Raw genomic sequence first — 230686 nt, forward strand, 5'->3', positions numbered from 1 at the left:
AAACGTCCATCAAGCTGTAATTCGATTCCTATCAGTGCAGCTTGCCTTTCCCCCGAAATTTTGGTCGTTTAGTCACCTACGGCATTGGCAGGTGTTCGCTGCACCCACTAACGCCTGACCCCTCGACAGTCACCGCCTGTCTCAGGACTGCGTCCATTGTAGGCCGCCCTGTCCCAGCGCTTCACGTCCGTGGGCGGCCAACATTTCGGGGTTTCCTACCCCACTCGTTTCCTGGAGGAAACCCCAAATGCTGACAGTTCAATACACCTGGTCGTCCCCATTCTCGGAGGCGACCCAGTTTTCGTTGCCCCCGCTCACCTGCGAACTGCCCCACCGTCGCCGCCTGCGCCACTGCATCATCGGCCTGCCTGAAGACGCGCAGATGGCGATTGACCGGCTCCACCTGCTGCGCTATGCCGAGCGCTTCGAGTGGACGCACGCCCTGGATTTCCCACCCCACGGCATCGTCCTCGACGGTCGCCCCGGTGAAGTGCTGCGCTATCTCTACCGTGAAATCCGGAGCAATCCTGGCGCAAACGAGTAAGAACAGATAAGGAGGGTTGCACAGTTTGCGGATTGGCAACGCCAGCGGGTCACGACTTTCATCAGCTACCTTCACAAGCATCGACAGCGGATTGTAAATTATGGCTATTATCAAGCCGAAGGTATCTCCACTGGTTCCGGTACTATTGAACCGACCGTTAAACAAATTGGGCGGCGAATCAAGATATCGGGGGCGCAGTGGGGCAAAGCTAACGTCCCACAGGTGCTGAAGCAGTGTTGTGCCTACCTCAATGAGTAATTCTCAAGATGAGGCTTACAAAACTGGGATGCACTCTCTTCATTTTCCCCTCCATATCGAGAAGGCTTTACTGTTGATCCGTTGACAATTTAATTTATCTAGTGGATTTGATCCAGTGAATTAGTTAAGGAAAATATGCTTGAAGCAGCGTTTTGGGATGGGGTTAAGCAATTTAACCATCGTCAATTTTATGAGTGTCATGACACCTTAGAGGCTATCTGGATAGAGGCAATGGAGCCAGAGCGGACGTTTTATCAGGGCGTGCTGCAAATTGCTGTGGCGCTCTATCACCTCAGCAATGGCAACGGGCGTGGGGCGACGATGCTGCTGGGTGAGGGGCTGCGGCGACTGGGGCGCTATACACCAGACTACGACGGGGTCGATGTGGAGCAGTTGGTTCACCAAAGCACGGCGATCTTGGAGGACTTGCAGCAGCGCGGGCCAGAGCAGGCGGCGGAGCTATGGCGATCGCTCTCCACGTCTCCAGGCAGCGAGTCCCCTTGCCTGCCTACAATTCACCCCGTGAGATAGCGCAGCAGCCAAGCCAAGTCGATTCGTTGCTCTGCGTTTCTGTGTAGAAGGGCGATCGCCCTTAGAAAGTCTCCAGAAAGTTTTGTGACGGACTTGTTCGAGGGACTTGTTCGAGGGACTTGTTTGAGGAACCTTCTGAGGCGCTCTAGCGTCTTTTTCTCTTAAAAAGCTGGGACTCTGCGGATCTCGAACTGAGGGGCGTGGCGCTAATATTGCTAATATTTTGCAGGGGCACAACAACCGTTCAGAACGCTGTCGGCTCGATTTCACTGGCTTTAGAATTCACCACCGGGCAACCCAATGATGGTTTTCTCTCGTTTTTTGAGCCCTGCCACAGCAGGCGCACGTCGGGCAACGCAAGAAGCAAAACCGAAGGCGAAACAGGCGAAACAGACGAAACAGATGTGGATTACTGGGTTGGCGATCGCCCTGACGCTTCCCACCGCCGCCTTCCACGCTGCCACCGCGCAGGCCCCACCCCCGGCTGGCCAGCCCCTCCGTCTCGAAGCAGACACTACCGAAGCCAACGCTGTCACTGGGGTCATCACGGCGCGAGGGAATGTCCGCATCACCTACCCCGCCCGACAGATCCAGGCGACCGCCGTGCAGGCGCAATACTTCAGCCGCGAACGCCGCATCGTCCTCAGCGGCAATGTCTATGTCTTGCAAGAGGGCAACAGCCTGCGTGGCGAGGTGGTCACCTACCTAGTGGACGAAGGACGCTTCCTCGCCCTCCCCGATCGCGGGCAGCAGGTCGAAGCCATCTACATCGTGCCCGACCCCAACCCCACCACGGGCAGCAACCCCGCCGCCCCGCCCGCCTTCAATCCCAAACCAGAATTTAAGCTTCCCGAAAGTCCAGAATAATTGGATTTGCGTATCACGCATTGGGTCGGACGGATCACCCGTTGAGTGTATCCCACTTTACCTATCCCTCACCCTAAATCCCTCTCCCAAAGCGGGAGAGGGACTTCCAATCCGGCTCCCCTTCTCCCGTTTTGGGAGAAGGGGCTGGGGGATGAGGGCAAACTTGCAGAACTGGGATGCACCCTAACCCATTCGGGTAGATCTAGGCGCTCCTGTCTTCCGAACCGCTGCTTCTTTGATAAGATCATTGGCTGATTCCATCTGCTGCGAGTACGCCGTTGAAGATTGTCTTAGAGAACATTCATAAATCTTATGGGCGGCGGCAAGTGGTCAATCGCGTCAGCCTTTCGGTTGGGCAAGGCGAAGTGGTGGGGCTGCTAGGGCCAAACGGGGCTGGCAAGACGACCACTTTCTACATTGCAACGGGAATCGAACGCCCGGATCAAGGCCGCGTCTGGCTAGATAATCAGGAAATTACTCGTTTGCCAATTCAGGAACGCGCCAGGATGGGCGTTGGCTACTTGGCCCAAGAGCCAAGCATTTTCCGCAACCTCAGCGTGCGTGACAACATCCTGCTTGTATTTCAACAAACTGGTGTGCCCGCTGAAGAGCATGAGGCTCGGCTCCGTGGGCTACTCAAGGAATTTCGCCTGGAAACCGTTGCAGGGACACCCGGAAACCGCGTATCTGGTGGAGAGCGTCGCCGCACCGAAATCGCCCGCGCCCTGGCCGCAGGCATCCACGGACCCCAGTTTCTTTTATTGGATGAACCGTTTGCAGGCGTTGACCCGATCGCCGTTGCCGAAATTCAGGAGATTATTGCCACCCTGCGCGATCGCCAAATTGGTATCCTCATTACCGACCACAACGTCCGCGAAACCCTCGCCATCACCGACCGCGCCTACATCATGCGCGATGGCGAAATCCTTGCCTCCGGCAGCACCGAAGAACTCTATGCCAATCCCCTTGTGCGGCAGTATTACCTGGGCGATAGCTTTCAGCCCTGAGCGGGTTGGAGTATGGCGGGGTGGGGAGGAGACAGCCTGAACCCTCTGATGCGAAGCGGCTCCAAAAGCACCTCCAACCCCCCGACCCTGCAACAGGCTATTCTTCCTCAGCTTCTTTTCCTGCATCTTCTTCTTCTGCACCAAACTCACCCCTTCCTATGACCACTCTCACTCGCCCCTACCAGCCTCGCCAGCCTTGGTGGCAGCGCCTTCTGCCGATTCCGGTGATGGATCGGTACATCATTTCAGAATTGCTGCCAACGTTCCTCTTTGGTGTGGGGGCGTTTACCTCAATTGGGGTATCGGTGGATAGCCTGTTTTATTTGGTGAATCAGGTGGTTGAAAAGGGGCTGCCAGTTGCCAAAGCCATCGAGGTGCTGCTGCTCAAGTTTCCCGAATTCATTGTGTATGGGCTGCCGATGGCGACGCTGCTTTCCACGCTGATGACCTTTGGGCGGCTGTCGAGCGATAGCGAACTGGTGGCGCTGCGAGGCTGTGGCATTAGCACCCAGCGCTTGATGATGCCTGCGCTGATTTTTTGCCTGTTGATCACGGGGCTGATGTTTGCGTTTAATGAGTCGATTGTGCCGGCAGCGAATCTGCGTGCTTCGACAACGCTGCGGGCGGCGCTGAATCAGGAGCAGGTGGAATATCGAGAGAGTAATATTCTCTATCAGGAGTTTCAGCAGGTTCAACAGCCGGATGGCAGTCGCGAAAGCGCCCTGGCGCGGATTTTTTACTCGAAGGAGTTTGACGGCAAGCGGATGCGGGGGCTGACGATTCTCGACTTTTCACGGGAAGGACTCAATCAGATTGTGAGTGCCGAGTCGGCCCAGTGGAATCCGCAGCAAAGCGCTTGGGACTTTGAAAACGGCACAATTTATGTGGTGTCGCCGGATGGCTCGTTTCGGAATATTGTGCGGTTTACAGAGCAGCAGCTTGCCCTGCCGCGATCGCCCCTTGACTTGGCTCAGCGCAGCAAAGACTATGGCGAAATGAACATCGCCGAATCGCGGGAATATTTGAAGATTATCGAGCCAGCGGGCAATATTGGCAAAATTCGCGAACTGAGGGTGCGAATTCAGCAGAAAATCTCGCTGCCGTTTGTCTGCGTCGTCTTCGGGCTGGTGGGGGCAACGCTAGGGTCGCAACTGCGGCGGGCCGGGCGATCGACCGGGTTTGCCCTCAGCATTCTGATTATTTTTGCGTACTATATCCTGTACTTCATTTTTGGGGCGATCGCCCAGGCTGGGGCCCTGCCCCCCGTGCTGGGGGCCTGGATTCCCAACCTGTTTGGACTCGCTGCCGGACTTTTGCTAATGATCCGGGCATCGCGCTAGAGCCGCCCTGTCAACACTGCATCCGGATGCGCCGCGCGGATCTGCATTCCTACATCGGGCCGATCGGTAATGATGCCCTGAATCCGGCGATCGCCCAGCAAATCCGTCATCAGCGGCTCATCGTTCACCGTCCACACCCAAACTGGGCGATCGCCCATCACCACCTGCGACAGCAGGCTATGGCTCAGCAGTTGCCAGTTTGGGGCGATAAAATCGGCTCGCATTTCTCGGACGCGATCGCGCACCGACTTCGCATTCAGCCGAAACGACTTGCAAAATTTAACCGTACCATGACCAAATAAAAACCCCGCCTTAACGTCGGGGTAGTGTTGCTTGATGCGGCGGATGGCAAAGGGGTGAAACGAGGTAACCACCATCGACTCAGCATCGAAGGCTGGCCTCAGGATTTCCATCACCTGCTTTTCGTAGCCGGCCTCTTTTAGCTCTACATCAAGCCGGATCTTCCCTTTGCACAGATCCACGACCTCTGTCAGGGTGGGAATGTCGGGGTCGAGGATGTGCAGTTCAGAGTAGGTCAGCTTGCGAATGGGCTTCTCATTCACTTCGGCATCGTGGTAGATCACCAGCACCCGATCCTTGGTGCGGCGCACGTCAAACTCCACCATGTCTGCTCCAAAGGCGATCGCCCGCTCAAACGCTGACAGCGTATTTTCCTTGGCATTCGCCGATGCGCCCCGGTGGGCAATGATTAGCGGTTGCATACTCGTCCACTCCAGCGCTGAATCGTTCAGTCCATAGTCTACAGTTCCCACGGAACCTTGCTGCGTGTTCTGTATGCCAGTTGATTTTGGGTAACCGGAGAGAGACGGGTAGAGCGGCAATCAATCGAATCCCCCTCCGTTCCTTTCTCTCTTTGCTTCCAAGGTGCTTTCAAATTGATCTTTTCACTTCGCAGATAAAGCGATACAATGTTAGTTTTGGGAAAGCATTTCGGAGAGGAATCTAATGGCACGATATCGAGGTCCCCGCCTCAGAGTGGTGCGCCGTCTGGGAGAACTGCCCGGACTGACGCGCAAAAGCCCCAAGCGGGCATATCCCCCCGGACAGCACGGTCAGGCCCGCAAAAAGCGGACTGAGTATGCCGTCCGTCTAGAAGAGAAGCAAAAGCTCCGGTACAACTACGGTCTGACCGAGCGTCAACTGCTTCGCTATGTTCGTAAAGCTCGTCGCGCCTCTGGTTCCACAGGCGAGTCGCTGCTGCAACTGCTGGAAATGCGGCTGGATAACACCGTATTTCGCATGGGCATGGCTCCTACCATTCCAGCAGCGCGTCAGTTGGTGAATCATGGCCACGTCACCGTTAACGGCAGAGTGGTAGACATTCCCAGCTTCCAGTGCAAGGCCGGTATGGAAATCGGCGTGCGAGACAGCGATCGCTCTCGGAAGCTCGTAGAAGAAAATCTCCAGTTCCCCGGTTTGGCAAACCTGCCCAGCCATCTGGAGTTTGACAAAAACAAGCTGACCGGTAAGGTAAACGGCGTGATCGACCGGGAATGGGTCGCGCTATCGATCAACGAACTGCTGGTGGTGGAATACTACTCCAGACAGGCGTAAGAGTTGCTGCGGAAGGCGATCGAGCGAGTCAGACCGCTTACCGTCAAACCCGCAAATCCTACGCAAAGTCCCCAATACTTCCAGGTTACTTTCCAAAAAAATTCCAGTGTTGGCACTCGTGCGGCTGCGATGCCCTCTCTGAATCCGAATTGTTTTAGCGAAATATCAAGCGACTAGCCCAAAGTTGGCACGTTTGATATAGGACAAACCTCCGATGATCCGTCAGTCATCGGAGGTTTTTGTTTGACTGGGAGTCCACCCGATTAGCTGCGACTGGGCGATCGGCCAACATTTGCATCGTCAACCTAGCTTCGCCTTTGGGTGGGACGCTACAGGCGGTTGCCACGAACAAGGCTTCTGCTTTGCCATCGAGTTTACGTTTGTCCTCTATGCGAGGTACTTCACTCAGGGCAAACTCCACTCAGGGCAAACTCAACATCCCCATCGACAAATTTTTGTCGAGTTCGATATCGCAACCCCTAGATCCGTCGAAGTCCCGCTGTTTCCGAGCGATATTCGCCCAACGTCACGCTCATCGGCTGGACGTGCCAGATGTCGTTGCAGTATTCCCGAATCGTGCGATCGGATGAGAATTTACCCATCCGAGCTACGTTCAGAATCGACATTCGCGTCCATTCGTCTTGGTTTCGATAGGCCTGGCTGACGCGATCCTGACAGTCTACATAGGCGCGGTAGTCTGCCATCAGCATATACTCATCGCCGTGCATCAGTGCGTCTACGATCGCCCGGAAAAGATCCGGCTCCTTAGGTGAGAAGTAGCCGGAGCGAATGGAATCTACGACCTGGCGCAGTTCCTCATCGCCCTGATAGAAATGCTGCGGGTTATAGCCCTTGGCCTTCATCTCCAGCACTTCCGGCGCAGTGAGTCCAAACAGGAAGAAGTTTTCTGCACCCACTTCTTCGCGAATTTCCACGTTTGCGCCGTCCAACGTGCCGATGGTCAGCGCCCCGTTTAGTGCAAACTTCATGTTGCCTGTGCCCGATGCCTCTTTGCCCGCGGTGGAAATCTGCTCCGATAGGTCAGCAGCCGGGTAGGAGATTTCACCCAGGGCCACGCCGTAGTTTGCCAGGAAGATCACCTTGAGGCGATCGCCCACGTCGGGGTCATGGTTCACCATGTCAGCGACGGAGTTGATTAGCTTCACCACCATCTTGGCCATAAAGTATCCCGGAGCCGCCTTGCCGCCAAAAATCACCGTGCGCGGCAGCATATCCATACCGGGATTCGCCTTCATCCGGTGATAGAGCGTGATCACATGCAGCACGTTCAGCAATTGCCGCTTGTATTCGTGAATTCGCTTGATTTGCACATCAAACAGCGAATGGGGGCTGACTTCAATGCCGTTGTTGCGGAGGATGTGATCCGCCAGCCGCTGCTTGTTGAACTGCTTGATGTCGCGCCAGCGCTGCTGAAAATCGGCGTGATGGACAAATTCCTCTAGCCGACGCAGGTCGTCCAGGTTTGTAATCCAACTGTCGCCGATCTTTTCAGTAATTAGGCTTGACAGCGCCGGATTGCTCATCAGCAGCCAGCGTCGGGGCGTAATGCCGTTGGTCTTGTTCTGGAACTTCTCCGGGAACATTTCGTAGAAGTCGTGCATGAGTTCCTGCTTCACCAGTTCGGTGTGCAGCGCCGCTACGCCGTTGACCGTGTGGCTGCCGACGCAGGCCAGATGCGCCATCCGCACCATCTGCTCATGCCCTTCCTGAATCAGCGACATGCGGGCCAGGCGCTCCGGCTCATCGGGATACTTCGATCGCACCTCATCCAGAAACTTGTAGTTAATTTCGTAGATGATTTCCAGATGGCGCGGCAGCAGTTTGCGGAACAGGTTCACCGACCACTTCTCCAGCGCCTCTGCTAGGAGCGTGTGGTTGGTATAGGCAAAGGTACGACGGGTGATATCCCAGGCGTAGTTCCACTCGACCCCATGTTCATCGATCAGCAGGCGCATCAGTTCTGCCACGCCAATTGCTGGGTGGGTATCGTTGAGCTGAATGGCGACCTTATCCGGGAAAGCGTCGAAATTGTCGTGCTTCCGCAGATACAGTCGAATAATATCTTGCAGCGAGCAGGAAACAAAGAAATACTCCTGCTTGAGCCGCAGTTCCTTGCCCTGAGGCGTGTTGTCGTTGGGATAGAGAACCTTGGAAATGTTTTCCGAGAAGGTCTTCTCGGCGACGGCTTGAGTGTAGTCGCCTGCGTCGAACACCTGGAAGTTGAAATCTTCGCCAGCGCGGGCGCTCCATAGTCGCAGCGTGTTCACGGTGTTGTTTCGGTAGCCGGGAACGGGCGTGTCGTAGGGCGTACCGTAGACCGTGTTCCGCGCCATCCAGTGAACGCGATAGTTGCCCTCGTCGTCAGTAAAGGCTTCGGTGTGTCCGCCGAATTTCACCTCGACGATGTAATCGGGGCGGGCAATCTCCCAGGGGTTGCCGAAGCGCAGCCAGTTGTCAGGGCATTCGTGCTGCCAGCCGTTGGCGATGAGTTGGCGGAAGATGCCGAACTCGTAGCGGATGCCGTAGCCCATTGCGGGAATTTCCAGCGTCGCCATCGAGTCTAGAAAACAGGCGGCCAGGCGGCCCAGACCGCCGTTGCCCAGGCCCGGTTCTTCTTCGCGCTCTAGCAAATCGTCCAGATTTAGCCCAGACTCTTTGAGGGCCTGACGCATCTGGTCATACATACCCAGGTTGATCAGGTTGTTGATCAGCAGTCGCCCAATGAGGAACTCGGCGGAGAGGTAGTAGACCATTTTGGCATCGCGCTCAAAATAGGTCTGGGCGGTCTTGATGCGGCGATGGGTGAGGCGATCGCGCACCGTGTAGGCCAGCGCCATGTAGTAGTCGTAGGCCGTTGCAAAGTATTCGTCTTTCCCCTGGATGCAGTACAGGTTATCTGCCAAGGCCCGCTTGAGCGTGCCCACTTCCATTCCAGTGCGATCGTCCTCTACATGCATATGTCCAGTCATTCCTGCGGAGATGTCGTGAAAGAGATGCTCGAACCATGATGCTAATCGGGGGATGAGGGCTGCTCCGGTGAAATCTGCCAGGCCAGCACACTGAATCCACCACTGAAAACGTGCCTTAAGCGGCTAAGAAATTCATCACTTCATCACTTTTCTTGATGTGTGGGTTCCTTTGCGTGAGGAGATTGTGTGTAAGGAGGTTGCGTGTAAAGAGGTTGAAACACGCGAAACAAACCGTTAATTGAACCATTCCTTAAATCTAATACCTAAAATCCAATACTTAAATCTAAACGCACCGCCTACCCTTAGAGACCGCTAGCTGCAACCTACATCGCTCAGTACGGCTGGATTAGTGCGCTGGATTACAGTTCTTCAGGCTTCAGATTAACTTCAGGATCGCAGGGGCGACAAACGCTTGACAGCGAGGCGGATCAGCCATTGCTAGGGGTATTATTCCGCATAAAAGCGTGAATTGAGCGGGCGACGACTTCTGGCGCAGTTTGCAATAAATCTTGGCCTGGCAGCGTTTGCACCTGGGCCCGGGGGGCATCGGTGTAGGCGCGAATTTGGGCGGCGATGAGGGAGCTTTCTGCGTCGCCTTGCAGCAGCAGCAGCGGCGCTTTGAGCCAGGAGAGATGCTGTCCGTGGGTTCCGGTCGAGCCGCTGGTCGGGCCGCTGGTCGAGCCACTGGTCGGGTCAATAGACGCGCCGCCGATGTATTCTGCCTGAATTTCCACTGGGCGACGGTTGAACAAGATTTGGCTGGCTGCGGGCGATCGCCGCCATAGGCGCACCCGTTCTTGCAGCTTCAACACGCTGCGCCAGCCCAATAGCTTCGCAACAGGTGCAACCAGATTCAGCAGCCAGCGGGCCAGAGGGACACGGGAGAGGAGCGATCGCCCGCCCTGCCATCGCTGCGCTGCCCCCACCACCTTCACACCCTCCGGAGCCAGCAGCACCAGTCCATCCACCTTTTCTTCATGCTTCAGCGCAAAACTCGCCGCCACCCACGCCCCCACGCCCACGCCCACCAGAGAGACCCGCCGCAGCCGCAGCGCCTCCAGCCACTCCGCCAGACAGTCCACCTCCAGCGCCACAGAATAATGCAGCCGCGGCCGCTCCGACTCGCCAAAACCCAGCAAATCCGGCATCAAACAGTGATACTGCTCGGCTAGCAGATCCACCACTGCTAGCCACTCGCCACCGTCGCTCCAAGTGTCGTGGAGCAGCACGATTGGCACACCCTGCCCCACCTCACGCCAAAAGATCTGTCCTTGGGACAGGCGAATGCGTCCGTTGCGAATGGGTAGAGTCATCCTAGAGTGTCTGAAGTCGTCGGGATATGGGGAACCGACCCCAGACTACACATTACGCTAGCGTTGTCAGTCCTGCAAAATAATCCTGAAGCTGGCGATCGTGGTCGTGAGACAGATGCCCGTGGGGAATGGCAGTCGGCTCAAACGCCCGCACCTCTTCCACCTCTAGCAGGTCTTGCACCATAAACGCGCCTTCGACCTCAACGGCGATCGCAATGCAGATCGAGTGAAACCGGGGGTCGCGGCTGGGTGATGAATACACACCCACCAGCCGCCGCACAGTCACCAAACGCAGCCCCGTCTCTTCCTCCAGTTCTCGCTGCACTGAACTGTGTATATCCTCGCCCCAGTCCACCATGCCACCAGGCAGGCTCCAGCGCCCATTGTCGCGCCGCTTCACCAGCACAATTTTGCCGTCGGGCAGAATGGGGATAATGCTAGTGCCCGTCAGCGGATGCCGAAACACCACGCCGAGTCCTGTTTTCAGGTATCGCCAGACTTGGTTCATAGCGGGGGAATGGCTGGGGTAATCGCAGGCGGGTCTGGAGCTATGCCCTAAGCGCTGCTAAATCTTCGAGGATTTGCGCTGCGTGGTTGTCCGGCTTGACCTTGAGATAGACTTTGGCAATCTTTCCATCTGGGTCAATCAGGAAGGTATTGCGGCTGATGCCCATATATTCCTTACCCATAAACTTTTTCAGCCCATAGCTCTCGTAGGCCGTGCTGACTGCGCCATCGGCATCCGTCAACAGCGGGAAAGGCAGATTGTACTTGGTCGTAAACTTGGTGTGCGATTTGGCATCGTCGGTGCTAACGCCCAGCACCACCACATCGCTAGCTTCGTAATCTGCATAGGCATCGCGAAACCCGCAGGCTTCGGTCGTACATCCCGGCGTATTGTCTCGCGGGTAGAAATACAGCACGACCCACTTGCCGCGAAAATCCTTGAGGTTTACAGGATTACCGTTGCCGTCGGGGAGGCTAAAGTCGGGGGCGGGGTCACCAGGTTTGAGCGGCATAAGGAGCTAGCGAATCAGGGTTTACGTCGAGAGTTTAGATATTGGCGCTTAAACTTTGGCGCTCAGATATTCAGCGCTCAGAATTATGAAACGCTTAGATATCAGGCGCTTAGAGGATGTTTGAAAAGTCCTACTGTTTGTAGCAAAGCGTGCAAGATCCCCCTAAATCCCCCTTGAAAAGGGGGACTTTAAGGCGGTTTCCCCCCTTTTAAGGGGGTTTAGGGGGGATCTCTGAGTGCTTAACATTACAGGCAATACCTTTTCAAACACCCTCTTAGACACAAGAGTCAAGCGTAGAGCGATCAGTCTTGAAACCAGTGTGGGAATCAGTGTGGAAATCAGAAATTCCCTCATAAATTGTAAACGGTGCTGTAAACAGTGCGTTACGCCTTATCCGTCTTGACCGTGCATCTTCTGAAAATCTGAAAATCTCAGGACTTACGCACTTGCGATAGGCTTTCTGGATTTTGGACAATTTCTCGCGGGCACAGCCCGCGAGAAATTGCCCAACTGCGTCAGTCCTAAATCTAAAGATCTGATGTAGATCCAACCGTCAGCCCATTAGAGCTAATTTATGAAGCAAATCTTAAGAAGCCTGAAACTCCTGGCATGTGTGGCTTTGAGGTCATGTTTGCCCAGGAAAAGCGGTTTCTCGGAAATCCTTGATTAACAAGGCTTTCAGGCTCCTTTACAAATTAGCTCTTAGACATGCCTAGTAAAAGGAACGGATGAGGACTTGATTTCTGGAACAGAAGTCGCGTATGTGTGAAACTCTGGCTTCATCATAGAAAACTATGATGGAAGTCTGCCAAAGCGCATGAAGAAGAGATTAAGGAAGAAGTAGTGAAGAAATCTGTAAAAAACTGGCGGCAGTTCCGTTGTCTAAAGTTATGAGAATTTACGGGTTTATTTCCGTTTCTTTAGAGCTTTTATAAAGCTAGTGTGCGATCGCCCTCCATTCCGCTTCATGTTTGTCTGAACAGTATCCGATGACAGTATCCGATGGACGAATCGCAAGCGCCTAAATCTCAGCTTCCTTTGGTCTCGTCTGCGGCGCAGGCGGGTGATTTGGACTGGGTTCCAGAGGGCAAAGCCGCGCTGCGATCGCGCATTGCCGAGCTAGAAGCCCAACTTCAGCAGCAGCAGGCCGCGCTTCAGCAGGCCCAGGCCGCGCAGCAAATTGGGGAGCAGTTGCAGGGATTGCTGGATGGCGTGGATGCGGCGATCGCCCAGATTCGACACTTTGCCGATGGGCGCTGGTACTACACTTACTGCTCTGCTGGATATGCCCATATCTTTGGCTACTCCGCACAGGAGTTTATCGCGCAGCCTGGTCTATGGCATGAGCAGGTTCATCCAGACGATCGGGCGATCGCCCAAACCATCTTTGCCAATATCCTCGCGGTTCATGCAGACACCCCATCCAGCCAGCGTACCTTTGCGGTGGAATATCGCTTTACCCACAAAACCACTGGCTTGCGGTGGATTTCTACGCGCTTTCGCGTAGAAAAGCCCACTAAGTCTGCTGACGGACAGACAAGCTGGATCGCTAACACCCTCAGCATAGACATCACCGACCGCAAGCAGGCAGAACTAGCCTTGCAAGAGCAAGAGTCCCTGCTGCGGCTGACCTTAAATCTTAACCATGTGGGCACTTGGAAATGGGATTTGGCTACTGGCCGACTGGATTGGAACGAGAACCATTTTCGGTTATTAGGACTGTCTCCCACCGATGTCGAACCTACCTACGAACACTGGCAGCAGGCTGTCCATCCAGATGACTTGTCTTGGGTCGAAGAAAACGTGCAGGCGGCGCTGATCCAGCAAACCGACTATCGAGCCGAATATCGCATCATTTTGCCCGATGGCACCACCCGCTGGGTGCTGGGGCTAGGGCGGGGGCTATATGCTTCCTCTGGCACGCCCACTGGCATGATTGGCATCATTATGGATATCACCAGTCGCAAACAAACCGAAGCCGCGTTGCGGCTGTCTGAGGCGCGGCTGGCGGGCATTCTCGACATTGCGGCAGACGCTATTATTTCGGTTGACCAGTCTCAGCGAATCATTCTGTTTAATCAGAGTGCCGAACGCATTTTCGGCTACAGCAGCGCTGAGGTGATGGGGCAGTCAATTGATGTGCTGCTGCCCCAGGATTTCTTTGAAACAGACCGCGAAGCAATCCATGAGTCAACGCTGTTGCGATCGCCCCATCAGCGATCGCCCCATCAGTCAGAACAGCCGTCTCAACGGGGCAATCGGCTTTTAGGCGAGGTGCGGGCCCGCCGCAAAGACGGTAGCGAGTTTCCGGCTGAAGCCTCGGTGTCCAGGTTGGTACTCGGCGGAGAGGTCGTGTTCACCGCCATCCTGCGAGATATCAGCGATCGCAAGCGAATTGAAGCCGATCGTTTGCAGGCCCAGGCCTCGCTGCATCAGCAGTTTGCCCGCGAACGAGCGCTCAACCGGGTCATGCAGGCGATTCGCAACTCGCTTGACCTGCAAGATGTCTTCGCCACTGCCACCCGCGAGGTCGCTTTCTTGCTGGCGGTGAACGGCGTTTGGGTGTCGCGCTACGACTCGCAGCGGGGAGTATGGGTGGATGTGGCCAGCTATGCCCACAGCGCCAACTTTCGTCCATCGGGTCTAGAGATTCCCGATGACAATAACCCGATTGCGGCTCGGCTCAAGCGCTTGGAAATTGTGCAGATCGAGCGCACAGGCGACCTGTCGGGTGTTGATCCGGCATATCCAGTTGAGGGCGACCCCGTATTGGGCCACTGGCTGCTGATGCCGCTGCGGGTGGAGGGCTTGGTGTGGGGAGCGTTGGGGCTGGAGTGCAATAGCCACTCAAAAACCTGGCGAGAGGACGAGCTGGCGCTAGTACGCCTGGTTGCTGATCAAATGGCGATCGCCATTCAGCAGTCCCATCTCTATCAAACGGCCCAAGCGGAACTAGCCGAGCGGCGGCGAGTCGAAGCCGATCTCCAGCGCCTCAACCAGGATCTCGAACAGCGGGTGCGAGAGCGCACTGCCCAGTTGCAAATTTCGCTGTCTACTGCCCAGATGGGTATCTGGGAGCGCGACATGGCTACCGGAGCGCAAACCTGGTCGCCAGAAAACTACGCCATTCTGGGCTATTGCACTGATGCCGACGGGCGCGTGCTGGATTCCCACGGAAACGAAATCAGTCCCCGCCCGGTTCACCAGTCGTTTTATGACCGGGTGCATCCCGACGACCGAGAGCGGCTAGACAAAATTGAGTACGACTGTTTGCAAACCCACATGCCTTACGACTTAGAGTATCGGGTCGTCTGGCTAGACGGCTCTACGCACTGGCTCTACGAACGGGGCACGTATCTATTTGATGACGCGGGCGTTGCGGTCAAGCTGATCGGCGTGACGATGGACGTAACCCACCTCAAGCAAACCGAAGCGGCGCTGCGCCAGAGCGAAGAAATGTTTCGACAGTTGTTTGAAAACGCCCCGATTGGCATTCTGCTGCTGTCGCCAGAGACGGGGCACATCCTGCGGGCAAACCAGCGCTTTTGTCAGATGTTGGGCTATACCCCGGAGGAAATGACCCGCTTCACCCCCGCAGATATTACCTATCCGGCCGACTGGAATTTGTCTGCACCGCTGCTGGAGCAAGCCATGCGCGAAACCAGTCGCCTCGGCAGTCCGCAAGAAGTTCCCCATTTCCGCATTGAAAAGCGCCTGATTCACAAAGACGGGCAGATCCTCTGGGTGGAGTTGACGGCTTGCTTTGTTCGCAATGATTTGAGCCGACTGGGCTATGGCGTGGCGATGGTGCAGGAAATTGGCGATCGCAAACAGGCCGATGCCCAAATTCGCACCTCCCTCCAGGAAAAAGAGGTGCTGCTCAAAGAAATCCACCATCGCGTCAAGAATAACTTGCAGGTGATTTCCAGCCTGCTGCGAATGCAGGCCCGCCGCCTAGACGATCGCACCACGGCCACGCTGCTGCTGGAATCCCAAAATCGGGTGCAGTCGATGGCGATTATCCACGAACAGCTTTATCAATCAGCCAATTTCTCGAAAATCGACCTGGATAACTACATTCGTCCGCTGGTGGCCAATCTGTTTCAGACCTATGGGGTGAGCCAGCAGCACATTGTTCCGGCGATCGCCACCCACGGACTCAGCTTCAACCTCAACACGGCTATTCCCTGCGGACTGATCATCAACGAGCTAGTCTCCAACGCCCTAAAATATGCCTTTCCAGAGGGCCAGTCCGGTAATATTACTATTTGCGTAGAAATTCAGCCACCCGCCGACGACAGCACGACATCCCATCTGGGAACGCTAACGGTGAGCGACAATGGCGTTGGAATGCCGCCCGATCTGGACTGGCAGCACACCAACTCCCTGGGACTGGTCATCGTCCGCAGCCTAGTTGCTCAGTTGCAGGGCGACCTGGAGCTTCAGCGCGAATCGGGGACAATGTTTATCATTCGCTTCCCAATCGCAAACCCGTCTGCTTAACCGCTTGCCGTCCTATGCCACCCACTCGTCTGCTCATTGTTGAAGATGAACACCTCATCGCGTATGACCTGCGGGAATCGCTAGAGCGGCTTGGCTACGAGATTGTAGCAATTGCCGACACGGGCATCGACGCAGTGCGCCAAGCTGAGCAACTGCGGCCAGATCTAGTGCTAATGGACATTCGGCTGCCTGGAGAGATAGACGGTATCGATGCTTCCGCACAAATTCAAACCCAGCTCCACATTCCCGTGGTGTATCTCACGGCCAATGCTGATCAGGCCACGCTAGAGCGGGTTGCAGCCTCGCACCCCTATGGATATGTCCTCAAACCCTTTAACGATCGCATTCTGGCAACCACGATTGAAATTGCCCTGGCCCGCCATCGCGCCGAAACTGCTGCCGAAGCGGCTCAGCAATTGACCGAAGCCGAAATGCAGCGCCGCGCCGAACATCTGGCAGTGGTTTCTCACGAAATTCGCACGCCGCTGATGGCAATCCGCGCCTGTGCTGACTCGTTGCAACGTTATGGCAATCTGCTCCCTCCGGATAAACAGCAGCAGCATCTTCAGCAGATTCAAACCGCAGCCGAAAGTCTCAGCCTCTTGCTAGAAGATATTCTCCTGCTAGAGCGAATGCATTCTGACCATCTGGAATTCTTCCCTGCGCCCATCGATGTCGCCAGCTTTTGCGAAGAGCAGGTCGAGGTCTGGCGTTATACCTCAGATCATCAGTGCGAATTGGCTTTCTTTTCGGATGGAGCGCCTTGCATCACCCGGCTTGATCACAAGCTGCTGTGGCATGTGGTGAACAATCTGCTGTCGAATGCAGTGAAATATTCTCCAGAAGGGGGCTGCGTATCTCTGACGGTATCTTGCCAACCGGATACGATTGGGCTTCAGGTCAAAGATGAGGGCATTGGCATTCCGCCAGAGTCTCTGTTGCAGTTGTTTGAGCCGTTTCATCGGGCCAGCAACGTCGGCGAAATTCCCGGCACGGGGCTGGGGCTGGCGATCGCCAAACGCTGCATCGACCTCCACGGCGGTCAGATCAGCGTGGAAAGCACCTTGGGGGAAGGGACTGTGTTTACCGTGCAGCTCAACCGCTCGGAGGGCTAATATGAGTTCCGCTAAGTGGTGCCCAGTAGTGCTACTAAAGTGCTACTAAAGTGCTACTAAGTGGCGCTACGCCTGAAACTCCTGGAAGCCCCCCAGACGCTTGACTCGCTATCCAAAATCGCAAATCCAAAATCCAAAATCGCCAATCAATGCAAGGATTGCAAACAGACGGCTCAACTATCGGAAGCAAGACTGCGCCCCCGGCTTGTTCGTAAACACGGGCGGCCCCGGCAGCACTTCCACCGTCCCCGTGTTGCGTGTGGCAACCGTTGGCAAATCGCCCACCTCAAATAGCCCCCCAGCCGGGTTGCTCAGGCGAATTCCGGCTGCGCTGCTGTTGTTGTTCACCACTGCACACACATCAGCGGCATTGCTGGTCGATGTAACGGTCAAATCTGGGTTGCCTGCCGTCAGATTGTCGGCAATCCGGTTGTCCTGAATATCGGCAATCGCGGTCGCACTATTGTTAATCGTGAGTCTGATGCCTGCTTGCTGATTGCCAACAATTTCATTGTCGCTGATGCCGCGAGAGTTGTTAGCCCGATCGGTTACAAATTCCTGAAATGAGCGATTGTTTGCAACGGCCTGGATACCCGGCCCGCCGTTGTTGCGGATGATGTTGTTCCCAATGCCAAACTCCTGAGCCGACAGTCCATTGGCCGTGATATCAATGCCTGCGCCGCCGTTGTTTTCAATTCGGTTGCGGCGGAGGTAGACTTCTTGGGCAGAGGTGGTCAGGCTATCCAGCACGCTGCCAACAACCTGCACCCCTGCGCCGCTGCTGCCTTGAATGAGGACGTTTTCCAGGGTGACCTCCTGAGAGCCTGTGTTATCCGCCTGAATCAGAACCCCCTGGCCACCGCTGTTGAGAATGCGGCCCCGGCGGAGGTCGATTTGCTGGTTGCCTACGTCGTTGGCTTGTACCAAAAGTCCCTGGTCGCGGCTGTCTGTAATCACCACGTTTCGCAGGGTGATGGTTTGTTCGGGTGTGAGGCTGGCGGGGCGATCGCCCTCCACCACCATCTCAATCCCCACCCGCTGACCGCTGGATCGATAGCGGGCAATGGTCACTTGGGTCGTACCGTCAGTAGTGTTGCGAATCAGCATCCCCTGCCCAGAACCGGCCCCGCCCGCAATGTTGCGAAGCTGATGGTCAAAGATAACGACGCTGCCCGTCACGTTGTCCAAGAAAATGCCGCGATCGCCCGCATTCCGAATCGAGTTATCGCGCAGTTCCACGTCTCGAACGCCATTGCCCATGATGGCACTGCCCGCCGCATCCTCTAGGCGGAATCCAGCTAAGACGGTGCGGTTCCCCAATCTCACCAGATCTGGGCCGCCGCCCCGGATAACCGGAAAATTGCCATCGCCCGACAGAGGCAGCCGCACCAAAACACCATCCTGGTAATTCAGGACTGGGGAAAAGGGCAGCCGCACGTCTGTTCTGGGAAAGCCAGGAAAGGGCAAGCCACCGAGTAGCTGCACGGGGCCCTGAGATAGCACCTGCACCCGATCGGGAATGGTGAAGGCAGGAATGTTCACCCTGCGCCCTGCATCAACGTACACCACGTCGTTGCCGTCAGAGCGAGTGGCATTGAGAGCCGCTTGAACCGTCCCAAAGGGTCGCTCAAACGTCCCGTCGCCACCCGGTCTCCGGCCCAAAATCACATGATGAAACCGATACGGCTGCTCTTCTTCTGGGTTCATCAAGGGCATCGTCACCTGCTGGGTCGAGCGCTCGACTTCTTGTTGACGATCAAGGGCAATGCCTCGCGCCCGCAGAATTGGCTCGCCGAGTCTAGCCTGAACCAGCATCGGATTGCCAATTGGGCCGCGAGGGCGAATGCGAGGAAAGGTAAGCGTTGCAGAGAAGAGTAAGTTAGTGCCAAACAGATCGTCATCTTGGAGGGCGAGGACAAAGTTCAGACTAGGATTAACATCGGCATCCAGGCGCAGCCGCCAACCCAAGGTACTGTCGCCGCCTGCGGGGTCATAGAAATAGATGCCGCCATAGCCCCGCAAGTCTCCTCCCTGCCAGTGGGCAAGACGAGCGCCTGCTTCCAGGTCAAACCCGCCAGCGGCCGCTTCGTAGGTTCGCAATCGCTGCTCCTCGATCAGACTTTCCAGGAGCAGAAAGTTGCCCTGAAAGCGGGTGCTGGTGTTCAGAATGCTGCTGATTTCCTGTTCGCGATCGACCTGACGGCGATCGCCAATCGGCAGGTAAGCATTGAAATGAAAATCCCAAATCGCGCCTAAGCTTTCTAACCCCAGCCCCAACTGATGAAACGTATTACGCCGGGTCTGGCGATTATCGTAAGCCAGATAGCCCCCCCAGATCCGGTTGTCATCCGCATCGTAGAATCGGTGACCCAGAAGAAGACTGCCGCCGACGTTGCTCTCTTCACCCAGATAAAGCCTTGGCTCTAGGAAGGTAATCCGCTCCCCCGGAGATTGATGCAGCGGGATAAATCCTTCCAGGTTTACTGCCTCTTCATAACCCGATCCACCCGTGTTGTAGCCTGCGCTGGCCCGCACTGGAATGGCCAGGTCAATTGCAGAATCACTCGTGGGAGTATCGGGCAGGGGGGCTTCCTGGGCTTTGATGGGGCTTGGATTGAGAAAACCACTCAGTAATATCTCTAGCAGGAGTCCACAGGAAACAAGCTTTAGGGGAAAACACTTCATCTTGGTTAGGGGTAAACTCGACAAAACACGAGGCAAATAAGATAAGACCGCAGGAAATGCAACTAGAGGGTATCTGGAAATATCCATAGGACTTACGCACTTGCAATTAAGGGTTCTGGGTTTTGGATGATTTCTCGCGGGCGCAGCCCGCGAGAAATCATCCAACTGCGTAAGTCCTAATCCAGAAAGATGCCAGATACCTTCTAGAAAATAAAGTGACGAGCTTGCAGGGTGTTTGCATTTACGGCTTCTAGCACGCCCAAGGTCGCAAACTGACCCCCAATTTTGACATCCACTTGAGTATCTGCACCCACCTGACGGAGACGGATGTTACTCATGGAGCCATGACCTCGGAAGATGGCTCGCAGGTCGATGCGATCGCGCACAATCTCAAAGTCCGTGATGACATCGCCAAATTCAGACTTCGAGCGATAGATAAAGAGGTCATTGCCTTGTCCACCAGTGAGGCGATCGCGTCCTGCACCGCCGATGATCCGGTCGTTGCCGCGGCCTCCGTTAATCACGTCGTCGCCTTCGTCACCTACTAGCAAATCGTTGCCACCGCCGCCGTTTAGCGTATCCCGACCCGTGCCGCCAAAAATCCGATCTCGACCACGCCCCCCATTGAGGAGGTCATCGCCTGCTCGACCGTGGATCAGGTCGTTGCCGCCGCCGCCGTTAATGATGTCATTCCCATCCCCGCCATCTAGGTCATCGTTTCCAGTGCCGCCGTTGAGGATATCGTCACCTTCATCCCCTCGCAAAACATCAGGATCGCTGCCACCGTTGATGATGTCGTTTCCGCCCCGACCATTGATAATATCTCGGTCGCTAAATCCGTTTAACACATCATCCCCGTCGGTTCCGATGATGGTGTCTGACCCTGAGGAGCCGTTGATGATATTCTGGGACGCAATTTCAATCGTGGTTGTCGCAGGCGGGCTGGTCAGCGTGCCATTGCTGACGACCACCGTGATAGTGCGATTGGTGGTATCTACAGAGCGGGCGGAGTTGTTGTAGGTGATGGTGGCGATCGCCCGCTTATAATCCGCTAGGGATGCCGCACCGCTCAAAATTAGCTGACCCGTCGCAGGGTTGTAGGCAGAGGCGGTAATCCCCGGCGGCAGGGCACCCCGAATGCTAAGGCTCTCCAAGGTACCATTCGGTCGATTGACCAATGTAATCACAGCCTGCTGAAGAATCGTGCTGCCAGCGCTATTAATCGTCAGGTCAATATCAGCAACCGGCGCTGGAAATCCTTGCACAAAGCGGGTCTGATAATCCCGCCCAGAAACACCACTACTATCGTCTGCATCCAAATCAATCGTAAGTGCAGGATTTCCATCCGTCCCTGTGACTGTAATGCTCAGGGTCGAGGTGTCAGTGCCACCGTTGCCATCGCTGACAGTGTAAGTCACAGGCGGCACTGGCCCTGTATATCCCGTCGCTGGAGTAAACGTAAACGTGCCGTTCGCGTTAATAGTCAGCGTGCCAATCCCCGGCAGGTTGGCCGTTTGTCCAGCAGTGAACTTGGTTGTGCCAATAGTGAACTCGGTGATGCTGAGCGTGTCGCCATCGGCATCTGTCGCATTACTCAGTAGATTGCCGCTCAGCGGGTTGTCTCTTGCCACACTGAGGGTCTCATTGCCGTCAATAGGGGCGCTATTGGCAGGAATAACTGTGATGCTGAGCGTAGATACATCCGTCGTCTCGCTACTATCCATGACGGTGTAAATCACAGGCGGCACCGGCCCAACATAGCCCGTAACCGGAATAAACGTGAACGTACCGTCTGTGTTAATGGTCAGTGTGCCAATGCCTGGAATTGTGGCAGTATCGCCTGCACTGTAATAAGTATCACCGTCAATTGTGAACTCGATAACGCTAAGTGCATCACCATCTGCATCTGTTGCGTTGTCTAGCAAATTGCCACTTAGCGGGGTATTTTTGGCGACGCTGAGAGTCTCGTCATCATCGATGGGTGGATCGTTGACTGGAGTAACGGTAATGCTCAGCGTTGAAGTGTCTGTCCCGCCGTTGCCATCGCTAACCACATAGCTCACAGGCGGCACGGGGCCGTTGTAGTTTGGCGCTGGGGTAAAGGTGAATGTGCCATTGGCGTTGATGGTCAGCGTCCCTACGCCAGGAATGTTGGCGGTGTCCCCGGCGGTGTAGGTGGTACTGCCGATGGTGAACTGGGTGATGCTGAGGGTGTCGCCGTCCACATCCGTCGCATTCGACAGCAAATTGCCACTCAGCGGAGTGTCTTCTGCAACGCTGAGGGTTTCGTTTCCATCGACGGGTGGATCGTTGACTGGAGTAACCGTGATGCTCAGCGTTGAAGTGTCTGTCCCGCCGTTGCCATCGCTAACCACATAGCTCACAGGCGGCACGGGGCCGTTGTAGTTTGGCGCTGGGGTAAAGGTGAATGTGCCATTGGCGTTGATGGTCAGCGTCCCTACGCCAGGAATGTTGGCGGTGTCCCCGGCGGTGTAGGTGGTACTGCCGATGGTGAACTGGGTGATGCTGAGGGTGTCGCCGTCCACATCCGTCGCATTCGACAGCAAATTGCCACTCAGCGGAGTGTCTTCTGCAACGCTGAGGTTCTCATTGCCATCGACGGGTGGATCGTTGACTGGAGTAACGGTAATGCTCAGCGTTGAAGTGTCTGTCCCGCCGTTGCCATCGCTAACCACATAGCTCACAGGCGGCACGGGGCCGTTGTAGTTTAGCGCTGGGGTGAAGGTGAACGTGCCATTGGCGTTAATGGTCAGCGTCCCTACGCCGGGAATGTTGGCGGTGTCTCCAGCGGTGTAGGTGGTACTGCCGATGGTGAACTGGGTGATGCTGAGGGTGTCGCCATCCACATCCGTCGCATTCGACAGCAAATTGCCACTCAGCGGAGTGTCTTCTGCAACGCTGAGGTTCTCATTGCCATCGACGGGTGGATCGTTGACTGGAGTAACGGTAATGCTCAGCGTTGAAGTGTCTGTCCCGCCGTTGCCATCGCTAACCACATAGCTCACAGGCGGCACGGGGCCGTTGTAGTTTGGCGCTGGGGTAAAGGTGAATGTGCCATTGGCGTTGATGGTCAGCGTCCCTACGCCGGGAATGTTGGCGGTGTCCCCGGCGGTGTAGGTGGTACTGCCGATGGTGAACTGGGTGATGCTGAGGGTATCGCCGTCCACATCCGTCGCATTCGACAGCAAATTGCCACTCAGCGGAGTGTCTTCTGCAACGCTGAGGTTCTCATTGCCATCGACGGGTGGATCGTTGACTGGAGTAACGGTAATGCTCAGCGTTGAAGTGTCTGTCCCGCCGTTGCCATCGCTAACCACATAGCTCACAGGCGGCACGGGGCCGTTGTAGTTTGGCGCTGGGGTAAAGGTGAATGTGCCATTGGCGTTGATGGTCAGCGTCCCTACGCCAGGAATGTTGGCGGTGTCCCCGGCGGTGTAGGTGGTACTGCCGATGGTGAACTGGGTGATGCTGAGGGTGTCGCCATCCACATCCGTCGCGTTGCTCAGCAGGTTCCCAGTTAACGGGTTGTCTTCTGCGACGCTAAGAGTTTCGTCGCCGTCAATCGGTGGATCGTTGACTGGAGTAACGGTAATGCTCAGCGTTGAAGTGTCTGTCCCGCCGTTACCATCGCCAACCACATAGCTCACAGGCGGCACGGGGCCGTTGTAGTTTGGCGCTGGGGTAAAGGTGAATGTGCCATTGGCGTTGATGGTCAGCGTCCCTACGCCAGGAATGTTGGCGGTGTCCCCGGCGGTGTAGGTGGTACTGCCGATGGTGAACTGGGTGATGCTGAGGGTGTCGCCATCCACATCCGTCGCGTTGCTCAGCAGGTTCCCAGTTAACGGGTTGTCTTCTGCGACGCTAAGGTTCTCATCGTCGTCTACAGGAGGATTGTTAACCGAGGAAACGCTGATGCCGATGGTAGAAGTAACCGTGTTGCTGTTTTGCGCGCCGTCATTGGCAACAAAGGAGAAAACACGAGGCGTTGTGTTGGGGGACGAAGCTGTGTTGTTGTATTGAAGGGATTGCAGCAGGGCGCTTACGGCTGCGTTGGAAAGATCGCCGCCGCCGTTCCGAGTAATTGTGAGGGTAGCGGTTGTCCCAGACACAGCAACGCTGACTGCAAAGGTCGTGGAGCCGATCGTCACGGTTCCACTGTTAGCAGTCCCTAGGATGAAAGGTGTGCCGCCGATGATGAGGGCTTCGCTGTTGCCATTGGGGGCGTTGACGGAGATGGTGAGCGTTTCGATATCTGCACCGCTGTTGTTGGGGTCGAAGCCAGAGGCATTCGGCGCTGTGATGGCAACCGCACTGCCTGTGAAGGTCGCCTGAAAGTTGAAATCATCCGGGCCACCCGTGATATTAAAGGGGTCGAGGTTGAGAGTAGGAGCCAAATTGCTACCACTCTTCACAAAGATGCCGCCGCCTGCCACCAAATCCAGGCCCCCTTGTCCTGAGGCACTAGAACTGTTCAGAACTGCATCAGTCAAGTTCACTAAGTCCGTACCCACATCATTGGGGAAGACGGAGTAGCCAAAGAAGGTTTGCCCTGCGCCAATACCCAGGGCCGAATAGCTCAGAAAGACCCCCTTGATGTTTTGAGAACCGATATTAGAACTGAAACGAGGATTGCCCCCTGACCCCATGTCATTCAGCACGGCAGTGGCCAGGTTGAAGCTTGAAGCTCCCCAGGCAGTTGCAGACACGACCTGTAGGGGCCCGTAGGCAGTTGGATTGCCGCTGGCATCTACGGCTGTAATTGCAGCAATCGTCAGTGGGTCGTTGCCTCCGCGCTCTAGCAGAAGGAAGCCGATGTCGTTGAGGTTGGCGGCGATGGGAGCCGTGAGGCCACCGCTGGCAATGAAGTCGATCCGTTCGATGTTGTTGATGTTGTTGTCGCCCTGATTGGCAAAAATGTTATCAACCCCTCGGTTGATGACAGTGCCCAGGAGCGCCTCCTCCATCGTGTTGATTCGAGACGGTTTCAGGTTGAGGACGTTGCCACTTGCATTAAGGTTCTGTATTTCGTACCAAAAGATCTGACGACCCCCAGCGTTGGAGACATTTGCATTGGGGACGCGCCGGAGCTTGAGCTGATCGACAAGCTGGACAAGGTTGTAGGTGGATGATGCAGCGGTGAAGCCAGAAATGACGAGATTGTTGTTGGTGCCGACTGGAAAGTTGTAGGTGTAGGGTTCGTTGGCAGTGCCGTCGCCATCGGGGTTGCCGAGTTCGTTGGCAGTGTAGGTGCTGGCGTTGTCCGGGAGGTCTACATAGTTGGCGATGATGCCGCTGATGCTCACGGGAGCCAGAAGACCCGGATAGCGATGGGCGGCTGCCGTCGCAAAGGGCAGGGCGATCGGGAAAGCGCTCGTTTGGGTATCGAGATGCCAAGTGCCACCGAGGGCCGCATTGCCCACGGGACCTGAGGATGCTGCGATGTTGGCCCCCGTGAGGCGATGGAGGCTTTCGACAAAGGCGGTGCCAACTTCACCCGCAGCCACGTTGCAACTGTAGAGCAACAGGTCTAGGGGAGCTTGGGAGATTTTCCGGCGCTGACGGATACGGCGCAGGGCTTCCTGGTAAGCCTGGAGGGTATCCTGGCTCAGTTGGGTATTTCCCAAAAAGATGCGGCCAGGTGCGCCGTGGGCCAGGATATGAACCTGCTGGAGATGGGGGAACTGCTGTAGCCACTGAATGAGTGTTTCGACCCCATTTTGAGTACGGTCAATGACTGCAACTTTAATGTGCTTGCTGGTGTTTTGAAGAAGTTGCTGGACGTTTTCGACCGCTGAGTCCACAAGGAGAAGAGAGATTCCTACTGTATCCATATGACCTTGAAAAATCTAGCTACTTTTGTCCTTGCTTAAGCCTCAATTAAGCTTTTGTCTAGGTTTCTTTTTCTGAAGCAATCGCAGTGAGACGGCTCTAGCAAGTCGGCTCAAGTGAAGCTTCAGGAGATGGCAAGCTGCAAGCAGCAGATACCCAGAAGCGCTTGCTTGCGGTCTTTTGTAGGAAGGCTCGAACAGTGCTGGAACACAAGTCGTGCCTAGATGCACCCGCTAATAACGCTATCTATCTACGTGCTGATTGTCTCCACTCGCTGGATTCTGCTAAGGCAGAAGGCACCTCAAAGAGCGGATGTGCAGCTAGAGATGGGTATGTCAAGCTTAGGTAGAAAGCTAACTAAGGGCAATTGCCTGCCCTTCGAATGCCCGCGAGATAAATGCGGCACCGATCAGTAGTTCAGCAGTTCAGCTTTTGTATTATAATATACATCAGTCCCTCAATCTAAAGTACCCTATCCGTCGAGATTTCTTGCATAAGTGGATTCACGTGTAGACAGCTTTGTCACAGCTATTTGGAGGAATAAAAATACGTGTTTTTACGGGTGGCTCAAGATTAGGGATCGAGGGGGCGATGGTGATTCGAGAATTATGTGGGTTATCACGGCAGCGGTTTCTATTAGTTTTATTAATTGAGGTGATAAATTTTCTGCAAGGCGGCAAGGCATTCGTAATTTCGCTGGGAAACTAGCATAAAAACCTAGCGAATGCATGGCAAAATCTTTATGGAGAATCTCGATTGCGGGTTTGAGTTGCTTCTCCCTGAATCCCTTTGAGCGGAACAAATTCACAAAGCCACCTTGTGCCCGTCCAAATCGCGGACAAAGCAGCCGTAGTAGGCGGGGCTGTAGTGTGGGCGGGGGCCAGGTTCTCCGTCTGACGTGCCGCCTGCGGCGATCGCTGCCTCATAGAAAGCATGAACTGCCTCCTTGCTTGCCGCGATGAAGGCGACATGCACCCCGTTGCCTGTGGAAGCAGGCTGCTCATTGAACGGGGTCTGAATCCAAAATTCGGGAAACAGCTTGCCGTAGGCCGCAGCGCCGGGAAATTCCTCAATCTTGCGGCAGCCCAGCGTTGGTAGCACCTGGTCATAGAAAGCGACAGCCTGCTCGAACTGGTTCGTGCCCAGGGAAACGTGAGAGAGGATGCTGGGAGTGTCCATGATAGGGAGCGCTAAGAGCTAATTTGTAAAGGAGCCTGAAAGCCTTGTTAATCAAGGATTTCCGAGAAACCGCTTTTCCTGGGCAAACATGACCTCAAAGCCACACATGCCAAGAGTTTCAGGCTTCTTAAGATTTGCTTCATAAATTAGCTCTAAGGGGACGCTGGGGAGGTGGAGGGATTGTTAGTACAGTCAGAGGGTAACTTAACAGTACAGAGGCATGAATAGTACAGAAGTACGAGTTCCTGGGGCGATCGCCGTTAAAAAGCTTAACTTTTGCCGCCAATTGGTCTGTTTGGCTACGCCCCGTGCTACATTCTGCGAGTTAAAAGAAGAGGGTTGATTTTGCTGCCTTTCATCTTCAAGCAGCAACGCTATCCCTTGACTCCTGACCCCCAAACTCCAGCTATGAGCTATCGCATGGATCGCCGCGCCTATGCGGAAACCTTTGGCCCAACCGTGGGCGATCGCGTCCGTCTGGCCGATACCGAACTGATTATCGAAGTCGAGCAAGACTTTACCACCTACGGCGACGAGGTGAAATTTGGCGGCGGCAAGGTGATCCGCGACGGCATGGGGCAATCGCCCATTTCCCGCGAAGATGGTGCAGTGGATGCGGTAATTACCAATGCGCTGATTTTGGACTGGTGGGGCATTGTCAAAGCCGATGTGGGCATCAAGGACGGGCGCATCGTTGGCATTGGCAAGGCGGGCAATCCTTACATTCAGGACAACGTGACGATTGTGATTGGGCCCTCAACGGAGGCGATCGCCGGAGAAGGCATGATCCTCACAGCAGGCGGCATCGACTCGCACATTCACTTCATCTGTCCGCAGCAGATCGAAGTGGCGATCGCCTCTGGCATTACCACCATGATCGGCGGCGGCACCGGCCCGGCCTCCGGCACCAACGCCACGACTTGCACTCCCGGCGCATGGAATATTCACCGAATGCTAGAAGCAGCAGAAGCCTTTCCGATGAACCTGGGCTTCTTGGGCAAAGGCAACAGCGCCAAGCCAGAAGGACTGCGGGAACAGGTGGAAGCCGGAGCCATTGGGCTAAAGCTGCACGAAGACTGGGGCACAGCCCCAGCGGCGATCGACACCTGCCTTAGCGTGGCTGAAGAATACGATGTGCAGGTTGCCATCCATACCGACACGCTAAACGAAGCGGGCTTTGTGGAAGACACCCTCGCCGCCTTTAAGGGGCGCTGCATCCACACCTACCACACCGAAGGCGCGGGCGGCGGCCACGCGCCAGATATTATCAAAGTCTGCGGCGAACTGAACGTGCTGCCCTCCTCCACCAACCCCACCCGCCCCTACACGGTGAACACGCTGGAGGAACACCTGGATATGCTAATGGTGTGCCACCACCTCGATCGCGGCATCCCCGAAGACGTGGCCTTCGCCGAGTCGCGCATCCGTCGGGAAACCATTGCCGCTGAGGATATTTTGCACGACCTGGGAGCCTTCAGCATTATCTCGTCCGACTCGCAGGCCATGGGCCGCATCGGCGAAGTGATCACTCGCACCTGGCAAACGGGGCACAAAATGAAGGTGCAGCGGGGTCCACTGTTGCAGGATTCCGAGCGCAACGACAACTTCCGCGCCAAGCGCTACGTGGCCAAGTACACGATCAATCCGGCTATCGTTCACGGCATTTCTGATTACGTTGGCTCGGTGGAAGTGGGCAAAATTGCCGACCTCTGTCTGTGGCGACCCGCTTTCTTTGGCGTGAAGCCAGAGCTAGTCATCAAGGGCGGACTGATTGCCTGGGCGCAGATGGGCGATGCCAACGCCAGCATCCCCACGCCGCAGCCTGTTCACATGCGGCCGATGTTTGCCAGCTATGGAGGGGCGATCGCTAACACGTCCTTTACCTTTCTGTCTAAGGCTGGTGTGCAAAACGGCATCCCCGAAATGCTGAAGCTCCAGCGCGAAGTGTTGCCCGTGTCCAACATTCGCCAGGTGACCAAAAAAGATCTGAAGCTGAATGACTACACGCCGCGCATTGAGGTCGATCCCGAAACCTACGAAGTCCGCGCCGATGGGGAACTGCTGACCTGCGAACCTGCCACCGTGCTGCCGATGGCCCAGCGCTATTTCCTGTTTTAAGCAAGTTGAGCCATTCAGCTTCATATTCCCGATTGCCGAATCGGTCATTTGCATAGGTCAGTTGAAGAAGTGGCCTATCCCACCGGGCACTTGAGGAACTGTCATAGGATTTGGCTAGTCCTCAAAAATAAATGACACGATCAAATCATCGAGCAGGTGGGCTCGCGCTGGTTACTGGAATTGCCGAAGCGACGGATCGATCATGATTTACCCATGATTCACCCGTTGGGCTTTGGGCAGAGGATGACGGATTTCGGACGGGTTTGGAAGAAAGCTGGGAAGCAGGGTGGCCCCGAAATCAATCCCGAAATTAATTCAGTGGCGATCGCCCCTCTCGCGGAGCGTATGGGGAGTAGATAGGAACATGACACGTAAAGCAGCCTTTCAAAAGAGCAGATTTCATATCAACTGGCAGATTGTGCCCACGGCCGCGCTGGGCGTGCTGGCTATGTCGCTAGCGGCGATGGCCCAGGTCACCACACCGCTGCAAGGAGAGCAGGTGATTAGCGGCACTTCTGGCGGGTCGCAGGCTAGCAGTTGCGGCTTTGTGAGCGATCGCCCCGTGCAGACCGTGCGCGTTACCGAGGCCTTTACCTCGCTGCGGTTTCGCGTCGAGGGTGGTGGCCGCCCCACGCTGCTGATTTTGGGAGCCGATGGCAGCGTCAAGGGCTGTGCCCGCGCCACCAACTTGTCTAATGGCGTGATCGAAGCGTCGGGGGCCTGGGAGCGTGGCAATTACTCGGTATTCGTCGGCGATCTAGAGCGAGGCAGCCGCCATCCCTTCAGCCTGACAATTGTGCAGAACTAGCGTGCAGAACTAGCTTGCAAAACTGGCTGCAAAACTGGGCAGTCGTCTCAACGTCACCCGGTTGAGGAGGATGATTTGAGGAGGATGATTTAGGACGCTTGGCTCGGATGTCTGGCTGTGGGCGATCGCCCCCACCTAGCAACGGAGAAGTCTGTCCACAGCGGGAACCGCAGGCTACGGTTCTGCGTCAAGCTTAGAAGCCTGGAGGTTTTCCTGAAAATCGACACTTGGAAACTTGTGTGAAAACTAGCGCTTGAGGTTGCGCTGGAGGTTGCGTTTAAGGTGCGCTCGGTGCGTTAGGGTGGGGATGGGGTTGCCGTCCTCACCCGATTTTTTTGGAGGGAGTGCGGCGCGATGTCAAATCTCATCCAAATCTCATCACTGTTATCCCAATACCCCAAGCCCCCTCGTCTCTCAAGCCTAAAATGCAACTCGCCAATCGCCTCCAACCGCTGCGTACCAATGTCTTTGCCGATATGGATCGGGCCAAGGCGCGGGCCCGGGCGCTGGGCCGCGATGTAATAGACCTGTCGCTGGGATCGTCGGATTTGCCCACGCCGCCCCATGTGCTAGAGGCGATCGCCCAATCGCTGCCCGACCCCAGCACCCACGGCTACCTGCTGTTTCACGGCACGCGGGCCTTTCGAGAAGCAGCGGCGCAGTGGTATATGCAGAAATTTGGCGTTGCAGTAGACCCCGAAACGGAGGTGCTGCCGCTGGTCGGTTCTCAGGAAGGCACGGCGCATTTGCCGCTGGCAGTGCTAAATCCGGGCGATTTTGCCCTACTGCTCGATCCGGGCTATCCATCCCATGCGGGCGGCGTGTATTTGGCGGGCGGGCAGATTTATCCCATGCCGCTGCGGGCGGAAAATGGATTCCTGCCTGTGTTTGACGATGTGCCTCCGCCCGTGCTGGCGCAGGCGCGGATGATGGTGCTGAGCTATCCGCATAATCCCACAGCGGCGATCGCCCCGCTCTCGTTTTTCCAGCAGGCGGTCGAGTTTTGCCAGCGGCATGACCTAGTGCTGGTTCACGATTTTCCCTACGCAGATTTGCACTTTAGCGCCACGCCGCCGCCCTCGGTGCTGCAAGCCGATCCGCAAAAGCGCTGCTCTATCGAGTTTTTCACGATGTCCAAGTCCTACAACATGGGCGGCTTTCGCGTGGGCTATGCGATTGGCAACGCGGAGCTGATTCTGGCGCTGCGGCAGGTAAAAGCAGCGGTGGATTTCAACCAATATCGCGGCATCTTGAATGGGGCGATCGCCGCGCTGACGGGCCCCCAAGACACCGTGCAAACTGTGGTAGACACCTTCCGGCAGCGGCGCGATGTGTTCCTCAGCGCCCTCCACCGCATCGGCTGGGCTGTGCCCATTCCCCACACCGCCATGTACGTTTGGGCAAAGCTGCCGGAACCCTGGGGCGATCGCTCTGTCGATTTTTGCACTCAGTTGGTCGAAGCCACGGGCGTTGCCGTTTCCCCTGGCGCAGGCTTTGGCAAATCCGGCGAGGGCTATGTCCGCTTTGCCTTGGTTCACGACCCCGCTATTTTGGAAACCGCCGTAGACCGCATCGCAAGTTTCCTGACGCAATAGGAGAAACTTTTGCAGATTGAATTTCGTCTGCTAGAGAGGTAATCATTTAGCACGAAGTAGGACAAGATGCGGCGGGAAAGCAGGTCAGGCGCTAGCGGCGATCGCCCTAATCATCGCCAAAGTTACTTTTTTTATCTTACCTGGCTTGGCCCACTGGCGCTGCTGCTGGGAGCGCTCTACGTTTTTTTCAATCTGTTTGCACCGGGCTGGGCGGGCTTTTTTGCCTGGTTTCTCAGCCTGGAGTTGGTGCTGATCGTTCATTTGGCGGCGGCGGCGGCGCTGGTGGGGGTGGCGCTGCTGCTGCGCGTTCAAGGGCGATCGCTCGACCGCTGGTTTTGGCGCGGACTGGCTTATTATGCGCTGCTGCCGCTGCTGGGATTTGCGATCGCCCTTTGGCTCCAGGGCGCAGGCCCGGCGTGGCAGTCGGTGGTCAACCTGTTTCAATTTCCAGTTTTATCCGACTGGCTAGGCCGATAATTCCAGACTTTTCATTCCAGACTTTCCACTAATGTTTGCGACCCAAAATCCAGGGCATGAGCGCAAACAAAAGCAGCATTCCATAATAAACTGTTCCGGAAATCGCATCGCGTGACGTGATTACTTCTAGCGGCTGCATTCCTCGCAAAAACACGCCAACTCCAAAGTCGGCAATTAGCATAAACAACAGCGCAATAAACCCAACTCCTAATCTTTGAAATGGCTCTGCGCTGCTGAGATATTGCTGATTTATCCACGGGGCTGCGATCAGAATCGCAACCAGCATAAAGGGCATCTCTAATAGCTCTGCGGTGCGCTCTCCAAGGCGCGGCACGATTAATAAAACCCGGATTGTTCCTAACAAAAACCCGGTGGCAAATAGACAGGCAAAATAGGCGATCGCCGGTTTAAGTAGGTTCATCATTCGTCAACCTCTGCGGCTGATAGTTCCTCCAGCATAAAGCCCAACAAGTCGCAGCCCTGACTGCCTGACACATCTTTTTATGCGGACTGCCCGGGTGTCGGCTGGCAGCACAAGGATTGAATTCTAGAAAACCAAATGCGGTCATAATAGTGGGCTTCAGCTTTTTTAGAGGCAAAACAGGGTTCAGGGTCAACGGTAAATAGGGCAATCAGCTGAAGCAGTGTTCGCCCTTTATTGACGGCACCCTTGAGCCAGCGCAAACCTATGTTGAGATAGCTAATCCCTCGCCTCCAGTGCGGGTCAACCTGGCAGCGTAGCCCATCGAGTTGCACCGCCATGCCCTGGGTCGTGCCATCAAGGATAGCGATCGCCGCGACCAGATAGAGGCGTTCGAGAGCCGGAGCGGAGCGGATGCCGGAAGCTTCTAACTCAAAGACACCAGATTTAGAATCGAGGAAAAGCTCCTCGACTCGAAAGCGGAGAGCATATTGCCACAGGGTATTGAGGGAGGGAGACTCATCAGTGATGACCGCCCAGGGTTCCTCGACGCCTTTGACATGAGCCAGCACCAAATTGCAGCGCCAGCGCCCCTCGCTCCAGATTCCCACCCCTTCATAGAGTCGAGCTTCACCTTTGGGAGGCCACAGATAGCCTACCTTAACAGGATGACGGCGCGGACCCTGCACCACTACGTCACTGGGCAAGCGTAAACAATAGTGCCAGCGACTTTGGCTTAGCCACTCCAGCAGGTCATGGTTAGCAAACCCGCGGTCGGCTAACACCATCACATCGGGGTACGACTGCAACAGCCGATGGGCTAACCGCAGCATGGGGAGGTATCGCTTCGTGCTGACGGTGGCACTGGGATGCTCCAAAACCCGCCACAGCAGCGGCACCGCTCGTCCGCAACAGGTAACCGTCAGGTGAATCCTGCAGTAGCGATTCCACAACACCGTCGTATCGAGCGCCAGGTAAAGCCGCCGACCTTGCCAGCGATGGATGGCGGCTAGCACCAGCGGCACGTACAGACTTTTGACCCGCACCCGGCGATTGCCTAGGAAGCGCTGCCACCGGCGTTCGGTGCTTTGCGCCTGACGGGCCCGACTGGGCACATAGGCTTCCCACTGCGGCAGGCTCAACCGACCGCTGCACACCAGGGCCGTCACCATCCACGCCAGCGCTTTGAGGTGGCGCAGGTCGCGGGCATTACTGGATTGACGCAATAACGACAGCACTTGATCATAGAGGCAGGTGGTGGCTGGCATGATACAGACCCTGAGATGACGCAAATTTCAGCGTCTCATGTCAGCTCACCTTTTCCCTCTGTTGACGAGGTCTCAACTCTTTCAACCACTTGTGTCAGGCAGTCAGGTGGCGCGGTTTAACCCAGTGAATCCTTCAACAGCAGGAAATAGAATTAAGCCACGTGTGGAATACGATGTCCAGCAGGTTGTGCCGTTTTCTGCTCCGGGCCCTGTTCGCTACTTGTTGCGTCCTGTCTTTTTCCTGGTTGATCTGGTCGTGGGTCTGTTAATCACACTTTCTAAAGCTGCTGGCAGCCTGATTCGCCTGATTATTGACCCTGGCAATCGGCTGTTTGTGCCGTCGGATGACGATGAAGATGATGACACCGATCAAAAGCCGCCAGAAGAAAACATTCCGCAGTAAAAGCGTTTGTGGCGGTTGGTTCTAAACAACCAATAAGAACCAATAAGGGGAAAACCGGTGAAGCAGACTATGCCCTTCTGGAAATTGCGCTGGCTTTTGAGTCGCAAGTCTCTGAGCAGCGCGATCGCCCTTGTCTTTTGGGGATGGGTGCTGGGCGATCGCGCTTTCGGTCGCCCCATCGCCGACAACAGCCTCGGCACAGAGTCTTCACGGGTGGAGCCTGTGTCTGGGATGAATTTTCAGATTCACGGCGGGGCACAGCGGGGGCGCAACTTATTTCACAGCTTGCAGCGGCTGGATGTCGAGCGGGGCGGTAGCGTGTTCTTCGTGCCCGATGCAGGGGTGCGGACGATTTTGACTCGTGTGACGGGCGATCGCCGCTCAAATATTCGCGGCACACTGGGGGTTGTGGGAGATGCCAATCTGATTTTAATGAATCCCAACGGCATTCTGTTTGGGCGCAATGCGCGGCTAAACATAGCCGGGTCGTTTGTGGGCACGACGGCAGATGCGATCGCATTTGGTGATCAGGGCTTGTTCAGCGCGCTACCGACAGAAGTGCCTGCCGATTTGACGATCAACCCTTCAGCGCTGCTATATCGCCAGATTGCGCCTGCGCCTATCGAGGTCTATAGTCGCCATCCCAGAAGTTTTGAAGATCCGCCCTTTTTCAGTTTCACAGGCTTGCAAACTGGAGAAGCGCAAAGCCTGTTGCTGGCAGGAGGAGGAGTTATATTAGACGGCGGCATTCTCAGCACGTTAGGGGGAGCAGTTGAGATAGGCGGGCTAAGCCAGCCAGGGCAGGTCGGCTTGCAGTGGCAGCGGGCGGGACAGTCGTTTTCTGCAAGGCCGCGCCTGCGATGGAGTCCTGATGCCAGCCTAGCCGATGTCCGCGTGGTGAATGATGGGCAAATTGTGACTACGGTGCTAAATCCAGCAATAAAGGAGCCGGGAGGAATTGCGATCGCTGCCCGTCGATTAACCGCTCGAAATGCACAGTTTTTAGCAGGCAGCAGCGGAGCCAATGCAGGCGTAATTTCGCTGATTGCCAGTGAGCGGCTTGATCTGCAAAATATTTCTGCCATTGCAACGGAGGCCACAAACGGAAACTCTGGAGACATCACCTTCTCAGCACCAAACATTACCCTGTCAAACACTTACGTTTTCTTCAACACACAAATTGAAGGGAACGCCGGAACGCTGCGAATTCAAGCTAGCGATACCCTAATTCTTCGCAACTCAACGCAACTCCGCAGTGAAGTTGATGGCAGGGGAAACTCTGGCAGCATCATTTTGCGGGCTGGACGCTATCTAGAGATTGACAACAACACTGCCATTGACTTGTTCACTGGCGATGGTCAATTTGGCAACATTGAAGTCTTTAGCGGCGGGGATTTAACGCTGGACAACCAGAGCCGCCTCTCAGCCCAGACTGGGGGAAGCGGAAGCGCAGGCGATGTAGTAGTGCAGGCAACAGGCTCGATTGTGATGCGCGGGATGTCTCAAATCGACAGCTCTTCCTTTGCAAATACTCGCCAGCCTGGTCTTTTTGGCAATGCAGGTAATGTCCGTTTGCAAGCAAGCCATATTCTGCTTGATCAGAAAAGTAAAATTACGACTGTTGTTTCTGTTCCCCAAGGACAGGGGGGAAATGTGATTGTAGAAGGGCGATCGCTCCTCCTCAGAAATGGCAGCAGAATCTCCAGCAGGGCTGACATTGATGAACGCCTTGGCGGTAGCAATGGAGGGAATATTTTTATCAATGCGGATGTGATTGCAGCGGTGGCCTCGGAAAACAGCGACATTGATGCCAGTGCTGTCGATGGGCGGGGTGGATCGGTTGATTTAACCACTCAGGGTCTCTTTGGTATCGTCTTTCGCCCAGCGCCAACTGATCGCAGCGATATCACTGTTAACTCCAGATTCGGGACGGATGGCACAGTCACGATCAACGGGTTAGTGGTTGACCCCAGCCAGGGTCTAGTCGAACTGCCCGCCCAACCTGTAGATGCCTCGCGGCTGATCGCCAGAGGGTGCGGTACAGCAGGCACAGCGATCGCCCTGTCCCAGCGGGAATTTGTCGTCTCTGGGTGGGGCGGGCTACCTGCTGCACCGGGGGACTTGCAAGGAAGTGGGGCGATCGCCGCAAATTGGGCTGATCCAGGATCACCAGGTTATTCCGCTAATCGACCGCTCCGACCCTCCAACCCAGCCCAAACTCTCCCCTCCCCAACGCCCCTCACCGAGGCCCAAGGCTGGATTCGCAACGACAGCGGGCAGGTGCGGCTGGTAGCGGAAGTGCCAATGGCAGCAGGCAGCCAAATCGCCTCAGTAGCCTGCGCGTCCGGTGGGCCCGATTCCCCTGAGTCACACTCCGAATGAGCGTGCTGAAAGCCCCGCGCACCCTGGACTGGAAATCGAAAATCGAAAATTGAAGATCGAAAATTCAAAGAGTGTGCTGAAAGTCCCGCGTACCCTGGAATGGGAATCAAAAATTGAAGATCGAAAATCGAAAACCGAAAATCCCAAGAGCGTGCTGAAGGTTCCATTAACGCTGGACTGGCAATCCAAAATCCAAAATCGCCAATCCAAAATCGCTAACCAAACGGCTACTCATCAATAATGGCGCTCCGATCTAGCAGGAGGAGTTGCCGCAACTGATCGGTGTCGAGTTCGGTGAGCCAGTTTTCGCCCGTGCCGACGACCTGTTCCGAGAGGGCTTTTTTGCTTTCAATTAGGTCGTGGATGCGCTCTTCCAGCGTGCCCGTGCAGACGAACTTGTGAACCTGGACATTGCGGGTTTGCCCGATGCGAAAGGCGCGGTCGGTGGCCTGATTTTCCACGGCGGGGTTCCACCAGCGGTCATAGTGAAAGACGTGGTTGGCGCGAGTCAGGTTTAAACCCACGCCGCCTGCCTTTAGCGACAGGATGAAGATGCGCGGGCCCTGGGGGTCGTTCTGGAAGCGATCGACCATTTCCTCGCGCTGCTTCTTGGAACTGCCGCCGTAGAGGAAGATCACTTCCCGTTTGAACTGCTGTTCTAGATACGCCTGAAGCTGCTTGCCCCACTTGGCAAACTGGGTAAAGATCAGCGTGCGATCGCCCTCCGCCAGCAGTTCCTCCAGCATTTCCGTCAGCCGTTGCAGCTTACCCGACCCAGCCAAAAACGCCGTGGGGGATTCCATCTCTGGGGGAACCCCGCCATCATCTTCGTCCTCTTCTATTTGCAGCAGCACGGGATGGTTGCAGACCTGTTTCAGCCGGGTCAGGAGCGCCAGAATCATGCCGTGGCGCTGGATGCCGTCGGCAGACTCGATCTGTTCCAAAGACCGATCGACAAGGCGCTGATAGATCGCCGCTTGCTCCGCCGTGAGGCCGCAAAAGACGGTCATTTCCTGCTTTTCGGGCAAATCCTGGATGATGTCGCGGTCGGTCTTGAGGCGGCGCAGGATGAAGGGCTGGACGAGCGATCGCAGGATTTTTAGCGAATCTGTGTCGCCATAGCGCTCAATCGGCACGCTGAACCGCCGCTGAAAGAAGTTGCGTGGGCCCAAGTAGCCCGGATTGAGGAAATCCAGAATTGACCATAGCTCCGACAGGCGGTTTTCTACCGGAGTCCCCGTCAGGGCAATCCGAAACTGAGCATCCAACTGACGCACCGCCTGGGATTGTTTGGCTTCCGGGTTTTTAATATTCTGCGCCTCGTCCAGCACCACGCCCTGCCAGGAAACGCGCTTCAGGTCTTTTTCATCGCGGTAGACCAGGGCATAGCTGGTGATCACCAGATGATAACGTTGGGCAGTGCGGGCAAACTCCGCGCCCTGGGGACGCTTGTCGCCATGCTGCACCCACACGCGCAGGCTGGGGCCAAACCGCTTCACTTCTCGCTCCCAGTTGCCTAGCACAGAGGTTGGACAAACAAGCAAGACAGGCTTTTCCAACTGTTCCGTTTCCTGCAAGTGCAGCAGTAGAGCAATGAGCTGAATGGTTTTGCCCAGACCCATGTCGTCCGCGAGGCACGCGCCCAAACCCCACTGCTCTAAAAATGCCAGCCAGGATGTGCCGCGAAGCTGGTAAGGCCGCAACTCGCCCTGAAAGCCTTTCGGCGTAGGAATTAGCGATAGGTTTTGGTTGCCCGTAGTAAGGGTGCTGATCAGATCTTGCAGTGCGCCTGAGGCTTCAAAGCTCACCACGGGCAGCTTTTCGATGGTCTGCGTGTCGCCCGTGCTGATGCGGAGCGCGTCTTCTAGAGACAGCGCCATTTGGTCTTTGCGGCTGGCAAAAAAGTCCTGAGCGGCGCGGATGTCCTGCGGGCGCAGTTCCACCCATTCGCCGTTGATCTCCACCAGCGGCGTGTTCAGCGCCACCAGCCGATCAAATTCTGCCTTGGAAATGCGCTGTCCGCCGATGGTCAGTTCCCATTTGAAATTCAGCAGACTTTTTAGCCCCATGCCCGCGCTGCCTTTGGGGGCTTCGGCACGGACGCTTAGTCCCAGACGGTTTGCCCAGCCCTGCTCCTGCGACAGGCTCGGCGGCAGCACCACGCCAAAGCCGCTATCTTGCAAGCGCCACGCGGTCGAGCGGATGAATTCGTAAACTTGCAGGGGATTCAGTCGGCAAGACTGTGGCTGGGAGGTTTGCAGGCTGGGTTCGAGGACGGGATAGAGGCGGGAAGCCAGGCCCAGCCCGGCCAGCAGCGTTTCCTGGGGATGGGGAATGGTGCGCTCCAGATAGACCAGCCGATCCACCGGGTTGCTCCAGATCGTGCGGGCGCTGAGGAGGAATTCGGGGTCATCGGTGGCTTGCAGGAAGTATTCCAGCGTCCAGTCCGTTTGTCCGGCGGCGGGGGGATGCAGGTAGAAGCAGGTGCGGAAGGCGGCGATTTGCTGGTTTAGCACCGGGGCGATGGGTGCAGTCCACTGGGTCAGCGCAGATTGCAGACGCTCGATGCGGGCAGGCTCGGCGGCGATCGCCCCTTTCTCATCGCCCAGCGCTTGCAGCCATTCTCGCAGGGCAATGTCTTTGGGTAGGGGTGCAGCAGGGAGGGGCTGAGCGGCGATCGCCTCTCGAATTTGCGCCTCCGTCACCCGGTTGAGAAAATCCAGTAGCACCAGCCGCGCCGCCGGAAAGGGGGATTCTGCATCGTCTGCATCGTCTGGGGCGCTATGGGGAAGCTGGTAGGTGCGGCAGGCGGGCGGCATCCGGCGGGAGAACTGCTGGAGGCGCGTCTGATCGACCTCGCTGTCCAGCAGCACTTGCCAGGTGGCGATCGCCGCTCCATCTTGCAGCCGCAGCCCTGGCAAAAACTTGGCCCGCGCCAGCAGATCCAGGCTCCATCGTGCTGCGTGCGACCAAAAGCGCAAATCCCCGCTGATGAAAGAGTCTGCATCGCCCACCGTAGATAGGGGTAGCGAATTCAGCAATTGAAACGCTTCTAGCGGCGACAGCAGCAGCCCCTCGATTTGCCAAGGGTGCAGTTCCAGCGAGGGCGATCGCTCGGTTCTGTCTGTTTCGCCATCGGGCAGTGCAACGGAATACTGCGGCAGGCGAGACGTTTCGCCCTCGCTCTCGTTCACGTAGGTCGGCAAGAAGAGGCGCAGGGTTTGCCAGCGGACTTTGAGAATCGCGGGCGACGGCTCTAGCGTGGCGGTGCGCTTGCGTCCTCGCCCCCTAGCGGAGGGGACGGGTTCTGCCAAGGGCACATCGGCGACTGGCCAAGTAAGCCGATGGGATTGGTCGAGCGATCGCAACAAATCCAACAACTCCGCCCGCGACAGCGCAAAGGGGTGGCGCAGAATACTGCGGGCTGTATCTCCCTCCCCAAGGCGATTCGTTTCGACCCGCCGCCAGGTTTCACCCCAGATCAAAAATTGCCCGCCTGCGGACTGCGCTGATGATTTGCCGGATTCTGAGGTGTTTGGAGAGGAAACCTGGGGCTGAAATAGCCAGCTACCGTGTAAGATTGCCATGCGAGCGGAGAACGATGCAATGAGCAGTGCTGAACTGGGACAAAATGCTGGACAAGACGCGGGAAAGCCTGAAACTGGGAAGATTGAGACAAGGACTGAGACATGGATTGAAATGCAGCCAGAGGCGCAATCTGAGCTTGGTTCACCCCTACCCCTAGCGCTGCCGATTCGGAAAACCTTGCCCAATGGGGCGATCGCCGAACTGGATACCCTGCGCTCAGAAGAAACCGAAGTCGTTCGGGCGCTGCTGAACTATTTTGTAACGTCATCAGGAACCGAAGGATTAACCTATCCCCATGCTCAGCCCCTCTCTCCGTCAGAGTTTGCGGCCTATTGGCTGAGCCGGGATGCATATGTGGTGCGGGCTGTGGGGGATGCACCGCCGCCTGTATCTCAGGATACGTCACCCAAAGAGATGTTAGTCGAAGCGATATCGCAAGAAATGTCGCTCAAAGACCCGTTGCCACAGAATCTATCGTTAGACAAGACCTCAACCGATACTTCACCAAACCGCGCATCGCCTACTAAGCCTGCGCTTGGGGAAGTCTTGGGAGCTTTTTACCTAAAGCCCAACTTTCCCGGTTGGTGCAGTCATATCTGCAATGCTGGCTTCATTGTACAACCTGCCATGCGAGGTCAGGGAATTGGCCGCTGGATGGCAGAAACCATGCTGGCGATCGCCCCCACCAAGGGCTACACCGCCGTCATGTTCAACCTGGTCTTTGCCACCAACGAGCCATCGCTCAACCTGTGGCGATCGCTCGGCTTTTCCACTCTTGGTCGCGTTCCCCAAGCCGCTCGGCTACCCGACGGAGCAAGCGTTGATGCGATTATGCTTTACCGAGCGCTATAAAGTCTGCCACTCTGAAAAGTTGTGCGTCTAGAGTTGCGCGTCTAGAGTTGCGCGTCTAAAGAGTCGCTAATCTACAAGTCTTGCCAATCTCAGCAAGAGAGGGATGTGCTGTAACTATCGGGCGCATCCCAGTTATGCAAGTTTACCCTCATCCCCCAGCCCCTTCTCCCAAAACGGGAGAAGGGAAGCCAGATTGGAAGTCCCTCTCCCCCTTTGGGAGGGGATTTAGGGTGAGGGTTACAAAAGTGGGATATACCCGATGTGCTGTCCCCCGCGTCTGGCCGATCAGACCTCAAGATTCCAGTGTGCAGTTGGGGAATCGCCCTAATTGATTGGCTTCCACAATCGCGTTGCGACACGTCAGGGCGCTCTTGCCCGTCTTTCGAGAAAGCTCACGCAGATTAATCACCGGATGGCTGCTTTCCGCCGCTTGCAGATATAGCTCATAGGCCACTTCCAAAACCTGGTGATTAAGCACTAGGGGCGTGACCGTCGCTTCGACCAGATTAAACACAGGAACCCTCCCAATCCATGAAGCAAAGGTTTAGGCAACAGGGCTGATGTCGATCAGCGTAAGGGGATTGTCACCGAATTTCTGGGCATTTGCTTCTGTAAAAAGGAGGGCTTCTAGGGTCTATCGAAGGGTGGATCGTCGGACTCTAGCGGCTCTGCATCAAACAGCTCTGCATCAAACAGCTCTGCATCAAACGGCTCTGCATCGAACGGCTCTGCATCAAACGGCTCTGCATCAAACGGCTCTGCATCAAATAAATGTGGAGGAAATAACACCGCCAGACTGACGGGCAGATGTCCCACCGCGCTGATAAATTCCTGGGCATCGATGATGTCCTCTTGCAGCCATTCGTGCAGCAGGCAGGCGATCGCCATACAGGCCGCCTCAGTCGGGTCGCTGGGAGCGGGCGTTTCATCGCGCCCATCTTGGCAGAACGGGTTAGACATATGGCACGTTGCTCCTGTGGAATCTGGGGAGAGTCTTTGGGTTTGGGGATACTGATCTGCCCCATACCTATAGGTCTTCACTAAAAATGGATTGAATTACGCATAGAACAGATCACCCGATGCCGCGCCTCATTTCCATGCCCTAAGTGGCGCTACGAAGGAAGCTGCCAGAAGCCCCGCAGATGCTCGACTGGCAATCCAAATCGCAAATCCAAGCTCGAGAATTGATACAGCCCTGACTATCTATCTCGTGGCTATCTATCTAGGAATTACGCAGCGTCATGCAAAATAGTTTCTTGCAGACAGAACACCCGGCTGCTCATCCCCCGGACGGAACTGAATGCCCGTCACCTCTACCAGCAGGTCGTTGTTCGGGCGAAAGGCGGCTCTGTTGTCGTTGACCGAGAGGTAGGTCTGACCCTGAAACTCGAAGAATAGCGCCTGGTTTGCCCTAAGCCGCTGATTTCCGGGCTGGCTGGGGCGCGTGTCGGCGTAGGCAGTACTGACGGCCTGGGCCAGCGTGGTGATGCCTGGTTGGTTGATTACGCCGACGTTAAACAAGGCTCTGGGCAATTCCCGCGTTTTCAGCCGATTGTCAAAATCAAGCTGAATGCGATCGCCCTCGGTGGGGTTAAAGTCGGTTATCCGGTCGGGGGCCCGCAGCAACGAGGTTCGGAGTGCCTGGGTGCGGTTGCGTCCCGAAAATACAAAGCGATCAGCTCCCGCATCGCCCGTCAGCACGTCGGCTCCGGGGCCGCCGATCAGCACGTCCCGCCCCGGGCCGCCTAGCAGCGTATCGTTGCCCGCCTCGCCGCGCAGGGTGTCGTTGCCGCCGCGCCCGTCGATGGTGTCGTTGCCCCGGCCGCCCGTCAGCACGTCGTTGCGATCGCCCCCGATGATGTTTGCGCCGCCGACCGAAAACCCCGGCAGCGGCCGCTTATTAAACGAAAGAATCGTAAGGTTGTCGATTTCGTGGTTGTTGGTCAGCGCCCCCGTCGCCGCCGCAAAGCCAATTTTGAACGTCGCAGGGACGGGGCCATTGCCCGCCTGCACCACGTTGAATCGATCAACCACCACTTCGCCAGGATCATTAAAGTCGCGATCGCCGTTCAGATCGACAAACACTGACAGCAATCCGGCCGGCGACAGTTCAATCTGCACAGCCCGCCGCGCCTGGGTGCGATTCCCCCCCGGATTGTCTAGGCTGATGGGCAGCGTCCGACTGCCCGTGAGGTAGCGATAGTTATTTGCCTCACTGCCGCGCACCCCGACCGAATCTTGCAGCGGCGGTCGCCGTCCCCCCACGCGCCCTTCTGAGGCAATCGAGAAATTGCCCACCGTGTCGAACCCAATGCCCAAGTAACCACCGACCAGACCCGGCTCGGCGTTTCGCGGCGCGTAGCCCAAGGAGCCGCCAAACCCGCCGGCCTGGGTCGGCGTGGCGTTGCCATCCACCAGAAAGAAGCTAATGCCATCGCCGCCACTGCCGCCATAGGCGTAGAGGTCAAAGCTGACGGAAAAGCCTGTGCCCGTGCTGATGGTTTGGGGAAACAGCACGAGAGAACCCTGGTTGGGCTGGGCAGCAGTGAGTTTGAGCAGCGTCATGATGGTGTTTGAAAAGTTTGCAACAAGATGGCTTTTCTGCTTATTAGCTCAGAAAAGCATCCACACAAAACATTGACCCAAGAGGCAATGTAAAGTCTTCTAAAGACTTTTCTCTGGCTAGATTCTCAGGGATTTCCCGGTCTGTCTCGGCAGCTTTTTCGTAAAGATTTAATGAAGCCTCATAAAGTAGAGATGAATTGGAGGCACAGCGCGGAAAGAGCGATCGCCCATCTGCCCTAATTTTGGAGCCAGTTTTGGGGCGATCGCCCTCCCGTCAAGCCGAGTTTCAGATGGTTACAGACGGCTACAAAACGTTTTGCACACTACTATGCCAACCGTGCGCTTCCCTCTTAAATAACTCTAGAAACGGTTCGGCAGCGACTCGCAGGAATATTTCAAAAAGATTCAGCGGGCAAATGACTATCCAGCAATCAACCCAAAGACCACCAGATCAGGGAGCAATGTATGTCAGCGGATCGGCTTCGAGTTCTGTTGTTGATTGAGCAGTGCAATCCGGATCTACCGTCTGTGCCCAGCGTGGGGTATCAATATTTCAGGACAATTTGTGACCGAGTTGATGCGACATTAATCACTCACGACCGCAACCGAGATGCGCTGGAGCGAGTTGCGCCAGATCAGAAGATTTTCTACATTTCCGAAAGCCGCTTGATGCGGCGATATTATCACTTGGTTGATCGTCTGACCGTGATCAACGGCCGAGTGAATTGGCCGCTGCATAACGTGCTGGCTTACTTGCTATACGAGGAATTTAATCATCGAGTTTATCGGCTGTTTCACACCGATGTCCGGCGGGGAAAATATGACCTGGTTCACGCCATTACGCCGATGATGCCGCGCTATCCGGTGAAGCTGGCGCAGGCCTGCGGACAAACGCCGTTTATTCTGGGCCCGGTGAATGGCGGCGTTCCTTTTCCCAGAGGGTTCGGCGCGATCGCCCGCCGGGAATTTTCGTACTTTAACTTTCTGCGGGGGCTGGGTCTGCTGCTGCCAGGATATCGAGCAACCTATCAAAAAGCCGATCGCGTTTTAGCCGGGTCATCCTATACCTTTGGAATGCTGCAAAAGCGGTTTCAATTGGGCGATCGCCTCCGATTGTTTTACGAAAATGGAATTCCGACGGAGTTCTTTGGGCGGGGTGCAAAACGAGAGAAGGGCGATCGCATCAACCTGCTATTTGTCGGTCGTTTGGTGCCCTACAAAGGTGCAGACATTTTGCTAGAAGCGCTGGCAAAGATTAAGCCCCTTGCATTATCGAAAACTCAGCTAACCATCGTCGGGGATGGGGCCGAGCGGGAATATTTAGAAGCGCTAACGCAGCGGCTTGACCTGCAAGACATTGTAGAATTCGCAGGCTGGGTTCCTCATTCAGAAACACATCGGTACTACAGTCAGGCGGACATCTTCTGCTTCCCGTCGATTCGGGAATTTGGCGGAGCGGTGGTGCTGGAGGCGATGGCAGCGGGACTGCCCTGCATCGTTGCCGACAATGGCGGCATCGCCGAATACATGACCCCCAACACGGGCTTTACCCTTCCGCTGCATTCCCGCGAGCATCTGGTGTCTACGCTAGCAGAAAAAATTCAACGGCTAGTGGAAGACGAGGCGCTGCGATTGCGCCTGTCGCAAGGGGCGATCGCCCATGCCCGCCAGTTTGAGTGGGAACACAAGGCAGAACAGATTGTGGCGCTCTATCACGAAGTGCTGGCAGAACGTCGGGTGTTCTCGCCTGCGGAAGCGCTGATCTGAGCAGCATCAACGATCCTAGTGTCTGGGCTGATGTCGATTTTAGATTTTAGATTGGTGATTTTGGATTGCCCGTCACCCTTCCCTCTTCGTCCTTCGTTTTTCGTTATTCCCTCTTCGTTCTTCCCTCTTCCCTCTTCCCCCTTCCTAAACCGACGGACTCAACGCGGTCGGCGGATTCGTCTCTGAACTCGCGGCTCGTGCGGCCATTTCCTTTAGCCGCTTAATCCGTTCTTCAACAGGCGGGTGCGTCATGAACAGCGTCATCAGCCCTTCCCGCGATAGAGGATTCACGACGAATAGCGGCGCAAAGGCAGGATTGCCGTGGATGGGAACCTTCTGTCCTGTCGCTTCCAGGGCCTCCAGAGCGCGAACCAGCGCCAGGGGATCGCCCGTGATCTCGGCGGCTCCGGCATCGGCGGCAAACTCCCGCGTGCGAGAAATCGCCATCTGGATCAGCCCCGCTGCCAGCGGCCCCACCACCAGCAAAAACAAGATTGCCAGGGGATTGTTGCCGCGTCGCCCCGCCCGCGACACTGGAAAATAGAGTGCGCCCAGCGTCAGGATGCGCCCTAGGTAGGTGAGCGATCCGGCCAGGGTTCCCGCCACAGCTTGCGTCAGCGTATCGCGGTTGCGGACGTGGGTGAGTTCATGAGCGATAACGGCATCCAGCTCGTCTGGCGGCAGCAGCTTGATGAGGCCTTTGGTGAGGGCGATCGCCGCGTGATTGGGGTCGCGGCCGGTGGCGAAGGCATTGGGCGACTCTGACGGCACGATATACACCGCAGGCATAGGAAGCCCAGCGCGATCGCACAGTTTTTCAATGCGGTCGTACAGCGCTGGAGCCTCTTCTCGCGGCGTGGGCTTGGCCTGAAACGCCGCCAGTGCTGCCTGGTCGGAATAGTACCAGGAGCCGAAGCTGCTCAGCGCTGCAAATGCCAGCCCGTAATACAGACCCGTTTCATCGCGCACCAGCAAATAGCCCGCCAGCACAATCAAGCCGCTGAGCAAGGCCAGCAGCGCCAGCGTTTTGAACTGATTGATCCCAGCCATAGAACCCTTGTAAGTTCGTGTAAACCTATGTAAATCCGTGTAAATCCGTAGTGCAAACCCAGTCAATCGACAGATTGACTTCGAGTGTTTATAGCATCGCAGATGCCTACCCTGGCAGGGTCTATCTGAGGAAAGAAAATTAACAGTCGGCAGTCGCTGCCATCCCTTTCCAAAGAGGGACAGGACTTACACGCTGGCAATAAGCTTTCTGGATTTTGGACGATTTCTCACGGGCTGCATCCGCGAGAAATCGTCCCCCTGCGTAAGTCGCTAGAGGGATTCTAAAGAGGGAGGTGGGGAACTAGGCGCGGGCAGCCGCCTTGGCCGCCAGAGTTGCCAGACCCACACAGAGCAGCGCGTTTAACGCCAAGTATCCACGGGCGATCGCCCCTGCGCCCAATCCCATCACCTGCGGATCGACCACCGCGCTAATGCCCAAACAGGCCGCCACACCCAGCGTTGCGCCGATGGCCACCCACTTGCCCCAGGCATGGCCCAGCAGCAGCGCCACTAGCCCAAACGGAATCAGCACGCTGGCGAAGAGCGGGTTCAGTGCTGCGCTGCCGGATATTGCGCCGCCCAGTTCAGGAATCGAGCTACCCAAAAGTCGGAAGGGATATTGCGGCAGGTCGTAAATATAGAAACCCCGGAACGGGAAAAAGCCGCTGCTGCCTGCGACTAGGCCCAGCCCCAGCGACAGGCTCAGCACGGGCACATAGCGCCGCAGCAGCCACGCCAGCAGGTATGACCCCAGCACCATGCCCAGCTTGGGCAACAGCGCCACCGCGCCGCCATCAAACCAGAAGCGCAGGTTGAGATAGCCATTGTCGCGCAGCCAGCGCAGGAAGTCTTTCACGTCCAGATTTTCCTGCTGGGCTAACCGTACAGCAGCGTTGGCATCCAGCCGGCCTGCGCCGAAGTGGTTGAGCGGGTCTTCCGTAACCTGGCGAGCGGAGGATTTGAGGATTTGGGCGATCGCCTCCGGTTCCGTAATGCCTACGGATTTCACCAGCGCAGCAACGGCGGCAACGTGGGGCGCGGCCATGCTGGTGCCCTGGAAGGCACGAAACACGGGTTCGCCCGTCTCCGGATCGATAGTTTGCTGCAAAATGCCGCCTGCGTCGTTTTCGCCCTCAAACGCGCCGCCCGGTGCGGCAATGTCCACGCCCGCGCCGAAGTTGGAATAGGGCGCTTTGGCTCCCGTGGCATCCACGGCCGACACGGCAATCACGTTGCCATAGCGGGCGGGAAATCCGGCAGCGTTGGTGTTGGCGTTGCCTGCCGCTGCCACAATCACCACGCCTTTGCCGTGGGCATAGTCGATGGCATCCCGCATCACGCCCGCGTCGCCACCCCCACCCAGGCTGAGGTTAATTACGTCCGCCCCGTGGTCGGCAGCAAAGCGAATCGCCTCAGCAATGTCCGTCACCGTGCCGCCGCCCTCCGCGCCCAGCACCTTCAGCGGCATCAGGCTGGCTTCGTAGGCAATGCCCGCTACGCCGAGATTGTTGTTCGTGGATTGGGCGATTGTCCCAGCGACGTGGGTGCCGTGGCCGTTGTCGTCGATCGCCTCTTCCCGGTCGTTTACAAAGTCGTAGCCGGGGACAAACTTGGTCTGCTGCAAATCGGGCACAGGCGCAATGCCCGTGTCGATGACGGCAATGGTCGTGCCCGCGCCCTTGCTCTCGTTCCAGGCAGATTCCATCTGAAGGGTCTGGAGATTCCACTGTTTGGGATAGTCGGGGTCGTTGGGCACGTCCAGTGTGCGATAGATATAGTTGGGGTCGATGGATTCTGTATAGCGGCGCAGGTCAGAGCGGCGGAGCGATCGCAGGGTTCGCTGATCTCCTGGCAAAATGTAAACCTGCTCAGCCTGAGAAAAGGCGCTGTTGAGTTGGGGTGTGATGCTGAACTGTTGGGCGATCGCCCCTAGCTGCTGCTCCACTTCTGCCGCCGTCAGGTCATCCCGAAAGTCCAGCACAATCGACTCATACTCGCCCCGACTGCCCAGCCCTGGCACATGACCCAGCGCCAAGATCAGCCCCGCCAAAAACAGCCCAATCCACCACAGCCGTCCCATCGCTCCGACTCCCAGGAAGTGTTTCTTCCCAACGATAGCTCAGGCGCTAGCGGAGTTGGAGGGCAGAGTTAAGAAACGCAACTGAGAAGCTTTCGCTTTAATTCGCTCTAAATTACTTCAAGTCTGGGGTTCAGGATTAGCAGCCATTGCAAGCCGGAGGTGCCATCATCAAAGCGCAAGACTCAGCGAAAATGAGAAGTAAGTCCAAAACCCAGACGATTTCTCCACGCTCCCCACTGTCACCAGATCTCGCCCTATGACATCTTCTCCTTTGTTGCCGGATCGTATTGCTCCAGCCCTTGCAGCAAACCTGACGTACATCAAGCTCGATCGCGCCAAGCTTGCAGATTTTTGCCAGAAGCACCGCATTCGTAAACTCTCGCTATTTGGCTCCATCCTGCGCGACGACTTTGATCCAGATCGCAGCGATGTCGATTTCCTAGTGGAATTTTTGCCAGAAGCTCGCATTGGATATTTTGAAATCGTTCGTATCGAAAATGAGCTATCTACCATGATTGGTAGAAAAGCGGATCTCAGAACACCTCAGGAACTCAGCCGTTATTTTCGGCAAGAAGTAATTGATGAAGCTGTTACTCAATATGCGCGAACATGACCAAAATTGACGATACAACTCGCCTGCAACATATGCTGGACTATTCCAGAAAAGCCTGCGAATTTACACAGGGTAAAACTCAAGCTGATTTGGAGTCAAACGAAGTGCTAACACTGGCAATCGTTCGGCTGATTGAAATTGTTGGCGAAGCCGCAGCAAACGTATCTCCAGAGCGTCGGGAAGAGTTTCAAGATATTCCCTGGAGTGAAATTATAGGCATGAGAAATCGCGTCGTTCATGCCTACTTCGATGTCAACTTTAATATTGTTTGGAATACAGTGACCTACAATTTGCCATCGCTTATTGCTCAGCTCGAAGCCTCTCTCGAATAAGCAGGGTATTGAGCCATATAGCGGCTAGTTCTCTACGTGCAATTCTGCGTGAACTTGGCAGCTAGATAGGCCAGGGTTGCTTCAAAGCTGCCCCTATTCCCAGTCTCTAAACAATTCGCTTTTCCAGATATTGCCCAATCATCTGCTGTTCGCCTTCGCGGGTAATGATGGTCTGGCGGGTGCGGTAGAGTTGCCCGATGAGCTTGATTTCCTCCTCGAAGGAGGAGCCTTTGTATTCGGTGCGGAGGCAGAGGGTTTGGGGGTTGGTGAAGTAGTAGAGCGCGGTGACAGGCTTGGTGGTGGCAAAGCCGCGATCGCGGTACAGTAGACTTCCCATTGCGCCGAAGAGGGTAGAGCCTCTGGACTGGGTGCGTCCTGATAGCGCCTCGGCACTATTCCAGACGACCTCCGTGCCGCAGGTGAGGCAGGTGTCATCTTCCAGTTTGTGCAGGCGGGCGAGGTGGCGCAGTTCGTCGCAGCCCTGGGACAAAAAGCGGACTTGAATCTGGCTGACCATTTCCTTGGTTTCGCCGTCGGGCAGGGTGTAGTAGCGCCGCTCAGAGCGCCATTCGCCAGCAGACTGCTGAAAGAATTCGGCAATTTGGGAATCGCCTGCGGTTGTGGTCAAAGAAGGCTGAAACGTCACCGAACTGTCCTCACACTCGCAACTAAGGTTAATAAAGTAAATGGGGAAACCTGCACTTTTGTCAATTCATGCTTGCGTTTCTGTAATTCTTTTTAATATAACCCAGAGGGTGGGATTTTAGGGCCCCCTGGATGGGTAATTATTCTCAGCGATCGCCCAGATATATTGTTCCCATCTAACCCCGAAAAGGGTCAAATCCGGCATGATGTAAGAGGGCTGCTTGTTCTCAGCAATTTAACAACGGGTATGTCATCGTTCAACATTCAGGCACCGTTTGAGCCAAAGGGCGACCAACCAAGGGCGATCGCTCAACTCACCGACTACGTGCAGCAGGGACACCGCTACCAAACCCTGCTGGGTGCAACGGGCACGGGCAAAACCCACAGCATCGCTCGTGTGATTCAGAACGTGGGCAAGCCGACGCTGGTGCTGGCCCACAACAAAACGCTGGCGGCGCAGTTGTGCAATGAGCTGCGGGAGTTTTTCCCTGACAACGCAGTGGAATATTTCATTAGCTATTACGATTATTACCAGCCGGAAGCCTATATTCCGGTGACGGATACTTACATTGCCAAAACCGCGTCGATTAACGAAGAAATCGACATGCTGCGCCATTCTGCAACGCGATCGCTGTTTGAGCGCAAAGACGTGATCGTAGTGGCCTCCATTAGCTGCATTTACGGACTGGGAATTCCGGCAGAGTATTTGAACGCATCGGTTCGCTTTGCCGTGGGCATGGAGACGGATCAGCGGCAGATCTTGCGCGATCTCTCCACCGTGCAATATGAGCGCAATGACCTGGACGTGGGGCGGGGCCGATTCCGGGTCAAAGGCGATGTCCTGGAGATTGGCCCGGCCTATGAAGATCGAATCATTCGGATTGAGTTTTTTGGGGACGAAATCGATGCCATTCGCTATATCGATCCGATTACGGGTGCGACGCTGCAAAGCATGGAATCGGTGAACATTTACCCTGCCAAACACTTTGTCACGCCGGAGGATCGGCTGGAGGCGGCCTGCATTGCCATTCAGGATGAACTCAAGGAGCGGCTGGCGGAATTGGAAAGCGAAAATAAGTTATTGGAAGCCCAGCGGCTAGAGCAGCGCACCCGCTACGACTTGGAAATGCTGCGGGAAGTGGGCTATTGCAACGGCGTGGAAAACTATGCGCGACACTTGGCAGGTCGCCCGGCCGGGTCGCCGCCGGAGTGTTTGCTGGACTATTTCCCCAAGGACTGGCTGCTGGTGATTGACGAATCGCACGTTACGCTGCCGCAGTTGAAGGGCATGTATAACGGCGATCGCGCTCGCAAAACCGTCCTGATCGAACATGGGTTTCGTCTGCCCAGCGCTGCCGACAACCGCCCCCTTAAGGACGAAGAATTCTGGCAAAAAGTGAATCAGTGCATTTTCGTATCAGCCACACCGGGCGACTGGGAGTTGCAGGTGTCGGATGGCGTATTTGAAACAACGGGCGAAGGCAAAGACGCATCGAGTGTTTACCTTCGCGGAACCGGGCGGGTGGTGGAGCAGGTAATTCGCCCGACGGGGGTGCTTGATCCAGAAATTTTTGTGCGGCCGACGGATGGGCAGATCGATGACCTGCTGGGCGAGGTGCGCGATCGCGTGGAAAAAGGCGAGCGCACGCTGGTCACCACGCTGACCAAACGCATGGCCGAAGACCTGACTGAATATTTGCAAGAGCGTGGTATTCGGGTGCGCTATTTGCATTCCGAGATCAATTCCATCGAGCGGATCGAGATCCTGCAAGATTTGCGTCAGGGGGCGTTCGATGTGCTAGTTGGCGTGAACCTGCTGCGGGAGGGATTAGACTTGCCAGAAGTGTCGCTGGTGGCGATTTTGGACGCAGATAAGGAAGGGTTTTTGCGGGCAGAGCGATCGCTCATTCAGACCATTGGCCGGGCAGCGCGGCACGTCCGGGGACAGGCCATTCTCTACGCCGACAACCTCACCGACAGCATGGCCCGAGCCATCGAGGAAACCGAGCGCCGCCGCCAGATCCAGATGGAATACAACGAGAAACACGGCATTACGCCGCAGCCGATCGTTCGTCGCCAAAACAATGCGATTCTGCAATTTCTGGAAGTGTCGCGCCGAGTCAGCGCCCACGAACTGGAGGAAATGATCGACCAATCGGAGGATCTGCCCCTGGAAAATATTCCCGACCTGATCGTGAAGCTGGAAGCCGAAATGAAGGAAGCCGCGAAGAAGCTAGAGTTTGAAGAGGCTGCTAAAATGCGCGACAAGATTAAGCAATTGCGCGATCGCCTCACGGGTCGTCGCTAGTCCTCAAGTGTAATCAGTTTAAGGTTCAATTTTAATGTCCAGATAAACAATGTCTAGATAAACAATGTCCAAATAAACAATATCCAAATAAACAATATCCAAATAAACGACCAAACCTGGTTCAAAGCGGGGGTATCCCACTTTTGTAACCCTCACCCTACAGCCCTCTCTCAAAGCGGGAGAGGGACTTCCAATCCGGCTCTCCTTCTCCTGCTCTGGGAGAAGGGGCTGGGGGATGAGGGCAAACTTGCAGCCCTGGGATGCGCCCGTTCAAAGCCGACTCACAAAAGCCTTATCACAATTGCTTGAGAGTCGTCTCTTCACTTTGTCAGTTGAAAGTGAGATCTAGATTCCAAAGTGGTTCGTAGACCCATTCGCAACCCGATTCGCCACTCTATTCACACCCACCTCACACCCACGTCACGCCCATGATCGGACAGTCGAGGTCGTCACAATCCGGAGGTTCTCGATGCAGCGATTTCCCCAAATATTCCATCGTGGTGCCTGTGTACAACGAAGAGGCGAATATTCCAGAGCTATATCGCCGCGTCAGCCGGGTTATGGAGTCGCTGGATGGAGACGCAGAGCTAATTTTGATTGATGACGGCAGCGGCGATCGCACGCTATCCATGCTGCGCGACCTGCACCAGCAAGACCCCCGCGTGCGCTACCTCAGCTTTGCGCGAAACTTTGGGCATCAGACAGCAGTGACGGCGGGGCTGCACTTTGCACGGGGCAAAGCAGTGGTGACGATGGATGCCGACTTGCAAGATCCGCCGGAGCTAATTTTGCAACTGGTGGAACGGTGGCAGGAAGGCTATCAGGTGGTCTACGCCCAGCGGACTCGCCGCAAACAGGAAGGTCTGCTTAAGCGCGGGCTGGCCTACGGCTTTTATCGCATTTTGCGGAAGCTGGCGGATGTGGACATTCCCACGGACACGGGCGACTTTTGCCTGATGGATCGCGCAGTGGTGAATTTGCTGAATCGGATGCCAGAGCGCAACCGCTACATTCGCGGACTCCGCGCCTGGGTGGGCTTTCGGCAGACAGCGGTGCTGTTTGACCGCGACCCCCGGTTTGCGGGCGAGGTGAAGTATACCTTTCGCAAGTCGCTGGCGCTGGCGATCAACGGGCTGGTGTCGTTTTCGATTATTCCCCTGCGGCTTTCGACCTATATGGGCATGGCGGCGGCGGCGATCGCCCTGCTGATGATGGGGCTGGTGGTCTACTGGCGCTTGTTTGAACCCAACTCACGGCTAACGGGCTTTGCTACGATTGCGATCGCTGTCTTTTTTCTGGGCGCAGTGCAGTTGATTTGCATTGGCATTCTCGGCGAATATATCGGGCGCATCTACGAAGACGTGCGCGGCCGCCCGCTCTACACCCTGGCCGAGGCAGGTGGCTTCGAGGATTTGCCCCATCCCCAATCCTTCTCGCACGGGGTTTCGGAGCCGTAATCCTCTAATCTGCAACGATTGCGCGAGGCAGCCATTGCGTTAATTGTTGAATTGTTGGTTGAATTGTTGCACTGGCTATTTCGCTAATTGTGCTAACTGCGTCAACTTTTGCGCTAGCTATTGCGCCACATCTACGGGCTGATTTTCTGAGGCAGCCGAGCTAGCCAGCAGCGCCTCCAGCAGGTTGCCCCGATTGGTGCGAACCGTGTCCACCGTTGCCTTGATGAAGCCTGCAATCGGCACTGCCACCAGCAGCCCCAGCACACCGCCCACCTTCAGCCCGATATCCAGCGAAATCAGCATCCACACAGGGTTTAGCCCCGTCAACTCGCCCACAATGCGCGGGCCGATCAGGTTTTCGCAAATCTGGATAATCACCGCGCCGACGATCAGCACTTTTACACCCAGCCAAAAGTTTTGCAGCGCCAGCAGGGAACTGACGATCACCAGCGTCGTGCTGCCGCCAAAGGGAATCAGGCTGGCCGCACCGATGCCCAGGCCAAATAGCTCTGCCAGAGGAATTCGCAAAATCAGCATTGCCGCCGTTTGCGACAGACCCATGATGGTGGCTAGCGTCGCCTGTCCCACAATGAAGCGCTCAAAGTTTTGCGGTAGCGACTGCCGAATGCGATCGCCCCAGGGCGACGGCAGCCAGCCCAAAATTCCCGCCCAAAGCTGTTCGCCCCGCAGCACCAGGAAAATCGTGAACACCACCGTCAGGAAGATATTCACAATGCTGCCAATGGCGCTAAAGACCAGACTGATGACCTGCGTGGTGAGCGATCGCAGCACGCCCGTCAGCCGCTCGATCTGCTGATTCAGCGTCGTACTTAGGTCTACCGGAATCTGTTGCTCAATGGCCCAGGCTTCCAGCGATTTCAACTGCTGCTGGCCAGACTTCAGCCATTCTGGCAGGCGGGTGAGCAACTCGTTCGACTGGCGCAAAATCAGCGGCACGATAAACACCAGCAGCACGCTCAGCACAATCAGGAACAGCAGAAACACGACTCCGACGGCAATGCTGCGCCGCACACCGCGCTGCTGCAAAAAGCGGATGGGATAGTCCAGCAAGAAAGAAACGAGCGTTGCGGCAATCAGGGTGCTGATTAGCGGCTGGAGCCACTGGGCAAACAGCAGCAGCAGCCAAGCGTTGAGAAACACGACGGGGAAAATCAGCCCAATCGTAAAAATGCGGGGTAATCGACTCAACGACTCAAGCATGAGGGACGCAGTGGCAAAAACCAGAAGTTAGGGCGCTTCTGATGATCCTATCGCGATGTCGCTCTGTTCGTCCGACTCGACGACGCTTGTGTCGATGTCCACGCTGCCCGGTGTGGGAATGGCGCGATAGAGAAACCGAATCGTGTCGCGCTCATCAAAGCGATCCAGTTCGTGGCGGACATCTTCTTCGCTGGGCGCAGTGACTTGCATCAAAAAAGGCAGCAGCTTGAACGTGGGCGTATAGGTGAAAAAGTAGCCGCCATGCACGTCGATGCGCCCTGTTAGATAGAAGAACGTGTTAATCGCATCGATGGGAATCGCGGTGAATGGGTTGAGCTCCAGGGCAACCGCGTTCACGCCCTTCATCTTGGAGCAGTCCAGGTAGCTGAAATTTTCAAACAGGTCATAGGCAGACGTGGGACGCACCGCCTGACGAGTCAAAATTGCGCCGCGAATCAGCAAAATCTTAAGCTGCTCTCGGCGGCGCTTGCGGCGGGGCGTTTTTTGGATTTCTTTCTCTGGGTTGGGCGGCAAAAACACGTTTCCCAGGCGCAGACCTGACATTTCCACGCTGGGTTCGCTAAACCAGTTGCCCAGGGTGGAGAGATAGCGCAACACAATGTCGCGATCGCTCGACATTAGGTAAATCTGCTCGCAGCGGCGAATGGCAGAGCGGACGTAGTTGTTTCGCCCTTCCCGCAGCAGCTCCAGGGGAATATCGGGCGAGGCCAGAATCAGCTTGCCCAGCTTGAGGCAGTCGCCCAGTCCATCGTCATTGGATTCCTGGTCATCTTTGCCAAAGCGATCCGACAACACCCGCAGCACGTTCACCAGCACCAGCCCGCCCATGCTGTGGCCAATCAGGTTCACCAGCTTGCGGCTGCGCTTGAGGGCCAGTTGAACCCGCTCGTCGCGCTCCGGCAGCCCCATGTCTTGAAGCATGAGCCGCTTCAGCGATTTATCCAGCCGCCAGAAAAATTCCGCGAGATCCGGTGCGCCATAGTGAATCGCCCGGTAGCGATCGCGCTGATAGACCACCGACCGCAACAGCATCAGCAGCGACAGCCACAGGAAAAAGACCCCAGCGGCGATCGCCAGATGCCACTGCGGCCCCACATCCCGTACAAGGTCAATCTTCTCTGCCAGTTCCGTGAGGCCAATCAGCACCACGCTGGGAATAAAGCTGAGCAGCAGCAGGCTCCCCAGAAATTTCATTAAAATTTCCAGATTGCTCATAGAGTCCCGGATCAGCCCCCGGTTAAACACGGGCTGTTCGCTGGGCCAGTGATAGCCGATGTAGAGATGCTCTTCGCCCAGCGTGTCGGTGGGTTCCCCGCCGGGTTTGGGTTTGGCAAAGAGGTAGTTGGCTTCGTCTGAAAGAAACTTGTAGAAGCCACCCGCCGGGTTGGCGTAGCCGTGCGTCCGCAGGGTCAGGGCGCGGATGTTTCGCTGGTGAATGATTTCCGCCAGCTCATCGACATTAAACAGCGGGCGAAACAGCTTGGGGTTGGGGAGCGATCGCTCGACCGCCAGCGACACCGATGCCGTGCTGACCACCAGAAACGTATTCTGGGTACACCACTCGCCGCATTCGCCCTGCTTGCCCTCCTGCCCCAGATAGCGATACACCTCAAAGTTTCGCCCAATGGCTTTGGTAAACTCGCGGCGCTTCCAGTGGTTCAGCGTTTTGATGACGTACTCTTCGTCTACAAGCCGACAAAAGCCGGGATAGCGCTCCTGACACTGGGCCCAGTCAAAGGCTTGGGCATGGGTTTTGAGTTCGTTATGGAGCGCATCGGCGATCGCCCTGGGGTCGGCCTTTCCCTGATACACTGCGGGATCTGCGTCATACATCGGCTCGTAGGCAAGCTGCACGATTCGCGCCTTGGCCCACCAGTCCGAAAAAGGAGCCGCATTTGCCACAATGCCCCCCAGCCAGCGCTGGTCATTGGCACAGGCCTCACGCCCCGCTGACGACTCTGCCCAGCGATAGGGCAGCGCCTCCTCTAGCTGTGTTGCACCCATGAAGGTTCTCCTTCTGCGACCGTTGGTGATCCAGACCGTGGTTGATCCGGAGAGTGATCCAGAACTCGCGGCGGCTTAAAATTCCGCGCCGGGATATTCCCGAAATTTTAGAACCCTGCGTCTGGTCTGGTGCAGGAAGTTAACAAAGCCTTAGATGAGCCCCCGTAGAGGAATCACCAGAGATACACGCCAGAATCACGCCAGATTCGCGCCAGATTCATGCCAGATTTACGCTAAGCCTTGGCGCTGGGCAGCTTGACCTGAGTAGCAAGTCCCAGCTTTTGCAGCAGGGCGATCGTCGCCCAGGTGAGGTCAAGCTCCCACCAGGCCAGTCCGTGGCGGGCGGAATACTGGAAGGCGTGGTGGTTATTGTGCCAGCCTTCGCCGTAGGTCAGCAGGGCCACCCACCAGCAGTTGGTCGAGCGATCGCCCGAATCATAGCTGCGATAGCCAAAGCGGTGGGTGGCGCTGTTCACCAGCCAGGTGCAGTGATATACCACCACCAGCCGCACAAACACGCCCCAAATTACAAACGGCCAGCCCCCCAGCAGGTATAGCAACCCGCCAAACGCCACCTGAATCCAGAAGAAATGCCGCTGAAAAAATTGATAAACCGGATCGCCAGAAATATCGCGGGTGTAGCGGTCGGTTTCGGCCATGGCGGGCACATCGTAAAACATCCAGCCCATGTGGCTCCACCAAAAGCCGCGGCCAGAGTCGTGGTGGTCGCGCTCCTGATCGGAATGGACGTGGTGGTGACGGTGCAGCCCGACCCACTCCAGCGGGCCGCCCTGCATACTCAGCGTGCCAAAAAACACCAGCAGATATTCCAGCCACTTGGGCACCTGAAAGCTGCGGTGGCTAACGAGCCGATGCCAGCCCAGGGTGATGCCCAACCCGCCTGTCACCCAATGCAGAAAGACGAGAAGGGCGATCGCCCCCCAGTTAAACATTCCTGGCAACAGCGCCAGCAGCGCCCCCAAATGCACGCCCACCATAAATAGCAGGACGACGTATCGGGGCTTTTGTCGAGTTAACGGAGCAATAGTCATAAAATCCAACGAAAACTGTATAAAGGGTCAGGGGGTAAGGGGGCAGAGGTTTGGGCTGAGGAGCAGGTCACATGCGCTTGGCTGAGCCGCTAGATAGGCAATTAGCTGGGCAATTAGCTGGGCAATTAGCTGGGCAACTAGATGGGCAACTAGCTGGCAGCCCAAAATCGCCAATCTAAAATCCAAAATTGGCACAGGCGCATCCACTCCGCCCCAAGCTCATCATTTCGGGGAATGGTCGCTGGGTCAAGGAAAGCCCACCACACGCAGGAATGCTGGCGTGAAGATTGGCGCGGACTTCGGATACAAACTGGGGCGCGGACTGGGGCGCGAACTGGGGCGCGAATTAGGGCGCGGACTGGGGCGCGAATTGGAGCGCAGATAGGTACTCCAAATTGGGCGCATCCCAATTCTGCAAGTTTGCCTTCATCCCCCAGCCCTTTCTGCCTTTTTGGGAGAAAAGCAATCGGACTGGAAGTCCCTCTCCCGCTTTGAGAGAAAGATTTAGGGTGAGGGGTACAAAAGTGGGATGCACCCTCCAAATTACCTCGTGCAACGGATGCAGCAGACTGCAACCGCACAGGCAGATCGAAACGAGAAGAATCCAAGAAAGACCTGATTTTAGAGATAAACCGACTCAGCGAGAGAAGGGCAAAGGACGCGATCGCCGCACTCGCGAACCGTCAATCGTGTGGATTTCCTGGTCTTCCAAAATCGTGCGAACCCGATTGGATTGGGCCAGTGCGGGAATGCCTGCCGCGTCAATTTCGACTGGAACTGCGCCAACCGCGTCGGGAGAGGACGCAAGCAAATTGGCGTGAAAGGCTTCCAAAATGGGGCGAATTTCCTCCAGAGAGCGCTGGGCGGCGGTGCGTATGCGGGCGATCGCCGCTTGTCTTTCCTCTGGCGTTTGGCGGCGGGCTGGGGCAGGCGGCATCGGGCTACCTGGCCCTCCTCCACCCTCAGAGCGATCGGTTTCCAGCATCACCACCGCCCGAATTTTCTGCTGAGGCTTCAGATGCTCCAGCCGTGCGCCAAATTCCGGGCTGATTTTGGACAGATGCTTGGGTGAAGCAACGCGAATTTCAGGCTTAACAGGTTTAGTGTCTTTAGTCTCAATTCTAGGCTCGATTTCAGGCGCGTTTTTTCTAGCCAAACTATCTTGAACGCGATCTTGAAAACGCTCTTGAGCGCGATCGCCCTGACGATCTGTGCCATGACTGGCGCTTTCCCGACCCTCTCGATAAGCGGCATGGCAATCCCTTGCAGTCTCTGCCTGTTGCATAGGCGAAGACTCCAGAGAACTTAGAGAACCTATATCGCGACTCAACCAGCCGTCCGTATCTCGCAGCGCGTCTGCCATAGCTTAGCCAACCTCAAGCTCACCTTGGAAACGGAGACAATGATCTGCAACCCAAGTGTGTTCCTTCAGCCTATCCGAAAACTCAAAGCAATGACAGAAACTTCAGAAAACTCTGCCAAGCGCAGTATGACGCAAGACAGAAGGTTCCGCAAGGCAGCGCATCCAGCAAATTAACCTTCCCACTGCGTAAGTCTATGAAACTCCTGTGAAAGTCCTATCAAGACAGGACTTACGCACTTGCGATAAGCTCTTTGGGTTTTGGATAATTTCTCCCAGGCGCAGCCCGCGAGAAATTATCCAACTGCGTAAGTCTATGAAAGTCCTATGAAGAATTGAAGAACTGAAGTTTTGGCTAGAAATTTGCTAAGAATTCAGCGCTTCGAGCGCTTCTAGCGGCTGAATCAGCCCATAGCCCCAGCGATTGTCGGGACGATATTTGTCGCCATCGGGATGTTTGGCGGTCTGGCAGAGGGCTTCTAGGATTGCGGTCGTGGGTACGTCGGGCTTGGCGGCCATCAGCAGGGCGATCGCCCCAGAAACGTGTGGCGTAGCCATCGAAGTACCATCCATCACGGCGTACTCGTGCCCTTCCGATTCGCCCTCCGGCGGAATGCAAGAATACACATTGCAGCCAGGGGCAACGATATCGGGCTTCGTCACCAGTTGATGGTTGGGGTCGGGATAGACCAGACTGGCTCCGCTGCTGAAAAAGGCGACATCGGCTCGGTTGCGAGACATGCGACCCACCGCGCCGACCGCAAAGGCGCTGTAGGCATTCCCTGGAGAACAAGAATTGCCGTGGTTGCTGTTGCCAATCGCCACCACCGAGGCAATCCCATACTGCTGCATCAGTTCCTCAAAAATCAGCCCAAATCGGGGGTCGTAGTAACTGAACCCCAGGGACATATTGATCACCTGCGCTCCGTTTTCCACCGCCCACACGAGGCCGCGCACCAGGGCGATCGTTGTGCCAGAGCCGTTCAGCACGCCGCCCACCACCAAGTCGGCCTCTGGCGCAACCCCAATGGCGAGTCCCTGCGGCGTTTGCCCCCCTGCGATCGTGCCGCAGACGTGCGTGCCGTGCTGGTCGCTGTCGAAGCTGGTCGAGGTCTTAATCGTGCGGCCGAGTGGATCGATCACCACAAACTCTTTCACGCGATCCTGAAGCGCCGGGTGTTCGCCATAAACGCCCGTATCCAGCACGGCCACGCGCACGCCCGCGCCCTTGGTGGTTTCCCACAGTTCGGGAATTTCCAGATATTGCAGACCCCAGGTTGCGCCCTGCTCTAGCTCTTGGCGATCGGGCAACTCGTAGGACACGTCCTGCGGCTGGATCAGCCTAACGCGCTGGTTGGGCAATATGGCAACCACGTTGGGATGGCGGGCCAGCATAGGTAGGGAATTGCGGGTTACCTCGACGGCTGCCACCGGCAAGGCTCCAGAGCCAATCTGGGCGATCGCCGGTTCTTCGTGGCTCTGGAAATGCTTTGCTCCCTGCGTCTGATAGCTCTCAAACAACTGCGCCTGGATTGCCTGCTGATGCTTGGCCCGCTCTTTGAGATAGCTCAGGCGCGTTTTGTTGCTTCGCAATTCCTCCAGCGTCGGCAAGTCTTCTAGCTTGGGAGATTCGTAGATGACGATTGCATCAATCTTTTCGTTGGATTTTCGCTCGGCAAGCAGCGGGTCAAAGGCAGGCGAGATCTTATCTTCGATGCTCATCGGTTATGAACCTCCCCTTCTGGTTCGCTGGTGTCCTAGTTCATCGCCCAGTGTTGTAGCAAAACTGGGCGCAGTCGGCTTTTGCAATGCATGTCCCCAATGCAAGCCCTGTCGTAATCTTCATCAGCGCGATCGCCCATCCCGGTGGTTTTACGGAGTTTTTTGGCGATCGCCCCACGCAGCATCACACGGAGCTTTCTGATACCAATATATGATATCAATTAAATCTGAATTGCGGGTTCTCTCTGCTACTTCAGTTCCGAACCGAATTCCCCAGCCCTGCCATACACCTGTATGGTAGCGATCGCCGCTCGAATCCGACCGGCGGGCCCGTCCCCCCAGTTCTGATGGCGACATTTGGTGCAAAATAGTTCCCCCGCAAAAACAAATCGGCTTCCGGCCGTTTTCTGTCAATTTCGGGAGGCCGGTCGGGTATTAATCGGAACTCAAGTTGAGGAGCCGACCTGGGTCGAGTCGGGTGAGGCGGTGGCTGCTTCCGAGGGGGTAGTTTCCGGCGATTTGCTGCGCCAGAGCCAGCTTGTGATCAGGTGCGACAGTAGCCCCATCGGCCCGGCAAACAGGCATAGCGCCAGGGAATGCACCGTCCACACGCCTGTCCGCTGTCCTTCCCAATAAATCCAGCGCCCCACAAACAAATCCATGACCAGATAATGCACCCAGCCCGTTGCGGCGATCGCCTCATTGCTAAATAGCCGCGCAATGTCCGCAAGCTGAGCGCTGGCAAAATCCTGAGCAGAGGTCGTGGTGAGGTTGCTGGCAAACAGGTATACATACAGCCCCGCCAGCGCCACAAAGGGCAGGTAGGACTGCATCACCCGGCGCGTCATGCCCCAATTGGGCAAGAAAATCATCAGCGCCCAGAAGGGCAGCACGAAGAGGTTAGCAGCGTTAAAAAGGAGTTCGAGCATGATGGGTGACGCGTGGGTGACGGGTTGGGGAGAGCCAAAAAGGGACGAGAACCGGAATGGGGGGACGCGATTTCACACCCCCACGCCGCGAATCGAGCAATCGAGCAACTGCATCGGATGCAGCACAGGAACCGACTTGCCCTGGCGTTCTAGGTGGTGGCTGATTTGCACGAAGCAGCCGATGTTGGCGGAGGCAATGACCGATGCGCCCGTGTTGAGCAGATTGGTGACTTTTTGCCGCCCCAGTTCCTCGGCCACTTCGGGTTGCAGGATGTTGTAAACGCCCGCGCTGCCGCAGCAGAGGGCCGCATCGATGGGTTCCCGAAGCTGCACGCCGGGAATTTGTCGCAAAAGCTGGCGCGGTTGCAGGCTGATTTTTTGCCCGTGCAGCATGTGGCAAGCGTCTTGATAGACCAGCGTCAGCGGGTCGTCTTGCAGGGGATGCAGCGGAGTCGTTAGCCCGACTTCGGCGAGAAATTCCTGTACGTCTTTGACGGTTTGCACAAAGGCTTGAGCGCGATCGCCATAGGCCGCATCCCCTTTCAAAATGTGCCCGTATTCCTTCAGCGTGTGCCCACAGCCAGAAGCGTTGATCAGCACAAAATCCACCTTTGCCTGCTCGAAGGTGTCAATCATCTGCCGGGCCAAGTCTTGTGCCTGCTGCTCTTGCCCCTGATGGTGCGACAGTGCGCCGCAGCAGCCCTGCGCTGGGGGAATCACTACGTCGCAGCCATTGGCCGTCAGCACGCGCACCGTCGCGTCGTTCACCTCTGGGTTAAATAACCGCTGCACACAGCCGAGAATCAGCCCGACGCGATACCGCGCCTTGCCCTGAGCAGGGACAAATTCTGGCAGGCGATCTTGAAACGCTTGGGGCGAGAGGGGCGGTAATAGTGCCTCCATTGCCGCAAGCTGGGGCGCAAGTTGGGGCAAAATGCCGAGCGATCGCACGAGTTTTTGCAAACCCGATTTTTGGTATAGCCCCACGGGCCGCATCAGCAGCCGCATTCGGCTGGGATAGGGAAACAGCGAAAAGATCAGGCGGCGCAGCAGACGCAGGGGGAGCGATCGCTCGAAGTTGCGCTCGATCTGCGGGCGCGTCGCGGCGATCAGCTTGTCATACTGCACCCCAGAGGGGCAGGTGGTGACGCAGGCCAGACATCCCAGACAGCTATCAAAATGCTGTACCGTGCTGGCCGCCAGCGGCGCATCGCCCTCATTAATCGCATCCATCAGATAGATTCGGCCGCGGGGCGAGTCGGTTTCCTTGCCGATCACCCGATAGCTGGGGCAGGTCGAGAGGCAAAACCCGCAGTGGACGCAGGCATCAATCAGCTTGGGGTCGGGCGGCTCCTGCGCGTCGAACCCCGGCAGGTCGGCCGTCGGGTCGAGGTTGCTAAAGGAGGGATTGCTAAGGGAAATGGACGGCTCAGAGGTTTGCATAGGGAAATGGGCAATGATCTGAAAAGTCAACCCCGGTTCGAGTTGCAGAGGGTTGGGCAGCGTCAATCTGGACTCATCCTCCCGGACTCATCCTCATCTCATCCTCAGTATGAGCCAACTTGAGGCAAATCAGCGTGCCGCTTGCCTTCTAAGATACAAGGGATAGGCGAAGGGGAGCCACGAACGAGATAAGCGCAATCCGCAAACCCTGATTAGCTCCTGGTACGAAAATACCTAGACCGTGGAGCCACGAACGAGATAGGCGCGATCCGCAAACACCCCCACTCAATCCCTCTTCCCTCTTCGTTCTTCGTTCTTCGTTCTTCCCTCTTCCCTCTTCCCCAATGCCCCCTCTCGACTACGACCTGATCATCCTCGGCGGCTCTCTGGCAGCGCGAGAAGCGGCGATCGCCGCACGAATGCTACAGGCGCGGGTGGCGCTGGTGGAGCCGGACGGGGCCGAGGCAGCGCTGCGGCAAGACTGGCAGCATCAGGCGTGGATACAGATTGGGCGCTTGATAGAGGGGCGATCGCGCTTGGCGCAGATGGGACTGTCGGCGTTTTCATCCCCGCCCGCGTGGGCAGCAGTGCGGCAATGGGCAGAAGTTATAGCAACCGACCTGGCAGAAGAGACCTCGCTCTCGCAGGTGGCAGCGGCGGGCGTGGATGTGGTGGTGGGGCAGGGCGAATTTTTTCGACGGCCGCATCTGGGCGTGCGGGCAGGAGAGCGGACGCTGCGATCGCGGGCGTATTTGCTGGCTCCAGGGAATCGGGTGCATCCGCTAGAGGCGGGGAACTTCAATGGGAACTTCAGTGGGATCTTCAGTGGGATCTTCAGTGGGATCTTCAACGCCACGGCCGAAATGAAGACCCTTGCCCAGACTCCGGCAGAGTTTTGGCATCCTGACCACTCTCAACTGCCTGGGCGAATTGCCGTTTGGGGAGAGGGCGCACGGGCCGTAGAGCTGGCGCAAGCGCTGCATCGACTGGGCAGCCAGGTGACGCTGCTGCTGGATTTGACCTCGAATGCTGTAAGCCACGGCGGGCTTCCTGGTGGACGGTTGACACCCGCCTCGCGAAGCCGAATTGCCTGTCTCGATGCTGACCTCCGCCGCCTGCTGCTGGCCTCGCTGGAGGCAGATGGCATCGCAATCTACCCGGCGGACACACTGACCGAGGTTCATTCCCACGCCGGAACCGTGAAGCTGGCGTTGCCGGACGGAGCGCAGACAGTGGATTGCCTGCTAAATGCAGGGGAACCTGTGCCCGACTGGGACGGACTGAACCTGGAGGCGGCAAATATTCGCCTAGACGCAGACGGGCTGCGGGTTTACCCGACGCTGCAAACCTTTAATGCGCGAATCTTTGCCTGCACCAGCCCCAGCGCCGCCCGCCAGCAGGCCCAGCTTGCCGTCCGCAATGCCGTGTTTTTACCCAATCGCCATCTGCGCCCGGAACTGCTGCCGATGGTGATTGCAACGCAGCCTGCGATCGCCAGCATCGGGCTGACCGAAGCCGAGGCCCGCGATCTTGCTCTGCAACGCTGGCGCGATTCCCACGGAACCGAGGTGGTCGTGCAAACGCTGCCGTTCAAGCTCAACCCCAAAGCGCCCATGCAGGCGGCCCCCACCGGATTCTGCAAACTCATCGCCCGCCGCAATGGCCGCATCCTTGGCATCCACCTGGCGGGGCTGGATGCGGAAGAAGCGCTGTCTACGGCGGCGATCGCCCTCCAGGAACACTGCCGCGTGCGATCGCTTGCCCAACTCCCCGTCGCCTCCCCCAGCACCGCAGAAATCTTGCGGCAAACGGCGATCGCCTGGCAGCAGCAGCGCCTCGCCCAGCAGCCCCGCCTGCAAGACTGGCTCGAAACCTGGCAAGAAATTCGGCGATCGCGCTCCCGCTGGACACAGCTTTAGCCGCTTTCCCAGCAGACACGCATAAAAATGCACCGTTGAGACACAGGCCCAGCGCCCATCTCAACGGTGACTCCATCAATCCTGGAATTTGCTTTAGTTTGGACTAATGGTGAAGAGGAAGGCAGTCAATGAGAAGCACCGACTGCCGTAAGGTCAATGAAGTACAACCAACATTGACCCCATGATTTTCAACGAACTTCAGCAATTTCGCCAAACGTTGTATGCCAGCTTGGGAAACGCCAGAGATGCCCTGTTTGATCTGATGGATGCCGTGTTAGTGAGTGCGTGCATCGTGTCGTTTGTGAGGCTATCGCAGAGTCCTGTCTTTCGTCGCCAGTGGTCGAGCCCCTATGAAGCGTTGCGCGATAGCCGCCTACCCCGCTCAAAGGTGCTGAAGCTGTTGGTGCAGCAGATACCGACTCAGCAGCAACCGTTGTTGGCAGGTGATGCGAGTCGGTGGAACCGTCCTGCTGCCAGGCGTTTGAAAGACCGCACCTTATCAGGCAGAACAGGACATGCCCCGATAGCCGGACAAAACTACAGTACCTTAGCCTGGATTGCTGAAGACAGGGGCAGTTGGGCATTACCATTGCGGCATGAGCGCATCACCAGCTTTGAAACACCCGCCAGTAAAGCGGCATTCCAACTCAAACAAGTGACTCGGCAGTTAGCGGTGCGTCCGTTGGCGATCTACGACCGAGGGTACGGCAATGCCAGTTTTGTCAACCAAACGGCAGGGATTGAGGCAGACTTGCTGCTGCGGGTTACATCCAATCGATGTGTCTATGGCGCGCCCCCAGCGTATCGAGGGCGAGGCGCACCTGCCAAGCATGGACATAAGATGAAACTCAATGACCCTGACACTTGGAGTGTCCCGGTCGAAACCGTTGAAGTCGATGATCCCAACTGGGGACGAGTGCGGGTCAGTCGTTGGAGTGCATACCATTTCCGCAAATCCCCAAACGGGCAATGGAAGTGTTGCGCGTGGAGGTGCTGGAGACACAGAGCAGCACGCGACGCTTGGCTCCTTTGTGGTTAGTTTGGCTGGGTGAGCAGATGCCTCCGTTAGAAACCCTGTGGTTGCACTACCTCCGTCGCTTTGCCATTGAACACTGGTATCGCTTTGCCAAGCAGAGGCTATATTGGACACATCCCCAGTTCAGTTCTGTATCGGCAACCGAACAGTGGAGCAGCCTGATGCCGTTGCTCAGTTGGCAGTTGTGGTTAGCGCGAAAGGACTGTACTGACCACCCCTTGCCCTGGCAGGCACCGCAAGAAACGTTGACTCCGGGTCGGGTCGCACAAGCGTTTGCAGGCATTTTGGCAGCGATTGGCACCCCTGCTCCTGCGCCTAAACCTCGTGGTAAATCGCCAGGACGAGGCAAGGGGCACAAGCCAACTCCTCGTCCCTGCTATCCGATGGTCAAAAAACGAGCCTCGAAACGCAAGACATCCGAACAATCCCTGAACAGTCCGGTTGCAACAGCAGCTTAACTGCGAGCAGGATTGTATCCAATTCCTTAAGTTCAACTGTTATGAACGGTTGAGCAGATTCTTTATGGCATCCTGTTGAGCATTATTGTGATGCCAGTTAGTCCAAACTAAAGAATTTGAATCAGGGCAGAGAATCCCTAGGCAACGATGGCAAAGTCGATGCCCTCCATCCAGGGCGTACCCGCCAGCGAAGCAAACTTGCCGCCTGCGCCCAGCCCGTTGGCGCTGCCGTTTTGGTTATAGAACAGGGCACCCGTGGACTGGTTATAGACGATGAAGGCGCGGCTTCGGCCCGCAGCGCGATCGCTACTCACCACGGCAAACTCATTGGCCTTGCTAAACCCATTACCCACGCTGCTGGTTAACGCGGTAAACACGCGCTTGCTAAGGACAATCTGATCGCCTTCAAACCAGTTGAAATCAGCGATTGTATCCACGCCGAAAGTGGCTGCCGAAAAGGGACTCGTGCCGCGAAACTCGAAGCGATCGCTCCCTTCGCCGCCGTTCAGCGTGTCGTTGCCGCGCCCCCCAATGAGGCGATCGCTGCCCACATCCCCCAACAGCCGATCGGCCCCGTCGCCTCCTTCCAGGATGTCGTCGCCCTGGTTGCCTTCCAGCAGATCGCGGCCGGCCTGCCCCTTCAGGCTGTCATCACCCCGTCCGCCCCGCAGTTCGTTGTCGCGGAGGTTGCCGCGAATCTCATCATCCCCGTCGCCGCCAAAGACGTTTTCGATCAGGGTTCCGTCGGCGATCTTCAGCGTCGTACCCGCAATCAGGCTATTCGCCCCTGGGGCCAGGTCAATTTCCAGATTCGAGGTCACCGCCGCACAGTTGAGCGTGTCGGTGCCTGCGGTGTCGGTCAGCGTCGTGCGGCTAGCATCCGCGCTGAACTTGCCAAACTCGTTGGTATAGATATACGTGTCGTCCTCGCTGAGCGCGTCGCCGTAGAGCTTCAGCGTCCAGCTATTGAGAATGCCCGTATCCAGCCCAAACTCGTCGGTAATGCTCAGCGTCCAGTCGCCCACACCCGTCTCGCCCCAGTGGTGGGTACTGCTCAGGGTGAATTTGATTTCTGTATCGAAGCTAAAGGGATTGGCCACCAGCACGCTTTCGGTGCCGTCGGGCGAAGTCAGCACAATTCGCAGATCGCCCAGATAGGTATGCTCCAGATCCAGCACCACCTCGATCTGGTCAATCTTCAGCCCCTCCGTAATCGTAATCGAGTCGCTGACCGTATCCAGGTCAAGGATCTCCAGGTCTGGCGTGCTGGTGGCGCTCACGACCTGCTCATTGTCGAAGGTACTCTGGGCCGTCCAGGTTTCCGCCAGGCGCACGGCCGCATGGGCATCCACCAGCCCAAACCCATAGTCATGGCTGACATGCAGCCCGCCGCCGTTCCAGTTCTTTGCGCCGTTAAACGACCAGCCCAAATCGGTCGCGTCGGTCTGGCGAGCCGAGTAGGCCAGAATTTCCTGCACATCCCGATAGCCCAGGGACGAGTTGGCTTGCAGCATCAGCGCCACCACCCCGCTGACGATGGGGGCAGAGGCAGAGGTGCCGCCAAAGTTGCTAGTGTAGTCGCCGGGGTCGTCTCCTGACCGCCCCGATAGGTCAGTGGTAACAATACCGTCGTCAAATTCCCCACCGGGCGCAGACACCAGCAGGTTGGCTCCTGGCGAACTGTAGAAGGTGTATTCCCCAAAGTGGTTGATCGCCCCAACGGCAATCGTGAAGCGAGAGTTTTCTAGGTTGTGATAGTTGGCGTTGTCGCCAAAACCGCGCCCGTTTCCGCCCGCAAACACGACCACCGTTCCCAACCCGCCGCGCCCGTTTTCGGCAGCGTTTTGCAGCGCATTGCCAAAGCCTTCGTAGGCAGGGGTAGAGAAATTGTCATAGAACGGGAAGACGTAGCCCCAGCTATTGTTCACCACGTCAAAGTTGGCGGCTCGGTACAGCGCCGCTGTGGCCTGGGCAATGAAATCTGACTCGTCGAGCGTCCAAAAATCGAGCCGTAGCGCCGAAATACTGGCCTCTGGCGCAACACCCACCCCACCAACCGCGTTGGCAGAAGCGGCGATCAGCCCTGCTACCGAGGTTCCGTGAGAGTCAAATATAGATCCAGGCGCGGGGTCGCCGTCGTTTTCGGCGGCATCCAGTTCCAAATCGCTGTTGTAATTCACGAACAGGTCGTCGTGGATGTATTCCACACCGTCGTCGATGATGCCGACGTTCACACCCGCGCCTGTGTAGTCTTCCCAGACGTTTGCGATATTAATGTCGATTCCGGCCAAGCCGCCAGTTTGTCCGGTGTTAACCAGGTGCCATTGGTCAGAAAAGAGCGGGTCGAGTGGCGGATTGCTGAGGAGACTTGCGGTATTGAATGGAGCAGACGGAACAGACGGAGCAGGCTGAACTTTGCGGAGCTGAAATGGGCGGAGCGGAGTCGTCGATCCAGAGGGGGCAGTGGACTTAGACATGGGTATAGACCAGGTAATAGATGCGGTGAATCAGGTTTGTCCGTATCGTCAAACTAGCCTGGAGCCTTGCCAGAAGAGATTCTGCGAGATTTCTTAGTCGGATTTCTTAGTCGGATTTCTTAGAGAGTGTTTGAAAAGGTATCGCCTGTAATGTTAAGCACTCGGAGATCCCCCCTAGCCCCCCTTAAAAAGGGGGGAAACCGCCTTAAAGTCCCCCTTTTGAAGGGGGATTTAGGGGGGTTTTGCACGCTTTGCTACAAACAGTAGGACTTTTCAAACATCTTCTTCTCAGTCAGATTTCTCAGTCAGATTTCTTGAGCGCAATTTGGGGACTACAGGCTCGATTGAGATGTCAGGTTCGACGCGAGTTTTTATGCAACGGTCAGAAATATTGGCTTAAACGGTTTCAACATTGGCTCGAAAGCTGTTGCGTTGATGGATTGGATCTGTGATTGGTTGAAGCTGTTTTCTGCGATGCAAACTCGCTATAGTTCCAATTTGCTCGGCCGCATCGGTCAGCCTCATTCCCCGTGTGGGGAATTTTTGGCGATCGCAAAGTTTTCGTCCTATTCTACGCGCAGCCAAACGGCGGGCTGGGAAGCCTGGAAGCTCTGGAAGCCCCAAAAGCTCTGGAAGCCCCAAAAGCCGTGGAAGCCCAGATTCAGCCAGTGTTTAGACCTGATCCCTGGTTCTCTGAAAGATTCCCTCTGAAAATTGCTCAATCCGACTTGCCTTCATAGCCGCGTTCCAGCGCCTCCAGACTACGAAGCACGTTGAGCGTGGAGTAGTAGGCTTCTTCGGTGAGTTCAATCTGCTCGTCGGGGTCTGTCACAATGCCATCGACCAGCAGCCGCAGGGAGCCGATCATGGCGTTGAGCCGATTGCGGATTTCGTAGGAGCGGCGGGCTAGCTGGGTGGGTACGGCGCTGGCGCTGGGGGCCATTTCGTCGGCAAACTGGAGAGCGCAGAGGCGGGCGTAGTAGCCGTTTTGCCGCAGCAAGTTCTCGTGAGTGCCCAACTCCACCACGCGGCCCTGGTCGAGGACGGCGATTTGGTCGGCCCGCTGCACGGTGGAGAGGCGATGGGCGATGACCAGGGTCGTGCGATCGCGGCTAAGGGCTTCGATGGCGGCCTGCACAAGCCGTTCGGATACGGTGTCGAGGGCGCTGGTGGCTTCGTCGAGGATGAGGATTTCGGGATTTTGCAGCAGGGCGCGGGCGATCGCCAGCCGCTGGCGCTGTCCCCCAGAGAGCAGCAGGCCGCGATCGCCAATCAGGGTGTCCAGCCCGCTCGGCAACTGCCGGATAAACTCATCGGCATAGGCGAGTTTTGCCGCCTGCCACACCTGTGCTTCGGTTGCGTCGGGACAGCCGTAGGCAATGTTGTCGCGCACCGAAGCGTTGAACAAAATCGTGTCCTGGCTGATGATGCCCATCGCCCGCCGCACAGTTTTCAGGTCAAACTGCCGCAGGTCGATGCCGTCTAGCTCCACTGCGCCCAGCGTCGGGTCATAAAAGCGGGGCAGCAGATCCGCCAGGGTCGATTTGCCCGCGCCAGATGCACCCACTAGCGCCAGCGTCGTGCCCTTGGGCAGTTCCAGCGATATGTGTTCCAGCACGAAGCGATCTGGTTCCGCAGGGCCATTGCGATTTTGTGCCCCACCACTGGTGCGATTTGCGAAGCGATCCCTGCGGGAGTCGCCTGCTGTGTAGCTAAAAGACACATCCCGAAACCGAATGCCCTGCCGCAGACCAGTAAAAGGAATCGTGCCATTCTGCATAAACGGCTTGTCGTGGCGCTCCAAAAAGGCTTGCGACTGCTGGATGCTGGGCAGGGCGTTGGCGAACTGGTTGCGGGCGGTGTTGAGCTGGGCCAGCAGCGGCAGCATCCGAAACAGCAGCAGCAAAAACGTCAGCAGCACTGTGGAAAGCGTCTGCATTTCCGCTGCCAAAAACGTGCGCCCAATCCACACAATCAGAATCAGCGCCACTACGCCGACGACTTCGCTGAGGGGGGCGATCGCCGCTGAGCTAGCCAAGGATTGATACTCGGCCCGTTCGCGATCGCGCACCCGCCGCCGCAGTCGGGCATATTCTTGGTCTTCCGTCGCCGATGCCCGCACCAGCCGCATCCCGGTCAGCACGTCCAGCAGGGCGACGGAGTAATGCTTTGAGGCTTCCGACAGGGCTTCCCCATACTGGCGCGATCGCGCTACGCTCATTTGATTCACCAGCGTTACCCCCGCCAGCAGCCCCGCCGCCACCAGCGTCAGCGGCCACGACAGCGCCAGCAGCAGCCCCAGAAAGACCAGAATCGTGATACCCGTAGTCAGCCCCCGCACCGCCGTCGCCACGGCCGTCGCCGAGCGATTCACCTCTACGTTGAGCTGGTTCATCACGTCGCCCAGACTGCTGCCCGCAAAAAAACTCAGATCCACCGACAGCAGCAGCCGCAGCCCCGCCTCGCGCCAATCCGTCACCAGCACTCGCTTCAGCGCCCCCGCTACCAGTGCATTGCCATAGGCCGCCAGATTTTTCAGCCCGATTAGCAGCACCACTGCCACCGTCATTACCCACAGCCGCTGCCCTTCCGGTAGATTTTCAAACGGACTCAGCAGCCGCTGAATCGCCTCCGGCAGCCCCCGCAGCGGCACAGGCTGTCCCAAAAAATTTAGCAGCACGGGCACAATCAGCGCCGTACTCACGCCATTAAACACGCCCCCCAGCAGCCCTAGCAGCACCGTCAGCCCGATCCAGCCGGGGTATCGGCGGGTGATGTGGAAAAGGAAACGAGAGGGGGGCATGGAAGGATGGGGGGATGGGAATGGGAGCATAGAAGGGAGAGCGAGGTTCTGGGAGCTGCCTATTCTCCCTAATCTTCCTGCTCATAATCTCCTCCCGACCCATACTTCCAGGCATCTAGCCAGCGTGAGATGCGATAGCGCCAGGGGGGCGGCAGCGTCTTGCTCCAGGGGCGGAGCGATATGCCTCCAAAACGCTTGTGCAACTGCCCGATTTGGTCTAGGCCCGCGTATAGCCCCAGGTTGGCATAATGCCAGAGCCAGCTCGCGAGAGTGCCCAGCCCCACCTGCGGAATGATTTGCAGCACAATGCGGGGGTGTGCTACTGAGGTTCGCAGCATGGCTTGGGCCAACGCGGGAAACTGCACCACGTCTTGCAAAAAGGGCCGCAGCACGGGGTCACCCAGCGCGGCCATATCGGCAAACACCGCCGAGAGCAGTTGATTAATCCGGTCAGGCGGTACGGTCTGGTCAACCCCGACGCTCATGGCCCGCTGAAACAGCCAGGTCACAGAGAGATTGGGTTGGTAGGGTTGCAGCAGCGCTAGGGCAGAACGGTGGAGTTGGTCGGTTGCTAGAGCCTGGTGGATGCCGTCTGCCAGCCGGGGCAAGTGGCGCAGCATCGCTCCAAAGCCGCCAAAGCTGAGGGGAGATTGGCCGCCGCTGCTGTCGCCGATGGGCAAAATTCGGCTCCACTTGGGCTGGAGCGGACTTTGGCGATAGCAGGGAAAAAAGCCATAGAGCGATCGCCTAATGTTTAGCGCCTCCAGCGCCACCCCCTGATACTGCGGCAATAGCCGAAAATACTCGTCAAACAACTGCTCCAGGCTGGGGCGGCTGGGGTGTGCGTCCAGATAGGTGAAGAGATACGTTGTTCTGCCGTCGCGGGCGGGAAACGCCTCCCAAAAATATTGACACTGGTTTTCAATCGGCGTGATGGAGGCAAACAGGTCGCCCGTTTCGTTGTGCGGAAAGCCCTGAGCGCAGGTGCCCACCACCATACAAACCGCATCCGGCTTCTGTCCGCCTCTTGCCTGCTGGCTAATGGGCGAAAAGTGCCCCATCGCGTCTAGCAGCAGCCGCGTTTTGAACCCGTTGCCAGCCTGCACTGCCACGCCATCCGGGTGAACCGTCGCCGCTGCGAACCCCGTCTGCTCGAACAACTGCCCGCCTGCTGCCAGAAATTTTGCTTTCAGCGTTTCGAGCAACTGTCGGGGACTCACGCCCACATTCAGCACGTCTCGCACCCAGAGTTCGGTGCCGCCCTGAAAGGCGATGCGGGCAGGATTATATTCACTGGCGATCGCCCCCTCCAGTTCTGCCGGACTCAGCAGATGCAGGTGGACTAGCACCGCCAGTTCTCGCCGCGAAATATTCCACTCTTGGTCGCGCCCCTGCAAAATGCCCCGCTCCAGCAGCGCCACCCGCCAGCCCCGCCGTACCAGCGCACAGCCCATCAGCAGCCCCAGCGTGCCGCCGCAAATTACCACGTCCCACTCGGTTTCGCCCAGCGGCTCTGAGGATTCAGTTATGACAGTGGGACAGGGAATCCTGCCCTCTCGATAGGCTTGCCACAGGGCATCGGCTCGGCGCAGCCCCACTAGTGGGTTATCAGGCAAGGCAGACAGGAGGGTTTCGGCAAGTCCCATCGGTTGCTCACAGGAGTAAAGTTCGCGGGATAAAAAACTGTGTGCCCTTAGCCACCCGTCTTCAGGTTTTCCAACCCTGCGGTAACGCGGGCCGTCTCGATGCGATCGCCCTGCTGAATCTCGTCCACCACGTCCATCCCGCGGGTTACATAGCCAAACACAGCATACTGCCCATCCAGAAAGCCCAGATCCGCCAGGGTGAAATAAAACTGCGACGAAGCCGAGTCAGGAAACTGCGATCGCGCCATTGCCACCGCCCCTCGCGTGTGTTTCAGCACGGGCGCGGTTCCAGGCTCCAGTGTTTTCCCATACACGGGTTCCGCTGCACCAGCGGGCTTGATTTCTAGCGGAATGTAGCGCGGGCTAGAGGTGGCAGGGTCAATAAAGCTGCCCGTACCCAGCATCCCCAGGGGCACACTGGCATCTTTGCTCTGGGGGTCGCCGCCCTGCACCACAAACGGCTCTGGCTCTCGTACCACGCGATGAAACATCAGCCCGTCGTAGACCCCGCGATTCACCAAATCGACGAAATTTCCGGCGGTAATCGGTGCATCCTGGCCGTTCACCTGGATTTCAATGGGCGACCCCTTGACCCGAATTTCGACGGTCGCTTCGCCGTCCAGTCGTGCCAGGTTTGCGTAGGGCGTAGCTGGGCCGGGAGCGGGCGTGAGGACGGGCGATTGGGCGATCGCCGAGTCGCCAGATGCAGTACCAGAACTAGCGTTGTCTGTATTCGCCCCCGAACAGCCTCCAATTAGCATCAGACCAACCAGTCCAACCAGGGCGAACCACCGCCCCATTTTCTGTCTCATTGCGCGTCTCCTAGCTCCTAAACTAGCTCACTCAACTTGCTACAGACCTTCCAGCGGCACACCCAAAAACCGCGCCAGTTCAGCGCCTTCGGTTTCCAGTTCTGCCAGCGCCATCGGTTGTCCCACCCGCGTCAGGGGAATGTCGCCCTTGCCTTTGATCCGCAGGTAGAGCGATCGCTTCGGGTTGAGTCCTTCTTTAATCTGCACGCGAATCGCCTGCACGTCCTCTAACTTATGAGTGACTTCAATTTTGCGGTTCTTGCCCGGAAAGCCCGACCGAAAAATCGTCAGCATCCCCGTATCCCGGTTGAACTCGTTATAGCCGCCGCCCACATCCCACAAAATCACCAGCCACAGATAGGTCGCCAGCAGCAGCGCCAACACGCCGTAAAACCCCATCACCAGCCCCTGCGGAATAAAAACGAGCTGCGTTGGGTCAGAAAACGGCAGCAGATTGACTTTCAAATAGCTGGAAATGCTGGACAGCAAAAAGCCCAGTCCTCCGCCCAAAATTACCGTCGCCCACCAATAGTTGCTCAGGCGGCGAGACCCCACAACCGTCTTCCGCAGCACGCGGCTCTCGGTGGACACACTGGATGCGGTCATACTCTCAATTTCCCAGGTCGTTTTTAATGTGTTCAGATTGAATTGATTTTGATAGGACTTACGCGGTTAGACGATTTTTTGCGGGCGCAGCCCGCAAAAAATCGTCTAAAACCCAGAAAATTTAAGCGCAAGTGCATAAGTCCTATTTGATATCTACTGGATATCTGGCTGAGAAGCAAAGCACCTCAATCTCGATTATGCTGCACATCTGGCCCCTCAGCCGGAGCAGATCTCTCCTCAACAGCATTCGCACTAGCCTTGTCTAAATCCAGCGAATAACTCTCAAAGCTCAGGCCCAGCGCTAGCTCGGTTTACGACCGGCTTAATTTCCTTCCAATCTCTCTCAGGTTTTTACAGCGTTCTTGGAGAGTCTCCACAACCCGGTATCCAGAGAAATCCAGCCATTTCGGGTTCAGCCAAAGATGCAAAATCTGAAATGAGAGGTACGTATCGGATTGTAAAAATTTTCGTATGTACTTATCATATAGACAAATCTAAACTGGCTTGGTGAATTGAAAGCTAGGTATAAGTACCTGCTTGGGTTCTGTTTCCCTAAAACCAAGTTGAGTCACACCACTCCAATCGGGCCGCTGATTCTGGTCAAACAGAGTCACACCGTGAGAGGATTGGACTTTGCGCCATATTAAGAGGTTATGAAATGACCATAGCAATGGGAAGAGCGCAAGCCCAGCGAGGATGGTTTGACGTTCTCGACGACTGGCTAAAGCGCGACCGATTTGTCTTCGTAGGATGGTCAGGCATTCTGCTATTCCCCTGCGCCTACCTGGCGCTGGGAGGCTGGCTGACCGGCACCACCTTCGTCACCTCCTGGTACACCCACGGCATCGCCAGTTCCTACCTAGAGGGCTGCAACTTTTTGACCGCCGCCGTATCCACCCCGCCCAACAGCCTGGGACACAGCCTGTTGTTTTTGTGGGGCCCCGAAGCCCAGTGGAACTTCACCCGCTGGTGTCAACTAGGCGGCTTGTGGACCTTTGTCGCTCTCCACGGCGCATTCGGACTGATCGGCTTCATGCTGCGACAGTTTGAGATTGCCCGTCTAGTGGGCATCCGTCCGTACAACGCCCTGGCATTCTCCGGTCCCATCGCCGTGTTTGTCAGCGTATTTCTGCTGTACCCGCTAGGACAATCGGGCTGGTTCTTCGCCCCCAGCTTCGGCGTTGCCGCCATCTTCCGATTCATCCTATTCGTGCAAGGCTTCCACAACTTCACCCTGAACCCGTTCCACATGATGGGCGTGGCCGGCATCCTGGGGGGTGCGCTGTTGTGCGCCATCCACGGAGCGACCGTGGAGAACACCCTGTACGAAGACGGCGACAAGGCGAACACCTTCCGCGCCTTCAACCCGACACAGGCAGAAGAGACCTACTCGATGGTGACCGCCAACCGCTTCTGGTCTCAGATTTTCGGGATTGCGTTTTCCAACAAGCGCTGGCTGCACTTCTTCATGCTGTTTGTGCCGGTCACGGGTCTGTGGATGGCGAGCATTGGGATTGCGGGCTTGGCGCTGAACCTGCGGGCGTATGACTTTGTGTCGCAGGAGATTCGCGCGGCGGAAGACCCGGAGTTTGAGACGTTCTACACCAAGAACATTCTGCTGAACGAGGGCATCCGCGCCTGGATGGCTCCGCAAGACCAGCCTCACGAAAACTTTGTATTCCCTGAAGAGGTACTGCCCCGTGGTAACGCTCTCTAGTAGCTCAATGGTTGCCGGAAACCGCGACCAGGAATCCTCCGGGTTTGCCTGGTGGGCTGGCAACGCCCGTCTAATTAATCTTTCTGGAAAGCTGTTGGGCGCTCATGTTGCCCACGCTGGTCTGATTGTCTTCTGGGCAGGCGCGATGACGCTGTTTGAAGTGGCTCACTTCGTGCCTGAGAAGCCCATGTATGAGCAAGGGCTAATTCTGCTGCCTCACCTGGCAACGCTGGGTTGGGGCGTGGGCCCTGGCGGTGAAGTGCTGGATACCTTCCCCTACTTTGTGGTGGGTGTGCTGCACCTGATTTCCTCTGCTGTTCTGGGTCTGGGCGGGATTTACCATGCCGTTCGTGGCCCCGAAACGCTGGAAGAATACTCTTCCTTCTTTGGATACGACTGGAAGGATAAGAACCAGATGACCAACATCATCGGGTATCACCTGATCCTGCTGGGTCTGGGTGCCTTCCTGCTGGTGTTTAAGGCTATGTTCTTCGGTGGTGTGTATGACACCTGGGCACCGGGTGGCGGTGACGTTCGCGTTATCACCAACCCGACGCTGAACCCAGTGACGATTTTTGGCTACCTGCTGAAGTCTCCCTTTGGCGGCGAAGGCTGGATCGTCAGCGTCAACAACATGGAAGACGTAATCGGTGGCCACATCTGGGTCGGCTTCATCTGCATCGCAGGTGGTGTCTGGCACATCCTGACCAAGCCGTTCGGCTGGGTGCGCCGCGCCTTTATCTGGTCGGGTGAAGCTTACCTGTCTTATAGCCTGGGCGCTCTGTCGCTGATGGGCTTTGTGGCTTCCACGATGGTTTGGTACAATAACACGGTTTATCCTAGCGAGTTCTTCGGCCCCACCGGCCCCGAAGCGTCGCAGGCTCAAGCTCTCACCTTTCTGATCCGTGACCAGCGCTTGGGTGCAAACGTGGGTTCTGCTCAGGGCCCCACAGGTCTGGGTAAGTACCTGATGCGCTCTCCGACGGGTGAAATCATCTTCGGCGGTGAAACCATGCGCTTCTGGGACTTCCAGGGCCCCTGGCTGGAGCCGCTGCGTGGTCCCAATGGTCTAGATCTGGATAAGATCAAGAATGACATTCAGCCTTGGCAAGCTCGCCGCGCGGCTGAGTACATGACTCACGCGCCGCTGGGTTCCCTGAACTCTGTGGGCGGTGTGGCGACCGAAATTAACTCGGTAAACTTTGTGTCGCCTCGCGCCTGGCTGGCAACGTCTCACTTTGTGCTGGCGTTCTTCTTCCTGGTGGGTCACCTGTGGCATGCGGGTCGCGCCCGTGCTGCGGCGGCTGGCTTTGAGAAGGGTATCGACCGCGAGTCTGAGCCGGTGTTGGCAATGCCGGATATCGACTAGTCTGCCGACTAGTGTTGGCAATTAGTTGCTGACTAGTTGCTGAACTTTGTAAGCGCCCCCTGCGATTGCGGGGGCGTTTTTTACGCTTTTCTTACTTTTTTCCTAGTTTTTTGCTATCCGCCCAATTCCCGCTGGAGTCGGTACATGACTGTATCTTCGTCTACTTGGCTGAGGATGTCCTGAATTACCGTGTTGGGCCCGTCCGGCCCCCAAGTACAGCCGCGTTCCAGGTAGGCCTGGGCAGCCTTGCCTACGCGGTAGGAACCGTATCCGGCGATCGCCCCCTGAGCCACCGCCGCACTGCCGTAGGCCATTAGACCCCCGACGCTGTCGAACATCGCGCCCACCGCCGACGCACTCTTGCCCGCCCCCAAGAGCAAGCCGCTGCCCACTTCACCCAGCAGCAGACTGCCCGAACTCCACAAAATCGCCTGGAGCAGTTTGCCCGCCTCAAAGCTGGTCATGGGTAGGCCGTAGAGCTTTGCCAGATTGCGGATCATCACCAGATCGGTCACAGCCCCGCCCGCGAGATCAAGAATCGCAATGGGGTTCACGCCGATGGCGATCGCCTTCCACTTGGCAAATTTCCAGATCAACTCCTCCGCCTGCTCCTGGTTTAGCTTCAGGGCTTTGCGGGCGATGCCCTGCTCCGTTTCTCGCGCCTGCCGCAGCGCATTTAGCGCCAGCAGCGACTTGCCTTCCTTTTGGATAATGTCCACCAGCAGCGCCCGCAGCTCCTCCACTTGCGGCGGTGGCGACTCCCATTCGTGCGTCACGCTGCCGTCGGGCCACTCCACTCGCACCTGCACGGGCGCAGGCTCCGCCGACACACGCACCACGTCCTCCGGCATGAGAAACGGACGACCGCGATCGCCCCCTTCTGCAAACAGAATTCTCAGCTTCTGGTAAATCGCGTCCCGATCTTGGTCAGGATACAAATCTGCCTTGTTAAACACCAGCAGCATGGGCTTGTGGGCCGCTTGCAGTTCTGCCAATGCTTGATATTCTGTGCGTGTAATATCGCCTGCAATGACAAACAAAATTAGGTCGGCCTGATTAGCCACGTCCCGCGCCATCTCAGCCCGCGTCTGCCCGCCCACTTCATCCAGCCCTGGCGTGTCGATAAGTTCCACCCGCAGGTCGCTCTCCGGCAGCGCCCAATAGACCGAGCGGGGATACTGGGTCACGCCGTTGATCGGCCCGGTCGGCAATAGCTTTTGCCCGATGAGTCCGTTAATCACCGCCGATTTGCCCCGGCTCACCAGACCAAACACTGCAATCCTCAGCAGGCTGCAATTCAGCTTGTCCAGCGCGGCTGAAAGCTGGTTCAAATCGGTTTTGAGGGAGGCCTGAAGCTCCACATCTCCTGCGCCTCGTCGGGGCGATCGCGCCTTTTGGGTATAGCGTCCGATGGCTTGTCGCAGGCTGGCCCGCGCCCGCTGAAAATGTGTATCTTGCATTCCCAGGGGAATCAAGCCAGAGGGCGGCGCAGTAGATGAGTCGCGAGGCGGAAACTGAGTCACAGCAGAAAAGAAATTCTTCAGTTATATTTTGGACGATTCTGCCCATCGCTACGATCGGAGATCGGGAGCCTTGGAGGCGAAATTGCCGTATCCCCCCGACCAATCTGGAAAAATCCAGCCGAACCCACAGCCAAAGCGTCATCAAAGTCACAGCAATGTCCCAATCATCCAGGCTTCGATAACGGCATTCTGCCAGTCCTAACTCCTCGCTCGCCGCCATGCGCTATTGGATTCGCCACACGACAACTTATCGATACGATCGCCCGGTGACGCTTGCCCCGCATTGGGTTCGGCTGCGGCCGCGCAGCGATGTGACGCAGATCTTGCACAACTTTTCGCTGACGGTAGAGCCGGTGCCAGAGCGCGTAGCCGAGAACCTGGATTTGGAGGGAAATAGCGTCCTCAAGCTGACGTTTGGCGATGAACCGCTGGAGCAGTTTCAGCTGACGACGATTTCGGAGGTGGAAACCTTTCGCACCAATCCCTTTGACTTTTTGCTGGAACCCTGGGCCAGCCGCCTGCCCATCGATTATCCCATTTCGCTGTATCGACAACTTCAGCCCTATCTGGCTACCTCGGCGGCTGGACTGCCCGCCCTTGACCCGATTGCCCTCCAGTTGGCCAACGACCTGTGGCTGCAAACGGACGGAAACCCCGTTACCTTTCTTTGGCAGTTGAACCAGCAAATTCATGCCAACTGTCGCCATATCATTCGCGAGACAGGCGAGCCATTTCCGCCGAGCGTCACCTGGGGCAAGGAGGCGGGGTCTTGCCGCGACCTGACGGTGCTATTTACGGAAGTGTGTCGGGCTGTGGGGCTGGCGGCGCGGTTCGTTAGCGGCTATCAGGAAGCCGACGCAGGTAACGATCCCGAACTGCACGCCTGGGCAGAGGTGTACCTCCCTGGCGCAGGCTGGCGTGGCTATGACCCAACACAGAATCTGGCAGTGGGCGATCGCTACATTGCCCTAGTGGCCAGCTCCAGCTACCGGGATGCAGCCCCCCTCAGCGGCACACTCAAAACAGGCATCGGCGCAAGCTCAGAACTCCATACCACGCTAGAAATTGAGGCTCAGGAGTGAGCCAGCGAGGAATTGTCTGGGAAGCGTGTCTGGGAAGCTTGTCTAGGAAACGTGTCTGGGAAACGTGTTTGGGAACGTTACGTGGAGGTTTCATATAATATCAAATCTCCAAAGATCTGCTGCATATAAGAAGATGCCAAAGCTAGCCGCTATGAGTGGAGTCCTTAAAATCGATATCGATATCGCTGAAACAGCAGAAGAACTAAAAGCCGTCTTGGAACAACAGCAACGGGCATCTCAGCGCCGTAAAGTGCAGGTGTTGTGGTGGTTAAAAACAGGACAAGCGAAGCGTGTTGAGCAGTTTACCGTTTTCCTGAATGGCTCCACCGCAAGCGCAGCATTCCGTTAAAAGCCTCCACCGCAGCCGCGATCGCATAAAAACCCAAAACCGCCATACCAAATCGATAACCAATTTTAGGGGGAGGATGGGAAAAACCTGTCCCTAGCTGTCCCAGGTTGGTAATTCGTACCAACAAGAAAGCCCCTAACAGGAAGCGTTAGAGGCTTGATACATAAGGCTTTTAGGCTAAGCCCGTGATGAGGATTGAACTCATGACCTCACCCTTACCAAGGGTGTGCTCTACCACTGAGCTACACGGGCAATCGGGGGATGGGCCGGGCTGGATTCGAACCAGCGTAGGCGTAGCCAGCGGATTTACAGTCCGCCCCCATTAACCACTCGGGCACCGACCCGTCCATCCCACGATTGATAATCGTAGCACGGGTAGAGGGGACTCTTCCACAAATTTCTCACACAAATTTCTCAAAAGATTTCCCAGAAAAGTTTCAGGGCATCTGCGACCTTGCTTCGGGTTGGGCGGTATTGACCCGAAAATTGACCCGAAGCAAGGTGGACTGGTTGCCTAAAACCAACGCCTCAGCCCTAAAGAGACAAGTTGCTCAGGGACTGATTCAGCCGTCCGAGGGCTTGCTCAATTTCCGCAGCGGTGACGATCAGCGGTGGCACAAAGCGCACCACCTTCGGGCCAGCGGGAACGAGCAGCAGCCCTTGGGCGATCGCCGCTTTTACGATATCCGCCGACACGGTAGCAGTTTCTTCCTTCAGCACCAGACCGTTGATCAGGCCCCAGCCGCGCACTTCTGCGACGAGTGCTGGATATTGCTGGGCGATCGCCCGCAGCCCCTCCCGCAGTTGTTCGCCCCGCTCCTGCACGTTTTGCAACAAGTTGTCGCGCTCCAAAGTTTCGCACACTGTTAGCGCCACGCCACAGGCAAAGGGGTTGCCACCAAAGGTGCTGGCGTGATCACCCGGTTGAAAGATGTCGCAAAACGACTTGCAGAGCATCGCGCCAATGGGGATGCCGCCGCCCAGTCCTTTAGCCGAGGTGAAAATGTCGGGTTCGATGCCCAGGTTCTCATAGCCCCACAGTTGCCCGCTGCGGCCCATGCCGACCTGCACTTCGTCCAGAATGAGCAGAATCCCTTTTTCATCGCAGATTTCGCGAATCCGCTGAAAATAAGCGCGATCGCCCGGCCGCACGCCACCTTCGCCCTGGAGCGCCTCCAGCATAATGGCCGCCACTTGGGGTTGGTCGGCATCCAGTTGGGCGATCGCCGCTTCTAGGGCTGCAATATCGTTGTAGGGAACGTAGTGAAACCCCGGCATCAGCGGGTCAAAGTTCTTCTGATACTTCGGCTGACCAGTGGCAGTGATAGTGGCCAGAGTGCGCCCGTGGAAGCTGGCATGAGCCGTCAGCACGATCGGGTTGGCGATGCCGCGCACGGTATGGGCATACTTCCGCGCCAGTTTAATTGCGCCTTCGTTCGCCTCTGCGCCAGAGTTGCAGAAAAATACGCGATCGGCGCAGGAATGCTCGACCAGCCATTTTGCCAAGTCGCCCTGCTCTGGGATGTAGAACAGGTTGGAAACGTGGTGCAGCTTTTGAATCTGGCGATTGACTGCGTTCACCATAGCCGGGTGGGCATGGCCCAGTGTGCAGGTGGCAATGCCCGCCACAAAGTCCAGATAATCGCGTCCTTCGCTGTCCCACACGCGGCAACCTGCGCCTCGCTCCAGCACGATGGGAAAACGAGCATAGCTATTGATGACATAGGCATCGAACTCGGTGGGGGAGTAGGGACTTGCAGCGGCAATCGGCGGCGAGACAAGGGTTTCTAGACTCACAAGCGGCTCCTTGATGATGTGAAGTGGCTGACTCTAAAGAAGTGACTCTAAATGAGGTGACTCCGCAGCGCCCCTGAATACAGGTTGTATAGGGTTAGAGGCTGCATCAAATAATCATCGAACGATGGGACGATTCTCAATTAAATATCGAATCATTAGTTTAAGAGCTAATTTATGAAGCAAATCTTAAGAAGCCTGAAACTCTTGGCATGTGTGGCTTTGAGGTCATGCTTGCCCAGGAAAAGCGGTTTCTCGGAAATCCTTGATTAACAAGGCTTTCAGGCTCCTTTACAAATTAGCTCTAAGCCCCATCTTAGGGTAGTTTTTTGGCTGGGGGCTATGCCTGATCGGGTGAGGCAATCGCTTTCTGGTTATGAAATGCCAATATTTAGCGACCGATGAGGGCAAGACTAACGCCCTGACGAGGGCTGGGGTTGTGAGGGTTGACCGGTTTGGCGCTCGACCCGGTGGTTTTCGCTGGCGTGACCAGGGTTGGCGCTGCACTAGCCGATATTAGCCTGCATAGCACTGTGGATGACTCCTGATTCGGGTGTAATCTACTTCCATAGCGCTTTTTAGACCCTGAGGATGATCGCAAAGCCGTGACTAATCCCTGGGGAATCTCTCAGAACGCGAACCCAAAACTCAGACCATTGCTACTGCCATGCTTGTCCTCACCCAACGGCTCCCTGCTCCGGGCGATTGCGCCGAATTGCCTGCCGAAGTGTTTCCTGAGTTGACGCTGCTGTTGACGGCGGAGGAACGAGTGCGATCGCGCCACTATTTTGAATCCTTGGAGGGCGTGCCCTGCTCGCTGCAATTGCCCAGGGGAACCGTGCTGCGGGATGGGGACGTGCTGCTGGCGGCTTCGGGCGAGCGGGTGCGCGTGGTGGCCCGACCGGAACCCGTCGTCACCGTCACCGCCCACACGCCGCTGGCGCTGCTGCGAGCCGCCTATCATCTAGGCAATCGCCATGTGCCGCTGGAGGTCGCAGAAACCTATCTGCGCTTTTCTCCCGACTCCGTTTTGCAAGATATGGTGGGAAAAATGGGGTTGCATCTGAAACTGGAGGAGCGTCCCTTTCAGCCAGAGACGGGGGCCTATGAAGGGTCGGGGTTCGGTGGTCAGGAACTGGGACATTCGCACCACAATTCGCACCACCATTCAAATCAAGATTTGCGCTACCATTCGCATCGCCATTCGCATCGCTATTCTCCCGCTCATGACCACGACCATGATCCTGGACGCGACCAGTCTGATGAGGACATTTACTACTCTGAGCCTTTAGATCAGCATTCTGAAACGAATTCTCAAGCAGGTTCTTTTCAGCATTCCTATGAACCTGCAAGTAAGCGTTCGCAGGAGTCTTCTCATGGCGTGTGAAGCGGCGTTGGGTGGCGAGCGTCTGCTGCGGCTATTGCAGTTGGCGAGTCCGGCGCTGCCTGTGGGGGCTTACAGCTACTCCGAAGGGCTAGAGACGCTGGTAGCACAGGGGCAATTGTCGGATGTAGCCAGCTTGCAGCACTGGATTGAGCAAGAGTTGGCGGCTGGAGCGATGCGGCTGGAGGCGGCGGTGATGGCGCGGGTCTACGAAGCGGCGATCGCCCCCAGTTTTCCTGCTTTAGGATACTGGAACCAATGGCTGTCGGCGCTACGCGAGGCAGAGGAACTGCGGCTACAAAGCTGGCAAATGGGGCGATCGCTCTATCGGCTGCTGCTCGATCTCGACCCCAGCGTTGCCCCGCTCTTGGAAGCCTGCGGGGAAACCAGCAACGCAGCCGAAAATTTTGCGGTGAATTTTGCCGTGGTGTATGCGATCGCCGCCGCCCACTGGCAGATCGACTCGCGGGCTGCCATCCTTGGCTATTTGCACAGTTGGGCCAGCAATTTGGTCAACGCAGGCGTGAAGCTGATTCCGCTGGGGCAAACGGCGGGGCAACGGCTGCTGCTGAGCCTTGCTCCGGCGATCGCCCGCACAACCGATGCAGCGCTCGTCTTACCCGAAGACGACTTTGGGGCGTGCAGTTGGGGACAGGCGATCGCCTGCATGGCCCACGAAACGCTTTACACACGGCTATTCCGCAGCTAATTCCCAATTTTTCCTTAATTCTTGAATTTCCTGAGCAGGAGACGGCTTTGAACGAGCAGGAATGGTACTTGTTTGATTTGCAGGGTTATCTGGTGGTGGAAAACGTGCTGACGGCGGCGCAACTAGACGCGCTCAATGCCGAACTCGATCGCCAAATTGCGGTTGTCAATGATCCTGACCGCACCTGGTTTCGCTGGGACGGGCTGCTGCCCTGGGGGCCGCCGTTTCAAGCCCTAATCGACCCGCCGCCCCTGATGCCGTATTTGAAAACGCTGCTGGGCGAGGGCTTTCGGCTGGATCACGACTACGCGCACGTCATCCGCCAGGGCAGCGGCCCCATCGGCACGCGGCTCCACGGCGGCGGCACGCCCTACGACCCCTGTCAGTATTACCACGTTCACAATGGGCGGATGTATAACGGGCTGACGGCCGTCGCCTATGAACTGCGGGACGTGCGCCCCGGCGAGGGCGGTTTTGCTTGCATTCCCGGTAGCCACAAAAGTAATGCCCCTTTCCCCGATGAATGGCGCGATCTGGAAAACTTTAGTTTGGACTAACTGGCATCACAATAATGCTCAACAGGATGCCATAAAGAATCTGCTCAACCGTTCATAACAGTTGAACTTAAGGAATTGGATACAATCCTGCTCGCAGTTAAGCTGCTGTTGCAACCGGACTGTTCAGGGATTGTTCGGATGTCTTGCGTTTCGAGGCTCGTTTTTTGACCATCGGATAGCAGGGACGAGGAGTTGGCTTGTGCCCCTTGCCTCGTCCTGGCGATTTACCACGAGGTTTAGGCGCAGGAGCAGGGGTGCCAATCGCTGCCAAAATGCCTGCAAACGCTTGTGCGACCCGACCCGGAGTCAACGTTTCTTGCGGTGCCTGCCAGGGCAAGGGGTGGTCAGTACAGTCCTTTCGCGCTAACCACAACTGCCAACTGAGCAACGGCATCAGGCTGCTCCACTGTTCGGTTGCCGATACAGAACTGAACTGGGGATGTGTCCAATATAGCCTCTGCTTGGCAAAGCGATACCAGTGTTCAATGGCAAAGCGACGGAGGTAGTGCAACCACAGGGTTTCTAACGGAGGCATCTGCTCACCCAGCCAAACTAACCACAAAGGAGCCAAGCGTCGCGTGCTGCTCTGTGTCTCCAGCACCTCCACGCGCAACACTTCCATTGCCCGTTTGGGGATTTGCGGAAATGGTATGCACTCCAACGACTGACCCGCACTCGTCCCCAGTTGGGATCATCGACTTCAACGGTTTCGACCGGGACACTCCAAGTGTCAGGGTCATTGAGTTTCATCTTATGTCCATGCTTGGCAGGTGCGCCTCGCCCTCGATACGCTGGGGGCGCGCCATAGACACATCGATTGGATGTAACCCGCAGCAGCAAGTCTGCCTCAATCCCTGCCGTTTGGTTGACAAAACTGGCATTGCCGTACCCTCGGTCGTAGATCGCCAACGGACGCACCGCTAACTGCCGAGTCACTTGTTTGAGTTGGAATGCCGCTTTACTGGCGGGTGTTTCAAAGCTGGTGATGCGCTCATGCCGCAATGGTAATGCCCAACTGCCCCTGTCTTCAGCAATCCAGGCTAAGGTACTGTAGTTTTGTCCGGCTATCGGGGCATGTCCTGTTCTGCCTGATAAGGTGCGGTCTTTCAAACGCCTGGCAGCAGGACGGTTCCACCGACTCGCATCACCTGCCAACAACGGTTGCTGCTGAGTCGGTATCTGCTGCACCAACAGCTTCAGCACCTTTGATCGGGGTAGGCGGCTATCGCGCAACGCTTCATAGGGGCTCGACCACTGGCGACGAAAGACAGGACTCTGCGATAGCCTCACAAACGACACGATGCACGCACTCACTAACACGGCATCCATCAGATCAAACAGGGCATCTCTGGCGTTTCCCAAGCTGGCATACAACGTTTGGCGAAATTGCTGAAGTTCGTTGAAAATCATGGGGTCAATGTTGGTTGTACTTCATTGACCTTACGGCAGTCGGTGCTTCTCATTGACTGCCTTCCTCTTCACCATTAGTCCAAACTAAAGCAAAGGAAAATTTGAGGAGCAATTCAAAGGGCGATCGCCTTCTAACGCAAAACTGGACATTTGCCCTGCGTTTTGGACACTATCGTCCTGAGGGTTCATCATTAATTTTTGCGAATTTTGGAGCAGATTCGCATCAAACCATGCGTTCAAATTTTCTCTGAAACGCCCTTCCTAAGGCTAGATTTGCTTTGCTTTGTGCGGCGTGGAAAAGGGATTTTTGGGGTGCGCGATCGCGTATAATCAGACGTTACCGCTCAGTTGTGTGTGACTGACCTGCCGGAGTTTGTGCTTGACGAAAAGACGCTCTGGCCAGTTCACTTGTCGAGTGAATCGAGTCAACCAGAGCGCGTTCATCCAGGCTCATATATTCCAGGCTCATTTCTTACAGCTAACCTCGCCATTTGCCTGGTCTTCTTACCCTCGCGCCAGCCATGCGGAGCGACAGCGCTAGTCCCCAAACCCTAATCCCTAACCCCTTTAAAAGAGAGACGTTTCAATGACAGGATCAACCCAAGTGCCATACTTGCTTCGGGCTGCGCGTGGAGAGGTGTTAGACCGCCCGCCCGTGTGGATGATGCGCCAGGCCGGGCGCTACATGAAGATTTATCGGGATTTGCGCGACAAATACCCCTCCTTCCGTGAGCGCTCGGAAACGGTTGACCTGGCGGTAGAAATTTCGCTCCAGCCCTGGCGAGCCTTTCGTCCCGATGGGGTGATTCTGTTTTCCGATATTCTCACGCCGCTGCCAGGAATTGGTATTCCCTTCGACATCATCGAAAGCCGTGGCCCCATCATCGATCCGCCCATTCGCACCCAGGCGCAAGTCGATGCACTTCATGAACTCGACCCCGAACAGCATCTCAGCTTCGTCGGCAAGATTCTGCGGACGCTGCGGCAGGAAGTGGGCAACGAAGCGGCAGTGCTGGGCTTCGTCGGCGCTCCCTGGACGCTGGCGGCCTATTCCATCGAAGGCAAAGGCTCGAAGGATTACACCATTATCAAGAGCATGGCGTTTACGGAGCCTGCGATTCTGCATCAGTTCTTGAGCAAGCTGGCAGATGCGATCGCCACCTACGTCTGCTATCAAATCGAAAACGGCGCACAGGTGGTACAGATGTTTGACTCTTGGGCGGGTCACCTTAGCCCGCAAGACTATGACCAGTTTGCCCTGCCCTACCAGCAGCAGGTTGTGCGCCAGGTGAAGGCCAAATATCCCGACACGCCGATGATTCTCTATATCAACGGCAGCGCCGGATTGCTGGAGCGCATGGCACAATCGGGCGTGGATATCGTCAGCGTAGATTGGACGGTAGACATGGCCGAAGCGCGTCGCCGCTTAGGGCCGGCCGTAGGGGTGCAGGGCAATATTGACCCGTGCGCGCTGTTTGGGTCGCAAGCCTTCATCCGCGATCGCATTCTCGACACCATCCGCAAAGCCGGAAATCAGGGGCATATTCTCAATCTGGGCCACGGCATCCTTCCGGGCACGCCCGAAGAAAACGCCGCTTTCTTCTTTGAAACCGCCAAGCAGGCCGACAAACTGCTGGCGATCGCCTAGCGGCCTTTGTAGAGTGAACGCCTGGGTACATCGTGCCCAGGTTTTTACTTCGTTTCTTCACTCCGCCACCCCCACACATGACTCCGAAGCGAATCCTCCTTACGGGCGCAAGCGGCTGCGTTGGGCACTACATTGCTGACGCGCTGATTCATCAGACGCAGCACGAACTGTTTCTACTGGTGCGAAACCCGCAGAAGTTTCGGCTGAGTGTAGACACGCGGCCGGGAATCCACCTCATCGTAGGCGATATGCGCCAGATCGAGCAGCAAAATAAGCTGCTTAAAACCATCAATGTAGCAATCCTCACCGCTGCCGTATGGGGCGGGGCACAGGACGTGTTTGACGTAAACGTGATTAAAACCGTCCGGCTGATGAACCTGCTTGACCCGGATGTGTGTGAACAGGTCATCTATTTTTCCACTGCCAGCATTTTGGATCGCGAGGGCAAGCCGCTCAAGCAGGCGGGCGAAATCGGCACCGACTATATCCGCGCCAAATACGCCTGCCATCAGCGGCTATCTAAGCTGGCGATCGCCCCCCAAATTACCACCGTTTTCCCCACACTGGTCTTTGGTGGCGATGACACCAAGCCCTACTCGCACCTCTCAGGCGGCATTACCGAGGTCACAAAATGGATCGGGCTGCTGCGCTTCCTCAAGCTCGACGGCAGTTTTCACTTTATCCACGCACAGGATATTGCCCAAGTTGTCGCCCATCTCGTAGAACACCCGCCAGAACTGGGCGATTCTGGGACGGATTGCTTCGCGAATTGGCGCGAACTGGTGCTGGGCAGTGAACCAATCACGGTGAACCGGGCGATCGCCGACATGAGCGCCTACCTGGGTAAGCGCATCTATTTCCGCATTCCGCTGACTCGTCGGCTGATCGATCTCCTCATTGTCCTCTTCCGCATCCAGATGGCCGCCTGGGATCGCTTCTGTCTAGGCTATCGCCACTTCACCTATCAGCACTTCGTCAACCCCAGCACCTATGGGCTGCCCATGCGCTGCGCCACGGTGGCCGAACTGCTGGCCGCCAGCGGTGTGCCTGGTTCCCGCGTGCCTCCAGTGGCGATCGCCCCCGCCCCGCTGGTCAAGGCAGAATCCGGCAGTGCAGAATAAGGGCACTCGTTCTGCGATCTTTAGTTTGGACTAATGGTGAAGAGGAAGGCAGTCAATGAGAAGCACCGACTGCCGTAAGGTCAATGAAGTACAACCAACATTGACCCCATGATTTTCAACGAACTTCAGCAATTTCGCCAAACGTTGTATGCCAGCTTGGGAAACGCCAGAGATGCCCTGTTTGATCTGATGGATGCCGTGTTAGTGAGTGCGTGCATCGTGTCGTTTGTGAGGCTATCGCAGAGTCCTGTCTTTCGTCGCCAGTGGTCGAGCCCCTATGAAGCGTTGCGCGATAGCCGCCTACCCCGATCAAAGGTGCTGAAGCTGTTGGTGCAGCAGATACCGACTCAGCAGCAACCGTTGTTGGCAGGTGATGCGAGTCGGTGGAACCGTCCTGCTGCCAGGCGTTTGAAAGACCGCACCTTATCAGGCAGAACAGGACATGCCCCGATAGCCGGACAAAACTACAGTACCTTAGCCTGGATTGCTGAAGACAGGGGCAGTTGGGCATTACCATTGCGGCATGAGCGCATCACCAGCTTTGAAACACCCGCCAGTAAAGCGGCATTCCAACTCAAACAAGTGACTCGGCAGTTAGCGGTGCGTCCGTTGGCGATCTACGACCGAGGGTACGGCAATGCCAGTTTTGTCAACCAAACGGCAGGGATTGAGGCAGACTTGCTGCTGCGGGTTACATCCAATCGATGTGTCTATGGCGCGCCCCCAGCGTATCGAGGGCGAGGCGCACCTGCCAAGCATGGACATAAGATGAAACTCAATGACCCTGACACTTGGAGTGTCCCGGTCGAAACCGTTGAAGTCGATGATCCCAACTGGGGACGAGTGCGGGTCAGTCGTTGGAGTGCATACCATTTCCGCAAATCCCCTAAACGGGCAATGGAAGTGTTGCGCGTGGAGGTGCTGGAGACACAGAGCAGCACGCGACGCTTGGCTCCTTTGTGGTTAGTTTGGCTGGGTGAGCAGATGCCTCCGTTAGAAACCCTGTGGTTGCACTACCTCCGTCGCTTTGCCATTGAACACTGGTATCGCTTTGCCAAGCAGAGGCTATATTGGACACATCCCCAGTTCAGTTCTGTATCGGCAACCGAACAGTGGAGCAGCCTGATGCCGTTGCTCAGTTGGCAGTTGTGGTTAGCGCGAAAGGACTGTACTGACCACCCCTTGCCCTGGCAGGCACCGCAAGAAACGTTGACTCCGGGTCGGGTCGCACAAGCGTTTGCAGGCATTTTGGCAGCGATTGGCACCCCTGCTCCTGCGCCTAAACCTCGTGGTAAATCGCCAGGACGAGGCAAGGGGCACAAGCCAACTCCTCGTCCCTGCTATCCGATGGTCAAAAAACGAGCCTCGAAACGCAAGACATCCGAACAATCCCTGAACAGTCCGGTTGCAACAGCAGCTTAACTGCGAGCAGGATTGTATCCAATTCCTTAAGTTCAACTGTTATGAACGGTTGAGCAGATTCTTTATGGCATCCTGTTGAGCATTATTGTGATGCCAGTTAGTCCAAACTAAAGTGCGATGTAGCATTCACAATAGTTTCACAGTTTCACAACAGGTTGAACAGCGGCTCAAAAAAGCGCCGAATCTGTGACTATGGGTAGATCTCTTCTAGACCATGCCCTGCGGTAAAACCGACATTCTTACACAGCGCCACCAATGAAATTCCTGGCAGCTCACAGACACTAGACAGGCGCTCTAAAATCGCAAACCCAAAACCCAAAATCTAAAACCCAAAATCTAAAACCCAAAATCCTAAAAGCCCGTCAGGATGACATGGAAGCCCCAGAGCGCAGCGGCGATCGCCACGAGCGTAGACCAGAGGGGGTGCTCGCTGCGGCAAACTGCGCCCTGCGTCGTTTGAATCGTTTCTACATCGATCCAGGGTGTTGCGCCCCGGCGAAACCAGCCTGTAACCGTGACGGGGCGGCCGATCAAGCCGCTGGGGTGACGACCGGCTGCGAGGAGGCTGCCCAGCGGGCCGAAGCGGTGTGTGTGGTGCAGCCGGATTAGCCCCGTTTCGCACTGGAGCAGCAAGTCCTGGCTGGGCAGGGCGCAGATGCCGCGCTGACCCAGCAGCGTTCCCCGCAGGCGCAGCGGTTGTCCGGGTAAGGGAATTGGAGCGGGGGGCTGCATCAGTTCTACCAGAGACAGGTCGGTGGGAGCCGTGCGGGGAATGTCGCGGAAGAAGGAATTGATGCGGACAAACGTGCCAAAGCTAAAGCCCAGCAGCCCGCAGCCCATCAGCAGCGTGCGATTGCCCCACATCCAGGTCAGCCCGCGCCAGTTGAACTGAGTGGCGACTCCGCCGACCAGCCAGAGGAAGAGCGCGATCGCCAGCCCAATGCCCAGCCCCAGGTATGGCGAGGCTTGCAGCAGCAAAGGACGACGTTCCTTCCAGGACAGACGAGGCGGGGCAGCGGGCGGCAGGTCGAGTTCGGGGAACAAGCGCCAGTGCTGGGCATAGCGGCTGAGGTGCTGGAGGCGATCGCCCAAGGGGGGATGGGCATTGCTGACCGAGAGCCAGTGGCGGTAGGGATTTTGGCAATCCCACTGGAGCAGGTCGGGGCTGGGGTGCTGGGCGTAGAGGCTGCCCAGCGTGAGTGACGTTTTGATCCCAACGGGCATGAGCAGTTCCAGGCTCTCTAGCAGTGGGCTAGTCTGGCGCTGCTGGGCCACGGCCTGCGACAGGCCCAGGCTACATTTCAGCAGGGCGCGGCTGAGGGCGTTGGGGTTGCCCGTCAGGTTAGAGGAGGTGCGATCGCTGTAGAACAGTCGCCGCCGCGAAAACCACAGCCCCACGGCCCGACATAGCCAAAAAAGGCCGTAGCCCAACAGGGAACCGTCCATCGCCAGAGCGCGTAGCCCGGCATTGCGCTGGGAATCGCCCCACTGCCCCAGCACCCGATACAGCAGATAGGGCAGCAGCCCCACCAACGTTACCAGCGACATCACGCCTGCGGTCCAGTGCTGCAAATGCCCGATTTCCCCGGCCACCAGCGCCGCAATCTCGTCATCCCGAAGCTGCGCCAACAGCCCACGACTGAGAACCAAATGCGACAGGCGAGGCAGCGATCCATAGGTCAGCAGCAGCGGCGCGTCTGTGGGCAATAGTTCCAGCTTGGGCAAGGGGCGCTGCTGTTGGCCAAAGATTCGCTTTAGCACGCGGGCGGCTTCGGGGCTGGCTTGTTCCAGGGTATCTACTGCCAGCGGCTGCATCTGGTAGGCTCGACGCAGCAACAGCGTCATCAGCCAGGGTAGGGCGATCGCCAGACCCAACAGACCGAGCAGCACTAGCGCCGCCGGATCGCGGTAAATGCTGTAATACCGAAGGTCAACCGGAAACGTGATGCGGGCGATCGTGTGGTTAAATAGCCAAAACGTCGCCAGCAGTAGCCCCCGCAGCAAGGCGAACAGGGCCATCGCCGTTCCCAGGCCCAGCGCCCAAAGACCCGCCCGATCCACCATCGGCAGCGGCGACCACTTTTGGGCGCGGCCGGCCAGCCGCCAGTCAATGGGCGTTGTTTGAACGGGGGCGATCGCCGTGTCGTTGGGCAGGGAGCTTGCCGACGCAGCGGGGGGATGGCTGGGCGATCGCAACGGGCGGCTGGGAGAGCGACTGCCGGGAGCGTGAGTCAACCCCGCCGCGAGGTCATCTTCTGACGCGGGTCGGGCAGCAGCCGGAGGAGCTTCTAGAGACTGTGCCGAAGCAGCGGCAGGTTCAGCGGCTTCTGGATGGCGCTGGGCAATCTCTGCCAGGGCTTTGGCGGCCCAGCGGCGGGTCTGCACATGGGAACTGTTGCTGAGGGTTTGACAGAGGGCGATCGCCTCCTGCACATTGCCCGATTTTTCGTAGGCCATCACCAGCCCCATTCGCGCCTTAAGCTGCACCGAGCGCTCGGCGGGCGTGCGAAACAGGCTCTCCAGATGGGCGATTGCCGTGCCATATTCCTGCCGCTTCAGCGCTGCCAACCCCGCATCCAGCAGCGCCCGCGCCGCCGCGCCCGTGGACCCGGACGATACAGGCAATTTTGACCGCTCGCTCATATCCGCTCCTCGCTGGCGTGGCTCAAAGGATCATCTAGCCCAAAGGCTGAGTCAAGCGCTAAGGCTCGTTAAAATGCTGCGCTAGTCGTGCGTTAGAGAAAGTTACACAGTCCCTAACCCAAGCATAGGGGCTATTCGCAAACCGGCCCAGAGAAAAGTGCAACTTGGAAAAATGCAGCTTGCCTCTAGGCTTCCCAGAAAATACGGAAATTACACGCGATCGCGCGGTTATTAGGCTAAAATCACACCGCTGCGGGTTCCTGAATCACACTGCTGCGGGTTCCTGACCCGACGCAACCGGGGCGATCGCCCGCAGATCCAGTTCTGGATGCTCCCCTTCCACCTGTTGGCAGTTCCACTCGTTTTTGAACAGCAGCACCGGACGACCCCAGCTATCCTTCACCGTCACCGTGTTGAACAGGCGACCTGCCTTTTCCAGCGCTGCCCAGCCACCACCCACCCAGCGGGCCACGCTGTAGGGCAGCGGATCGAGCAGGCTGTCCACGTTGTATTCATTTCGCAAGCGGAACTGCACCACTTCAAACTGGAGTTGCCCCACGGCGGCGAGAATCGGCTCCCGCTTCGACTCGTCCGTGGAATACATAATCTGCACCGCGCCCTCTTCCCGCAGCTCGTTGACACCCTTTTGAAACTGCTTGAACTTGCTGGGGTTGGGGTTTCGCAAATAGGCAAACAGTTCTGGCGAAAAGGAGGGAATGCCCTCGTATTCCAGCTTTTTGCCGTTGTAAATCGTGTCGCCAATGGCAAACATACCCGGATTGTTCAGACCAATCACGTCGCCGGGATAGGCTTCATCGAGGGACTGCCGCCCCTGCCCAAACAGTTTTTGCGGATGAGACAGGCGCACCGTCTTGCCCGTGCGGGCGTGGTTCACCACCATGTCTTTTTCAAACTTGCCGGAGCAGACCCGGATAAACGCGATGCGATCGCGGTGCTTGGGGTCCATGTTGGCTTGCAGCTTGAACACAAACCCAGAAAATTCGGGATAGGTCGGGTCGATGTCGCCCTGGGTGCTGCGGCGAGAACCGGGCTTCAGCGCGTAGTCCAGGAAGGATTCCAAAAATAGCTCCACACCAAAGTTGGTCATGGCGCTGCCAAAAAAGACAGGCGTTAGCTTGCCCGCATGAACCTGCGCCAGGTCAAACTCTGTGCCCGCTGCCTCCAGCAGTTCTAGTTCTTCTTTGAACTGGTAATACAGGTCTTTTTCGAGCAGATCTTCGATGCGCGGATCGCCCAGATCCACCACAGTATCTTTGGCCTCGCGGCTGCCGTGGGCCGTGCGCTCAAACAGGTGAATTTGCTGTTTGCGGCGATCGTAAACCCCTTTGAAGCGATCGCCCATGCCGATGGGCCAGTTCACTGCATAGGTTTGCAGCCCCAACTCCTGCTCAATTTCGTCCATTAGCTCCAGCGGCTCGCGCCCCGGCCGATCCAGCTTATTGAAAAAGGTGAAGATGGGAATGCCTCGCATCCGGCACACTTCAAACAGCTTGCGGGTTTGTGGTTCCAGACCCTTGGCAGCGTCCTCCAGCATTACCGCATTGTCGGCGGCGGCCAGGGTGCGGTAGGTGTCTTCGCTAAAGTCCTGGTGTCCGGGCGTATCCAGCAGGTTGATCGTGTAGCCGCTGTAGTCAAATTGCAGCACCGTGGAGGTGATGGAGATGCCCCGCTGCTGCTCCATTTCCATCCAGTCTGAGGTGGCGTGGCGCTGCGCCCGCTTGGCCTTGACTGCACCTGCTTCGTGAATCGCGCCTCCATACAGCAGCAGCTTTTCGGTGAGCGTGGTTTTACCCGCGTCGGGGTGGGAAATAATTGCAAAGTTGCGCCGTTGGTCAACCGCAATCGCAATTTCAGCTTGGAGGTCGGTGGTCATGCCAGAAAAGACTCAGAGCAAGTAGAGCATATACAGGAAGCAACCTTTATCGTAGCAAGCCAGCCCGAATCGTGGGCGATCGCCGGAAAAGCCGCCCCGTCTGGTGAAGACACTAGTATTCCTGACTCACACTCCTGACGCATAATCCTGAGTCATACTCCCGGCTCGTAATCCTGAGTCATACTCCCGGCTCATATTCTTAACTCAACTCCTCACATTCTTAACTCAACTCCTCATACCCATGACTGACCTCGAACAGCGCAAGCTCTATTCAGTTCTCTGCCACGGGTCGCAGTTGATTTGCTATTCGCTGGTATCAGTTGCAGTGCCCATCGTCTTGCTGCTGATTTCGGATGATCCCATCGTGCAGGGCAATGCCAAAGAAGCCATCAACTTTTACCTGACGGTGCTGATCTGGGGCGTGATTTTCCTGGTGCTGTGCTTCGTGCTGATTGGCATTCCGCTGCTAATTGGATTGGTAATTGTCAGCACAATCATGCCCATTATTGCAATGGTGAACGCTGCCACCAACCTGGAGCGCCCCTATCGCTACCCCTGCATCTGGCACTTTATCCAATAGGGGTTGTAGTAAACTCGTTAACCAATAGGGGCTGACGAGTGTGGAGACCTGCATCTGGTCCTTTATCCAATAGCGGTACAAATAGCGATAGCGAATAGCGGTTGTAGGAGTGCTTGCAGGAGTAGTTGTAGTTTAAGCTCCCGATGCGTCGAAGAAACTAGGGATTTGACGAGCGCTACTCTGCCGGAGCCGTCCACCAGGCCAGGGCGTAGGCTTGGGTGGGCGTGTTGACGCGATCGCGGTACACGACGCGAATCTTGTAGCGCCCCGTTGCGGGAACAGGGTGGAAGATATGCTCCACGCTGTCTACGGCGCTGACGGAAGACCAGATGCGATCGCCCTCCCGCTCATCCTCCGCCCGCATTAGATACACGTCCAGGTTATTCAGCCCCTTGTCTTCAAAGGTCTCGCCAATATCGTACAGCCCGTTGCGGTTGGTGTCCTTCAGTTCCACCACGCGGTTCCAGGCAAGAGTGATGGCGACGTGGCTGCCTGCTACCAGCGGCCGCTCCAGCACATAGTCTCGATAGGCGGGCGCGTCTCGTCCAGTGCCAACGGTGCGATAATCCCAGCCAACAGGCGGCACAGGGGCATCGGGCGAAAACTGACCCGAACCGAACTGGATTAGCGACCGATAGGCGTGCAGATGCCCCGTGCCCATGTCGGCATCCAGGGGTTTGGCTTCGTCTGTATAGGCATCGGAACTGAGCCAGTCGCGGTTTTGCTTGTTGACGGCGGTGCGGGTCATGCCCAGCATCAGGCCGTCGCCCCGGTCTTGAATCTTATCTGCCGCGTTCATCATTACTGCTTTCATGACCTCGTGGCGGCGGGCATCCAGGCTCCAGTTGGGCTGCTGTTCGCGGATTTGGCGATCGCCATATTCCTGCAACAGCGCCACCATCGCCGTAACATGCGGGGCAGCGAAACTGGTTCCGGTTGCAGGGTTGCTGAGGCTGCCGTCGGGGTTGATGGTTTGAATATTGGTGCCAGGAGCCATCAGGCTGACCGAGCGGCGCGGGCCGACATTGGTCTCCGGTTCGCGGGCCCTGCCATAGATGGGCGGCGGCTCGCTCCCCAGGTCAAAAAAGCTGACCTTTCGATACACGCCATTGACGGCGATCGAGTTAGACACGATCATGCCGTTGAAGTTGTCGGTGGGGATGGGGATGCCGCCTTCGCCTTGGTTGCCCGCGATCACGTACAGCACATTATGCTGATTGGCCGACCAGTCGATGCACTGGGTCAACAGGGCGTTGCCATCGAGCCGCGCATTGGGGCGTGGGTCCTGCGCCAGCGACTCGCCGAAGCTGAAATTAATTGCCCGCACGTCATCGCCGTTTTGCAGCGCCACGGTTTGGGAGGCGAGGCATTCCTGCGGCTGGCCGCCCCGCCGCTCGAAGCCCGCAGCGGCTGCGTATAGCTTTGCCTCTGGCGCAACGCCCTGCACCAGCTTGTCGTTGCTCACCATGACGCTGGCGACGCTGGCCGCGTGGGGGTCAACGGTATCGTTGGGACGAGCTACCCCATCCCGAAAGAACACCTGGCGCACCCGCACCGCAAAGTTATTGGCAGCGGTTTTATCGAGGCCAAACAGGGCTGGGCGACCGATTTCTACCTGACCAATAGCGATTTTGCGGCCCATGAGGTTGTAGGGTTCGGACTGCACCCGCCGCGCATCGATGCCGCCTGCTTCCATCGAGGTCATAGAGGCAATGTAGGCGATCGCCGGGGTGCCCAGCAGCGACGTTGCCAGCCCCGCCATGACCCATCGCAGTCGTCTTGCCAGTCGCCGCTTCGCCATGAAATCGCTCTCCCAACAACAGCCTGAAAAGTGGATTTGCCTTACATCCTAAGGTCTGTCGCAGCCAACGGCAACTAAAAGCGGCTACGAAAAGCGGCTGCGAAAAGCAGCAACAAACAAGGGCGATCGGCGCGGGCGCATCCCAGTTACGCAAATTTGCCCTCATCCCCCAAGCCCCTTCTCCCGCTTTGGGAGAAGGGGAGCCAGATTGGAAGTCCCTCTCCCGCTTTGGGAGAGGGATTTAGGGTGAGGGTCACAAAAGTGAGATACACGCGAGCGCACGCCGATCGCCCTTTTCAAAAGATCCTCAAAACGTGTGCGTCAAACGTGTGCGTCAAACGCAATCTACAGAGCTAGAGCGTGCTTTAAGACCCTTTGATCCCCCCTAGCCCCCCTTAGCAAGGGGGGAACCGAGCCGAGCCACTCCGGAGTTCGCCCTTTTCAAGGAGGGGGATCGACTCAGGGCAATCTAATGACCTAGAAAATTTTAAAGCAGTGCCTAGGAATTTGCCGTTTGAGTAGACAGCAGTTCCTTCAGTTTCTCTAGTTCCTGCGCCCAGCGAGGATCGGGCTGTACGGATTCTGGCTCGGTCGTTGCGGCCGCCTTCTTAGCCTTGCTGTTGTTCTTCTTGCGGTTGCTGTTGCTTGCGGCGGGAGCGGCCTCATCGCCTTCCTCACTGCCCTTTTCGCGGGGCTGGGCGCGTTCGATTTTCAGCGGGGTTTCCTTAAACAGAAAACCGTCAAACTTTTCGATGACCTGGTCTGCCTGCTCTTCGCTTTTCACCGTGACAAACCCAAAGCCACGGCACTTCCCCGTTTTGCGGTCGGTGATGATTTTGGTGGTCAAGGTTTCATCAAATTCCGCAAACAGGGCAGCTAATTCCTGCCGCTCTAGCTCTTTGGGCAAATTGCCTACATAAAGACGAATGGACATAGTGTCGAATATTCCTCCAGGTTGAAATTCAGTCTAATAGCTTGGAAGTCTTGCTATGAGAAGCCTGTGATGCGGGCAATGTCCCCAGAGCAGGCTAGTTTCCAGAGCAGGCTGTGGTTTATTAAAGTCTGATGGAAACGCTTTAGGCGAGTATTTAGTAGGCAAGTTCCTTCGGCATATCGACAAACCTGTCGAGGACAAACCTGTCAGGCCGTCAGGATTTGCATTCAGAGGTAGGACGTTATCAGTTCATCGAGTCAGTCTTTTGAAAACTGCTTTGAAAACTGCGGCGTAGGATACCGTCGCCTTCATTAAGGTATCACGGCGACTGGCTCCGAAGATGTCAATTACATAGATTTCATGCTGGGGGTGTAGAGAGAAATGGGCCGATGTCCCTGGTTTTGGGTCGATGAATCAGCGCGTATTTCGCTGCCGAAAGACGATTGCAGGCGGTGAACCGCACCAGAAGCGCTTGTTAGCCAAAATTTTCTTGGAAATTTCCTGTTTTTACCGCAAGCTCAGAGATCGCAGACGATTCAAAGCTGCGGCAAGTTCCAAAGGTCGAACCGCAACCAGATCCCCCTGGCGATAAGTCGTCAGTTCGTCTATGCGGTTGGTGGCAAGCTGGGGTGTAATCTGGTTCAGAAGATCGGGCAGCGTGCGGCGACCGTCGAGGTAGTGCTGCTGTAAATAGGCGATCGCCGCGCCAATGGTTCGCACCTGTCCTACTTCCACTAGTTGCTCTATGGCGGACAAATCTACGGTTTCCGAGCCAAACACTAGCTCATCAATATCCCTTGCCTTCAGTTTGGGGCTGCGTTCTGGGCGATCGCCCTCCCCAGAGCGATGATCCTCCCGACCCCGGCCGCCGTGCCAGGATTTTTCCCAGCGTTTTTCGGGCGAGTCGAGCCGTTTGGGGAGGGGAATGCGAGGAGTTAGAGATCCAAAGTGGTCGCCCCCTTCAGGGGTGCGCGGGTTGGCAAACTGAGCGGCGATCGCCCTGGCCTGTTGGGTCACGTCCTGGGGCTGATAGTCGGTCATGGCGATGACGGTATCCGCCACGTCGAAATAGTCGCCGCTGCCGCCCATGACGAGGATCGTGGACAGGTCGTAATCCCGATAAAGCTGGCGGATTTTGTCGATCAAGGGCGTGATTGGCTCTTTGTCTTTGGCGACGAGGGCTTGCATCCGGCGATCGCGGATCATAAAGTTCGTAGCGGAGGTGTCTTCGTCTACCAGCAGCAGCCGCGCCCCCGCCTCCAGCGCTTCTATAATGCTGGCTGCTTGGGAGGTGCTGCCGCTGGCGTTTTCGGTGCTAAAGCGCGTCGTCGAGCGGCCCTGGGGCAGGTGGTTGATAAAGGGCGAAATGTCTACGCCCGTGATGCTGCGGCCGTCCTCGGCGCGAATCTTCACGGCGGCTGCGTCGGTTACCAGATGTTCGCGTCCGTCGCCGGGAATGGCGGTGTAGATGCCGAGGGCGATCGCCCTGAGCAGGGTGGATTTGCCGTGGTAGCCGCCGCCGACGATGAGCGTGATGCCTTTGGGAATGCCCATGCCAGAGATACTGCCCTGGTTGGGCCGATGGAACTCCACCCGCAGCGACGCAGGCGAGCGAAATCGCACAGCGCTGGAGTCTTGAAGCGGGCGCTCGTCTACGCCGCTCTGTCTGGGCAAGAGCGCTCCATCGGGCACGAAGGCCACCAGCCCTCGCGCTGCCAACTGGTCGCGCAGCCAGTCGGTGTCTTCTGCCACGGTCAAATGCTGCTGGAGTTCAGTCGGGTTCAAAGCCGAGTAAAAGAGCGATCGCCCCACAATTAGCGGCAGGTCGTCGCACAACAGATCCGCCGCCGTGCGCCCCAAGATTTGCCGTCCCCGTGCGGGCAGCCCCACCCAAAATCGCGCTTCGACCACCGCCTCCGACACCCACAGGGCCGATCGCTCTAGGATGTATTGACTGGTCGGGGCGATCGCCATCAGGCCGCTGTTGCCGCTGCCCCGCTTTTCGCGCACCGCCGCCGCTGCCTTGCCAAACTGCCGCGTTAGGTAATCCCGCAGGGCGATTTCCCGGCTGCGCGAGTGGAACGTTTCTGTTGGGAAACCCGCCTCCGCCTGGGGCACGACGACCCGCAGCCGACTAGGAGCCGCAAACGGATCGCCCTGTACAAAGTCAATATGCAGCGTAAAGCCCGGAAACCGATAGCTGCCCTGAATCTCTTTATAAGCCTTGTAGCCCAGCCCATCCAGCCGCACCAGAGTTTGCCGCAGCACCTGATCATCTGCCATAGCGCCTGTTTATCCAGCCAGCCCACGGCCAGCCTATGGAAGGGTCTTGTATCGATTTTAGATTTTAGATTTTAGATTTTGGATTTTTCTTCGTTCTTCCTTCTTCCTTCTCCCTTCTCCCCTACCCCACCACGCCCAACTCCTCGCGCACGGGCGTTTCTACCCGAATTGGCAACAGTTTCACCGCGCAGGCCTTCAGTTCCGGCTGCTTCGAGTCGGGGCAGGCTGTGGGATGGGTGAGGGCGTTGGCTTCGGCATGGTCGGCCCAGAGAGCGCCCCAGTGCATGGGTACGAAGACGGTTCCAGGGGCGATCGCCCGAGTGACTTTAGCGGGAAAGCGGGCCCAACCCCGGCGCGATCGCACTTCTACCACATCTCCCTCGACAATACCCAGCGGCTCCGCATCGCGGGGGTGAATTTCGATAAACGGGTTGGGGTACATTTGCGTAATCTTTTCGGTGCGTCCGGTGCGGGTCTGGGTGTGCCAGTGGCCATACAGCCGTCCCGTCGTCAGCACCAGCGGAAAGTCGGGGTCGGGGGGTTCTGCTAGCCCCCGCGAGTGAGAGGCGCTAAAGCGGGCCCGGCCATCGGGCGTGGGAAATTGCAGGTTGGTGTAGAGGCGCTTGGCAGGCTGGGTCTGCGATTCAGGATTCTCACCGCTGGGCAGTGGCCACTGCAAGGGGCCCTCCTGCTCTAGCCGCGCATGGCTGATGCCGCTCATGTCGCAGGGGCGGCCCTGGGTGAGCTTCACAAATTCGGCATGAACTTCAGCGGCGGTTTGGAAGGGGAACTGGGCGGCAAACCCAAGGCGGCGGCCGACTTCGCAGAAAATTTCCCAGTCGGCGCGGGCTTCACCGGGGGCAGGCTGGAAAGCTTTAGCCAGCGTGACCATGCGCTCCGAGTTGGTCATCGTGCCGCTCTTTTCGCTCCACTGTGTCGCAGGCAGCAGCAGATGGGCAAATTCGGCAGTTTCGGTGGGGAAGTAGGCTTCTTGATAGACCGTAAAGGGCGATCGCCCCAGGGCCGCCTTTACTCGCACCAAATCGGGCAGGCTCACAGCCGGATTCGTCGCCGCAATCCAGAACAGACCCACCTCCCCCGCCTCCAGCCCGCGAATCATGTCCCACACGGTGCGTCCGGGGTTGGGCGAAATTTGTCCCGCTGGCAGATTCCAGGCGTGTTCGACCTCAGCGCGATGCTGGGGATTGGCCACAAATCGATAGCCGGGCAGCAGGTGCGACAGGCCGCCCGCCTCGCGGCCGCCCATTGCGTTGGGCTGGCCCGTCAGGGAAAACGGGCCCGCGCCCGGTTTGCCGATTTGCCCGGTGAGCAGGTGCAGGTCGATCAGGCTACGAACCTTGGCCGTGCCCTCGCTCGACTGGTTCAATCCCATCGACCACAGCGACAGCACCCGCCCCGACTCGCCCCACCAGCGGGCGGCAGTTTCCAGGTCAGAGATAGAGATGCCGCAGCGATCGCTTACCACGTCAGGCGAGTAGTGACGCACCACCTCGGCGTAGTCGGCATAGCCGCTGGTGTGCTGCTGGATAAACGCCGCCTGCTCGAAGCCCCACTGCATCAGCAGGTAGGCGATGCCATTGAATAGGTCAATATCTGTACCGGGGCGGAGGGCCAGGTGCAGGTCGGCTGCGTCGGCAGTCTGGGTGCGGCGCGGATCGACCACGATCAGGCGGACGTGGGGCGTTTTTTTGTGATACTTCCGCAATCGGTTGAAGGCGATCGGGTGGCACTCGGCCATGTTGCTGCCGACGATCACCGCGCAGTCCGTTTGCTCCAAATCCTCATAGCAGCAGGGCGGCCCGTCTGCCCCAAAGCTCTGTACGTAACCCGACACAGCAGAGGACATACATAACCGCGAGTTTGCGTCAAAGTTATTCGTCCCCAAACAGCCCTTCATCAGCTTTTGGGCGGTGTAGTAATCTTCGGTGACGAATTGGCCAGAGCCATACATGCAGATGCCGTCGGGCCCCTGGCTCGCCAGAACCGTCTGGAGGCGATCGCACAGTTTGTCCAGCGCCTCCTCCCAGCTAATTTGCCGAAAGTTTTGCTCTAGCGACTCGCGCCACATCGGATGGAGCAGCCGATCCTTGCTAATCGACTCTGCCACCGTCGCACCCTTGACGCATACCATCCCCTGGCTCGACGGATGAGCGCGATCGCCCCGCACCTGCCACGCCCCCTTGCCCTGCGACGGCACGACCTCTAGCCCACAGCCCACGCCGCAGTAGGGGCACAGGGTTTTAATTTGAGTTTCATCCTTCACTTGGTTAACCCTTTGCTATCGCCCTGCTCAAAGTCTCCCTTTTGAAGGGGGATTTAGGGGGATCGAATTAGATGCAGGAGTCTTGATCCCCCCTAGCCCCCCTTAAAAAGGGGGGAACCAGACTCCTCAAAGTCCCCTTTTTAAGGGGGATTTAGGGGGATCGAATTAGATGCAGGAGTCTTGATCCCCCCTAGCCCCCCTTAGTAAGGGGGGAACCGGAGTGCCCTCTCTCCCTCAAACTCAGCCCACGTCATCATGGGCATAGCGGTGATACAGAAAGTCCAGCGCTTCGTTCCGCAGTTCGTAATAGCGGGGGTCTTCCATGACGCGGCTGCGGTTGCGGGGACGGGCAAAGGGAATGTCGAGGATTTCGCCGACCTTGGCGGCGGGGCCGTTGGTCATCATGACGATGCGATCGCTCAGCAGCAGCGCCTCGTCAATGTCATGGGTAATCATCAGCACCGTGACCCGGTGATCTGTCCAGATTTTTAGCAGTTCCTCTTGCAGTTCCTCACGGGTGATGGGGTCGAGGGCCCCGAAGGGTTCGTCCAGCAGCAGCACCTCCGGGCGCAGGGCCAGGGCGCGAGCGATGGAAACGCGCTGCTTCATGCCGCCAGAGAGGGCGCGGGGTTTCTTGTCCATCGCGTCGGCCAAACCGACCATGGCCAGGTGGTCGCGGGCGATCGCCGCCTTTTCGCTCTTAGAAAGCTCTGGTCGCGCCGCGTGCAGCCCTAGATACACGTTCTCGTAGGCCGTCATCCAGGGCAGCAGCGAGTAGTTTTGAAACACCACCATGCGATCGGGGCCGGGTTCTGTGATCCGCTGGTTTCGCAGGCGCACCTCGCCGCTGGAGGGCGTGCGAAAGCCCGACACCATATCCATGAGGGTCGATTTGCCGCAGCCGGAATGGCCGATGATGCTGACAAATTCACCTTCCTGCACCGCCAGATTCACGCCATCCAGCACGGTGTAAGTGCCGCCATCTTTGGTGGGATACACCTTCGAGACATTCTCGATCATCAAAAACGCATCGGTCATGGGCACGGGCTGCGGCTGGAGTTGGGTTGAGTCGAGAGTCTGCATTGTTAGGGATTCAGGGTTGAGAGAGAGGAGAGAATGGGGCATAGGGCTGGCTTTTTACACCTCACACGGTCACGACATCAATGCTGACTTCCTCAACTTGCACGTCGCGCTTGATGGCAAGACTGTGGAGGTAGCCGATGGGGTCGTCGGGGTCAAATACGCTGCCGTCGGCAAAGTGGATGGGGCTGCGGTTGGGTTCGGTGTCCAGCAGGCCCAGGTCGCGGGCGGCGGCTCCGAACACATCCAGGCGGCGGGTGCGGTCGAGGATGTCGAACCAGTTGCGGGGGAAGGGGGTGATGCCCCAGCGGGCAAGCTGCGTCATGATCCACAGACCCTCGGTGCGGTAGGGGCAGTTGGTGCGATCGACAAAGAACTGGTTATAGCGCAGCAATTGCTCTGGCTCGTCGCCTGTGCCCCGGTCGTAGGGCGTGACCAGGCCGGGACGGATTTGATCGACCGTCGCGCCAACATACTCGTCGCGGGAGAGGAGTTCGGCCAGGGCTTCTCGGTTGCGGCGATCGTCGCAATATTCGCAGGCTTCGAGCAGCGCCGTGACGAGGGCGATGTGGGTTTTGGGATAGCGGTTTGCCCAGTCTTCGCGCACGCCCAGCACTTTTTCCAGGTGGCCGGGCCAGATGTCGAGATCCGTGGCGATCGCATAGCCCAGTCCTTCCTGGATGGCGCGGGAGTTCCACGGTTCGCCCACGCAAAAGCCGTCGATGCCGCCGCCCTTGAGCGCGGCCACCATCTGCGGCGGCGGAATGGTGACAAGGTTCACGTCTTGGTCGGGGTCGATGCCGCCCGTGGCTAGCCAGTGGCGCATCATCAGGTTGTGCATCGAGGCGGGGTGAACGACCGCCAGCGTGGGCACTTTGTCGGGCGTGCGGGCGATCGCCGCCTTTAGTTCTTCCACCGTCCGCACGCCATCGTGCAAAAAGCGCTGGCTGAGGGTGATGGCGTTGCCGTTGCGGCTGAGGACTAGGCCGGTGGTCACGGGAACAGGCGCTTTGCCGCCCATGCCGAGGGTCAGCGCTAGGGGCATCCCAGCGATCATCTGGGCGGCATCTAGGCGGCCGCTGGTGATGCCTTCGGCGATCGCCTTCCAGCTTGGTTCGCGGCTCAGCGTCACCTGTTCCAGCCCATATTTCTCAAAAAAGCCCAGTTCCTTGGCCACCACCAGCGGCGCACAGTCCGTCAGCGGCACAAAGCCCAGTTCCAGGTTCACCTTTTCCAACCCGTTGCGGGCGATCGCCCCCACCTGCAAGGCGGCCTTGCGCTTCTTGGCCTGCTTCTGCTGGTTCAGGAAATAGACAATTTCGCTCCGCATTCCGTAATAGCTGGGATGGTTCACCACCTCCAGTCGATCGCGCGGCCGCTCGAAGGGCACGTCCATAATCTGCCCCACGTAGGATTCTGGCCCGTTGGTCAGCATCACGATGCGATCGCTCAGCAGCAGCGCCTCGTCTACGTCGTGCGTCACCATGATGCAGGTGAGTTCGTGTTCCTCGGCGATTTGCATCAACTGGTCTTGCAGGCTGCTGCGGGTGAGCGCGTCCAATGCGCCAAAGGGTTCATCCAGCAGCAAGAGCTTGGGACGGATGGCCAGGGCCCGGGCGATCGCCACCCGCTGCTTCATGCCGCCGGAGAGTTGCCCCGGCCGCTTGTCGGCCGCGTGGCGCAGGTTCACCAAGTCAATATGCTGCTCTACGATGGCGCTGCGTTCCGATTTGGAAGCCGTTGCCATGACGCGATTTACCGCCAGGGCAATATTTTCGCGCACCGTCAGCCAAGGCAGCAGCGAGTAATTTTGGAAGACCACCATGCGGTCAGGGCCGGGTTCAGTGACCTGGCGACCTTCCAGCACCACGCCGCCCGCCGCAGGTTTCGCCAAGCCCGCAATGATGTTCAGCAGGGTCGATTTGCCGCAGCCAGAGTGGCCCAGCAGCGAGATAAACTCGCCCTTGCGAATCGTCAGATCAATATTCTTCAGCGCGATGTATTCTCCGCCGCCGGGGAGCGGGAAGACCTGATCTACGTGGTCGATTTCTACGAATGGCAGCATGGGGATTTTGGATTTTAAGATTTTGGATTTTGGGATACTTACTTCTGTTCTTCGGGCACGACGCGGGAGGCAATGAAGCCGATCAGCGCGTTGAGCAGCAGCCCCACCAGACCGACGTAGATAATGGCCAGGATCACTTCACTGTTGCTGCCGCTGTTGTAGGCATCCCAGATAAAGAAGCCAATGCCCACGCCGCCCGTGAGCATTTCTGCGGCAACGATCGCCAGCCAGGACAGACCGATGGCAATCTTGAGGCCGGTGAAAATATAGGGCACAGTGGCAGGCAGCAGCACCTTGAAGAAGTAATCGAGTCGGGACAGCTTTAGCACGCGGGCAACGTTGTTGTAATCCTGAGGAATGTTTTGCACGCCAACGGCCGTGTTGATGATGATGGGCCAGATGGCGGTGATGAAAATCACGAAAATGGCAGCGGGCTGGGAGTCGCGGAAGGCCGCCAGGGAAATGGGCAGCCAGGCCAGCGGCGGCACGGTTCGCAACACCTGAAAGATGGGATCAATCGCCTGAAACATCAGCACACTTACGCCGATCAGGATGCCGAGGGCGATGCCAGCGATCGCCGCCAGGAGATAGCCCACCGCCACCCGCTGCAAGCTGGCCGCAATTTGCCAGAACAAGCCCTGATCTGTACCGCTGCCACGATAGAACGGGTCGATGATCAAGTCCCATGTATCTTGCACCACCTGGATCGGCCCTGGCAGGGGCGCATTGTCGCCTGAACACACCAGTTGCCAGATGCCCAGGAGAATGAAGAGGGCGATCGCTGTGGGGATGGAACGGCGAATCGTCTTGCCAAGCCATGCGCCCAAGCTGGAAGAGAGCGATCGCCCAGGCCGGCGGGGAGAAGAGAGGTCGGCTGTCATACGCTAGGGGTTAGAATTAGGATTTAGGGCAGAAAGGTTGAACTATGGGAACAGAAGTCGGGGGATAAATAAGATAAAGCAAGAGTCCTTCATGCCTCAGTAGCTTTACTCACTTGTTTACTTACCCCCGACCGCATTACACCTTTTTAATCTTCAGCGACTTTAAGTACTCGCTCGGATTTTCGGGATCGAATTTCACGCCATCAAAGAAGGTTTCCACGCCGCGAGAGGTGCTAGCGGGAATGGCGGCTTCCTGCCCGATCGCCTTGGCGGCTTCGCGCCACAGGTCTTCCCGGTTTACCGCGTCAATCAGCGCTTTGGTGTCGGTGTCAGCAGGCAAGTAGCCCCAGCGGATATCCTCCGTCAGGAACCACAGGTCGTGGCTCTTAAACGGATAAGATGCCGCATCGTTCCAGAACTTCATCAGCAGCGGGCTATTTTCGAGCTGGCGCACACCCATATCAAAATTGCCCTTGGCCCGCTCTAGGATGTCTTCTACAGGCACCTTCAGCCATTCTCGCCCGGAGATAATTTGGCACATCTCCTCCTTGTTGGCCATGTCATCGCACCACATCTGAGCTTCTTGCACTGCCATCAAAATTGCCTTCGCTGCATTGGGGTGTTGTTCTACCCAATCAGCCCGCATCGTCAGCGATTTTTCAGGGTGATCTGCCCAAAACTCGCCTGTCGTGATGGCGGTATAGCCCAAGTCTTGGTTTACCGTTTGAGCAGGCCAAGGCTCACCCACGCAGAAAGCTTCCATGTTGTTGACCTTGATGTTGGCCACCATCTGCGGCGGCGGCACCACAATCGTCGAAATGTCTTTGTCGGGGTCGATGCCGCCTGCCGCCAGCCAATAGCGCATCCACAGGTCATGCGTGCCACCAGGGAACGTCACGGCTGCTTTAATCTCGCCCTTCTCAGATTTCGCCTTAGCAAAGGCTTCCTTGAGTGGCGCGCTGTCAGTGCTAATTTTCAAGTCCTTGTAGGTGTTGGCAAGGCAAATCCCCTGACCATTCACATTGAGCCGAGCCAGAATATTCATCGGCACCTTCTGATTACCTTTGGTAATCGTGCCTGCCGACATTAGGTAGGGCATAGGGGTCAGAATGTGCGCTCCATCGATGCCGCCGCCAGCAGACCCCAGCTCCAGGTTGTCGCGAGTGACAGCCCAGGAAGCCTGCTTCAGCACTTCCACATCGGGCATTCCATACTTAGCAAACAGTCCTTTTTCCTTAGCAATGATCAGGGGTGCGGCATCGGTCAGGGCGATGAAACCGAGCTTGGCAGTGGTCACTTCGGGCGTATCGGCTGCGGCTACGGGTGCGGGCGAGGCCGGAGCGCTGGCGGCCGGGCTGCTGGTATCCGAAGGCGACGAGCCGCCGCTGCATCCATTGGCCAGGATCGTTGCGCCTGCCGTCACGCCTGCCGTAAAGATAAATTTCCGCCGAGAGAGTCTAGACATAGGTTCAGTTCTCCGAAGTTGTGGTTAGGGTAATCAGTTGGCAAATTTTGGGATGTAAAATCCCCTACCAGTTGCGCCCGGTGTCAAGATCCGGTGAGAAACTGGCTGAGTGAGGGATAGGATTTGGGAACGGGTCAGAAATCAGGTAAAGATAAGCTGCTAAGCGCCGATACCTGACCCCTGGACTCTGAGCACCTGGCAACTTACTTCGGTCGTGCGCCGAAGTTTTCGATCAGCAGATTCCGCAGGATGGGCTTGAGGTCGTCGCAGGGAATGCCTTTTTGGACGCAGGTGCCGAGTTCGGCGTGTTTGCCGACTTTGCCGCCCATGTACAAGTCCACGCCTTCAGCAGCTTTGCCGTCTTTGCGGACTTTGGTGCCCATCAGACCGATGTCGGCGACCTGGGGCTGGCCGCAGGAGTTGGGGCAGCCTGTCCAGTGGATGCGAACTGGGCGCGTGATTTCCAGTTCAGATTCCAGTTCGTTGATCAGCGCCATTGCTCGGTTTTTGGTTTCGATCAGGGCGAAGTTGCAGAACTGGGCCCCAGTGCAGGAAACGAGCGATCGCACGAGTAGCCCCGGACTCACCGAAAACTTCTCTAGCAGCGGCTCCTTCAGCAAGGGCGCAACGCGAGAATCGGGCACGTCGGGAATAATCACATTTTGCTCGACGGTTAGGCGGATTTCGCCGCTGCCGTAGACCTCGGCAATCCGCGCCAGGTCAAACATATCGGGCGCATACAGCCGACCGACGGGAACATGCAGCCCCACGTAGTTCAGCCCCGGCTGCTTTTGGGCGTGGATGCCGATGTGGTCGCGCTTGTCCCACAGGATTTCGTCCTTGGGCGCGGCAGTTTGCAAGGGATGTCCCAACTGCTGCTCCACTTCGGCACGAAACTTATCCATGCCCCACTCGTCGATCAGCCACATCAGGCGAGCTTTTTGGCGATTGGCCCGCAGCCCGTGATTGCGATAGACGATGAGGATGGCTTCGCACAAGGCCACCACATCACGCGGATCGACCCAGGCATTGAGCGGCACAGCGGCTTCGCAGCGCTTGGCCGAGAAGAACCCGCCCACCAGCACGTTAAACCCCAGCCGTCCGTCCTTGTAGGCAGGTACAAAGGCGATGTCGTTGATCTCGGCGTGTACCGAGTTGTCGCGGCATCCGGCGATCGCAATATTGAACTTGCGCGGCAGGTTAGTGAACGACGGGTTGCCCTCGCCGTTGTTGGTGATCATGTCCTGCACCTTTCGCACCAGCCCGCGAGTGTCAATCAACTCGTCGGCATCAATGCCCGCCACGGGCGAACCCGTGATGTTGCGAACGTTGTCCATGCCGGACTGGATGCTGGTCAACCCTGCCTGCTCAAACCGCCGGAAGATATCGGGAATATCTTCTAGCCGAATGCCGCGAAGCTGGAGGTTTTGCCGCGTGGTGATGTCGGCGTTGCCATCTTCGCCGTAGCGCTCGACAACCTCCGCCAGCACCCGCATCTGTCCGCTCGTGAGAATGCCATTGGGCATCCGCATCCGCAGCATGAACTTACCCGGCGTGACGGGCCGAAAAAACACGCCCATCCACTTCAGGCGATGGTCGCGGTCGGTCTCATTCATCGCTTCCCAGCCCAGACGGGCAAAGTCTTCCAGTTCAGACTTGACCGCCAGACCATCTTTTTCGGACTTGAGCTTCTCGAACTTATTCAGACTGGTTTCTGCTGGAACGGTACTGGTCATAGCAAGAGACCTTGGATGGAAGAAACGGCAAGTAATGCTGCGCGTAGACCTGCGTTTTTGACTCAACGCCTAGAATTAGAACCCGTGTTGGCTAAAACTTGTGTCTAAAACTTGTGTCTACGGAGACTTGACTAACGCCGCAAGACTCAAGCCTGCATTGCCTTGCATGATTGATACGTTAGAAGCATTAATTCTGAAAATTCGTAGCTCCTGTTACAAAAATTTTCGTTGCATGAAATTTACGAATTGCAACAATGCACAACCTGCATAATGAACCTGAGCCTGACTCAACAAAACCCAGCGCTTCTGGCTAGAATCCAAGAGCAGTCAAGGCATTGACCGCATTTTTCTATCTGGCGGCACAGACGAGTATGGTCAGCAATCCGCGTATTTTATCTGCCCAATCGCAGGACTTCCCGCTGCTTCCGCAGGCAGAGGATGGGGCGATTCCCGCAGGGAGCGCTTCGCAAATCGCCGCCGATTGGGAATTGCTGGTACAGCGGGTACAGCAACACTTGGGGCATCTAGAAGAACAGTTGCAGACCAGTGGTATCCGCCCCGCTCGAACAGAACTGGAAACGCTGAGTCAGTGGGCGATCGCTGTACTGTGTGAGGGCGACTTTCAAGACCGCTGGGACATGGCCAAGCTATTTCCTCGGCTAGAAGCCTTGGCGGCTGAACCGGCAGAGTCTGTCAAGCAACTGCTGCTCGACCCGCTGCTGGCGCTGCTGCAAGACGAAGAGGAAGACCCGGATACGCGCTGGTTTGTGGCTCGGATCTTAGGCGAGTTTCGTCAGCCTGCGGTGCTGACAGCGCTGGTTCACCTATTGCAAACCGCCCCCACCGAAGATTTGCAGCAGATCGCGGCGGCGGCGCTGGCAGGCTTTGGAAAAGCGGCGATCGCCCCCCTTGCCCAACTGCTCCAAGTTCCCCACACGCGCCTGCTGGCCGTGAAAACCCTGTCCCAGATTCAAGATCCCGGCGTGGTTCAGCCGCTGATGAAACTGCTGCGCGATCCTGACCCACAGGTGAGAGCCGCCGCGCTCTCTGCCATCGGCAGTGCCCGCGATCGCCACATTCCTGACCTGCTAATTGCAGCACTGGGCGACTCCTCAGCAGCAGTGCGCCAGGTAGCAGTGACGGAACTCGGTTTTCGCGCAGACCTGCTGTCGGACTATGACCTAGTGAGCTTAATCTATCCGCTGCTGCTGGATGCTAGTGCTGGCGTGGCCCAGCAAGCGGCGATCGCCCTGGGTCGCCTGGGCACCAATCCGGCCGCCACCGCGCTCTACCGCGTCGCCCACTTGTCCCACACGACCCATCCACAGCGCATGGCGCTAGTGCAAGCGCTGGGCTGGATGGGCACACCCACTGCCCTGCACCATCTGCATCGGCTGGCGCTCCAGTGGAGCGAGGAAGCCCCATCCGCCCCACTGCTACACGCTACGATTCAGGCAATGGGTCGCGTCGAAGTCCCAGAACTGCGCTGGCAGGCGGCCCGCTATCTGGTGGAACTGTTGGAACTGTTGCACGGTAATCTACCTGCGGTGCAAACTGCTGCCGTGAAACAGGCGATCGCCCTCCAGCTTGGAAAATTGGGCGACCTTGACGCGCTGGATGCCCTGGTTCACCTGGCAACCGAGCCGGATCTGGGCGTGAAACTCCATGCGATCGCCGCCCTCAAGCAGCTTCACCCCGACCAAGGTCGGCAGCAGCTCGAAGCACTGTCCAACAACCATCAAGTTTCAGAACAAACCCGGCAAGAAGTGGCGATCGCCCTCGCAGAGTGGTAATCCAATTTCCATTCCTCCCTCTTCCCTCTTCGTTCTTCCCTTTTCCCTCTTCCTTTTTCGTTCTTCCTTTTTCGTTCTTCCCTTTTCCCTCTTCCCTCTTCGCGAGGATGTAATTTGGCGCGGCTACTCGATAGAATCGTCAAACATCCTCCTCAAGAGGCAGTCGCAAACGCTTTCGCTGGGTGCTAGGGTTCGGTAGGCTGGGTTTGCCTAAATTTAGGGTTGCCTGGTCGATTTTACGTAATTTGAAGCGCTAAGCGCGGATCAACGGGATAGAACAGGGGTTGCCGTCTGGAAAGATGGCTGCTTCAGAGTTTTGTTTTCTTAACAAATTTCGTTTGAACTAGTTCGAGCTTTATCAATAGGACTTACGCAGTAGGACTTACGCGGTGGGACGATTTCTCGCGGAGAAATCGTCCAAAACCCAGAAAACTTATCGTAAGTAAGTCCTGATTACAATAAACCTTTGAAAGATGCCCGAAACTGGGGGATTTATGCAGACATTGACGGTGGCTCCGATGGTGCAGGGTAGCGATCGCTTTCACACGTTGCAACGACAACTGCGCGATCGCTGGCAAACCATCGATCAATTTGACCGGGGAGAACATGACATTCTGATCGTTCCCTCCCTGACGCTGGATCAGCGCGAATTGCAAAAGGTCAAAGGGGTTCACCATTACGAAGAGCGGCTGCTGTTTTCGCTGATTCGCCTGCGGAATCCGGGCACGCGGCTAATCTACGTCACGTCGCAGCCAATTCACCCCAGCATCATCGACTACTATCTGCACCTGCTGCCCGAAATCCCCTACTCCCACGCCCGCGATCGCCTCATCCTGCTGTCTACCTACGATTCGCATCCCAAGCCCCTGACGCAAAAAATCCTGGAGCGGCCGCGCCTCGTCCAGCAAATCCGCAGCCTGCTGCGCCCCGAAAAAGCGTATATGTCCTGCTTCAACGCCACTGCGCTAGAGCGGGAACTGTCGCTTCAACTGGATATTCCGCTCTATGGGCTGGACCCCGACCTGCTCTATTGGGGCACCAAGAGCGGCAGCCGCCAGGCCTTTGCCGAAGCCAACGTGCCCCATCCCGACGGCAGCTTGCAGACCTGGACCGCAGAAGAACTGGTGCTGGCAACGGTAGACCTGTGGGAGCGTCGCCCCGACCTGAAGCGGATGGTCGTAAAGCTAAACGAGGGCTTTTCGGGTCAGGGGAACGCGCTGCTGGATCTGCGGCCGCTCTCCGCCGTTGCGCCGGGGCAGGCATCCACCGAAGCCCGACGGGAAGCGATCGCCCAGGCGTTTCACTACCTCAGCTTCCAGAGCGACACCGAAACCTGGGACAACTTCAGCAGCAAAATTCCCGAACTGGGGGCGATTGTCGAAGCGTTTATCGAAGGCGAAGAAAAGCGATCGCCCAGCGTCCAGTGCCGCATTACGCCGCTGGGTGAGGTCGAGGTGCTGTCTACCCACGACCAGATCTTGGGCGGGCCCGACGGGCAAATCTTTTTGGGCTGTCGCTTTCCAGCGGACGAGTCTTACCGGATGCGCCTGCAAGACTATGGCTATGCAGTGGGCAAGGTGCTGGCAGAAAAGGGCGTTTTGGAACGGTTTAGCATTGATTTCATGGCAGTCCGGCCAGACGCGACGGAGGACTGGGATTTGCAGGCGATCGAAATCAACGTCCGCAAAGGCGGCACAACGCATCCCTTCATGACGCTGAAGCTGCTCACCAGCGGCAGCTACGATCCCCAAACTGGGCTATTTCTCAACCAGCACGGTCAGCCCAAATATTACATCGCCACCGACAACTTGCAGAGCGATCGCTATCTCGGCTTGCTGCCCAGCGACCTAATGGACATCATCGTGCAGCATCGCCTCCACTTTACGCCCATTACCGAAACAGGCAGCGTGTTTCACATCATGGGCTGCCTGTCGGAATACGGCAAACTGGGGCTGACCAGCATCGGCGACTCGCCCCAGGACGCAGAAGACCGCTATAACCAGGTGATCGCCACGCTCGATCAGGAAACTGAAGCGAACCTGTCGCACCCGTTTCATCCTGCGTCCCACACGCCGCCCATCAACTGGCACTTTCACCACGAAGGCTAGCGCCTGCTTGGGAGGGGGCTGGAAACGGTTGGGTTGCGCGTGTCTTGCACAATCCACCTTCTCGGATTTTTGAGGAAAAATAGCTGGCGATCGCCCGCATGATCGAACTGCGTCACCTGCGCTATTTCATCACCGTGGCCGAAGAACTGCACTTTGGGCGGGCCGCCGCACGGCTGCACATGGCCCAGCCGCCCCTCAGTCAGCAGATTCGTCAGCTAGAGGAGGAATTGGGCTTCCAGCTTTTCTACCGCACCAAGCGCAGCGTGCAGCTCACGGAGGCAGGCGCGGTGTTTTTGGCGGAATGTCGGCGAATCATGCAGCAGTTGGATCAGGCCGTGCAACTGGGGCAGCAGGTGAGCCGGGGCGAACGGGGACAACTGGTGATCGGCTTCGTCAGTTCCGCAGCCTACAGCGTGCTGCCGACGCTGCTCCGGGGCTTTCGCGCCGCTGCGCCGGATGTCAGCCTGGAACTGCACGAACTGACCACCGACCAGCAGGTGCAATGGCTGCGCGATCGCCGCATGGACGTGGGCCTCGTCCGCCCGCCCGTAAACGAGCCAGACTTCTGCCTGATGCCGCTGTGTGAGGAGCCGCTCGTCGTCGCCCTGCCCCAGCAGCATCCCCTCGCGCAGCAGCCGAGCGTGTCGCTCAAAGATTTGGCGGGCAAACCCTTCATTTTGTTTCCCCGGCCGCTGGCTCCCGGACTCTACGACCAGATCATTAGCCTCTGCCATCAGGGCGGCTTTAGCCCCGCCATCGTGCAGGAAGCAATCCAAATGCAGACCATTATCAGCCTAGTGGCCGCAGAAATCGGCGTGGCCATTGTTCCCCTGTCGCTGCAAAACCTCCAGCGCACCGGGGTTGTGTATCGCGAACTCCAGGAACCCACCCCCAAGGCGGCGATCGCCCTCCTCACCCGCCAGCCCGACCCCTCGCCCACTGTGCAGCGATTTTTGGCGATCGCCCAAAAAATAGGCAAGAGTTAGAGGTTAGGCTAAATCGGGGATCATTCTTAGGGGAGCGGATTCAGGCAGTGATGGAGTGTCGCAAGTCCCCAAATCCCCTACTAAGTAGGTGGACATTAATAAACATAAAACCCAAAGACCCTGCGCCGCCCGCTGAGCGGGCGGCGCAGGGTTCAGGATCTGTTTTTTAATCTGGTCTATCTACATTAATAGCTAATACCAGTCGCCCTATCTCAATTCGCCAAACCTCATGCCTCAACCCCGTTGGAACCTCCTCCTTGCCCCCCAAAAGCGAAGCTGGTTTCGCTCTGCCCTGCAACTACGTGGCTCGGTCGTGCCCTACGTCTTGCCCAGAGCGTTGCTATGCGGACTGTTTGGAGAACTCATCGCCATCCTACATGCCCGTGACCTCGCAGTTTCGATTCCGGCGCTGTCTGGGCTGATTCCCAATATCGTGCTGGGCTTGCTGCTGGTCTTCCGCACCAACACCGCCTACGAGCGCTTCTGGGAAGGGCGAAAGCTGTGGGGCACCCTGACCAACACCACCCGCAACTTGGCGCGGCAAATCTGGGTAAATGTGGCTGAAAAGAATTCTCAAGATCGCGCCCAAAAGATTTCTATCTTGCGATTATTGGTTGCGTTTGCAGTGGCCACCAAGCTGCACCTCCGCAAACAGTCTTTTGAAGACTTGATGCTCCTTGATTTGCTCCCCAAAGATTACTACTTTAAGCTGCAAAATACCAACACGCCACCCTTAGAAATAGCCTTTTGGATTAGCAGCTATTTACAAAAGCAGCGCCGCCGAAATCGGCTTACAGCCTATCAACTCGACACAATGCAAAAAATGATTAGCACGATGGTCGATGTGCTGGGAGGATGTGAACGAATTTTAAGAACGCCTATTCCCCTGGCTTATGTGATTCATTTGAAACAATTGCTGTTGCTTTATTGCCTGACGTTGCCCTTCCAATTGGTCGCAGATTTACAGTGGGCGACCGGGCCCATCGTTGCTCTCATTACCTTTACGCTGCTGGGCATCGAAGAGATTGGCATTGAAATTGAAAACCCCTTTGGCACCGACGCAAACGATTTGCCGCTGGATGCAATGTGTTTAAATATGCTGCGGGATGTTGAAGATTTAATTAGTCTGGGGTCTGCTTGGGCAATTGATTCTAAGCCCTTAGCGGAAACTCAAGTTCAACCCAAAGATGCTTATGCTGCTGAATAGTCTTGGCATCGGAGAGCAATGCTTGGGCGATATTTTAGTGTTTTTTGGGCACTGCTTAATACAAAAGCTCTCAAAGAAGACTTGGGTTTGTATAATCGCTATTGAATTCGTTGTGAATTGTCATGATTTTTTGTGTTTTGAGAATCTTTCTTATTAAGAAATTGTGTGGTAGTTGACGGCTTTTTTTAATCTGTATACTGTGTTGAGTATCGACTGAAAAAAACCAGGAAACCTGCGATCATTGAGGAGCGCACCTATGGCTATTACGGCAAGTCCGATTCAAACCTTTGAGCAGATGAAAGACAACCCCATCGGGTTGGAGATGAACGTCACCACAGCGGTTTGTGAAGGCTTTAACATTGTCCTGGCAAGCTTCCAAGCGCTGTATTTGCAATATCAAAAGCATCACTTTGTGGTGGAAGGCTCTGAGTTTTATCAACTGCACGGATTTTTCTCGGAAGGCTATGACGAGGTGCAGGGCCATGTCCATGAGATTGGTGAGCGGCTAAACGGTCTGGGCGGTGTGCCCGTTGCCAGCTTCAGCAAACTGGCAGAGCTATGCTGCTTTACGCCAGAGCCGGACGGCGTATTTTCCTGTCGGGCCATGGTGGAGCATGACCTGAGCGCAGAGCAGGAAATCATCAAGGTGATCCGGCGGCAGGCTGGGCAGGCAGAGAGCCTGGGCGATCGCGCCACTCGCCACCTCTATGAAAAGATCCTGCTGGAGTCGGAAGATCGCGCCTTCCACCTGTCGCACTTCCTGGCCCACGACAGCCTCACACCGGCCTTCACCTTAGCCAGTCAGAATTGAGGATAATAAGGGGCAGATTCCTTTTTGACTCAACCCTAGCCAAATTCTGAATTGCCCGCCCATCTTCCCGCCTACCTTTTGGTGACTCACGGCAGCCGCGACCCCAGACCTCATGCCGAGGCTGGGGTTTTGGCGCATCAGGTTGCGGCGGAGTTGCGACGGCGGGAGGCGGGTGGGCTGCCGCCGCTGGTGGAGACGGCCGCACTGGAGCTAAGTCCACAGCCGTTGCACCAGCGAATCTTGCAAGTGGCGACGCAAGCGCTGACCCTGGGGGGCGATCGCCTCGTGATTATCCCGCTATTTTTGTTGCCGGGGGTGCATGTAATGGAAGACATCCCCGCTGAGGTGGCGATCGCCCGCCAGCAGGCTAGCCCGCGCCTGTCCATCGAGATTGCGCCCCATCTGGGGAGCCACCCCAGGCTGGCAAACTTATTGCCTGCCCCAAATTCTGAACCTGTGGCCCGAATTTTGCTGGCGCACGGCAGTCGTCGCCCCGGAGGCAATGCGCCCGTGGAAGCGCTGGCCCAGCAAATCGGGGCGATCGCCGCCTATTGGGCCTTGCCGCCGGGGCTTGCCGATCAGGCCGCCAGGCTGGTAGCTCAGGGCGCTCAGCAGGTGGACATTCTGCCGTTTTTTCTGTTTCCCGGCGGGATTACCGAAGCGATCGCCCAGGACGTGCGCGACCTGTCCACGCAGTTTCCCACCTGCCAGTTCCGGCTCTATCCGCCGTTCGGCGCGACTCCCCAGCTTGCTGCGCTGGTTCTGGATCTGGCGACCTGTCCGCTGGGTTGGGGCGAGGCGAGGCGGTCAGGCTGAGGGTTTTTCCCCTCTGCTGAGTGGGGCGACGTTTCCAGCAATCACTGCCGCAGAACGAGCGGAAGGCGGAGCCAGACGGTGGTTTGTCCTGCGCTGCTGCAAATGCCAACGCGGCCGCCCAGCAGTTCCGTGAGCTTTTTGACCAGCGCCAGCCCCAGGCCAGTGCCGCTGTGCCTCCAGGGGTCGCTGCTGGGGATGCGATAAAACCGATCAAACACGCGATCGCACTCCTCTGGAGGGATTTCGACCCCTGTGTTGGTGATGGTGATGAGTAAGTGAGGGAGTGGAAGGGGGCTGGAGAGCGGGCTTTCAGATTCGGCTCCATCTTGTTCCACTTCGTCGCGCTCCATGCGGTCGCTGCTGAGGCTGGCTCGCACCTCGATGCGTTCGCCGATGGGGGTATATTTGCGGGCGTTGTTGAGCAATTCAGTGAGGATGCGCTCAAAGTGGCTGAGGTCGGTGGTGAGGGGCGGCAGGTCGGGCGGCAGGTCAAGGCTGAGGTGCTGCTGGTGGCGATGGATGCGGTCTAAGAAGGGTTCCGCAACGTGGGAAATCCAGGATTGCAGGTGAATGGGAACAGGGTGCAGCAGATCGACTTCGGCATCGAGCCGGGAAAGGTCAAGCAGGTCGTTGATTAGATTAATCTCTCGCTGACATTCCTCTTGCAAAATCTGCACATAGCGCCCTAGCGGATGGCTGGGGTTGTCGAGGATGCCCTCTGCTCGAAGGGTTGTTTCAACCATCTGAGCTGCCATTTTGACATTGGCGACGGGGGTTCGTAGCTCGTGAGAAATGGTGCAAAGAAAGTCGTCTTTGAGCTGATTCAGGCGGGCCAGTTCGGTGACCTGGGCCTGGGCGGCCTGATAGAGGCGAGACTGGCGGAGGGCGATCGCGCACTGGTTGGCCACCTGCTGCACCAGCCGCACCTCCAGCTCGTTAAAGAATTCATCGGCGGGCCGCAGCAGCACCATGTCTCCCAGGACTCCCTGATCGTCTCGGATGGGGCAGGAAAAAATCGTACAGTGTTTGGCCACTGGGCGGGTCAGCAGACGATTCGCGAAGCGATCCCTACGGGAATCGCGCGTCACCTCGTTGGCATAGCAAAACTGCTGATGCATTCCCTGCAAAAGCTGGCGATAGAGATCGGGATAGTCTGCCATGAGGATCTGCGTGCCCTCTTCGGACTTAACCTCGCGGGTATAGTCGCAGTAGATGGTGGAAACCTGGTTTTCGGCATCGTAGAGCGCGGTGTCGCAGCAGAAGACCCCAAGCGCCTGCCCCAGCTCTTGCACCGCCGTTTGCAAGATTTTGCGCTCGTCGAGGCTATCGCGGACTTGGTCAGTAATTCGCTTGAGCAAGGCTTCGAACTCAAGAGACTGGCGCAGTTCGCCCGTGCGCTCGGCCACTTTGGTTTCTAGCTCGGCGTTGATCCGCTGCACTTGGCTGTAGAGTTCCGACTGCTGCACGGCGATCGCCAACTGGTTGGCCAGTTGCATCAGCAAATCTATCTCCCAGGTCTGCCACTCTCGCAAAGATTGGCATTGGTGAACACACAGCAGCCCCCACAGATTGCCGTCGCAGTTGATGGCAACGGTCAGACCAGATTGCACGCCCACGCGGGTCAGCATCTCGCGAAACTCTGGCGAGAGGTTCGCCGTGTGAATGTTGTCGATGCGGGTGGGTTGAACTTCGGTGCTGGGGCGATTCGCGAAGCGATCCCTATGGGAATCGCCATATTGCCGCAATAGCACTTCTTCGACCCGACCGCAGACCTGGGGATCGTCTAGCACCACGCCCCAACCGGGCAAGCTCGATTCCACAATCGCCTGGGCAGGTTGCGTGGAAACCTGATGAAAGCGGTAGATCAAAGCGCGATCGCACTGAAACAACTGCCGCACGTCCGTAACCACAGAGTTCAAAATTTCGCTTAAATCGAGCGACTGGTGAATATGCCGCGTCACGCGAGACAACAGCCGTTCCCGCTCTACCTGGAGCCTTTGCGCTTCTTCCGCATCCTTGAGATGGTGGATATCGGTCATGGTGCCAATCATCCGCACGGGCGTACCATGTTCGTCGCGGAGGATCTGCGCTCGATCTAGCACCCAGCGGTAGCTGCCGTCTTTGCAGCGCAGCCGATACTCGACCCGAAACAGGGGCAGCGCTCCCTGGCAGTAGGCTTCGTAAACCGACATGACCCGCGCGTGATCATCGGGATGGATGCGCTGCTCCCACGCTTCGTAGGTTTCTGAGGGTTCGTCGGGCTGGTGGCCCAGCATGGTCTTCCAGCGCTCAGAGTGGAAGGTCTTGCCCGTGATCAGGTCTGCATCAAACACGCCGTCATTGGTGGACTGGACGACGGTTTGCCAGCGCGTTTCGCTGTCTTGCAGGGCGAGTTCGGCTTGTTTTCGCTGGGTAATATCGATGCAGGCGATCGCCACGCCATAGTTTTCTAGCGGAATCGGCGCAGCGCAGACATTCACCCATTGCACAGAGCCGTCGGCGCGAACAATGCCCTTTTCAACATTATGAACAGGCTGTTGCGCTGTCAGAGCGCGGACGCTGGCGAATTCCTCTGGCGGCATGGGGGTGCTGTCTGGCCGCAGCATGGGCTGGGCAGGGCGATCGCACGCATAGCGCGTTTGCTCAACCGCCGGAATGCCCAACATTTCCTCCAGTACCGGATTCACCTCCACAATCCGACCCTGTTCATCCGTCATAGCAATGCCCACGGGCACAGTTTGAAACAGGGTTTCGTATTTGCGCTGGCTTTCGCGCAGGGCCGCTTCGATTTGTAATCGTTCAGTCACGTCTTTGGCGATCACCAGTTCTGCCCGCCGCCCCTGGTAGGTGAGCCGGTACGAGGTAATTTCCACTTGGATCGGACTGCCATCTTTTTGGGTGTGTAGCCAGATGCCCGAATCTTCCATGCCCTGATTCACGGCAGAGATCATCGCCAGCAGCCGAGGAATCTCCTCTGGTGGGCGGATTTCTGCCAGGGTCATGCTGAGAAATTCCTCGCGGCTATAGCCATATTTCTGCACCGCCGCTTCATTCACCATGAGAAACGCCAGCGTGTCTAGGTCAAACACCCACATGGGCAGGGGATTGCTTTCAAACAGCAGCCGGTAGCGCTGCTCCGAGGCTTGCAGCGATCGCTCTGTCTCTTGGCGCTTGAGCAAGGCGGCGATCGCCCCCGATAGACTTTGCAGCCATTCCAGCAGCGATGGCGACACCTCCTGCCGCTGGGGATGTCCCAGGCTAAGGGTGCCGAGGGTGCGTCCGTCTGCGGTCAGCGGCAGGCACACGAACGTAGCGATCCCCAGCACCCGCAGCAGTGACGTGCGATCGCCCGGAACCGTCGCTTCAGGTTCGTAATGCCGGATCAGCGCTTGCCCCGTTTGCGCGACCACGCCCGACATGGTTTCTGCAACTGGAAACTCCAGCGTCGGCGCGTGGGTACAGGCTCCCCTGCATTCGCGAGTCTGTTCATTAATCCATTCGCCGCCCCATCCCTCTATGGCTTCCCCGACGGCTGGATCTGCCGAACAATCCACGCCACACAGCCCCTCAAACACCATCGTCTGACGGGTCGTGTCATATCGCTCAATGGCCACGATCAGAAAGCCCGTCGCTTGCCGCACCTCTTCGGCAATGCAGCGAAACACATCCGGCGTAGATTGGGCGTTTAGGCTGAGCGTTAGAATGCGGTTGAGGGTGCGCTGTTCCTGGTGATAGCGCTCTAGCTCTAGCTCCATCTGTTTGCGGCGAGTCACGTCGCGCCCGACGGCTTGCAGTTCGATCAGTTCGCCAGATGGGTTAAAAAAGCCCTGGACGATCCACTCATACCAGGTCATTTCGCCCGTTGCGCTCCAGACCCAATGTTCGTGGGTTTGAACCGGGCTATCTGGGGTCAGGGTTTGAATTTCGGTCAACTGCTGAGTGACGCGGCCCTGCTCGTTTGGATGAACCAGGTTGACGAGGGGCTGCCCCAGCAGTTCGGCTGCGGATTTGCCAAAGCGATCGCAATAGGCCGAATTCACAAAGGTCAGCACGCCATTGGGCAAAAAGCGGCAAACTAGCTCGGTTTGGCTATTCACCACGGCTTGATAACGGCGAGCGCTCCCTGCTTCGTCTGCACGGCTGCTAGAGGGATGGGTGGCACCAGGATCGGGGTTCATGCAGCCTTTAACACGAGTCTGACTGAGCAGACAAAGGGATTAAATTAACGATCTTAACGGTCTTAAATTGATTACCTTAAACCGATTTCAGCCATTTGATTGACAATGCACCCTCTTTCTTCAGAGTAGCAAGAGAGCCACAATCTCTAAAAATTCTTAACAAGTCTGGTCTTCACTCGCCAAGATGAGCCGATATCTAAGCGCTGCAAATTGGGCTGAGTGGGTCTGCAAATCGGGCTGCAAATCCGGGCTGTCCGCAGGCAACCAAGCCTGTGTAACGCTATGTTAAGGAATGGATGCTGATCCATGTGCCCTGATGACAGTACTCTGAAGTATTCTGACGACTGTGACCCAACGTATTCTTCTCTGGTTCCGCAACGACCTCCGGCTCCACGATCATGAACCGCTGCATCGGGCGATCGCCAGCGGCGCAGAGATCGTCCCGGTCTACTGTTTCGACCCGCGCCAGTTTGATAAGACTGCTTTTGGCTTCCCCAAGACAGGCGCGTTTCGGGCCCAGTTTTTGCTAGAGAGTGTAGCTGATTTGCGGCGATCGCTCTGCGGCCTGGGCAGTGATTTACTCATTTGCCAGGAGTGCCCTGAACTTATTATTCCCCGCCTGGCAGCAAAACTGGCGATTTCTGCGGTCTTCTATCACCAAGAAGCGACCGCCGAGGAGCAAGCAGTCGAAATCGCCCTCAGCAATGCCCTAAAGCCGCTGGGCGTTCGGGTGCAATCGTTTTGGGGACATACGCTCTATCATCCCGATGATTTGCCCTTTGATCTGTCGCAGCTTCCGGAGTTGTTTACCGCTTTTCGCAAGCAGGTCGAGCGCGACTCATCGGTCAACCCGCCCCTGCCTGCGCCCAAGTCGCTGCCGCCCCTGCCAGAGGATTTGCCAGACGACTGGCCAGACGATTCGCACAAACCAGGCGAAATTCCCACTCTGGCAGACCTGGGGCTGATGCCGCCTGCAACCGATGCGCGGGGGGTGCTGCGGTTTCAGGGGGGCGAAACGGCGGGACTGGCACGACTCAAGGATTATTTTTGGGAGGGCGATCGCCTGCGGGTATACAAAGACACGCGCAACGGCATGTTGGGTGCAGACTATTCCTCCAAGTTTTCGCCGTGGCTGGCGTTGGGCTGCCTGTCGCCGCGCCTGATCCACGCCGAAGTCGGTCGCTACGAAGCAGAGCGCATCAAAAACGACTCCACCTACTGGCTCATTTTTGAACTGCTCTGGCGCGACTATTTTCGCTTTATCTGCGCCAAGCACGGCTCCAAAGTGTTCTATCCCTCTGGTCTCCAGGGCATTCCCATCCCTTGGCAGCAGGATTGGCAGCGGTTTGACCTGTGGCGCAAAGGGCAGACGGGCTTTCCGCTGGTGGATGCCAACATGCGAGAACTGGCCGCCACCGGGTTCATGTCCAATCGTGGACGGCAAAACGTCGCCAGTTTCCTAACGAAAAATCTGGGCATCGACTGGCGCATGGGCGCAGAGTGGTTCGAGTCGCTGCTGATCGACTACGACGTATGCAGCAACTACGGCAACTGGAACTACACGGCGGGCGTGGGCAACGACGCTCGCGGCTTTCGCTTTTTCAACATCCTCAAGCAGTCCAAAGACTACGATCCGCAGGGCGACTATGTAAAGCACTGGCTACCAGAACTGGCGAACGTGCCCGCTGCTAAGGTGCATGAACCCTGGAAACTGTTGCCCGTCGAACAGCAGCGCTTTGGGCTACGGCTGGGCGTGGATTATCCCAATCCCGTGGTGGACTTGTTCAAATCGGCAGAAGCGAACGAAAAAATCTACAACGCCGCCACGCAGGGTTGGAGCGCGGCTCCCAAGCCCAAAGCCTTGCAGCGAGGCAAGCGTCGGCGCTAAGAAGCCCTGACATCGATTTGCGATTTTGGATTTGCGATTTTGGAGTGCCCGTCAAGCTCTGCAAGATTTCTAGCCATTCTTTTCCTGGCTCCGCGCAGGCGATGTGGCTAGCAGAATTGGTATAGGGTGGTTAGCAGAATTGATACAGGATTGAGACAAGAAAGCGCCCGAAAAGCAAGACTGCTCCGACAGCATCCTGTTGACCTTGCAATCCGAAAAAACTCGCACTACCGTATGGGCAGAAAGGGTTCCTAGAGCCGTGGTTTGACCGATAGAAATTTCTCTGGGCTGAGGGATCGGCCTGAAGAGAATCTCTTAGGACTTACGCAGTTGGAGGATTTCTTGCGGGCTGCACCCGCAAGAAATCCTCCAAAACCTAGAGAACTTATGGCAAGTGCGTCAGTCCTGTCTCTCAGAGGGTGTTTGAAAAGGTATCGCCTGTAATGTTAAGCACTCAGAGATCCCCCCTAGCCCCCCTTAACAAGGGGGGAAACCGCCTTAAAGTCCCCCTTTTTAAGGGGGATTTAGGGGGATCTAGCACGCTTTGCTACAAACAGTAGGACTTTTCAAACATCCTCTCAGAGGGTGTTTGAAAAGGTATCGCCTGTAATGTTAAGCACTCAGAGATCCCCCCTAGCCCCCCTTAACAAGGGGGGAAACCGCCTTAAAGTCCCCCTTTTTAAGAGCTAATTTGTAAAGGAGCCTGAAAGCCTTGTTAATCAAGGATTTCCGAGAAACCGCTTTTCCTGGGCAAACATGACCTCAAAGCCACACATGCCAAGAGTTTCAGGCTTCTTAAGATTTGCTTCATAAATTAGCTCTAAGGGGGATTTAGGGGGATCTAGCACGCTTTGCTACAAACAGTAGGACTTTTCAAACATCCTCTAAAGGCAGTTTCTAGGTTAAATGTCTGATTGATTCTTCTGGTTGATTGTGTTTAGGAGTGAACAGAAATCATGGCTCGACGAAACGGTGCGGTAGGCGGGTTTCTCCGCGATTTTCGAGAATTTGCCCTGAAGGGAAACGTGGTTGACTTGGCGGTGGGTGTAATCATCGGCGCAGCCTTTGGCTCGATTGTGCAATCGCTGGTGGACGACATCATCATGCCCATCATCGCCCTGATTTTTGGCGTAGATCCGGCGGCAGGAATTTCGGGCATCACAATTATTGGTGCTATTCCCGTGGGCAATTTTTTGGCCGCCATTATTAACTTCCTGATTATTTCCTTTTCGCTGTACCTGGTGATCAAGTGGTTTGCTTCGTTTAAGCGCAAGGAAGCCGATCCCGAAGCGCCTGATTTGGCTGAGGTGAACACTCGCCTAGCGGATGCGGTGGAGCGCCTGACGGAAACGCTAGAACGACGCTAGTCGCGACGATGCGAGGGCGTGGGGGTGGGTTAGGAGTTAGGAGCTTAATTGCTAGCTCATCACCGCCAAATATTCGCCCCGATCGCACACGCCGGTAATCTCCAGCGCATCGTTGAACATCGCCAGGTTTGCGACGTAGCCAGGTGCGAGATAGCCCAGACGATCGTTCACGGCGATCGCCGCGGCGGGATAAGCACTCGCCATCCGCAGTGCCTCGTCTAGGGGCAGCCCAATCGAAACGCAGTTGCGGATGGCCTCGATCATCGTCAGCGCAGAGCCGCCCAGGGTTCCCTCGGCCGACACGCACTTGCCCTCGCGGTAGAACACCACCTGCCCGCCAATCCTGAAGGAGTCCATCTGAGTGCCAACGGGCGGCGTGGCATCGGTGACAATTAGCAGCTTTTCACCTTTCATGCGGTGGGCCAGGGCGATCGAGCGCAGGTGGGTGTGATGACCGTCGGCAATAATTCCGGCATACACGTCATCTCGGTCAAAGGCAGCGCCTACCAGCCCCGGACTGCGCCCCAGCCAGGGCGACATGGCGTTAAATAAATGCGTCACCATGCCCACGCCTGCGTCGAATCCGGCGATCGCCTGCTCGTAGGTTGCATCGCTATGGCCGGCGGACACCAAAATACCTGCATCTGCCAGCGTCAGAATATCGTCTATCTCTACGATTTCGGGAGCCAGCGTCAGCAGCAACACAGAATTGCGACCCGCCGCCGCGATCTGCTGAATCATTGCTGGTTCGGGCCGACGGATGTAGCGCTCGTTGTGGATGCCCTTGCGCTTTGGGTTTAGATAGGGCCCTTCCAAATGCAGCCCTAGCACGTTATGGGGGCGAAATTTTCGATAGTCGCGCACCAGTTCCATCGCCCGCAGCATATCCGTATCCGACGTGGTGATCAGCGTTGGCAAATAGCTGGTGGTGCCGCTTTTAAGGTTGGTCGTGTGCATGATCTCCAGCGTCTTGGCTGTAATCTCGTCGTTGAACATGACTCCCCCACAGCCGTTCAGTTGCAAATCGACAAAACCGGGTGAAACGTGGTCGCCTTGCAAGTCAATAACGCCGAAAGAGTCGGGTAAATCCCAGGACGGGAGAATGTCGAGAATGCGATCGCCCTCAATCAGCAGCGCGTGATCGACCAAATCTTGCTCACCAGTATGCAGTACGCAATTTGTCAGGGCGTAGGGGCGCATAGTTAGGACAAAATAAAAGGCAAAAGGCGTTCGCGCTGCCGTTCGTGAATTCGTGTATCAGCTTGAACGAAATTAGTCTTGCTGACGTTTCATCTGACGTTCATCTGATGTTCTAACTGTGGGATCAGTGCAGAGCAGAAGGGCGATCGCCCCCGGCAACAGCACGTCCCTTAAACTCTAAATTCTGCTCCGGTCAATGCGGACAGTCTCAAGAGGCTGGCCTCAATCATACATAAACTCAAAAGGCCGCGCTCCAAATTGATCCGCACATTGATCCGCCAGATTCAGGATCTATCGGCTTCTTCTAAGTCTTTTGAGTCTGAGTCTGCGTCTGTGATTCCCGCATGGGCGGCTCGATCCGTCAGTTCCCCATCTGCCTGCTCGGAATGTAGCCTCTGAGAATGCCCTGGCTGAGAATGCCCTGACAAATTGGCTCGTCCCGGTTGACCTTTGCGCCGCAGCACCCGATTCACCGATGAGGATAAATATCCCGGCAGGACAAACACCACCAGCGGCAACCCCGCCAGCAGCACGGTGATCCCCGTTCCTGCCACCTGCGTTCTGACGTATTGACGCGGCTGGGGCTGGGCGCTGGAGGTCATCTGTTCTAGGGGCAGCGCTGCCATCTGGAGCCAGTTCGACAGCTTTTCTGAAAGCTGGGCATTTAGCCGCAGTTGGAGGGTGGCGGTGGAAAACGACTGGACATACTCTGCCGACAAAAATGGCTTGTAGTGACGAGCATCCGGCGTAAGCTGTTTGACAAAGGACAGCGAGATGCCCTTGAGCAATTGTCGGAGTGCCTCTGTTTCGCGATCGCCCTGTTCTCGCATAAACAGGCTGTGGGTAAGCGCCTGGTTCAGGTTTTCGGGATCGCCAACACTGAGGTGCCCGCCGCCAATGACCGTGAGCAAGAGCTTGGAATCAGCCGGAAGCTGGGTAAAGGGCAACAACTGCTGGCTGACGGCGGGCATCACTGCGTCTGAAGTGCCCGATACAATCAGCGTTGGAATGCGGATCTTCGCCAGACTCTCTTCGTCAAACAGGCGACCAATCACCGGATTGAGCAGCATCACTCGCGCCACCCGGCGATCGCGCAGATCGGGCAGTTCGTCGGGCAGATCCGCCGCCGTACACTGCAACCAGTCAGCAATGGACAGGGCGACCCGCTCCGGGCTATTGCAAAACTGGCGCAGATTGGGCAAGTCGAGTCTGGCTCCGGCCAGCGCTAGCGCCGTGTAGCCGCCCAGCGAGTGGCCGATGACCACGACCTGCTGGGTATCTAGCCGCCCCCTGAGCAACGTGGAGTGACGATTCAACCGATCGAGTTCGCTCAGTAAAAAGCTGATGTCGTGAGGGCGATCGATAAACTCCTGGCTGGGCAGAAGATCGGTGCCATGTCGCCCCCGTGTCCTCCCCTGCGTAATTTCCGTGATCCAGGCGACGTTGCTGCCAGGGTGTTCCAGTGCGGCCACTGCAAAGCCATAGGAAGCCAAGTGTCTCGCCAGATAGCCCAAAAATCGGCGGTCGGCTCCAAAGCCGTGAGAAATAACGATAAGCGGGCCAGTCGTGCGATAGCTCCAGTACAAATCGACCGGAATCGTGCGGGCCCGTTCGTAGTCGCGGAAGACGAGGGACTGCTGGCGTACCCAATGCATACCGGGACGGGTCGGGTCTAGCTCCGCATGGAAGGGAGCTGCTTCAGGCACGGTCAGCTCGCGCTCCAAAATCGAGGTCAGCGCCTGACTTTGCCAGTAGGCTAGATTCATCTGCGAGGTCAGCGAGGCCACTGCCGTCAGGTCTAGCACGACTTCTGGAGCGGGAAATTCTTGCAAGAATCCCAGCAGGCTCAGCCCGTTGGCGTGGGTGGCGGCACGAGTCAGCGCCAGTTGCAGCATTTTGCGATCGCCATTGGGGATAACGCGCTCCAGTGCTGTAAGCAGGCGATCGCCCGCCGAGGAACTCAGGAGATCCTTAACCAGGCGATGCCCAGCGTTTGGATCAAGTGGAATACTGCTTTGCAGCGTGCTTTGCAGAGATGGACTAAGCAGCAGACGATAGCCCCGCAGCGACCCCTGCACATCCCCGGTCTTGGCGTAGTGCTGTAAATCGGACAATTGCACCGAAGACTGCACTGGGCCGAGCTTGATCGAGAGCTTTTTTGCCGCTGCTGCCGGATCGGCTAGGCTACCCACCAGCAGCAGCGCTCCACCCACCCAGCCCAGGGGCGATCGCCATCGCTGGGCCGTGATAAACCGCTTCAGAGGGGCAGATAAAAGCACAGATGGGACATCACGCCATCGGTCAGCAGGTGCAGGTCTTTCGGTTTTCGCGGACAGATTCTCAACTCCGGGGGCGGCGTGTCGAGTAAAAAACCGTCGAGCGTGTAGGGGCAGCAAAGGCATCGCAAACAGGTCTACAGAGCATCTCGGCAAATGAGCGGGTCGGGCAAATCAGCGAGGCTGTTGTTCTGATGGGGTTTCTGAACAGGGCATTCTGAACAGGGCGTTCCGACGAAATCCGCTGGGCTAGAAGCAGGTATTGTTAACCATACCCAGATTGCTGGTGCAACGGTATAAATCCAGCGGCATAAAATCAACAATTTGTAAGAATTTAAGATTTTGACCACCCATTAGTTAGTTTTCCCTACCTGCCAAGGTAGATTACAGCAAGTTAACAATCTGTCAGACTTCGCGGCTACAAGTCTGCTTTAGAAAACCGGGTGAGAAAATCTGGACGAGAGATCCGGCTGAGAAATTTGGACGAGATATCTAGACGGGAAAACTTGGGCGAGAAAAGTGCCCGCCAACCTTCTTATCGGGCTTCGTACAGGGCTTTATAGGGAGCTTTACAGGGGGCTTTACAGGGGATGCAGGCTGAATCTGAAGCTTGCCTTAGCTGTGGCTCAGTTCTCCCACCCGATGACCACACTGGGCGCAAAAGCGATCGCCCATCTGCACCTCGCCGCCACACTGGGTACAAAATCGCTGCTGGGACTGGCGTTCGGCACTGCCCATTCGCATCTCCAAACTGCCCATCTTCATTTGCATCGGGTTCAGGCGCATTTCCATATCGCCCATCTTTAGCTCGCCCATCTGCATCTCGCCCATTTGTAGGGGATGACCGGAATTCATCGGCGGCATTGGCTTCATGGGTTCCATTGGCTTCATGGGTTCCATTGGCTTCATGGGTTCCATTGGCTTCATGGGTTCCATCGGCGGCATTGGGTCTTCTGTCGTTTCCTGCATCGGCAGCACCGCCGCCCCCGAAAGCACAGGCACACCGTTGAGCGACTGCATCTGGCTCCCCTGCACCTGCACAAAGCGCGAGCCGTTTTCTGTCTCCACTTGCACCACCACACCGCCTGCTGTGCGAAATGCCTGGGGTGGTGCGGCCCAAGCACCCGTTTCGACCGACATTCGCTGGCTTTGCTGCTGTCCGGCGCTGGCGCTTAGAAGGGTGAGAATCGTGAGGCGATCGCGGCTTTCAATCCAGAGGCGCTGACCTGCACCCAGGTCTGTGACGTATGCCATAGCTAGCTCTTCCTTAATCTTTTCAAAGGGAATCCAGGGGAATTTCAAAAAGGTTTGGTATCATCCCTACATCCTAAACGCCAGACCCAAAGACTCTGCCCAAAACAAGCAAGGATCGGGGGGGTTGAAGCGCTAGAGGATGCTTGCGAACCAGTTCAACACTGAAAGCAGGTTTTTACAGTATCCGTTTTGGCCGATTTGGAAGACGCGGTTTGCCATAGTGGGGGGCGTGGTAAGTACACAGCAGCAGGCTGGGCGGTGTTCTAAAACTTTCTAGGTTGTTGCTTGCCCTGAGTCGATTCCCCCCTTTTAAGGGGGGCTGGGGGGATCAAAAGTGCTCTAAAGCCCGTCCTAGGGTCATTCATCCGCACCCTTTGACGAATCAAAGAAACGAGCCAGAAAAATTACTAGAAAAATTAATTTCTTTTGCCGTGAAACTGGACGACTACGACCCCGGAGATTTCTACGACGAGCTGTTTGTCGAACGAGGACAGCCTCGCCCCGAAGCGCTGCCGCTGGTTGAGCGCATCAACTCTTTGAGCATCGAGGAGTTGATGCAGCGACAGCAGTCTGCCCAAAAAGCCCTACTGCGGCTGGGGGCGACCTTCAACGTCTATAGCGATGAACAGGGCACTGAGCGGGTGTTGCCCTTCGACATTATTCCGCGCATCGTATCTGGACATGACTGGGCCTGGCTGGAGCGCGGACTCAAGCAGCGGATTGAGGCACTGAACCGCTTCTTGAGCGATATTTATGGCGAGCAAAAAATCGTCAAAGACGGACTGATTCCGGAAGACTTAATTTACTCATCTAAAGGGTTTCTCAAGCCTTGTCTGGGCATGGAGCCGCCCAACGGCATCTGGTGCCATATCACGGGGACAGATCTGGTGCGCGATCGCGACGGGCAGTGGTACGTGCTGGAAGACAACCTGCGCTGTCCCTCTGGCGCGTCCTACGTGCTGGAAAATCGCCGCGTCATGAAAACCACATTTCCGCTGGTGTTTGGGCAGATGCCGATTTTGCCTGTAGACGACTACGCGGGCCAGCTTTTGGAAACCCTGCTAAACCTGGCTCCGCCCCACCTGGACGATCCCACCGTGGTTGTGCTGACACCGGGGATGTACAACTCTGCCTATTTCGAGCATTCCTTTTTGGCGCAGCAGATGGGCGTGGAACTGGTGCAGGGCAGCGACCTGGTGGTGGCGGATGGCTATCTGCAAATGAAGACCACCAAGGGTCTTCAGCGGGTAGATGTGGTCTATCGCCGCATTGACGATGATTTTCTTGACCCCACCACGTTTCGCCCCGACTCGATGCTGGGTATTCCCGGCATTATGGAGGTCTATCGGCGCGGGCGGGTGGCGTTGGCCAATGCGCCGGGTACGGGCGTAGCCGACGACAAGGTAATCTACGCCTACGTGCCCAAGATGGTGAAATATTATCTGGGCGAAGACCAGATCATTCCCAACGTGCCGACCTATCTCTGCTGGGAGCCGCAGGATCAGGCCCATGTGTTAGCAAACTTAGACAAGCTGGTGGTGAAGGCGGCGAACGAGTCTGGCGGCTATGGAATGCTGATCGGCCCCCACGCCACGCCAGAGCAGCGCGAAGACTTTGCCGAACGCATCCGCGCCACCCCGCGCAACTATATTGCCCAGCCCACGCTTACGCTGTCTCGCGCCCCGACGCTGATGGGCGATCGCATCGAAGGGTGTCACGTCGATCTGCGGCCGTATATCCTCTACGGCAAAGAGATTTATGTGAACCCTGGCGGACTCACCCGCGTTGCCCTGCGGCGCGGCTCCCTCGTCGTCAACTCATCCCAGGGCGGCGGCACGAAGGATACGTGGGTCGTGGGCAATAGTTAGCAAGTCCAACCCTTTAACCTCTAATCTTCCTTCAATCAACTAGCCTTCCATCAATCCATCAAACAATGCTCAGCCGCGTTGCCGATTCCATCTACTGGCTTAACCGCTATATCGAGCGGGCCGAAAACGTCGCCCGATTTGTAGACGTGAACCTGAACCTGCTGCTGGATTCGCCCGTGGGCGTGGCCCAGCAGTGGGAGCCGCTGGTGCTGACGACGGGCGACCTGACGCTGTTCAAAGAGAACTATGGCGCAGCGACGGCAGACAACGTGATTCGCTTCCTTACCTTTGATGCCAAATACCCCAACTCCATCCTGTCGTGCCTGCAAATGGCCCGAGAAAACGCGCGATCGGTGCGGGAGAGCATTTCCTCGGAAATGTGGGAGCAGGTCAACGATTTTTATCTCATGGTGAAAGATGCCTGCCAGCGCCCTGATGACTTGGACTTGTCGGACTTTTTCTCGCAGGTAAAGATGTCGAGTCACCTGTTTGCAGGCGTGATGAACGCTACTATGTCGCACAACGAGGGCTGGCACTTTGGGCGGATTGGGCGGATGATCGAGCGGGCAGACAAGACCGCGCGGATTTTGGACGTGAAGTATTTCATCCTGCTGCCCTCAGTCAAAGACGTGGGCACGCCGCTGGACGAGTTGCAGTGGATCGCGCTGCTGAAATCAGCCAGCGGCTATGAGATGTATCGCAAGCGGCAGCACCGCATCACGCCGCAGGATGTGGTGAACTTTTTGGTGCTGGATCGGGAGTTTCCCCGGTCGATCCAGTTTTGCCTGCTAGAAGCCGAGCGATCGCTCCACCAGATTACGGGCAGTTCTCGCGGTGTATGGCGCAACCCAGCAGAACGGGCCCTGGGAAAACTGCGCTCCGAACTGGACTACATTACCGTTGAAGAGATCACCCAGCGTGGGCTGCACGAGTTTCTCGACGACCTGGAAACTGCGTTGAACGACATTGGCAGGAAAATCCGCGAGACGTTCTTTGCGCTGGAAGTGGTCTAGCGGGCACTGAGACTCGGCGAGTTTGGCGAATATTGGCGAATATTTCAGATGCACCTAGCTGATGGGCCTAGCTGACTAGCGCATGAAGTAGCGGGCACTGAGTCCGAGCAAGTTTGCCGGGCGAGTTTGCCGGGCGAGTTTGCTGGGCGAGTTTGGCGAAAGCAGCGGCTCGATTGGGAACGCTAGGATGGAGATCCGGCGGTGTTTCCCGCTACCTGTCTTTTCTCCTTTTCCATCGCTGCATCATGGGACTGTTTAACCGAGTCTTTCGCCCTGCCAGCCCACCGTCTTCGCCGCCTGCCCCGCTGCCCGCAAAGCCCAAATCGCTCACCGAACTTGAACGAGAGCTAGAGCATGAGCGGCGGCAGGCAATCCAGGCGCGTCCTGTGAGTGCGCCCCCGCCGCGCCGGAGTGGAAATTTTTTGGGCAAGCTGCTGGGACTGGGGCTGCTTGTTGGCGTTCCAGCGGGCATTCTCTGGGCCATCAACCTGCCCTACGCGCCGATTCGCCGCCCGGTTGCCGAAAAAGCGCCCGTGCTGCTGTTGCCCAGCTATGTCAGTATGGACAACAACTACAAGGCGGCGATCGCCCTGACGCAGCAAGCTAAACAACTGATTGACAACCCTACCCGCCCCGAAGATATTGATGCGGGTCAGCGCAAGGCCATCGAAGCGCAGAAGCGTCTAGACGAGCTACCCGTGTGGCTGCACGACTATTGGTACGACGGCTGGAGCGGGCTATATCGCTGGAGCTTCACCACCGCAGGCTTTAACAATGCCCGTATGGAAGTGGCCCGCCTGCAAGCCAAGGCCGCCCAGGAGCAAAACGCTCAAACGGCGCTGGTGACGGCAGAGCAGGCAATCGCCCAGGCTAAGCAGACTTATCAGCAGGCCGCCAACCCGGCTGACCAAGCAGGGGCGATCGCCGCTTGGCAAGCAGGTCTGCAAGACTTGGAACTAATCCCCAGCCAGACCCTCGCCGGCCGCACTGCCCGCACCCGCCACGCCGCCGCCGTCGCCGAGCTTCGCAGCACCGTTGGGCTGGCTGCCGAAAGCGCCAAGGTCAACGCGCAAATTGAAAATGCCCGCCAGTTTGCCTGGCAAGCGGCCAAAGCAGCCCAAAACCCGCCCCATACCGTAGCAGAGTGGGATCGGGTGATGGATCTGTGGAATGAGGCGATCGCCCGCCTGCGGCAAGTTCCCAGCAATGATCTGCAAGGCAAAGCCGAGGCCGAAAAACTGCTGGCCCAATATCAGGCCAACCTGGGCGAAATTCGCGTGCGCCGCGATGCCGAAGCCGAGGCTGTGCGCCGTCTGGCGCGGGTAAACCAGGAGATTCAGCAGTTTCAGCAGCTCGCAGGCAGCACCAATGCCAATTATCAAATTGGCCAGCTTAACCGCATCCTCACCGAACTGAAGGCGATCCCCAGTGGCACCACGGTTTACAAAGAGGCAGAACTGCTGACGATTCAGGCGCAGAATGCCCTAAGTAAGCTGACAGGGCAGTGAGGCATCATCATCGCCGCATCTTCGTTCCGTTCTGATAAGGTGAATATTGCAGAAGGCAGGGACTCCGTTACGGTTTGTCCTGCATTCTCCTCATCTTGCAATCTTTTAAGCTATGCCAACACCTGCTGAATTTTTGACGGCGACCCAGTGGGCGGGACTCATTACCCTGGTGGCGGGGGTGATCGCCGCCCTCGGCTTCCTGTTCCAGTGGGGCATCCGCTTCCGGTTTGTGGGCATCACCGGGTTTATGGCTGTGCTAACGGTGGGGCTATTTGCGCTCAGCCTGATGCCGATTACCCGCGTGGAAATTCCGGGTGCGGTGCGCTTTTCGACGGTTTATGACTCTGGCTCCACCCAGGTCGTGATTGCGGTTCCCCCCGATCTCACCAGAGAGCAACTCACCGCCACGCTCCAGCAGGCCGCCAACGACCTCTTTTCACCCGGCCGCCTGGGCCGCAGCGGCGAAAACCAGATGACCATCCGCGCCCGCACCGTCACCCACCCCCAGGAAGGGCTGACCCAGTTGGTATACCTGGGCCAGGTCAAGCGCTCCCTGTTCGATCGCAACGACGATAAGATGGAAATCTCTATTTTTTAATCTTTGATTTTTGATCTTTGATTTCTAAGGGATTTCTAAGGGGTGATAGAGCGACCAGGCTCATCAAGCGCTGCTTGCACCCTCCGGCGAATCCCCAGTCCCTCAAACACGCTGCACCGCAACACCGGTTACCGAACCTATGGCCAAACCCTCCTCGCCTCCGACGCTGATAACCTCCATGATTGCCCCGGCACAGGTCATGCGCGGGCAGGGGGCGATCGCCCAGGCGGCAGAGGCGATCGCGCAGTTGGGGCGGCGGCCCGTGGTGATTGGGGGCGATCGCACGCTGAAGGGAGTGCGGCCGCGGCTCCAGCCCGTGTTCAAAAAGCATTCGCTGAGCGCAACAGAGGCAAGCTACGGGGCAGATTGCAGCGAGGCTTCACTGGCCAAGCTGCGGGAGGCGATCGCCCAGCACGGTGCAGATTTCGTCATCGGCGTGGGCGGCGGCAAGGCGCTGGATGCGGCCAAGCTGGTGGCACATCAAACCAGCCTGCCAATCGTCACAATTCCCACCTCTGGTGCCACCTGTGCGGCTTGGACGGCGCTGTCCAACGTGTATTCCAAGGCGGGGGCATTTCTCTACGACGTGGGGCTGCCCCGCTGTCCTGATTTGCTGATTTTGGATTATGACCTGGTACAGACGGCGGCCCCGCGCACGCTAGTTGCGGGCATTGGCGATGCGATCGCCAAGTGGTACGAAGCCTCGGTCAGCAGCGGTCATTCGGAGCGCACGTTTCTCATTGCCGCCGTGCAGCAGGCGCGGGTGCTGCGCGACATCCTCTTCCAAAAGTCGGCCGAAGCGCTGCGATCGCCCGGTAGCGACACCTGGCAGGACGTGGTAGACGCAACGGTGCTGCTGGCGGGCGTGATCGGCGGCATCGGCGGGGCCCAGTGTCGCACGGTGGCGGCCCACGCGGTTCACAACGGGCTGACCCATTTACCTCAGAGCCACGGCACGCTGCACGGCGAAAAAGTTGCCTACGGCATTCTGGTGCAACTGCGGCTGGAGGAAATGGTGCAGGGCAACCGCCTCGCCAGCAGCGCCCGCCAGCAGCTTCTCCAGTTTTATGACGACATCGGCCTGCCCAGGACGCTGGGTGATCTGGGCCTCGGCGATATCACAATCGCTCAGTTGCAGCACGCAGCCGAAGTCGCTTGTGCAGACCATTCCGATATTCACCGCCTGCCCTTTGCCGTTACCCCAGCGCACCTGATGGCGGCGATGGTGTCCACCACAGCGCCCATTGCCGATAGCTGGGCCCAGGAGGCGGCCACAGCGCGAAACCTGGACGACGCTGATCGCGCTCCGGCTCAGCCTTCCCATCCGTCTTCTTTCCTCCTCCCCCCCGTGTCTGCGGAGGTGTCGGAATGAAACTAGACTGGATTAGCCCGGCGGATCGGCTGAGTGCGCTGCCGCCCTACGTGTTTGCGCGGCTGGATGAGCTAAAGGCGCGGGCAAGAGAGCAAGGCCTAGACCTGATCGACCTGGGCATGGGCAACCCCGATGGCCCAACGCCCCAGCCCGTCGTTGAGGCGGCGATGAAGGCGCTGCAAAATCCTGCCAACCACGGCTATCCCCCCTTTGAGGGGACTGCCAATTTTCGCAAGGCGATTACCGACTGGTATGCCCGTCGCTATGGCGTGCAGCTTGACCCCGATGGCGAGGCGCTGCCGCTGCTGGGGTCGAAGGAGGGGCTGACGCATTTATCCTTTGCCTATGTAAATCCGGGCGATGTGGTGCTGGTGCCCAGTCCGGCCTATCCGGCGCACTTTCGCGGGCCGGCGATCGCCGGAGGCGACATTTACCCACTGCTCCTGAAGCCTGAAAACAACTGGCTGATTGACCTGGCGGCAATTCCCGAAGAGGTGGCCCGCCGCGCCAAGATCCTCTACTTCAACTACCCCAGCAACCCCACTGCGGCCACTGCGCCCAGGGAGTTCTTTGAAGATGTAGTTGCCTTTGCCCGCCAGCACCAAATCCTGCTGGTTCACGATCAGGCCTACGCCGAGCTAGCGTTCGATGGCTACCAGCCCACCAGCCTGCTGGAAATTCCTGGCGCAAAGGAGATTGGCGTAGAGTTCCACACGATGTCCAAAACCTACAACATGGCGGGCTGGCGCGTTGGCTTTGTGGTGGGCAATCGCCACATTATCCAGGGCCTCCGCACCCTAAAGACCAATCTGGACTACGGCCTCTTTAGCGTCCTGCAAACGGCAGCAGAAACGGCGCTGCAACTGCCGGATGTGTATCTACATGAGGTGCAGGAACGCTACCGCACCCGCCGCGACTTTCTGATTCGCGGGCTGGGCGAACTGGGCTGGAACGTGCCCAAAACCCTGGCGACGATGTACCTCTGGGTTCCGTGCCCGCCGGGAATTGGCTCCACCGATTTTGCGCTGCATTTGCTGGGCGAAACGGGCGTAGTGGTGACACCGGGCAACGCCTTTGGGGAGGGCGGCGAAGGGTACGTGCGAATTAGCCTGATTGCTGAGTGCGATCGCCTCGGTGAAGCGCTGCGCCGCATGAAGGACGCGGGCATCCATTACAAGGCCTGGCAGTCGGGCTGAAACCGGTCTGGAACCAGGCCAGGTCAGGCAGCGTGAGAGGTCTATACCCCATTCGCTAAACTAGGCTCATCTCTCAACCCCTCTCAACCCCTCAACCCCGTCTTGCCATGTCCATTGCAAAAGACTTGGACGGTCAGGGTCTGGAACCAGCGACAGCCCCCCGCACCGCATCCAGCAATTTGCCTAGCCCGGAGCCTGCTTGGGCTGCGGGTATAGACTCTGGTCTTGACCTGGACAAGGTTCCCTTTCCACCCGGCGACCTCTACAGCGACGAACCTCCATTGGAATCTGAACTGCATCTCCGCCAAATTTTGTTGCTGATTCAGTCGCTTGAATGGCTGTGGCGCGGGCCAGACCCCAGCACCCATCGAGATTTCTACGCCTTTGGCAATCTCACCATCTACTACAGCCTGCGCGAGCGCAAATCAGAGGACTTTCGCGGGCCGGACTTTTTTGTGGTGTTGGGGGCCGACCCCAAGCCCCGCAAAAGCTGGGTCGTGTGGGAAGAGGGCGGCAAATATCCCAACGTCATCATTGAACTGCTGTCGGATTCGACGGCTCATGTCGATCGCGGGCTGAAAAAACAGCTCTATCAAGACACCTTCCGCACGCCCGACTACTTCTGGTTTGACCCCCATACGCTGGAGTTTTGCGGATTTCACCTGCTAGACGGACGCTACCAGCCCCTCGAAACCGACTCGCGGGGCTGGCTGTGGAGCGAACAGCTTCAGCTATTCTTGGGAATTCAGGATCGCAAGCTGCGGTTTTTTACCCCAGACGGGCAGCTTGTACCAATCCCTGAAGAAGCGACCGCCATCGAGCGGCAGCGGGCGGAAGAAGAGCGACAGCGGGCAGAAGAAGAACGGCTGCGGGCGGAACAGGCCGAAGCACTCCTCGCACAGTATCGGGCGCGGTTCGGCGAGTTGCCCAGCGAGTAGCGCTTCGGCGGTTGCCTGGGTTGAGGGCGATCGCCCCTCCAGTTGCTTCTCAACCAGTTGCCTCTTAAGCTTCCCCTGACCAGCCCTAAACCATTGCGCTGAACCGGGCATTCACCTCTTCCATAGACACATCTTCGACGTGGGTCGCAAGCGTCCAGACGTGACCGAACGGATCGGCCAGCGTACCCGCGCGATCGCCATAGAACTGATTTTCCACGGGGCGAATTTCCGTTGCCCCTGCGGCGATCGCCCGATTAAACAGCGAATCCACATCTTCTACATAGACCATCAGGCTGACAGGCGTTCCGCCAATGGCTTGGGCGCTGCGATGATCCATCTCCGGAAACTCGTCGGACAGCATGATGGGCGAGTTGCCGATTTTGATTTCGGCGTGGGCCAGCTTGCCCGATGGGTCAGCCAGGCGCATTAGCTCCGTTGCCCCAAACGCCTGCTCATAGAAGGCGATCGCCCCTGCCGCGTCATGCACAATCAGATACGGAGTCACCGCTGGATATCCATCAGGAATCGGTTTGACTGCCATCGTGATCGCCTCCCAAAAAAAGAACATGTGTACTATATCACAGCGTAACGACCCTCGCGCAGCGCCAAAATTAAAATTAATGCTCCGTTTTTGCGATTTCTCAGTACACTTTTGGGCAATGTGATGTTGCAGTGTTGCAGTGTGTGTTGCAGCGGTTGATTCTCAGGGCTAGCTCCCACAGTTGGCTCATACCGTACTGCTCACACCGTATTGCACACTGTATAGCAGCGATATCGCGGAACTCCTCCACCCGGTTTTGAACAACGCTATGAACTCCAAACTCGTTTCTCTAGGGCTGTTGGCTGCGCTGGGTGTGGCCCTGCCTGCCCGCGCCGAAAATCTTGAGCATGTGCAGCGGTTGCTTGCAAATCGTCAGTGCCAGCAGTGTGATTTGCACCGGGCGGGGCTGGTGTTCACCAATCTGTCGGGGGTAGATGTCAGCCGTTCTGACCTGAGTTTGGCGAACCTGAACCGGGCAAACTTGCAAGGGGCAAACCTGCAAGGGGCAAACCTGCAAGGGGCGGTCTTGTCCTATGCCAATCTGGGTGGAGCCGACCTGCGTGGGGCAGATTTGCGCGGGGCAGACTTGCGCGAAGCCTACCTCTATGGCGCAAATCTGACCGGGGCGCTGCTGGACGGGGCAAACCTGTGGCGGGCGATTGGGCTGCCCGAAAACCTGGTGTCGGTGGAGCAGTTGTACCTCTGGGGGTTGGCAGAGGCGCAGCGCGGCAACTTCCCCGATGCGATTCAGTATTTCAATCAGAGCCTTAGTCGCCAGCCTGACTTTTCAAGCGCGATGCTGGCGCGGGGCATTGCGCGGCTTCAGTTGGGCGATGAAGCAGGGGCAATGGAAGACGGACGGCAGGCCCAGCAAATGTTTTTGGCCCAGGGAAACATTCCAGGGCAGCAGCTTTCAGAGCGGTTTGTCACTGGGATTGAGCAAGTGCTGGCAGCCGAAGAGCGGGAACGGCGGGCCCAGCGGCGCAGCAACGGGGTTGGCAATGTGGTTAGTGCTCTTGGGGGCTTGGCGAGTTTGTTTTTACGCTTTTTGCTGTAGGGCCAGCGCTCTGAGGGCTGAGGCTCTGGAAATAGAGCCAGCCGACGATTCCCAAAAACGCCAGGTAGGCGATCGCCTGTGCCAGATACAGCTGGTCGCGGTAGCCCAGCAGCGCCTTTAGCAGCACGCCGGGAAATTTTTTGTCGGGCAGCACGGCGCGGGCATCCCACACCTGCGGCCCCAGCACGCAGTCTGGCCCGGCGCTAAAGCAGAGATTTGCCCAGGCGGGATGAAGTTGCACCCAGGCGGCGATCGCCAGGTCTACATGACGCAGCATGGAGATCACCAGCCCCGACACGATCAGCAGCAGCAGCACCCCCATCACCTGAAAGAAGCGCCTCAGGTTGATTTTCACGCCCAGTTGAAACAGCAGCACCCCAATGGTCACTGCGCCCACCAAGCCCGCTATCGCGCCCAGCGCCGGAGCCAGCCCGTCCTGAAACTGCGCCGCCAGAAACAGCACCGTCTCGAATCCTTCCCGCAGCACGGCAATGGTGATTAGCCCAAACACGCCCCAGCCTGCGCCGTCTTGCTGCAAAGCCGACGTGACCGCACCTTCCACCTCTGCCTTGAGGCTGCGGGCCTGCCGCGTCATCCACACCAGCATCCAGCTCAGGAGGGCGATCGCCACCAGCCCAAATCCCGCCTCCATCGCCTGCCGCAGCACAGGGGCATAGCGCTGCTGAGACTGGTTCAGCGCCGTCAGCACGCCGCCCAGCAGCACACCCACCAGCACGCTGCCCGCCAGCCCTGCGCCAATGCCGCCGTAGACCCACGGGTTCAACCGGGACTGGCCCGCCTTGCTGAGGCAGGCCAGCACGATGCCCACCACCAGCGCCGCCTCTACGCCCTCGCGCAACGTCACCACAAATGCAGGCAAAGCAGCCGTTAAATCCATTGGTTCAAACAGCCCCAACTCAAGAACAGACTCGCAAGTATTGACGGTTACAACCGCAATTACAACCGCCATTACAACCAGGGATTGCAACCAGGGATTGCAACCAGGAATTGCAACCAAGAATTGCAACCAGCATCGCAACCAGGGATTGCAACCAGGAATTGCAACCAGCATCGCAATCAACGATTACACCTGTGATTCTACTCTGCTGCTGCTACAGGCGGCGAGATGGGGCTGGGTGTTGGGGGCGATCGCCGTTAAAGCGTCGGGCAAAGCGTCGGGCTGCGGCGCTTCCTGATGAGGCATATCCAGCGGACACTCGCAGACCCCCTGCTGAAGCCAGCGCATCCCCACCTGATGTAGCGCCGCCATCACGGGCTGAATTTCTCGGCCCTTGTCCGTCAACCGATACTCCACACGGGGCGGAATCTCTGCATAGACCGTCCGCTCAATGAGTCCGTGTTCTTCTAGCTCCCGCAGCCGCGCCATCAGCGTTTTGGTGCTTAGCCCTGGCAGTGCATCGAGAAATTCATGGGTTCGGCGGGCAGGGCGACCATTCTGATTTGGCGCACTGGCAAACAGCTCGCGCAAAATCAAAATTGCCCACTTGCTGCCAATCAAGTCAAGCGTAAACTGAATCGGGCATTTGAAATCAGAGGAAGAATAAGAGCGAGAATCCAACGGACTATCTCCTGAACTTTGGGGGTGTAATTGATCTATCTCAGGATTAGCAAGTGATCCATCCAATAGCTTCTTCGACCCGATACCAGGCTATTAGTGCAAGGGATACGAATTCGTCAGGTTTAACGTTTTCTTCCGGTTCCGCCCAAATCCAGCACCCATCTGATTCTTTTCCTCTGGGTAACTGGGTGTGCATTCTGGAAACTGTCTTGTCCTCCTGAGGCACGTCTTTCATCATGGGGGCAAAGGCAAGTACTCGACAAACCGCTGCCTTAGTCCTGCTGTCATCTGGGCACTTGTGCATCGGTACATTCCATCCCGCTTCAAGCTGCCCGTTGCACACTCACTTTTTGGAGAATTGGCTGAATGGTTAAGTTACTCGTTGGCGTGCTGGTGTTTGTGATCAACCAGATTTATCACGATCGCCCGATTCCTCGGTTTTACGTCCTGGAAACTGTGGCTCGCGTTCCCTACTTTTCTTACCTGTCGGTTTTGCATTTGTACGAGACGCTGGGATTGTGGCGGCGTGTGGAGTGGCTCAAGGTTCACTTTGCCGAGTCCTGGAACGAGCTACACCATCTGCTGATTATGGAAGCGCTGGGGGGCAGCCAACATTGGGGCGATCGCCTTCTAGCCCGCAGCGTTGCCTTGCTCTACTACTGGATTATCGTGGCGTTGTATATTATCTCACCCAAGTCGGCGTATCACTTTATGGAGCTAGTAGAGGAACATGCCTATCATACCTACGACCTGTTCTTGGTGCAGGAAGGCGAAACCCTAAAGGCTCAGCCTGCTCCTCAAGTAGCCCTTGAATATTACCAAACGGGCGATCTGTATCTGTTTGATGCGTTTCAAACGGCCCATCCTCCGCAGGAGCGTCGTCCAGCAATTAACAATCTGTATGACGTGTTTGTTGCCATTCGCGATGATGAGCGAGAACACGTAAAAACGATGGTGGCCTGTCAGCAAGCAGACCATACCGGCAGACTCGGCTACGAACCCCTTCAGGAATTGCCGTCAAACACCGTCGCAGAGCCAGTTTTGATTGAGAAAGCTGAGGAAAAAGAAGCCGTGACGCGCTCATAGGCAGGAGAGTCAGGCTCAGAAAGAGCATTAAGGAGCATTAAGGAGCCTCAAAACTGGATGCGTATTGAGCCTGACCCTGAGCTTGCCTTGACCCTCACGTTGCAGGAATTTTGTAGGGATTGATGATGGCACTGTTCAGCTTGTGAGGAAACTAGAGAGAAGGTTTGGTGAAGCCCAAAGATCCTCCTGCTGGTTTTGCTGAAGCACAGTTGGGCACGCAGTTGGAAGCGCAGTTGGAAGCACGTCTGGAAGCGCATTTGGAAACGCAGTTGGAAACGTATTTGGAGACACACACTGCGCTAACGCTTGAAGATCGTAGACGCTACACCGCCGACTCAGATCCACACCTACTCACACCAGTTAAGGAGTCCCTATGCAGGTTACTACGATTCAAGAATTGGAAACGCTGATCGAACAAGTCAAGGCAGCCCAGGCTCAATACGCAACCTATACCCAGAGCCAGGTAGACTGGATTTTTAAGCAAGCTGCTCAGGCGGCTAATGCCCACCGGATTGATCTGGCCAAGCTGGCCGTTGCAGAAACCGGGATGGGCATTGTTGAGGACAAGGTGATCAAAAACCACTTTGCCTCGGAAATTATCTACAACAAGTACAAGCATGAGCGCACCTGCGGGCTGATCGAAGAAGATGATACCTTTGGCATTCAAAAAATTGCCGAACCTGTGGGCATTCTGGCAGGCATTGTGCCCACAACGAACCCAACTTCGACCGCCATTTTCAAGTCGCTCATTTCCCTGAAAACCCGCAATGCCATTATTTTTTCACCCCATCCCCGTGCCAAGCGCTGCACAGTTGAAGCAGCCCGACTAATTCTTCAGGCGGCTGTGGCGGCCGGTGCGCCGGATCACATCATTGGCTGGATTGATGAGCCATCGGTGGAGCTATCGCAGGCCTTGATGCAGCACCCGGATATCAAGCTGATTTTGGCGACGGGCGGGCCGGGGATGGTGCAGGCTGCTTACTCATCCGGGCATCCGTCGCTGGGGGTGGGTGCAGGAAACACGCCCGCCGTGATTGCCGAAAGCGCGGATATTCAAACGGCAGTGAGTTCTATCTTACTCAGCAAAACGTTTGATAACGGCATGATTTGCGCGTCGGAGCAGTCGGTGATTGTGGTTGAGCCAATCTACGACGCAGTGAAGCAAGAGTTTACGACACGGGGCGCTTATTTCCTGAAGCCAGAGGAGAAGGCGAAACTGGGCGAACAGATTGTGCAGAATGGGCGGCTCAATGCGGCGATTGTGGGTCAGTCGGTGCAAACGCTGGCGAAGCTGGCGGGAATCTCGGTGCCGCCACAAACCAAGGTGCTGATGGCTGAAACCGACCGAGTGGCCCTAGATGAGGCGTTTGCCTGGGAAAAACTGTCGCCGATTCTGGCGTTTTATCGGGCAGCAAACTTTGAAGGGGCGATCGCCCGCGCCGAGGAGCTAATTAACTTTGGCGGCAAGGGGCACACCGCCGCGCTCTACATCGACACCGCTCAGCGTTCCGAAATTCAGCTTTTTGAAACCCGAATGCAGACAGGGCGCGTGCTGATCAACACACCGGCCTCCCAAGGAGCAATTGGCGACTTGTATAACTTCAGGCTTGACCCGTCGCTGACGCTGGGCTGCGGCACTTGGGGGGGCAACTCGGTCTCTGGCAATGTCACTGTGCATCACCTGCTGAATATCAAAACCGTGTCGCAGCGGCGCGAAAACATGCTTTGGTTCCGCGTGCCGCCGAAGGTTTACTTCAAAAGCGGCTGCTTGCCAATGGCACTGGGCGACTTGGCGGGCAGGCGGCGGGCATTTATTGTGACCGATAAGCCGCTCTTTGACCTAGGCATGGTCAACCCTGTCACGCGGGTTCTGGAGAATTTGGAAATTCGCTACGACGTGTTTCACGATGTCGAACCTGACCCGACGCTATCGAATGTGAATCGCGGGCTGGAGCAGTTGCGGCGGTTTCAGCCGGACGTGATTATTGCGCTGGGCGGCGGCTCGCCGATGGATGCGGCCAAGATCATGTGGCTGATGTATGAGCAGCCGGAGGTGGAATTTGCGGGCGTGGCTATGCGGTTTATGGACATTCGTAAGCGGGTGTATGAACTGCCGCCGCTGGGTCAAAAAGCCCTGCTGGTGGCGATTCCGACTACCTCAGGAACGGGGTCTGAGGTCACGCCTTTTGCCGTGGTTACGGATGACCGGGAGGGCATTAAATATCCCCTGGCAGACTATGCCCTGACTCCTAGCATGGCGATTGTAGACCCGGATCTGGTGCTGACGATGCCGCCCAAGCTGACGGCCTGGAGCGGGATTGACGCGCTGACCCATGCAGTTGAAGCCTATGTGTCGGTGTTTGCGACGGACTTTACCAACGGGCTGGCGCTAGAGGCGATCGCCCTTCTGTTCCAATATCTGCCGCGCTCCTATCGCAACGGGGGCCGCGATCCCGAAGCCCGCGAACGGGTTCACTATGCCGCCACGATTGCGGGCATGGCCTTTGCCAATGCGTTTTTGGGCATCTGCCATTCGATGGCGCACCAGCTTGGCGCGGTGTTCCACGTTCCGCACGGGTTGGCCAATGCGCTGTTAATTTCCCATGTGATTCGCTACAACGCTACGGATCAGCCCTTTAAGCAGGCGATCTTCCCGCAATACAAATATCCCAACGCCAAGGCCCGCTACGCCCAGATCGCCGACCATCTGCACCTGGGGGGCAACACAGCCGATGAAAAGGTGGAACGGCTGATCATCGCAGTGGAAGAACTGAAGCGCAATGTCGAGATTCCGGCAACCCTGGCGGAAGCGCTCAGTCAGATGGGTCAGGCCTCCTATCCGGGGGGCGATCGCGCTTCGTTCTATGCCCAGCTAGATAACCTGGCCAACCGCGCCTTCGACGACCAATGCACGGGGGCAAATCCTCGCTACCCGCTGATTCAAGACCTGAAGGAGCTATTTGTGTTGGCCTACGAGGGACCCCAGGCCGATCCAGACGACGTGCCGCTGTGCTATCGCGCAGAAATTGCCCGCGCCAGTCAGCAGCTTGCGCCAAACCCCAGCGAGCATGAACCTGCGAACGTAGGCGATCTGTCTGCCTCGGTAATGGCGGAGATGCCCTCGATTCCCTCTTTAGCGGCGGACGACTCATAGCCCCCCGGCGCGGGGCCGGCCCGGAATCTGGCTGGCCCCGCGAACCCGCCGCTTTTTCTGATTTCAGGTCTTACCTTCAAGTCTTACCTTCAAGTCTTACGTTCAGGTTTTTACGTCCAGGTCTTACCTTCAGGTCTTACGTTCAAGGAGGCACTATGCCAACGCTTGTTTTAGAACCAGATGCCAGTCAAGCGCGATCGCCCTGGGACGGGTTTGTGCCCGGAGTCTGGGTAGAACGGATTGACGTGCGCGACTTTATCCAGAAAAATTACACGCCCTACACCGGGAATGAGGCGTTTTTAGCGCGTCCCACCGCTGCCACGCGCACCCTGTGGCAGCAAGTGACGCAATTCATGCAAGCTGAGCGAGAACGGGGCATTTTGGATGCCGATACGCGGGTGGTGTCGAGTATCACTTCCCACCCGCCGGGCTACATTAACCGCGAACTGGAGCGGATTGTGGGGCTGCAAACCGACCAGCCGCTGAAGCGAGCCATAATGCCCTTTGGCGGCATCCGAGTTGTGAAAACAGCGCTAAATGCCTACGGCTATACGCTCGACCCCGAAACGGAGGCAATTTTCACGACGTATCGCAAAACGCACAACGACGGCGTGTTTGATGCCTACACCCAGGAAATGCGGATGGCGCGGCGGTCGGGGATTATCACCGGGCTGCCCGATGCCTATGGGCGGGGGCGGATTATCGGCGACTATCGGCGAGTGGCGCTGTATGGGTGCGATCGCCTGATTGAAGACAAAAAAGACCAGAAGCAGTCGCTCGCAGCCCTCAGCGACGAACCCACCATTCGGCTGCGGGAGGAACTGTCGGAGCAGATCCGGGCGCTGGAGGAACTGAAGCAAATGGCCGCCAGCTACGGCTGTGACCTCAGCGCCCCGGCCGCCAATGCCCAAGAAGCCGTGCAGTGGCTTTATTTTGGCTATCTAGCCGCCGTGAAAGAGCAAAACGGCGCGGCAATGTCGCTGGGGCGGGTGTCTACGTTCTTAGATATCTACTGCGAGCGGGATCTGCGAAACGGCACGGCTACGGAAATCGACATTCAGGAACTCATCGACCAGTTTGTCATGAAGCTGCGGATGGTGCGGTTCCTGCGAACGCCGGAGTATAACGAGCTATTTTCGGGCGACCCGACCTGGGTGACAGAATCCATTGGCGGCATGGGAGAAGACGGGCGACCCCTGGTGACAAAAACCAGTTTCCGAATGCTGCATACGCTGAACAATCTGGGGCCGGCTCCCGAACCCAACCTGACGGTGCTGTGGTCTGAACGGCTGCCGGATGCGTTCAAGCAGTATTGCGCCAGGATTTCTATTGAAACCAGTTCAATTCAGTATGAAAACGATGACCTGATGCGGCCCGAGTTTGGCGATGATTATGCGATCGCCTGCTGTGTGTCTGCGATGCGCGTGGGCAAGCAAATGCAGTTCTTTGGCGCACGGGTCAATCTGGCCAAGGCCCTGCTCTATGCCATCAACGGCGGCCGCGATGAAAACACAGGCGAACAAGTAGCGCCCCCGTTCCGCCCCATCCTGTCGGATTATCTAGACCCCGATGAGGTGATGGAAAAATTCGACAGACTGCTCACTTGGCTGGCAGAGCTATACATCAACACGCTGAACGTCATTCACTACATGCACGACAAGTACTGCTACGAGCGGCTAGAAATGGCGCTGCATGATCGGGACGTTTATCGCACGATGGCCTGCGGCATTGCAGGACTTTCGGTGGTGGCGGATTCGCTGTCTGCGATTCGCTATGCCAGGGTGAAGGTGTTGCGGAATGAAGCCGGACTGGCCGTAGATTACGCCGTGGAAGGTGACTATCCCAAGTTTGGGAACAATGACAACCGAGTGGATGCGATCGCTGCGAACTTGGTGACGACCTTTATGAACAAGCTGCGGCAGCATAAAACCTACCGCGATGCCGTGCCCACCCAGTCAGTGCTGACGATTACCTCCAATGTGGTCTATGGCAAGAAGACGGGCAGCACCCCTGACGGGCGAAAGGCCGGCGTGCCCTTTGCCCCCGGTGCAAACCCCATGCACGGCCGCGACACCAAGGGGGCGATCGCCTCCCTCGCCTCTGTCGCCAAACTGCCCTACGCCCACGCCAAAGACGGCATTTCCTACACCTTTTCCATCGTGCCTGACGCGCTGGGGAAACAGACGGGCGATCGCATCCAAAATCTGGTGAGCTTACTAGACGGCTATTTCCACGGTCAGGGGCATCACGTCAACGTCAACGTACTCAATCGAGAAACCTTGCTCGACGCGATGGCGCATCCTGAACAATATCCACAACTCACGATTCGAGTGTCGGGCTACGCGGTCAACTTCATCAAGCTCACCCAGGCGCAGCAGCTAGACGTGATCAGCCGCACCTTCCACGATCGCGTCTAGGCATAGGTGGCATTCGCAAGAGACTCGCTTTTGTAAGGCGTTCAGCCGACGCAACGCAGGGCAAAAGGACTCCGGACGGCAACGACAGGAACAATTGAAACTTGCTTGCAACTTGCTTGCAACTCGCTTGCAACTTGCCTGAAACTCGCTGACCGTTCGCCTTTTGCCCTTTCTCTCGACACTCTTGTGACTTACGCAGTTGAACAATTTCTCGCGGGCTGCACCCGCAAGAAATTGTCCAAAATCCAGAAGGTCTATCGCAAGTGCGTAAGTCCTGACTCTTTTGACACGCTTTGCTGAGTCTGCTTCCCTTGGCGCTGTGATTTTTAAGGCCTACCGTTATGTCAATCACCGGACGCATTCACTCCATCGAAACCTGTGGCACCGTCGATGGGCCTGGCCTGCGGGTCGTGGTGTTTACTCAGGGCTGTCCCCTGCGCTGCCTCTATTGCCACAACCCCGACTGCCGCGAGATATCGGGTGGCACTGAGGTCACCGCCGATGAAATGGTCGCCGAGATTCAGAAATATCGCTCCTACATTCGTCCGCCTGGTGGCGTGACCCTGAGCGGCGGCGAACCGCTGATGCAACCAGAGTTTGTGCAGGAGATTTTGCGGCAGTGCAAGGCGCTGGGCATTCACACCGCGCTGGATACGTCGGGCTATTGTCCGCTGGCGATCGCCCGCCCAGTGCTAGAGTTTGTCGATTTGGTGCTGCTGGATATCAAATCATTCAACCCGTCAATCTACACCCAGGTCACCAGCGTCAGCCTCCAGCCCACGCTGGATTTTGCACAATACCTCAGCGACTGCCACAAGCCTGCCTGGATTCGCTTTGTGGTGGTGCCAGGTTTAACGGATGATCCAAACAATGTCGCTGGGCTGGCCCAGTTCGTCGCCCGCTTGAAGAACGTGGAGCGGGTCGAAGTTATTCCCTTCCACAAGATGGGCGAATACAAGTGGCAACAGTTGGGCTATGACTATCAACTCAGCAATACCCCAACGCCCACACCAGAATGTATCCAGGCAATCCGGGCGCAGTTTCAGCAGGCCACGCCCGCGCTGGTACTGTAGTCCGAAGAATCCTAACTCTGGTTCTCTGCTCTAGCCAGCGTCTTAAAACTTTCTAGGTCGTTGATTGCCTTGAGTCGATCCCCCTAAATCCCCCTTAATAAGGGGGAATTCCAGAGTGGTTCGGCTCGGTTCCCCCCTTTTTAAGGGGGGCTAGGGGGGATCAAAGGGCTTTAAAACCTTTAGTTTGGACTAACTGGCATCACAATAATGCTCAACAGGATGCCATAAAGAATCTGCTCAACCGTTCATAACAGTTGAACTTAAGGAATTGGATACAATCCTGCTCGCAGTTAAGCTGCTGTTGCAACCGGACTGTTCAGGGATTGTTCGGATGTCTTGCGTTTCGAGGCTCGTTTTTTGACCATCGGATAGCAGGGACGAGGAGTTGGCTTGTGCCCCTTGCCTCGTCCTGGCGATTTACCACGAGGTTTAGGCGCAGGAGCAGGGGTGCCAATCGCTGCCAAAATGCCTGCAAACGCTTGTGCGACCCGACCCGGAGTCAACGTTTCTTGCGGTGCCTGCCAGGGCAAGGGGTGGTCAGTACAGTCCTTTCGCGCTAACCACAACTGCCAACTGAGCAACGGCATCAGGCTGCTCCACTGTTCGGTTGCCGATACAGAACTGAACTGGGGATGTGTCCAATATAGCCTCTGCTTGGCAAAGCGATACCAGTGTTCAATGGCAAAGCGACGGAGGTAGTGCAACCACAGGGTTTCTAACGGAGGCATCTGCTCACCCAGCCAAACTAACCACAAAGGAGCCAAGCGTCGCGTGCTGCTCTGTGTCTCCAGCACCTCCACGCGCAACACTTCCATTGCCCGTTTGGGGATTTGCGGAAATGGTATGCACTCCAACGACTGACCCGCACTCGTCCCCAGTTGGGATCATCGACTTCAACGGTTTCGACCGGGACACTCCAAGTGTCAGGGTCATTGAGTTTCATCTTATGTCCATGCTTGGCAGGTGCGCCTCGCCCTCGATACGCTGGGGGCGCGCCATAGACACATCGATTGGATGTAACCCGCAGCAGCAAGTCTGCCTCAATCCCTGCCGTTTGGTTGACAAAACTGGCATTGCCGTACCCTCGGTCGTAGATCGCCAACGGACGCACCGCTAACTGCCGAGTCACTTGTTTGAGTTGGAATGCCGCTTTACTGGCGGGTGTTTCAAAGCTGGTGATGCGCTCATGCCGCAATGGTAATGCCCAACTGCCCCTGTCTTCAGCAATCCAGGCTAAGGTACTGTAGTTTTGTCCGGCTATCGGGGCATGTCCTGTTCTGCCTGATAAGGTGCGGTCTTTCAAACGCCTGGCAGCAGGACGGTTCCACCGACTCGCATCACCTGCCAACAACGGTTGCTGCTGAGTCGGTATCTGCTGCACCAACAGCTTCAGCACCTTTGAGCGGGGTAGGCGGCTATCGCGCAACGCTTCATAGGGGCTCGACCACTGGCGACGAAAGACAGGACTCTGCGATAGCCTCACAAACGACACGATGCACGCACTCACTAACACGGCATCCATCAGATCAAACAGGGCATCTCTGGCGTTTCCCAAGCTGGCATACAACGTTTGGCGAAATTGCTGAAGTTCGTTGAAAATCATGGGGTCAATGTTGGTTGTACTTCATTGACCTTACGGCAGTCGGTGCTTCTCATTGACTGCCTTCCTCTTCACCATTAGTCCAAACTAAAGTTAAAACACGCCCTAGCCAGATTCTCCAGCCAGACTTCTTGGCCAGACTTCTTGGCTAGACTTCTCGGCTAGACTTCTCAACCAGACTTTTACGATCTCTCCTGTTTCTTCCTGCAAACCCCCTGTATCTTAGGAGGCAGAGCGTCGCTTGGTAATGTTCTGATTGATTACCGCTGGCCCCGCTCTTTAGAACGACGTAGGACGAATCAGGACGACAACCATGACAGACGTGCGAATTGGCATCATCGGCGGCAGCGGCCTCTACAAAATGGACGCGCTGAAGGACGTGCGCGAAGTCGAGGTAGACACGCCCTTTGGCAAACCGTCGGACGCGCTGATCGTGGGCACGCTGGAGGGCACGCCCGTCGCATTTTTGGCACGGCACGGACGCAACCACACGCTGCTGCCATCGGAACTTCCGTTTCGGGCGAATATTTACGCAATGAAGTCGCTGGGTGTGGAGTACCTGGTTTCGGCTTCGGCGGTGGGGTCTCTGCAAGCGGAGGCCAAGCCGCTGGATATGGTGCTGCCGGATCAGTTCATCGATCGCACGAGGGGGCGCGTCTCGACTTTCTTTGGCGAGGGCATCGTGGCGCATATTGCCTTTGGCGATCCGGTGTGCAAGAACCTGGCGGCGGTGTTGGGAGAGGCGATCGCCTCCCTGGATCTGCCCGATGTAGCGCTGCACCGGGGCGGCACCTACGTCTGCATGGAGGGGCCAGCCTTTTCTACCCGCGCCGAGTCGAACCTGTATCGAAGCTGGGGCGCAACGGTGATCGGCATGACCAACCTGCCCGAAGCCAAGCTGGCCCGCGAAGCCGAAATCGCCTACGCGACGCTGGCGCTGGTGACGGATTATGACTGCTGGCATCCCGACCACGACAGCGTGACAGTGGACATGGTGATCAGCAACCTGACAAAAAATGCGGTAAATGCCCAGCGCGTGATTCAGGAAACCGTGCGTCGCCTGGCCCAAAACCCGCCGCCTTCCGAAGCCCACCACGCCCTGAAATACGCCATCCTCACGCCGCTAGACAAGGCCCCTGCGGAGACAAAAGCTAAGCTGGAACTGCTGCTGAAAAAGTATTTGGGCTAGTATCGATTCTTTGATTTTGGATTTTGGATTTGCGATTTTGGATTCCGGTCGAGCGTCTGCGGGGCTTCCGGTGATTGCATCGGCCGCATGGTTTGTGTGAAGTGATGCGATTTGTAGCGTCACTTTGGCAATTCGATGGCGATTCGATACGGGGTCAAAATTGGGGCAAACAATCAATCGATAAATTCGCCCAAAAAGGGGTTGCTTCTATCAGGAAACCTGGACGTTTTTAGGCAGGGTTGAAGCGGTTGTAGGGGCGATCGCCCGTTATCCAAATCCTTGAACCCAAATATCGCAACCTCCAAAAGCGTGAATTCTCGTGAATTCTCAAGGCGTTTTTGTCGATCCCCAGCCCATTCGTCAAGAATTGTAATTAAATATACAATTTAATATTTTCCCGAACTCAAGCAGCATCCAGGCTTGGGCAATTTCCGTCAATCTCGCTCGTCCTCAGGCCTCAGGACTCCCCCGATTCCATTGACTAGCATGAAGGAGAGGGGGCAATGCAACCAGTCCCTCATCGCTTCCACACGGTTGCCTCAAGGAGGTACTCATGGTTCAGCTATCCGAACGCAGCGTCGCGATGCCGCACGATCAGAGTTTGGTGCTGTGGTTTGAGGATGTCGGAATTCACGATATTCCGCTGGTGGGCGGCAAAAACGCCTCGCTGGGAGAAATGATTCGTCAGCTTAGCGCCAAGGGAGTGCGCGTGCCGGGTGGGTTTGCGACGACGGCCCACGCCTATCGCCACTTCATTCAGAGCGCAGGGCTGGCGGAGGCGCTGCATCGCCTGTTTGCCACGCTGGATGTGGACGATGTAGAAAACTTGCAGGCTTGCGGGCGGGAAGCGCGATCGCTCATTCTCAACGCCCCCTTTCCCCAAGATCTAGAAGAGGCGATCGCCCAGGCCTATGCTAAACTGTGCCGCCGCTACGGGCCTGATACAGATGTCGCCGTGCGCTCCAGCGCCACCGCTGAAGATTTGCCCGATGCCAGCTTTGCCGGACAGCAAGAAACCTACCTCAACGTCCACGGACTGGATGCGGTGCTGAATGCTTGCCGCCATTGTTTTGCCTCCATCTTTACCGATCGCGCCATTTCTTACCGAGCCACCAAAGGGTTTGACCATTTCACCGTCGCCCTCTCCGTTGGCGTGCAAAAGATGGTGCGCTCTGACCTGGCAGAATCGGGCGTGATGTTTTCCATCGACACCGAGAGCGGCTTTCGCAATGCGGCGCTGGTGACGGCGGCCTACGGGCTGGGCGAAACGGTGGTGCAGGGTTCCGTCAACCCGGACGAGTATCTGGTGTTTAAGCCCACGCTGCAAGAAGGCTTCCGCCCCATCCTGGCCAAGCGCCTGGGCAGCAAAGAAATCAAAATGGTCTACGACACCGACGGAGAACATCTGACCAAGACCGTGCCCGTGGAACAATCGGAGCGCGATCGCTTTGCCCTGAGTGATGAGGACATTCTCAAGCTGGCGGAATGGGCCTGCATCATCGAAGACCATTACTCCCAAACCCACGGCACCTACACGCCAATGGATATCGAGTGGGCGCGAGACGGCATCACGGGCGAACTCTACATCGTGCAGGCGCGGCCGGAAACGGTGCAGTCGCAAAAGGCGCAGACCGTGCTGCGGCGCTATCGCCTAGAGCGCGAGGCCGGCGCAAAAACAGAAGACACTACCTACACCCACCACGAGCCGCTGGTGACGGGCCGCGCCGTGGGCGAGATGATTGGCCAAGGCAAGGTGCGCGTCATTCTTAGCCCAGCAGAAATTCACGCCTTCCAGGCGGGCGACGTGCTGGTGACGAGCCGCACCGACCCAGACTGGGAGCCAATTATGAAAAAAGCAGGGGCGATCGTCACCGATCAGGGCGGCCGCACCTGCCACGCGGCGATTATTGCGCGGGAATTGGGCATTCCGGCGATCGTTGGCTGCGGCAATGCGACGCAGGTTTTGCAAACGGGTCAAGAAGTCACTGTGTCTTGTGCCCAGGGCGAAGAGGGGCGTGTTTACGCCGGGTTCTTGCCGTTTGAGGTGGAGGAAACGCCGCTCGACACCCTGCCCCGCCCGCGCACGCAGATTCTAATGAACGTGGGCAATCCCGAAGAGGCCTTTCGCCTGTCGGCCCTGCCCAACGACGGCGTAGGGCTGGCGCGGTTTGAGTTCATTATTGCCAACCACATCCGCGTGCATCCGCTGGCGCTGCTGAACTATGACCAACTGCCAGAGGATGACGAAAAAGCGGCGATCGCCCAACTGACTCACCTCTACGACCACAAGCCCGACTACTTTGTAGACAAGCTGGCCCAGGGCGTGGCCACCATCGCTGCTGCTTTCTATCCCAAGCCGGTCGTCGTGCGGATGTCAGACTTCAAGAGCAACGAATACGCCAACCTGCTGGGCGGCAAATCGTTTGAACCGCACGAGGAAAACCCAATGCTGGGTTGGCGCGGTGCAGCGCGATACTATGACCCGAAATACCGCGACGGCTTTGCGCTGGAGTGCGCGGCGATTCGGCGCGTCCGCAACGACATGGGGCTGACGAATGTGATTCCCATGATCCCCTTCTGCCGCACACCCGAGGAAGGGCGCAAGGTAATGGCAGAACTGGAGCGCAACGGCCTGAAGCGCGGCGAAAACGGCTTGCAGGTCTACGTCATGTGCGAAGTGCCCAGCAACGTGATTCTGGCAAACGAGTTCAGCGAAATCTTCGACGGCTTCTCCATTGGCTCCAACGACCTGACCCAACTGACGCTGGGACTCGACCGCGACTCGGCGCTGGTGGCAAACGTGTTTGACGAGCGCAACGAAGCCGTAAAAACGATGATTCGCGTCGTGATTGAACGCGCCAAAGCCAACGGTCGCAAGATCGGCATCTGCGGCCAGGGGCCCAGCGACTATCCCGACTTTGCCCGTTTCCTGGTCAGCCAGGGCATCGACTCTATTAGCCTAAACCCCGATACGGTGGTGAAGACCTGGCTGGATGTGGCGCAGGCGGAGGCGATGGAGTGAGGAAAGAGAGAAGAACGAAGAACGAAGAGCGAAGAGGGCAGGAAAGAGAGAAGAACGAAGAGCGAAGAGGTTCTGTTTTTCGTTTTTCGTTTTTCGTCTTTTCCGTCACTCAACTGCCGCGATAGGTGCTGTACGACCACGGCGACACCAGCAGCGGGACGTGATAGTGCGCGTCGGCATCGGCAATGCCAAAGCGGATGGGAATCTGGCTGAGGAAGGGCTGGTCGGGCAGTGCGTCGGGAAATTGGGCGAAATAGTCGGCGACGGCAAACACCAGTTCGTAAACACCGGCTTTCAAATCACCATCACTGAGCAGGGGCGCGTCGGTGCGGCCGTCGGCGTTGGTGGTGACGGTTTTCAGCAGGGTGCGGCTGTCGCCGTTGGGGTGAATGCCGCCGTGAATCGCATAGAGGGCGATCGCCATTTGCGCCGCCGGACGACCATGCGCCGTGTCCAAAACGTGGGTCGTGAGCTTACCCGCCATTGCCATCTCTCCAGTTTTTGTATCTCTCAAGCCTAATTCCCGATTCGCTAACGCAGCGGCCCCGCCAAAATCACCTTGCTAATGGCATCGGTAACATCCGTCGGCTTTTCCGTCGCCAGTTGGTGATACCACTGCTGCGTCACGGCGGGGTCTTTGCCGTGAATCTGTTCGGCCCGTTTGCGGGCCTTTTCTACCACCGCGTTGGCGCGGGCCATGCGCTCCGACTCGTAGCGCTTCAGGGCATACTCGATGCTGATATTGGTGGTCAGCAGATAGTTTGCCAGCACCAGCGCATCTTCCATCGCCTGACAGCCGCCCTGGCCCAAGTCAGGACAGGTGGCGTGGGCCGCATCGCCCAGCAGCGCCACCCGCCCGCGCACGTAGCGATCGATCGGGCCGACATCGTGAATTTCCGGACGCGCCACGGTATAGGGGTCAAAGCGGTCGATCAGGCGCTGCACAGGCTCGGCCCAGCCTGCGAAATGGGCCTTTAGCTCTTCCCGGTAGGTGTCGGGGTTGGCGGGTGTGCCCTTGGGCAGCGGCACGTCGAGGAAGAAATAGAGGCGATCGCCCGCCACAGGCATCAGGGAGGCTCGCTTGTGTTCGCCAACGTAGATGACCCAACTCTCCGGCGGAGACAACTCAGCATCGGCAGGCACTAGCCCGTTCCAGTTCACATAGCCCACATACTGCGGCTCTACCTCGCGCCCTACGACGTAGCTCCGCAACACCGAGCGAATGCCGTCCGCCGCCACCAAAAAATCGCCCCGCGCCTCGCGCCCGTTGGCAAACTGCACCGTCACGCCGTGGTCGTCTTCCTCCACGCCGATGCAGCGACAGTCGAGATGCACCTCGCCCGGAAACGCCGCCATCAGCATTTTTTGCAAATCGCGGCGGGCGACCGGATAGGGGCGCTGTCCGACTTTGTGAATCAGCGGCGCAAGCTCGATGTAGTTCAGAAGTTCTCCGGCTTTGGTGTGATACTGCATCCGGTTCATAATGCCGCCGATTTCGGCCATGCGATCGCCCAATCCCAAACGGTTCAGCACTTTCACGCCATTCGACCAGACGGAAATCCCCGCACCCACCGGCCGCATCTCCTTCACCCGATCATAAATTTCTACCTCATATCCGGCTTGTCGCAGGGCGATGCCAGCCGTCAAGCCACCAATCCCAGCCCCGATCACGATCGCCTTCAGGTTTTGCATAGATCTCCGTCTGTCGCTTTCCTGTATACGGTATACAGCGTTTCACAAACCCATTTGAACCCATCGAAATAAATAAGACGTATCAAACGCCTCATTTGGTATCCTGACTTACCAAACTGATGCTCAAGCCCTTGACTGGAAAGCCGTTTGGTTGATATTCCCAGTCCTCATTCGTTTTTATTCTAATCGCTTTAGGACTTACGCAGTTGGACGATTTCTCGCGGGCTGCGCCCGCGAGAAATCGTCCAAAACCCAGAAAACCTATCGCAAGTGCGTAAGTCCTACGCTTTCCAGAATGACCTTTCGGTGATTTTGCCATTCTTCTTGACTCGATATCCAAAAGTGATATTATTTTTTAGGCAAGGATATCGTTTTTCGGTATCAAGCCCGCGTCCCGATGTGGCTGATGCAGCTCCCCGTCAGCCACTCGATGACGCTGGGGCGATCGCCCTGGCAATTTTGAATTGTGGATTGGTGATTTTGGATAACGAATCCGACGGAATGTGCAACTTTCAATCTGCCCTCATCCCCCAACCCCTTGTATCTTGAGAACAGGAGAACGAGCTAGGACTCTTGTTCCCTCTTCTTTGGGAGAGGGCTAGGGTGAGGGCAGCAAGACGCTTAAGCACGAAAATCATACGTCTGTTTAGAAACGCCGACTCCAAAATCAGTCCATCCAGAAACGAAGACCATGACCCGCGTGTTGATTGCAGAAGATGAGCCGCGCATTGCTGCTTTTCTAGAAAAGGGATTTCGGGCCAATGGCTTTGCAACGGCGATCGCCCCCGATGGACAAACTGCCTGCGACATGATTACCAGCCAGGAGTTTGACCTGCTGATTTTGGATCTGGGGCTGCCCAAAAAAGACGGCTGGACGGTGCTGGAGGAACTGCGCGGGCAAGGCGAACAACTGCCCATTATCATCCTCACCGCCAGCGACAGCGTATACGACACTGTTGCCGGGCTAGAGAGCGGCGCAGATGATTACGTCACCAAGCCCTTTCGGTTTGAGGAATTGCTGGCCCGCGCCCGCCTGCGCCTGCGCCACACCCGCACGACCCAGGGTGCCGAAATGCGGCTGCAAGTGGGCAACATCGAGCTAGATTTGCAAGCGCATCAGCTTTGCGTGGGCGATCGCCAGATTGAGCTATCGGCCCGAGAATTTGCCCTAGCAGAAACGTTCCTGCGAAATCCAGGGCGGGTACTCAGCCACGAGCATTTACTCAAACACGTCTGGGGCTACGACTATGACCCCGGCTCCAATATTGTCAATGTCTACGTCGGCTATCTGCGAAAAAAGATGGGGAACGGGTACATCGAAACCGTACGCGGCATCGGTTATCGCTTTCAGCCGTAACACGCCGTAATCCACAGATGCCCAAAATTTCAGTCCAATATAATCTCGGTTCATCATTTTAGATTTGGATTGGATGGCGCTCCTCATCTTTTGGGTATCTTTGGGGTCAATTGTGATGCGCTTCTGCGGCATTCAGAGTGCGCTGCTTGCGCTAAGGCCTGCACTTTTTATGGGGGCGATCGCGCCGCAGACAGCAGACGAAAGCCCGAACGCAAAAGTTCCCAAAATCCAAAACTGATTTTCAAAAAGCAGGTGACGTTTACTCCTTTCAAAAAGTTCCTGAATCAGACTAGTAATTTCTAAAATTCTAGAAATTTTTCAGAACTCATATCTTGGGATGTATCCTGAGAGCGACTTTTCGGCAATATTCTGCACCTTTAGATACAGGTATTCTTGTCGTGAATCTCATTGCAAAACAATGCTTTAGTGCTTCCTAAGAAAAGCATTAGAAAACTCTAATAAAGGTTGCTCCCTACTATCCACCTCGATAAGCTGAAGACACATGGAGGAAATACTGAAAAATGCAAGCGTTCTTGCAGGTGCAAGTATTTCTAAACATGAGTCGATAGTTAGTAATGAGGATCGTGCAATGACTAATAAGGAACTTTCACAACATCAGCCTGCGGGTATCGATCTGTTCCTGGGTATTGAAGGCTTGGCGCAAGTGCTAACCGAAGAAAACGAACTGCTGATCACGGGTGGGCGACGCCGAAATTCCACCCCTCCGCGCCGTAATACTCGACGGGTTGTGCGCCGTCGGACGACTCGCCGAGTAGTGCGTCGCCGCAATCTTTCCACGACCTAATTTTGACCTGATTTCGCTACGGCGCTTTGTCGCTGGCACTGGTTCATAAAAGGATGATGTAGCACTTGAAGTGCTGACTATGCAAAGACCTCAGCCGATTTTGACTACAGACTGCGAAGGTTTGTCTACAAGGGCTTTGCGAGGTTTGTCCTCCACTAACAGTCCAGTGCCCGATATCTTCGACTAATCCGCTGTTGATTAGGGGATAGGATTTTAACTCATGACCAATTCATGACTTAAAATGCCTCTTTCGACAGAGGTTAGCTCTTTAACTTTTACCGAGTCAGAGCCATAGCCAGAGTCCTGAGTGGCTCTGGCTAAGTTTCTTAGAAAAGTAAGCTATGGCAGAAAACCGTTTACCTGAACTCGTCAGCCTTGGGGATGCTGATTAATATAAACTCCGAAATGCATACAGAAATGACGTTTAGATTAGATCATCAGAACGTTTTTGATTATCTAGTGAGGCAAAAGCTGTGCGATCGCCCATCGGAATCCGTTCTTTCTATTGAAGCCAAATCTTCCAAAAACTTTAATTTGCTGGTGCGACTGACGGGCGATCGCCTGCTGCTGGTGAAACAGGAACCACTGGATGCCCAGGGCAATGCCGCTGGAGATTTGCTGATTGAAGGGCAGGTGCAATCTCTATTTCAAGCACATTCTGAACTGAGTAGTTTGATTCCCCTAACGGCGGGCATTTTGCTGTTTGATCCAGTCCATCACATCCTGGTGATGAACTATCTTCAGGACTATCTCGATCTGGAAACTTTCTATGCTGAACAGCAGGTATTTCCAGCGGCGATCGCCCACCAGTTAGGGCATCTAGCCGCGCAATTTCACCGCACTACGCTGGACTATTGGCCGATTTATCACCAGCTTCATCCCGACGAGGAGGCACTTCATCGGGCTGCCCTCCAGCAAACCCAAACGGCGGCAATGGCAGAGGACGAAATTGCCACGATTGTTCCCAATTTTGAAGACGGTCTGGAGTGGCTGACTCCAGAAGATTTGGGGCGGATCAGCGAAGATGGGCAGCGGTTTTTTGAGCTGTATTTTCAGGCTGAGGATCTGCGGAGGGCGATCGCCCATTTAAGCGAGATTTACGACCCCTGCTGCCTCACGCATCAAGATTTCAAGTTTGGCAATGTGCTATTGCATCGCAACTGGCCGCAGTTGATTCGAGCCTCCTCTAAAGAATTAAAAGAATTAGCAGGATCAGCAGAATCGGCTAAAAAATCATCCGCGACCAATCAGCCTTGGAATGCTGCCCCGCAACCGCTGCGCCTGATCGACTGGGAAAAGGCAGAATGGGGCGACCCAGCGCTGGATATGGGCTTTCTGATTGCTTGCTATCTGCGGCTATGGCTACAGAGTTTGGTCGTGTCGGGGCTGGATTTGACCGAGGCGCTGCGGCTGGTGGCCGTCCCGCTGGAGGCTCTCCAGCCGTCGCTGCGATTGCTCGTGCGCGGCTATGGAGCGGCGTTTCCCGAAATGGGGCGATCGCCAGTCTTTTGGCAGCGGGCGATGCAGTTTGCAGGCTATAGCCTGGTTCGCACGCTGCGGGTCAAGGCGCTACATTTCGAGCCGCTGGGCAATGTGGGCATTTGCACGATGCAGGTGGCGAATTCGCTGCTCAATCGGCCAGAAGCGGCGATTCGGTCAATTTTTGGCGGGCCGCTTCTGGACTGGATAGACAGGGAAGCATCTGACGCAGAATTGGGCAACCAGCCAGATAGCCAATCCGACCTTGCGGCGACATCCGGCTCTAGCGAACTAGCAGGTTCCCCCGCGACAGTTCCAAACGCGACCCCGACGCTTAAGCTGCCGCCCAGAGCGGGGCTAGACGATTTGCTGCGACATCTCCACATCAGCCCAGAGGGACGGATTTATCACGATCGCTGTCCGGCGGCGGTGCTAGTAGAAGACGATCGCCCCTTTGACCAGTTGCCGCCAGAGGTGCAGCGCTCCTATCTGCGGCTCCAGCTTCGCAACGTGATCTACGACCTCTATTTCTGCGGCCGACAACTGACCGACCAACCTGCGGCAACGGATCTGCGAAACTCGGTGCAGGCTGGGGTGGATGTGGAATTTTTTGAGCAGCTTAGCGCAGCAAACACAGGACAGGGCTATTTTGACGCAGGCTGGATCGTCACGCAGATCGACGAAACGACGGCCTTGGTTCAGCGCAATGGGTTGATTTTGCGGCTGGAGCGCGATCGCCATTTATCTCCCTCCCAAAGACATCCGGCAGTGGGCGACATGGTTGCGGTGTGGATGCCACCCCATCGCATGGACGCGAGTTTCTATACTGTTTTGGGCGATCGCGGCCCGATTTCGCCCGATGCGCCAGCGGTGCAGGTCTATTTCAACCTGTCGGCTGCGGGGGCGATCGCTCTCATGCGCGTCCTGATTCCCGCGCTAAATCAGGCAAAACTGCCCTTTTCCCTCGGCCTGCTGCACGACCCAGCCGACTATGGGCGACGCGACGCAGCCATCTTGCGGCTGTGCCAGGTCGATTGGGCTGCGGCGGCTCCGATGCTGCGGCAGGCTTATCCGGTTGTGCGATCGCACCTCCAGCGGGCCGTGCCTCTGTTTACCAAGGCCCTCGCGCCAGGAGTGGGGCTAGCGGAGGAACCGATGGAGGAACCGATGGAGGAAGCCTGCAACGAGGCGATCGAGTTTGGGCTGCACCGCGCTCAGTTGGTTGCCGATGGGCTGCTAGACAGCGCCGACCCCACCGCCCGGCTAGCGGCGATCGCCCGTCAGTTTCAGCAGGCAGGGCTGTGGCTTGACCGGCCGTACCTGAATCCTGGTGCGGGCGATCGCTACTCGCTTTGAACGGCTCGACGATTGCTGAGTTTAGAAAATAAACGGCAGCACCGGGCGCAGTAGCCGCCGCAGCTTCAGCAGCATCACTGTTTGCCGGATTTCGGGCGGCAGATCGCGGGGTTGTTCCTCAATCGCCGTCTGGCGACTGGTCTGCTGGGTGGCGCGTTCGCTGGCAGTAAGCGGTTCTCCCGTGACGGGCGATCGCCCCTCCAGCACAATCTGCGTCCGCAGCACCTCCTCTGGCACGTCCTCCGGCGGCGGCAGCGCGTGCCCCAAACCGGCCTCAACGCCCATTGCGCCTGCGATGCCGCACACCACGCCCACGCCAACCCCGGCAATCCAGCGTCTCATTTCACATTCCTGCTGAGAGAGAGCATTTAGCGCACAAGCGAACGAATCTGGTTGCGATAGTCGGCAGTGTCTAGCCCTCTACCTTGGGACAGGATGGTTGCATCTACCATCTGTCGCAGGCGGGCAGCGCGTTCCCCAGAATTGGGGTGGGTACTCAGGAAAGTGGGCACCGAGCCGCCCCGCTGCTGGAGTTTTTCCATAAAGCTAACCAGGCCAATCGGGGCATAGCCAGCGCGGATTATATTGCTAAGGCCGCGCTCGTCTGCTTCGTATTCGTCACGGCGGCTGTTGGGTCGGTTGATGGCGAGTTCCACACCTAGGGCAACGGCCGTGTTGCGATCCAGTCCGGCGGCGCGGGCGGCCCCAGCGGCGATCGCCCGATCGCGCAACTGCTCGACCGAGTGGCGCGAGGCAATGTGCCCAATCTCATGCCCCAATACGCCCGCTAGCTCAGCCTCATTGTCCATTGCTTGCAGCAGCGCAGTGGTGACGTAGACATAGCCGCCCATTGTGGCAAAGGCATTGATCTGGTTGCTCTCGACCACCTGGAAGGTATAGGGAATCTGGGGGCGATCGCTGTGGGGCACGAGTCCCTGTCCCACGCGGTTAACGTATTCAGAAACCGTCGAATTCTGATAAAGCCGAAACTGCCGCGTCAACAATTGCTGGTTGATCTGCCGACCTAGCTCCAACTCTTGCCGCTCCGACATATTGGAGATTTGAACAATTTGCGCCCCGCGAATCAGCAGTTCCAGCCAGCGCGGCACGGTTTGCGAATGAGACGGCGAAGGGCTAAGCACAATTAGCCCAGTTGCCATCACGCCTGCCATCAACCCATAGAGCCAGCGGCGGCGCAGATTGCCAAATTGGTGAAGGAGAAAGTCAATCATGATGCTTTGCCAGAGTGTGGAATGTTGACGTGCAGAGGAGTTCAGGAGTTAGGCGTAACAGATAACAACAGGCTTGCCTGAAGCTTCGGGATTCCTCAAGATCAAAAAATTGAGCCTGGATCAATCCAAATATATTGATCGTTGAGACGTAGATTATGCAAAATTGTTGCGCGAGTAGGCATCTTGCGCGGGCCGGTGTGATGACGTAGGTGAGGGCGATTGCCCCTCAGCCCTTTTTAAGCGTTACTCCCAAGAACTCTCTCTAGCGTTCCACAATCCCTCCAAAAATCACTCTCCCCAACGGTGAAGTTCTACAGCGGCAGATAACTTTGTTGACCACCCCCTTGAGCCAGCAATGCAACCACTGCGGCGCGGGGCCACACCAGGCAAAACTGACGATTGATCACATCATTCCGCTGGCGCAAGGTGGGGTAAACGACCTGAGCAACCTGCAAGTGCTGTGTCGGCGATGCAACTCATCCAAGCAGCATGGATTTGATACGAAGCGCGACTGTCATTTCAACAGGACTTTTGGATCGCAGCACCACCAGCGGTGACTTCTTGCTAAACCAAGCTCGGCTCCAACAAGGCCCCCTGCATCCGGCTCAGCCAGTCGATCAGGTTCTCTAGCTGGAGGTCGGCGCTGAGGGCCCCTAGGCCACGGACGGTGACTTTGCCGGAGGTGTAGACAAAGCGGGGTTGCAGGTGGCTGGGCAGCTTGTCCTTCAGCAGGTTCCAGGCGGGTTCTTCCATTGGCGTTTCTAGCACGACATGCTGATTGCCGTCGGGCTTGATGCGCGAGAAGCCTAGTTTCTTGGCAATCTGCTTTAGTTCCACCACGCGGAACAGTTGCAGCGCGGCGGGGGGAATGGGGCCATAGCGATCGCTCCAATCCACCGCAATCTCGGTCAATTCCTGCTTGGTCTGGGCAGCGGCGACGGCGCGATAGGCGCTCATCTTTTGATCCAGGTCGGGGATATAGTCGGTGGGGATGAAGGCAGTGAGGCGTAGGTCGATCTGGGTGTCGTCCACCTGGGGAATTTCCTGCCCGCGAATTTCCTTGATGGCTTCCTCCAGCATTTCCATGTACAGGTCAAAGCCGATTGCGTCCATCTGCCCCGACTGCTCCGCGCCTAGCAAATTACCCACGCCGCGAATCTCCATATCGCGCATGGCCAACTGATAGCCAGAGCCAAGCTGGGTAAATTCCTGAATGGCGCGCAGCCGCTGACGGGCGGTTTCCGTGAGCTGGCTTTGTTTTGGGTAAAATAGCCACGCATGGGCCTGGATGCCCGCGCGGCCGACCCGTCCCCGGAGTTGGTAAAGCTGGGACAGACCGAACTTCTGCGCGTCTTCGATCAGAATTGTATTCACACGGGGGATGTCCAGCCCCGATTCGATAATGGTGGTGCAGACAAGGATATCTGCCTCGCCGTTGTTGAAGGTGAGCATGGTGGCTTCCAGTTCGCCTTCCTGCATCTGCCCGTGGGCGATCGCCATCCGCACCCCCGGCACCATCTCTCGGAGCTTGGCGGCGGTTTCCTCAATGCCCTCCACCCGTGGCACCACGTAAAACACCTGCCCACCGCGATCGAGTTCCTGCCGAATTGCCGTCCGCACCATCTCCGGATCGTAGGGCGACAGGTGGGTCTTGATGGGGCGGCGGGAGGGCGGCGGCGTGGTAATCAAGCTCATTTCGCGCACGCCCGACAGCGCCATGTAAAGCGTCCGGGGAATCGGCGTAGCGCTGAGGGTCAGCACGTCTACCTGGGTTTTCAGGGTTTTGATTTTTTCCTTTTGGTTCACGCCAAAGCGCTGCTCTTCGTCTACCACCAGTAGCCCCAAGTCTTTGAACTGCACGCCCTTACCCAAAAGCTGGTGCGTCCCCACCACCACATCCAGTTCCCCAGAGGCGAGGCGCTTCAGGATGTCCTGCTTTTCGGCATTGGTGCGAAAACGGTTCAGCAGACCGACCTGAATCGGGTATGGGGCAAAGCGCTCCTTCAGGGTGTGGTAATGCTGCTGCGTCAGGATCGTCGTCGGCGCGAGCAGGGCGACCTGTTTCCCAGCGGTGATCGCCTTGAACACAGCGCGGATGGCGACTTCCGTTTTGCCGAAGCCCACGTCGCCGCAGACCAGCCGATCCATCGGGCGATCGCCCTCCATATCCCGCTTCACGTCCTGAATCGCCTTGAGCTGGTCGGTCGTGGGCTGGTAGGGGAACGAGTCTTCCATTTCCTCCTGCCAGGGCGTATCCGGCGGGTAGGCGTGGCCCTGCTGCTGGGCCCGCTGGGCGTAGAGTTGCAACAGGTCAAAGGCAACTTTCTTAATCGCCTTGCGAACCTTTTGCTTGGTGCGTTCCCAGGCTTTGCCCGTCATCTTGCTGAGTTCGGGTTTGCCCTCGCCCACGCCGCGAAACCGCGACAGCGCATTCACCTGATCCGCCGCCACCCGCAGCAGCCCGTCGGCATATTTCAGCACCAGATATTCGCGGGTTTCGTTGTCCAGCGTCAGGCTTTCCAGCTTGATGAACTGGCCAATGCCGTGGTTTTTGTGGACGACGTAATCACCCGGTTGCAGTTTGTTCGGGTCAACTTGTTTGGAGGCGGCGCGGCGACGCTTGCGGACGTAGCTGGGCGTGGCCAGGGTGTGCTGCCCAAAGAACTCGCGGTCGGTGATGACGACGATGCGGAACGTTGGCAGAATGAAGCCCTCTAGCTCTGCCAGACCGGAATACTTCACCGCTGTCGGCACGCGGTTCGCCTGGAGCCGATCGATGGCCGGATAGTCGTGGGGGTTGGGGATGAACTGCGCCGGACAGTCGTGTTCTTGCAACAGCGCCACCGACCGCGACGGCTGCGCCGAAATCAGCCAGATCCCAAACTGGCGATCGCGCTCCTGGCGAATCGTCTCTGCCAAGCGCCCAAACTGGTGCGGCACGGCGGGAACCGGGCGGCTCGCCAGGTTCAGCCCGCTGCCCTCCTCCGCCAGTTCGGAAAGGTGTAGACACAGAAAGCGATCGCACGCCGCAAGGGACTCCGTAAACGGTCGGTGGGTCTTGGGGAGGGTTGGAGCCGGGGGAGATTGCGCGGCCAAGCCGTCGCCCACGGTCCCCTGCCCCCCGCATATCTCGCGCCAGTGGTCTTCTGCATGGTCAAACCAGCGATCGCCATGCGCCTGACACTGCTCCACCTCATCAATGGCGACCAGGGTATTCTCTGGTAAATAATCCAGCAGCGACGCGGGCCGCTCAAACGCCAGCCCCAGAAACCGCCGCGCCCCTTCCAGCCGCCTGCTTTCCGCCAGCCGCTCTGCTTCTTCCGGGGATAGGTACGGCTTGAGAAGCTCCAAACTTTCTGCCAAATCGCCCTGACCGCTGGCCCCCAACCCTAACAACACCATCGGCGCAAAATCCGTTGCCGTCAGCACCAACTGGGGCACATTGTCGAGCGATCGCTGGCTGGCGGGGTCAAACTCGCGGATCTTCTCTAGCTCATCGCCAAATAGCTCCAGGCGCACGGGCAACTCCGCCGCCACCGGAAACACGTCGATAATGTCTCCCCGCTGGCTCCACTGCCCCTCCGTTTCCACCATCGCTACTTTTTCGTAGCCCAGCAGCGCCAGTTGGCGACTGAGGGATTTCAGGTCAATTTCCAAGCCCTGGGTCAGCGTGATGCAAAACTGGCGAAACGTCTCCACAGGCGGCAGGTGCGGCTGGAGCGATCGCTCGGTGGACACAATCGCAAGCTGAGACAGATGGGGCGACGACTCGACCCGCGCCAAATCTGCCAACACCTGCAACTGCCCCCAGGTCATCTCCGATTCGGGGTCAAAGGGTTCGTAGGGCGACGCTTCCGACGTGGGGTAGAAATGCACCGTGTTCCAGCCCATCGCCTCTAGTTGGGCCGTCCAGCGGCCGGCTTCCTCCAGCGTGGCGGCAATCACCAGCAGCGGGCGCTGGGCCACTTGGGCCAGGGTAGAGGCGACCAGTCCCTTGGGCAGGCGGGCGATGCCGTTGAGAATGAGGCGGCGCTGCTGGTTCAGCTTGGTGAGCAGTTCGGCCGTGAGGGGCGATCGCCCCATGACGCGACAAATTGACGAAAACACCATAGCAGTTGGGATTTCGGAAGACGGTGATTGAGCAACGGATTGAGCAAAGACTGTTGACCATTGTAAAGCGCTGCCAGAGATTCAGGATTTGGGAAACCGCCTCCGGAGAGATGGGTCAGGGCCCAAGATGTAGGAAATCGGTTCCAGATGCCGGGTCAAATCCGTCGCCGGCCCCCTGGCCGCTCGCGAGAAAATCTGCTGATCCTACAATTTCACCCTGGCCGAGGTGCTACCTTCGTCTATAAGTTTGCGAGATGCGCTTGCGAATTTGGCTGGCGAAACCTGACTGGCGAAACCTGACTGGCGAAACCTGGCTGGCGAAACCTGACTGGCAAAACTAAGCCTGCAAGCGCTTGCAAGCTTGCCTTAATTTCTAAACGCAATGTGCGACGTTGCTGATTCCCCTCCCCCTTTTCTGGTATGCCGAAGGCTTCAAGCTCTCTCCCAGAGCAGGAGAGGGACTTCCAGCCTCTCTTGCTCCCCTGCTCCCAGCTTAGGAAAAGGGGTTCGGGGAGGAGGGCAGCTTGGAAGTTGCACATCGCATCGTTGCACATCGCATCTTCGTGACTTCCGAAAACGTTATCTATCCCCTTTTGCCGGACGCTGGTCGCCGCCGGATACTGCCACCAATGCCTTCCGTTGCTGTTGAAGTTTTAATCGTGCTGCTGCTGATTTTGGCAAATGGCATCTTTGCGATGTCGGAGATGGCGATTGTGTCTGCCCGCAAAATCCGTCTTCAGGAGATGGCCGAGCGAGGCGACAAAAAAGCCCAGGCAGCGATAGAACTGGCGACTTCTCCCAATCGGTTTCTCTCAACGGTGCAAATTGGCATTACGCTCATCGGCATTCTGGCGGGCGCGTTTGGCGGGGCGATGATTGCGAATACCCTGGCAGGGGCGATCGCCCAGGTTACCGCGCTTGAACCCTACAGCGGGGCGATCGCCCTCAGCGTCGTCGTCCTGACGATCACCTACCTCTCGCTGATTATTGGCGAACTGGTGCCCAAGCGCATCGCCCTCAGCAACCCCGAAAAAATCGCCAGGGCAGTCTCTCGCCCCATGCGCTGCCTCTCGTCTCTAGCCTATCCGCTGGTGCATTTATTAAGCGCTTCCACCGAAGGCATCCTGAAACTGGTGGGTGTAAATCAGTCTTCTGATGAACCCCTGGTGACGGAAGAAGAAATTAAGGTGATGGTGCGCCAAGGCGCAGAGGCCGGCATGTTTGATGCAGCCGAGCAAGACATGGTGGAGCGAGTGTTTCACCTAGGCGACCAGCGCGTCAGCGGCCTGATGACTCCGCGCTTGGAAATTGTCTGGCTAGACCTCAATGACCCCGAACACATTAACCGCCAAAAAATCATTGAAAATGGACATAGCCGCTATTTGGTTTGTCAGGAAACGCTAGACAACGTGCTGGGCGTGGCTCACGTCACCGATCTACTCTCCCGCAGCCTGTCCGACCAGCCCTTTGACCTGGCGGGCAACCTGCGGCAACCGCTGTTTGTGCCCGAATCCAGCCCCGCGCTGAAGGTGCTGGAGTTGTTCAAACAGTCCAGCACCCACCTAGCCATCATCGTGGACGAATACGGCGTGGTGCAGGGCATTGTCACGCTGAATGACGTGATGGAGGTCATCATTGGCGATGTGCCGATGGCAGACCACGGGTTTGAAGCCGCCATCGTGCAGCGCGAGGACGGCTCCTGGCTGCTAGACGGCATGTTGCCCATCGACAGGCTTAAAGAACTGTTCGACCTTGACGAACTGCCGGATGAAGACCGAGGCAACTATCAAACGCTGGGAGGCTTTGTAATCATGCAGCTTGGCCGGATTCCCGCCGCCGCTGACTATTTCAACTGGCACAACCTGCGGTTTGAGGTGATGGATATGGACGGCAATCGCGTAGATAAGATGCTGGTGATGCCAGTGGTGCAGAAGGAAGATGGCAGGCTGGGGGAATGAGTTGCGAATCGGGAAAACAGCGGGATGATGGAATCAGGCAATGCTGGGAGATGCCAATCCCCCTACACCCTCGATACTTCGATACCCTAATCTTCCAACGCTTCCAATGCTCGAACTCTTTTTGGCGGAACTGCGCCGAAGCTGGATTCAACTGCTGCGATACTCCACCGAGGCGATCGCCGGAATTGTCATTACCACCGTCGTGTTCTACGGGCTGTTTCTGAGTGCGCGGTATATTGCCGGGCCAAACTTGCAATTTGGCGATCGCCTTGATGCTGTGGTGATTGGCTACGTGCTGTGGACGCTGGCGCTGTTCATCATGAGCGACGTGGCGGGCAACTTGCAGCGCGAGGCACAGACGGGCACGCTAGAGCAGCTATTTCTATCGCCCTATAGCCCGCCCCGGCTCTTCCTGACGCGGGCGCTAGCCAGCCTAACGATTCAACTGACGCTGATTGCCTGCATTCTCGGCGTAATTTCCTTGCTCACGGGAACGCGGCTGTCCTTTCCGCCTGCGGTGCTGCCTGCCTTTGCCACGGTGCTGCTAGGAGCCTACGGGCTGGCCTTTGCGATGGGGTCATTGTCGCTCTTGCTAAAGCAGGTACAGCAGCTTTTGGGAATCTTTCAGTTTGCGCTGCTGTTTTTGCTGGCGGTGCCGTCGGAAACTTGGTCAGGGCCAATGCGGCTGCTGGGGCTGCTGCTGCCGATGGCTCCGGGTGCGGGGCTGATGCGTGATGTGATGGCGCGGGGTGTGCCGCTCAAGGCCGACAACTTTGGGCTGGCGCTGCTGAATGGTGCGATTTACTTTGCCCTGGGGCTGACGCTGTTTCACCTGGCCGAGCGCGAAACCAAGCGGCGCGGTAAGCTGGCGGGCTACTAAGGCGGGCTACTAATAAGTAGGTGGACATTAACAAACATAAAACCCAAAGACCCTGCGCCGCCCGCTGCGCGGGCGGCGCAGGGTTCAGGATCTGTTTTTAATCTGGTCTATTTACTTAGAAGTCTGGGAACAGATAAGAGTTCTGGGAACAGATAAGAGTTCTGGAAACAGAAAAGAATTGAGGAATATTGCGCTGATTTTTCTGAGATGGTAGGCTATGAACTTTCAAGCCCGACTTTTGGGCGAATAGCGTCCAGAAACTCTGGTTTTCTTTGAAATTCTCTAATGAATTCATCAGCGACTTGGCGGATTTTGTTCAGCCTTTTATGTCGATTTGATGCAGTCTAGCGATTCAGGTGACTTTGTAGCGCAAGCCTGGTATCGATTCTCGATTTTAGATTTGCGATTTCGGAGCGCTAGTCAAGCCTCTGCGTAACTCCCAGGCATCTCATCCAGCACGACTCTCAGGAAACTCGATAGGGTGTATCCCACTTTTGTAACCCTCATTTTGTAACCCTCACCCTAAATCTCTCTCCCGCTTTGGGAGAGGGACTTCCAATCCGGCTCCCCTGCTCCCAAAGCGGGAGCAGGGGCTGGGGGATGAGGGCAAGCTTGCATAACTGGGATGCGCCCACTCGATATAAGCCCCAATCTCTAACTCTTAACTTCCAATCCCTGGTCTCCAAATATGCCTGAAGGCCCCGAAATCCGCCGTGCTGCGGACGAAATTGAACGTGCCATTACTCGCGAGCCTGTCCAAGATATTTTCTTTGCCTTTGAGCATCTGAAGCCCTACGAAGACAAACTGAGGGGCGATCGCATTCTAAACGTGCAAACCCGCGGCAAGGGAATGCTGATTCGCTTTGCCTGCCAGTTGAATATTTACAGCCACAATCAGCTTTATGGCATCTGGTACGTCCGCAAAGCCTACGATTTCCCACAAACAAAGCGTCAACTCCGCCTTGCAATTCACAACAGCCAAAAATCTGCCCTGCTCTACAGCGCCTCGGATATCGAAGTGCTGCGAGAAGACGAGTTAATACAGCACCCCTTCTGGAGCCAGGTCGGGCCCGACGTGCTAGATTCTGCCGTCAGCGTTGAACAAGTCGTCGCACGATTGCTCGATCCCCGCTTTCACCGTCGCGGGCTGGTGTCGCTGCTGCTAGATCAGAAATTTCTCTGCGGCCTGGGCAACTATCTCCGCAGCGAGGTGCTGTTTGTGGCGGGTGTGCATCCCAGCCTGCGCCCGATGGACTGCACCCCAGAGCAAATAACTGGACTGGCTGAGGCGGCGATCGCCCTCGCCCGCCAGTCCTACACCACAGGCGGCATCACCAATGACCTGGCCCGCGTCGCTCAGCTCAAACAGCAAGGCCTCAGCCGTGGCCAGTATCGCTTTCATGTGTTCAACCGCGACGGACAGCCCTGCTGGGTATGCCAAACGCCCATCGAGAAGAACATACTGGGCGGACGACGGATTTACTACTGTCCGGTTTGTCAGAGCAAGGGCGTAAGTCCTGTCTTTACTTAGAGGATGTTTGGAAAGTCCCACTGTTTGTAGCAAAGCGTGCAGATCCCCCTAAATCCCCCTTAAAAAGGGGGGACTTTAAGGCGGTTTCCCCCCTTTTTAAGGGGGGCTAGGGGGGATCTCTGAGTGCTTAACATTACAGGCGATACCTTTTCAAACACCCTCTTAGATAGCGCTTTAAGCAGCGTTCTAAATGAAATGGCTGAAGGCCCCAAGAGGCTTGACTGACACGCCAAAATCGCCCATCCAAAATCCAAAATCGCCCATCCAAAATCGTTAGTATCCCAACTCGCTATCACGCTTCCTCAGACGTGCGACAATAGGCTACGATCTTTTTCCTTTTTTGCTCCTGGAATCCGATTTGGCATGGCGCTTACCAATTTGCGATCGCTCCGATTTTTACGCACAACACAGCGGCCGAGTTTGTCGGTGCAAATGATGTGGGTGGGCGTGGCGATCGTGGCAGTGTTTGTGCTGGCGGCGCTGCTGGCTCCGCTGTTTCACACCTGGGGCTGGCTGCAAGACCCGCTGGAGGCGCTGGCGAACCCAATTCATGAACCACCGTCGGCGGCACACTGGTTTGGCACCGATCGACAGGGCTACGACATTTTTGCTCGCACCCTCTATGGCGCACAGGCAGCGCTGAAGGTAGTGGTGCTGGCGACGGCGCTGAGCGTGCTGGTGGGCGTGCCGTTGGGAATGCTGAGCGGCTATTTGGGCGGCTGGCTAGACCGAGTGCTGCTGTTTCTGATGGACACAATCTACACGCTGCCGGGGCTGCTGCTGTCGGTGACGCTGGCGTTTGTGGTGGGGCGGGGCGTGCTAAATGCGGCGATCGCCCTCAGCATTGCCTATGTGCCGCAGTATTACCGCGTCGTGCGAAACCACACCGTCAGCGTCAAAACCGAGCTATTTATAGAAGCGGCGCAGTCGATGGGTGCGTCCACCTGGCGCGTTTTGAGCAAGTACCTCTTTGCCAACGTGATCCAGAGCGTGCCCGTGCTGTTTACGCTCAACGCCGCCGATGCCGCGCTGACGCTGGGAGGACTCGGCTTTTTGGGACTAGGCTTACCCGACCAAACCCCCGAATGGGGCGCAGATCTTCGCCAAGCTCTGGATGCACTGCCAACGGGCATTTGGTGGCCCGCCCTCTTCCCCGGCCTCGCCCTAACGCTATTGGTCACGGGCCTCTCCTTGGTCGGCGAGGGGTTGAATGAGTTCATTAACCCCCTGCTGCGGCGAGAAAACTGGAAGTAAAGTCCCTATGCCTTATGTAATCGGCATCGACCTCGGCGGCACGGCGATCAAGCTGGGTCGGTATGACGCTCAGGGAACGTGCGCTGCATCCGTCACCGTGCCCACGCCACAACCGCCTCAGCCAGAGCAGGTGGTCGAGGCGATGGTGGCGGCGATCGCCCAGGTTGACCCCCAGAACGAGGCGATCGCCCTTGGGGTGGGCACGCCAGGCCCAGCAGACGCAGCGGGTCGGGTGGCGCGGGTGGCAATTAACCTCGGCTGGCAGGATGTGCCCCTGGCGGACTGGCTGGAGGCGAGGACAGGCAAACCGACGGTGCTAGCCAACGATGCCAATTGTGCAGGGTTGGGCGAAAGCTGGCTAGGGGCAGGGCGCAACTTTCGCGACGTGATCTTGCTGACGCTGGGGACGGGCGTGGGCGGGGCGATCGTGCTGGATGGCAGGCTGTTTTCGGGGCGACAGGGCACGGGCGGCGAACTGGGGCTAATCACGCTCAACCCGCAGGGGCCAGAGTGCAACAGCGGCAATCGCGGTTCCCTGGAGCAATATTGCTCGGTGCAGGCGATTCGACGGCGCACGGGGCTAGAGCCAGGAGAACTGGGCCGCAGAGCCAAGGCGGGAGATCGGGAGGCGATCGCCTTTTGGCAAGAATACGGACGCGACCTCGGCGCGGGCATCGCCAGCCTGGTTTATGTCCTCACGCCAGAAGCGGTGATTCTCAGCGGCGGCATCAGCGCCAGCTTCGAGTTCTTCTACCCAACGCTGTGGGAGGAACTGCAAACCCGCGTGTTGCCCAGTTCCCGCGAAGGACTGCGCGTGTTGCCTGCTGCCCTGGGCAATCAGGCCGGTGAGGTGGGTGCGGCCAAGCTGGCGTGGGAGTTGGTGAGGGCACAGGGGTTGCGAAGCGATGGCCTGGAGCAGGCTGATGGGATGGAGTCGCCGCTCCCCAACTCCCTCCGCCAACTGGAAATGGCCTACTGGCTGGCTTCTGAACAGGCGCGATTCCATGCCGGGTTTCTGGCGCGGGTGTCTCACGAATTGCGATCGCCCATTAACGGCGTAATCGGGCTACAACAGTTGATTCTCAACGACCTGTGCGATAGCCCAGAGGAGGAGCGTGAGTTTGTGCGACAGGCCAATGGCGCAGCCCAAAAGATGCTGGGGCTGCTGGATCAGGCGATCGCCATTTCGCGTATTTCGCAAGACTTTCGCAAGCTGGAGCTACAGCCTGTACAGCTTGCGGGAACGTTTCTGGCAGTGGGCGATCGCACCCAACTTTTGGCCCGCAACCGCAATTTGCAGCTAGAAATCCTCCCGCCCAGCCCAGCGTATTACGTGCTAGCCGATCCGCAGTGGTTGCAGCAGGGATTGGTGAGCCTGGTGAGCGGGGCGATCGCCACCATGCACGACGGCTCAATTTGCCTAACGGCGGAAATTGACGCACCCACCAAGCTAGCCCGGCTAATCCTGGAAGACACGCGCCCCGCCGAAGCCTGGCAAGAACCCCTCGACCAGTTGGCTGCTCTGTCGCAAAACCCCAAAATTACCCGCAGCAGCGGCTATGTGCCTGTGGCTCAGCTTTCACCGGGATCAAGTCTGCTGGCATTTCAATCCATCCTGGAGGCAATGGGCGGACGGCTGGAATTGCTGAATACGCCCACCGAAAATAACCCCCTGTCGCGCTTGCAAATAACCCTGCCCCTGATTCAAGAAGAAGACTCAGGGTTTTAATCCATCGAAAAGAGATGGAAGAGCCACTGAAGAGGGGAGTGTTGCTAAACAGAAGCATAATATTCGTGCTTAGGCTTCTTGCGGTTCTCACCCTAGCTCCCTCCCAAAGGAGAAGGAACAAGAGTTGTGGCTTCCATCTCCCCACGAAGAAGGGTCAGTGGATGAGGGCAGGTTGGATGTTGCACATCGCGTTGTTATCGGTTGATTGCCAGCTAGGAGGTCGGCAAGTTAGACACACTCAGCCGCAGGCGATAGTTCACCGGAGCGCTAGAAGCCGTCGAAACGCGCACAAAATAGGTGCTGGGCATAAGACCCGTCAGGCTAAACTTGCGAACCCCCCCCAGCACGGGAAACGACAGCTTTTGCCCGCCAAACCTCAGCACTCTGCCCCTGGCATTTAGCACCGCAAGCTGAACAGTCGGCGCACCCGACTTGCGAAACACAATCTGCATGGTAGACGGATTTTTCACCACCAGTCGATACAGGTCGCGGTCTGACCGACTGACCGAATCCAGTCGATTGAACTTTCCGGGGATCGGCCTGACCCGTAGCGCAGATCCCAGCGTCCCTCCGGGTTCTTGCTGAGAGGCACGGGCGACGGTTCGCACGCTGAGCGCAGCCAGGGGCGAAGATCTGGCAGGCACAGAAAGACTGCGATTAGCGAAGAGGTTCGATTTTAGAGGCTGAGACATGACGATTTTCGACGATTTTCAAAACAGGAAGACTTATAGCTTATCCCTGGAAATACGGAAATGACGATGTGCTTTTTATAAAGCTTAAATATTCTCAAAAATTAGACCACCAATTCCCAAACGATTCTTTCGTCTTTTGTGCGATCAGGCTTGAGTGGGGAAGGATTGTAAAGATAAGGATTGTAAAGATATTGTTATGGAGTCCACAGCATAGTGTCGGGCGCACAACATGCTGTAAAAGTGCAGCTTGGTGAAGCTTATAGGTGAAGCTTATAAAGGTGAGCCGCTTTGCTAGGGCTGGTGTGCCTTTGGGTTGGCGCAGTTTCCATGCAGTCAAAATCAACGCCCAAACGTTTGATCCCAAACGTTTGATTACGGACAGAACTTACGCATTTGCGATAAGCTCTTTGGGTTTTGGACAATTTCTCGCGGGCTGAGCCCGCGAGAAATTGTCCAACTGCGTAAGTCCTATAAATCCTAACGGAATAATAAAGATTAAAGAGGCGCAGGATGAATCGATTGAAGTGGCTGAGTGTCTTTGTTCTGATGGTGCTGCTGGTGGGCAGTTTGGTGTGGCCGGCGACGACGCTGGCGGCTCCGGGTTCCACCGTAATGTCTCCAGCCTCGCTTTCGATGGCCATGTTTGCTGAATCTTCTGGAGGTGCTTCGTTGTTTTCTTTTTCTGGATCGCGTCCCACCAATCTGGGAGTGAAGGACGGTAAGCTGGCAGCTTGCCCTGGCTCACCCAACTGCGTCAATAGTCAGGCTCCGGGGTCGGATGCCGAGCATTACATTGCGCCCCTGAGCTATAGCGGCACCCCGGCCGAGGCGATCGCCCGTCTCAAGGGCATCATTACCGCCATGCCGCGCACCCGGATCATCACCGAGTCTGATCATTACCTCTACGCCGAGTTCACCAGCGCCCTGATGGGGTTTGTGGACGATGTGGAGTTCTACGTAGACGAGGTGGCGGGCGTGGTGCAGGTGCGATCAGCCTCGCGCCTGGGTCAGTCTGATTTGGGCGTGAATCGCAAGCGAGTTGAGGAAATTCGGGCTAAGCTCTAGAGATTTTGGATTGGGGATTTTAAGTAGATAGACCAGATTAAAAAACAGATCCTGAACCTTGCGCCGCCCGCTGCGCGGGCGGCGCAAGGTCTTTGGGTTTTATGTTTATTAATGTCCACCTACTTAGATTTTGAATTGGGGATTTTAGATTGAGCAAGAGGGTTGGGGCGATCGCCCAGTTCTCTCTTCGCTTCTAGTCCAAAGTCCCTCTCGGTTTTCTGCAAAAAAAAGAGGCGAGAACGCAGCACATTCCCGCCTCTGTTTTGCTGTGCAAACCAAACTGTTTTGCTGTGCAAACCAAACTGTTTTGCTGAGCTTTCTCTCACCCTCTGCTGTCGATTCACTTCAGTGGCGTTACGAATAAAATTGCTGAACGCTTTGAAAACGCTCGACTAGCAATCCAAAATCGCAAATCCAAAATCCGAGAATAGAAATGACCTCCAGCCCTACAGGGGCTTGCCAAAGTTTTGCGTCCAGTAGTGGTAATAATTCACCTGGCCGGTGTCATTGGCAAGGTAGTGGTAGCCGATGCCGATGTCCTGATAGTTGGGATTGAGCATCGCCGCCCGATGTCCGGGGCTGTTGATCCAGGCATTCACCACAGCCTGGGGCGTGCTGTAGCCCGCGGCAATGTTTTCGCCCGTAAACGACCACTGATATCCAGCCGCCGTAACTCGCTGACTAAAGGTAGAGCCGTCTTTGCCCGTGTGGCTAAAGAAGTCCTGGTTCGCCATATTGATGCTGTGCCCCTGGGCAGCATTACTCAGCTTACTGTTGTAAGATAGCGGCCGTAGTCCGTTTTGCTGGCGAAACGCATTGGTCAGCCGCAGCACTTCGGCGATGAACCCAGTCGGCTGGGTTTCGCGAGTGCCACCACCGGAGGATGTATCCGATGGGGTCGTTTCCATTGCCAGGTTGTAACTGAGACTGCCGCCCTGGCTGCGGACTCTGAGGAAGAACGTACCCGTCAGGTTTTTGGCTGCTAGCGTGTTAGATTGCCCAGGGCGAATGAGCATTCTGCCTTTAACTTCATTGGCATCGAGGCGGCCGTTGTTGTTCAGGTCTTGAATCAGGTGGGCGATCGCCCCTGTGCCGCTGCCAGTTCCCGAAGCCCTAATAGTGACATTGCTAGCTCGGTTGAAATTGAGGCGGTAGATGTCATCCCGATCGCCAGAGCCGACCCATTCGCTGAGGTTCAGCTTTCCAGAAGAGAAGCGGAGCCTGCGGGCCGTTGCGAAGGTGTTTCCAGCGGTATCTTTCTGCATCTCAGTGGATGACGGCATATCGGGTGGACTCTTCCAGTAAGACCCATCCGTACAGTTAGCGCCAACCTGGTATACACGGAGACTCTTTACACTTAAATTACGAACTGTCAAGCGAATAAAAGCTTGATTTGAATTCGCCTGAATTCGTCTATTTCAATACCGTTGAAGGGCGATCGCCCATCCTAAAAAAGATATCAAATTTAGATATCGAATAATTCTGGACAGAAATTAATATACTTGCACTACCGCTTCTGTACCTTCAGGTATCGATTCAAACTGCGCCATACCGTGCAACTACGCGCAGGTTCGCATTGTCCATCGCGTCGTCCAAATTTGCACAAGCCGAATTTGAAAGGGCCAGCGCCGAGCGATCTGAAGTTTTGAGCCAGGCCCAAAGCTGATCGCCGATCGAAAAATGCCACCATTCATTGGGATGGCGACAAAAACCTGCCGATTGCAGGGCGGTGGCCAGGCGTTGGCGATTTTGGTGAGCGATCGCCCGCGTTGGGTCATAGCGGTCGGAAGTGGGGTCGGCGTAAGGCGCAAAGTAATCGGGGTAGGAGCGGGGGCTGAGTTCGTCAATTGGCGAACCCATGTCGGCGGGTTGACCGCTGGCATCGAGCAGGGTGACATCGACGGCTGCACCAGTGCTGTGGGGCGGTGGCGTGGCGGGATTATAGTTGGGCACGGCCCAAAACCGATAGACCTGCTGCCAGAAGTCGTGCTGCTGGGCCTCACTGAGCGTGGCAGGATCTAGTCCGTGCGATCGCACTAGGTCTTGAAAGGTATAGTCCACCATGAACTGCTGCACGGCGATGGGTCGATAGGCATCGAAGATCTGGATGCGCCAGCCGGGGCAGTTTTCCTGCAAGTTTGCCTGGGCTAGCCGCAGCCGCTCCAGCACGCCCTGCCGCACAAAGAACGGAGAGCGATCGCCATAGGGCGCACCCAGCACCGCGTAGGGATGGGGATCTACCCGCGCAAATTCGTCTGCGGGGAGTTCTACCAGCGGCTCGCCGCAGTCCTCAATTGCCACCTGATGATAGGGCTTCATGACTCGTGTGCGGGAGAAGGATCAGGATTGCCCAGCCCGCTTTCGCCCGGTGCGTCGCTCTCTTGCCCCCCGACGACCCGATTGCGACCTAGCGCCTTTGCTCGCAGGAGGTTTTGATCGGCCCGGCGCAGCAGGCTGATGCCCCGCGCATCGTCCTGCACCACCAGCGATGCAGTGCCCGCGCTGATAGTGATGTTGAGATCCAGAGAGTCGTCGATAACAAAGGGCTGGTCGCTGATGAGCCGACAGATGCGGTTGGCGATCGCCTCTGCTTCCTGATTCCCCGTATCGCTGAGAATAATCACAAACTCTTCGCCGCCATAGCGAAATGGCGTGTCATAAAAGCGCAGGTTATGCCGCAGCCGCGAGGCAATCAACTGCAAAGCGCGGTCGCCCACCAGATGCCCGTAGGTGTCGTTGATGCTTTTAAAGAAGTCTACATCTAGCATCAGCAAACTAATGGGCATTCCCCGCAGCCGCGCATTATGAATCTGCCGGGGCAGTTCCCACTCAAAGGCGCGGCGGTTGTTTAGCTCGGTGAGCGGGTCCGACAGGGCGATCGCCGATAAAATATCGTTGGTGCGGATTAACTCTCGATGGTTTTGCACACGCCGCAGCCCCGCCTGCACATGGGCACCGATCAGCGACTGATCGCTTTTTTCAGACGACTTATTCTGCAACTCGGCTCGCCACAGCTCTACATAGGCATCCGCCCCCATCATCAGGGCCGAAGTTTCCAGGTGCGCGTCATCTTGGGGGCGATCGCCCAGTTCGTTCGGCGCAGGCGGCTGCCGATCATCCACCACCACGCAATAGATCCACGCCAGATGGCTCTGCGTCTTAACCCGCTGGCACAGATCCAGGCTGCCCGGCTGAGTCGCTTGGATAATCAACAAGTCGGGCTGCTGCGCCTGAATCAGCGGCGTCGCTTCGTGCGGATTAGGCGCAACCTCTAGAGTAAACGCTGCCAGATCAGGGGTTAGAGCCGAAAGGGATGCCAGAAATTCGTGATCCCCCACAATGAGAATCGAAGCGTCCATGGAATGCGGAGCCTACCTCGAAAATCTAAAAGACCAGTCGCCAAATTGATGAATCGCCTGTTTGCCTAAGCTAACAAATGCCTAAACAGCTTGAAGAGAACCCTCTCCAGCCGCTAAATCATCTTCAGAATAGAAAATAGGGCGTATCGTTCAGACTCAGCTTTGCAAAAGAAGTCTTGCAATAGCAATTTAGTCAGATCCCCACGCTGCGTAGGGCATTAAAAATAGAATCAACACAAGCTCAGCCCGGTATAAGCATTCTCTAACGAATGACACTACGGATGAGAATGGATACATCAGCCGAATCTGTCATTTCGGAATTTGCAGAATAATTTTCATGCTTTTCTTAGGTTTTTCAATCATGCCCACATTTAAAGGTATAAAAATATACTCAATTAAATGCGATTCATTCAGCCTCAAGCTGCACACCTCCATGAATCCGGGCGTTTAATATAATCCTGAAACAGGACTGAACAGTAAACAGGACTGAACAGTAAGGACAGCAACTCCTGAAGTGCTTTTATCCGGATTCATCCTTGATAAAAGGAACTCCGCAACAGGTACCGCGCAGGCAAATACTGCGATACAGATAATGCACAACCCAAGATAGTGAGAGGAGTAACGTGCGAGGAGCAAAAGCACAAACGGACAGCGCAGCCCATCTCAGAAGCCACACACGTCAGTCAAAGCAGCTAAAGTCCAGATCCCAACTGCAATAGCCTGTACAGCAACATACAGGTCAACGGTGGGTTTCTGTGGGTTTCAAAATGCAAAGAAACCAGGATCAGGACAAATAGGCAGGGCTGAGTCCGCGATGGGCGGGGTCAGCAAGACTCCGAATCTCCACAATCTGCAACGCCTGCATCGGTCGCCAGTAATGAAATACCTGCTAGATATCCACTGGATCTGCATTAGCGCCAAATTTGGTTCAATAAAGCCCTGCTTTGGAAGATTTCGGTCAGTTATCCCAATAGCCACACTTGAAAATACCACAAACCTGCCACATTAAAACATAGAGAAATCTCAGGACACTTATCATCAAAAACGTCACTCTAGGCCTACTTGAAAACCCTTCGATCCCCCCTAGCCCCCCTTAAAAAAGGGGGGAACCGAGCCGAACCACTCCGGAAGTCCCCCTTAATAAGGGGGATTTAGGGGGATCGACTCAAGGCAATCAACGATCTAGAAAGTTTTAAGACACTGCCTAGATTAATGTGAGATTGCTGACTGATTCTGCGAAGCTGGCTCTGTGAAGTCGTGAGGATGACACGCCGCCATTCATCATTGACATCCTTGAGACATCCCTGAGACACCCCTGAGAGGATATTTGAAAAGTCCTACTGTTTGTAGCAAAGCGTGCAAGATCCCCCTAAATCCCCCTTAAAAAGGCGGACTTTAAGGCGGTTTCCCCCCTTTTTAAGGGGGGCAGGGGGGATCTCTGAGTGCTTAACATTACAGGCGATACCTTTTCAAACACCCTCTGAGACACCCCTGAGACACCCCTGATTGCTGATACTGCTGTCTAGCTGTTGGTTGCCTGACACAAGTCCTGAAGTCCTTGAAAATGCGTTTCCCTGGAGTCGAAGCCCATAGCCTTTGAGTTGAAACCGGAGGACTTGGTCGAAGGGGCTTTTTGGCTAGTGTTCCCTATGAGAAATCAGAAGTTCCCAGAGATGTGTCAGGCAGTCAGGTCTAGCTGTCTAAATTGTCTAAATAAATTGTCTAAATAATGTGCTGTTAATCATGTGCTGTTGTTGATGTGCTGTGGCTGATACGGTGCTGATGGATTTTGTCAGGATACCCAAAGTCCAGCAAAATTCCCTCAGCATTTCCTGATTTTTGGGTTGCTGAATCTGCCAGCCAGATAGCAAGATCGTAGTAACCAGGATTTTTGATAAGATTTGCGTCGTTCCAATTGTGTGGCTTGTGGTGTGGCTTGCAATTGATCGGTTCGCGATTGGGTAGCTTGTAATTGTTTAGTTGGCAGTTGTTTGGCTTGCAAGCGTCTGCCTGAGCGATTTAGCAAGCCGTATGGGGTTCATCAAAACTCGTGCGATCGCCCCTATCCTGAGCCATATCCCCTTAGCCCAGCCCTGCCCGCCACTGCTTGCAGCCCTGATCTCCAATCCCTCTCTCGGCCTGTTTCGAGTTAACCTATGCCTAAATCGCCGCCCAAATCACCGTCCCGTTCTGCCGCTTCGACCCAGCCGCCCAACCTCAGTGGGGCGCAGATTCGCCAGACCTTTCTCGATTTTTATGCCGAGCGGGGGCATCAGGTTCTCCCCAGCGCCTCGCTGGTGCCCGAAGACCCAACGGTGCTGCTGACGATCGCCGGAATGCTGCCGTTCAAGCCAATTTTCCTGGGGCAGCGGGCCGCCGAGTTTCCCCGTGCCACCTCTTCGCAAAAGTGCATTCGCACCAACGACATCGAGAACGTCGGCCGCACGGCTCGTCACCACACTTTCTTTGAAATGCTGGGCAACTTTAGCTTTGGCGACTATTTCAAAGAAAAGGCGATCGCCTGGGCGTGGGAACTCTCGACCGAAGTCTTTAAGCTGCCTCCAGAACGATTGGTGGTCAGCGTCTTTCGGGAAGACGACGAAGCCTTCGCCATCTGGCGCGACCAGATCGGCATTCCCGAAGCCCGCATTAAGCGGATGGACGAGAAAGACAACTTCTGGCAGTCTGGCCCGACGGGCCCCTGCGGCCCCTGCTCCGAGATTTACTACGACTTTCACCCAGAGCGGGGCGACGATCATATCGATCTAGAAGACGACACCCGCTTCATCGAGTTCTATAACCTGGTGTTTATGCAATACAACCAGGACGCAGAGGGCAACCTGACCCCGCTATCCGCGCAGAACATCGACACGGGCATGGGGCTGGAGCGGATGGCGCAGATTCTCCAGCGCGTGCCGAATAACTACGAAACCGACCTGATTTTCCCGATTATCCAAACCGCCGCACAGATTGCAGGTCTGGACTATTCTGCCTGCGACGAAAAAACCAAAACCTCGCTGAAGGTGATCGGCGACCACGTTCGCGCTGTGACGCATCTGATCGCCGACGGGGTGAACGCCTCTAATTTGGGGCGGGGCTATGTGCTGCGTCGCCTGATTCGCCGTGTGGTGCGCCACGGGCGGCTGATTGGCATCGAGCAGCCGTTCATTACCCAGGTGGCCGAGTCGGCGATCGCCCTTGCTGAAGCCGCCTACCCCAACCTGCGCCAGCGCGAAAAAGCCATCAAGACCGAACTGGCGCTGGAAGAATCCCGTTTTCTGGAAACCCTGGAGCGCGGCGAAAAGCTGCTGGCAGACATCATTGCCAAGTTGCCTGCAAAGGGGCAAATTTCGGGACAGGATGCCTTCACGCTCTACGACACCTACGGCTTCCCGCTGGAGCTAACCCAAGAAATTGCTGAAGAAGCAGGGCTGACGGTGAACACCGACGGCTTTGAGGTGGAAATGGAGAAACAGCGCGATCGCGCTCGGGCAGCCCACGAAACCATCGACCTCACTGTGCAGGGCAGCCTCGACACGCTGGCGGAGAACCTGCACGAAACCAGCTTTTTGGGCTATACCCAGCCGCAAGCAGAGGCGGAGGTGAAGCTGGTGCTGGTACAGGGCAAGCCTGTGGACACGGCTGCTGCGGGAACCGACGTGCAGGTGGTTCTCGACCAAACGCCGTTCTATGCCGAATCGGGCGGGCAGGTGGGCGATCGCGGCGTTTTGCTGGGTGAAGCAGGGCTGCGGGTGCGCGTCCAAGACGTGCAAAAGGATGGAGCAATTTTCGTTCACTTTGGCACAGTGGAAGCGGGCACGCTGAAAACGGGCGATCGCCTCACCGCCCAGATCGACCTCGCCTGCCGCCGCCGCGCCCAAGCCAACCATACGGCGACGCACCTGCTCCAGGCCGCGCTGAAGAAACTCATTGATGAGAACATTGGTCAGCAGGGATCAATGGTCGCCTTTGACCGGCTGCGGTTTGACTATAACTTGGCGCGGCCGCTGACAGCGGAGGAAATTCAGCAGATCGAAGACCAGGTGAACACCTGGATTGCCGAAGCCCACGCAGCGGACGTGTCCATCATGCCGCTGGCCACTGCCAAAGCCAAGGGCGCAACCGCCATGTTTGGCGAAAAATATGCCGACGAGGTGCGCGTTATCGACTTTCCCGGCGTGTCGATGGAACTATGTGGCGGCACCCACGTCAGCAACACGGCTGAGATTGGTCTATTCAAAATCATCTCGGAAACGGGCGTGTCTGCTGGGGTGCGCCGCATCGAAGCCGTTGCGGGGCCTGCGGTGCTGGAATACCTGAACCTGCGCGACAGGGTGGTGCGCGACCTGGGCGATCGCTTCAAAGCCAAGCCCGAAGAGATTCCCGACCGCATCACCGCGCTTCAGGACGAGCTAAAGACGACTCACAAAGAACTCGCCGCATTGAAGGCAGAACTGGCGATCGCCCAATCGGATCAGCTAATCGACCAGGCAGAAGCGTTGGGCGATTTCAAAATCCTGGTGGCAGAAATGCCCAATGCCGACGCAGACGCGCTGAAAACCGCCGCCGAACGTTTGCTGCAAAAGCTGGGCGAAGGCGCAGTATTCCTCGGCTCTGCCCCTGCCGCCGATAAAGTCGCCCTTGTCGCCGCCTTTAGCCCAGCGGTCAATCAAAAAGGTCTGCAAGCCGGAAAGCTGATCGGGGCGATCGCCAAACTCTGCGGCGGCGGTGGCGGCGGCCGACCCAACTTTGCCCAGGCCGGCGGCCGCGACCCCAGCAAGCTGACCGAAGCCCTCACCGAAGCGCGATCGCAGATCCATGCCGCTCTGGGTTAGCCGCTCTGGGTTAAACGTCCGAACGAGATGTGCAACGTTGCCAACCTCCCTCCCCCTTTGCTGGTATGCCGAAGGCGTTAAGCCCACTCTGGAAGAAGCGGCTGGGGGATGAGAGGGGGCGGAATGCGAGATCAAATATTGCCAGGTTAATTAGGATCAGGACTGACGCACTTGCGATAAGCGCTTTGGGTTTTGGACAATGTCTCACAGGTTGCGCCCGCAAGACATTGTCCAACTGCGTAAGTCCTAAGGATGTCCTGATCGCTGCTGCTGTGGCTCTCCAAACCATTTGCGGCACAAAAACTCGAAGTATTCCTTCTCTTGCAGGGTTAGCAGGGCGCGATTGATCTCTTCGCGGAGTTCGTCGCCCTCCCGCAGGGCAATGCCGTAGTGTTCCCGACTGAGGCGATCGCCCGCCATCACTAGGTCAGGCTCCTGAGCCGTCAGGTATTCTGCCACAGGACGGTCTATCACAATTGCCGCCACTTCGCCCGACCGCAGCGCCCTCAGCGAGGCTTCCAAATCCTCCATTGGCACTCGCTTCACGGGCTTGGTTCGCAAAAAATAATCGGCAGTCGTGCCCTGGCTCGCGCCGATGGGCTGTCCGGCAAGATCGCTCAGGCTTTGCACCGGGGCAGCCTGCTGGCGAGCCGTCGTCATAGCTGAGATAAAGTCCGCCAGGATGAAAAAGCTAACCCCCATCCAGAGTCCCGCCACAATGCGCCCCGGCAAGCCCACAGGCGTTACGTCGCCATAGCCAAAAGTGCCCAGCGTCACCACGGCAAACCAGATGCCCTGCCCAATCCCCGCCAGCGGCCCCTGCTGAAAGTGGGGATTGTGTCGCCGCTCAAATAGCCAGATTAAGAATCCGACGACGATCGAGCTAAGCAAAACGCGGCCGACCGCTTGCAAGGCTCTGCCGCCGCCTAGATAATCGAGCAGCCGAGCAACCTGGGATTTTTGCGATCGCATCACGAGTAATTGCAGCCCCGCCTCATAGGTGGGGTGAGAAAAGTCGAGTCCTGTGGCTTCCCGATGGGCGGTGATGGAAATGCCCGCGATTGCCACATCGACCTCGCCTTGCCGCAGCGCATCTAGCAGTTCCGGCGTAGTGTCATAGACCACATACCGGGTTTGGGCGTTAATTTGCGGGGCGATCGCCGTCCACAGGTCAATGCTATAGCCCGTCGGGTTGCCCTGCTCTGCGGCAAACACAAACGGCTCAATCGGCTTTACGCCCACCCGGAGCGATCGCTCTGCCAGCATGGGCGAAGACACAGGAGACGGTTGAGCCGTCTGGGCCCAACTGGCCGCTGTCCCAACTACCTCTATCGCCAGCACACAGCCCACGGTCCACACTGCCGCCTTCCATGTGGCATCCCATCTCACGTTCCATCTCTGTTCCACGCAGACCCTCACGCCTCCCAAGCCGACATTGCACTAGCCATTGCACCCGCTTCCAATACGCCAGTTTCCAATACGATGATTGAGAATGCCAAGCATCCCGGCGACACAGGCTGCCAAAATCTCGCCAAAACCCGCCAAAATCCAAAATCCAAAACCCAAAAGCCACCTGATTTGCCGTTCCCAGGCAATTTCTCTAACAGGTCTTCCCATCTCCTCCCCGGCTGATGAAAATTCTGTTTCTCGACCAAAGCGGCAAACCAGGCGGCGCAGAGCTTTGCCTGCTAGATATCGCTGCACCCTACCGGGAAACCTGCCGAGTGGCCCTGTTTGCCGACGGTTCGTTCAAAACTCTGCTGGAGCAGCGCCAGATCCCGGTGCAAGTGCTGATGCAGAACGGGCTGCAAGTTCGCAAAGAAAGTGGACTGCGGCAAGGCTTAACGAGTTTGGGACGGCTTGCGCCGCTGATTGGTCGTGTGGCAAAGCTGGCGCGAGATTATGACCTGATTTACGCCAATACGCAAAAAGCGCTGGTGGTGGGGGCGATCGCCAGCTTTCTGGCCCGCCGCCCGCTGGTCTATCACCTGCACGATATCCTCTCGCTCGACCACTTCAGCCGCACCAACCAACGCATCGCCGTGGCGCTGGCCAATCGCGCCGCGCTGGTGATTGCCAATTCCCAAGCCAGTCGGCAGGCGCTCATCGACGCAGGTGGAAAGGGCGATCGCACGGTTGTGATCTACAACGGCTTCCAGCCCGCGGCCTATCGCCAGCCCCGCCAGGATCGAGCCACGCTGCGACGAGCCTGGGGGCTAGAAAATTCCTTTGTGGTGGGGCATTTCAGCCGTCTGTCGCCCTGGAAGGGACAGCATGTGCTGGTCGAGGCGCTGGCAGCGTGCCCGCCGCAGGTTGCCGCCATACTGGTGGGTGAGGCTCTGTTTGGCGAAGAAGAGTACGCGAAACAATTGCGGCGGCAGGTCGAGGCGCTGGGGCTGGGCGATCGCGTCCTGTTCTTGGGCTTCCAGTCCGACGTGACCTCGCTGATGCACGCCTGCGACCTGATTGCCCATACCTCTACCGCCCCGGAACCCTTCGGGCGCGTTGTGGTGGAAGGAATGCTCTGTGGTCGCCCGGTCGTTGCCGCCGACGCAGGCGGCGTGAGGGAATTGATTGATCCAGAAAAAACAGGCTGGCTCACGTCGCCGGGTGATGCCGTCGCGCTGGCCGCTGCGATTCAGCAGTGTTTCCAGCAGCCAGAGGTAGGAGAGGCGAGGGCGATCGCCGCCCAATCTTTCGCCAGCTACCGCTTTCACATTGACCACGTAAATGCCGAGATTCGCGCCCAGTTGCAGCGCATACTGGCAGGAATGGAGTGACGGAACACTGCCGTAGAACCCCAACGCCGCATGTCACGGTGAAGACGGTTGTATGATAGGAGGAACACATTTTTGGCAAATGACCAGGGCGCACTATGGCCCCTGGTACTGCTAGAATCCTTGCTCATCTTGCATTCTGGGTAGATAGTGCGGCTTTGCTAAATCTGCTAAAGCAACTCCAAGACATCATTCGCCGCTGGTGGTCGGAATTTACGCTCCAGACCAAGCTGATGGCGATCGGCACGCTAATGGTGTCGCTGCTGATGAGCGGGCTGACCTTTTGGGCAGTGAACTCAATTCAGCAGGATGCGCGGCTCAACGACACACGCTTTGGCAGCGACCTGGGCTTGTTGCTGTCGGCCAACGTTGCGCCGCTGGTGGGCGAAAACAACCTAACGGAACTGGCTCGTTTCTCCCAGCGCTTCTACAGCAGCACCTCCAGTGTCCGCTACATGCTCTACGCCGATGCCGATGGCGAAATTTTCTTCGGCATCCCCTATTCCCAGTCCGAGGTGCAAAACTCGCTCACCATCCGTCGCCGGATGCAGCTTCCCGAAAACTTCAATCCGGCGCTGGAATATCCGATGGTGCGCCAGCACCTCACGCCCGATGGAGAAGTGACGGATGTCTTTGTGCCGCTGAACTACAACGGCAAGTATCTGGGCGTTTTAGCCATCGGCACAAATCCAAACCCCACTGTGGTCACGTCCTCTCACCTGACGCGAGACGTGACAATCGCCGTTTTCGTGTCCATCTGGGTGATGGTGATCTTGGGGGCGGTGTTTAACGCGCTGCAAATCACCAAGCCGATCAAGGAACTGCTGGTGGGCGTGAAAAACATTGCCGCCGGGAATTTTAAGCAGCGTATCGACCTGCCCTTTGGCGGAGAGCTGGGCGAACTGATTCTGAACTTCAACGAAATGGCGGAGCGGCTGGAGCGCTACGAAGAGCAAAACATCGAAGAACTGACTGCTGAAAAGGCCAAGCTGGAAACGCTGGTGTCTACGATTGCCGATGGAGCCGTGCTGCTCGATTCCGATATGGACGTAATCCTGGTGAACCCCACGGCACGTCGTCTGTTTGGCTGGGAAAATACGCCGGATCTGCTGGGACAGCCCGTGCTAAACCTCCTGCCAGAGCCAGTCAAAGCAGCCCTCAGCCAGCCGCTTCAAGAGATTACGCAGGAAGGGCTATCGTCAGACATGCTGCGCGATCGCGCTGAATCAGAGTTCACCATCGCCGTGCCAGAACCCGTCAACCGGACGCTGCGGGTGCTGCTGAATACGGTGCTAGACCAGTCCCGCGAAAATGTGAAAGGCATCGCCATCACGGTGCAGGACATCACCCGCGAGGTGGAGCTAAACGAAGCCAAAAGCCAGTTCATCAGCAACGTATCGCACGAACTGCGAACCCCGCTGTTTAACATCAAGTCGTTCATCGAAACGCTGCATGAGTATGGCGAAGACCTAAGCAACGACGAGAAGCGGGAATTCCTGGAAACGGCAAACCGGGAAACCGATCGCCTGACGCGCCTGGTCAACGACGTGCTGGATCTGTCGCGTCTGGAGTCCAACAAGCGCTATCACTTCGAGGCGATCGACCTGACGCAGCCCATCGAGCAGACCCTCCGCACCCACCAGCTCAACGCCCGCGACAAGGCAATCGAACTGGTGCAGGATGTGGAGCTACACCTGCCGACGGTGCTGGGCAACTATGACCTGCTGCTGCAAGTGTTGAATAACCTGCTGGGGAACGCCCTGAAATTCACCCAGGCAGGCGGGCGCATTGCAATTCGTGCCTACGCAATGGGCTGCGAACCGGAGCATCCCCACTTGGCGACCTGCGTGCGCGTGGAGGTTTCGGATACGGGCATTGGCATCGACGCTGAAGATCAGGCCTGCATCTTCGACCGCTTCTTCCGGGTGGAGAACCGGGTTCACACGCTGGAGGGCACAGGGCTGGGGCTGTCCATTGTGCGGAATATCATCGAAAAGCACCATAGCCGCGTGCATCTGGTGAGCGAAGTCGGCGTGGGGACAACCTTCTGGTTCGATCTGCCCGTGTTCCAGAAGGACACGCCGCTGCTGGATGGGGCGCTGAACAACGGCAAGACCACCGATTCCCCTGCCCCCCCGTCGCTAGAACCGCAGGTCGCGAAATAATTCAGGGTTAGAGAAATTCAGGCTCAGAGAAACAGAAAAGATTTGGCACTCAATCCGACTGTGCGTGCCGCTGAAGCTTTTGCTAAAAATTCAGATTCCTATTCAGATTCCTAAGTGCTTGCTGCTCGGATAGCCGCGATGATTTGCAGGTTCGCTTTGGGAAAGGGAAACTGGTCTAGCTCTGCCGCCGTGACCCAGCGCACCTCGTCGCACTCGATGGGCTGGGGGTCGCCGCTGAGGTGGCGACAGTGATAGACATTCAGCGTGACGCGGAAGTGGGTATAGGCGTGGTCGATGACAATCAGGCGATCGCCCACTTCAATTTCAATCCCCAACTCTTCCCAAATTTCGCGGCGGATACAGTCTTGCACCGTTTCGCCCGGCTCGATCTTGCCGCCTGGAAATTCCCATAGCCCGCCCAGCAGTCCTTCGGGCTTGCGCCGATCGATCAGGATGTGTCCCTGCTCGTTCCAGATGACGGCCACGCCGATTTGCTTGTGGGGCAGCGGGGCGCGAGTTTCGGCAATGGGCAATTCGTTCTGCATGTTTCGCTGATGGGCAAGACAGTGGGGTTGCCAGGGACAGAGCAAGCAAGCAGGGTTACGCGGCGTACAGCAGGTCGCGCCCAGATCCATCAATGCTTGGTTAAAATCTCGTGGACGCTGCGGATCGAGGAGCGCTTCCGACGCTTGCCAGAGTGCAGCCAGAGCGCGATTGGGCGGCACTGCTACTGCCAGCAATCGCGCCAGCACTCGCTTCACATTACCATCCAAAATGGGTACGGGTTGGTTAAATGCGGCACTGAGGATGCCCCCAGCGGTGGTGCGCCCGATGCCGGGGAGGGTAAGCGCTGTGGACAGATCGGCAGGAAACTGGCCGCCATGTTGCTCAACAATCACCTGAGCAGCGCGATGCAGATTGCGGGCACGGGCATAGTATCCCAGCCCTTCCCAGGCTTTGAGGACTTGGGTTTGGTCGGCGGCGGCCAGTGCAGTCACGGTAGGAAACTGCGCCAGCCAGCGCTCGTAGTAGGGAATCACCGTTTTCACCTGGGTTTGCTGGAGCATGATTTCCGAAACCCAGATGGCGTAGGGGTCGCGGCTGCGTCGCCAGGGCAGGTCGCGACCTTGGGCCCCATACCAGCACAGGAGCGATCGCCGCAATTCCGCAATATCCCAACAGGCCGCTGCCCCTTCCGCCGCCGCTGCCCCTTCATCTGCCGCTGCCCCTTCATCTGCCGCTGCAAAGTGAAAGCTCGACCGACCCACCGGATCGACCGAGCTAGAACCCAGAAAACAGGAGTTAAAATCCGAACCTTGACTCACAGACGCACCTAACCAACTTCGGGCACATCCTGGAGCGATCGCTCAAACGCCATGCGCTGCTCAGCGTTGCGGAGAAAGTAGCCGCTCATCATCGCCGAAGCCAGCAGGCGACCCAGATTCTCGCGGCTGGTCGTAATCGACACGTCAAAATGCTCAGAGGGCAAGCCACCCAGCAGTCCGATAATGTTGCGTTCCATGACCTGAAACACTTCCTGCGAGCCAGGCTTGGAGAGCTGAGCGACCGTCTCAGGACTCATGGATTGGACATACTGCCAGAGCAAATTTCCCGATTCTGCACCATCGCCAAACAGCTCTGAGATTTTGTTAGACGCATTGTTCACAGCAGTAACCTCGCTCAGACAGTGGTTATTGATTAATACTGTAACAATCCTGCCGGGGCAGGGGGAGGTGGGTGAACCGAACCGCCAGGTGTCAATTTTGCGAATTTGCCCCCGCCATCCTACTCCCTTCTCTTCAGGCGGGCACAACGGCAATGCACTCAATCTCTACGCGCACGTCCTTGGGCAGCCGCGCTACCTGCACACAGGCCCTTGCTGGGGCCGTTGCTTCATCAAAAACGCGGGTATACACACCGTTCATAGCCACAAAGTCATTCATGTCGGCCAAGAAAACCGTGGTCTTGACCACATCGGCAAAGGTTGCGCCCGCAGCTTTCAAAATTGCTTCCAGATTGGCCAGCACTTGCTCTGTTTGGGTGGCGACATCTTCGCCCACGATCGCCCCTGTTTCGGGATGCAGCGGGATCTGCCCCGCCACAAACACCAATCGTCCCTGAGCGGCGATCGCCTGACTGTAGGGCCCCACCGGAGCCGGAGCCGCCTCCGTCCGAATCACTTCCCGCATACCATATCCTCCTCACCTTAGATTTATCCAAAGCGCTATCCCAACTTTGGCCGCAGCCCATGCTCCCGAAAATAGCGATAATCCCGCAAGATCCGGTCATGGTCAAAGCACAAATTGCTGGGCAAATCCCAAATCTCAAACACGCCCAGATTTTTAGCATCGTCGCCCGCAAAGGGGTCACCCTTGGCCGTTGCCAAAAACACAACACTGAGGGTGTGCAACCGGGGGTCTCGCTGCGGGTCGGAATAAACCTGAAACTGCTCCGTTAGCTTGACTTGTAGCCCAGTTTCCTCAGCGGCCTCGCGCTCGGCAGCATCCTCCACCGACTCGCCATAGTCCACAAACCCCCCCGGCAGGGCCCAGCCAAAGGGAGGGTTTAGCCGCTCGATTAGCACAATGGGTCGGTAGGGCCGATCCATGAGTTCAATGATGATATCTACGGTGGGAACGGGATTCCTGTAGCTCACAGGTCTATGTTTTTGAGGGACGTATAGACAGCACCAGACTTGCTAAGCAGCATAGACCCTTTTGGCGCGTCCGAATACCCTGGCAGAATTTAACGTGGGCAAGATTTATTGCTTTGAACCCCGATGATGTTTTCAGCAAGCAATGGTCATCCCTAGCGGTGGCTCTGGAGCAGTTGCTTGACGGTCTTCAGCAGTTCTGGCGGGTGAAAGGGCTTGGTGATATAAGCATCTGCGCCCTGCTTCATGCCCCAATAGCGGTCAAATTCTTCGCTTTTTGTCGAGCAGATGAGGACGGGAATTTTTTGAGCAGCGGGGTCGTTCTTGATCCAGCGACAAAGTTCGTAGCCGTTCATCTCCGGCATGATCAGGTCAGTGATGACCAGATCCGGGGCGTTGGATTGGATCATCGCCTTGGCCTCGATGCCGTTGGTTGCCTCCATGACTTGGAGTCCGTTACCCTGAAGCAGTTCCAAAAGCATTTGCCGCAGGGTTTGGCTGTCGTCCACAATCAACACGGTTCTCATGGTTTGTCTTGACTCCGGCTTGCTGGATGGGGGCTGGACAAATCGCAAATCCCTTCAGGAGTATTCCCATTCTCGCCTAGAGAAGGCAGACCTGACGCACGGCTTGGGCGATCGCCCAAGAATATTGCTCTACATTGCTCCACGTTGCTCCACATTGCTCTACACAATCCTTCCAGAATCTCGTCACAATCTCCAGAGTCCCTTCATAAAGAGTCTCAATCGATGGCATGATAAAGAACTAGGATTGCCTGACATACCTTAACAATTCATCTCATTTAAGGCTGTGGCTGGAAAACCCTGTGGTGGGGCGAGAAGAGTTGGGTCAGGTTGCCGGATGCTGTGTTGAGCTGCCGATATCTGAGTTCAATTTAATTTGCAGGTATCTGAGCCATTTTTGGCAGCTTCACCAGGTTGCAGTTCTGTCCTGTCCGGGGTTCATGCTTAGACATCGCGGACTGAGCCACCACACCGGGTCAGGATAGAGTTGGGTCTGTAGCTGCCTCAATTTATTATTGATGTTCTTGGATGGAAGGAGAACGATTTCTGTGCTTAAGAGATACGTCTGGCTAGTTGTGGGGATAGCCCTTTTTATCTTCCAGGTTGTCGGTGGGGCTGCGATCGCCGCTGAACTCGACGCTGCGACGCGCACGGTGCCTCTCAATGCGGCAGGAGACACGATCACGCTCACGCAAAAGCAGGTTGCGGACGGCAAGCGCCTGTTTAACTACGCCTGTGGTCAGTGTCACGTCGGCGGCATCACCAAAACCGACCCTAACGTAGGGCTAGATCCCGAAACTCTGGCGCTAGCAACGCCCCCGCGCACCAACATCGAAGCCCTGGTGGACTACATGAACAATCCCACCACCTATGACGGACAGACCGAAATTTCGGAACTGCATCCCAGCACCAAGAGTACCGACATCTTCCCTAAGATGCGGAACCTGACGCAGGACGACCTGAAGGTGATTGCGGGTCACATCCTGATTCAGCCCAAGGTGGTGGGCGCTAAGTGGGGCGGTGGTAAGATTTACTACTAAATCACAGCGAATGCCAGTGTTCACACGGCGAATGTCGGCACGGTGAATTTCGGCACGGTGAATGTCGGCACGGTGAGTGCCTACACGTCGAGTGCCTGCATTTGTACATAGGGAGTGCGGCCCATCGATGGAGGTTCATACGGCAGGGTGGCATTTGGTTGTGCCCCATGTGCTTGCAGCCTGTGTGCTTGCAGCCGATGCGAACGACCGTGAGACGCGCATTCTTTTTGAGCGGCGGGTTTTGGCAGCGTTTAGAGCAGTCAATGCCCGCTTTTCTATTAGAAAATGCCATTAGAAAAACTGCCTGCCCATTCTCTTGCTGCTATCGTCTGCCGCTGTCCTGGATCGATTGGATGCGCGATGGCAAAACGCAGTGATAAAACGCGATAGCAAAAAACGCAATAGCAAAATATGTAGTCAAGCGATCGTTATTTTCGGACGGGGCAGCCAGTATAGTCAGGCTTGTCCTGGTCAGGCCTGTCATGGTTTTGTGTCATGGTTTTACAGATGGCCCCGGCTGCGCGATCGCCCTTCGCTAGATGAATGGTTTGGGTTCCAAGCGACACCGCCAGCGGGTGGCCCAGGTTGCCATAGTTCTTGGCGCTTGGCTCTTGGGCGGATGGCTATTGTATGGCAGCGCCTTTGCACCAGACGAGAGCCAGGGGTCTGGACTATTGCTAGAGCGGCAATCCCAGATGGCTCCGGCGCTAATTACCCCCCAGGTTGCAGCAGAGCGTGCAGAAGAACGTGCAGGAGAGCATGCAACTGGGTGTGCAGCAGAGATTGCGATGGGTTCCAGATCAGCGATGGGTTCCAGATCAATAGAGACAGCCGATGCTTTTTGGAAGGAAGCGGGCGATCGCTGGCAGCAGGTGTTTCGGGTCTGGCAGCCGCCGAAGTTTCCAAAGGCAGGTCGCTCTGTAACGCCAAGTAAAACAACGCCAAGTAAAACAACGCCAAGTAAAACAACGCCAAGTAAACAAGGCGATCGCCTCATGCTAGCGGACTTAGCGCGTCCCGTAGCTGTTCCTGCGGCGACACTCCCCAGCCCAAACTTGCCTGCCTCTGGATCAGCCCCTTCGACCCCAGAAACCCAGGGGCGATCGCCCGACTCCCGTTCAGCTTTTCCCCAAACGCCAGAACCGCCAGAGCATCAGATCAGGGTGCTACAGAGACATCAACGCGCGGTGTGGAGCGTGGTGTTCAGCCCGGATGGTCAGCACCTCGCCACGGCTGGAGCCGACGGCACGGCTCGCCTGTGGGACGATGCAGGTCATGAGCTAGCCCAACTGGTGGGCCATAAACGTGCGGTGTGGAACGTGGTGTTTAGCCCGGATGGTCAGCGCCTCGCCACGGCCGGAGCCGACGGCACCGCCCGCCTGTGGGCCCTGAATGGCGACGAACTGACGGTAATTTCAGCGGGCGATCGCGCGGTGTGGGATGTCGCCTTTAGCCCCAACGGCCAGCGCCTCGCCACCGCCAGCCCCGACGGCACAGCCCGCCTGTGGGATTTGGAGGGGCGGGAGTTGGTCGTGTTTCGGGGACACAACCGCGCCGTTTGGAGTGTTGCCTTTAGCCCCGACGGCCAGCGCCTCGCCACCGCCGGAGCCGATGGTACAGCCAGGCTGTGGACTTTAACGGGTCGCCAGCTTGCAGTATTTCGCGGGCACGATCGCGCCGTGTGGAGTGTTGCCTTTAGCCCCGACGGCCAGCGCCTCGCCACGGCCGGAGGCGACGGCACGGCTCGATTGTGGAGCCTGACTGGGCGATCGCTCGCCATCTTTGGGGACAATCGACGCGCCGTGTGGGACGTTGCCTTTAGCCCAGATCAGGCGCATCTTGCCACCGCCAGCACCGATGGCACGGTTCGTCTCTGGAATCGACATGGTGGACTGGTGGAAACCTTTGAGGGACATCGCCGTGCAGTTTGGAGCGTTAGCTTTCGTCCCGATGGCAAATGGCTAGCCTCCGCAGGGGCAGACGGCACCGCTCGGATTTGGGAACTGCCCGCGTTACTCAGCGCAGATCCTTCCTAAGTAGGCAGACATTAGCAAATATAAAACCCAAAGACCCTGCGCCGCCCGCGCAGCGGGCGGCGCAGGGTTCAGGATCTGTTTTTTAATCTGGTCTATCTACCTACCTGCTACCTGATGTAGACGTTCCTTCGGTGGCAATCGTCCTACCGTGTTCCAAAATGCTTGAACCTCCCTCTAACCTAAGACAGATATGCCTCCTTCACCCAACGACCTTCTGGACTTCTGGTTTGGTGCGCCCGACGAAACAGACCGAAGCTACGAGCAGCGTCGCAAGCTGTGGTTTACCAAAAACCCAAAAACAGACGAACAGATGCGCGATCGCTTCTTGCCGCTCTATGAGCAGGCCGCCAGGGGCGAACTGGACGAGTGGCAGGGGGAACCGCGTTTCTGTCTGGCGCTGGTGCTGCTGCTAGATCAGATTCCGCGCAATATCTTTCGCAACACGCCCAAAGCCTTTGCCACAGACGCAAAAGCACTGGAGGTGAGCCAGGGGGCGATCGCCCGTGGGCTGGATCAGGCAATGAATCCGCTGGAACGGCTGTTTCTCTACCTACCGCTGGAACATAGCGAAAACCTAGCGCACCAGCAGCAGTGTGTAGACTTGATGCAAAAACTAGCGGCGATCGCCCCCGAACTGCGCGACCCCTATGACTATGCCCTGCGCCACCGCGACGTAATCCAGCGATTCGGCCGCTTTCCCCATCGCAATCATATTCTGGGGCGACGCTCCACACCAGAAGAAGTCGAATTTCTCAAGCAGCCCGGTTCGTCATTCTAGCTAGACTATTGTCACTCTGGGTAGACTATGTTAGTTCTCGATTTTGGATTTGAAGGAAGAGCGAAGAAGGAAGAGCGAAGAGCGAAGAACGAAAAATCCAAAATCTAAAATCCAAAATCGGTGCAACGCTAGGAGACAACCCCCATGGCAACCTGGATCAAAGAAACCGACTCTGCCATTTACCTGATGGAAGGCGGCTACTACCTTGAGCGAATCTTCAAAAAGCCCCGCGCTAATGGCGAAAAGGAACTCAACATTCGCCCAATGCACGAGTGGTTTAAGCGAGCCGATGCGCCGGGGGGTATGGTGGTGGCGGTCGGCGTGCCGGGGCCAGAACCCCAGCCCAAGCCCGGAACCGGCCACGAAGGCGGCGGCTCCGGCGGAATGCCCAAACCCCAGGTGACGTTTATCCCGGCGCACCCGTCCAACTATCGCGCTCGCCGTGAAGGGTTCAAAATTAATACCATTGTGTTTCACAACACGGTGGCTCCGGTGCAGAGCGCCATCAACACGTTCCAAAGCTCGACCTCGCAGGTGTCGGCGCACTACATCATCGACCGCTCTGGCGAAATTATTCAGATGGTGCAGGACGACTACTGCGCCTTTCATGCGGGCAATAAGGATGTGAACGATCGCTCTATCGGTGTTGAACACGAGGCCACGCCCGCGCAGAAGGGCTTCACGCCTGCCCAGGAAAAGTCCAGCATCACGCTGATCCGGTTTTTGCTGGATGCCTATGGGATTCCCAAGGCCAATCTCGTCACCCACCGCAGCGTGCGGGCGACCCAGTGCCCCAGCCTGATCTTTGGGACAGACTCGGAGTTTCAGCAGTGGGTGATGCGGAATTTCTAGGGGCTGGCGCTGCTTCAGGCTCCAGGGTTCCCAAACATTGCGAGAAGCCCGCAGCGGTTTGCCCGGTAATCCAAACTTGCCAATCCAGAACTGCCAATCCAAAATCCAAAATCAGGAAAATCTTGGAGCGTCAACAGGCGGGCTTCGGCGGCTGCCAATCCAAAATCGCCAATCCAAAATCCAAAATCCGCCTCACTCTGTTTCCCCGTCCTCTGTAACACTTCCTATCAAACCTGTGCCCTGAGTTACGGCTTGCTGCCTTAATAAAAGGCTATATAGCAATCAAGTTGTCATCCGCCCGTCTCCAAAAACTTGCAGCGTTGCAAATGGGTTGACGGGCGGGTTGGTCATCTGCCGTAAGGGCTGGGAGAAATCGTGTTTAATTTACGAACGGTCTTATTTGCCTTTGTGCTGCTGGCGATATTGCTGCTGGCGGGGCGCTATTTGAAGCATAAAATTCGCTTTTTTCAACGGCTTTATTTGCCTGCGTCGATCATTGCAGGGGTGCTGGCGCTGCTGCTGGGGCCGCAGGTATTGGGGGCGATCGCCACGTCCATTGGTGGCGAAGAGTCGCTGCTGGCGGGCGGTCTGTTTTCCGAAAATGTCCGCACCGTCTGGTCGCAGGCTCCCGGTGTGTTTATCAACATCGTCTTTGCCGCGCTATTTCTCGGTGAGACGATTCCGCCGCCACGCGACATTTGGCGCAAAGCCGCGCCTCAGGTGGTGTTTGGGCAGACCCTCGCTTGGGGACAATATGTCGTCGGCATTTTGGCCACGCTGCTGATTTTGGGGCCGGTGTTTGGGGCAAACCCGATCGCCTCCTGCTTGATCGAAATCGCCTTTGAGGGCGGCCACGGCACGGCGGGCGGTATGGCAGAAACGCTGAACAATCTGGGATATGCCGATGGCGCAGATCTGGCGATTGGTCTGGCGACGGTGGGCATTGTGTCGGGTATTGTGCTAGGCACGGCGCTGGCCGACTGGGGGCGGCGCAAGGGCTATGTCGCTTCGATTAACCGAAACGCCATCGAGCCAGAGGAAATTCCCGACCTGAACGTGGTGGCCGAAACGCCGGAACTGCGCCAGCAGCGGGCGCGGCTGCTGCGAAATCTGCTGGTCGATCCGCTGTCGATCAACTTTGGCATCGTCGGCATGGCGATCGCCCTTGGCTGGCTCTTGCTAGAGGCGCTGAAGTGGTTTGAGTCCGTCACTTGGGGACAGACGGGCTTTGTGGTGATGCCGTTTGTGCCGCTGTTTCCGCTGGCGCTGGTGGGCGGCATTATCACTCAGTCCATTCTGAATCGGCTGGGGCTGGGGGCGCTGGTCATTCGCCCGATGATTCAAAACATCGCGGGCGTGGCGCTGGATGTGGTCGTGATTGCGGCGATCGCCTCCATCTCGCTGCGGGTGATCGGCGGCAACTTGGGTGTGTTTCTGACGCTCAGCATCCTGGGCATTTTGTGGAACATACTCATCTTCCTGTGGCTGGCTCCGCGCCTGTTTTCGCAACATTGGTTTGAAAAGGGCATCGGCGACATGGGCCAGTCGATGGGCGTGACCGCAACGGGCATTTTGCTTCTGCGAATGGTAGACCCCGACAACAGCACCGGCGCATTTGAAAGCTTCGCCTACAAGCAGTTGTTCTTTGAACCCATCGTGGGCGGCGGCCTATTTACCGCTGCGGCTCCGGCCCTGGTGAATAGCTGGGGACTGGTTCCTGTGTTGCTGCTGACGGGTGGACTGCTGATTTTCTGGCTGGTGGTGGGCTATCTGCTGATGCGACAGGAACGGCGGCATTCCTCGGCAACGCCTGTGTAACCGGGGCAGCAGGAGCAGCAGGGTTGGGGGCCGCAACAGCCATGCAGAGGGATGCCTCTCCTTACCCCAGACTCCCCCGCTTCTGCTGCTCTCGCTCCATTGCGCGAAACAGGGCTTGAAAATTGCCCTCGCCAAAGCCGTCAGGGAGGCGCTGCTGCTGACCGGCCCAGTAGGCGCGGCGTTCGATCACTTCCAGGAAAAAAGTCGGCTGCGGAAAGATGGGCTGGGTAAACGCCTGGAGCAGCATGGCGTTGGGTTCATGGGCGGCCCAATCTACCAGGATTTGCTGCTGGGCGATCGCCCGCCAGGCCTCCTCCGACAGCGAAAAGCCCTCACGCTGCCGCAGCTGGGTATAATATTCCAGCGGCACATCGAGAAACTCGACCCCGCGCTGGCGCAACTGGGCGATCGCCCCCAGGGCATCCCGCGTCCGCAGCGCAACATGCTGAATCCCTGCGCCCCGGTTGATATCGAGAAATTCCTGAATTTGCGAGTTGGGCGAGGCGGGTTCATTGATCGGCAATTGCACCGTGCCGCCAGGATGCCCCAACACGCGACTGCACAGGCCCGAACGCTCGGTCTGAATAGTGAAGCCCTGCTGTCGCCGCAGCCCTAGCACCTGTTCATACCAGAGGGTAGCTGGTTCCAGGTTGCCCGCGGCCACATTCAGCACTGCATGGTCGATTTGTTCAAAAAAACCAGCGCAGTGGGGTGACATGGCTCCCGGCTCCCAAAAGTCCAGCGTTTCTAAATCGGGCAAGGTGGCCCAGATGGGGACTGCCGCCTGCCCCGACCAGTCCAGCAGCGTGTGACGCAAATCTTGCCATCCGGCGATCGCCCCCCAGCGCAGAGTGCCGTTGAGCAGGTCTTCTTCTGTGACGGGCTGCAAGACAGTTGCTCCAGCGGCGATCGCCTGGGTCATGACCGCCGCCACATTGCTCACCCCAAACGCCAAGTCCGCGACTCCGGGCGGGTGCTGATCGAGATAACGCGCCACTGGGCTACTGCGGGTTCGGGCTGAGGATACCGCTATCCACACCCCCCCACAGCGCACGATTTCTGTCCAGGTTTCGCGGCTGCGGGCCGTCGCCACAGGCAAAAAGCCCAACCGCTCGATCAACCACTCGCGCCATTCCCCCGCATGGCCTACATAGAAGTGAATATGCTGAATGTCCATCGTCAGCCTGCCTACCAAAATGCAACCCAAACACACCCACACCAAACGCCCTCAGCTTATCGCGTGTCTGTCTAAAATGCAGCGAGGGAGACTACCCCAAATACGGGGAAGCCTGAGAACGAGAGCATAAGGAAGCATGGGAGTCGCCGTCCCAAGTTAAAGATTTGTCAACTCTTTGATCGCCAATCGCTCTCCCTCTCTTGCGCTTGTCCTGCAAGACTCAGGTTGTTCGACAAGACAGGAGGGTAGTCTTGCATTTTCTCAAGGTCTGCTTTAGTGTCAAATGGAATCTAAAGATAAGATTTTTTTTGAAAAAATCTAAATGTCTTTTCCTGCAAGGTTTCTGTCGTTCTAGACGGAGATTGCAGGGCGAGAAGTGCAGGAGCAGTTATAGGAGTGGTTACAGGAGTACTGACAAGAGGAGCTACAAGAGGAGTTACAAATCGTTGTTGCCAGAGGACAGCAGTTCGTTAGACTATCATCTTGGCAAGCGCTGTCCGGTCTGAACACGGTTCAACAGTATCCAATTGCGAAACCTCAGATCGCAAAACCTCAGATTGCTGTCACCCGATTGTTGTTGTAATAAGGAACGGTTATGGAACCTGAAGTCAAAAACGAAATTAACACCCCTGACTTTATCAACGCCGAGGACACTGGAAAGCTGACTCCCTTCGGCACCGAGGAAAACACGGGCGAAGAGTGGCGTGAGTACGTGGACAAAGCAACAGAATTCGTTGCCGACCTGCCCAAATACCTATCTGAGTTTTTTGGGCAGTACAAAAGCCCCTTTGTCACCATTGGTCTGCTGCTGGCAGCGCTGATTGCGGTGCGGCTGGTGCTGGCGATTCTGCGGTCGGTCAACGATATTCCCCTGCTGGCTCCTACCTTTGAGCTGATTGGGCTGGGCTACACGGCGTGGTTTGTCTATCGCTATTTGCTGCGGGCCTCAAATCGGAAGGAACTGGTCAACGATTTCAACGAGCTAAAGTCGCAAGTGCTGGGGCATCGCAATAACCCGCCGCTCTAGGGCTTGGCCAGGGCTTGAGTTGTCTTGAAGCGTTATCTCATTGCGGGGTTGCCCTAGAAACTGGGTAATCTAGAGATGGAAGTGTCTGTATAGCAGCGCTTGCTTAATGGAAAGGGCACTACAAGGGTTCTAAGAGGGCACTATAAAGAGCGCTAGAAGGGCGCTAGAGGGCACCGAAAGGGAACGAAGAGATTAACAGAGGGCAACTCAACTCAGAGGGCAACTCGATGGACAGCGTGGGAGTTGTTGCAATTGGGCGCAACGAGGGCGATCGCCTGCGGCAATGTCTCTCGTCGGTGGTGGGTCGGGCGGCGCAGGTGGTCTACGTCGATTCTGGCTCTACAGACGGGAGCGTGGAACTAGCGCGATCGCTCGGTGCGGAGGTGGTCGCGCTGGATCTGTCGATTCCCTTCACCGCCGCCCGCGCCCGCAATGCCGGATTTGCTCGACTGCTGGAACTGCTGCCCCATGCAGAGTTTGTGCAGTTTGTCGATGGCGACTGCGAAATTGTCTCCGGCTGGATAGAGCAGGCTACCCAAGCCCTGCACGACCATCCCGACTGGGCGGTGGTCTGCGGGCGGCGGCGGGAGCGCTTCCCGGATGCCACGCTGTACAACCGCCTCTGCGACATGGAGTGGAATACGCCCGTGGGCGAGGCCAAGGCCTGTGGCGGCGATGCGCTGATGCGGGTGGCGGCGGTGCAGCAGGTGGGCGGTTATAACCCCGCGCTGATCGCGGGCGAGGAGCCAGAACTCTGCGTGCGGCTGCGGCAGCAGGGCTGGAAAATCTTCCGGCTGGATACCGAGATGACCCTACACGATGCCAACATGACGCGCTTTGCTCAGTGGTGGAAGCGCACCAAGCGGGCCGGCCACGCCTACGCCGAAGGCTCTTGGTTGCACGGGGCCCCACCCGAAGGGCACTGGGTCAAGGAAACGCGGAGCATCTGGCTATGGGGATTGGGAATTCCCCTGGGGGCGATCGCCCTTGCACCGTTGACCAAGGGTCTCAGCCTGCTGCTGCTGCTAGGCTATCCGCTCATGACCTATCGCATCTACCGCTATTTCAAGCAGCAGGGCTACAAGGCCTCCGACGCGCTGCCTTATGCCGCATCCTGCGTATTGGGCAAGTTTCCAGGGCTGGTGGGCGTGCTGCAATTTCACACCAATCGCCTGCTGGGCCGCCGCAACGCGCTGATCGAATACAAGTAATGCTGCTGTCGTCTGTCCTAACCCTCGTCTCTACACCCCAATCCCTTGGGATTTACGCACTTGCGATTAAGTTTTCTGGGTTTTGGGCGATTTCTTGCGGAATACGCCCGTGAGAAATCCCCCAACTGCGTGTGTCTTATCCCTAAATCAAACCCGATTCCTGAAACGCTTGTTCCAGATCAGCCGCAACCCCCAATTGGGCAGACCAATGTTGCAAGTAGGCGATGTCAAGCTGATCCGTCTGGGTTTTCAAGATTCCTAGAATGTCTCGCCACTGCTTCTCTGACTGGCTAGATTGCCGCCATTGCAGCTTGCTCAAAATCAAATCTTCTGGAGACGCAAAGTAAAAGTCGCCCCGATTGGGAATCGACAGTCGCCGCCGCCGCCGAAACTTTTCCATATCAAACGCATCCGCGCCAGATAGCACCAGATCAGCCTGGAGGATGGTTTCCTGATGAATAATCTGCAACGTGCGCGTTTGTCTGGTTAGGACTTCTTCCACTCCTGGCACATAAAAACCTGCTGCTTCCAGCGCTGAAATCAGTTGTGTCAAATCTGCGGGATTCAAATCCGGGTTCAAATTCAACACTACGTCTAAGTCTTGAGTGGTTCTGGGTTCTCCGTAGGCGGTTGCGGCAACTCCGCCCGTGATGTAGTAATCCACACCTAGCGATTGAAAAATGGAATGCAACTGCACTGCCAGGGCTAGAGAGTCTTGAATCCAGTTCATGTCTTTCCCTGGTAAAGCGGGGCTTGGGCTGATGTTCGCCAATATGCCTTCGAGAACATCCGAACAGAACCGCCCTCCACACCAGGTTCGCAGCACTTTTTCGGCAAATGCCTCGGGAAGCAAAGATGGGAACCGCTGCTGGAGGCTGACCCAGGACAGCTCACGAGCACTCCGTTCCAGCGCGGCTGCCATTTCCAGGCGACTGGCCATAGACTGTTGGCGCAGCAGCCTGAACCGCAGCTGGTCTGCGGCTACGGTGGTATCGCTTGCCTGGGGTTGGTAATTAGAGGACTGCGCGGGCATCGGGGCTAGCCTGGGAGAGTGAGAAATTGGGCAGTTCGATTCGCTCTACGGTTCCTCTGGTATAACTACTTGTATTCTATTTCTTTGCCAATCTCCGTCAGATTCCTGCTTAATTTCCGTTCAAACGTCCTTTGGAAATTCTTGTAAGGAAATTCTTGTAAAAACTAGCCCTATGCGTCGTTCTATTTCCCTTTTTAGCGCTGTATTTCTGACTTGGGTGACTGGGCTATCGGGGGCGATTCCCGCAGGAATCGCTTCGCGAATCGCCCAAACCCCTCCACCCGACCCCAGCGGCTCCTGGCTGGACGACAATATGCCCAACTGGAACCAGCCCGGTGCTGCCATCCCTGCCGCGCCCCAGCCAGAGAGCGGTAGCAACCTGGAGTATTGTATGCAATCGTTTCGACAGGCAACGCTGCCTGAAGATGCGCTGGTGCAGGCTGCGGGCTGGACGCTGACCGGAGCCGCTCAGGTTTTCAACGACACAACCGTAATCACAGGCATGGCGAATACTGACGGCATGTGTCGCCCCCTCCGCTATCAGGTGTTTGTGTTTAACAAAGGTGCGTTTGTGGGCACGCTGTCGCCCATCCTGATGGACTCCCGAACCGATGGCAGCGTCTTTAGCGTGGATTTGTATGGTGCAGACGGACTGAGTGCCCAGTTTAATCGCTACGAATCCGGCGATCCGCTGTGCTGCGCCTCTAGAGAGAGCCGCGTGTTCTACGAAATTCAGACTGAAGGTGATACTGTAATTCTGGTTCCCAACTTGCCAGCAGCAACCTTTTCTAGCCCCGATGCCCAATAGCGGCGGGTTACAATTCTCAGGCTCAAGTGATGCCCTCTAGATCTGCTTCCGCCCTTAGAGTAGTGGAATAGATGCTGCTGACACGAGATTTTACAGAGTCTTGTGCAAACTTATGCGTCAGTTTTTTGCTTCTCGCGCCGTCCAAGCGGCTCTCCGGTTTGCACTGATAAGCCTGTTGAGTTGCGGGCTGGCGATCGCCGGAGAATTGACCCCGCCTCTATCCCCTGCCCTAGGGCAACTGCCTTCCCTGCCCACGCGGTTATCAAATCCGGCTTTTAGCCCACCTGATGGTGTCAGCCGCCACGGAGAATACGAGACTGCCCCCATTCGCTCTCCACTTGACAATAAATGGTTATTTGAAGTCACGTCTCCTACGATTTTTAACCGGGAAGATGTGCCGCAGAATCGCCTGCCCGTGGAAGTGCGAGCGCAGGAGGTAAACGCACGACTGTGGCGCGTGCTGAGTCGAGCCGCCAACGCCAAAGAAACCCCCAAGGTGACGATTGCCATTCTTAACAATCGCCCGGTTTTGCAAATCAGCGATGACCAAACCACACGCCCCATTCGCTTAGTCACCGTTACTGAGCCCGACTCCGATTGGAATAGCAAACCGCTGGATGAGCTGGCAAAAGAATGGCAGGACATTCTGCAAAACGAGATGGTTCGCTTTAAGCAGCTCACCTCAAAAGACATTATTTTGCAGCGCCTTCGGCATGCATTTCAGCTTTTGGTGGGGCTGCTTTTGGCAAGTGGCATCATCTGGTTTTTGCAGCGACTTTTGACTCGTCGCCAGCGGACGCTAGAAGCCCGCTATGAGGAACAACTCGCGGCGATCGCCAGTGCAGAAAAAACGCATCAGCGTAACGCGCCAATAATCACAAATGTCTCGTCCGATTTGCCAGAAGGAGAAGAATCAGAAGCACGAGAAATTGCAGAACTGCGATCGCATTTTTTAGAAGCTTTGCAGGCTCAGTTCGGGTGCATCCCAGTCTTACAAGACTCAGGATGAGAATTGACCATTGAGATAAGCGCAGCGATGGCGAAGGACTTGTGGAACGTTGTCTTCCTTCCACTGAGCGCCTGAAATTTTCACCCGCCTACCAATTTGCTTGATAGTCGACTCCACGGCACCCGAGCCAATTGAAATCCCCTCAGCTTGGTAGTAGCTGTAGTTAACGATACGGAGCCGATGCTTAGCCAGATAGCCGATAAACTGGTCTACCCGCTCATGGGACCAGTCGTCGAATAGCCTAACCGCCCCATCCACATCCCCTTGCCACAAGCAGGCTTCGACGGCATCAAGACGCTGTTGAGACCCACCCACGTTACCCAAATTCTCCATCAGGTGGTACCAGTCCAAGATCTCAAGGCGCTCGCTGCGATGCCCGATCTGTGAAAACAGGTTCCAGATGCCGTCGTGACCATCCCCAAGACAAACGAGGGGATGCGCTAAGGGCTGCTGGTTGAGCCAGTTGACCAAGCTGTCGTTGTCTTTGTAGAAGGCGCTAATGCTGCACTGATGCAGGTTTACCCCCTTGTAATCGCGCCACTGGCAGGGCTGCCCCTGAGGAGTCCGCAGACGGACTTTGCCCCCGTCTAAGCTCATTTCCTTAACCCCGCTGTCCACCGCTGGTGGCTCTAGGTCTTGACGATGCACCAGCCGTTGCTGGGTACTCCCTGACACGCACACCCCGGTGAGCACAGCGATATCGTCGGCAGCTCGCGCATAGGCTTCGTTGGCACTCAGCAGCAAGCAGCACGTCTCAACCTGAGGACTCCACTGGGTGCGGGCCTTGACCTTAAGCCGCTGGCTCTGGCGCTGACTCAGACTTAAGCGTCCGACGATACTCTGGATGTGCCGCTTTCGCCCAGAGCTTGTGCCGCTGCTTGTGCAGATAAAAAATTTCCGATCTCAGGCCCCACATACTCCAGTAGGTGGTCACGAACGGCGACTTCGATCCCGGCCAATGTTTTGACTTGTTCAGGGTCTGTCTCGTCGTAAAGCAACTCCGCTAACGCCAGTGCATGGGCTTTGATTTGGGCTTCCTTGGTGGCATCCATCGCTTCAACTATCCTTAGAGCAACTGCTCTGAGCCTACGGCGTCTGCCCTTAATCTGCACTAAGCACTTCTACTCATTGCATAACTGGGATGCACCCCTCAGTTCAGCGTCAAACGACAGCTAGATGTTGACAAGTTTCTAAAGTGGGCGCTGTTTTGGATTTTCATTTTGATGTGGTATGTCGGCATTGCCAGAATTATATCAACTGTGCCGCTTTTGATGCGATGGAGCGTTTACGTTTGGGCAACCCCTCTTGCCCTACTGGCAATCTGGTTTGGCATTAGTTTACTCATTCGTATTAGCCGCAGCTTAATTGATCGATTTCTATTTTCCTGGAAAATCAATGGGCTTTTACCAATCGGTGAAACCCAGCGCATTGCCCTACGAACCAAGACAATTTCCGAAGCCCTGAAGGGGCTAATTACCTTCGTTTTAATCCTGACTGGAATTGTCTGGACTCTGAGCTTATTTAATATTCCAACAAGTTCCATTCTGGCAGGTGGCGCGGTTATTGGTTTAGCTATTTCCTTTGGTTCTCAAAGCCTGATCAAAGATTTGGTAAACGGCTGTCTTATTTTGATCGAAGATCAGTTTGCCGTTGGGGATGTGGTGAAAATTGGGGACAAAAGTGGACTGGTTGAACGGCTGAATTTGCGCGTTACTCAACTCCGTAACAGTGAGGGGCAGCTGATTACCATTCCCAATAGCAGCATCACCAATGTTTGTAATCTGACGCGCCTCTGGTCACGAGTCGATTTCTCAATTATCGTCGCCTATGAGAATGATCCAGTGAAGGTTCTGAAAGTGCTAAAACAGGTTTCGGAAGACCTCTATAATGAGCTTGGGTGGCGCGATCGCTTGATAGAATCTCCTGATGTTTTAGGCATTGATGAACTTGATCATACAGGGATGCTGGTGCGAGTGTGGATTAAGACACTTCCGCTAGAACAATGGAGCGTCGGCCGCGAATTTCGGCTGCGCGTTCGTCAAGCATTTGAAGCAAATCAGATTCAAATTGGCAAACCTCAATGGATTACCTACAGCGCCAGTTTGGAAAACCTCAATCTCAACGCTACTCCGGCAGTGAGTTCCCCGTGACCCCTCCTGCGCGAAGTCCAGACCTGAGCCAAGCAGAACGAGTAAAACAGGCCGCGCTAGAGTTGGGGTTTCACAAAGTCGGCATTGCCTCTGTCGCAACTGTCACAGCGGAATCGGCGGGGCTGAACCGCTGGCTGGCGCAGAGCTATCACGCGGATATGGCGTGGATGGCGAACCCCCGAAGACAGGACGTGCGGCAGATCCTGCCGGAGGTGCAGTCTGTAATCTGCGTGGCACTAAATTATTACGTGAATCAAATGCGGTCAACTGCGCCGGGAGTGGCCAAAATCTCGCGCTACGCCTGGGGGTGCGACTATCACCGCGTCTTGCACAAAAAGCTAAAGGCGCTGTGTCGCTGGCTGGAGGCCCAGGGCGACGGGATTCAGACGCGCTTTTATGCTGATACGGGTCCGATACAAGATAAAGTCTGGGCGGAGCGGGCCGGGCTGGGCTGGATTGCCAAAAACAGCAACCTGATTACCCGCGAGTATGGCTCCTGGGTGTTTTTGGGCGAAGTGCTGACGAATCTGCCACTGGCGGCCGATACGCCCCACACGCAGCACTGCGGCACCTGCACCCGCTGCATCGAGGCCTGTCCCACGGGCGCAATTGTGGAACCTTTTGTGGTCGATGCCAATCGCTGCATTGCCTACCACACCATCGAAAATCGCGCCGCAAAACTGCCCGACGACATTGCCGACAAGCTCGATGCCTGGGTGGCAGGCTGCGACATCTGCCAGGACGTGTGCCCCTGGAATCAGCGCTTCGCCCAGGAAACAGACGTAGCCGAGTTTCAGCCTTACCCGTGCCATGTCAACCCCGCGCTGGCGGAACTAGCCGAGATCTCGGACGAAGAATGGGGCGATCGCACGACGGCTTCGGCGCTGCGGCGAATCAAGCCGGAGATGATGCGGCGCAATGCGCGGGCGGCGAGTGGAGAGGGGCAGATGGAGGGAGGAGGCGAGGGGGAGAGGCGATGACAGGGGGACGGAGTGCTGAGGTATTGGCATCCCAACGAAACAGAACACGGCTCTCATCATTCTCCCCCTGCCTGATTTCCTGATCCCATCATCTCATTTAGGACTTACGAACTTGCGATTAAGTTTGCTGGGTTTTGGACGCTTTCTCACAGGCGCTGCCCGCGAGAAAGCGTCCAACTGCGTAATCTTTTGCAGGCTAGTAGCTGTCGCCTTTACTCACGGTTTTTTGCCCAAGCTGGTGATTCGCCTGATGCAGCCGATTGGCGATCGCCTGTCGCCAGGCCAGATCCACGTTCGGATCAGCAATGACTTCCTGAGCAAGCTGGCGATAGACGGCGCTGGTGGCAGCGTTGACCTGTTCCAGCAGCCGGAGGTTGTGATAGACCGTGCGAGGGGAGGGAGTGTCCATAGGAATTGGTGGGTTGGTGAGTTGTGCGGGGAGGCGGAGCAGGAGAGGCTGCGGGCATTAAGCTGCCTGACCTCTCCTGCTTTACTGCTTTACGGTAGATCGGTGCTGCCCATCAAGTAGCGATCGCACTCTCGCGCTGCGCCGCGCCCTTCGTTGATCGCCCAGACAATTAGGCTCTGTCCGCGCCGACAGTCGCCTGCGGCAAACACGCCAGGAATGCTGGTGGTGAACTGACCGTGGGCGGCTTTGATATTGCTGCGGGAGTCGCGCTCGATGCCCAGGGAGTCGAGCAGCGGTTGCTCTGGCCCCAGAAATCCCATTGCCAGCAGCACCAGTTGGGCAGGCAGCACTTTTTCCGTGCCGGGGATGGGTTGGGGAATGAACTGACCGTTGTCGTTCTTTGTCCATTCCACCTGCGTAATATGAATCGCTTTTACGTTCCCGTTTTCATCCCCTTCAAACTTCGTGGTGGTGGTGAGGTACGTGCGTGGGTCTGCCCCAAACATGGCCGCCGCCTCCTCCTGTCCGTAGTCCATTTTGTAGACCTTGGGCCATTCCGGCCACGGGTTGTTGGCGGCGCGTTCCTGTGGAGGCTTGGGCATGATCTCAAGCTGCACCAGGCTCTTGCAGCCGTGGCGAATCGACGTTCCCACACAATCGGTTCCCGTGTCCCCGCCACCGATAATCACCACGTCCTTTCCGGCTGCGGAAATGTAGTCTTTGCCAGGTTGTTTGTCGAGAACAGCGCGGGTATTTCCCGTGAGAAACTCCATTGCAAAGTGAATCCCGTTCAGGTTCCGCCCTTCAATCGGCAGATCGCGCGGTTTCGTTGCGCCCGTGCAGAGCAGCACCGCGTCATAGTCCTTCAGCAGCGCTTCCGCAGGTAGGTCTTTGCCGATTTCCGTATTGCAGATAAACTCGATGCCCTCGGCTTCCAGCAGATCGAGCCGCCGCCGCACGATCTTTTCCTTATCCAGCTTCATGTTGGGGATGCCGTACATCAGCAGCCCACCGGGGCGATCGGCCCGCTCAAACACCGTCACCCAGTGACCAGCGCGGTTAAGCTGGTCGGCGGCGGCCAGTCCAGCCGGGCCAGAGCCAACGATCGCCACCTTTTTCCCGGTGCGGTGGGCGGGTGGTTTGGGCGTGATCCAGCCTTCTTCCCAGCCCTTTTCGATGATGGAATACTCGATGTTTTTGATGGTGACGGGCGGATTGTTGATGCCCAGCACGCAGGAACCCTCGCAGGGAGCAGGACAGACACGCCCCGTGAATTCAGGAAAATTGTTGGTCTTGTGGAGGCGATCGAGGGCTTCGCGCCACAGCCCGCGATACACCAGGTCATTCCATTCGGGAATCAGATTGTTGATGGGGCAGCCGCTGGCCATGCCGCTGACCAGCATTCCCGTATGGCAAAAGGGAATGCCGCAGTCCATACAGCGGGCCGCTTGGGTGCGGAGCCGCTCCTCCGGCATGGGGTTATGAAACTCGTTCCAGTCGCGAATGCGATCGCCCGGTTCGCGTTCGGTGGGTGCTTCGCGGAGATATTCGATAAAGCCGGTTGGTTTGCCCATAGTGGTGTTTTGACGGAGTTTTTTCTAATTTGAGTCCAGCGGTTAATGCCCTGATCACAGCCCTTTCCAGTGCCTCCAGCGGTTCCTAGACCCCTTTCAGGGTGAGTAGCACCCACCCCAAAAGAGACGGTTTAGCTGCCACCCACGCGGGCCACATCGCGGGCGTTTTGCTCGAAGGCGGCGGCCAGGGCATCGTCGCCACTGAGGCCAGAAGACAGGGCAGCGGCGATCGCCTCCAGCACGCGCTTATAGTCCTTCGGCATCACCTTGACAAACTTCGGCACAGTGTTGTCCCAATCCGCCAGCACCCGCTGAGCCACGGCGCTCTGGGTATAGTCGGCGTGCTGCTGAATCAACTGGCGCAGATCGCTGATTTCTTCAGCGTCCTCCAGGGTTTCCAGCCCCACCATTGCCGTGTTGCAGCGGGTCGCAAAATCGCCCGCTTCGTCTAGCACGTAGGCCACGCCGCCGCTCATGCCTGCGGCGAAGTTGCGCCCGGTGCTGCCCAGCACGACCACCTTGCCGCCCGTCATGTATTCGCAGCCGTGGTCGCCCACGCCCTCCACCACCGCCGTCACGCCGGAGTTGCGGACGGCAAAGCGTTCACCCGCGATGCCCCGCGCATACAGTTCGCCAGCGGTCGCTCCATAGAGCGCCACATTCCCGACAATGATGTTTTCTTCCGCCACAAACGTCGAACCAGCAGGTGGATAGACAATAATCTTGCCGCCGCTGAGGCCCTTGCCCAGGTAATCATTCGCGTCGCCCTCCAGTTCCAGCGTCACGCCGCGCGGCACAAATGCACCGAGGCTCTGACCTGCGCTGCCCTGGAAATGCAGATGCACAGTGTCGTCCGGCAGCCCTTCCCAATGGCGCTTGGTGATTTCGTTGCCGAGGATCGTGCCGACCACGCGGTTCACGTTTTTGATCGGCAGCGTAGCGCGGACGGGTTCGCCCCGCTCGATGGAGGGCTGGCAGAGATCCAGCAGCATCGTCAAGTCGAGAGATTTTTCCAACCCATGATCCTGCGGCATCTGGCAATAGCGCCCGACTTCCGGGCCGACTTCTGGCTGATAGAGGATCTTGGAGAAATCCAGCCCTTTTGCCTTCCAGTGGTCAATGGCGCGTTTGGGTTCCAGAACATCCGTGCGACCGACCATTTCGTTCAGTGTTCGGAAGCCCAGTTCCGCCATGATTTCCCGCACTTCCTGGGCGATGAAGGTCATGAAGTTGACCGTGTGCTGGGGGTCGCCTGTGAACTTTTCGCGGAGCTGCGGGTCTTGGGTGGCAATTCCCACCGGACAGGTGTTGAGGTGGCAGGCCCGCATCATGATGCAGCCCAGCGTCACCAGCGGCGCAGTGGCAAAGCCAAACTCCTCGGCTCCCAGCAGGGCAGCAATGACCACATCCCGACCCGTCTTCATCTGCCCGTCGGTTTCCACCACAATGCGCGATCGCAGGTTGTTTAGCACCAGGGTTTGGTGGGTTTCCGCCAGTCCCAGTTCCCACGGCAAGCCCGCGTGCTTGATGGAGGTCTGGGGCGATGCGCCCGTGCCGCCGTCGAAGCCAGAAATCAGCACCACATCGGCATGGGCCTTGGACACCCCCGCTGCGATCGTGCCCACGCCGACTTCGGACACGAGCTTGACGCTGATGCGGGCCTCGCGGTTGGCATTTTTCAGGTCGTGAATCAGTTCTGCTAGGTCTTCGATGGAGTAGATATCGTGGTGAGGCGGCGGCGAGATCAGCCCCACACCGGGGGTGGAGTGGCGCACCTTGGCGATCCAGGGATAGACCTTCTTGCCGGGAAGCTGCCCGCCTTCGCCCGGTTTTGCGCCTTGGGCCATCTTGATCTGGATTTCCTTGGCTTGGGACAGGTAGAGACTGGTCACGCCAAAGCGACCCGATGCCACTTGTTTAATGGCGCTGTTTTTGGAATCGCCGCGCTCGTTTGTCCAAGTATAGCGGTCGGGGTCTTCGCCGCCCTCGCCCGTGTTGGACTTGCCGCCGATGCGGTTCATGGCGATCGCCAGCGTTTCGTGCGCCTCCTTGGAAATGGAGCCGTAGCTCATTGCGCCCGTCTTGAAGCGCCGGAGAATCGCCTCCACGGGTTCCACCTCCTCAATCGGCACGGGCTGCCGTGGCTTGAATTGCAGCAATCCACGCAGCGTGAAGTATTGCTGATTTTGCTCATTCACTAGGGCGGAATATTGCTTGAACAACTCGTAGTTGCCCTCACGCACGGCCCGTTGCAGCGTGTGAATCGTCAGCGGGCTAAACAGGTGCGCTTCGCCCTCCTTTCGCCATTGATATTCGCCGCCAACATCGAGCGTTTCGTTATCCGTCGTCCGTTCCGCAAAGGCGTGATGATGCCGCAAAATCGCTTCCTGAGCGATGACCTCTAAGCCTACGCCTTCGATACGCGAAGCTGTCCAGCTAAAGTAGCGATCTACGACGGCACGATTTAGCCCGATCGCTTCAAAAATCTGCGCCCCGCGATAGCTCTGGATAGTGGAAATGCCAATTTTTGACGCGACTTTGATCACGCCCTTGGTGACAGACTTGACGTAATTTTTGCAGGCTGTGGCGTAGTCCACATCCACCAGCAGCCCGTCGTCGATCATGCCCTGGAGGGTCGCAAACGCCAGATAGGGATTAATCGCGCCGCAGCCATAGCCGATCAGCGTCGCAAAGTGATGCACCTCACGAGGTTCGCCCGACTCCAGCACGATGCCGCAGCGGGTGCGCGTGCCCTGGCGAATCAGGTGGTGGTGCAGCCCCGCCACTGCCAGCAGCGCCGGGATGGGGGCCTGGGTTTCGCTGACGGAGCGATCGCTCAGGATTAAAATACTGGCTCCAGCGGCGATCGCCCCATCCGCCGCCGCAAACAGCGCGTCCAATGCCTGCTCCAGCCCGGCCGCGCCCGCCTGCGCGTCAAACACCATCGGCAGCGTGGACGAGCGGAACGGCCCGTCTGGTTGCGCCTTGAGCTTTGCCAGTTCCGCATTCGTCAGAATCGGCGTTTTCAGTTTGATCATCTGGCAGCTTTCCGGCACGGGTTCCAGCAGGTTGCGCTCGGAACCAATGGTGGTTTCGGCCGAGGTAATGATTTCCTCACGAATCGAGTCGATGGGCGGATTCGTCACCTGGGCAAACAACTGCTTGAAGTAGGTGTAGAGCAGCTTGGGGCGATCGCTCAGCACCGATAGCGGCGTGTCCGTGCCCATTGCGCCCACCGCCTCCACGCCGTCCCGCGCCATCGGCAGCAGCAGCATCCGCAGGTCTTCAAAGGTGTAGCCAAAGGCAGTTTGCAGACGAGTGAGGTCGGTAGGGAGAGCAGCGGGGGATTCAGCTGCAGAGGGCAAACTGGCGAGATCCACCAGATACCGATCCAGCCACTCGCGGTAGGGCTGCTGGGTAACGATTTGCTGCTTTAGCTCATCGTCGGCAATAATGCGGCCCTGGTTCATATCTACCAGGAACATGCGGCCAGGCTGGAGGCGACCCTTGTGGGCGACGCGCTCTGGCTCGATGGGCAGCACACCCGCTTCCGAGGCCATGATCACCAGATCATCATGCGTGACGTAGTAGCGGGAGGGACGCAGCCCGTTGCGATCCAGCACTGCGCCCATCATTGTGCCGTCGGTAAAGGCAATAGAGGCGGGGCCATCCCAGGGTTCCATCAGGCAGGCGTGGTATTCGTAAAACGCCTTTTTGTCCTGGCTCATGGACTCGTGGGCCGTCCAGGGTTCTGGAATCATCATCATGACGGCGTGGGGGAGCGATCGCCCTGCCAGCGTCAGCAGTTCCAGTGTGTTATCAAAGATGCCGGAGTCACTGCCATTAATGTTGATCAGGTTAGGAACTTTTTTCAGATCATCTCCAAACAAGTCGGACTCAAACAAGGCTTGACGGGCGTGCATCCAGTTGATGTTGCCGCGCAGGGTATTGATTTCGCCGTTGTGGGCGATGTAGCGATAGGGGTGCGATCGCTCCCAGCTTGGGAACGTGTTGGTACTAAAGCGTGAATGCACCAGACCCAGCGCACTCTCCATGTCCGGATCATGCAAGTCGGGATAGTATTTGCCTACCTGCTCCGGCATCAGCATCCCTTTATAGACCAGCGTACGGCACGACAAACTAGCCTGATACCAGAACGGATCGATACCAGCAGTGCGAATAGCTTTGTGAACGCGCTTGCGAATCACAAATAGCTTGCGCTCGAACGCCAGATCATCGGTCAAATCGGGCGATCGCTGAATGAACAGTTGCCGCATAAACGGTTCGCTGGCCTTTGCGGTGTTGCCCAGTGATGAATTATCCGTCGGCACGTCACGCCAGCCCAGCAGCGTTTGCCCTTCTTCGGCAATGATCTGAGCGGCGATCGCCTCTCCCCGCCGTCGCTGTTCCGGATCGGGCGAGGTGTAGGTCATGCCCACGCCATACTGCCCCAGTGCAGGCAGCGCAATGCCTTCGATTGCTGCTACTTTCTCCAAAAACTTGTGGGGAATTTGCATTAAAATTCCCGCGCCGTCGCCCGTATTGCTCTCGCAGCCACACGCGCCCCGGTGATCCAGATTGATTAAAATCGTCAGCGCTTGCTCAATAATGTCGTGGGATTTTTGCCCCTTCATCTGCACCACAAAGCCCACACCGCAGGCATCATGCTCAAACTGCGGATCATAGAGTCCCTGGCGATCGGGCAGGTGATTCAAAACATGGGGCGGCTCAGCGGACAAAGCGTGCTGGTTCATGGCGACGACCTGAAGGCGAAACGTGAAGTTTTATCTAGACGCAGGTGTTGACTATGCTTCTAGATGCAACTGGCATTTTCTAACAGGCTTTTGGGTGAAGGCGCAGGTCTTAAGGATGTTGTCAGATCTGGCGAAGAAATGTCATCATTTGGTGTGTTTTGCAACAAACTTGAGACGCAAAACCGTTGCAGAAGTTATCAAAAATTCACTCGATTTGAGCAGGCGTTATTCTCTAGAAAAGATCTGAGATTTAAGTACATTTCACTTTATTTGCCTCACTCTTTTCTGGTCTGCCGAAAGCTTTAAGCCAGAATAGCCCTAAATTGGCATACTTTAGTTTGGACTAATGGTGAAGAGGAAGGCAGTCAATGAGAAGCACCGACTGCCGTAAGGTCAATGAAGTACAACCAACATTGACCCCATGATTTTCAACGAACTTCAGCAATTTCGCCAAACGTTGTATGCCAGCTTGGGAAACGCCAGAGATGCCCTGTTTGATCTGATGGATGCCGTGTTAGTGAGTGCGTGCATCGTGTCGTTTGTGAGGCTATCGCAGAGTCCTGTCTTTCGTCGCCAGTGGTCGAGCCCCTATGAAGCGTTGCGCGATAGCCGCCTACCCCGCTCAAAGGTGCTGAAGCTGTTGGTGCAGCAGATACCGACTCAGCAGCAACCGTTGTTGGCAGGTGATGCGAGTCGGTGGAACCGTCCTGCTGCCAGGCGTTTGAAAGACCGCACCTTATCAGGCAGAACAGGACATGCCCCGATAGCCGGACAAAACTACAGTACCTTAGCCTGGATTGCTGAAGACAGGGGCAGTTGGGCATTACCATTGCGGCATGAGCGCATCACCAGCTTTGAAACACCCGCCAGTAAAGCGGCATTCCAACTCAAACAAGTGACTCGGCAGTTAGCGGTGCGTCCGTTGGCGATCTACGACCGAGGGTACGGCAATGCCAGTTTTGTCAACCAAACGGCAGGGATTGAGGCAGACTTGCTGCTGCGGGTTACATCCAATCGATGTGTCTATGGCGCGCCCCCAGCGTATCGAGGGCGAGGCGCACCTGCCAAGCATGGACATAAGATGAAACTCAATGACCCTGACACTTGGAGTGTCCCGGTCGAAACCGTTGAAGTCGATGATCCCAACTGGGGACGAGTGCGGGTCAGTCGTTGGAGTGCATACCATTTCCGCAAATCCCCAAACGGGCAATGGAAGTGTTGCGCGTGGAGGTGCTGGAGACACAGAGCAGCACGCGACGCTTGGCTCCTTTGTGGTTAGTTTGGCTGGGTGAGCAGATGCCTCCGTTAGAAACCCTGTGGTTGCACTACCTCCGTCGCTTTGCCATTGAACACTGGTATCGCTTTGCCAAGCAGAGGCTATATTGGACACATCCCCAGTTCAGTTCTGTATCGGCAACCGAACAGTGGAGCAGCCTGATGCCGTTGCTCAGTTGGCAGTTGTGGTTAGCGCGAAAGGACTGTACTGACCACCCCTTGCCCTGGCAGGCACCGCAAGAAACGTTGACTCCGGGTCGGGTCGCACAAGCGTTTGCAGGCATTTTGGCAGCGATTGGCACCCCTGCTCCTGCGCCTAAACCTCGTGGTAAATCGCCAGGACGAGGCAAGGGGCACAAGCCAACTCCTCGTCCCTGCTATCCGATGGTCAAAAAACGAGCCTCGAAACGCAAGACATCCGAACAATCCCTGAACAGTCCGGTTGCAACAGCAGCTTAACTGCGAGCAGGATTGTATCCAATTCCTTAAGTTCAACTGTTATGAACGGTTGAGCAGATTCTTTATGGCATCCTGTTGAGCATTATTGTGATGCCAGTTAGTCCAAACTAAAGTGGCATAAGAATGTCCTAAAAATATAAGGATGGGCGGCCGGTGCGCTGCCCATCCTTATGCCAAGAATCATTACTTTACTTTTCGGGCACTGCCTAACCCAGAAAAGGGTGAAAGTCCAAGAAATGCTGCGTCAAGCAGGTTAGGGCTTGAACCGGGAATGGGCTAAGTCAGGCTCTAACCCGCTAGACCAAGAAATGCTGCGTCAAGCAGGTTAGGGCTTGAACAAGGAGGATTTCGGGAGATCTGACTGCGTAAGTCCTGAGAGATCGAGAAGGATCAACCCACCCAGATTTAGCCCATCAAGATCACGTTATCAATTACATGAATCACGCCATTGTCCGCTTCCACGTCGGGCATCACCACCGTCGCATTTTTCACCTCAAAGGCATCGGACAGATCAAGCGGAATCACTGAGCCTTCGACAGAAGTCAGGCTTTTCAGTCCCTTGAGATCTGCCTGGGTGTACTTACCAGACACGACATGGTATTTCAAAATGCGCCCAAGCTGCGGCGGATTTTGCACAAGGGTTTGAACAGTGCCGGGTGGCAATTTGGCAAAGGCATCGTCCGTTGGTGCGAACACAGTGAACGGCCCGCCGCTCTGCAACACCTCCACCAGACCCGCCGCTTGAACTGCTGCGACGAGCGTAGAAAAGCCTTCCGTTTGCACAGCAATATCAACAATCGTAGGCATGGCTTAAGGAATGTTAGATGGATTGGTCAGTGAACAGATCAGTGAATTGATTTAAGAGTCAATTAGGACTCATATGTTTGAAGCCTATTTGAAGCCTTCGGACCTGATCCACCCTCAGCCCCCTTGTTAAGGCTACGGTGTACTCACATCTCGATTGTTTGCGTTAGGCTCTGAAAAATCCCCCTAAATCCCCCTTAATAAGGGGGACTTCCGATCCAGTTCCCCCCTTTGCTCAGGGGGCTAGGAGGGAGCAGTTCCCCCCTTGCTCAAGGGGGGCTAGGGGGGAGCAGTTCCCCCCTTATTTAAGGGGGGCTAGGGGGGATCAAAGCATCGCCGCTCAAGCATAGAAAACTTGGATATACACAGTAGCTTGTTCAGGGGGAACCGAGCCTGTCCGAAGAGACTTCAGTCCAGGGGAACTTAAGGAGAACCTAGCGATAGTCTGGACTCTGGATATCGCGCAGGCGGGCCTCTGGACGCAGGAACCGATCCATCTGCGCTTCAAAGAACTTGCGATTGGCCATGCGGTGCTTAGGATTGGGATCATCCAGCGGATACAGCAGCGCCGTCCGCAATGCCTGAATCACCGCCGATGTGACGTTGTACATCGACCGCTGGAAGGTAATCCCCAACTGCACTAGCATGTCGTCTTCTCCCCGGCAGTGTTGATGATAATATTCCACCAAGTAGGGCGGCAGGAAGTGCAGCATGTCCTGCATCAGCAGCGTCGGCGGAATGCCCGCAGTGCCTACAGGAAACACGTCGGCATAGAGAATGCCGTAGTGAAAGTCTTTCTGGTCTGCGGGCACTTGGTTAGCCTGGGCGTTGTAGGACTTAGTGCCCCGGAAGGGAGAAGTACGGTAGAACACGGCTTCTACGTAGGGTAGCGCTGCTTCATAGAGCCAGGTAAAGCCCTTGGACTTGGGAATGATTTCGTAGCATTCGCCGTCGATGTAGGCGTGATGGTAGATGGGACGGCCGGCGATCGCAAAAATACCGTTCACCAAAAAGTTCATTGCGTCGGGTACGCCTTTAAACCCGCCCTCATCGTAGATGTCCGACATCTCGAAAAACACCGGAGCCATCACTTCCCAGAACAGCCCCAGATTGGAGTAGTAAGACAGTTCCCTCACCTTTTCTAGGAACATATCGGGGAAGAGTTTATATAACCCCAGCATCACCGGATTTTTCTTGAAATAGGCGCGGATGGCGCGATCGGCATTTTGCTTATATTCGTCGGAGTCTAGATAGGCATCAAACTGGTTCACCGGAGCGTACATGTGCCGATGCCACAGCATGGCCCGCATACATTCTTCGGCAAATTCCATATTCACCCGGTCGTGCCAGAGGTGGTGCAAGAGCTTGGGCAGCTTTTTCTTGAGTTCACCCTTTTCCATAAATTCCAGCAGTTCCGGGTGGGCAGACGCTCGACCACGCCAGATCCGCAGGTCGGCCGTGTCTCCGGCGTAGTGGTTGGGGCGATCGAGGTATTCCTGGGAAATGAAGTATTTGAAAAAGGGAAACGGGTCGAGAAACACCTGCTCTGCAATGTAGAGCAGGTCGCGCCAGTAGAAATCCATCGGCACGGCGTAGGCTTTGTAGATGCCGATGATCTGCATCAGGTTTTCGGGCGTGTCGGGCAGCATGGAGCCGCCGGCCTCTAGCCGATGGATGATGTCGGCGTGGGGATGCCGAGAGGGTGGGATGAGGGTGGGGGGGGTTTGGAGAGTAGTGGTCATGGCGAGATGAAAGAAGGATGGGGGGACGGGGTGACAGGGTGTTGGGGAATGCGAAAAAAGCCTGAAACCTAGCTTGGGGTTTTAAAGCACAGCCTAGCTATTTGCTGACAGGGCTGGACATCAACAGAAGATCAGGGGTTTTCGCTATAGGGGCAATCGCCAGACGGGTTTCTGCGGGTGTGGTGACGGCGGCGATCAGCGCGTTGCTAGTGGGTTCGATCCAGCGGACGAGCCAGTTGGGCTGGATGCCCAGCAGGAAAATAATCCAGGCAAGCACTAAGGCTGGAACGCGCTCTGACCATTCGACTTGGGGAAAGCGGGCGATCGCATTGTCTAGCTTGCCGAAGCAGGTGCGGTTCATCAGAATGACAAAGTACACCGCAGTTAAGCCCGTGCCAACCACGCCCATTAGGGTTTGCACCGGGAACACGGCGTAGCTGCCCTGGAAGATCAGAAACTCGGCAATAAAGCCCACCAGTCCGGGAATGCCCGCGCTGGCCATGCCGCCCAAAATCAGCAGAGCGCTGACCGACGGCAGTCCGCGAATCGGGTTCAGCAGACCGTTCAGCACATCCAGTTCGCGAGTGCCAACTTTGGTTTCGATCACGCCGACTAGGTGAAACAGCAGCGCCAGAATCACGCCGTGGGCAAACATTTGGGAAATTGCGCCGACCATGCTGAGGCTGGTGAGTGCTGCGCCCGCTAGTAGTAGATAACCCATGTGACCTACGGAACTGTAGGCGACCATGCGCTTGATGTCCTTTTGGGCGATCGCCGCTGTTGCGCCATAGAGGATGCTGACTGCGGCCCAGGTGGCCAAGCCCGGAGCCAGCAGCGCCCAGGCATCGGGAAACAGCGACAGACAAAAGCGGAAGATGCCGTAGGCTCCCAGCTTTGCTAGCACACCGCCCAGCAGAATGGCGACCGGAGCCGAGGCCGACACGTAGGTATCTGGGAGCCAGGTGTGGAACGGCACCAGCGGCACCTTAATGCCAAAGCCAATCAGCAGCGTCACCAGTAACGCAACTTGCAGCCCCAATGGCAGCGTCTGCCCCATCAAGGCGCTGTAGTCAAAGGACTTGCTGCCTGTGAACCAGACCAACCCCAAGAAGCCCGCCAAAATCAGCGCCCCCGACAGGGCAGTGTAAATCAGAAACTTGACCGCTGCGTAGCCCCGCTTTTCGCCACCCCAGATGGAAATCAGCAGGTAAAAAGGAACCAGTTCCAGTTCATACAGTAAGAAGAACAGCATCAAATTTTGCGCGACGAATGCGCCTGCCACACCGCCGCTGACCAGCAGCACCAGCCCATAAAACAGGCGCGGCCGCTCGGTCGTTTCGGAACTGCTGAAGATGGCAATCCAAGTGAGCAGGCTATTCAGCACCAGCAGCACCAGCGATAAACCATCTACGCCGAGGCGATAGTCCAGCCCCAGCGGTTCGATCCAGGGCAAGTATTCCTGCATTTGCAGCCCCGGATTGCTGAGATCAAACTGGCTGGCGAGAAATAGGGTGTACGCCAGGATGCCAGCGGAACCCCAGAGGGCGATCGCTCGCACTTTTGGGCCTGAAATCGACGATGGCAGTAGCGCCAGCACAAGGGCAGCAACAATTGGTAGCCAGATCAAGATGCTGAGCATAGGTTTGGTAAGAATCAGGAATGGGGGTCAGGGTGAGGAATTAGCCGAACACAACGAGCTTCAGGTTGGACAAAATCGACCAGGCGCTAAGAACAATTAGCACCGTCAAACCAACGGCAATCGTGAGCGCATAGAACTGGGTTTTGCCCGTGTTGCCATACTTCAGGGTTTCGCCGCCAAAAATTGAGGCAATTCCAACCAGATTCACCAGTCCATCGACAATGTACCGATCGCCCCAGTCCACCAGCCGCGACACGATATCCACACTGCCCACAACGCTAGAGCGGTAGATCTTGGGGGTATAGAAGTCGTAGGCGAGTAGGTCTTGCAGCGGCTTCCAGGGCAGGCGCACGGGCTTTTCGACGGGGCCCAGGTAGACCACAGCGGCGATCGCCATGCCAGCCAAACTCGACCAGGTCAGCAGCAGGGCAGCGGTTTTATCTAGCTGCGCCCAATTTGGCAAGAGGTTCAGGCTTTGTAGCACCAGCGGCAGGTGCAGCGTGAGGGCCGCCACCACAACCATCGGCAGGGTCACGGGCCAGAGATTTTCGGGCGATCGCTGGGCCATCTGCTTTGCCTGGTTGCCAAAAATCAGGCAAAACACCCGCACCACGCTGAAGGCCACCAGATCATTCACCACCAGCAGAATGATTGCCACGGTAGGAGAGTCTTCGCGCAGCCCGTCTACCAGTTTCAGCAGCGCCCAAAAACCACCCAAGGGGGGAACTGCTACAAGACCCAGTGCCCCAATCGCATAGGACAGTCCCGACACCGGGCGACGGCTCCATAGCCCGCCAAGCTGCGTCAAGTCCTGGGTGATGCTGTTCAGCACGATGGAGCCACAGCTCATAATCATGGCCGAAACGGCGATCGCATAGGTCAGCAGCAGCAGCAGCGCCGCCTGCGTTTGACCTGCACCCACCGCCATAAACACAATGCCCATGTAGGCGCTAGCCAGATAGGAGAGCGATCGCTTGATATCGATCTGGGCAATGGAAATGAGGGATGCGCCCAGCGCTGTGACGGCTCCAATAGCAATAACAGCAGTAGTGACAGTGGGCGACAGCGCCAGCACGGGTTGCAGCTTGATCAGCACCCAGGCCCCCGTCGCTACAACGACCGAGTTTCGCAGAATGGTGCTGGGAAAGGGTCCTTCCATCGCCTCGTCCAGCCACAGATGCAGAGGAAACTGGGCGCACTTGCCCATCGGCCCCGCCACCAGCGCCAGCCCGACCAGCGTCATCAGCTTCGGATTCACCTCAGATGTCTGGGCCCAGGCTGCCAGTCCATCAAAGTCCCAAGTGCCTGCCAGCGGATAAATCGCCAGCACGCCCATTAGCAAGAACAGGTCGCCAACCCGCTTGGTCAAAAAGGCATCCCGTGCCCCCGTCACCACCAGCGATTGGTTAAACCAGAAGCCAATCAGCAGGTAGGTTCCCAGCGTCAGGATTTCCAGAATCATGTAGGCGAAAAACAGCGAGTCGCATAGCGCCAGCCCGCACATGCCGCCTTCAAATAGCGCCAGCAGCGCAAAGAACCGCGCCCAGCCCCAGTCCATTTCCAGGTAGCCAACGGCGTAGAGTTGGGACAGGAAGTTGATGCCAGTGATGAGCAAGATTGCGCCGATGGTCAGGGCGGACACTTCCAGAGGCAGGGTTAAATCCAGCCCTGCGACCGTCAGCCAGTGCAGGCGAAACGTGACGGCGGGCTGTTGCCAGACGGCCGGGAAAATCAGCAGCGCGTGCAGAAAGGCGATCGCCGTCATGATCAGGTTCACATATCCTGCTGGACGCGGCCCCGTCAGGCGAGTCACCGAGGGGAACCAGAGCATGGACAGTACCATGCCCATCAGCGGGTAGCAGGGAATGAGCCACGCACTTTGAATAAGGAGTTCAGCCATATTCCGGGGAGTTGGGTGAGGGATCAGGTCTGAAAACTAAGTAGCCCAAAGCTTCAGCCCTCTTGACATGCTCCAAATTGGCCCTGTGATGCAGGACAGGACATCAGTATCAGAGCAAATTCAGAGCAAAGAGGGGCGCGGTTGGAAGCCTGAGCGCGAAGACCTAAGTCTATGACGACCTAGATAGATATTGAAAAAAATCTATATCAGATGTTTTCTAGATTAGCTTAAAACCTAAAGCAAATCGAAACTGGATAGATTTTCTTCGATATGGATCACTTAATGCATCGAAGAAAGTCTGCTTATATCGCTTCTCTGCTTATTTTCCTATGGTTCATTACACAAAAAACGGATGCCAGGAGAAGAGTCCTTGGGCATCCGTTTGTTTTTGGTAAAATTCCTCGCGCACCGGGCAAGGGGTCAATGAGGCTGAGGGTTAGCTTAGGCTAAGACTACGGCTCGATCTTGACCGACAAAATCTTGTCACCGGGGCGAATTGCGTTCACTACGTCCATATCTTCCGTCTTGCCAAACACCGTATGCTTGCCGTCCAAGTGGGGCTGGGGCGAATGGCAGATAAAGAACTGGCTGCCGCCTGTGTCTTTTCCAGCGTGGGCCATCGACAGGGAGCCGGCCTGGTGCTTGTGGGGGTTGCCTGCGGTTTCGCACTTGATGGTGTAGCCGGGGCCGCCGCGGCCGTCGCCGTTGGGGCAGCCGCCCTGAATCACAAAGTCGGGAATGACGCGGTGAAAGTTCAGCCCGTCATAAAAGCCTTTGTTAGACAAATCCACAAAGTTTTTCACGGTGTTGGGCGCGTCCTGGTCAAACAGTTCCAGGGTAATCGTGCCCTTCTCGGTTTCCATAATGGCGCGGGTCATGGGGTCTCCTGAGATTTTCAAACGAGCATCTTCTAAGTATGCAAATATGCCTGTGAATGCATATTCGGATGAAGAATATGCCGTCTTAGTGTATCAACTGGGGCGATCGCTCAGATCAACGCCCAGAAATCGATCGAAAAAGCGCGATCGCCAAATAAAGCGCAGCAGCAGGCACCATTCCACCGCCACTAGCCCGATGTAGAGATAGCCGGGAATGCTCAGCGGCGACAGTTCAAAGAATTCTCGCAGCGGCGGCAGGGCGACGATCAGCAGGTAAATCCCTAGCAGGGCGATCGCCATCAGGGTATAGCGCCAGTCACCACTGTAGGGTTCGCCGCCGGCCCAGGCGCGGGTTGGGGGTTTGAGAAACGGCAGCAGGCATAGCTGCCCCAGCACTAAAATCGTCACCAAGGCACTGCGGGGCAGGGAATAATCAACCTGGCGGAGTTCCTGAAACGGGGGCAAATCCAGCACGGCGCTGACCAAGAAAAACAGGTACACCAGCAGCGACACCAGCGTCAGGCTGAGGGTGGCAGGCACAACAAAATGCAGCATCGAGCGCACCAATCCGCCGCGTGGCGTGGGCGCAGGCTTCGCCCAGACGGGGATAAAGATCGTCGGCAGCCCCACGCCGATCAGCGTCACCACTGCGCTTTGCTTGTTTTCGAGGGGGAAGCTGTCGGTGACGATGGCCGTGGCAAAGATCAGCAGCGTAACGCAAAACACGCGCACCAGGAATAGCTTCATTACGTCCTGGATGCCGCTGCGAATCCGCTGTCCCTCCAGAAACGCATGGGGCAGTGCGGCAAAAGAGTCTCGCAGCAGCACGATGTCGGCGACCCCGCGTGTGGCTTTGCTGCCGCTTTCCATGGCGATCGCCAAGTGGGCCTGCTTCAGCGCCAGCACGTCGTTCACCCCGTCGCCAATCATGGCAACATAGCGCCCCGATTTTCGCAGCGCCCGCACCAGGTCAGCTTTTTGGTCGGGCGTGATGCGGCCGAAAATGGTGTGCGCCTGCGCGGCCTGGGCAAATTGAGCAGCATCGAGGTCGGCCAATTCTGTGCCAGAAATGAGCGAAATTTGGTCGCTCAGTCCTGCTTGCTTGGCCAAGGCCGCGACGGTCTGGGGGTTGTCGCCAGAGATAATTTTCACGTCGATCCCCGCTTGCCGGAAGCCCTGGAGCGTTTCGTAGGCCTCTGGCCGCAACTGGTCGCTAAAGCAGAGCAGCCCCAGCGGCGCGAGATCGGGCGGCATCTGGGGCATCGCAACCGTTTCCTTGAGCGCTGCCCAGTCGGCGCTCCAGGCCAGCAGCACCACCCGCAGTCCTTCTCCTGTCATCCGCTGCATCCGGCTGACCCAGTTGGCGGGCAGGGGCGCGGCTTTCAGGAGGATTTCGGGCGCACCCAGCACGTAGGTTCCGGGGCGCGGGCCGCTGTCAAAGGCGATCGCACTCCATTTTCGTGCGGAGGAAAAGGGCACTTCGGCAATGGGCGATCGCACGGAACCGGGACAGACAGCGGCGATCGCCTCGCTGGTGCGGTTGGTGGTGCTGAGGCTGGCGGCAAAGTCGCCCAAGTGCGATCGCAGCTCCTCTTCTGGAATGCCAATAGGATACACCGCTTCCAGCGTCAGGTGATTCGTCGTCAGCGTCCCAGTTTTGTCCAAACACAGCACCTCCACATGGCTCAGCGACTCCACCGCATTTGCCTGCTGAATCAACACCTGCTGCCCCAGCATCCGCACTGCTCCCAGCCCATAGGCCAGCGTAATCGCCAGCAGCAGCCCTGCGGGGACTAGCCCTGCCACCACCGCCGCCCGCTGCGCCACGTCGTTGAGGGAATAGGACTGGCTGAGAAAGCTAATGCTGATCAAAATCCACAAAAAGCAGGCGATCAGCACAAAGACGCGAATCACGACGTTAATTTCACGCTGGAGCGGTGTCAGGATGTTGCGAAACGCCCGCGCCCCCGCCATGAGCTGATAGGCAAAGGTGTCCTTGCCGACTTTCTGCGCCTCGTAGCAGGCCGTCCCGCTGACGCAGAAGCTGCCAGAATAAACCCGTTCGCCCGCCGTTTTGGGCACAAGTTCCGATTCGCCCGTCAGCAGCGATTCGTCTAGCTCGGCATGGCCGTCGCCCAAGATCGCCCCATCCACCACCACCTGGTCGCCCGGCCGCAACAACAGCACGTCCCCCAGCACAATTTCACTGGGGTCAATTTCGCGCTCCTGTCCGGCGCGGATGACGGTCGCCTTGGGTCGGCTGAGGAGGGCGATTTGATCCAGCTTTCGTTTTGCCCAAATTTCCTGGTAGATGTTAATCAACACGCCACCAAAGATGACGACCACTACCAAAAATCCATCGCCCGGCCGCCGCAGCAAAAACATCACCAGGCTGAGCAAAAAGAAAACACTATTGATAAACGTAAACAGATTTTCGCGAAGGATCTGCCCGTAGGAGCGGGTGGATTGGAGGGTGACGTTATTGCCTTGTCCTGCTGCGCGTCGGGCGATCGCCTCGTCCTCGGTCAGCCCATGCAGCGTAAATGCTTGAGGAACACCCGCTTCACTCATATGTGTGCGTCAAGTCCGTATGACGGCTAGTGTAGCAAGTTAGGGGTTGGGGGTTATGGATGGTGCATTGGTATCGGCTGAGGTTGTGGCAGAAGAGGCTGAGTCTGGGACGGGCGATCGCTCGATGCGAATCTGGTGCAGTCGGGGGCCGGCCGCCGAGGTCACCGTCAGGTGCAAATCGCCGTAGCGGAGGCTGTCGCCCTGCACGGGGATTTTTTGCAATTGGTGAATCAAAAAGCCGCCCAGCGTTTGGTAGTCGTCTAGAATCGGCAGGTCGAGGTCGAGCGCCTCATTCACTTCTTCCAAGGTCATCTGCGCCTGCACCAGCGTCGTCCGCTCATCCAACTGCTGGATCATCGGCTCCTCTTCGGGGGTGTCCGGCTCATCGGGATAGCCGATAATCTCGGAGGCCAGATCCTTCAGCGTCACCAGTCCAGCCGTGCCGCCAAACTCATCGACGACCATGACCAGGGCCTGGCGCGATCGCTGCATCAGTTGCAATAGCTCACTGAGTTCCAGGTTTTCGGGCACAAACTGGGCCGGGCGCACCCACGGCGTAATGGGGCTTTCTAGCGTGATTTGTCCCTGCACCAGCGGAGCCGCCAGTTCCTTGAAATAGATGATGCCCAGGATGTCATCCAGCGAGTCGCCAATCACGGGATAGCGAGAGTGGCCCGTTTCCGCAACGGCATCCAGCAGGTCTTGAAAGGTGGCATCCTGGGGCAGGGCCGTGATGCTGATGCGGGGCACCATGACCGCCTGCACAGACACTTCGGCAAACTCCAGCGCGTTGCTGAGTAGCTCCCGCTCCTCTTCTTCCAGTCCGCTGGTTTCGCTGGAGGTTTGGATGATAAGCTGCAATTCTTCTGGCGTGACGCGGTTATACCAGCCCTGGTTGCTATCGCGGATGCCAATCAGCCGTAGCAGCCAGTGGGTAGACTGGTTCAGCACCCAGATAAAGGGGTTAAAAAAGCGGGCGATCGCCAGACTAGGCGGCCCCAAAAACCGCGCCAGTTGCTCTGGATAAAGCAGCGCCAGCGCCTTGGGGCAGAGTTCTCCCAGCACAATTTGCAGATAGGCAATCAGCAAAAAGGCGGCCAGAACCCCCACGGAGTGAGAAATCGCCAGTTGCCCCGTCGCGCCCAGCGGCAAGCGGCTGAGTCCGATTTGCAGCAGCACGGCTACCGTTTTTTCGCCAATCCAGCCCAGCGCCAAACTGGATAAGGTAATGCCCAACTGGGCAGTAGACAACAGCTTTTCCAGACTGCGCTGCAAATCCTGCACAGTTCTGGCCTGCACGTCACCTGCCATCACCAACTGGCTGATGCGTGACTGTCGCACGGACACAATGGAAAATTCTGCGGCTACAAAAAACGCATTGATGGCAATCAGCGACAGAACTGCCAGAAGTCTTAACATCACGCCAGAGGCCGTGAGGGGCTGGGCAGCGCTGAGCGCAACAACCGAAGCAGCAAGGGGAATCATCCGCGACTATCAGGAAAACAGGGACAAGACCAAAGACTCATCCAAGCCACCACCTGGCTCGATTGACAGGGTTGATAGCGTCCTCCTTGGCTCCAGCGTCGCTGACTCGTCCCAGTCCTTCTGTGCTGGAGCGAGCAGGCTGACTGTTGTTGATTCGATTTTTTACATCCTCGATGATTTTAGATTCGGGAATGATGATGATCTCGTCGCGGCTGCCCTGTTCTCCGGCGGCTTCGCTGCCCAGCGAGGTCGGCCGCACGTCGGGCTGGGTCACGCCGCGCAGTGCCTCACGCCCCAGCGCATAGCCCCAAATGCCGCTTGCCACCCCCGCTGCGGCCATGAGCGTCAGCAAGATTAACGTGAGTGCGACGGTAGAATTAAGTTTCATAGAGGCTTTTAATTCTGTAGTAGAGGCTTTAAGGAATTGCGGAACTGGCGCGATGCGAGGCAAGTGGGGTTAACTGGCTTTGAGATACGAGCTTGAGATGCAAGCTTGAGAGGAGATTTTATAAGAAGCAGGCGCTTCCAAAAATGCAGGCTTTCAGAATGCAGGCTTTCAGAATATAAGAATATCAACAGCCTGGAAAATCGGCACTGGAAAATTCAAGTGTGTCCAGACTTGAAATCCCCCACTCCGACATTACAATGGACTAGCAAAGGCATGGTGCCTCGTGTGGGCGATTTTCCTAACCAGGGTTGGCCGAGCGGATTAGGCAGCGAACTCATAATTCGCCTCAGGCAGGTTCGACCCCTGCACCCTGGATTTTCTGGGTTTTCAAGATCATCCTAACCTACAACATGACCCTCCAAAGTTCTAGTCCACACTCTCCCGTTGCTGTGGCCACCTGCGACCTGCCTACGCTGCGCCAGTCGGTGCTGGATTTATTTTGCGAGGCGGCGTATAAGGAAGGCGAGTTTACCTTGTCTTCTGGGCAGACGAGCCGCTACTACATCAATGGCAAGCTGGTGACGCTGCATCCGTGGGGTGGGCTGGCCTGTGGACGGCTGCTGCTGGCCCAGGTTCCGGCGGAGGCAGTGGCGGTGGCGGGGCTGACGCTGGGGGCCGATCCGCTGGTAACGGCGACGAGCGTGGTGGGGACCTATGAGGGGCGATCGCTCGCCGCGCTGATCGTCCGTAAAGAGGCGAAGGGCCACGGCACCCAGGCTTATATTGAAGGGCCGGTTTTGCCGTCGGGTAGCCCGGTGGTGGTGCTAGAAGACGTGGTGACCACAGGACAATCGGCGCTCAAAGCGGTCGATCGTCTGCGCGATGCCGGGTATGCGGTGAACCATATTATTTCCTTGGTCGATCGCCATCAAGGCGCAGCAGACTTGTATTACCAAGAAGGGCTGGGCTTTCAGGCGATTTTTTCGATTACTGAGATCCAGTCTCGCTGGGCAGCGCTGCAACGAGCGGGTGAGGGATAAAGAAAATGCTGGCAGCCGTCCTCTATGGTCAGGAAGACCTGCGTTTGGAGCAGCAAGCGCCACCTGTGCCGGGGCCGGGAGAGGTGCTGCTGCGGGTGACGGCGGCAACGACCTGCGGCACGGATCTAAAGGTGTGGCGGCGGGGTGGCCATGCCAAGATGCTAAAGCCGCCGACTCGCTTTGGGCATGAGGGCGCAGGGCATATTGCGGCGCTGGGGGACGGAGTGACGGGCTGGCAGGTGGGCGATCGCGTCGTGGCGAACAACTCTGCGCCCTGCATGGATTGCTTCTTTTGCCAAAGGCAGGAATACTCGCTCTGCACCCAACTGGTGTTTAACAATGGCACATTTGCAGAGTTTCTGACCATTCCCGCGCCCATTGTGCAGCACAACCTCTTGCCAATTCCTGAAGGCATGTCCGATGCGATCGCCGCGATGACAGAACCCCTGGCTTGCGTGCTGCACGGGCTGTCTCGCTCGAATATCCAGTCGGGCGATCGCGTCGTGATTTTGGGGGACGGCGCGATTGGGCTAATGTTTGTGGCGGCGCTATCGCT

General features: G+C 56.9%; 159 protein-coding genes, 3 tRNA genes and 8 pseudogenes (2 of these 170 running past the window's edge). 86 read left to right on the plus strand and 84 right to left on the minus strand.

Annotated features, from left to right (window positions below):
* Positions 1–10: the beginning of a hypothetical protein gene (locus tag JTM80_RS23005; protein ID WP_255548908.1), read on the minus strand. Its footprint begins 119 nt before the window's first position; only the first 10 of its 129 coding nucleotides appear in the window; the start codon lies at positions 8–10; its stop codon lies off the left edge, out of view.
* A gap of 237 nt (positions 11–247) precedes the next feature.
* On the opposite strand from JTM80_RS23005, the gene JTM80_RS10650 reads away from it, so the two are divergent.
* The 6 genes and pseudogenes from JTM80_RS10650 (at position 248) to JTM80_RS10670 (ending at position 4547) form a co-directional block, all read left to right on the plus strand.
* On the plus strand, positions 248–544 hold the full coding sequence (locus JTM80_RS10650) for a hypothetical protein (RefSeq protein ID WP_225906821.1): 297 nt from the start codon (positions 248–250) through the stop codon (positions 542–544).
* Positions 545–592: 48 nt separating this feature from the next.
* Positions 593–802: pseudogene (locus JTM80_RS22700) on the plus strand (ISKra4 family transposase); the annotation flags it as partial.
* A 135-nt stretch (positions 803–937) separates the two neighbouring features.
* Positions 938–1333, plus strand: a complete 396-nt coding sequence (locus JTM80_RS10655; RefSeq protein WP_172354957.1) for a DUF309 domain-containing protein — start codon at positions 938–940, stop codon at positions 1331–1333.
* Between the two features lie 402 nt (positions 1334–1735).
* A complete protein-coding gene (locus JTM80_RS10660; protein ID WP_172354955.1) occupies positions 1736–2200 on the plus strand; it encodes an LptA/OstA family protein in 465 nt (154 codons plus the stop codon).
* A 278-nt stretch (positions 2201–2478) separates the two neighbouring features.
* Complete coding sequence (gene lptB, locus JTM80_RS10665; RefSeq protein ID WP_068507664.1) at positions 2479–3207, plus strand: LPS export ABC transporter ATP-binding protein; 729 nt, start codon at positions 2479–2481, stop codon at positions 3205–3207.
* A 227-nt stretch (positions 3208–3434) separates the two neighbouring features.
* Positions 3435–4547: an LptF/LptG family permease gene (locus JTM80_RS10670; protein WP_172358860.1), complete on the plus strand. Its 1113-nt coding sequence runs from the start codon at positions 3435–3437 to the stop codon at positions 4545–4547.
* Here JTM80_RS10670 and JTM80_RS10675 read toward each other — a convergent pair.
* A complete protein-coding gene (locus JTM80_RS10675) occupies positions 4544–5269 on the minus strand; it encodes a glycerophosphodiester phosphodiesterase (protein ID WP_205371163.1) in 726 nt (241 codons plus the stop codon). The two genes, JTM80_RS10670 and JTM80_RS10675, sit on opposite strands and share 4 nt — an antisense overlap.
* Positions 5270–5513: 244 nt before the next feature.
* Here JTM80_RS10675 and rpsD point away from each other — a divergent pair, with 244 nt between their 5' ends.
* On the plus strand, positions 5514–6122 hold the full coding sequence (gene rpsD / locus JTM80_RS10680; RefSeq protein ID WP_205371165.1) for a 30S ribosomal protein S4: 609 nt from the start codon (positions 5514–5516) through the stop codon (positions 6120–6122).
* 479 nt (positions 6123–6601) lie between these two features.
* On the opposite strand, the gene JTM80_RS10685 is transcribed toward rpsD, so the two are convergent.
* From JTM80_RS10685 to bcp, 4 genes are all read right to left on the minus strand, one after another.
* Positions 6602–9112: a glycogen/starch/alpha-glucan phosphorylase gene (locus JTM80_RS10685; protein ID WP_205371166.1), complete on the minus strand. Its 2511-nt coding sequence runs from the start codon at positions 9110–9112 to the stop codon at positions 6602–6604.
* Between the two features lie 428 nt (positions 9113–9540).
* Positions 9541–10425: an alpha/beta fold hydrolase gene (locus JTM80_RS10690; protein ID WP_172354947.1), complete on the minus strand. Its 885-nt coding sequence runs from the start codon at positions 10423–10425 to the stop codon at positions 9541–9543.
* Between the two features lie 52 nt (positions 10426–10477).
* Positions 10478–10933 carry an NUDIX hydrolase gene (locus JTM80_RS10695; protein WP_172354945.1) on the minus strand — a complete coding sequence of 152 codons (456 nt, stop codon included), beginning with the start codon at positions 10931–10933 and terminating at the stop codon, positions 10478–10480.
* Positions 10934–10973: 40 nt separating this feature from the next.
* Positions 10974–11444, minus strand: coding sequence for a thioredoxin-dependent thiol peroxidase (gene bcp / locus JTM80_RS10700; RefSeq protein WP_172354943.1), 471 nt, complete (start codon positions 11442–11444; stop codon positions 10974–10976).
* A gap of 1002 nt (positions 11445–12446) precedes the next feature.
* Here bcp and JTM80_RS10705 point away from each other — a divergent pair.
* Positions 12447–15947, plus strand: a complete 3501-nt coding sequence (locus tag JTM80_RS10705) for a PAS domain S-box protein (protein WP_205371168.1) — start codon at positions 12447–12449, stop codon at positions 15945–15947.
* 14 nt (positions 15948–15961) lie between these two features.
* On the plus strand, positions 15962–17062 hold the full coding sequence (locus JTM80_RS10710) for an ATP-binding protein (RefSeq protein ID WP_172354939.1): 1101 nt from the start codon (positions 15962–15964) through the stop codon (positions 17060–17062).
* 177 nt (positions 17063–17239) lie between these two features.
* Here JTM80_RS10710 and JTM80_RS10715 read toward each other — a convergent pair whose 3' ends face one another.
* The 3 genes from JTM80_RS10715 to JTM80_RS10725 all read right to left on the minus strand — a co-directional run bounded on the left by JTM80_RS10715 (position 17240) and on the right by JTM80_RS10725 (position 26776).
* Positions 17240–19747: a right-handed parallel beta-helix repeat-containing protein gene (locus JTM80_RS10715; protein ID WP_172354937.1), complete on the minus strand. Its 2508-nt coding sequence runs from the start codon at positions 19745–19747 to the stop codon at positions 17240–17242.
* A 203-nt stretch (positions 19748–19950) separates the two neighbouring features.
* Complete coding sequence (locus JTM80_RS10720) at positions 19951–25569, minus strand: cadherin-like domain-containing protein (protein ID WP_205371170.1); 5619 nt, start codon at positions 25567–25569, stop codon at positions 19951–19953.
* 832 nt (positions 25570–26401) lie between these two features.
* Positions 26402–26776 carry a VOC family protein gene (locus JTM80_RS10725; RefSeq protein ID WP_172354933.1) on the minus strand — a complete coding sequence of 125 codons (375 nt, stop codon included), beginning with the start codon at positions 26774–26776 and terminating at the stop codon, positions 26402–26404.
* Positions 26777–27184: 408 nt separating this feature from the next.
* Between JTM80_RS10725 and ureC the strand changes: the two genes are divergently transcribed.
* The 4 genes from ureC to JTM80_RS10745 all read left to right on the plus strand — a co-directional run bounded on the left by ureC (position 27185) and on the right by JTM80_RS10745 (position 31774).
* Positions 27185–28894: an urease subunit alpha gene (gene ureC / locus JTM80_RS10730; RefSeq protein ID WP_172354931.1), complete on the plus strand. Its 1710-nt coding sequence runs from the start codon at positions 27185–27187 to the stop codon at positions 28892–28894.
* Positions 28895–29258: 364 nt separating this feature from the next.
* Entirely contained in the window at positions 29259–29702 is a 444-nt protein-coding gene (locus JTM80_RS10735; protein ID WP_172354929.1) for a hypothetical protein, read from the plus strand.
* A gap of 425 nt (positions 29703–30127) precedes the next feature.
* Complete coding sequence (locus JTM80_RS10740) at positions 30128–31297, plus strand: LL-diaminopimelate aminotransferase (RefSeq protein WP_172354927.1); 1170 nt, start codon at positions 30128–30130, stop codon at positions 31295–31297.
* Positions 31298–31363: 66 nt separating this feature from the next.
* Positions 31364–31774, plus strand: a complete 411-nt coding sequence (locus JTM80_RS10745; protein WP_172354925.1) for a hypothetical protein — start codon at positions 31364–31366, stop codon at positions 31772–31774.
* Between the two features lie 28 nt (positions 31775–31802).
* On the opposite strand, the gene JTM80_RS10750 is transcribed toward JTM80_RS10745, so the two are convergent.
* Both JTM80_RS10750 and JTM80_RS10755 read right to left on the minus strand, forming a co-directional pair.
* Positions 31803–32198 carry a hypothetical protein gene (locus JTM80_RS10750; RefSeq protein ID WP_172354923.1) on the minus strand — a complete coding sequence of 132 codons (396 nt, stop codon included), beginning with the start codon at positions 32196–32198 and terminating at the stop codon, positions 31803–31805.
* 77 nt (positions 32199–32275) lie between these two features.
* The gene (locus JTM80_RS10755; protein ID WP_172354921.1) at positions 32276–33463 is read right to left on the minus strand and encodes a transposase; all 1188 of its coding nucleotides are present in this window, start codon (positions 33461–33463) and stop codon (positions 32276–32278) included.
* Positions 33464–33626: 163 nt separating this feature from the next.
* On the opposite strand from JTM80_RS10755, the gene JTM80_RS10760 reads away from it, so the two are divergent.
* The gene (locus JTM80_RS10760; protein WP_172357769.1) at positions 33627–33866 is read left to right on the plus strand and encodes a hypothetical protein; all 240 of its coding nucleotides are present in this window, start codon (positions 33627–33629) and stop codon (positions 33864–33866) included.
* Between the two features lie 69 nt (positions 33867–33935).
* Positions 33936–36248, plus strand: coding sequence for a filamentous hemagglutinin N-terminal domain-containing protein (locus tag JTM80_RS10765; RefSeq protein ID WP_205371171.1), 2313 nt, complete (start codon positions 33936–33938; stop codon positions 36246–36248).
* A 227-nt stretch (positions 36249–36475) separates the two neighbouring features.
* Here JTM80_RS10765 and JTM80_RS10770 read toward each other — a convergent pair whose 3' ends face one another.
* Positions 36476–39835, minus strand: coding sequence for an SNF2-related protein (locus JTM80_RS10770; protein WP_172357775.1), 3360 nt, complete (start codon positions 39833–39835; stop codon positions 36476–36478).
* 112 nt (positions 39836–39947) lie between these two features.
* Here JTM80_RS10770 and JTM80_RS23590 point away from each other — a divergent pair, with 112 nt between their 5' ends.
* Entirely contained in the window at positions 39948–40688 is a 741-nt protein-coding gene (locus JTM80_RS23590; RefSeq protein ID WP_390820382.1) for a GNAT family N-acetyltransferase, read from the plus strand.
* A 292-nt stretch (positions 40689–40980) separates the two neighbouring features.
* Here the strand turns inward: JTM80_RS23590 and JTM80_RS10780 are convergent, their stop codons facing one another.
* From JTM80_RS10780 to JTM80_RS10790, 3 genes are all read right to left on the minus strand, one after another.
* The gene (locus JTM80_RS10780) at positions 40981–41202 is read right to left on the minus strand and encodes a hypothetical protein (protein WP_172357777.1); all 222 of its coding nucleotides are present in this window, start codon (positions 41200–41202) and stop codon (positions 40981–40983) included.
* A gap of 113 nt (positions 41203–41315) precedes the next feature.
* Positions 41316–41648, minus strand: coding sequence for a hypothetical protein (locus JTM80_RS10785; protein WP_172357779.1), 333 nt, complete (start codon positions 41646–41648; stop codon positions 41316–41318).
* A 279-nt stretch (positions 41649–41927) separates the two neighbouring features.
* On the minus strand, positions 41928–43253 hold the full coding sequence (locus JTM80_RS10790) for a bluetail domain-containing putative surface protein (protein WP_205371172.1): 1326 nt from the start codon (positions 43251–43253) through the stop codon (positions 41928–41930).
* A gap of 465 nt (positions 43254–43718) precedes the next feature.
* Here JTM80_RS10790 and JTM80_RS10795 point away from each other — a divergent pair, with 465 nt between their 5' ends.
* Positions 43719–45020, plus strand: coding sequence for a glycosyltransferase family 4 protein (locus JTM80_RS10795; protein WP_172357783.1), 1302 nt, complete (start codon positions 43719–43721; stop codon positions 45018–45020).
* A 144-nt stretch (positions 45021–45164) separates the two neighbouring features.
* On the opposite strand, the gene JTM80_RS10800 is transcribed toward JTM80_RS10795, so the two are convergent.
* A complete protein-coding gene (locus JTM80_RS10800) occupies positions 45165–46070 on the minus strand; it encodes a M48 family metalloprotease (protein WP_172357785.1) in 906 nt (301 codons plus the stop codon).
* Positions 46071–46371: 301 nt separating this feature from the next.
* A complete protein-coding gene (locus JTM80_RS10805) occupies positions 46372–48150 on the minus strand; it encodes a S8 family peptidase (RefSeq protein ID WP_205371173.1) in 1779 nt (592 codons plus the stop codon).
* A 256-nt stretch (positions 48151–48406) separates the two neighbouring features.
* Between JTM80_RS10805 and JTM80_RS10810 the strand changes: the two genes are divergently transcribed.
* Both JTM80_RS10810 and JTM80_RS10815 read left to right on the plus strand, forming a co-directional pair.
* Complete coding sequence (locus tag JTM80_RS10810; RefSeq protein ID WP_172357789.1) at positions 48407–48763, plus strand: nucleotidyltransferase family protein; 357 nt, start codon at positions 48407–48409, stop codon at positions 48761–48763.
* Positions 48760–49095, plus strand: a complete 336-nt coding sequence (locus JTM80_RS10815) for a DUF86 domain-containing protein (protein ID WP_172357791.1) — start codon at positions 48760–48762, stop codon at positions 49093–49095. The genes JTM80_RS10810 and JTM80_RS10815 overlap by 4 nt, the downstream gene beginning before the upstream one ends.
* A gap of 106 nt (positions 49096–49201) precedes the next feature.
* On the opposite strand, the gene JTM80_RS10820 is transcribed toward JTM80_RS10815, so the two are convergent.
* Positions 49202–49723 (minus strand): phycobiliprotein lyase, encoded by a 522-nt coding sequence (locus JTM80_RS10820; RefSeq protein WP_225906823.1) that lies wholly within the window; start codon positions 49721–49723, stop codon positions 49202–49204.
* 264 nt (positions 49724–49987) lie between these two features.
* On the opposite strand from JTM80_RS10820, the gene uvrB reads away from it, so the two are divergent.
* Together uvrB and JTM80_RS10830 are read left to right on the plus strand one after the other, a co-directional pair.
* Positions 49988–52048: an excinuclease ABC subunit UvrB gene (gene uvrB / locus JTM80_RS10825; protein ID WP_205371174.1), complete on the plus strand. Its 2061-nt coding sequence runs from the start codon at positions 49988–49990 to the stop codon at positions 52046–52048.
* 428 nt (positions 52049–52476) lie between these two features.
* On the plus strand, positions 52477–53505 hold the full coding sequence (locus JTM80_RS10830; RefSeq protein WP_172357797.1) for a glycosyltransferase family 2 protein: 1029 nt from the start codon (positions 52477–52479) through the stop codon (positions 53503–53505).
* Between the two features lie 117 nt (positions 53506–53622).
* Here the strand turns inward: JTM80_RS10830 and JTM80_RS10835 are convergent, their stop codons facing one another.
* From JTM80_RS10835 to JTM80_RS10870, 8 genes are all read right to left on the minus strand, one after another.
* On the minus strand, positions 53623–54726 hold the full coding sequence (locus JTM80_RS10835) for an AI-2E family transporter (protein ID WP_172357800.1): 1104 nt from the start codon (positions 54724–54726) through the stop codon (positions 53623–53625).
* 27 nt (positions 54727–54753) lie between these two features.
* Positions 54754–56751, minus strand: a complete 1998-nt coding sequence (locus JTM80_RS10840) for an alpha/beta hydrolase (protein ID WP_172357802.1) — start codon at positions 56749–56751, stop codon at positions 54754–54756.
* A 233-nt stretch (positions 56752–56984) separates the two neighbouring features.
* Positions 56985–57803 carry a fatty acid desaturase gene (locus JTM80_RS10845; protein WP_172357804.1) on the minus strand — a complete coding sequence of 273 codons (819 nt, stop codon included), beginning with the start codon at positions 57801–57803 and terminating at the stop codon, positions 56985–56987.
* A gap of 637 nt (positions 57804–58440) precedes the next feature.
* The gene (locus tag JTM80_RS10850) at positions 58441–59088 is read right to left on the minus strand and encodes a hypothetical protein (protein ID WP_172357806.1); all 648 of its coding nucleotides are present in this window, start codon (positions 59086–59088) and stop codon (positions 58441–58443) included.
* Positions 59089–59529: 441 nt separating this feature from the next.
* Positions 59530–60885, minus strand: coding sequence for a S8 family serine peptidase (locus JTM80_RS10855; RefSeq protein WP_172357808.1), 1356 nt, complete (start codon positions 60883–60885; stop codon positions 59530–59532).
* Between the two features lie 35 nt (positions 60886–60920).
* The gene (locus JTM80_RS10860; RefSeq protein ID WP_172357810.1) at positions 60921–61073 is read right to left on the minus strand and encodes a hypothetical protein; all 153 of its coding nucleotides are present in this window, start codon (positions 61071–61073) and stop codon (positions 60921–60923) included.
* Between the two features lie 258 nt (positions 61074–61331).
* Positions 61332–61817, minus strand: coding sequence for an ABA4-like family protein (locus JTM80_RS10865; protein WP_205371339.1), 486 nt, complete (start codon positions 61815–61817; stop codon positions 61332–61334).
* Between the two features lie 69 nt (positions 61818–61886).
* Positions 61887–63257, minus strand: a complete 1371-nt coding sequence (locus JTM80_RS10870; RefSeq protein WP_205371175.1) for a (Fe-S)-binding protein — start codon at positions 63255–63257, stop codon at positions 61887–61889.
* 344 nt (positions 63258–63601) lie between these two features.
* Between JTM80_RS10870 and JTM80_RS10875 the strand changes: the two genes are divergently transcribed.
* On the plus strand, positions 63602–65176 hold the full coding sequence (locus JTM80_RS10875; RefSeq protein ID WP_172357814.1) for an FAD-dependent oxidoreductase: 1575 nt from the start codon (positions 63602–63604) through the stop codon (positions 65174–65176).
* A gap of 181 nt (positions 65177–65357) precedes the next feature.
* Positions 65358–66670 (plus strand): annotated as a pseudogene (locus tag JTM80_RS10880) (NF041680 family putative transposase).
* A gap of 137 nt (positions 66671–66807) precedes the next feature.
* Here JTM80_RS10880 and JTM80_RS10885 read toward each other — a convergent pair.
* Complete coding sequence (locus JTM80_RS10885; RefSeq protein WP_205371176.1) at positions 66808–69147, minus strand: S8 family serine peptidase; 2340 nt, start codon at positions 69145–69147, stop codon at positions 66808–66810.
* Positions 69148–69621: 474 nt separating this feature from the next.
* Between JTM80_RS10885 and JTM80_RS10890 the strand changes: the two genes are divergently transcribed.
* Positions 69622–69858, plus strand: coding sequence for a hypothetical protein (locus JTM80_RS10890; RefSeq protein ID WP_205371178.1), 237 nt, complete (start codon positions 69622–69624; stop codon positions 69856–69858).
* Positions 69859–69865: 7 nt separating this feature from the next.
* Here the strand turns inward: JTM80_RS10890 and JTM80_RS10895 are convergent, their stop codons facing one another.
* The 4 genes from JTM80_RS10895 to JTM80_RS10910 form a co-directional block, all read right to left on the minus strand.
* A complete protein-coding gene (locus tag JTM80_RS10895) occupies positions 69866–71950 on the minus strand; it encodes an ABC transporter ATP-binding protein (protein ID WP_172357819.1) in 2085 nt (694 codons plus the stop codon).
* A gap of 68 nt (positions 71951–72018) precedes the next feature.
* Complete coding sequence (locus tag JTM80_RS10900; protein WP_172357821.1) at positions 72019–73596, minus strand: NAD(P)/FAD-dependent oxidoreductase; 1578 nt, start codon at positions 73594–73596, stop codon at positions 72019–72021.
* Positions 73597–73643: 47 nt separating this feature from the next.
* Entirely contained in the window at positions 73644–74408 is a 765-nt protein-coding gene (locus tag JTM80_RS10905; protein ID WP_172357823.1) for a peptidylprolyl isomerase, read from the minus strand.
* 39 nt (positions 74409–74447) lie between these two features.
* Positions 74448–75014: a photosystem I assembly protein Ycf4 gene (locus JTM80_RS10910; RefSeq protein WP_172357825.1), complete on the minus strand. Its 567-nt coding sequence runs from the start codon at positions 75012–75014 to the stop codon at positions 74448–74450.
* Positions 75015–75672: 658 nt separating this feature from the next.
* Between JTM80_RS10910 and psbD the strand changes: the two genes are divergently transcribed.
* Both psbD and psbC read left to right on the plus strand, forming a co-directional pair.
* Positions 75673–76731 (plus strand): photosystem II D2 protein (photosystem q(a) protein), encoded by a 1059-nt coding sequence (gene psbD / locus JTM80_RS10915; protein ID WP_172358603.1) that lies wholly within the window; start codon positions 75673–75675, stop codon positions 76729–76731.
* Positions 76715–78100 carry a photosystem II reaction center protein CP43 gene (gene psbC, locus JTM80_RS10920; RefSeq protein ID WP_172357829.1) on the plus strand — a complete coding sequence of 462 codons (1386 nt, stop codon included), beginning with the start codon at positions 76715–76717 and terminating at the stop codon, positions 78098–78100. The genes psbD and psbC overlap by 17 nt, the downstream gene beginning before the upstream one ends.
* A gap of 113 nt (positions 78101–78213) precedes the next feature.
* On the opposite strand, the gene JTM80_RS10925 is transcribed toward psbC, so the two are convergent.
* Entirely contained in the window at positions 78214–79560 is a 1347-nt protein-coding gene (locus tag JTM80_RS10925; protein WP_172359023.1) for a GTP-binding protein, read from the minus strand.
* Positions 79561–79841: 281 nt separating this feature from the next.
* Here JTM80_RS10925 and JTM80_RS10930 point away from each other — a divergent pair, with 281 nt between their 5' ends.
* Together JTM80_RS10930 and JTM80_RS10935 are read left to right on the plus strand one after the other, a co-directional pair.
* The gene (locus tag JTM80_RS10930) at positions 79842–80705 is read left to right on the plus strand and encodes a transglutaminase family protein (RefSeq protein ID WP_172357831.1); all 864 of its coding nucleotides are present in this window, start codon (positions 79842–79844) and stop codon (positions 80703–80705) included.
* 151 nt (positions 80706–80856) lie between these two features.
* Positions 80857–81054 carry a hypothetical protein gene (locus JTM80_RS10935; protein WP_172357833.1) on the plus strand — a complete coding sequence of 66 codons (198 nt, stop codon included), beginning with the start codon at positions 80857–80859 and terminating at the stop codon, positions 81052–81054.
* A 180-nt stretch (positions 81055–81234) separates the two neighbouring features.
* Here JTM80_RS10935 and JTM80_RS10940 read toward each other — a convergent pair.
* The 3 genes from JTM80_RS10940 to JTM80_RS10950 form a co-directional block, all read right to left on the minus strand.
* Positions 81235–81306 (minus strand) — tRNA-Thr (locus tag JTM80_RS10940).
* Between the two features lie 10 nt (positions 81307–81316).
* A tRNA-Tyr gene (locus tag JTM80_RS10945) sits at positions 81317–81398 on the minus strand.
* A gap of 190 nt (positions 81399–81588) precedes the next feature.
* Positions 81589–82851 carry an aspartate aminotransferase family protein gene (locus JTM80_RS10950; protein ID WP_172357835.1) on the minus strand — a complete coding sequence of 421 codons (1263 nt, stop codon included), beginning with the start codon at positions 82849–82851 and terminating at the stop codon, positions 81589–81591.
* 664 nt (positions 82852–83515) lie between these two features.
* Here JTM80_RS10950 and ureE point away from each other — a divergent pair.
* The 3 genes and pseudogenes from ureE to JTM80_RS10965 all read left to right on the plus strand — a co-directional run.
* A pseudogene (gene ureE / locus JTM80_RS23460) lies at positions 83516–84010 on the plus strand (urease accessory protein UreE); the annotation flags it as partial.
* Between the two features lie 214 nt (positions 84011–84224).
* The gene (locus JTM80_RS10960; protein WP_172357839.1) at positions 84225–84941 is read left to right on the plus strand and encodes an urease accessory protein UreF; all 717 of its coding nucleotides are present in this window, start codon (positions 84225–84227) and stop codon (positions 84939–84941) included.
* A gap of 47 nt (positions 84942–84988) precedes the next feature.
* Complete coding sequence (locus JTM80_RS10965) at positions 84989–85498, plus strand: hypothetical protein (RefSeq protein ID WP_205371180.1); 510 nt, start codon at positions 84989–84991, stop codon at positions 85496–85498.
* 97 nt (positions 85499–85595) lie between these two features.
* On the opposite strand, the pseudogene JTM80_RS10970 reads toward JTM80_RS10965, so the two are convergent.
* Positions 85596–86908 (minus strand): annotated as a pseudogene (locus JTM80_RS10970) (NF041680 family putative transposase).
* Between the two features lie 586 nt (positions 86909–87494).
* Here JTM80_RS10970 and hemE point away from each other — a divergent pair.
* The 3 genes from hemE to JTM80_RS10985 all read left to right on the plus strand — a co-directional run bounded on the left by hemE (position 87495) and on the right by JTM80_RS10985 (position 91099).
* Entirely contained in the window at positions 87495–88556 is a 1062-nt protein-coding gene (gene hemE, locus JTM80_RS10975; protein WP_172358065.1) for a uroporphyrinogen decarboxylase, read from the plus strand.
* A gap of 77 nt (positions 88557–88633) precedes the next feature.
* Positions 88634–89677: an NAD(P)-dependent oxidoreductase gene (locus tag JTM80_RS10980; protein ID WP_172358064.1), complete on the plus strand. Its 1044-nt coding sequence runs from the start codon at positions 88634–88636 to the stop codon at positions 89675–89677.
* 108 nt (positions 89678–89785) lie between these two features.
* Positions 89786–91099, plus strand: coding sequence for an NF041680 family putative transposase (locus JTM80_RS10985; protein ID WP_205369514.1), 1314 nt, complete (start codon positions 89786–89788; stop codon positions 91097–91099).
* 351 nt (positions 91100–91450) lie between these two features.
* Here JTM80_RS10985 and JTM80_RS10990 read toward each other — a convergent pair whose 3' ends face one another.
* Together JTM80_RS10990 and prfC are read right to left on the minus strand one after the other, a co-directional pair.
* Positions 91451–93742 (minus strand): M48 family metalloprotease, encoded by a 2292-nt coding sequence (locus JTM80_RS10990; protein WP_205371182.1) that lies wholly within the window; start codon positions 93740–93742, stop codon positions 91451–91453.
* 265 nt (positions 93743–94007) lie between these two features.
* On the minus strand, positions 94008–95636 hold the full coding sequence (prfC, locus tag JTM80_RS10995; RefSeq protein ID WP_205371184.1) for a peptide chain release factor 3: 1629 nt from the start codon (positions 95634–95636) through the stop codon (positions 94008–94010).
* Positions 95637–95877: 241 nt separating this feature from the next.
* Here prfC and JTM80_RS11000 point away from each other — a divergent pair, with 241 nt between their 5' ends.
* Complete coding sequence (locus JTM80_RS11000; RefSeq protein WP_172358061.1) at positions 95878–96216, plus strand: DUF4870 domain-containing protein; 339 nt, start codon at positions 95878–95880, stop codon at positions 96214–96216.
* 175 nt (positions 96217–96391) lie between these two features.
* Here the strand turns inward: JTM80_RS11000 and JTM80_RS11005 are convergent, their stop codons facing one another.
* The 9 genes from JTM80_RS11005 to JTM80_RS11045 all read right to left on the minus strand — a co-directional run bounded on the left by JTM80_RS11005 (position 96392) and on the right by JTM80_RS11045 (position 110745).
* Complete coding sequence (locus tag JTM80_RS11005) at positions 96392–98017, minus strand: S8 family serine peptidase (protein WP_205371185.1); 1626 nt, start codon at positions 98015–98017, stop codon at positions 96392–96394.
* 499 nt (positions 98018–98516) lie between these two features.
* A complete protein-coding gene (locus tag JTM80_RS11010; RefSeq protein WP_172358060.1) occupies positions 98517–98951 on the minus strand; it encodes an RNA-binding protein in 435 nt (144 codons plus the stop codon).
* Positions 98952–99458: 507 nt separating this feature from the next.
* Entirely contained in the window at positions 99459–101234 is a 1776-nt protein-coding gene (locus JTM80_RS11015) for an ABC-ATPase domain-containing protein (RefSeq protein ID WP_205371186.1), read from the minus strand.
* 121 nt (positions 101235–101355) lie between these two features.
* Positions 101356–103518 (minus strand): molybdopterin oxidoreductase family protein, encoded by a 2163-nt coding sequence (locus JTM80_RS11020; protein WP_205371187.1) that lies wholly within the window; start codon positions 103516–103518, stop codon positions 101356–101358.
* Between the two features lie 240 nt (positions 103519–103758).
* Positions 103759–104601, minus strand: a complete 843-nt coding sequence (locus JTM80_RS11025) for an ABC transporter ATP-binding protein (RefSeq protein WP_172358057.1) — start codon at positions 104599–104601, stop codon at positions 103759–103761.
* Between the two features lie 61 nt (positions 104602–104662).
* Positions 104663–106663, minus strand: coding sequence for a nitrate ABC transporter ATP-binding protein (locus JTM80_RS11030; RefSeq protein ID WP_172358056.1), 2001 nt, complete (start codon positions 106661–106663; stop codon positions 104663–104665).
* Positions 106664–106701: 38 nt separating this feature from the next.
* Positions 106702–107544, minus strand: a complete 843-nt coding sequence (gene ntrB, locus JTM80_RS11035; RefSeq protein WP_172358055.1) for a nitrate ABC transporter permease — start codon at positions 107542–107544, stop codon at positions 106702–106704.
* A gap of 136 nt (positions 107545–107680) precedes the next feature.
* Positions 107681–109009: a CmpA/NrtA family ABC transporter substrate-binding protein gene (locus JTM80_RS11040; RefSeq protein ID WP_172358054.1), complete on the minus strand. Its 1329-nt coding sequence runs from the start codon at positions 109007–109009 to the stop codon at positions 107681–107683.
* Between the two features lie 203 nt (positions 109010–109212).
* Entirely contained in the window at positions 109213–110745 is a 1533-nt protein-coding gene (locus JTM80_RS11045; RefSeq protein ID WP_172358053.1) for a ferredoxin--nitrite reductase, read from the minus strand.
* A gap of 335 nt (positions 110746–111080) precedes the next feature.
* Here JTM80_RS11045 and JTM80_RS11050 point away from each other — a divergent pair, with 335 nt between their 5' ends.
* The 6 genes from JTM80_RS11050 to JTM80_RS11075 all read left to right on the plus strand — a co-directional run bounded on the left by JTM80_RS11050 (position 111081) and on the right by JTM80_RS11075 (position 118466).
* On the plus strand, positions 111081–112538 hold the full coding sequence (locus JTM80_RS11050) for a HEAT repeat domain-containing protein (RefSeq protein ID WP_172358052.1): 1458 nt from the start codon (positions 111081–111083) through the stop codon (positions 112536–112538).
* Between the two features lie 494 nt (positions 112539–113032).
* The gene (locus JTM80_RS11055) at positions 113033–114646 is read left to right on the plus strand and encodes a peptide ligase PGM1-related protein (RefSeq protein WP_172359045.1); all 1614 of its coding nucleotides are present in this window, start codon (positions 113033–113035) and stop codon (positions 114644–114646) included.
* A 101-nt stretch (positions 114647–114747) separates the two neighbouring features.
* The gene (locus JTM80_RS11060; RefSeq protein WP_172359044.1) at positions 114748–115632 is read left to right on the plus strand and encodes a LysR family transcriptional regulator; all 885 of its coding nucleotides are present in this window, start codon (positions 114748–114750) and stop codon (positions 115630–115632) included.
* A 229-nt stretch (positions 115633–115861) separates the two neighbouring features.
* Complete coding sequence (locus tag JTM80_RS11065; protein ID WP_172358051.1) at positions 115862–116839, plus strand: bestrophin family protein; 978 nt, start codon at positions 115862–115864, stop codon at positions 116837–116839.
* 256 nt (positions 116840–117095) lie between these two features.
* Positions 117096–117650: a Dps family protein gene (locus tag JTM80_RS11070; protein WP_172358050.1), complete on the plus strand. Its 555-nt coding sequence runs from the start codon at positions 117096–117098 to the stop codon at positions 117648–117650.
* Between the two features lie 51 nt (positions 117651–117701).
* Positions 117702–118466, plus strand: a complete 765-nt coding sequence (locus JTM80_RS11075) for a sirohydrochlorin chelatase (RefSeq protein ID WP_172358049.1) — start codon at positions 117702–117704, stop codon at positions 118464–118466.
* Between the two features lie 41 nt (positions 118467–118507).
* Here JTM80_RS11075 and JTM80_RS11080 read toward each other — a convergent pair whose 3' ends face one another.
* Complete coding sequence (locus tag JTM80_RS11080; RefSeq protein ID WP_205371188.1) at positions 118508–122644, minus strand: PAS domain S-box protein; 4137 nt, start codon at positions 122642–122644, stop codon at positions 118508–118510.
* Positions 122645–122990: 346 nt separating this feature from the next.
* On the opposite strand from JTM80_RS11080, the gene JTM80_RS11085 reads away from it, so the two are divergent.
* On the plus strand, positions 122991–124532 hold the full coding sequence (locus tag JTM80_RS11085; RefSeq protein WP_172358048.1) for a DASH family cryptochrome: 1542 nt from the start codon (positions 122991–122993) through the stop codon (positions 124530–124532).
* A gap of 956 nt (positions 124533–125488) precedes the next feature.
* Positions 125489–125899, plus strand: coding sequence for a large conductance mechanosensitive channel protein MscL (gene mscL, locus JTM80_RS11090; protein ID WP_172358047.1), 411 nt, complete (start codon positions 125489–125491; stop codon positions 125897–125899).
* Between the two features lie 51 nt (positions 125900–125950).
* Here the strand turns inward: mscL and nagA are convergent, their stop codons facing one another.
* The 3 genes from nagA to JTM80_RS11105 all read right to left on the minus strand — a co-directional run bounded on the left by nagA (position 125951) and on the right by JTM80_RS11105 (position 130629).
* On the minus strand, positions 125951–127099 hold the full coding sequence (gene nagA / locus JTM80_RS11095; protein WP_172358046.1) for an N-acetylglucosamine-6-phosphate deacetylase: 1149 nt from the start codon (positions 127097–127099) through the stop codon (positions 125951–125953).
* A 284-nt stretch (positions 127100–127383) separates the two neighbouring features.
* Positions 127384–129378: an alpha/beta hydrolase gene (locus JTM80_RS11100; RefSeq protein ID WP_172358045.1), complete on the minus strand. Its 1995-nt coding sequence runs from the start codon at positions 129376–129378 to the stop codon at positions 127384–127386.
* 612 nt (positions 129379–129990) lie between these two features.
* Entirely contained in the window at positions 129991–130629 is a 639-nt protein-coding gene (locus JTM80_RS11105; RefSeq protein WP_172358044.1) for a zinc ribbon domain-containing protein, read from the minus strand.
* Between the two features lie 431 nt (positions 130630–131060).
* Between JTM80_RS11105 and JTM80_RS11110 the strand changes: the two genes are divergently transcribed.
* The 7 genes from JTM80_RS11110 (at position 131061) to JTM80_RS11140 (ending at position 139122) form a co-directional block, all read left to right on the plus strand.
* The gene (locus tag JTM80_RS11110; protein ID WP_172358043.1) at positions 131061–132497 is read left to right on the plus strand and encodes a circularly permuted type 2 ATP-grasp protein; all 1437 of its coding nucleotides are present in this window, start codon (positions 131061–131063) and stop codon (positions 132495–132497) included.
* Between the two features lie 65 nt (positions 132498–132562).
* A complete protein-coding gene (locus JTM80_RS11115) occupies positions 132563–133510 on the plus strand; it encodes an alpha-E domain-containing protein (RefSeq protein ID WP_172358042.1) in 948 nt (315 codons plus the stop codon).
* A gap of 245 nt (positions 133511–133755) precedes the next feature.
* Positions 133756–135018 carry a hypothetical protein gene (locus JTM80_RS11120; RefSeq protein ID WP_172358041.1) on the plus strand — a complete coding sequence of 421 codons (1263 nt, stop codon included), beginning with the start codon at positions 133756–133758 and terminating at the stop codon, positions 135016–135018.
* A gap of 112 nt (positions 135019–135130) precedes the next feature.
* On the plus strand, positions 135131–135616 hold the full coding sequence (locus tag JTM80_RS11125; protein WP_205371189.1) for a Ycf51 family protein: 486 nt from the start codon (positions 135131–135133) through the stop codon (positions 135614–135616).
* A gap of 139 nt (positions 135617–135755) precedes the next feature.
* Positions 135756–136988: an iron-containing alcohol dehydrogenase family protein gene (locus tag JTM80_RS11130; protein WP_172358039.1), complete on the plus strand. Its 1233-nt coding sequence runs from the start codon at positions 135756–135758 to the stop codon at positions 136986–136988.
* Positions 136985–138184 (plus strand): aspartate aminotransferase, encoded by a 1200-nt coding sequence (locus JTM80_RS11135; protein ID WP_172358038.1) that lies wholly within the window; start codon positions 136985–136987, stop codon positions 138182–138184. The genes JTM80_RS11130 and JTM80_RS11135 overlap by 4 nt, the downstream gene beginning before the upstream one ends.
* Positions 138185–138291: 107 nt before the next feature.
* Positions 138292–139122 carry a Uma2 family endonuclease gene (locus JTM80_RS11140; RefSeq protein WP_172358037.1) on the plus strand — a complete coding sequence of 277 codons (831 nt, stop codon included), beginning with the start codon at positions 138292–138294 and terminating at the stop codon, positions 139120–139122.
* 85 nt (positions 139123–139207) lie between these two features.
* Here JTM80_RS11140 and JTM80_RS11145 read toward each other — a convergent pair whose 3' ends face one another.
* Positions 139208–139663: a VOC family protein gene (locus JTM80_RS11145; protein ID WP_172358036.1), complete on the minus strand. Its 456-nt coding sequence runs from the start codon at positions 139661–139663 to the stop codon at positions 139208–139210.
* Positions 139664–139931: 268 nt separating this feature from the next.
* On the opposite strand from JTM80_RS11145, the gene JTM80_RS11150 reads away from it, so the two are divergent.
* On the plus strand, positions 139932–140720 hold the full coding sequence (locus tag JTM80_RS11150; protein ID WP_172358035.1) for a pentapeptide repeat-containing protein: 789 nt from the start codon (positions 139932–139934) through the stop codon (positions 140718–140720).
* On the opposite strand, the gene JTM80_RS11155 is transcribed toward JTM80_RS11150, so the two are convergent.
* Both JTM80_RS11155 and JTM80_RS11160 read right to left on the minus strand, forming a co-directional pair.
* Positions 140671–141618: an FTR1 family protein gene (locus JTM80_RS11155; RefSeq protein ID WP_172359042.1), complete on the minus strand. Its 948-nt coding sequence runs from the start codon at positions 141616–141618 to the stop codon at positions 140671–140673. The two genes, JTM80_RS11150 and JTM80_RS11155, sit on opposite strands and share 50 nt — an antisense overlap.
* Positions 141619–141924: 306 nt before the next feature.
* Positions 141925–142299 (minus strand): annotated as a pseudogene (locus JTM80_RS11160) (winged helix-turn-helix transcriptional regulator); the annotation flags it as partial.
* Between the two features lie 366 nt (positions 142300–142665).
* Between JTM80_RS11160 and JTM80_RS11165 the strand changes: the two are divergent.
* The 4 genes from JTM80_RS11165 (at position 142666) to pflA (ending at position 150029) form a co-directional block, all read left to right on the plus strand.
* Positions 142666–143385 carry an alternative oxidase gene (locus JTM80_RS11165; RefSeq protein ID WP_172358033.1) on the plus strand — a complete coding sequence of 240 codons (720 nt, stop codon included), beginning with the start codon at positions 142666–142668 and terminating at the stop codon, positions 143383–143385.
* A gap of 373 nt (positions 143386–143758) precedes the next feature.
* On the plus strand, positions 143759–146539 hold the full coding sequence (gene adhE / locus JTM80_RS11170; RefSeq protein WP_172358032.1) for a bifunctional acetaldehyde-CoA/alcohol dehydrogenase: 2781 nt from the start codon (positions 143759–143761) through the stop codon (positions 146537–146539).
* A gap of 155 nt (positions 146540–146694) precedes the next feature.
* Complete coding sequence (pflB, locus tag JTM80_RS11175) at positions 146695–148956, plus strand: formate C-acetyltransferase (RefSeq protein ID WP_205371191.1); 2262 nt, start codon at positions 146695–146697, stop codon at positions 148954–148956.
* 341 nt (positions 148957–149297) lie between these two features.
* Positions 149298–150029, plus strand: coding sequence for a pyruvate formate-lyase-activating protein (gene pflA, locus JTM80_RS11180; protein WP_205371192.1), 732 nt, complete (start codon positions 149298–149300; stop codon positions 150027–150029).
* A 290-nt stretch (positions 150030–150319) separates the two neighbouring features.
* On the opposite strand, the pseudogene JTM80_RS11185 reads toward pflA, so the two are convergent.
* Positions 150320–151632 (minus strand): annotated as a pseudogene (locus tag JTM80_RS11185) (NF041680 family putative transposase).
* Positions 151633–151942: 310 nt separating this feature from the next.
* On the opposite strand from JTM80_RS11185, the gene JTM80_RS11190 reads away from it, so the two are divergent.
* Together JTM80_RS11190 and ppsA are read left to right on the plus strand one after the other, a co-directional pair.
* On the plus strand, positions 151943–152818 hold the full coding sequence (locus JTM80_RS11190; RefSeq protein ID WP_172358029.1) for an S-methyl-5'-thioadenosine phosphorylase: 876 nt from the start codon (positions 151943–151945) through the stop codon (positions 152816–152818).
* A 553-nt stretch (positions 152819–153371) separates the two neighbouring features.
* Positions 153372–155840, plus strand: a complete 2469-nt coding sequence (gene ppsA, locus JTM80_RS11195; RefSeq protein ID WP_205371194.1) for a phosphoenolpyruvate synthase — start codon at positions 153372–153374, stop codon at positions 155838–155840.
* A 109-nt stretch (positions 155841–155949) separates the two neighbouring features.
* On the opposite strand, the gene uraH is transcribed toward ppsA, so the two are convergent.
* Together uraH and hpxO are read right to left on the minus strand one after the other, a co-directional pair.
* Positions 155950–156324, minus strand: coding sequence for a hydroxyisourate hydrolase (uraH, locus tag JTM80_RS11200; protein ID WP_172358027.1), 375 nt, complete (start codon positions 156322–156324; stop codon positions 155950–155952).
* Positions 156325–156371: 47 nt separating this feature from the next.
* Positions 156372–157532 (minus strand): FAD-dependent urate hydroxylase HpxO, encoded by a 1161-nt coding sequence (gene hpxO / locus JTM80_RS11205; RefSeq protein ID WP_205371195.1) that lies wholly within the window; start codon positions 157530–157532, stop codon positions 156372–156374.
* Positions 157533–158223: 691 nt separating this feature from the next.
* Between hpxO and JTM80_RS11210 the strand changes: the two genes are divergently transcribed.
* From JTM80_RS11210 to JTM80_RS11220, 3 genes are all read left to right on the plus strand, one after another.
* Positions 158224–158889, plus strand: coding sequence for a response regulator transcription factor (locus JTM80_RS11210; RefSeq protein WP_172358024.1), 666 nt, complete (start codon positions 158224–158226; stop codon positions 158887–158889).
* 589 nt (positions 158890–159478) lie between these two features.
* On the plus strand, positions 159479–159694 hold the full coding sequence (locus JTM80_RS11215; protein WP_172358023.1) for a hypothetical protein: 216 nt from the start codon (positions 159479–159481) through the stop codon (positions 159692–159694).
* A 417-nt stretch (positions 159695–160111) separates the two neighbouring features.
* Positions 160112–162529 (plus strand): T3SS effector HopA1 family protein, encoded by a 2418-nt coding sequence (locus tag JTM80_RS11220; RefSeq protein WP_205371196.1) that lies wholly within the window; start codon positions 160112–160114, stop codon positions 162527–162529.
* 21 nt (positions 162530–162550) lie between these two features.
* On the opposite strand, the gene JTM80_RS11225 is transcribed toward JTM80_RS11220, so the two are convergent.
* Together JTM80_RS11225 and JTM80_RS11230 are read right to left on the minus strand one after the other, a co-directional pair.
* Positions 162551–162871: a hypothetical protein gene (locus tag JTM80_RS11225; RefSeq protein ID WP_225906824.1), complete on the minus strand. Its 321-nt coding sequence runs from the start codon at positions 162869–162871 to the stop codon at positions 162551–162553.
* 26 nt (positions 162872–162897) lie between these two features.
* Positions 162898–163761 (minus strand): M48 family metallopeptidase, encoded by an 864-nt coding sequence (locus JTM80_RS11230; protein ID WP_172358021.1) that lies wholly within the window; start codon positions 163759–163761, stop codon positions 162898–162900.
* Positions 163762–164093: 332 nt separating this feature from the next.
* On the opposite strand from JTM80_RS11230, the gene JTM80_RS11235 reads away from it, so the two are divergent.
* Positions 164094–164318 carry an HNH endonuclease gene (locus JTM80_RS11235; protein WP_225906825.1) on the plus strand — a complete coding sequence of 75 codons (225 nt, stop codon included), beginning with the start codon at positions 164094–164096 and terminating at the stop codon, positions 164316–164318.
* 7 nt (positions 164319–164325) lie between these two features.
* Here JTM80_RS11235 and mfd read toward each other — a convergent pair whose 3' ends face one another.
* Positions 164326–167871, minus strand: a complete 3546-nt coding sequence (gene mfd, locus JTM80_RS11240) for a transcription-repair coupling factor (protein ID WP_172358020.1) — start codon at positions 167869–167871, stop codon at positions 164326–164328.
* Between the two features lie 629 nt (positions 167872–168500).
* Here mfd and JTM80_RS11245 point away from each other — a divergent pair.
* The 6 genes and pseudogenes from JTM80_RS11245 to JTM80_RS23470 all read left to right on the plus strand — a co-directional run bounded on the left by JTM80_RS11245 (position 168501) and on the right by JTM80_RS23470 (position 175223).
* Positions 168501–169829, plus strand: a complete 1329-nt coding sequence (locus JTM80_RS11245) for a hemolysin family protein (protein WP_172358019.1) — start codon at positions 168501–168503, stop codon at positions 169827–169829.
* A gap of 106 nt (positions 169830–169935) precedes the next feature.
* Complete coding sequence (locus tag JTM80_RS11250; protein WP_172358018.1) at positions 169936–170709, plus strand: ABC transporter permease; 774 nt, start codon at positions 169936–169938, stop codon at positions 170707–170709.
* Positions 170710–171397: 688 nt separating this feature from the next.
* Positions 171398–172240 (plus strand): endonuclease VIII, encoded by an 843-nt coding sequence (gene nei, locus JTM80_RS11255; RefSeq protein ID WP_172358017.1) that lies wholly within the window; start codon positions 171398–171400, stop codon positions 172238–172240.
* Between the two features lie 363 nt (positions 172241–172603).
* Complete coding sequence (locus JTM80_RS11260; RefSeq protein ID WP_172358016.1) at positions 172604–173494, plus strand: ABC transporter permease; 891 nt, start codon at positions 172604–172606, stop codon at positions 173492–173494.
* Between the two features lie 7 nt (positions 173495–173501).
* Positions 173502–174377: pseudogene (locus JTM80_RS23465) on the plus strand (ROK family protein); the annotation flags it as partial.
* Positions 174378–174461: 84 nt separating this feature from the next.
* Positions 174462–175223, plus strand: coding sequence for a HAMP domain-containing sensor histidine kinase (locus JTM80_RS23470; protein ID WP_225906852.1), 762 nt, complete (start codon positions 174462–174464; stop codon positions 175221–175223).
* A gap of 212 nt (positions 175224–175435) precedes the next feature.
* Here the strand turns inward: JTM80_RS23470 and JTM80_RS11270 are convergent, their stop codons facing one another.
* Positions 175436–175867, minus strand: coding sequence for a hypothetical protein (locus JTM80_RS11270; protein WP_172358014.1), 432 nt, complete (start codon positions 175865–175867; stop codon positions 175436–175438).
* 558 nt (positions 175868–176425) lie between these two features.
* On the opposite strand from JTM80_RS11270, the gene JTM80_RS11275 reads away from it, so the two are divergent.
* Positions 176426–176980: a DUF1499 domain-containing protein gene (locus JTM80_RS11275; RefSeq protein ID WP_225906826.1), complete on the plus strand. Its 555-nt coding sequence runs from the start codon at positions 176426–176428 to the stop codon at positions 176978–176980.
* A gap of 446 nt (positions 176981–177426) precedes the next feature.
* Here the strand turns inward: JTM80_RS11275 and JTM80_RS22720 are convergent, their stop codons facing one another.
* From JTM80_RS22720 to JTM80_RS11290, 3 genes are all read right to left on the minus strand, one after another.
* A complete protein-coding gene (locus JTM80_RS22720; RefSeq protein ID WP_225906827.1) occupies positions 177427–178263 on the minus strand; it encodes a CAP domain-containing protein in 837 nt (278 codons plus the stop codon).
* Between the two features lie 253 nt (positions 178264–178516).
* Entirely contained in the window at positions 178517–179299 is a 783-nt protein-coding gene (locus JTM80_RS11285) for a M15 family metallopeptidase (RefSeq protein ID WP_205371198.1), read from the minus strand.
* Positions 179296–180339, minus strand: a complete 1044-nt coding sequence (locus tag JTM80_RS11290) for a diguanylate cyclase (protein WP_205371199.1) — start codon at positions 180337–180339, stop codon at positions 179296–179298. The genes JTM80_RS11285 and JTM80_RS11290 overlap by 4 nt, the downstream gene beginning before the upstream one ends.
* Positions 180340–182495: 2156 nt before the next feature.
* On the opposite strand from JTM80_RS11290, the gene alaS reads away from it, so the two are divergent.
* Positions 182496–185174: an alanine--tRNA ligase gene (alaS, locus tag JTM80_RS11295; RefSeq protein ID WP_205371200.1), complete on the plus strand. Its 2679-nt coding sequence runs from the start codon at positions 182496–182498 to the stop codon at positions 185172–185174.
* Positions 185175–185420: 246 nt separating this feature from the next.
* On the opposite strand, the gene JTM80_RS11300 is transcribed toward alaS, so the two are convergent.
* Complete coding sequence (locus JTM80_RS11300; protein WP_172358010.1) at positions 185421–186563, minus strand: transporter substrate-binding domain-containing protein; 1143 nt, start codon at positions 186561–186563, stop codon at positions 185421–185423.
* A gap of 242 nt (positions 186564–186805) precedes the next feature.
* Here JTM80_RS11300 and JTM80_RS11305 point away from each other — a divergent pair, with 242 nt between their 5' ends.
* On the plus strand, positions 186806–187954 hold the full coding sequence (locus JTM80_RS11305; RefSeq protein WP_172358009.1) for a glycosyltransferase: 1149 nt from the start codon (positions 186806–186808) through the stop codon (positions 187952–187954).
* 155 nt (positions 187955–188109) lie between these two features.
* Entirely contained in the window at positions 188110–190116 is a 2007-nt protein-coding gene (gene nblS / locus JTM80_RS11310; RefSeq protein WP_172358008.1) for a two-component system sensor histidine kinase NblS, read from the plus strand.
* Positions 190117–190226: 110 nt separating this feature from the next.
* Here the strand turns inward: nblS and mutY are convergent, their stop codons facing one another.
* From mutY to JTM80_RS11335, 5 genes are all read right to left on the minus strand, one after another.
* A complete protein-coding gene (gene mutY, locus JTM80_RS11315; RefSeq protein ID WP_225906853.1) occupies positions 190227–191288 on the minus strand; it encodes an A/G-specific adenine glycosylase in 1062 nt (353 codons plus the stop codon).
* A 161-nt stretch (positions 191289–191449) separates the two neighbouring features.
* On the minus strand, positions 191450–191782 hold the full coding sequence (locus tag JTM80_RS11320) for a DUF760 domain-containing protein (RefSeq protein WP_068515063.1): 333 nt from the start codon (positions 191780–191782) through the stop codon (positions 191450–191452).
* Positions 191783–191915: 133 nt separating this feature from the next.
* Entirely contained in the window at positions 191916–192305 is a 390-nt protein-coding gene (locus JTM80_RS11325) for a RidA family protein (protein ID WP_172358007.1), read from the minus strand.
* 35 nt (positions 192306–192340) lie between these two features.
* Positions 192341–192772, minus strand: coding sequence for an NUDIX hydrolase (locus JTM80_RS11330; protein WP_172358006.1), 432 nt, complete (start codon positions 192770–192772; stop codon positions 192341–192343).
* 152 nt (positions 192773–192924) lie between these two features.
* Complete coding sequence (locus JTM80_RS11335) at positions 192925–193296, minus strand: PleD family two-component system response regulator (RefSeq protein WP_172358005.1); 372 nt, start codon at positions 193294–193296, stop codon at positions 192925–192927.
* 545 nt (positions 193297–193841) lie between these two features.
* On the opposite strand from JTM80_RS11335, the gene psbV reads away from it, so the two are divergent.
* From psbV to JTM80_RS11360, 5 genes are all read left to right on the plus strand, one after another.
* A complete protein-coding gene (gene psbV / locus JTM80_RS11340; RefSeq protein WP_068515074.1) occupies positions 193842–194333 on the plus strand; it encodes a photosystem II cytochrome c-550 in 492 nt (163 codons plus the stop codon).
* Between the two features lie 548 nt (positions 194334–194881).
* Positions 194882–196369: a WD40 repeat domain-containing protein gene (locus tag JTM80_RS11345; RefSeq protein ID WP_205371203.1), complete on the plus strand. Its 1488-nt coding sequence runs from the start codon at positions 194882–194884 to the stop codon at positions 196367–196369.
* A gap of 190 nt (positions 196370–196559) precedes the next feature.
* On the plus strand, positions 196560–197147 hold the full coding sequence (locus JTM80_RS11350; protein ID WP_172358003.1) for a DUF924 family protein: 588 nt from the start codon (positions 196560–196562) through the stop codon (positions 197145–197147).
* Between the two features lie 144 nt (positions 197148–197291).
* Positions 197292–197999, plus strand: a complete 708-nt coding sequence (locus JTM80_RS11355; protein WP_172358002.1) for an N-acetylmuramoyl-L-alanine amidase — start codon at positions 197292–197294, stop codon at positions 197997–197999.
* Between the two features lie 375 nt (positions 198000–198374).
* Positions 198375–199817, plus strand: coding sequence for a sodium/glutamate symporter (locus JTM80_RS11360; RefSeq protein ID WP_205369430.1), 1443 nt, complete (start codon positions 198375–198377; stop codon positions 199815–199817).
* A 61-nt stretch (positions 199818–199878) separates the two neighbouring features.
* On the opposite strand, the gene hppD is transcribed toward JTM80_RS11360, so the two are convergent.
* A complete protein-coding gene (gene hppD / locus JTM80_RS11365) occupies positions 199879–200994 on the minus strand; it encodes a 4-hydroxyphenylpyruvate dioxygenase (protein ID WP_205369431.1) in 1116 nt (371 codons plus the stop codon).
* 595 nt (positions 200995–201589) lie between these two features.
* Between hppD and JTM80_RS11370 the strand changes: the two genes are divergently transcribed.
* Both JTM80_RS11370 and JTM80_RS11375 read left to right on the plus strand, forming a co-directional pair.
* Entirely contained in the window at positions 201590–202021 is a 432-nt protein-coding gene (locus JTM80_RS11370; RefSeq protein WP_172357999.1) for a CAAD domain-containing protein, read from the plus strand.
* A gap of 227 nt (positions 202022–202248) precedes the next feature.
* Positions 202249–203232, plus strand: a complete 984-nt coding sequence (locus JTM80_RS11375; RefSeq protein WP_172357998.1) for a glycosyltransferase — start codon at positions 202249–202251, stop codon at positions 203230–203232.
* Between the two features lie 142 nt (positions 203233–203374).
* On the opposite strand, the gene JTM80_RS11380 is transcribed toward JTM80_RS11375, so the two are convergent.
* Positions 203375–204172 (minus strand): hypothetical protein, encoded by a 798-nt coding sequence (locus JTM80_RS11380; protein WP_205369433.1) that lies wholly within the window; start codon positions 204170–204172, stop codon positions 203375–203377.
* A gap of 265 nt (positions 204173–204437) precedes the next feature.
* Between JTM80_RS11380 and JTM80_RS11385 the strand changes: the two genes are divergently transcribed.
* Both JTM80_RS11385 and JTM80_RS11390 read left to right on the plus strand, forming a co-directional pair.
* Positions 204438–205073: an LppP/LprE family lipoprotein gene (locus tag JTM80_RS11385; RefSeq protein ID WP_172357996.1), complete on the plus strand. Its 636-nt coding sequence runs from the start codon at positions 204438–204440 to the stop codon at positions 205071–205073.
* A 112-nt stretch (positions 205074–205185) separates the two neighbouring features.
* Positions 205186–206082 carry a hypothetical protein gene (locus tag JTM80_RS11390; protein ID WP_205369435.1) on the plus strand — a complete coding sequence of 299 codons (897 nt, stop codon included), beginning with the start codon at positions 205186–205188 and terminating at the stop codon, positions 206080–206082.
* Here JTM80_RS11390 and JTM80_RS11395 read toward each other — a convergent pair.
* A protein-coding gene (locus tag JTM80_RS11395) for an ISKra4 family transposase (RefSeq protein WP_172353248.1) occupies positions 206074–207134 on the minus strand; the annotation gives its coding sequence in 2 pieces (ribosomal slippage) (positions 206074–206978 and positions 206978–207134; 1062 coding nt in all). The two genes, JTM80_RS11390 and JTM80_RS11395, sit on opposite strands and share 9 nt — an antisense overlap.
* 171 nt (positions 207135–207305) lie before the next feature.
* On the opposite strand from JTM80_RS11395, the gene JTM80_RS11400 reads away from it, so the two are divergent.
* On the plus strand, positions 207306–208232 hold the full coding sequence (locus JTM80_RS11400) for a mechanosensitive ion channel family protein (RefSeq protein WP_205369437.1): 927 nt from the start codon (positions 207306–207308) through the stop codon (positions 208230–208232).
* The gene (gene queG, locus JTM80_RS11405; RefSeq protein ID WP_225906612.1) at positions 208229–209212 is read left to right on the plus strand and encodes a tRNA epoxyqueuosine(34) reductase QueG; all 984 of its coding nucleotides are present in this window, start codon (positions 208229–208231) and stop codon (positions 209210–209212) included. Before JTM80_RS11400 ends, queG begins: the two co-directional genes overlap by 4 nt.
* Positions 209213–209408: 196 nt before the next feature.
* Here queG and JTM80_RS11410 read toward each other — a convergent pair whose 3' ends face one another.
* The 3 genes from JTM80_RS11410 to gltB form a co-directional block, all read right to left on the minus strand.
* Positions 209409–209621, minus strand: coding sequence for a hypothetical protein (locus JTM80_RS11410; protein WP_172357993.1), 213 nt, complete (start codon positions 209619–209621; stop codon positions 209409–209411).
* An 89-nt stretch (positions 209622–209710) separates the two neighbouring features.
* Entirely contained in the window at positions 209711–211195 is a 1485-nt protein-coding gene (locus JTM80_RS11415) for a glutamate synthase subunit beta (RefSeq protein ID WP_172357992.1), read from the minus strand.
* Between the two features lie 131 nt (positions 211196–211326).
* Entirely contained in the window at positions 211327–215949 is a 4623-nt protein-coding gene (gltB, locus tag JTM80_RS11420) for a glutamate synthase large subunit (RefSeq protein ID WP_172357991.1), read from the minus strand.
* A 421-nt stretch (positions 215950–216370) separates the two neighbouring features.
* Between gltB and JTM80_RS11425 the strand changes: the two are divergent.
* A pseudogene (locus tag JTM80_RS11425) lies at positions 216371–217683 on the plus strand (NF041680 family putative transposase).
* A 405-nt stretch (positions 217684–218088) separates the two neighbouring features.
* Here JTM80_RS11425 and JTM80_RS11430 read toward each other — a convergent pair.
* The 8 genes from JTM80_RS11430 to JTM80_RS11465 all read right to left on the minus strand — a co-directional run bounded on the left by JTM80_RS11430 (position 218089) and on the right by JTM80_RS11465 (position 229090).
* Positions 218089–218490 carry a fasciclin domain-containing protein gene (locus tag JTM80_RS11430; protein ID WP_172357990.1) on the minus strand — a complete coding sequence of 134 codons (402 nt, stop codon included), beginning with the start codon at positions 218488–218490 and terminating at the stop codon, positions 218089–218091.
* Positions 218491–218921: 431 nt separating this feature from the next.
* Positions 218922–220229, minus strand: a complete 1308-nt coding sequence (locus JTM80_RS11435) for a CO2 hydration protein (RefSeq protein WP_172357989.1) — start codon at positions 220227–220229, stop codon at positions 218922–218924.
* A 97-nt stretch (positions 220230–220326) separates the two neighbouring features.
* Positions 220327–221868 (minus strand): NADH-quinone oxidoreductase subunit M, encoded by a 1542-nt coding sequence (locus tag JTM80_RS11440; RefSeq protein WP_172357988.1) that lies wholly within the window; start codon positions 221866–221868, stop codon positions 220327–220329.
* A 40-nt stretch (positions 221869–221908) separates the two neighbouring features.
* Positions 221909–223768 carry an NAD(P)H-quinone oxidoreductase subunit F gene (locus JTM80_RS11445; protein ID WP_172357987.1) on the minus strand — a complete coding sequence of 620 codons (1860 nt, stop codon included), beginning with the start codon at positions 223766–223768 and terminating at the stop codon, positions 221909–221911.
* Positions 223769–224220: 452 nt separating this feature from the next.
* Positions 224221–224646: a peptidylprolyl isomerase gene (locus tag JTM80_RS11450; protein WP_172357986.1), complete on the minus strand. Its 426-nt coding sequence runs from the start codon at positions 224644–224646 to the stop codon at positions 224221–224223.
* Positions 224647–224739: 93 nt separating this feature from the next.
* Entirely contained in the window at positions 224740–227217 is a 2478-nt protein-coding gene (locus tag JTM80_RS11455; RefSeq protein ID WP_172357985.1) for an HAD-IC family P-type ATPase, read from the minus strand.
* Positions 227218–227256: 39 nt separating this feature from the next.
* The gene (locus JTM80_RS11460) at positions 227257–228702 is read right to left on the minus strand and encodes a hemolysin family protein (protein ID WP_205369439.1); all 1446 of its coding nucleotides are present in this window, start codon (positions 228700–228702) and stop codon (positions 227257–227259) included.
* Positions 228703–228739: 37 nt separating this feature from the next.
* Positions 228740–229090: a hypothetical protein gene (locus JTM80_RS11465; RefSeq protein WP_172353198.1), complete on the minus strand. Its 351-nt coding sequence runs from the start codon at positions 229088–229090 to the stop codon at positions 228740–228742.
* A gap of 302 nt (positions 229091–229392) precedes the next feature.
* Between JTM80_RS11465 and JTM80_RS11470 the strand changes: the two genes are divergently transcribed.
* The 3 genes from JTM80_RS11470 to JTM80_RS22725 all read left to right on the plus strand — a co-directional run.
* A tRNA-Ile gene (locus JTM80_RS11470) sits at positions 229393–229465 on the plus strand.
* A 35-nt stretch (positions 229466–229500) separates the two neighbouring features.
* Positions 229501–230130: an orotate phosphoribosyltransferase gene (gene pyrE / locus JTM80_RS11475; protein WP_172357983.1), complete on the plus strand. Its 630-nt coding sequence runs from the start codon at positions 229501–229503 to the stop codon at positions 230128–230130.
* A gap of 5 nt (positions 230131–230135) precedes the next feature.
* Positions 230136–230686, plus strand: the start of a protein-coding gene (locus JTM80_RS22725; RefSeq protein WP_172357982.1) for a zinc-binding dehydrogenase. 589 nt of this gene lie beyond the right edge of the window; 551 of the gene's 1140 nt are visible here — the first part of the coding sequence; it begins with the start codon at positions 230136–230138; its stop codon lies beyond the right edge, outside the window.

This window comes from Thermoleptolyngbya sp. PKUAC-SCTB121, assembly GCF_016919485.1.
Lineage (GTDB): Bacteria > Cyanobacteriota > Cyanobacteriia > Elainellales > Elainellaceae > Thermoleptolyngbya > Thermoleptolyngbya sichuanensis.

Bases quoted from the DNA above. Each gene is read 5' to 3' on its own strand.
- JTM80_RS10650 (WP_225906821.1), top strand. From the start codon at position 248: ATGCTGACAGTTCAATACACCTGGTCGTCCCCATTCTCGGAGGCGACC.
- JTM80_RS10655 (WP_172354957.1), top strand. From the start codon at position 938: ATGCTTGAAGCAGCGTTTTGGGATGGGGTTAAGCAATTTAACCATCGT.
- JTM80_RS10660 (WP_172354955.1), top strand. From the start codon at position 1,736: ATGTGGATTACTGGGTTGGCGATCGCCCTGACGCTTCCCACCGCCGCC.
- JTM80_RS10670 (WP_172358860.1), top strand. From the start codon at position 3,435: ATGGATCGGTACATCATTTCAGAATTGCTGCCAACGTTCCTCTTTGGT.
- JTM80_RS10675 (WP_205371163.1), bottom strand. From the start codon at position 5,269: ATGCAACCGCTAATCATTGCCCACCGGGGCGCATCGGCGAATGCCAAG.
- rpsD (WP_205371165.1), top strand. From the start codon at position 5,514: ATGGCACGATATCGAGGTCCCCGCCTCAGAGTGGTGCGCCGTCTGGGA.
- JTM80_RS10685 (WP_205371166.1), bottom strand. From the start codon at position 9,112: ATGACTGGACATATGCATGTAGAGGACGATCGCACTGGAATGGAAGTG.
- JTM80_RS10690 (WP_172354947.1), bottom strand. From the start codon at position 10,425: ATGACTCTACCCATTCGCAACGGACGCATTCGCCTGTCCCAAGGACAG.
- JTM80_RS10695 (WP_172354945.1), bottom strand. From the start codon at position 10,933: ATGAACCAAGTCTGGCGATACCTGAAAACAGGACTCGGCGTGGTGTTT.
- bcp (WP_172354943.1), bottom strand. From the start codon at position 11,444: ATGCCGCTCAAACCTGGTGACCCCGCCCCCGACTTTAGCCTCCCCGAC.
- JTM80_RS10705 (WP_205371168.1), top strand. From the start codon at position 12,447: ATGGACGAATCGCAAGCGCCTAAATCTCAGCTTCCTTTGGTCTCGTCT.
- JTM80_RS10710 (WP_172354939.1), top strand. From the start codon at position 15,962: ATGCCACCCACTCGTCTGCTCATTGTTGAAGATGAACACCTCATCGCG.
- JTM80_RS10715 (WP_172354937.1), bottom strand. From the start codon at position 19,747: ATGAAGTGTTTTCCCCTAAAGCTTGTTTCCTGTGGACTCCTGCTAGAG.
- JTM80_RS10725 (WP_172354933.1), bottom strand. From the start codon at position 26,776: ATGGACACTCCCAGCATCCTCTCTCACGTTTCCCTGGGCACGAACCAG.
- ureC (WP_172354931.1), top strand. From the start codon at position 27,185: ATGAGCTATCGCATGGATCGCCGCGCCTATGCGGAAACCTTTGGCCCA.
- JTM80_RS10735 (WP_172354929.1), top strand. From the start codon at position 29,259: ATGACACGTAAAGCAGCCTTTCAAAAGAGCAGATTTCATATCAACTGG.
- JTM80_RS10740 (WP_172354927.1), top strand. From the start codon at position 30,128: ATGCAACTCGCCAATCGCCTCCAACCGCTGCGTACCAATGTCTTTGCC.
- JTM80_RS10745 (WP_172354925.1), top strand. From the start codon at position 31,364: ATGCGGCGGGAAAGCAGGTCAGGCGCTAGCGGCGATCGCCCTAATCAT.
- JTM80_RS10750 (WP_172354923.1), bottom strand. From the start codon at position 32,198: ATGATGAACCTACTTAAACCGGCGATCGCCTATTTTGCCTGTCTATTT.
- JTM80_RS10755 (WP_172354921.1), bottom strand. From the start codon at position 33,463: ATGCCAGCCACCACCTGCCTCTATGATCAAGTGCTGTCGTTATTGCGT.
- JTM80_RS10765 (WP_205371171.1), top strand. From the start codon at position 33,936: ATGCCCTTCTGGAAATTGCGCTGGCTTTTGAGTCGCAAGTCTCTGAGC.
- JTM80_RS10770 (WP_172357775.1), bottom strand. From the start codon at position 39,835: ATGGCAATCTTACACGGTAGCTGGCTATTTCAGCCCCAGGTTTCCTCT.
- JTM80_RS23590 (WP_390820382.1), top strand. From the start codon at position 39,948: ATGCAGCCAGAGGCGCAATCTGAGCTTGGTTCACCCCTACCCCTAGCG.
- JTM80_RS10785 (WP_172357779.1), bottom strand. From the start codon at position 41,648: ATGTCTAACCCGTTCTGCCAAGATGGGCGCGATGAAACGCCCGCTCCC.
- JTM80_RS10790 (WP_205371172.1), bottom strand. From the start codon at position 43,253: ATGACGCTGCTCAAACTCACTGCTGCCCAGCCCAACCAGGGTTCTCTC.
- JTM80_RS10795 (WP_172357783.1), top strand. From the start codon at position 43,719: ATGTCAGCGGATCGGCTTCGAGTTCTGTTGTTGATTGAGCAGTGCAAT.
- JTM80_RS10800 (WP_172357785.1), bottom strand. From the start codon at position 46,070: ATGGCTGGGATCAATCAGTTCAAAACGCTGGCGCTGCTGGCCTTGCTC.
- JTM80_RS10805 (WP_205371173.1), bottom strand. From the start codon at position 48,150: ATGGGACGGCTGTGGTGGATTGGGCTGTTTTTGGCGGGGCTGATCTTG.
- JTM80_RS10810 (WP_172357789.1), top strand. From the start codon at position 48,407: ATGACATCTTCTCCTTTGTTGCCGGATCGTATTGCTCCAGCCCTTGCA.
- JTM80_RS10815 (WP_172357791.1), top strand. From the start codon at position 48,760: ATGACCAAAATTGACGATACAACTCGCCTGCAACATATGCTGGACTAT.
- uvrB (WP_205371174.1), top strand. From the start codon at position 49,988: ATGTCATCGTTCAACATTCAGGCACCGTTTGAGCCAAAGGGCGACCAA.
- JTM80_RS10830 (WP_172357797.1), top strand. From the start codon at position 52,477: ATGATCGGACAGTCGAGGTCGTCACAATCCGGAGGTTCTCGATGCAGC.
- JTM80_RS10835 (WP_172357800.1), bottom strand. From the start codon at position 54,726: ATGCTTGAGTCGTTGAGTCGATTACCCCGCATTTTTACGATTGGGCTG.
- JTM80_RS10840 (WP_172357802.1), bottom strand. From the start codon at position 56,751: ATGGGTGCAACACAGCTAGAGGAGGCGCTGCCCTATCGCTGGGCAGAG.
- JTM80_RS10845 (WP_172357804.1), bottom strand. From the start codon at position 57,803: ATGACTATTGCTCCGTTAACTCGACAAAAGCCCCGATACGTCGTCCTG.
- JTM80_RS10850 (WP_172357806.1), bottom strand. From the start codon at position 59,088: ATGCAACAGGCAGAGACTGCAAGGGATTGCCATGCCGCTTATCGAGAG.
- JTM80_RS10855 (WP_172357808.1), bottom strand. From the start codon at position 60,885: ATGAGCATCGAAGATAAGATCTCGCCTGCCTTTGACCCGCTGCTTGCC.
- JTM80_RS10870 (WP_205371175.1), bottom strand. From the start codon at position 63,257: ATGCAAACCTCTGAGCCGTCCATTTCCCTTAGCAATCCCTCCTTTAGC.
- JTM80_RS10875 (WP_172357814.1), top strand. From the start codon at position 63,602: ATGCCCCCTCTCGACTACGACCTGATCATCCTCGGCGGCTCTCTGGCA.
- JTM80_RS10885 (WP_205371176.1), bottom strand. From the start codon at position 69,147: ATGTCTAAGTCCACTGCCCCCTCTGGATCGACGACTCCGCTCCGCCCA.
- JTM80_RS10890 (WP_205371178.1), top strand. From the start codon at position 69,622: ATGCAAACTCGCTATAGTTCCAATTTGCTCGGCCGCATCGGTCAGCCT.
- JTM80_RS10895 (WP_172357819.1), bottom strand. From the start codon at position 71,950: ATGCCCCCCTCTCGTTTCCTTTTCCACATCACCCGCCGATACCCCGGC.
- JTM80_RS10900 (WP_172357821.1), bottom strand. From the start codon at position 73,596: ATGGGACTTGCCGAAACCCTCCTGTCTGCCTTGCCTGATAACCCACTA.
- JTM80_RS10905 (WP_172357823.1), bottom strand. From the start codon at position 74,408: ATGAGACAGAAAATGGGGCGGTGGTTCGCCCTGGTTGGACTGGTTGGT.
- JTM80_RS10910 (WP_172357825.1), bottom strand. From the start codon at position 75,014: ATGACCGCATCCAGTGTGTCCACCGAGAGCCGCGTGCTGCGGAAGACG.
- psbD (WP_172358603.1), top strand. From the start codon at position 75,673: ATGACCATAGCAATGGGAAGAGCGCAAGCCCAGCGAGGATGGTTTGAC.
- JTM80_RS10925 (WP_172359023.1), bottom strand. From the start codon at position 79,560: ATGCAAGATACACATTTTCAGCGGGCGCGGGCCAGCCTGCGACAAGCC.
- JTM80_RS10930 (WP_172357831.1), top strand. From the start codon at position 79,842: ATGCGCTATTGGATTCGCCACACGACAACTTATCGATACGATCGCCCG.
- JTM80_RS10935 (WP_172357833.1), top strand. From the start codon at position 80,857: ATGAGTGGAGTCCTTAAAATCGATATCGATATCGCTGAAACAGCAGAA.
- JTM80_RS10960 (WP_172357839.1), top strand. From the start codon at position 84,225: ATGGCGTGTGAAGCGGCGTTGGGTGGCGAGCGTCTGCTGCGGCTATTG.
- hemE (WP_172358065.1), top strand. From the start codon at position 87,495: ATGACAGGATCAACCCAAGTGCCATACTTGCTTCGGGCTGCGCGTGGA.
- JTM80_RS10980 (WP_172358064.1), top strand. From the start codon at position 88,634: ATGACTCCGAAGCGAATCCTCCTTACGGGCGCAAGCGGCTGCGTTGGG.
- JTM80_RS10985 (WP_205369514.1), top strand. From the start codon at position 89,786: ATGATTTTCAACGAACTTCAGCAATTTCGCCAAACGTTGTATGCCAGC.
- JTM80_RS10990 (WP_205371182.1), bottom strand. From the start codon at position 93,742: ATGAGCGAGCGGTCAAAATTGCCTGTATCGTCCGGGTCCACGGGCGCG.
- prfC (WP_205371184.1), bottom strand. From the start codon at position 95,636: ATGACCACCGACCTCCAAGCTGAAATTGCGATTGCGGTTGACCAACGG.
- JTM80_RS11000 (WP_172358061.1), top strand. From the start codon at position 95,878: ATGACTGACCTCGAACAGCGCAAGCTCTATTCAGTTCTCTGCCACGGG.
- JTM80_RS11005 (WP_205371185.1), bottom strand. From the start codon at position 98,017: ATGGCGAAGCGGCGACTGGCAAGACGACTGCGATGGGTCATGGCGGGG.
- JTM80_RS11010 (WP_172358060.1), bottom strand. From the start codon at position 98,951: ATGTCCATTCGTCTTTATGTAGGCAATTTGCCCAAAGAGCTAGAGCGG.
- JTM80_RS11015 (WP_205371186.1), bottom strand. From the start codon at position 101,234: ATGGCAGATGATCAGGTGCTGCGGCAAACTCTGGTGCGGCTGGATGGG.
- JTM80_RS11025 (WP_172358057.1), bottom strand. From the start codon at position 104,601: ATGCAGACTCTCGACTCAACCCAACTCCAGCCGCAGCCCGTGCCCATG.
- JTM80_RS11030 (WP_172358056.1), bottom strand. From the start codon at position 106,663: ATGCTGCCATTCGTAGAAATCGACCACGTAGATCAGGTCTTCCCGCTC.
- ntrB (WP_172358055.1), bottom strand. From the start codon at position 107,544: ATGACAGCCGACCTCTCTTCTCCCCGCCGGCCTGGGCGATCGCTCTCT.
- JTM80_RS11040 (WP_172358054.1), bottom strand. From the start codon at position 109,009: ATGTCTAGACTCTCTCGGCGGAAATTTATCTTTACGGCAGGCGTGACG.
- JTM80_RS11045 (WP_172358053.1), bottom strand. From the start codon at position 110,745: ATGACCAGTACCGTTCCAGCAGAAACCAGTCTGAATAAGTTCGAGAAG.
- JTM80_RS11055 (WP_172359045.1), top strand. From the start codon at position 113,033: ATGCAGACATTGACGGTGGCTCCGATGGTGCAGGGTAGCGATCGCTTT.
- JTM80_RS11065 (WP_172358051.1), top strand. From the start codon at position 115,862: ATGCCTCAACCCCGTTGGAACCTCCTCCTTGCCCCCCAAAAGCGAAGC.
- JTM80_RS11070 (WP_172358050.1), top strand. From the start codon at position 117,096: ATGGCTATTACGGCAAGTCCGATTCAAACCTTTGAGCAGATGAAAGAC.
- JTM80_RS11080 (WP_205371188.1), bottom strand. From the start codon at position 122,644: ATGAACCCCGATCCTGGTGCCACCCATCCCTCTAGCAGCCGTGCAGAC.
- mscL (WP_172358047.1), top strand. From the start codon at position 125,489: ATGGCTCGACGAAACGGTGCGGTAGGCGGGTTTCTCCGCGATTTTCGA.
- nagA (WP_172358046.1), bottom strand. From the start codon at position 127,099: ATGCGCCCCTACGCCCTGACAAATTGCGTACTGCATACTGGTGAGCAA.
- JTM80_RS11105 (WP_172358044.1), bottom strand. From the start codon at position 130,629: ATGGCATACGTCACAGACCTGGGTGCAGGTCAGCGCCTCTGGATTGAA.
- JTM80_RS11115 (WP_172358042.1), top strand. From the start codon at position 132,563: ATGCTCAGCCGCGTTGCCGATTCCATCTACTGGCTTAACCGCTATATC.
- JTM80_RS11120 (WP_172358041.1), top strand. From the start codon at position 133,756: ATGGGACTGTTTAACCGAGTCTTTCGCCCTGCCAGCCCACCGTCTTCG.
- JTM80_RS11125 (WP_205371189.1), top strand. From the start codon at position 135,131: ATGCCAACACCTGCTGAATTTTTGACGGCGACCCAGTGGGCGGGACTC.
- JTM80_RS11130 (WP_172358039.1), top strand. From the start codon at position 135,756: ATGGCCAAACCCTCCTCGCCTCCGACGCTGATAACCTCCATGATTGCC.
- JTM80_RS11135 (WP_172358038.1), top strand. From the start codon at position 136,985: ATGAAACTAGACTGGATTAGCCCGGCGGATCGGCTGAGTGCGCTGCCG.
- JTM80_RS11140 (WP_172358037.1), top strand. From the start codon at position 138,292: ATGTCCATTGCAAAAGACTTGGACGGTCAGGGTCTGGAACCAGCGACA.
- JTM80_RS11145 (WP_172358036.1), bottom strand. From the start codon at position 139,663: ATGGCAGTCAAACCGATTCCTGATGGATATCCAGCGGTGACTCCGTAT.
- JTM80_RS11150 (WP_172358035.1), top strand. From the start codon at position 139,932: ATGAACTCCAAACTCGTTTCTCTAGGGCTGTTGGCTGCGCTGGGTGTG.
- JTM80_RS11155 (WP_172359042.1), bottom strand. From the start codon at position 141,618: ATGGATTTAACGGCTGCTTTGCCTGCATTTGTGGTGACGTTGCGCGAG.
- JTM80_RS11165 (WP_172358033.1), top strand. From the start codon at position 142,666: ATGGTTAAGTTACTCGTTGGCGTGCTGGTGTTTGTGATCAACCAGATT.
- adhE (WP_172358032.1), top strand. From the start codon at position 143,759: ATGCAGGTTACTACGATTCAAGAATTGGAAACGCTGATCGAACAAGTC.
- pflB (WP_205371191.1), top strand. From the start codon at position 146,695: ATGCCAACGCTTGTTTTAGAACCAGATGCCAGTCAAGCGCGATCGCCC.
- pflA (WP_205371192.1), top strand. From the start codon at position 149,298: ATGTCAATCACCGGACGCATTCACTCCATCGAAACCTGTGGCACCGTC.
- JTM80_RS11190 (WP_172358029.1), top strand. From the start codon at position 151,943: ATGACAGACGTGCGAATTGGCATCATCGGCGGCAGCGGCCTCTACAAA.
- ppsA (WP_205371194.1), top strand. From the start codon at position 153,372: ATGGTTCAGCTATCCGAACGCAGCGTCGCGATGCCGCACGATCAGAGT.
- uraH (WP_172358027.1), bottom strand. From the start codon at position 156,324: ATGGCGGGTAAGCTCACGACCCACGTTTTGGACACGGCGCATGGTCGT.
- hpxO (WP_205371195.1), bottom strand. From the start codon at position 157,532: ATGCAAAACCTGAAGGCGATCGTGATCGGGGCTGGGATTGGTGGCTTG.
- JTM80_RS11210 (WP_172358024.1), top strand. From the start codon at position 158,224: ATGACCCGCGTGTTGATTGCAGAAGATGAGCCGCGCATTGCTGCTTTT.
- JTM80_RS11215 (WP_172358023.1), top strand. From the start codon at position 159,479: ATGACTAATAAGGAACTTTCACAACATCAGCCTGCGGGTATCGATCTG.
- JTM80_RS11220 (WP_205371196.1), top strand. From the start codon at position 160,112: ATGACGTTTAGATTAGATCATCAGAACGTTTTTGATTATCTAGTGAGG.
- JTM80_RS11225 (WP_225906824.1), bottom strand. From the start codon at position 162,871: ATGAGACGCTGGATTGCCGGGGTTGGCGTGGGCGTGGTGTGCGGCATC.
- JTM80_RS11230 (WP_172358021.1), bottom strand. From the start codon at position 163,761: ATGATTGACTTTCTCCTTCACCAATTTGGCAATCTGCGCCGCCGCTGG.
- mfd (WP_172358020.1), bottom strand. From the start codon at position 167,871: ATGGTGTTTTCGTCAATTTGTCGCGTCATGGGGCGATCGCCCCTCACG.
- JTM80_RS11245 (WP_172358019.1), top strand. From the start codon at position 168,501: ATGCCTTCCGTTGCTGTTGAAGTTTTAATCGTGCTGCTGCTGATTTTG.
- JTM80_RS11250 (WP_172358018.1), top strand. From the start codon at position 169,936: ATGCTCGAACTCTTTTTGGCGGAACTGCGCCGAAGCTGGATTCAACTG.
- nei (WP_172358017.1), top strand. From the start codon at position 171,398: ATGCCTGAAGGCCCCGAAATCCGCCGTGCTGCGGACGAAATTGAACGT.
- JTM80_RS11260 (WP_172358016.1), top strand. From the start codon at position 172,604: ATGGCGCTTACCAATTTGCGATCGCTCCGATTTTTACGCACAACACAG.
- JTM80_RS23470 (WP_225906852.1), top strand. From the start codon at position 174,462: ATGGCCTACTGGCTGGCTTCTGAACAGGCGCGATTCCATGCCGGGTTT.
- JTM80_RS11275 (WP_225906826.1), top strand. From the start codon at position 176,426: ATGAATCGATTGAAGTGGCTGAGTGTCTTTGTTCTGATGGTGCTGCTG.
- JTM80_RS22720 (WP_225906827.1), bottom strand. From the start codon at position 178,263: ATGCCGTCATCCACTGAGATGCAGAAAGATACCGCTGGAAACACCTTC.
- JTM80_RS11285 (WP_205371198.1), bottom strand. From the start codon at position 179,299: ATGAAGCCCTATCATCAGGTGGCAATTGAGGACTGCGGCGAGCCGCTG.
- JTM80_RS11290 (WP_205371199.1), bottom strand. From the start codon at position 180,339: ATGGACGCTTCGATTCTCATTGTGGGGGATCACGAATTTCTGGCATCC.
- alaS (WP_205371200.1), top strand. From the start codon at position 182,496: ATGCCTAAATCGCCGCCCAAATCACCGTCCCGTTCTGCCGCTTCGACC.
- JTM80_RS11305 (WP_172358009.1), top strand. From the start codon at position 186,806: ATGAAAATTCTGTTTCTCGACCAAAGCGGCAAACCAGGCGGCGCAGAG.
- JTM80_RS11325 (WP_172358007.1), bottom strand. From the start codon at position 192,305: ATGCGGGAAGTGATTCGGACGGAGGCGGCTCCGGCTCCGGTGGGGCCC.
- JTM80_RS11335 (WP_172358005.1), bottom strand. From the start codon at position 193,296: ATGAGAACCGTGTTGATTGTGGACGACAGCCAAACCCTGCGGCAAATG.
- JTM80_RS11350 (WP_172358003.1), top strand. From the start codon at position 196,560: ATGCCTCCTTCACCCAACGACCTTCTGGACTTCTGGTTTGGTGCGCCC.
- JTM80_RS11355 (WP_172358002.1), top strand. From the start codon at position 197,292: ATGGCAACCTGGATCAAAGAAACCGACTCTGCCATTTACCTGATGGAA.
- hppD (WP_205369431.1), bottom strand. From the start codon at position 200,994: ATGGACATTCAGCATATTCACTTCTATGTAGGCCATGCGGGGGAATGG.
- JTM80_RS11370 (WP_172357999.1), top strand. From the start codon at position 201,590: ATGGAACCTGAAGTCAAAAACGAAATTAACACCCCTGACTTTATCAAC.
- JTM80_RS11375 (WP_172357998.1), top strand. From the start codon at position 202,249: ATGGACAGCGTGGGAGTTGTTGCAATTGGGCGCAACGAGGGCGATCGC.
- JTM80_RS11380 (WP_205369433.1), bottom strand. From the start codon at position 204,172: ATGGCCAGTCGCCTGGAAATGGCAGCCGCGCTGGAACGGAGTGCTCGT.
- JTM80_RS11385 (WP_172357996.1), top strand. From the start codon at position 204,438: ATGCGTCGTTCTATTTCCCTTTTTAGCGCTGTATTTCTGACTTGGGTG.
- JTM80_RS11390 (WP_205369435.1), top strand. From the start codon at position 205,186: ATGCGTCAGTTTTTTGCTTCTCGCGCCGTCCAAGCGGCTCTCCGGTTT.
- JTM80_RS11400 (WP_205369437.1), top strand. From the start codon at position 207,306: ATGTGGTATGTCGGCATTGCCAGAATTATATCAACTGTGCCGCTTTTG.
- JTM80_RS11410 (WP_172357993.1), bottom strand. From the start codon at position 209,621: ATGGACACTCCCTCCCCTCGCACGGTCTATCACAACCTCCGGCTGCTG.
- JTM80_RS11415 (WP_172357992.1), bottom strand. From the start codon at position 211,195: ATGGGCAAACCAACCGGCTTTATCGAATATCTCCGCGAAGCACCCACC.
- gltB (WP_172357991.1), bottom strand. From the start codon at position 215,949: ATGAACCAGCACGCTTTGTCCGCTGAGCCGCCCCATGTTTTGAATCAC.
- JTM80_RS11430 (WP_172357990.1), bottom strand. From the start codon at position 218,490: ATGCCTACGATTGTTGATATTGCTGTGCAAACGGAAGGCTTTTCTACG.
- JTM80_RS11435 (WP_172357989.1), bottom strand. From the start codon at position 220,229: ATGACCACTACTCTCCAAACCCCCCCCACCCTCATCCCACCCTCTCGG.
- JTM80_RS11440 (WP_172357988.1), bottom strand. From the start codon at position 221,868: ATGCTCAGCATCTTGATCTGGCTACCAATTGTTGCTGCCCTTGTGCTG.
- JTM80_RS11445 (WP_172357987.1), bottom strand. From the start codon at position 223,768: ATGGCTGAACTCCTTATTCAAAGTGCGTGGCTCATTCCCTGCTACCCG.
- JTM80_RS11450 (WP_172357986.1), bottom strand. From the start codon at position 224,646: ATGACCCGCGCCATTATGGAAACCGAGAAGGGCACGATTACCCTGGAA.
- JTM80_RS11455 (WP_172357985.1), bottom strand. From the start codon at position 227,217: ATGAGTGAAGCGGGTGTTCCTCAAGCATTTACGCTGCATGGGCTGACC.
- JTM80_RS11460 (WP_205369439.1), bottom strand. From the start codon at position 228,702: ATGATTCCCCTTGCTGCTTCGGTTGTTGCGCTCAGCGCTGCCCAGCCC.
- JTM80_RS11465 (WP_172353198.1), bottom strand. From the start codon at position 229,090: ATGAAACTTAATTCTACCGTCGCACTCACGTTAATCTTGCTGACGCTC.
- pyrE (WP_172357983.1), top strand. From the start codon at position 229,501: ATGACCCTCCAAAGTTCTAGTCCACACTCTCCCGTTGCTGTGGCCACC.